Source organism: Hymenobacter sp. 5317J-9 (assembly GCF_022921075.1).
Classification (GTDB): domain Bacteria; phylum Bacteroidota; class Bacteroidia; order Cytophagales; family Hymenobacteraceae; genus Hymenobacter.
Window position 1 is genome coordinate 2,004,015 of the sequence record NZ_CP095050.1, and the last position, 228,870, is coordinate 2,232,884.

Consider the following 228,870-nt stretch of genomic DNA (forward strand, 5'->3'; position numbering starts at 1 on the left):
GCGTGAGGAGTGGCGGAGGTGCTAGTGCAGCGGCCGCTTCTTGATGATGCCGCCGTGCGCGTCGTCGATGCCGTACTGCACCACGAAGGCGTTCGGGTCGATGCGCTGGATTGCGGCGTGGAGCTGGGGCAGCTCGAGGCGGGTGACGACGGTGAACACGATGTCGCGCTGGCTCAGCTGCTCGCCGCGCTTGCCGAAGCCGGCCTTGCCCTGGTAGAGGGTCACGCCCCGGCCCAGGCCCTCGGTGATGGCCAGCCGGATGGCCTCGCTCTGCTCCGACACGATGGTGACGCCCGTGTACTGCTCGATGCCGTTGAGCACGAATTCCATCACCCGCGACGCCGCGAAGTAGGTGAGCATGGAGTACAGCGCCGGCTCGGTGCCGAGCACCCACACTGCCACGCCAAAGATGATGACGTTCAGAATCAGAATGATGTCGCTGACTTTTAGCAAGGTGAGGTGGCGGCTCACCAGCAGGGCGGCTATTTCGGTGCCGTCGAGCACGGCGCCGCCGCGCATGGCCAGCCCAATGCCCGCCCCAATGAACACGCCGCCGAACACGGCCGTGAGCAGGCGGTCGGACGTGATGTCGGGAAACGGGACGAAGGCCAGCACCAGGGCCAGCCCGCCGATGCCAATGGCGCTGCGCACGGCAAAGCGGCGGCCCATCTGCCGGTAGCCCAGCGCCACAAAGGGCAGGTTGATGACCAGAATAAGAGCCGCCAGCGGCAGGTGGAGCAACGCCGCCAGCAGCATCGAAACGCCCGTCACGCCACCGTCGATGAAGTGGCTGGACAGCAGGAAGGCCTTGAGGCCGAAGGCGGCGGCGACGACGCCTGCTACGATAAAAGCTGCGTTTTGAACCTCAGAAGCGGGGCGGTTAATGGTCTTGGCAGGGGTGTTGGCCATGCAGCAAAGGAAAGGCAAAATGGAAGAAACACGGCCCGAACCCGGCGTTCGGGCGGCGAAAGAGCTTGGGATTTTGGGTCGACAAAAGCAAAAATGCCGCGCCGGCGGTCGCGCTCAAGTAGCGTGACTGCCGGCGCGGCACGACGTTGAGAGTATTTCCCAAGCGCCCTAATCCTGCGACAGAATGAGCACGGCGTAGGGCGCCACGCCAATGCTGCCGTGCCAGGCGTAGCCGTCGTATTCGCCCTCCTCGGCATCGAGGCCAAAGCTGTCGAAGTCGCCAAACTCCCCGTCGTAGCCGCGCCAGTCGCTGTTGAAGCGCACCGTCCAGTGGCCGGGGCCGGGCAGGCCGATGGTGTAGGCCTCGTGGGCCTGGTGGGCGAAGTTGGCCAGCACCACGGTGGTGTCGCGGGGGCCGCCGTCGCCGTCGGCCCAGCGGGCGAAGGCCACCAGCTTCTCCTCGTCGTTGACGTGGAAGACGCGGGTGTGCTGCCCGCCCAGGCCGCGCGTGAGGCCGTGGAAGTTGCGGCGCAGCGCAATCAGGTCGCGGTAGAGGTGCACCAGGCCGGCGTTGGCTTCCACGTGCGCCCATTCCAGCGGCTCGGCGTCGTTGAACTCACCGGGCGCCAGAAACTCCTGCCCCTGAAACAGCATGGGAATGCCCGGCGCCGTGAGTACCAGCGCCGCGCCCAGCGTGGTGCGCTTCTTGGCAAAATAATGGTCGGCCGCGCCGGGCATGATTTCCTCGGCCACGCGGCTTTTGCCGTTGGCCACCTCGTCGTGGCTTTCGGTGTAGATGACGCGGCGGAAGGCGTCGCCGTTGTAGGTCACGGCCAACGCCTCGGCCACGGCCGGCATGTTGCGGTCAGCGTCGTGGGCGGCGGTGAGGGCTTGCACCACGGGGTACACAAACGAGGAATCCCACTGCGAATCAAAACCCTGGCCGCCCTTTTCCACGCTTTCGGTGATGCCGGCGTGGCCGCGCATGTCCTCGGCGATGGTAATTTTCCAGGGCATGGTCTGGTCGATTTCCTCGTTTATCCAGCGCATCAGGCTCCAGCCTTCGGGCAGGTCGTCGCCGGGGTTGTCTTCCCCTTTCACGTTGCGAATGAAGGCAATGGCGTCGGCCCGCAGGCCGTCGACGCGGTATTCCTGCAGCCACATCAGGGCGTTGTCGCGGATGTACTGGCGCACTTCGGGGCGGCCGTAGTCGGGGCGGTTGTGGCCCCAGGGCGTTTCGGCTTTCCAGTCGTTGTAGAAGTAGATGCCGCCGCCGTCGTTCTCGCTCCAGCCGTCGAACTGCCACAAATCCAGGTCGCCGGGGCCGAAGTGGTTGTACACCACGTCGAGCACCACGGCAATGCCGTGCTGGTGGGCCGCCTTCACCAGTTGCTTGAAGGCCACGGGCCCGCCGTAGTCGCTTTCGAGGGCAAACGGGTTGGAGGGGTTGTAGCCCCACGAACGGCTGCCCGGAAACTCGGTGGCCGGCAGCAGCTCAATGCAGTTGATGCCCAAATCGCGCAGGTAGGGCAGCTTTTCGGCCACGTCGGCAAAGGTGCCCACTTTGTCGGCATCGGGGGCGTTGAAGGTGCCCACGTGCAGCTCATAAATCACGAGCTCGTTCCAGGCCGGCATGTGAAACTCGTCGTCGGCCCAGTCGAAATTGGGGTCGTGAATGACTGAGGAACCGGCCGAGTTGGTGACCTGCCGGGCGTAGGGGTCGTTGCGGTCGAGCTGCTGCTTGCCGTTGGTGAGGTGGTATTTGTATTCGTCGCCGGGCTTGGCCCCGGGCACGTCGGTGGCCCAGTAGCCGTCGGCTTCGTGCTGCAGCGGGTGCTGCGCGGCGTTCCAGTCGTTGAACGTGCCGATGACCGCAACGGCCTCGGCGTGGGGCGCCCACACCCGAAAGGTGGTGCCGCCGGCGTGGGGCACGGCGCCCATGCCGGGCTGGGGGCTGGGCGTAGCGGGCTGGGGAGCAGGCGTGGGGGTAGCAGTTTTGGCGAACGCGTTGGCGCGGGGCGCCGGTTTGGAAGCGGAAACGGTTGACATTGAAAAAAACAAAAACCTTTGCCCGGGCAGCCAAAAATTCGGCCGGTGCCAGGCAAGAGGTAGCTGGACAATACGCAGTTGCCAAACTTTTGGCTGGCTTACGCACGGCCGGGGGGCATTTGCGCTGCTAGTCAGGCGCCTGGCGCAGGCCGCGGTTGCCGATTTGCTAAATTCTGCCGACCTTTTCCGCCATGAATACCGCTCCGCCTGCCGCCGAGGGCCGCACCACGCTTTACCACCGCCGCCACGCCAAGCAGCAGGTGGGCAAGTCGCTGGGGCACGTGGCGCCGGCGCTGGTGCTGTTTTTCGGGGTTATCCCCATTCTCACGGGCGCCGAGCATTTTACGGTGCTGGGCGGGCTGGAAATAGCCGTGGGGGCCGCCTATCTCATGCTGATGGTGCGCGAGCTACGGCACCTGCGTCATAACCCCTTTCACCGCGAGCGAGTGGCCTGGCTGGAGCTGGCCGCCGCCGGTATTCTGGCTCTGGAAAGCTACCACATCTGGCACCGCCACCACGAAGCCGAACTGGCCGGCGCCCCGCACCGCCTGCACGTGCTGCCCTGGCTATACGCTGCCGTGGCCCTGATGTACGTGGTACTGGCCTTCCGCCTCAACAAGCTGACCGACCGGCAGTTCCTGCATCTGCACGCCCACGGATTTGCCGTGCGCACCCAGCGCTTGGGCCCGGCGCACGAGTTCACTTGGGCCGATGTAGCCGCCGTGGAGGCCGATGGCCCGGCTGATGCGCTGGTGCACCAAACCGATGGCCAGAAGCACCGCATTTCGTTTGGCAACACCTACGACGGCGCCGCGCACCGCGACCGTCTGCTGGCGCACGCCGCCCCGCACCTGGCCGCCATGCCACAGGCGGACTAAAGCGCATCCGGCGGCAACTTCAATGGTCGGTTTGGGGTTTTGAGGGTAATCTTTGCCCTGCGTTTCCCCTACCCAATGCCCCGTCCCAAACCCGTTGTTTTTGGCCTCTACGGCTGGTCGCCCGACTACGGCTTCCGCTACATTCACCCCGCCAACCGCCGTTCCTTTGAGCTGCTGGAGCCCGTGGGCAAGCTTTTCGAGAAAATTGCCGAAGACGAAGAAGGCGAGTGGCTCACCATTCGCTACGACGAGCAGCAGTTCCTCGTGCGCCCCGAGCTGTTTAAGGAAATTTACCACAAGCCCAAGTTCAGCTTCGGCGATGCGGTGGAGGAGGTGACACCGCAGCCGGGCCAGTACCGCCACTTCGGCCACGTGTCCGACGTGTACTGGGACGAAACCAGCGACACGGCCACGTTTCAGATTGTGGAGCGCAAGCGCAAGCTCCCGCGCATTTTCCAGGCCAGCGAGCTGCGGGCCGATTAGGTCCGCTAAATCCCCACGGCGATGGCGGTGACGATGCTGATGACGCCGATAATGACCAGGCCGAGGTAGAGCGGCCAGGCAAACTTTAGCCACTGCTCGAAGCGCACGCCGGTGGCGGCCAGCATGGCCATGAGCGTGCCGTTGGTGGGCGTGATGAGCTCGCAGAGGCCGGCCCCGTACTGAAACGCCAGCACCATTACTTGCCGCGACAGGCCGATGAGGTCGGAGAGGGGCGTGAGCAGGGGCATGGTGAGCGTGGCCTGGCCGCTGCCGCTGGGCACGGGCACGTGCAGGGCGGTTTGCACCGCCATCATGCCCAGGGCCGCCACCGACACGGGCAAGTGGCCCAGCGGCGTGGCCAGGCCGTTCACGATGGTGTCGACGATGTTGCCCTGCTCCAGCACCACGAAAATGGTGCGGGCAAAGCCGATGAGCATGGCCGAAAAGGCCATGTCGCGGAAGCCCACCACGAAGCCCTCGGCCGTGCCGGTGGCACCCAGGCCACCCAGCAACCCCGCCGCCACGCCCAGCGCAAAAAACAGCGCGCCCATCTCCTCGAAGCCCCAGCCCTGCTGCACCACGCCGTAGGCAAAGTAGCTGAAGGCGGCCAGCAGCAGCAGCAGCACCAGGCCGTGGCGGCCGGCGCCGCGGGTGTCGGCAGCGGCTTCGGCTTCGGTTATTTCCACGGGCACGCGGTGGCGCTGGGCGTGCCGAATGGTGCCCCACAGCCACAAGGCCAATGCCGGCACCAGAAACGCCAGCCGGTAGGCCCCGCCCGAGAGCAGCGGCAGCTGCGCCAGCTTCTGGGCAATGCCCACCTGAAAGGGATTGATGGGGCTGAACGAGGCCCCCACAAACGCCGCCCCGGCGCTGGCCGCCACGGCCGTGAGGGCCGGAAAGCCCAGCCGCCGCATCAGCACCAGCAGCACCGGCACCAGGGCAATGATTTCCTCGCCCATGTTTTCGAGGGCGCCCATGGTGGCAAACAGCAGCCCCACCAGCGGAATGACGAGCACCTGCCGGCCCTGGGTTTTCAGCAGCAGCCAGTCGACGCCGTGGCGCAGGGCGCCGGTTTGGTCGACCACGGTGAAGGCGCCGCCGGCCAGGAAGATGAGAAAGACCACGCCCGCGGCATCGGCCAGGCCCTTGGGCAGGTCCACGAGCATGTCGAGCGGGCCCACGGGCGTGGCGGGCACGCGGTGGTACGACCCGGCCACCACCACTTCGCGCTGGGCAACGGGGTCTTGGCGGCGGTCGAAGCGGCCGGCGGGCAGCACGTAGCTAAGCACCGCGGCCAGCACGATGAAGCCCACCAGCAGCACCAGCGGGTGAGGAAAGCGAAAGGTGTTCATGGGAAAATGGACGGTGAATCGGGAACAAAAGAACGTCAGGCTAGCGTCACCAACCCGTCATGCTTCAGTTGGCGTCCGCCTGTCGAAGCATCTCGCGTGTACTGTCTGTCATCCTGAGCGCAGCGAAGGACCTTCTCACGGCTGAGCGTTAATTGGCTTCATTATGGGTGGACAGTTGAGAAAATGAACGTCATGCTGAGCGCAGTCGAAGCATCTCTACTGCAACACTAACTTTAATCGGTTGCGCGGTAGAGATGCTTCGACTGCGCTCAGCATGACGTTCTTTTGTACCCTCTGATGACCTTCGCCGAATTTAAAGCTCTGCACCAGCGCCGCCAGGCCGAGCACCTGGCCCGGCACGGCACGCGCCTGGCCGAGCGCCAGGAAGACAGCTTCGACCTGGTGCTGTATGCGGTAGAAGGTTTTTATGCCGAAACCTGGCGTAGTCGGGGCGAGGAGCACATCCTCTTCATCCACGTGTTCCAGAAGCCCACCGGGCTGGGCGACTACCTCAAGCTGGTGCGCCTGCCCGAAGCCCTGTGAGCCGGCTTGGCAGGCGGGAATTTCTTACGACATTCGCCGGGCCCGTTGCTACCAACGCGGCGTAGCAGCTTTTGTATGACCTGGCGAGGCGCCCTGGCGGGCCTGTTCTTCCTGGCGGGCACCGCGGCGCAAGCGCAGCAGGCCCCGGCCACCGATTCGATTACGCGGCAACTGAACCGGCGCCTGACCCAGGGCACCGTGCCGCCCATGGTGCGCGTGGTGCAGGTGCGCGAGCTGCTGCTGGCCGACCTGCGGCGCGACGAGGTGCGCCAGGTACCCCAGCTGCTGGCCTACGTGGCCCAAACGGTACCCGACTCCGTGACCGCCGTGCAGCCGCCCGAGGCCTGGGCCCTGCTGCTGGCGGCCGGGCAATTTGAGCAGCTGCTCAAGCGCGTGGCCGCCGACAATCCCTTCGACGCCCCGCGCCTGGCCCGGCCCCGACTGCAGCCGCCCCGCGATGGCTTGTTTGACCTGACCCAGGACTACCTCGTGCGCCACGAGGCCGACCTGCGCGCCCGCGCCCGGCAGGTGCGCGTGCCGGCCGAAGATTCCACGTTTCTGCAGTTGGCCCTCTCGCTGCTGACGCAGCGACGCTTTTCGCCGACTTCCCAGGGGCTAAATGCGGACCTGCAGCAGTTTCTGGACCGCTACCCGCGCTCCGAGTACGGGTACTTCGTGGCGCGTGCGGTGCGGCCCGAATACAAGCCCTCGCGGTTTAGCTACGGGCTCGATTTCCATTCCGGCACGGGCTTCTTCACGGGCGGGCTCAACGCCGATTTCCGGCCGGTGTTCAACTTCGGGCACGGGTTTGAGTTCGGCTGGGACCGGTACATGCTCTACCTGCGTAACTACATCGGCACGGCCGAAACCCGCCGCCCCTACACCGCCGACGGCCACACCTGGCCCGCCGGGCAGCGCCTCAACTACTACGTGCCCGAACTATCGGTGGGCTACCGGCTGCTCGAAGCCAAGCGCCTGCAGGTGACGCCCTTCGTGGGGGCTTCGTGGTGCAACTTCGCGCCCGCCAAGATGGAGGACCGCAAAAACCCGGACCTGGATTTCGACGTCACCTACGGGCACCCCCTCACCGCCGGCCTCGACCTGAACATACTGCTCTGGCGCACCGAAAGCGGCCCGGAAATTGGCTCCTGGCTGCTCAAAATCCGGAGCGGCGTGCGCGCCGCCCGCAGCCCGCAGGCGCCGGCCGCGAGCGGCACGCTCTTCTACCTCGACGTGGGCATCGGCGGGTTTGGCCGCCTGATGCGCGCCCAGCGGCCCGGCTAGGCCCGCTAACGGCGCCTACTCGTTTTCCAGCCGGTCCGCGTCGGTGAGCTGGGTTGCCGCTCGAACTACCCACTTGGGCAGCAACCCGTGGCCGTAGCCAGCGGGAGAGGAGGGCGGGGCGATACGTAAAAAACCGGTCAGAAGTGGTTTCGAACCACTTCTGACCGGTTTATAACCGCTTTGGAGTGGTTCCGAACCACCCGGGACCGGTTCCCAACCACTCACGACCGGTCCGGAACCACTTTGCAGTGGTTGGAAACCACTCAGTACCGGTTCTCAACCACCCGGGACCGGTTCCGCAGCACCCGGGAGGGGTCCGGAACCGGTCGGGGGCGGGGCTAGGCCGTGGCGGGGGCCGCTTTGGCGGCTTTGGCGGCGCTCAGGCGGTTGGCGCAGGTCTTCGTACACGTCGTCGGCGGTCACCATCACGTCGGCGCCGGCCAGGCGGTAGGTGTCGCTCACTTTTTGGGCCAGGGGCCCGAGCACGGCCTGGATGCCGCGCAGGCCGTCCATGAGGGCCACGTCTTTCTCGAACTCGGCCAGGTCGAAGGAGCGGCGGGTGAAGCCCGGGTCGGCGCGCACGGCGTCGAGGGCGGCCTGGGCAAAGGGCACGCCGTCGAAGCCGATGTTGCGCAGGCCGCGGCTTTCCTCGGGCTGCAGGGTGATGAGGAAGGGCATCAGGTCCTGGACCTGGCGCAGCAGGTCGACGATTTTCTTGGCGTCGGCGGTAGAGAGGGTTTCCGAGATGCGGTTGCCTTGCTTCATGGGAATGGGGTAAATGGGTAAAAGATGGAGGAAAAAATGCCGGGCTGGGGCTCCCGGCCCGGTGCGGGTGTAAGTAGCAGGATGTCCTATTTTTCGATGCGCAGCTGCTGGCGACTCAGCACCTCATTGCCGCGCAGGATGTGCACGAAGCCGGAAACACAAACTGCACGGTGCGGGTGGCCACCTTGCTGGCCAGGGGGCTCACCGTGACCAGCGTGCGCTGCTCGTAGGGCGAGGCGGGCCGGTTGGGGGCGTCGTAGAGCTGCTCGTTGCTGACCGTGACGAGGCCCGCCGTGCCGGCGTCGTCGCGAAACCGGTCGTAGCGGGCCAGAAACCCGCTCACCGGCTCGGCGCAGTAATTGACAGCGGTGCCGCCCCCACCGGAGGGCGGCAAGACAACCGACGTGGTAGGGGCAGCCGGCCGTTGGGCGTGGGCTTGGCGGGGCAGGGCAGCGGCCACGGCAAGCCCGAATAGTAGCCATTTTTTCATGGTACAGTTGGGAAAGGGTTGGGAAAAAGAAAAGATTTACTGCTTGCGGTCAAAGCGTCCGCTGGTAATGGTCACCGTTTTATTTGGGTTAGACTGATTGACAGCCGTGAACTCGAACGTGCCGGCCGAAATACCCTTTTGAACGTTGGCATATTCCAACACCACTTGGCCAATATGTTGGGCATCGGTTCCATATACTTCCACGGCATTATCCGAGTAGAGCACCGCGTGATTTAGCGCGTACAAGTCACTGGTTTGAGGATAATACCCCGTGTTTTTATTCAATAGATACGTCCCTACTTTTTGGGAACGGAAGAATAAGCTCACGGTAGTGTTTTTACCGTTCATCTGCCCATTTAAGTCGATTGTGTAAATGCTGTCAAAAGAAAATCCCCCTCTCAAGGCTGGAATAGGATTGCTCAGCAGGCTGCCCCCGTACTCAGCGGCCACGAACCGCTCGCCGTTGATGAGGCAGCCGCCGGTGTTCTTGCCTTCGTGCGTGGCCGGGGGCAGGCCGGCTTCGGGGTCGTCTTTCTTGCAGCCAGCGGCCAGCAAGGCGGCTAGCAGCAGAGCATAAAATAGATTGTTCATGATGGAAGGGGGTTGAAGGTGGAATGATACGCCCAACGTGCGTGATGCAATAGGCCCCGCCGGACAATGGCGAAGAAGTCCCGTGATGTAAAATGTCCCATGAGGCGCGACGGGATGCTCGCGAACGGCAACCGGCCAGCGGGTGCAGGGCAAGGGTTCCCGGTCGGGGCACGGCCGGCGAAGCCAGACCCGCTCATCGGGCCGCCATTGCTGCGAAAAGCAGGCGTTTGTTTCATGGCGAGGGATGGGTAGAGAGGGATGGGTAGAATCCGAAATGCCGCAGGGCCGGCCTGTAGGGCGCCAGCTTTTCTCAAACGTAACCGATTTGCCTGCGATACGCGAATAAATATATTTGCCAATCAGACTTTTATAGGGTGTTATCGAAGAAATAGCAGACGGGATTTTGCCCTTGCAAAGCACGTGCGGGCCATTGCATAAGGAAAAGGTTGGGACTTTAGAGCCGCCGGTTAAAAGCAATTTGGTAACATGGCTCGCCGGATGGGTGCCACCTCCCCAACAGCCGCGAAAAAGCTCCGCCACCATCGCAACCGGGGCTTCGGTATAGATGGAGCGGCGCAGGCCCCTGGTGCCTGACGGAGTAAGACGATTCGGCTGTAAAAAAGTCCGCCCCGGGCATCGCGCTTTTCTGCCGACCTTGCCGGGCATGAACCGCCTCCTGCCGCTCGCCTTCGCCCTGGCCAAGTTTGTGTCGGGCTACTTTCTCATCAGCCCGCAGTACGACCTGCAGCGCGACGAATACCTCTACCTCAACCAGGGCCGGCACCTGGCCTGGGGCTACCTGGAGGTGCCGCCGCTCATTGCCGCGCAGGGCTGGGCCACGCTGGCGCTGGGCGGGGGCGAGGGCTGGGTGCATTTCTGGCCCTTCCTGTGGGGCGCGGCCACCGTGTACCTGGTGGTGCGGCTGGCCGGGCGCCTGGGCGGCGGCTGGTTTGCGCAGGCGCTGGCGGGCACCTGCTACCTGGGGGCGGCGTATGCGCGGCTCAACCTGCTGTTTCAGCCCAATTCCTTCGAGGTCTTTGGGTTTGTGCTGGCGCTGTATGCGCTGGTGGGCTACCTGCAGCAGCAGCGCCCGCGCTACCTGTACCTGCTGGGGGCGGCGCTGGGCCTGGGCTTGCTGAACAAGTACACCACGCTGTTTTTCGTGGCTGCGCTGAGCGGTGCCCTGCTGCTCACGCCGGCCCGGCGCCTGCTGCTGAATCGGCATTTCTGGGGCGCGGCGGCGCTGGGGCTGCTGCTGTGGCTGCCCAACGTGGCTTGGCAGCTGCGCCACGGCGTGCCGTTTCTGCACCACATGGCCCTGCTCAAATCCAGCCAGCTGGTGCACGTCGAACCCGCCGATTTCTGGAAAGCCCAGCTGCTGATGAACCTGCCCGCCACCTGGGTGTGGGTGCCCGGCCTGCTGGCCCTGCTGCTGAGTTCGGCGTTTCGGCCCTACCGCGCGGTGGGCTGGGTGGCCGTGCTGGGCGTGGGCCTGCTGGCGGTCCTGCACGGCAAAGACTACTACGCCCTGGGCTACTACCCGGCACTGTTTGCCTTCGGGGCAGCGTGGTGGGAGGCGCAGCTGCGCCCGCTGCGATGGAAAGCAGCGGTGCAGCCCGTGCTGGTGCTGCTGCCGCTGGCATTTCTTGCCTTTTTTGCGCCGTTTCTGTACCCCGTACGCAGCCCCGCCGCCATGGCCGCGCTGCGCCCCACCTATGCCAAGCTGGGCCTCTACCGTTGGGAGGACGGCCAGGACCACGCCCTGCCCCAGGACTACGCCGACATGCGCGGCTGGCGCGAGCTGGCCGCCAAAACCTGGGCCGCCTACCAGTCCTTGCCCGCCGAGGCACGTGCCCACACCCTCATTCACTGCGCCAACTACGGCCAGGCCAGCGCCATCAACTACTTCAACCGCGGCAAGTCTTTGCCGCCGGCCCACAGCCTCAACGGCAGCTTCATCTACTGGTACCCCGCGCCAGCCCAGCTGGCCCAGTGCCAGGCCATCCTCATCGTCGACGACGAGCCCGACGACGACCTGGCCCCGCATTTTGCCAGTTACCGCCGCTTTGGCGCCGTGGCCGACTCCTTCGCCCGCGAGCGCGGCACCGCCATCACCGTCGGCCTGCAGCCCGATGCAGTCGTGCTGGCTCAGGTAGCCCGTGAGCACCGCACAGCGCTCAACGATTGGGAAGGACCGAAGTAGGGGCGGGGCTTGCCCCCGCCCGGGCGCTGAACTGCCGGCATTGCTATCGTTTACCGTCCGGGCGGGGGCAAGCCCCGCCCCTACATTTCAAACGGAAATTCAGCCAGGCTTTCCCAGGGTCCGTTGCGGTAGGCCCACAGGTGCAGCCCCGTACCCACGGCCGCAAACGGGGCAAAGGCCGGCTGCAAGCCGGCCAGCAGCTGGCGGGCGGCTTCCGGCGTTACCTTGTTTTGGATGGTGACGTGCGGCTGCAGCTTCTGCTGGTCCTGCGGCGTGAGGTGGGCGGCAAACAAGCTTTGCAGGCGGCGGTGCAGGGCGCGCAACTGCTCATTCTCAAGGGTGAAGGCCACGCCGCGGCCCAGTGAGCGCAGCCCCGTGACCTGCAGCGCGAGCGGGGCCTGGGTACGGCACAAGGCACTCAATTGCTGGCGAATGTTGGCCAAATCTGCTCCCGGCAGGTGGTGAAACAAGGTGAGATGCGCCGCCAGGTAGTTGATGTTGGGCGGGAAGTGCTGCCGGCGTAGGTCGTTGAAATACGTCTGAGATGCTTCGTCCAACATCAGCGTAAGAATGAGCGGGGCGGGGTTGTTAAAGTCGGGCATCGGGCAGCTGGGGAAGGGTCGGGGAGGAATACGCAACCACGTGGGCAACCGCCGCGGAAGGGCTGATTTTACCTGTTTTTGGGAGACGGGTTCGTGTGATAAATGGCGCTGGTGCGTGTTTTTAGGCCGTTTTTATGGACTTTATTCACGCTAAAAAGCGTTGCATAACTATCTGTCACCAACCTGATTTTATGCTCACTGCTGGCACGCTTGTTTCGTTTTCTGATACCCTGCTCACCGACGTTCCGGCGCCGGTTTTGGTGCCCCGCACGCACTCGGCCAAGCTGTGGCTGCCCCAGCGCGTGGTGTTCACGCCCGATGCGCTCGACGGGGAATTCGGCCAGCAGATTCTGGCCCGGGTCTCGGCCCAAAACCTGGAAGTGGAGCTGCTGAAAAGCAACCGCCTCACCGGCCTGCGCGACCCCGGCGGCGACGTGCGCGCCACCTACCGCACCGCCAAAAACACCCTGGCCATCGTGAAAGCCCCCGCCGGCGCCCTGCGCCTGCAGCCCACCCCGCCCTCGGCCGACTGGCAGCTCAACCTCGCCGAAGGCTGCCCCGCCCACTGCCAGTACTGCTACCTGGCCGGCTCGCTCAGCGGCCCGCCCGTGGTGAAGGCCTTCGCCAACCTGCCCCAGCTGCTGGCCAACACCGCCACCTACGAGCGCCCCGGCCGCATCACCAGCTTCGAGGCCAGCTGCTACACCGACGTGCTGGGCATCGAGCACCTCACCGGCAGCCTGGGCGCGGCCGTGCGCCATTTCAGCCAGCGCGAGGGCGCCCAGCTGCGTTTCGTGAGCAAGTACGACTACATCGATTCCCTGCTGGCCCTGCCTCACCACGGCCGCACGCGGGCCCGCTTCTCCCTCAACGCCGAGCCCGTGGCCCGGCGCCTCGAAGGCGGCACGGCCTCGGTGGAGGCGCGCATTCAGGCCATGCGCCGGCTGGCGCTGCCGGTGGCATTAGGCGGCGCTGGCTACCCGGTGGGCGTGGTGCTGGCGCCCATCATGCCCATTCCCGACTGGCAGCGGCACTACACCGAATTACTGAACCGCCTGCAACAAGCCTTTGACTTCGACTGCGACCTTACCGTGGAGTTCATCACCCACCGCTTCACGCCCGGCTCCAAAGACGTGTTGCTGCAGTGGTATCCCAACACCAGCCTCGACCTGGCCGAGGAAGGCCGCGCCGTGAAGCGCAACAAGTTCGGCGGCCTGAAATACGTGTACCAGCCCGAGCAGATGAAGGCCATGAAGGCGTGGTTCTACGCCGAGTGGCAACGCCGTTTCCCCCACGCGCCGGTGCAGTATTGGACGTAGGGCTTGGAGCAGAGGTCGAAACCGGCTGTCATCCTGAACGCAGCGAAAGACCTTCTCCCGACGCAACGTTAAGTATACAACCGTGAGCAGGTCCTTCGCTGCGCTCAGGCTGACAGCCGAAAATGACGTTGACTAGAAGACGTGGAAACGCATTCATTCGCAAAGCGAAGCGTTATTTGCCGCATGCTTCCCTACACCCTCGTCATTCAGCACGCGGCCCAGGTGCTGACCCTGGCCGGCGGCCCCACCGACCGCCCCCTGGCCGGGCCCGACCTGCACAACTGGACCGTTATTGAGCGCGGCTACGTGGCCTGCCGGGGCGATAAAATCGTGGCCGTGGGCCCGATGGACGAGCTCGACCTGGCCTACATCACGCCCGAAACCCGGCTGCTCGACGCCTCCGGCCGCGTGGTGATGCCGGGGCTGGTGGAGTGTCACACCCACCTCGTGTTCGGCGGCAACCGCGCCCACGAGTTCGAGCGCAAGCTGCGGGGCGAGTCTTATCTGGACATTCTGGCCAGCGGCGGGGGCATCCTGAGCACCGTGCGCGCCACCCGCGCCGCCACCGAAGCCGAGCTGCTGGAAAATGCCTTGCACCACCTCGACGGCTTCCGCCGCTACGGTGTCACCACCCTCGAAGCCAAAAGCGGCTACGGCCTCGACCGCGACACCGAACTGCGGCTGGTGCGGGTGGCCCGCGAGGCCGGCCGTCGGCAGCCCGTGCGGGTGGTGCCCACCTTCCTGGGCGCCCACGTGGTGCCGCCCGAGTTCAAGGAAGCGGGCCCGCGGGCCTACGTCGATTTCATACTGCGTGAAGTGTTGTCGGACCTGAAAGGGGAGGCGGCCTACGTCGACATTTTCTGCGAGCAGGGGGCTTTCCCGCTCGACGTGGCCCAGTATTTCCTTACCCAGGCCCACAAAATGGGCTTCGGGCTGAAGATTCACGCCGAGCAGTTGCACGACCTGGGCGGCTGCGAGATGGCCGCCGAGCTGGGCGCCACCAGCGTCGACCACTGCGACTACCTCACGCCCGCAGCCGCTGGCCGCATTGCCCGCAGCAGCCAGGGGCGCACCGTGGCGGTGCTGCTGCCGCTGGTGCCGCTGTTTTTGCGTCAGGAAAAGTTTGCGCCGGGACGTGCCTTCATCGACCAGGGCCTGCCCGTGGCCGTGAGCACCGATTTCAACCCCGGCTCCTGTCCCAGCAAAAGCCTCTGGCTGGCCATGTCCCTGGCCTGCCTCAAAATGGGTTTCACCCCCAAAGAAGCCGTAGCTGCCGCCACCCTCAACGCCGCCTGGGCCATCGGCCACGCCGCCGACTGCGGCAGCTTGGAGCCCGGCAAGCGCGCTGATATTCTGCTGCTTGAAGTGGGCAGCGTGGCCGAAATCCCATACTGGCTAGGCGAAAACCCGGTGCGCGAGGTAATTGTGGGCGGCGATTTGCAATAGAAGGCAATCAGGGGTAGAGACGCAATATGTTGCGTCTCGTCGTTGAACGACTGGGGCCGCGTGGTTTGGGGTGTCGTTCGACTATTCCTCAAGCGTCATCGTTCAACGAGAAGACGTAAAATATTGCGTCTCTACATCATTCAGCTAATTTCCTAGCGCCAGTCGTAGGACACGCCCAGCAGCACGCCCGCGCCCAGCAAGTGCCGGGGCGTGAGGCCCGAAACCGGCTTCGACAAGGAGTTGAGGAAATACGTGGCGCTGGGTTGGGCCAGCAGCTCCAGGCGCGACGCCACACGGTAGCGCAAGTCTACTCCGCCGCTGAGCGACAGGTTGAGCGCGCGGTTTGGTGAGTCGGCGCCCGGGCCCCAGGCGTGGCGGGCGGCGTCGGCGCCGGCGCTGTTGCCGCCCAGGTAAAAGGCCACGTCGGCCCCGCCGCTGAGGCCGTAGCTGAGTTTTTTGCCGATTCCCAGGGTGTAGCTCAGCCGCACCGGCACCGTGAGGAAACGGTAGGTGTCGCGGTAGCTGCGCTGGCTGAAAAGGTAGGTGGTGATGGGCGGCCGTGGGTTCGATACCACCACCGGCGGGATGGCGGAGGTGACGGCAGTCACGACATCGTATGTCCGTTGCAGGGCAAATTCCTGGTAGCCCAGGCCAGCGCTCAGGCTCCAGCGACCACTCAGCACCCGGCGCACCTGCAGCGCCAGCGCCAGGCCGGTGCCGGCTTGTTCCTGCTGCTCGCGCACGGTGCCCGTGGCGTCGAGAGTCCGGACCGTATTAATGGTTGATGGCGCGCTATTGAATGAAGTCGCCAGGCTGCTGGTCGAGGTTAGCTGCCGGTAGGTGTAAGCCGGCCCACCCACCGCCTGCACGGCCCAGCGGCGCACGCGCCCGACCGGAGGCCGGGGCAGTGTATCGGTGGGCAGGGCTAGGCGCAAGGCCGCCAATTCGGTGGGCGCAAGCGCCGCTTGCCGCCGTGCCTGCATCTCATAGGAGGCTCCGAGCGCCACCTCGCTGCCCGCTACGGCCGAAGCCGCCGGCACTTGGGCTACGCGGGTTTCGCCGGCTGCTCCAGCAGCTTTTTCGCCTGCCGCCTCCTGAACCTCACCCGAGCGGCCAGCCACCGAAGCTGCTACGGTGCCGTCCAGCGCTGCATCAGCTCCGGCCGGGGGCACGGTTTGGCTGGTGCGCGCGGCCGCTAGGGCCGGGCTTTCGTTTGCAGCGGTGCCTGTCGTTTTCATTGTCCGGGAGACCGCACGGCGCTTCCGGACTGAGCGGCTCAGGGCCACGGCTGCGCCTCCAGTTTCACGGCCACGCGCGGTAACGCGTGCCGCGACTATGGTGCCCTTCGCAACCACGCCGCTGGCGGAGGTAGTGCCGGCAGCTGGCTTTCCAGCCATGGTGCCGTTGGGGGAGGTCGCTGCAATACTGCTTACCGTAGCATCGGCCGCACTATTTGCACGTGCGACCTCAGTAGCCGTCCCGGGAGCCGTAGTTATTGCCACTTCTGCAGCGGTGGTCGCACCGGCTTCTTTCAGGCCCGCACCAGCAGTAGCTGCTGCGGGCCTGGTCGCGGGGGCAATGTTTTGGTCTTTGGCGGCGGCCAGCGTTTGCTGGTCGGCCCGGTGGGCGGCTTGCTGCGCCAGCTCACGGTGCTGGCCCACGCGCCACCACTGCCAGCCGGCCGTGCTCACCAGGGCCAGCAGCAGGAGCAGCAGCGCGGCCACGCTGCGGCGGCGGCGCTTGCGGAGTTGCGGGGCCGCCACCGGCGGCGGCAGCTGCGCCCGAATATTGGCCCACAGCGGCGCGGGCGGCTCCTGGCCGTAGTCGGCCAGGCGGCTGCGCAGGGCATCGTACAGGTCGTCGGGTTCGCGGTCGGTCATGGCAATTGGGGGTGATGGTGGGCCGCCAGGCGGGTTTCGAGCAGGCGGCGGGCCCGGGCCAGCTGCGATTTGCTGGTGCCTTCGGCAATGCCCAGCAGCTCGGCGATTTCCTGGTGCGAATAGCCCTCCACGGCGTAGAGGTTGAGCACCGTGCGGTAGCCGGGCGGCAGCGTGGCCAGCAGGGCCAGCAGGTCGTCGGCGGCCAGCTGCTCCACGGCCGAGGGCTCGGGCGCGGGCAAGTCGGCCGCCAGCTCGTCGAGGGCCTCGCCGCCGGGGCCGGGGTGGCGCAGGCGGTGCTGCTCCAGGGCGTGCAGCGAGGTGGTGACGGCAATGCGGCGGGCCCAGGCTTCGAAGGGGCCCTGGCCGCGGTATTGGTCGAGGCGAGTGAAAATTTTAACGAACGTGTTCTGCAGGGCGTCCTCCGCTTCGGCCCGGTTGGGGCAATAGCGAAGACACACGCCCATGAGGCCATAGGCGAGGCGCTGATAGAGCCGGTGCTGCGCGGCGGATTCGCCCCGCCGGCACGCCGCCAGCAAGGCCTCATCCACCGGGGCAAGGGGAGGCGGCATGCAGTGAAACAGTGAAGACGCCGGGCTGTACAGCCCCCGGCATTTGAACCCATGACCGGCGGCCGGCCGGTGCGGTTGCGTGGGGGCTAAGTTATTTTGAAAAATTCACGAGTCGGAACTCCGAGACCGCACCAGCCCGGCGTGCACGGCCGTATTCTTGCCGCATCAATTCTTCTCTCGTTCGCTTCGCCCACCTCGCCATGCGCTACTTCCACGTCGACGCTTTCGCCCAAGCTCCCTTCACCGGCAACCCCGCCGGCGTGTGCCCGCTCGATGCCTTCCCGCCGGCCGAACTCATGCAGCGCATCGCCGCCGAAAACAGCCTGGCCGAAACCGCCTTCATCGTGCCCCGCGCCGGCACCCCGGCCGAATACGACATCCGGTGGTTTACGCCGGCCGTGGAAATCGACTTGTGCGGCCACGCCACGCTGGCCTCGGCGCACGTGCTGTTCACGCACCTGGGCTTCTCCGAAGCGCGGGTCACCTTTCACAGCCAGAGCGGCCCCTTGCGGGTGGCCCGCGAAGCCGATGGCCGCCTCACCCTCGACTTCCCCTCGCGCCCGCCGCAGGAACTGACCAGCCACCCCACCGGCTTGGCCGACGGCCTGCGCGCCACGCCGCTGCACGTGCTGGCCGCCCGCGACCTGCTCGTCGTCTTCAACACCGAAGCCGAAGTGCTGGCCCTCCGCCCCGACTACGCCCGCATTGCCGCGCTGGAGTACGTGGGCGTCATTGCCACCGCGCCCGGCAGCAATGGCATCGATTTCGTGTCGCGCTTTTTCGCACCCCGCGTGGGCGTGCCCGAAGACCCCGTGACGGGTTCAGCGCACAGCACGCTCATTCCCTACTGGGCCCAGAAGCTGGGCAAAACTGAATTGCGCGCCCGCCAGATTTCGCCCCGCGGCGGTGACTTGTGGTGCCGCCTTCGCGGCGATAGAGTCGATATCAGCGGCTACGCGGTGACGTATGCGGCGGGGGAGCTGCTGGTAGAAAACCAGTAGAATTGGCCGTCGGTTGAAGTTTGGACCGTATGGACTTAAGTTATAACGTTTGTGAGGACGACCTGAGCAATGAAGCCAGTTTTACCCCTGATTTTGATAGCCAACAATGCTGTTATTTTGGTGACGGAAGTTGATAATTTACGCACCGCATCGGCTCGGGAATTGCTGAGGAAAGGCCCAATTAACGAGCGATTCTTCGACGCAAGCGGCAGACTGTGGGAGTCGGAAGTTCGTTCCGGTAGTTTCAAGCCTACGCTTTTAAATCGAATTCTGGCCCATACTTTCTACAACCCTACGCTGGAAGTAAGTCGGACTTGGAAACAAGCGGGGCCTTACGCGCTGGAAGAGTTGAAGGCGCTGATGCAGAACTGCATCGACAGAGACGATGACGTGCTAACGCAATGGGTTGACGCAACGTCGTTGAAAGCCAGATTAGAAAAATGCCGACAGTTTTCGGACATTGTTACCATGCTGTCGGCCTACGTATTTGAGCCGGACGAGGAAAAGATATGGCAGGAATTCCCGCTTGACGAATAGCCCATGAGCATGCTGGTAGACGTGAGAAAGTTCGGTCCTGAAACAATGCCGGAAGAGTTAGTCGAAGCTTCCAAAATCACCAAAAAATGGTTGAGGACGACTGACAATTTCGACCAGTATTTAAACGCCCGGACCCATCAACTTCCCAACGACCTGAACGCCACATTGCTGGCCGACTTTTTTGCATTCATTATAGATGAATTGAATTATCAGGAAATCCTCCACCAGTACTCGGCCAAGCTCTCGGAGAATCGAAAAAGCTTTGTGGTATTGCTGGTGGCAGCTGACCGGGATTGGTTGCTCCGGCAAGTGGCCCGACCCGATTTTCTTGCACGTTTCACTGCGTTTTTGGCGGACTTAAATGGGGAGTATTACGACTACCAAAGCGCTGAAATAGAAGAGGCAATTGCCGGCTTTGCGGCAATGCTTCGCCGCGTTGACGCACAGTCGGGGCTGGTGGTACGCATTGGCTAAGCCCTTAGATTACCAGAAGCTTGCAGCCGGCGTGCGCAAAGGAATCACCCCTTCGCCGGCGCCTTCTTCTTCGCCGCGCCCGTGCTCGCCCCCAGCCGCTCGGGGTTCTCGGCCAGGAACTTGCCCCAGCTTTTGCCGCCGCTCACGGTGGTGTTGTTGCCCTTCATGTAGTGGTGGCAGAGGGCCACAGCCAGGGCGTCGGTGGCGTCTAGGAATTTGCTGGCTTCGGCGATGGGCGGCAGCTTCAGGGTCTGGCGCAGCATGTGGGCCACCTGCTCCTTGGTGGCCGAGCCCGAGCCGGTGACGGACTGCTTCACCTTGGTGGGCGCGTACTCTACATAGGGAATCTGGCGGCTGAGGGCGGCGGCAATGGCCACGCCCTGGGCCCGGCCCAACTTCAACATGCTCTGCACGTTGACGCCGAAGAAGGGTGCCTCGATGGCCAGTTCGTCGGGCAGGTACTCGTCGATGAGCTCCAGCATGCGGTCGAAAATCCGCTTTAGCTTTACGGCGTGATTCGACCCCAAGGCCTTCATATTGATAACGTCGTAGCACAGCACGTCGACCCGCTGGCCGCGCACCTCAATCAGGGCGTAGCCCATAATCTGGGTGCCGGGGTCGACGCCCAGAATGATTTTGGGCAGCAAATCGGCGGCGGGAGCGGGGCGGGGACGGGTAGGAGCGGGCATCTCTCACAAAGTTACGCGCCAGGTCAGGCGGTTCCCGCCGGCGCGGCCAATTCGGATTTTTCCCGCCGCACCGCCACGCCCGGCCCGGCTGCGGAGCCCAACCCCAGCCAGCCCCGCAAGGCCCGCAGCTGGAGGCGCCTGGTGTTTTGGGGCAAAATCGGCATCACGCTGCTCACGCTGGGCTTGCTGTATAATTCCATCTTCGCGGCGCCCGACACGGCCGCGGCCTGGCGGCAGCTGCTGGCCACCACGCTCAGCGGGGCCGGGCGCGGCCCGGTGCTGCTGGCCCTGGCGCTGGTGCCCCTCAACTGGGGCCTGGAGGCCTGGAAATGGTACCGCCTGGCCCGGCACCTGGAGCCCGTCACGTTTGGGCGCAGCTTCCGGGCGGTGCTGGTGGGCCTCACGCTGGGCTTCGCCACCCCCAACCGGGTGGGCGACTACGCCGGCCGCATCATCGAGCTCAAAAGCCGCCGCGTGAGTGCGCTGGGGGCCGTTTTTCTGGGGCGCTATTGCCAGCTGGTGGCCACGGTGCTGGCGGGTGTGGCGGGCCTGCTCTACTTTTTGCTGACGTTTTACCTGCGCGGCTACCCGGCGGCGGGGCTGGGCGTGGTGGGGTCGGCGGTGCTGCTGTGCGGGCTGGTGCTGGTGCCGCTCTACCGTTCGCGGCTGCTGCTGGCGGCGCTGGGGCTGTGGCGGCCCTTGCGGCGGTTTCGGCCGGCGCTGGCCATCATGCCCACGTATCCGGCGCGGGCGCTGCACGCGGTGCTGGCCCTTTCGGGACTGCGCTACGGGGTGTTTTGTGCGCAGTTTCTGCTGCTGCTCAGTGCCTACGGGGTGAGCTCGCCGCTGGCGCCGGGGCTGGCAGCGGTGGCGGGTACGTTTTTGCTGAAGTCGCTGGTGCCTTCGCTCAATGCGCTGGCCGACGTGGGCGTGCGCGAGCTGTCGGCCACGCACCTGTTCGGGCTGCTGGGTCAGCCGGCGCTGCCGGTGCTATCGGCCAGCCTGAGCCTGTGGGTCATCAACATTGCCCTGCCCAGCGCGGCCGGCCTGCTGCTGGTGCCGGGCCTGCGAGTGCTGCGCGACAAGCGCGCCGGCCGATGATGGCGGTGGGAATTATGCTGTTGGCGCAGCCGCTGCTCTACGCTGGGCTGATGCTGTGGCTGCGCGGCGGCTGGGACGCGGCGCGTTCCGCTGCGCTTAATGAGGAATCAAAAAGGGAGAAAGAGCAATCGGGTGCGCTTGGTAATTCCTTGTTGAGTTTTTCCGTCATCATTGCCGCCCGCAACGAGGCCGACACGCTGCCCCAATTGTTGCAGGACCTGGCGGCCCAGACGTTGCCTGCTGCACAGTTTGAGGTGCTCATTGCCGACGACCACTCCACCGATGCCACGGCGGCGCTGGTTTCGGCCGCCGCATCAAAATCGAAGTTTCCGCTGCGGCTGATTGCGCTTCCCGCCGGCACAACCGGCAAGAAAGCCGCCCTGCAAGCCGCCCTGCAAGCCGCCCGCGCCCCCTGGCTGGTGTGCACCGACGCCGACTGCCGGCTCGGCCCCGGTTGGCTGGCTGCTTATGCTGCGCTTCTGCAGCGGCATCCGCAGGCCAACTTTGTCAGCGGCCCAGTGCTGCTCACGGGGCCGGACACGCTTTTCGCCCGGCTCATGGGTCTGGAATTTGCCGGGCTGGTGGGCGTGGGCGGTGCCTGCCTGGCCCGCCAGCAGCCCACCATGTGCAACGGCGCCAACCTGGCTTACCGCCGCACGGCCTTCGAGGCCGTGGGCGGTTTTGCCGACAACGCCCACCTGGCCAGCGGCGACGATGAGTTTCTGCTGCACAAAATCCACGTCGCTTTCCCCGACACCGCGCATTTCCTGGCCGATGCCGCGGCCGTGGTGCGCACCGCCGCGCCGCCCACGCTGCGGGCGTTGTTGCGGCAGCGGGTGCGTTGGGCCAGCAAGTGGCGGCACTACCAAAGCCCGGCCTCGCGCCGCCTGGCCGTGCTGGTGCTGGGCGCCAACGTAGCGCTTGCCGCCGGGGTGGGGGCGGGGCTGCGCTGGCCGGAGCTATGGCCGTGGGTGCTGACCGCCTGGGCCCTCAAGCTCGGGGCCGATGCGTGGTTTCTGGCGCCGGTGCTGCGGTTTCTGGGGCGGCACAAGTGGCTGGGGGGCCTACTGCCGCTGCAGCTGCTGTACGCGCCGTATGCGCTGGCTGTAGGCGCCGCCGGCTGGCGCGGCGGCTACCAGTGGAAGGGGCGGGCGGTGAAGTAGTTAGCGGGCGAAGAAATTCGCCCAAAAAAGGGCTTCGCAGGGCTTGGATGGTAAATTTGCCGCATATATATTCCATCTAACCCCCGGTACTCATGCGGTTCAATTCGGTTGGTTTCGCCCTTTCGGTGGGCATGGCGCTGATAGTCGTGCTGATTGGTTTTACGCTGTTGAGCGCGGCCGGGCTGGCCGGGTTTTCGGCGCAGGATGTTGTAGATGAGCGCACTAGCACGGAGATGTATCCAGACGGCGAAGGCCCAATAATGCCCACGCAGGTTGCGGACAAAGCCCCTGACCCGTCTTGGTCCAAAGAGCAAGCGACCAAAATTGCCGCGGGCGACGCCCTTTTCAAAAGCAATTGCGCGCAGTGCCACGCCGTGAACGAGCAGGTGGTTGGCCCGGCCCTGGCCGGCATCACCAAGCGCCGGCCCATTTCCTGGCTGATTCCGTGGGTGAAGAACTCCAGCAAAGTGGTGGCCAGCGGCGACGACTACGCGGTGGCCCTCTTCACCAAGTTCAACAAGCAGCAGATGCCATCCTTCGCGCTTTCCGACCAAGAGGTCAAATCCATCGTGGCATACATAACTTGGCAGCAGGGCGACCCTGTGGTGGCGTTGGCGCAATAAAACCCAGTGCCGCCCGCCCGGCTTACATTTGCCCAAACCTCCGCACGACCAATTCTTCCGTGACTGACCCCGAATTCGACCTGCTCGACGAACTGTACTTCGTCACCCCGTTCCGCACGCTGCTCCAGAAAACCGGCCTGCCGCCGCAGGAGCTCGAAAACCAGCTGCGCAGCCTGCTGGAGCAGGGCCTAGTGCGCAGCTACTGGCCCGACCCCGACACCGAGCTGGCCTACGAAACCACTTCGTTCGGCGCCATTGCCCGCGACGCCTCCTACCTGGCCTCGAAGGAAGGACTGCTGCAGCACAACACCCGCTAACCATGGCCAAAACGGCAGTTTCGCCTGCTCCGGCACCCAGCGCGGCCGCCGTGGCCCGGCCGCCGGGCTACTACGTGCGCCAGCGCCTGTGGCAAAACCGGCCCGCCGTGGCCGGGCTGGCCTTCATTGCGCTGTGCACGCTGGTGGCGCTACTGGGCTACTGGATATTGCCCGACAACTCCCCCAACGCCAGCCACGGCTTCGTGCAGATTCAGAAGGAGCGGCCGGGCCTGCGGGTGCAGCTGCTGCGCCAGCCCTTGCCCGACTCGGCCCGCAACAGCACGGGCGCCGACAACATCTTCGCCACCTGGCTGCACGGCCGCGAGCCCGACCAGCTGGAAACGCCCATTGGCGGCTACGAATTTTCCGGCGATTCCATCATCCTCAAGCCCTTGGGCCAGCATTCGGCCGAGGCCGGGCGCTGGCGCCGGCTGGCGTTGTCGGCCGTGACGGGCCACACCGGTCCCCGCGCCGCACTGCAGCAGGAAATCCGGGAGCAGCACGTCGTGACGCGCAGCTACGTGCTAGGCACCGACAAAGCCGGGCGCGACGAGCTGAGCCGGCTGCTGCTGGGCACGCGCATCTCGCTGGGCATCGGGCTGGTGGCGGTGCTCATTTCGCTGGCGCTGGGCATGGCGGTGGGGGCGGTGGCCGGCTATTTTGGGGGCTGGGTCGATTCGCTGTTGCTGGGGCTGATGACGGTGGTGTGGAGCATTCCGGGCATCATGCTGGTCATCGCCATTTCCCTGGCCCTCGACAGCAAAGGCGTGTGGGTCAGCTTCGTGGCCGTGGGCCTCACCATGTGGGTCGACGTGGCCCGCGTGGTGCGCGGCCAGATGTTGAGCCTGCGTTCGGCCACCTTCGTGGAGGCCGGCCGCGTGCTGGGGCTGCCCACGTGGCGGCTCATTGCCCAGCACCTGCTGCCCAACATGCGTGGGCCGCTCATCGTGTTGGCCACCAGCAACTTTGCGGCGGCTATTTTGCTCGAAGCCGGCCTGAGTTTCCTGGGCTTGGGCGTGCAGCCGCCGGCGCCCAGCTGGGGCCTCATGGTGAAGGAGGGCTACGACCTGCTGGGCACCGAAGCCGGCCTGTGGCTCACGCTGCTGCCGGGCACGGCCATTTCGCTGCTGGTGCTCAGCTTCAACCTGCTCGGCAACGGCCTGCGCGACGCCTACGACCCCAAAACGCCCGTGGCTGCTTAAGTTTGTAGCCCCGTTCGCTTTTCATGTGCGTTTCACACGGGGTGCTTACCTTGCTGTATGGCTTCCGCCCCTCTTTCTTCTGCTGAGCCCCTGGCCGATGCGTTGAGCACCCAGGTCGCCATGCGCGACGACCAAATCAAGCAGTTGCGCCGACAGCTGCTGCTCAAGCAGTTCGAGCTGGATACGGTGCTCGGCGTGGCCCACGACATGACCGCTCGCGACCACACCGTCGACGAGCTCTACCACATGCTGCGCCTCACCCTGCAGGGCCAGCGCAACGTGGTGCAGCTGCTGCTGTTTGCCCGCGAAGAGCACGGCTTCCAGGTGCGCGTGGCCCTGGGCTGCGACCTCGCCGACGCCGAAAAGCTGGCGATGACCCAGCACCTGATTGACGGCGGCGTGACCCAGCCCCAGGCCGTGGAAGACCTGCACCTCGGCGAAGCCTGGGACCGGTACGAGCTAGTGATTCCGGTGCTGCGCCAGAAACAGGTGGCGGCCTACGTGTTTGTGGGCGGCCTGCGCGACAACGAGGTGCGCCAGCAGCTCATTCCGTTCCTCGGCTCGCTGGCCAACACCCTGATTGGGGCCGTGGAAAACCGCCGCCTGCAGGCCCAGCGCGTGGCCGATGCCGCCGTGCGCAAAGAAATAGAAATTGCCCAGGAAGTGCAGGCCATGCTGTTTCCGCGCAGCCTGCCCAACGATGCGCACCTGGCCATAGAGCGCAGCTACGTGCCCCACACCGAAATCGGCGGCGACTACTACGACGTGGTCGAAATCGATGCCCACCGCCTGCTGCTGTGCGTGGCCGACGTGAGCGGCAAGGGCGTACCGGCGTCGCTGCTGATGTCGAACTTCCAGGCGGGGCTGCGCACGCTGCTGCGCCAGGGCGTGGAGCTGGCCACCATTGTGCCCGAGCTCAACCATTTGCTGTTCCGCAACTCCGGCGGCGAGAAGTTTATTACGGCCTTCCTGGGCATCTACGACCGCCGCACCCGCCGCCTGCAATACGTGAACGCCGGCCACAACGACCCGCTGCTGCTACTCGACAACGGCGCCGTGCAAACCCTCAAGCACGGCACGGTCATGCTCGGCATCATGGAAGAGCTGCCGCTGCTGCGCGTGGGCGAGGTCGAAATTCCGCCGCACTCGCTGCTGTTGCTCTATACCGACGGCCTCACCGAAGTGTTTGACGCGCACAGCAATGAGTTTGGCGAAGACGGCGTGCTGGACGTGCTGCAGCGCAACCGCTACCTGCCGCTGCCCAAGCTGCACCAGGAACTGCTGCGCAGCATCAACGCATTCAGCGCCCACGACGCGCAGTTTGCCGACGACGTGACCATTCTGAGCTGCCGGTTTAAGTAGCGCGCAATGCCGGGCGAAATACAAATACGTCTGTCATCCTGAGCGCAGCGAAGGACCTTCTCACGTCTGAACGACTTGTTCTGGCTTGAGAAGGTCCTTCGCTGCGCTCAGGATGACAGACGTCTTGTTTACTTACTCCTTATTCCTCATCCAGCATAGCGCCTCGTTCCAGCCAGCTTTCGCAGCGGATGAGCAGGGCCATGCAGATGAAAAACACCGGCCCAATCTTGTCGACCTCCACCAGCTCATTGAGCGTGAGGTGAAACACGATGACCACCAGCGACATGGCCGCTGCCAGCACCACGCGCCGCACCGCCGGCTGCTGCCCCGAGCGGTGATACAACCGCTCGGCTTTGAGCAGCGCCGTGGCAATGAAGATGACGAACAGCAGGAAGCCGGGAATGCCCTGCTCGGCCAGCTGCAGCAGGAAATAATTGTGGGTGGTTGATTTTTCGGGGTTGTCGCTCACGTAGGTGCGGAAGCTTTTCACCGTGTAGCGCTTGTATTCGGGGTAGAAGGTAGCGGCGCCGCTGCCCACCAGGGGCTTTTCGGCAATCATGCGGGCGGCGGCCACCCAGCGGTACACCCGCTCCATGCCCGACACGTCCTGCAGCTTGTAGGTGGCTTCGAGGTGCTTCTCGAAGTTCTTGCCGTTGAAGATGGTGCGCTCGTAGTTGGGCGCAAATTCCATGTAGTTGTCGCCGCTGGCAATGTGGGCCACGCTGATGGCCGTGGCCAACCCCACCAACACCAGCACCACCCGCGTGAGGCGCAGGCGCATCACCGCGAAATACAGCCCCGCAATGGGCAGCGACAGGATGGACGCCCGCGTGTAGGACGTGAGCAGGCCAAACAGCAGGATGCCCAGCGCCACGCGCCAGGTCAGGCGCGGGCCCGCCTTGGTGGCGGCGCGCTGCGCAAACCAGCAAAACGGAATCAGCAGCGCCAGCATGGTGGCGTAGATGACGTGGTTGCGGAAGAACGGGTGCAGCGCCCAGTTGATGTCGGCGAAGCTGAAGCCTTTGGTGGCGTGGCGGCTCACCACGTAGAGCACGCTCAGGCAGGCCCCGGCGGCATAAAAGCCGGCGAAGCGCCAGGCATCGGCCGGGCGGCGCACTATCAGCAGCGTGCCCAGCAGAAAGGGGGTGAGGTACCACACTTTGGCCAGCAGGTACTTAATAGATTTGACCGAGTCAACCGAGAAAAAGCTGTCGACCGCTGTCCACAGCAGCATCAGGGCCAAGATGACAACCAGCGCATTGAGCCACTCGTGGCGCGGAATCAGGCCGTTGCCGGCCCCCAGCAGCAGGCTCGCGCCTACGCAGCCCGTGAGGGCCAGCATCAGGGGCTCGGAAGGCACGTCCATGCTCAGCCCGCCAAACAGGCCGATTTCTTGAGAGAAGGGCAGCAGGAAAAACAGCAGGTAATAAATCCAGCGCCATTCCACCAGCGCCACCAGCAGGGCCACGGCCAGCACGGCTGGTAGCAGCAGTGCCGGCATGCTCAGCAGGGCCGCCCCGGCCCCGCCCAGCAGCAGCAGGCCGATAAAGGCCATGAAGAGCAGCTGCGGGCCGTCGTAGGACTGGCGCAGGCGGCTCAGCAGGTCGGGGAACGAGGGGGTCACGCCGGGCGGGCGGCGCTGGGCCGGTTGCGGCGGTAGAGCTCGAGCAGGGCAATGAACATCACCGACAGCACGAACGTGAGCACCACCGAGCCCACCACAATCAGCCAGCGCACGGGCTTGATTTTCTTGGTGGCCGGGTAGGCCTTCTGCACCACGTAGATGCTGGAAAGGTGGCCCCGCAAGCTCAGCTCGGCCGTTTCGTAGGCCGAGCGGGCGGCGATGAGGCGGGTTTGCAGGTCGGTTACGCGCGTCGTGAACATGCTCAGCGAGTCGGTGCCGCGCACGTAGCTTTCGAGGTTGATGAGGTTGCCGCCGTCGGCGCGGGTGAGGCCGCGCAGGGCGCGCCGCAGGCCGGCCACGTCGCCGCCGCCGCCCTCGGCCTTCCGCAGCGCCGACTCGGTTTCGATGAGCTGCTTGGCCAAGTAGCGGCCCTGCATTTCGAGGCCGAAGATGCCGTAGCGGTTGCGGGCACCCACCAACTCGCGGCGACTGCGCTCGAAGCTGGTGCTCAGGTAGTCGTAGCGCTGGCGGTAGAGGTCGACCACCTTGCGGCGATTTTCCAGCGTGAGCTGCTGGTTCACCGAGTCGATGGCCTCCACCAAGGCATTGGCGACTTGCGCGGCCAGCTTTTTGTCCTTGTCCATGAAGGTGAGCTCGATGGCGTCGCGCTCGTTGTGCACGATGGACAGGTTGTCGGAGAACTCCTTCAGTACGAAGTTGTCGGTCTTGTCGTCGCCGGGCGCGCCGGCCTCGTAGTGCCGGTAGAGGTCAAACTTCTTGATGATGAGCTCGGCCACCGGCTGCGACTCGCCGATGGTGATGACGCGGTCCAGGTCTTCGGCCCGGCCGCTGAGTTCCAGCTTGTTGCGCAGCTGGGCGTTTTCTTCCAGCAGGCGGTCGGGGTCGGCCGTCTGGGGGTTGGTGGGGATGAAAATGGCGGTGGAACGGTACACGTTGGGCAGCAGCAGCGCCACCACAATGCTCACGACGGCGGCCAGCGCCACGGCCCCGGCCACGAGGTATTTCCAGCGGTTGATAATGGGCCCGAGGCCCACCAGCGAGAAAGAAGGTGCAGACATACAGAAAAGAAGGGTGCCTACGTCCGTTCTTTAAAATGGGGTGGAAGAAGCGGGAGGGCGGCAGGCAAAGATAGCCGGAAAACGGCCCCGCCCGCCACGCCGTGCGGCCAGCCCGATGCGGTGCGTAGCTTTGCACACCCGGCCCCCGGCGTCGGCCATCCTTTCCTGTTCCTTAGCTACCTCGTCGGCATCAAACGGTTTTTTGGCAATATCAGCTTCGTCGTCCTGCTCAACCTGCTGGTGAAACCCGGCTGGGTGGTGGTCGAAAACCTGGTGCAGGACCGGCTCGGGCACGCCACGTTCGGGCTGGTCACGGCCCTCTCGGCCCTCACGCTGGTAGTGGCCGCCCTTTCCGACCTTGGCCTCACGCCCTACGCCGTGCAGCGCGTGGCCGCCGAGCCCCGCTTCATGGCCGAAACCTTTCCCACGCTGCTGCCCCTGCGCGGCGCCCTCAACTTTGTGGCACTGGCGGCCATGCTGGTGGTGGGGTGGGTGCTGGGCTACCGCGGCTACGAGCTGCTGCTGCTCGGCGCCGTGGGCGCGGCGCTGCTGCTGGCCCAGTACGGGCAGTTTTTGCGCGGCACGCTGCAGGCCCACCAGAAGTTCAACACCGACGCCGTGCTTTCGGTGCTGGAAAAGTTTGTGCTGCTGGGCGCCGTGCTGGTGCTGCTGCCCCTGGGCCTCACGCTGCCGCGCTACGTGGGCGCCCGGCTGGGCGCGGCCGCCTTCACGGTGGTGCTCACTTACGGGCTGATGACGCGCCTGTTTGGCCGCGTGAAGTACCGCTGGCAGGGGCCCGTGGCCCGCACGGCTTTGCGCGCCAGCCTGCCTTTCGCCCTCATGACGCTGCTGTACGGCGTGAACGAGCGCATCGACATGGTGATGCTCGAACGCCTGGCCTCGCCCACCGAGGCGGGCTACTACGCCGGCGCCTACCGCTGGGTCGACGCCGTGATGATGTACGCCTGGACGGTGCTGCCGCTGTTCTTTGCCAAGTTTGCCAGCGTGCCCAACGATGCCGGGGCCCAGCGCCAGCTGCTAATGTTCGGGCAGCGCATCGTGACCTTGCCTATGCTGTTCATTGTGGCTTTCATCCTGTTTCGGGGCGAGGTGGTGTTCTGGCAATTCACGCACAGCACCCCGGCCGAGGTGGCCCGCATGACCTTGTGCCTGAAAATCCTGTTTGTTAACGTGCTGGTGCACGCCTTCTTTGCCATCTACAGCACCCTGCTCACCAGCACCACCCACGAGCGGGCCGTGAGCTGGCTGGTGGCCCTGAGCATTTTCCTCAATATTGGCCTGAACCTGTTTTTGCTGCCCCACTACGGCGCCGTAGCCGCCTCGCTCGACACGCTGCTGTGCGCCGTGGCCGTGTCGGTGGGCTACCTGGTGCTGGTGGCACGGCGCACGGGCGTGGGCGTGCCGTTTCGGCTGCTGGCGCGGCTGCTGCTGGCCTTCGGGTTGCTGTGCGGGGCGTGGTACGGCCTGCAATACGGCTTGTACCTGCGCTGGTGGGTGGAGGCCGGCATCATGGCCGCGGTGTTTGGGCTCATTGTGCTAGGCACGGGCCTGGTGCAGCGCAAGGAGATTAGGGAGTTAATGCCGAAACGGTAGGAGGCCAGCGGAACAAACGGTTATGCAGAGCGCAGCGAAGCATCTCGCTTGGGTTAAGTAATTTGTTAAAGCACGCGAGATGCTTCGCTGCGCTCTGCAAGACGTTCAATCAAATGCCCACTTCGCCGCTTCACGTCGCCGTCAACACCCGTTTCCTGCTGCCGGGCGCCCACCTGGAAGGCATCGGGCGCTTCAGCTACGAGACGCTGAGCCGGCTGGTGGCGCAGCACCCGGAAGTCACGTTTCACTTCCTGTTCGACCGGGCGTTTGACCAGCGCTACCTGTTTGGGCCCAACGTGGTGCCGCACGTGCTGCGGCCGCCGGCCCGGCACCCGTTTCTCTTCGTGGCATGGTTCGAGGGCGCGGTGGCGCTGTGGCTGGCCCGGCACCGCCCGGCCGCGTTCCTGAGCCCGGACGGGTTCACCACGCTGGCTACCGGGGTGCCGCGCGTCACCGTAATGCACGACCTGGCCTTCGAGCACTTTCCGCTCGATGTGGGCCTGCTGCAGCGCAAGTACTACCACTTTTTCATGCCGCGCTTTGCCCGCGCCTCGCAGCAGCTGGTGGCCGTGTCGGAAGCCACCAAGGCCGACCTCGTGCAGACCTACAGCCTTCGGCCCGAGAAAATCAGCGTGGCCTACAACGCCCCGGCCGAGCTGTTCCGGCCCCAGCCGGAAGAGGCGCAGCGCGATATCCGGCGCCGGTTCAGCCACGGGCAGCCGTACTTTCTGTTTGTGGGCGCTCTGCAGCCGCGCAAGAACCTGGGCAACCTGCTGCGAGCCTTCGACCTGTTCAAAAGCCAGCCCGGCACCGAAGAGGCCCAGCTGCTCATTGTGGGGCGCAAGGCCTGGAAAGCCGGGCCCATCCTGGAAGCCTACCAGCAGATGCGGCACCAGGCGGCGGTGCACTTCACGGGCCGCGTGGCCGATGCCGAGCTGGCCGGCCTGTACGCAGCGGCGCGGGCCACGGTGTACGTGCCCTATTTCGAAGGCTTCGGCATCCCCATCGTGGAGGCGCAGGCCAGCGGCTGCCCGGTGCTCACCTCCAACCTCAGCTCGATGCCCGAAGTGGCCGGGCCGGGCGGCGCCGAACTCGTGGACCCGCACGCGCCGGAAAGCATTGCGGCCGGGCTGGCCCGCCTGTGGCACGACGCCGGCCTGCGCCAGCAGCTGGTGGCCCAAGGCCGGCAGAACCTGAGCCGTTTCTCGTGGAGCCGTAGCGCCACCGTGCTCTGGGATGCCACCTTGCGCGCCATCGGCGGGAAATAGTGAAGGATTGGTAATCAGAGCGGCCCGCGCTTAAAATTTCCTTGGCTTTCCGGCCGGTTGGTTGACAGGGGCGCGTCTCCGCGCGTTACTTTTGCAGTCCCTTATGGCGCGTCTGCATTCCTACAACTTCACCCACGTGCTGCTGCCGCAGCTGGCCTGGCGGCGCCCGGGCTCGGTGCGCTCGGAGCTAAGCGACCCGTTTTTGGCCCGCGAGCTGCTGCACTACGTGTGGGACAAAGCCGCCGAAAGCCTGCCCGCCGCCGACAAAGTGGCGCCCCGCGGCCTGCGCCTGAGCTGGCACGAGGTGGCCGGCCGCGCCACGGCCTTGTTTCACCTGCCGCCGCCCCAGGCCACCATGGAGGCCTACTACTCGGCGCTGGTGTACGAAGAAGACGAGCCCGCCGAATCGGAAGCCGACGAGCTGCGCCCCCGCTATTTTACCCTCGAAGCCACGCTGGGCCTGAGCGGCCCGGCCGGCGCGCCCACCGTGGTGAGCGAGTGGGCCGGCGAGGTGCACCGCCAGCTGGGGCGCGGCCCAGCCGCCGGGCAGCCCGGTACGGCCGAGGCTTTTCTGGCGGTGTTGGCGGCGGTGCTGGGGCCCTTGCCCGACACGGAGGTGCCCTTTATGCACATTGTGCGCTCCTGATGAAGGTGGGGTCCCGGCTCGAAGCGGCGCTGCTCACGCGGCCTCCCCAGCTGCTGCACGCCCTCTTTCCCGGCTGCGAGTGGACCGGCCCGCCCGCCACGCCCGCCGGCGCCCCGGCCCTCTACCTTACCTTCGACGACGGACCCATTCCCGAAGAAACGCCCTGGGTGCTGGAGCAGCTGGCTGAGTACCAGGCAAAGGCAGCGTTTTTCTGCGTGGGCGAAAACCTGGGCCGCTACCCCGACATTGCCCGCGCCGCCCTGGCCGCTGGCCACCGCCTCGGCAACCACACCCACCGGCACCGCAGCGCCTGGAGCCTGTCGCGGGCCAATTACCTGGGCGAAGTGGCCGAGTGCCAGGCCACCATTCAGGCGCTGACAGCTGAGCAGGGCGGAGCCGCCGAGAACGCACCCATGCCCTTGTTCCGGCCGCCCTATGGCCGGCTCACGCGGCCCTTGCTGCCGGTGCTGCAGCAAGAGTATCGGGTCATCATGTGGTCGGTGCTCACCCGTGACTACGACCCCGCCCTCAGCCCCGAAGACTGCCTGCGCTACACGCTGGCCGCCGTGCGGCCCGGCGATGTGCTGGTGTTTCACGACAGCCGCAAGGCCAGTGCGCGGCTGCGCTTTGTGCTACCGCGCGTGCTGGCGCACTTTGCCGAGCGGGGATATCAACTGCTGGCGCCGTGAGTGGCTGGCTGCTGGGTTTTCTGGGGCTGTGGCTGCTGGGGATGGGTTTCGCCGCCTGGCAGTTTGCCACCCGGCGCGGCGCGGCGCCGGCTGTACCGCTCCCCACGCCGCTGCCGCGCGTGAGCGTGCTCATAGCCGCGCGCGACGAGGAAGCGGCCCTGCCCCGCTGCCTGGCCAGCTTGCGCGCCCTCAGCTACCCGCCCGAGCTGCTGGAAGTGCTGGTGGGCGACGACGCCAGCACCGACCGCACCGCCGCCGTAGCCGAGGCAGCCATGTTGGGCTTCCGGGGCACGTTCCGCGTCATTCCGATTGCCGAAAACCTGGGCCAGGCGCGGGGCAAAGCCAACGTGCTGGCCCACCTGGCCCGGCACGCAACTACTGATTTTTTCTTCATCACCGACGCTGATATTCACCTGCCAACCAACTGGATTGAGGCGCTGCTGGGCCACGCGGCGCCGGGCGTGGGCACCGTCACGGGCATCACGGCGGTGCGGGGGCCGCGGCTGTTTCACCAGTTGCAAGGCATCGACTGGCTGCTGTCGCTGAGCCTGGTGCAGGTGGTGAGCGAGCAGGGCCGCCCCGTGACGGCCATGGGCAACAACATGCTCGTGACGCGCGCCGCTTACCAGGCCGTTGGCGGCTACCAGGCCCTGCCGTTTTCCGTGACGGAAGACTACGCTCTGTTTCGGGCGGTGGTGGCGCGGGGCTTTGGCTTCCGGCACGTATTTAGCGCCGCGGCGCGGGCCGATTCGCTGCCCATGCCGGACTGGGCGGGCTTGCTGCGGCAGCGCCGCCGCTGGCTGCGCGGCGTGGAGGCCCTGCCGCTGCGGCTGCGGCTGGAGCTGTTGTTTTTCAGCGGGTTTTGGCCGGCGCTGGCGGGGCTGGCGTGGGCGGCCGGGCCGGCGCCGGCGCTGGGGGTGTGGGGTGCAAAAATGCTGGTGCAGGGCGTGCTGGCCGCCGCGGCGCATCGCCGGGCGGGCTTGCGGCTGCGCTGGTGGCTGCTGCCGCTGTTTGAATTTTACACGCTGGCGCTCACGTTCAGTCTGGTTGGGTACCGGCTACTGGGCAGCGCCGTGGTCTGGAAGGGGCGGCGGTATACCTGAGCCGTCTGTCATCCTGAGCGCAGCGAAGGACCTTCTCACGATTGGATGGTTTCTATCGTGAGAAGGTCCTTCGCTGCGCTCAGGATGACAGACGTTGGCTAGCCCTTTCCACTCGTAACTCTTACATCATAACTCCAAAAGAATGCACCTCACCGATTCGCACGCTCACCTCTACTCCGAACAGTTCAAGCCCGACCGCCTCGACGCCCTGCGCCGGGCCCAGGACGCGGGCGTGCGCACCATCGTGATGCCCAACGTGGACCACAGCAGCATCGACGCCATGCTGGAGCTGGAGGCGCAGGCCCCCGAAACCTGCTTCGCCATGATGGGCCTGCACCCGTGCTCGGTGACGCGCGACTTTGAGCGCGACCTGTACGAGGTGGAAACCTGGCTCGGCCGCCGGCCCTTTGCCGCCGTAGGCGAGTGCGGCCTCGATTTGTATTGGGACAAAACCCTGCTGGCCGAGCAGCAGGCCGCGCTAAAAATTCAGCTGGAGCTGGCCAAGAAGCACCGCTTGCCCATCGTGCTGCACACCCGCGAGGCCTTCGCCGAAACCGCTGCACTGGTAGAAGCCGCCCAGGACGGCACCCTGCGCGGGGTGTTCCACTGCTTTTCGGGCACGGCGGCGGAGGCCGAGCAGGCCATCGGGCTGGGGTTCAAGCTGGGCATTGGCGGCGTGGCCACGTTCAAAAACGGCGGGGCCGACCAGTTTCTGCCGGGCATCGACCTGCAGCACCTGCTGCTTGAAACCGACTGCCCTTACCTGGCGCCCGTGCCGCACCGCGGCAAGCGCAACGAGCCCGCCTACCTGCCCCTGGTGCTGCGCCGCGTGGCCACCCTGCTGGGCCGCCCCGAAGCCGAAGTGGCCGAAGCCACCACCCGCAACGCGGCCGAGCTGTTCAATCTGTAAGAGCTGATTGACGTAACGGGTGGGAAGGCCGTCATGCTGAGCTTGTCGAAGCATCTCTACCGCGAGAGTAACTGATTTACTTGGGCGGTAGAGATGCTTCGACAAGCTCAGCATGACGGGCTGTGGCTTACTGAGGACTGAGGATTACGCCCGGGCCACGTCTTTTTCGAGGCGGTGGAGCAGGGTTTCGATGTGGTCGGCGTAGGTGTTGATTTGGTCGAGGCCGGCGCGCGACTCTTCAATCTGGCCGCGGCTGTAGCGGGCGGCCAGGTCCTGGCCGGTTTGCAGCATCTGCTGGAGCACGCGCTCGATTTCGCGCACGTCGGGGTTGGCCCCCACGGCGGGCTTCACGGTGGACTGGAGCCACTGGCCCAGGGGGTTGTCGCGCAGCGAAAACAGCTCGGGCTCGGCTTCGCGCACCCCGTAGAGCACCGAGCGCAGCCGCGACTTAAACAACACCTGCTTCACGCGGGCTTGCTGAAAGTCGAAAGAGGAGAGGGCCATGCGGGGGAGGGGTAAGCGAAAAAAGAAGAATGAACGGGGTGGGCGTAACCTGAAGTGGGGCACGCCCCGCGCGCTTAGTTGCCGGGGGCGTCGTTGAGGCGTTCCAACGCCTGGCGGGCCAGCACGAAATCGGTCACTTCAAAGGCAAAGACCATGATGCCGGCGGGCTGGTTGTTTTCGCGGAACTGCTGGTAGATGAAATTGAAGTAGGAGTCGCGCAGCTCCTTGCTGGCGTCGCGCTCCAGCTGCAGCTTCAGCTCGTTGCCGAAGTAAGTTTCGCCGGTGCGGTACACGTTGTCGAGCAGGTCGATGATGCCTTGCTCGCGCACCTCGGGCAGCACTTCTTCCACACTGTGGCCCACCAGCTCGCGGTGCGGAAACAACTCCTGATAGCGGGGATTCACGAACTCGTAGCGGTGTTCGGGCCCGCGCAGGATGCAAATCATGGCCGGCGCCTGCATGAACAGGTTGTGGTAGGTTTCGCGCTGGTTTTCGGCCTTGCGGTACAGCTCGTGGGCCTGCTCGGAAAGGAGGCCCTGCTGCTCGTTGGCCTGCAGCAGCTCCTGCACCATCTGGCGCTGCTCGTGGATGTCGGTGGCGCCGCCCACCCACATGCTGATGGTGCCGGCCGCGTCGCGGCGGGGCGTGGCGCGCACCAAAATCCAGCGGTACTGGCCGTCGTGGCGGCGCAGGCGGTATTCCACTTGGTAAAGCTCACCGCTCTCCACGGAGCGCTGCCAGGTGCTGAGCACGCGGCTGCGGTCGTCGGGGTGGATGCTGTCGACCCATTGCACGCCGATTTGCTTTTCCAGGGGGTGGCCCGTGAAGGCCAGCCAGCGCGAATTGAAGTAGTCGCGCTGCCCTTCGGCGGTGGCGGTCCAGATGAGCACGGGCAGGTTTTCGAGCACGAAGCGGGTGCGGTCCTGCTCCTCGGCCAGCGCGGCCTGGGCCTTGGCGGCTTCCTGCGCGGCGCGGAGCTGCTCGGTCACGTTCTGGGTGCGCTGCAGGATGTACTGCAGCCGGCCCTGCTCGTCGAGCAGGGGGTAGTGCGTGGCCTGCCAGTACATCTCCTCGAAGCCGCCGCCCTGCTCGGCCGGTTTGGCCAGGTCGTAGCGAATGACGGGCATGGCGTGGGGCTCCAGGTGCTGGCGCACGTGCTCGTGCGAGGCGGCGATGATGTCGCCCTGGTTCTGGTCGACGGAAGGGTAGGCGTCGAACAGGGTGCGCCCTACCGCTTCCTCCCGCGATTTCAGCGACGCGGCCACGTGGCTGTCGGTGTTGTCCAGAATGGTCGCGTCGGGCGCCATGAGCAGGAAGTTGTCCGGCAGGGAACGGAACAAGCGCTGATAATCAACGGGCGTATCGGAAGCAGTCATCGGAACGGATAGGAGCAGCCTTGGAGCAAAAGTGAGCCGGCAGAAATGTGTCTTACATGAACGGCCGCAAAACGTACGTAAAGCTACCGTCGCCGGGCTGAATGCGCGTAATACGGCCCCGGTTTTTTGCGCGCGCACGCGCCAGGCCCGGCGGCCGGCGTCAGGCGGCGCGGTGCTCCAGCACGTAGCCCACGCCGTTGAGCGTATGGATGAGCTTGGGCGAGAAGTGCTTGTCGATTTTGCTGCGCAGGTAGCTTACGTACACGTCCACCATGTTGGTGCCGGTGTCGAAGGCCAAGTCCCAGACTTTGCCCACGATTTCGGCCCGCGTGAGGGCGCGGCCCTGGTTGCTCATGAAGTATTCGAGCAGGGCCAGCTCGCGCACCGTGAGGTCGATGCGCTTTTCGCCGCGCTTCACCACTTTGCTGTGGCTGTGCAGCTCCAGGTCGGCCACTTTCAGCACCCGCTCGGCGGGCGTGGCGCCGAAGCGGCGGTGCAACGCCCGCAGGCGCGCCGCCAGCTCCCCCACTTCGACGGGCTGCACGAGGTAGTCGTCGGCGCCGGCCGCGAAGCCCCGCAGCTTGTGGTGGGTGGCGGCCATGGTGGTGAGCAGGAGCAGGGGCAGCTTTTCGTATTCGCGCCGGAGGAGGGCGCACAGCTCGAAGCCGGCCATCTCGGGCGGGCGCACGCCCAGAATGACGGCCCCGTAGCGGGCCGTGGCCAGCAGGTGCTGCGCGGCGGCGGCATCGGGGGCCACGGCGGCGTGCATGCCGTAGGCTTCGAGGCCGCTCCGCAGATGGGCAACCGCCTCGGGCTCTTCTTCTACAATCAATACTTTCATGCCGGGGGAAGCAAATGGCGTGGTTCTGAAAGGCCGCGGCCGCGGAAATGCCGGGCCGGCAGGGCAGGGGGAGCGGGCGCGCCGGCCCGGAAAGCGGCCCCGGGCACCCGCCGCGTCCGGCGGCCGCGCCCGACGGCCAGCTTGCTCGGGCAAAGGTAGAAGGGCGGTTTACGGCCGGGATTAAAGCCGAATTATAAGTTTATTATAAGCCCATTAAAGGGATGTTAAAGCTTTTTAAGGCGCGACCGGCCGCCACGCCCCCAACCCGCCGCCCCGACGGTTCGGCGCCCGTATTCGACGCTTCGGCAACAGGAACTTGAGCGGGGCGGGGCCATCCGGCACCTTTGGCCCAGTACTTACCCGCTGGCCCCATGAAACCTTCGCTACTCCCGCTGCTGCTGCTGCTGAGCGCCGCCGCCCACGCCCAAACCGCGCCCGCCCAGCATTCACCCAGCCACCCAGCCGCCCATTCACCCATCGAGAAGGGCACCCGCCTCCACGGCACCGTGCGCGACGCCGCCGGCCAGCCCCTGCCGGGCGTGAACGTGTTCGTGAAAACCACTTTCGACGGAGCCAGCACCGACTCGCTGGGCCGCTTCGACTTCCGCACCGACCGCGCCGCCGGGCCGGCCGTGCTCGTGGTGAGCTTCATCGGCTACGTGCCGCAGGAGCTGCTGGTGAGCCTTGGCGAAGGCCCCATCGCGCTGCCCAATATTAAAATGAAAGCCAACCCCGCCGCCCTCGGCGACGTGGTGGTGACGGCCGGCGCCTTCGAGGCCAGCGACACCAAGCGCGGCACCCTGCTCAAGCCCCTCGACATCGTGACCACGGCTGGCGCGCTCGGCGACGTGGCCGGTGCCCTCAACGCCTTGCCCGGCACCACGCGAGTGGGCGAGGACGGCAAGCTGTTCGTGCGCGGCGGGGCCGCATCGGAAACCAAGTACTACATCGACGGCCTGCCCGTGCAGACGCCCTACGGCGGCGCGGTGCCCAACGTGGCGGCGCGGGGCCGGTTTTCGCCCTTCTTGTTCAAAGGGCTGGTGTTCAGCACGGGCGGCTACTCGGCCGAATACGGGCAGGCCCTGAGCGCCGTGGTGGTGCAGAACTCGACCGATTTGGCCCCGGAAACGCAGAGCAGCGTGTCGCTGATGTCGGTGGGCGGCAGCCTGGGGCGCACCCGGCGCTGGGAGCGTACCTCCGTGGCCGTGAGCGCCGACTACACCAACCTCGCGCCCTACTACAACCTCGTGCCCCAGAACCTGGGCTGGGACCGCGCCCCGCTGGCCCTGGGCGGCTCCCTCAAAGTGGCCCACAAAGTAGGGGAGGCCGGCATGCTGAAGCTCTACAGCACCTACAGCCGCCAGCGCCTGGCCCTGCGCCAGCCCGACGCCAGCCCCGAATACGCCGCCGCCGGCCACCCCGTGGCCCTGGCCAACGACAACGCCTACCTCAACGCCACCTACCGTTCCCCGCTGCATCGCGGCTGGAGCCTGAACACCGGCCTGGCCCTGACCGTGGACGACAACCGCATCCGCCCCGACGTGCAGTCGGTGCGCGACCTCGACCAGTCGGCCGTGGCCCGGCTCGTGCTCACCAACGACTCGGCCAGCACCTGGTTCAACCTCAAGCTGGGCGTCGAAGGCTACGCCCAGCGCTACCGCCAGCAGTACCAGCCCACCGCCGAGGCCCCCACGCTGGCCCTGGCCGTGGATGAGCAGCGCGGCAGCGGCTTCGCCGAAAGCGAGATGGTGCTGAGCCACCGCCTGGCCGCCCGCGTGGGGGCCCGCGCCGAGTATTCGGCCCTGCTGCGCCAGTTCAACGCCGCGCCGCGCCTGGGGCTGGCCTACAAAACCGGCAAGCACAGCCAGCTCTCGGCCGCCTGGGGCACCTTCTACCAGACGCCCACCACCGACCTGCTGCGCGTGAGCCAGGCCCTGAACTTCGAGCGGGCCGAGCACTACAGCCTGCTCTACGAGCGCACCGTGCAGGACCGCACCCTGCGCGTGGAAGGATACCAGAAAAACTACCGCCAGCTCGTGACCTACGACCGCGCCAACGTCTTCAACCCCGCCGGCTACCAGAACGCCGGCAGCGGCTACGCCCGCGGCCTCGACCTGCTGTTCCGGGACCGCGGCACCTTCAAAATGGCCGATTACTGGGTGAGCTACGGCCTGCTCGACACCCGCCGCCAGTACCGGGCCGACCCGGTGGCCGCCATCCCCACCTTCGCCGCCCGGCACAACCTGAGCGTGGTGGGCAAGTACTACGTGGCCAAAATGCACACCCAGTTCGGCTTCACCTACAGCTACGGCAGCGGCCGCCGCTACTTCGACCCCAACCGCGCCGGCTACAACCAGGCCACCCTGCCCGCCTACCAGGACCTGAGCCTGAACGTGAGCTACCTCACCCACTGGTTCAAGCAGTTCACCATCGTCTACGTGTCGGCCAGCAACGTGCTGAACCGCCAGAACATCTACGGCTACACCTTCGCCGGCACGCCCGATGCCGGCGGCCAGTTCCGCAGCGCGGCCGTGCTGCCGCCCGCGCCGCGCATGCTGTTCGTGGGCGTGTTCATCTCCATCAATAAGACCAGTAAGGTGGACCTGAACGAGCGGCCGGATTGATGGCAACTGATGGCGTGGGCCTGCGGCCCGTGCCGGCTACGTAGCGGGCCTCCAGGCCCGCACCGTTGAACGATTCAAGCACAAATGGTACATGCGTCGCAGGCTTAGAAGCCTTCCAGATAGCGAATACAGGCCGCAGGCCCATACCATCTGAGAGCAAAGCGAAGGCATAGCTTACTTTCTAAAAATTCAAAAAATAAGCTGCGCCATCCAAAGTCCGCCTGTTCGGCACAAAGGGGTAGTGAAAGTAGGGGGCGGCCGTAAGGTTCGCCCCCTACTTTCGTTACTTTGTCATTACCACATCTACCCAATGTTTATGGCCAAGAAATACCAGGTTTTCATTAGCTCTACCTTCGACGACCTGAAAGAGCACCGCGACGCAGTGGTGAAGGCAGTGCTCCAACTCGGTCACTTGCCCGTGGGCATGGAAATGTTCAACGCCGGCGACCAAACGCAGTGGGAAACCATCAAAAGCTACATCGATAGCTCGGATTATTACCTGGTCGTGCTGGCCCACCGCTACGGCTCCATCGACCCCGGGAGTGGCCTCAGCTACACCGAGCAGGAATATGATTATGCCGGTGAGCAGGGCATTCCCCGCCTGGGCTTTGTCATTGATAAGGACGCGCCGTGGCCCGCCAACCACGTAGAAGCAAAAGCCAAAAAGAAGCTCGACGCTTTCAAAAGCAAGGTTGGCAAGGCCCGGGTTATCAAATTCTGGGATACGATTGATAAGCTGGCGTATCACATTTCACTTTCGCTCAGCAACGAAACTGCCATTAATCCGCGCACAGGCTGGGTGCGGGCAACTGAAGCGGCCAGTCCGCAGGTAGCGGAGGAATTGGCGCGGTTGAGTAGTAAAAACAGAGAATTAAATGCTCTATTAGAAGAAATCCAACAGACCAGTCAAGGCATTTCTCTGCAAGAAATATTGCGTAATACCATTTGGACATCCGAAAAGGACGAGTCCATGCGCTTTAGTTTGGAAAGATTATTCCTTGCAGTATGTCGTGCACAACCAAGTCCAACAACAGGAGATGTATCTGCCATATTAAATATTGAAAAGTACGAGCGTGAATTTTTTTATGAATTAGTCGATGACGGGCTAAAGGAATTACATCGTTTAGCACTGCTAAATAGAGTTGAAATAAAACCTAAAGAGGACGCAGGCATGGGAATTTCTTTTGCAAGAGCTTTTGCTAAGAAAGTGTGGAATTTGACGATTAAGGGTTCAGAGATTTATGCTATTATACAGTACGGCCCGTTATAATGATTGCTGACTATGTGATGGTTTTAAGTGCTGGCTGACAGCTTATATTATTTCCCCAGTTGAGCTTCTTAACCTGAATTCTGTCTCCTGTATAGTGGAATTAGCACTATTTCTTCATACCACCTTAAACGACAATAACCTGCTATATCTGCTCCCATGCACCAAAACAAGCGCATCCGCTACGAGCGCCACGACTACGAAATCTTCTGGACTACGCAGTACGCCCGGCACGTTTGCGCCAATTATCACGTCGACAGCCGCCACGACCTGCACCACGAAGACATTGCCCAATTGCTGGAACACTATGACGCCGTACACGACGAACAGCACGACCGGTACACCTTTCTGAACTGTACCAACCGGCGCGGCCGCGTGTACGAGATTCATGTATATTTGGAAAAGGGCGGCCGGAACCGTCCCGGGCGCTGTGTCGTTGTCACGGCGTACCGCTCCAACAAGCAGCAATACTTGGCTTTGGCCACTGCCGCCCAACGCGCCCGATGAAAAAGCCCGAAATTCCACCGATGCATCTTGTCTCGCCTGCTAAGGGCCAGCAGTTCGGCCACCCGGTCAAAGCGGTGGTGCAGCAGCCGGTTCCGGCTGGGGCAGTTAGTAGCGGCCCTGGTATTCCGTCGGTGCCACCGGCGGCGTTTGCCGGCGCGGCTGGACCTTACGTTGACCCCTACTTATTTGAAACCGGCTATTATGCCAGCCAGGCCGAATACAACGAGTTGCAGCGCACGGCTGCCTCACGTATCCGGCTGCGGGCTGATGCAGAAAATGCCCATCCCAAGCGCCGCCCCCGGTAGTTCAACTCAGCTGTGCTTATTGCCCCGGGTGCTTCGGCAACCAGGGCTTTTTTATGGTGTGAAAATAGACGTAGCTTATTTTTGAAATAACGAAAAATAAGCTACACTCGCTCATGCCCCGGAAATCTATTTCATCCAATACCCTAATGCAGGCTGTGCGCCGCTATTTCGGCTTGGAGCAGCAGGAATTGGCCACCTATCTCGGCGTGACGCGTGCCCATGTTGCACATGTAGAGGCCGGCCGTCGTACCCTGTCCAGCGCCCTGCTGCTGCGCCTTACTCCCTTGGCCCGGCACCTGCCAGCCGAATCCGAAAATGCGCCAGCCCTGACCGAAACCCTGCCGTCCTCCGCGCCAGCCCCAGACGCCCAAGAACTGGAGTGGCGGCAGCACCAGTGCCGGCACCGGGCGGGGCGCCTACGCCGCGAGTTGGTCGCCCTACACCAGCGGGCTATTCACGCCGAGCGCTGGGCCGCGGCCCATCCCGAAGGGCCCGCCCATGCCGCTACCCTCACTCCCGCCGACGTGGCCCGATACCACCTGCTGCGCCTGCAGGCCGAAGCCCTCGAAACCGAAGCCGCCGCGCTGGCCAGCCTGTTGGAACCCGCCCGCAACTCACAATTCAGTGCTGGCGCTGATGCGGGCACGTAAGCAGGCCGGTAGGTTTGGGGCTTTACATTTTCCACTTAACCCCTACCCGTTTTATGGCTTTTGACCTCAACCTGCTTACCACCAAAGCCGAGTGCGACACCGTGCTGGCCGACCTTGCCGCTGAGCTGGATACCTACCAGCACCGCGATTCTGCCCTGGATTATGCCGACCGGCAGGCTACCCGTACCAAGGACGACGTGACCGCCCGGCTGGCCGGCGTCGAGGCCGAAATTGCGGCCTACACCGCTATTCTGGCCACACCCAACCTTACGGCCACGTTGCGCACGCAGAACGAGAGCAAGCTGCGCCGCGCCAACGACCGCCGCGACAACCTGACCGAGCGGGGCCAGTCGCGCGCCGGAGCGGCCGCCTTCCTGGCCAGCATCGATGCCGACCAGATAGCCGCCCAGGTAGCGATACTCAGCGATGCCCAAGCCCAGGTGACCACCCGCAAAGCCGCCCTGCCCGCGTAATCGGCCCGGCCGCTAGCAAAACAAAAAAGGCCGCCCTTGCCGGGGCGGCCTTTTTTGGGTCTTAAGCACGGGCCGCCTAGCGCTGGCCGAAGCGGTAGCGCAGGCCCAGCGCGGCCGCGCCGGTGAGGCTGTTGAGCCCCCGGGAGGGGCGGCCGGTGAGCACCGAGTGGTTGAGGGTGTAGTCGAGGTTGAGGTCGAAGCGCGGGGTGAGGCGGTAGCGCACGCTGGCGCCCGCGCTCAACAGCAGCGTATTCTGCACGTAGCGCTGGTCGAAGTTGGTGACCTGGAGGTTATTGACGTAGCCCTGGGTTTCGGTGCCGCGGGCGTAGCCGTTGTAATGTTCTAGGGTGAGGCCGCCCAGCACGTCGAACTGCACGCGGTGGGCGAGCTTGCGGGTGAGGGTGTAGCGGGCCAGCGCCGACACCGACGTGTTGCGCCGGGTGCTAGTGCTGGTGTAGTGGTAGTAGGCTTCTGGGGCGGCCGGGTCGGCGGTGAAGTAATAGCCTTCCACGTCGTAGCGGCTGGTGAAGCCGCTGTAGGCCACGCCCAGCTGCACGGCCAACCGCGGGCGCAGCTGGTAGCCGGCCGTGAGCTGCAGCGGCACCGGAAAGCCCTTCTCGTTCGAGAACCGGCCACCGAGGGACTGGTAGAAGCTGCCGTAGGCGCCCAGGCCCACGTAGAATTTGGGGACGGGTGCGGGTTCGGTGGTTTGGGCGCGGCTGAGGCAGGGCAATGCCAGGAGCAGGGTGCCAAGGGCGAGACGGGGTGCGAGCATGAACGGAGGCAGTAAAGGAATGAGTGGCTGCCGGGAGGAGCCTGCGGGCCCGGTAACGGTTGCATCAACGCGCCGGAAAGGGTTTTGGTGTGGGGGCCGGCCGCCGGGTGCAGGGGGAGGAGCACCCACAAATCCGGCCGCTGCACCGTCGGCCCCGGGCGCCGTTTCGTCCGGCGCAATCGACGCTTCGGCAACGGAAAATTGGGGAGGAGCGGGGCGGCGGCCACTTTTGAATCATCAATCGCACAACGCTTCACCCCAACCCCCACGTCCCATGAAAACCGCCGTTCTGACCCTCGCCCTGGCCGCTGCTTCTTTTGCCGCCCTGGCCCAAACGCCGGCCGCCGCCGTGGCCGCCCCCGCCACCGCCGCGCCCGCCGCCGATGCCTACACCACCATGCTGGGCGCCACCATTGCCGAGCAAAACGCCATCACCCAGAAGGCCGACCTGCCCGCCAACATTGCCAAGCTGGAGCGCGCCGCCAGCGCCCGTCCCACCGACTGGCTGCCCCGCTACTACCAGGCCCGCGGCTACCTCAAAATGGGCTTTGCCGGCACCGACGGCGACGCCCAGGACAAGCTCTTCGACCAGGCCCAGGCCGCCCTCGACCAGGCCGCCAAGCTACCCGACGCCGAGCAGGCCGAAATCCTGGTGCTGCAGGCCTACATCTACCAGGGGCGCATCATGGTGAGCCCCATGACGCGCGGCATGGTGTACTCGGGGCGCGTGGGCGAGGCCCTGGCCCGCGCCCAGGCCCTGGCCCCCGCCAACCCCCGCGTGTACCTGCTGCTCGGCAACGACGCCTTCTACCGGCCCTCGATGTTCGGCGGCGGGGCCGATAAAGCCAAACCCTACTACGAAAAGGCCAAGGCCCTGTTTGCCACCTTCCGGCCCGCTACGGCCCTGAGCCCCACCTGGGGCGCGGCCATGGCCGACGCCATGCTGGCCAAAGCCAGTGCCGCCGTGGCCGCCAAGTAAACCACCCCGCCACCCCGCCGGCCGGAACGGGCCACCTTGCCCAAGGTGGCCGTTTCGGCCGGCTTTGCCGTTACTTTGATGCCTGTTTCCCTTCGCTTATCGTCTGTGCTGCCCGTGGCTTCGTCCGATTCTGCTGCTTCGTCTCTGGACGTGTTTCACCGGCCGGCCGGGTGGGCGGCCGTGCGCAAAGCCATGCGCGTCATCCTGCTCATGAGCGTGGTCATCAGCCTGCTGGTGAACCCGGGGGCGGTGCGCAGCTGGTCGGCCTTTGCCATCACCTACGCCTACACCGTGATGTACAGCACGGGGCTGTGGCTCACCAACGGCTACGTGGTCGACTGGCTGAACCGCCGCTACACCTGGACGGTGCAGCCCGGGCGTCGGCTGCTGCTCACGCTGGCCGTGTCGCTGGGCGGCTCGGTGCTGGTGATTGTGCTCATGAACGCCGTGCTGCTGCTGCTGCTTGGCAAGCCGCTGGGGCGGCTGCTGTCGAGCAGCATGTACTGGCAGATACTCATACCGGTGGCCATCACGGTCATTGTCTCGCTGTTCAACCACAGCCGCGCCTTCTTCCTGCAGTGGCGCGAGGCCGCCGTGCGGGCCGAGCGCCTCGAAAAGGAAACCGCCGTGGCCCGCCTCGACTCGCTGCGCCGGCAGGTCGACCCACACTTTTTGTTCAACTCCCTCAACGCCCTCACCAGCCTGGTGGAGGAAAACGACCCCGCCCGGGCCGTGCGCTTCATCCGCCAGCTGAGCCAGGTGTACCGCTACGTGCTCGACTCCGAAAGCCAGGAGCTGGTGCCGCTGGCCGACGAGCTGAAGTTTGCCGAGAGCTACCTCTACCTGCAGAAAACCCGCCTCGGCGAGGCGCTGACTGTGGAAATGAGCCTGCCGCCCGCCGCCCTGGCCGGTTTCTACGTGCCGCCCCTGGCCCTGCAGCTGCTGCTCGAAAACGTGCTCAAGCACAACGCCGCCTACCAGGCCGACCCGCTGCACCTGCGCGTGTCGCTCGATGCCCAGGCCCACACCCTGACCGTGCGCAACACCCGGCGCCCGCGCCGCCTGGCCCCGGGCGAGTCGTCGGGCCGGGGCCTGGCCAACCTGGCCGCCCGCTACGCCTTCCTGACCGACCAGCCCCTGGTGAGCGGCGAAGAGAACGGCGAGTTCGTGGTGACGCTGCCGCTGCTGGTGCTGTAGGAACTGAAACGAAAAGAACGTCATGCAGAGCGCAGCGAAGCATCTTTACTGCTCAAGCTAATCAAAACGATTGGTTTACTATTGCGGTAAAGATGCTTCGCTGCGCTCTGCATGACGTTCTTTTGTATCCAAACCACACCGTCCCAATGCTCCTCCGCGCCCTCATCGTCGAAGACGAACCCCTCGCCGCCCGCCGCCTGGCCGACCTGCTGGCCCGCCAGCCCGAGCCGCTCGAAATTCTCGGCACCGCCGAGTCGGTGGCTCAGGCGGTGGGGCTGCTGCAAGCCGGCCCCGCACCCGACGTGCTGTTTCTCGATATCAACCTGGCCGATGGCCTGAGCTTCGAGATTTTCGAGCAGGTGCCGGTGCGCTGCCCCGTCATCTTCACCACCGCCTACGACCAGTATGCGCTGCAAGCCTTCAAGGTGAACAGCGTGGATTACCTGCTCAAGCCCATTGACGAGGAAGAGCTGGCCGCCGCCCTGACCAAGCTGCGCGAGCGCCTGCCCGCCGCGCCCGCGCCGGCCGCCGCGCCGCCGGCGTTCGACCCCGCGCTGCTGGCCCAGCTCATGCAGCAGATGCAGCAAGCCACGCCGCCCGCCGCCAGCTACAAAACCCAGTTTGTGGTGCGCGTGGGCGAGCACCTGAAAGTGGTACCTGTGGAGCAGATTGCCTACTTCTTCAGCCTCGAAAAAGCCACCTTCCTGCAAACCACCGAAGGCCGCAAGTTCGTGGTGGACTACACCATGGACCAGCTCGAAGGGCTGCTCGACCCGCGCCGCTTTTTCCGCCTCAACCGCGCCTACCTGGCCCAGCAGGCCGCCATCCAGGACATCATTCACTACGCCAACTCCCGCCTCCAAACCGTGCTCAAGCCCACCGCCCCCGACGCCCAGGTGCTGGTGAGCCGCGAGAAGGTGAACGTCTTCAAAAGCTGGCTGGACAGGTAGGGGAGAAAGGAAGCGAGGGGGAGAGTAAGCAGGACGTGGCTACTCCATCCGCAGCCGCTTGAGTACTAAGCGGAAGCCGGGGAGCACCGGCCCGGCCACCAAATCCTGGTCGAAACCCACCACGGGGCGCACGGGCTGGCCGGGTTCGAAGATGTACACCGACTCGGTGGCGGGCGCGATGAGCCAACCCAGCCGGGCGCCGGCTTCAAGCCAGTGCTCCATTTTGCGCATGGTGTCGGTGAGGCGGTCGGTAGGCGAGAGCAGTTCCACCACAAAATCGGGGCAAATGCGAGCAAAGCCGCGCCGGTCTTCCGAACTAAGTGCATTCCAGTTGGCCCAGGCTATCCAGCTAGCATCGGGCGAGAGCATGGCTCCGGTATCGAGGGTGAAGCCAGCGGAGGAATCGAAGGTTTTACCAAGCCCACTCTCAACGTTCCAATTAGCCAGTTGGCGGTTCAGCTCACTGTTGTAAGCACCGGTTTCGGAGTTGGTAGGCGGCATGATGGTAATTTGGTGCTGGGCATCGCGCTCAATGCGTTGGTCGCGGTTGTCCATGCAGAACTGGTAAAATTCCTCGTCGGTGAGGCGTTCGAGCACGGGGCTTTTTAGCTTGATGGCGGTCATGGCAAAGCAAGTTGGAATACCAATATACGTCGGAACCTACCCTTCCAGCCAGGCTTTCAGGGCCGGGGCTTTCTCGCGGCTCACCAGCACTTCTTCGGCCGGGGCGGGGTGCAGCTCCACCAGCAGCTTGCCGCCAAAGTGCGGAAGCAGGCGGCGCACGGCCGGCAGGTGGGCAATGACCTGGCGGTTGAGGCGGAAGAACTGGGCGGGGTCGAGCAGGCCTTCGAGCTGCTCCAGGGTGTAGTCGAGCACGAAGCGGCGCCCGTCGGCGGCCACCAGCGTCACGGTCTCGTGGCGGCTGATAAACCAAGCTGCTTCGGCCACGGGCAGGGGCAGCAATTGCTCGCCCTGGCGCACCAAAAACCGCGTTTTGTAGGGCCGGCCGGGGCGGGGCAGGGCGTCTAGGAGGCGCTCCAGGTTGGAGGTGGCCGGCGGAAGGGCCGCGCTATCGGCGTTGCCTGGCTCGGCGGGCGGCGATGCGCCGGGCCACTGGCGCAGCTTGGCGAGGGCCGCCTGCAGCTCGGCCAGCTTCACCGGTTTCAGCAAATACGCCACGCTGTTGGCCTGAAACGCCCGAATGGCATACGCATCAAACGCCGTGGTGAAAATGACCGGGCTGGGCACCACGGCCTGCTCCCAGATTTCCAGGCTGAGGCCATCGGCCAGCTGAATGTCGCTGAGAATGAGGGTGGGAGCGGGGTGGGCGGCCAGCCAGGTCAGGGCGCTGCTCACGGTGTCGAGCACGGCCACCACCCGCGCTTCGGGCGCGGCCTGGGCCACGAGGCGCTGGAGGCGTTCGGCGGCCGGGTATTCGTCTTCGAGCAGCAGAATGGTCATGGCAGGCGGGGGGCCGGGGCGGGCAGCAGGGGCAAGTCTACCACAAATTTTCCGTCGGCGACGCGGGTTTCCACCGGCTGCGCGGCCCCGAGCAGGGCGTAGCGGCGGCGCACGTTGGCCAGGCCCGTGCCGGTGCCGGGGGCCAGGCCGGCGGGGCGGGGCCGCAGCGTGTTTTCGACGCGCAGCACGGCGGCGGTTTCATCGGCGCTCAGGCGCAGGTGCAGGGGGTGCTCGCGCGAGGCCACGTTGTGCTTCAGCGCGTTCTCCACCAGCAGCTGCACGCTGAGGGGCGCCACATGGCGGGCCAGCGCGGCGGGCGCCACCGTCATTTCCACCACCAGGTTATTGCGAAAGCGGGCCTTGTGCAGCCCCAGGTAGGTTTCCACAAATTCCAGCTCCTCGACCAGCGGCACTGTGGCGCGGCCTTGGGCCAGCAGCACGTAGCGGTACACGTCGGCCAGGTGCTCCACAAACTGCTGGGCGGGCTCGTTCTCGGGCTCGATGAGGGCGGAGAGCGTATTGAGGGTATTGAACAGAAAATGCGGGTCGAGCTGGCCCTGCAGGGCGTCGAGCTGGGCCTGGGTGGACGCCCGGGCCAGGTGGTCGGCGCGGTGCAGGTTGGCCTTCCACTGCTCGAAGAAATACATGGCTTCGTAGAGCGTGAGCACGCCCACGGTGGGCACCAGGCTGAAACGCGTGCCCTGCCACAGCGCGGCCGGCGTGAGCGGAAAGTAGTCGGGGCGCAGCCAGTGCAGGGGCAGCGTGAGCACGAGCGTGGCCGCCGCCGTCACCAGCAGGGCCAGGCCGGCCAGCACCCAGAGGCGGCGCGGGGTTTGCTCGGGGCCGGGAAAGCGCCCGAGCAGCCCCCGCCACAGCTGGAAGTTGCTCAGCCAGTAGCCCGTGGTGAAATACAGCGAAATCAGCCAGCTCACCAACACGTCGGGCCAGCTTTTGTCGGGTTGGCCCACCAGGCTGAAGGCCGTAATCAGCGCGCTCAGCAGCGGGATGCCTAGGAGCACAAAACGGCGGTCATGGCGGCGGAGCATGGCAACAAGCGTAAGGCCGGCAAGTGCGGCGCGGGTAAAAATAGCCGGTTTGCTAGTGCGCCGCCCACAGCGGCCGCCCGGCCAGGGCCAGCGCAAACAGGGCGGCCACGGCCCCGGCATACAGCGCGGTGCCCGTCCAGGTGAGCGGCGTGGCCCAGCGCGGCGCCCAGCTGCTCAGCAGCCAGCCCAGCAGGGGCAGCACCTGCAGGGCGTGCATGCCCAGAAAATGGGCAATGCGCAGGTCGCCGGCGCGGGTGCTCCAGCCCAGGCCGGGCAGGCCGGGGCCGCCGTCGGGCGCCCCCACGGTGTGCTGCTGGTTGTGAATCATCATGCCGCCCAGCACGCTGCCCACCAGAAACACCAGCAGCCCCAGCCGCACGCCCCACACGTAGCCGGCCGGCCCGTGCAGTGGGTGGCGCCACACCAGGTACAGGGCCCACACCGTCATCAGCGTATTCACCAGGATGAAAATGCCCATCAAGCTAAAGAGCGCGCCATTCAGCGCCGAGCCGGTGTTGTAGTGCGAGGTGGTGCCGCGGGCGGCCTGCACAAAAATCACGGCCTGCTCCACCACCATGCTCAGGGCCACGCCCCAGCTGATGAGCTGCACGGCCCGCTGCGCCGCCTGCGGCAAATCGGCCAGCAGCCAGGCCAGCGTCCAGACGAAGGCGGTGATGGACAGCGCAAACTTCAGGGGCTTCATCCAGGCCGGGGCGCCGGTTACCAGGCGGTGGTCGAGCAGCAGCCCGGCCACGGCCAGTGCGGCCAGGGCCACGTTCAGCCAGCCGGTCCAGGAGAGCACGGGGTTCACGCGGTGCAGCACCCGCAGCGCGGCGCCAACGGAACCAAACAAGGATTCCGCCGGCGCTTCCGGCGAGAGCAGGACGGTTTGCAGCAAGGCAGTTTTCATGATGCGCAGTGAAAAGTGGAAAGTGAATGGGAAACCAGGGCCGCCTCAGCCAACGGCCCGCAGCAGCGAGAAAGCACGTAGCGCCGCCAGCCAGGCCAGCAGGTTGAGGGCCAGGCGCAGGTAGTTCAGCCGCAGCCACCAGCCAATGAGCCGGCTGGGGCTCGCCCCGGGGGCGGCGCGTTGCAGGCGCAGGGCGGTGGGAATGAAAAAGGCAAAGGTGCCCAGGCGCTCCAGCAGCGTGAGCAGGGCCGCGGCCAGCCACCAGGGGCCCAGCGGGGGCGGCGCCTGCCAGCCGGCCACCAGGCTCGCCAGCGTGAGCAAAGTGAGCGGCAGCGTGGTGACCATGCCCCAGAACCGGCGGCCCGTGTCGAGGGCGCGCATGGCCTCGCCGTTCACTTCGTAGCCCGCGGCCGTGCGGCCGAACCATTGCGGCAGCACAATGCGCGTTTCGAACAGGCCGGCGCCGGTGGCAAGGCCCAGGTTCACCACGAACAGCCACAGCAGAATTTCAGAAACAAGACTCATGGCGCGCAATGCAGGGGGAAGACAGGCAGGCAGAAACGTTAGGCCGCGACTTCGGCGGTGGCGTAGAATTGCCGCAGGCCGAAGTACAGCAGCAGCCCCACCGGCCCGAACAGGAAGGTGAGCAGCAGGCAAGGAATCAGCAGCCCGTGGGGCACGCCGCGCCGCTGGGCGTCGCGCAGCTCCCAGGCCCCCGTCCACATATCAAAGCAGAGGTAGTGCACCCAGCCCGCCAGCAGCGCCCACGGGTCGCGAAACAGCGCCGCCACCTCGGCCAGCGAGCCAAAGCCGCCTTCGTGGCCGTGCGGGCCCAGGTAGTGCGCCGTGATGAGCGCGGCGTAGGCCAGGGCCAGCAGCAGGGGCAGGGCCCCGCTCAGCACCACGGCGCGGGTGCCGCGCCAGCGCGGGGCCAGCACCAGCAGCGCCCAGCCCAGCAAGGCCACGGGGTTGGCAACAGAAAACAGGAAGTCGGGCGTGGGCATAAGCGGCTGATGAGTTGCAATAGCTGGCTCAAACTTACGTTTTGGCCGCGCCGCCCACCCACGCAATCGGGGCGAAACGACGGATTTGACGGGTCAGGCAGCCATTGGGTAGGGGCGAAGCAACCCATTGCAAACCGGCCGAATCCTACTTTTCCAATCCTTTTTTCATTGTCACGCTGTTCGCATGCTCCTTTCTCTGCCCGCGCTGGCCATGGGCGCCGCGCTGCGCCTGCTCCCCGCGCCACCTGCCACGGCCACCTCGCCCACGCCCCGGCTGGCGATTCAATTCGGCTCGAATACCACCAGCACCTCTACCACCAGCGGGTGCGCACGGTGCTCAGCCCCGTCGGCGATTTCAAGGTCACGGTGCCGGATTTGAAAGGCATCACGGGCATTACGTTTTCCTATGCGGGCCAGCGCACCAGCCTCTACCTCGCGCCCGGCGATGATGTGCGCATGACGCTCGACTTCCCGAACTTCGACGAAAGCCTGAAGTACACCGGGCGCGGGGCCAATGCCAGCAACTACATGGCGCAGGCGCTGTGGAAATTTGAGTTTAGCCCGGCCCGTGCTCCGCGCCCGGCGTCCACGGCCCGGCCCACGCTGGCCCAGATGCGGCAGGAGGCCGACGACAACCGCCAAGCCCGGCGCAGCTTCCTGACCACGTTTGCCAAGGCCCACCCGCTGCCCGCCGATTTTGTGCGCGACCGCACCCTCGACATCGACCTGACCTGGGCCAACCGCCTGCTGCTGTATTCCGGGGGCTACCCCACCATACCGGCCATGTATTTCGACTTTCTGCAGCAGCTGCCCCTGAAAAAATTTGACCAGTACCTCGGCGACCGGGGCCTCAACGGCAACATGGCCGTAATGAACTTCCTGACCAACTACAATTACCGCCTCGCGCCTTCGGGCAAACTCAGCACCGACCCCGCCGAAGCCCGCCGCCACTACGCCCAGGCCCAGGCCGATTTCGGTCCCAGCACGGCCGCCCTCGACCGGGCCATGTATCAGTTCTACAGCTGGAAGCTCGATACCGACCTCGATGGCGTGCTAGCCGCCTATCCCACTTTCCGCACCCACAACCACGACTCCACCATGGCGCGCGACCTGCGCATCCTCATCGGCCGGCAGCTGGCGGTGAAGGTGGGCAACCCGGCCCCGAACTTCGCGCTGCTGAACCACGAGGGCAAAAAAGTGTCGCTGGCGGAGCTGCGCGGCAAGGTTATCTACCTCGATTTCTGGGGAACGTGGTGCGGCCCGTGCATGCAGGAGATGCCCGCCAGCAACGAGCTCAGGAAGAAGTTTGAGGGGCGCGACGTGGCCTTCGTCTACATCTCGGTGCGCGACAAAGAAGACAAGTGGCAGCAGGTGCTGGCCGCCGAGCACCTCACCGGCCCCAACAGCATTCACCTGCGCAGTCCCGAGGGCGACGACGTGGCCAACCGCTACCAGGTAACGGGCTACCCCACCTACTGGCTCATCGGGCGCGATGGCCGCATCATCACCCGCTCGGCCCCGCGCCCCAGCGAAGGCCAGAAAGCCGTGGCTGCCATCACCGCCGAGTTGGCCCGATAACCACCGGCCGCCAACACGGTTACTATCCGGCAGCGGCTGCCACCCGCTGGCCAGTTTTTACGTATTTGGCGCCTATGTCTTTGTTTTACTATTTGTTGGGTGGGCTGCTGCTGACTGCACCAGCGGCCTTGGCCCGCCCACCCGCTGCCGTGCCCCGCGACACCATCAAGGGCCGGCCGGCTGTTCCGCGCCTGCCGCGCAACCGGTTTGTGGCGCAGTACGATTCGCGCTACTCCATCGTCAACCACCACCTCACCACCATCAACGGCCTGAAGCTGGGCCTGGAATTCAAGAGCCGTTTCCGCACCGGGGCGGCCATTTATTTCCTGAGTACCGGAGTGCCCACCCGCCAGGCCAAGCCCGACAACGCCGCCGAAGACGCCGACGCCCAGCTCCGTTTTCGCTACCTGGCCGCCTACGCCGGCTACGTGCTGCTCGAAAAGCCCCGCTGGGAAATCAGCGCCAATATGCAGCTGGGCATGGGCTCGGTGTACGTGCTCTACGAGGCCAATGACGGCGACCTCGACAAAACCCCGCGCGACTTTCTGGGCGTGGTAGAGCCCGCCCTGGCGGCCCAATACCGCCTGCTGCATTGGGCCGGCTTCGGCACGGGGCTGGGGTGGCGGCAGCCAATGTTTGTGCCCCGCTCCGTGCAAAAGGAGCTCAACGGCCCGGTGTTCTACCTGCGCGCCAACGTGTTTTTGGGCGAGCTGGTGAAAGTGCTGAAGCAAAAGGACCCGCTTTTCTCGCAGGAAGGGCTGCGGCGCGAGTAAGTGCCAAAGCAGCGCTATTTGCCCGTGCTGTAGGCAAACCCGACCGACAGCGTGCCGTTGGCCGGGCTGCGGTTTTGCACCACCACGCTTTCGTAGGAGTAGGTATAGGCCAGGTTCAGGGCCAGGTGCTGATAGAGCTTGATGGCCAGCACCGTGGCGCTGTTCAGGCGGTAGTCGCCGCCGGGGTCGCGCAGGCTGGGCTGGTAAAACAGCAGCTCCGAAAAGCTGGCCACGCCCCGGTTCAGGCGCAGCTTGAGGCGCGTGGAGCTGCGCACCACGTGCCGGAGCAGCGCCGGCTCGGAGTTGTAGTCGGTGCGCTCATTCAGCAAAAAAGTGCTTACGGCCAGTTCGTTGTGCAGCGTGTCGGCGTAGAGCTGGTAGCCCGCGCCGCCGCCCGTCACCACGCGCTGCGCAATGGCGCGAAGGTTGCTGGTTTCAAACTCGCCCAGCGCGTAGAGCTTCCAGCGGCCCACGCGGTAGTCGGGCGTGGTCAGCAGCAGCAATTCCCGCTCGCGCAGGGCGCCGTCCTGTCGGCCGTAGCTATAGCTCAGCGCGGCCGGAAACTGCCAGTGCCCCACCACCAGCCCGCCCGTATGGCTGGTGCTGAAATACACCCGCTCCACCGTGCCGGTGGTGTAGAGGCCGGTGAGCGCGGCCGTGTAGCGCACGCCGGTGCCGTCCACGTTGTAGGTCTCAAACTCGGCCGAGGGCAGCCCGGCCGGCGGCGGGGCAAAGGTGCCGGCGCTCACGGCCGACGAATCGGCGGGGGCCGTGGCCGTCGAGTCGGTTTGGGCGCGCGCCGCCTGGCTGGCCAGCAGCAGCACGAGCAGCAGCAGCCCGGCGGCATGGCCGGTCAATTTCCTGAAAAAGGCGGGCCGCCTCATGCCTGCGGCAGGCTGGCCAGCGTGCCCATCCGGTCGAGCTTGCCCGTGGCCGTCATCTTGAATTCGGGCACGTAGCGCAGCTGCTTGGGCTGCTCGTAGCGGCCCAGGCGCTCGGCCAGCAGCGTTTGCAGCCGTTGTTCGGCCTCGGGCGCCAGGGCAGTGCCTTCGATGAAGGCCGTCACGGCCTGGCCGAGGCGCTCGTCGGGCTGCCCGGCCACAAAGCAGCGGCGCGACTCGCCAATTTCAGCCAAAGCCACGTCGAGTATCAGCTCTACCTTCTCGGCCGGCACTTTCACGCCGCCCGAGTTTATCACAAAATCGGCCCGGCCCAGCCACTCGAAGGTGTGGGCGTCGAGCAGGTTTACCCGGTCGTTGGTGATGATGAGATGGTCATCGGTCACGTCGCCGCGCAGGGTGAGGCAGCCGCGCTCGTCCTGCCCCGCCGCAATGCCCGTGAACACCCGGAACGTCGGCCCGGCCTCGGGGCCGCTGAGGCGGCGCAGGGCCACGTGCGAGCAGGTTTCGGTCATGCCATAGGTGAGGTACACCGGCACGCGCAGCGGCTGCACCTCGTGCTGCAGGGCGGCATCGGCGGGCGCGCCGCCTATCAGAATGGCCTTCATCTGGTTGAGGCGCGGGGCCAGGCCGGCGGCCAGCACGGCCTTCAGCTGCAGGGGCACAAAGGCGGCAAAGTCAAATTCCGCGTCGGCATCCACGTACTCAAACGGGTTGGCGTGCGGCTCCACAATGGTGAGGTGCATGTTGCGCTCCAGGCCGCGCACCAGCATCATCATGCCGCCAATGTATTCGCAGTTGAGGCACACCAGGGCGCGGTCGCCGGGGCCAAGGTCGAAGTAGTCGGCCGTGCGCTGGGCCGAGGCTTCGAGCTGCCGCCGCCGCAGCGTGATGGGCGTGGGCGCGCCCGTGCTGCCCGAGGTGGTGAGACCAAATTCCTGGGTGCCCGTCAGCCACTGCCGCACAAAGTCCAGCACCTTGGCCTCGTAGCCGTTCACGGGCGCGGCCAGCTGGGCGGGGTATTGTTGGATGGCCGCGTAAGTGTATTCGCGGCCGTTGAGCAGGAGGGACGTGGGCAGGGCGTTGGTCATGCCGCAAAGCTACTTGCGCGGCCCGATGCCCGGGCGCTAGCTCAGCAGCCAGCGCTGGTAGGTGGTGGCCGACGGTGCCAGCCGCCAGCTCAGGGCCAGCAGCATGGCCGCGCCGGCCACGAGGTCGAACCACGAATGCGTGAACGCAAAAGAGGCCAGCATGGGCAGGGCCACCAGGCTGGCCAAGCTGTTGCGCAGGAAGATGCGGCCCAGGTAAATGCGCAGGTTTTCTTCGGCCGGCCGGCGCAGGCTGGGGCGTAGGCGCCGGTACAGGGCCACCAGCACCACGGCCAGCACCGGCACCGCCGCCACCAAGCCCAGCAGCGCCGGCCACGTGGCCATTTGCGGCTCGGTGCTGCTGCCCGTGGCCGCGTGCGAGCCGGCTGCCAGCACCGCACCCGCCATCAGCAGGCCTTGCACCGGGTAGTGCAGCCAGTGCATCCGGCGAACGTAGCGAATGGCGCGGTGAAAGTCGGCGTCGGTCATGGCGGTAGAAAAGCGGCGGCGCCGGGCCGGCAGCTGCGTCCGCAGCCCCAAGCCCAGGCAAAACACTTGACTTTACGGCAAATAATGGCTAATATAGGTTCTCCATCAAGCCCTTCCGCCATGAACTCCCACCCGCAAAGCCCGCCCTCCGCCGTGCCGGTTTCCAACCCGCAGCCCCAGGCCCTCACACCGGAACAGCAGCAAGCCCGCGCCCAGGCCAAGGCCGAAAAGAAAGAGCGCAAGCACGAGCGCCTGCGGTTTTTCTTTGGCTGGTGCGAGGGCTGCCGGGCCTTTGGGGAGGCCTTTTAGAAGGGCGACGACGCGGGTTCACCATCCGCCGCGCGAAGTTTTTCCGCGCCCAGAATGGCGGCAACGCCCGCCGCATACGTGAGCAGGTCGAGCCATGAAAAGGCCGTGCCCAGCACCACCCGCGCCAGCGCCGAATGCTGGAGCCCCAACCACCGCAGCAGGTGAAAGTACTGGCCGGCCTCCACGGCGCAGGCCACCAGCAGGGCCAGGCCCGCCAGCGGCAGCACGCCCGCTTTCAGCACGCTGCGCAAAAAACAATACACCAGCACCACCGCCAGCATGTCGCCGAAATACGGCCGGATAAGCGCGTCGTGCACGTAGCGCGCAATGATGATTTCAACCAGCAGCACGCCCACGCCCGCCCAGAAATAGCCGCTGCGGAAGGTGAGCATAGGGTACAGGTAATTGGGAAGAGTAAGCGGCTGCATCGGCCGGGGCAAAACTAACCTGTCCACAAAAAAGGCCTGCACGTTGGTGCAGGCCTTTTTCATAAAGAGTCAACCGCCCGCGACTACGGGAATTTCGGGAATTTCGAGAAGTCGGGCTGGCGCTTTTCCATGTAGGCGTTGCGGCCTTCCTTGGCTTCGTCGCTCAGGTAGTAGAGCAGCGTGGCGTTGCCGGCCAGCTCCTGGATGCCGGCCTGCCCGTCGAGTTCGGCGTTGAACGACGACTTGAGCATGCGTAGCGCCAGCGGGCTTTTTTGCAAAATCTTGTGGCACCAGGCCACCGTGGTTTCCTCCAGTTGCTCCAGCGGCACCACTTTGTTTACCAAGCCCATGTCGAGGGCTTCCTGGGCGTTGTACTGGTCGCAGAGGAACCAGATTTCGCGGGCCTTTTTCTGGCCCACGATGCGCGCCAGGTAGGAGGCCCCAAAGCCGCCGTCGAACGAGCCCACGTTGGGGCCGGTCTGGCCGAAGCGGGCGTTGTCGGCCGCAATGGTCAGGTCGCACACCACGTGCAGCACGTGGCCGCCGCCAATGGCCCAGCCGGCCACCATGGCCACCACGGGCTTGGGAATGGAGCGAATCTGCTTCTGCAAATCGAGCACGTTGAGGCGGGGCACGGCGTCGTCGCCCACGTAGCCGCCGTGGCCGCGCACGCTCTGGTCGCCGCCCGAGCAGAAGGCCCGGCCGCCCTCGCCCGTGAAAATGATGACGCCGATGTCGGTGCGGTCGCGGCAGATGTTCATGGCCTCAATCATCTCCTGCACCGTGAGCGGCGTGAAGGCGTTGTGCACCTGCGGCCGGTTGATGCTGATTTTAGCAATGCCGCCGTGCTGCGTGAAGAGGATTTCTTTGAACTCCTTGATGGGCGTCCAGCTGATTTGTTCGGGCATAGGGGATGGAATGAATAAGAAAGAACGTCATGCAGAGCGCAGCGAAGCATCTTGCCCGCCACCAGTAATTAATCAGTTACTGCGGTAAAGATGCTTCGCTGCGCTCTGCATGACGTTCAATCAAAGGTTAAGAAAAGGCTTGTTTCACCGCCGCGCGGTATCGCTCAAAAAACGCCGCGTTGGTTTTAGAGTCGGTAAAGACCTCCAAAATTGCCGCGCCGGTTTCGGCTGCAAAGAAAACCGGCAGCGCGGCTTCAAGTTCAGCAAACGTCGAAACCGGGAAGTAGCGCAGGTTGAAATCGCGCGCCGTGTTCTCGGCCGTGAGCCCCTGGCGCGTCTCAAAAAACTCGTCCAGCTCCGGCTGCTGCCGCGGCCCGTCGATGATGCGGAAAATGCCCCCGCCGTGGTTGTTGAACAGCACCACGCGCAGGTTGGGCGTGGGGTAGTTGTGCCAGAAGGCGTTGCGGTCGTAGAAAAACGCCACGTCGCCAGTCAGCAGCACCACCGGGCGGCCGGGCTGGGCCAGCGCCGCGCCCACGGCCGTGGAAGTGCAGCCGTCGATGCCGCTGGTGCCGCGGTTGGCAAACACCTCGATGTGCCGGCCGTGCGGCAGCCCCAGAATGTTGGCATAGCGCACGGCCATGCTGTTGGCCAGGTGCAGCGCGGTATAAATAGGCAGCGCGTTTAGGGACAGTCGGAAGGCCGAAAACTCATTGAACTCCGGCATCGGCCGCGCAAAAAAGTCGCCCAGTAACTGGGTTGCGGCGGCATCGGCCTTGTGCCAGGCATCTCCCAGGCCGGCCGGCCACCCACCCCGCGGAACCGAGGACAACCAGTGCGTGGCACCGGTGGGCGTGCCCGATTCGGTGGAATTAGCCGAAATTTGAATAGCGTAACCGACCTGCTGCGGCACGTCGGCGGGCGGCAGCTCCGCCGTGGCCAGCGCCTGGAAGAACGTGGCTGGTTCCAAGCGAATGATTTCCGTGGTGCGCCGAAACGTGTCCGACGCCGGCCCGCTGGCTTGAACGTGCCAATGTTGCTGGGGGGCTGCATCGCGCAGAAATAGCTTAAGGGCTTTTGAAATCAACGACTGCCCAAATGTGATAAGCAAATCTGGCTGCAACGCGGCTTTTTCATCGGCCGACAAGCCCGCCAGAAACACATCATGCCGATGCAAAGCAAAATCGTAAGCGGGATTTTCGGCGGCCGAACCGTTCAGTATTTCATCATGCAAAAGGTCCTGTTCGCCGCTCACGTTGGCAATGACGTCGGCAATTACCGGGAAGCCATGCTCGGCGGAAAGCGTGCGCAGCGCAACTTCCAAGTCGGCATCGGCTCGGTGTTGGCCGGCCACAATCAGCACGCGGCCGGCGGCTTTGGCGTCCTGCAGTGCCCCTGGCAAGGGGATGCCCGCTGGAAAAGGGTAATCCGTGTCGCGGATGATTTTTACGTCCTGCTCGTAGCGCGCTTCCTCGCCGGCCTTCGGGTAAAAAGGCTCGCGCAGGGGCACGTTCACCTGCACCGGACCGGCAGGGTAGGCGCTGGCCAGGTTGATTGCTTCGTTCACAATGCGCTCGGCGTGCCATTTGGCATCGGCGTGCGTGGTGTCCACGGGGAAATCAAACGCGCCCTTGGCGTGGCGCCCGTACAGGTTTTGTTGCCGAATGGTCTGGCCGTCGAGCTGGTCTATCCACTCGGGCGGCCGGTCGGCGGTGAGCACCAGCAGCGGCACCTGCTGAAAAAACGCCTCGGCCACGGCCGGCGCATAGTTCAGCCCCGCCGAGCCCGAGGTGCACACCAGCACCACCGGCCGCCGGGTGGCCTGCGCAATGCCTAGCCCAATGAAAGCCGCCGCGCGCTCATCGGGCACCACCCGCAGTTTGCCCGCGAACGCCGGGTGCCGGGCAAAGGCCAGCGTGAGCGGCGCCGAGCGCGAGCCGGGCGAAAGCACCACGTCGGTAATGCCGTGGCGGGCGCAGATTTCGGCGATGTTGTAAACGGCCTGCATAGGGTCAGTTGTCAGTTAATAGTTAACAGTGAGCAGTGAATGATTAATAGTGGACAGCTCGCAGGAGCAAGCAGAACGGCATTGTCTACCGGCAACTGCTCACTGTTCACTGATAATTATTCACTGCTTACTGCAGCACTGCTGCTACGGTTTGCAGCTTCATTTCGGTTTCCTGCCACTCGCGCTCGGGGTCGGAATCGACGGTGAGGCCGGTGCCGGCGTAGAGAATGGCCTCGTCGGCGCGGAGCTGCAGGCAGCGTAGGTTTACGTAGAGGCGGGCCACGCCGGGCGCGCTCACGTTTACCGGCCCTAGAAAGCCGCTGTAGTAGGCGCGGTCGTAGCCCTCGTGTGCTTGAATGAATTCCATGGCCGCCTGCCGGGGCATGCCGCCCACGGCCGAGGTGGGGTGCAGCAGGCGCAGCATGTCGGTGCCAAGATTGGGGAAGGGTACCTGCCGCAGGTTCACTTCAAAGTCGGTGCGCAGGTGCAGCAGCTGGCCGGCCACCACGGTGCGCGGGCCGGTTTCGTGGTACTCGCGCAGCCGCAGCTGCTTGAAACAGCTCACAATGTAGCGGGCCACCAGCGCCTGCTCTTCAATTTCCTTCTGGCGCCAGATGGCCGTGCGCGGCGTCACCTCGGCCGTCACGGGCTGGGTGGCGGCCAGCGCCATGGTGTGGAAGGTGCCGTCGGCCGTCACCTCGGCCAGCACTTCGGGCGTGGCGCCCAGCCAAGTGCCCACGCCCGGCACGCTCACCAGCGACACAAACGCTCGTGGGTATTGCTCAGCCAACTCCTCAAACGCGGCAAAGGCATCGAAGCCGGCCGGCAGGGGCCGCCGCGCCGCGCGCGAAGTCACCACCTTCACCACTTCTTTGGCCTCGATGGCCGCTACACCCTTCTCCACCAGCTGCGTGTACTCGGTATGAGTGGCGGGGTGGGGGGCTGGCTGCGGGCCGCGGTGCCAGGCCAGCTGGTCCAGGGTGGGGGCCGCCAGCCACGCGGCCAGCCCGGGGATGATGTCGCTGGCCGCTGGCGCCACCGTCACGGTGTCGGGTTCGGCCGCGTCGTAGCGCACGTCGGCGGGTAGAAAAAGGGCCGGGTTGTGGTCGGAGTCTCTAAAAGGAAAAAAGGCGAAGCCGGCCGGCGCCTGGGCGTCCAGGGCCGGGGGCAGGCCGGTGAAGGAGGATTCGAGGCTGCGCGCCACCAGCAGGCGCGGGTGCTCGGCACCAGGCTCGCGCCACAGGGCGAGCGGGCGGCCGGTGCGCAGCGCGCCAGCCGCCAGGTGCCGCAGCCGGGCCCGCGCGTCGAGGCCAGCCGCCGCGGCGGGCCAGCGCAATTGCCGAAGTTCAGGGCCCTGCATCTACGCTCGCTTTTCGCCGCCGGGCAGGTCGATGACGGCCATTGTGATGCGGCTGATGCAGACCAGTGCCCCGGTTTCTTCGTGCGTAATGCGGATTTCCCACACCTGCGTGCTGCGGCCCACGTGCACTGGCGTGGCGCGGCCGCGCACCCAGCCGTCGCGCACGCCCTTCAGGTGGTTGGCGTTGATTTCGAGGCCCACGCAGGCCTGCTTGCTGCGGTCCACGCGCAAAGCGGCGGCAATGCTGCCCAGCGTTTCGGCCAGGGCCACCGAGGCGCCGCCGTGCAGCAGGCCCATGGGCTGGTGGGTGCGGCCGTCCACGGGCATGCGGCCTTCGAGGGCGTCTTCCGACACGGCCGTGATTTCGATGCCAAGGGCGTGGGCCAGGTTGGGCCGCGAATCCGTCCAGCGCTTCACTTCTTCCAGGGTCATGGGGGCAGGGGCAAAGCTGCTCAAAAACGCAAAACGGCCTTTGAACAGCGGGTTGAGGGGTAGGTGGTCCAACGGCCGGGGCTAAAACCCCGTACTTTGAACGATTGTTGACGGATTGTACCGCAAAACTACCACGCAACGTGAGGCCCCGGACCATCTTCCTGCTGCGCCACGGCCAGACCGATTTCAACGTGCGCGGCATTGTGCAGGGCAGCGGCGTCGATTCGAGCCTGAACGACACCGGCCGCCGCCAGGCCGCGCAGTTTTTCGCGGCCTACGGGCACGTGCCCTTCGATAAGGTATATACCTCGGCCCTGCGCCGCACCCACGAGTCGGTGCAGCAGTTCCTCGACCTCGGCCTGCCCCACGAAGCACATGCCGGCCTCAACGAGATAAGCTGGGGCGTGCGCGAGGGCACCCGCATCACGATGGAAGAAGACGCCGAGTACCGCCAAGTGCTGCACGACTGGGTGAGCGGCCGCACCGACGCCCGCCTGACCGGTGGCGAAAGCCCCGACGAAGTAGCCGCCCGCCAGCGCCCCTTCATCGAGCTGCTGAAATCCCGTGCCGACGAGCAAACCGTGCTGGTGTGCATGCACGGCCGCGCCATGCGGGTGATGCTTTGCCAGCTGCTCAACTACCCGCTCAGCGCCATGGAGGGCTTCGAGCACAGCAACTTATGCCTGTACAAGCTGGAGTACACGGGTACGGTGTTTACGGTGAAGAATTTTCTCGATGTGGCGCATTTGCAATAGCGCAAGGTTTCGCGAGGTGAAAAGAGGTTTCGCAATGGATGTGATGGCGGCTGGTTTTGCCCCGCGAAACCTCTTTTCACCTCGCGAAACCTTGCGCTGATTGTCTGGCCAACTTTTCGGGCTAATTTTGGCCTCCTCAATCCAAGCGCGACAAATCTGATGGCCGAAATCATAAAAATGCCCAAAATGAGCGACACGATGACCGAAGGGACCATCGCGGCCTGGCTCAAAAAGGTGGGTGATAAAGTTAAGTCCGGGGACATCCTGGCCGAAGTCGAGACCGACAAAGCCACCATGGAGCTGGAGAATTACGAAGACGGCACCCTGCTCTACATCGGCCCGAAAGAGAAAGAATCGGTGGCCGTCGATGGCATTCTGGCCATTGTAGGTAAGGAAGGCGAGGACTTTTCGGCCCTGCTGTCGGGCGCCCAGGGCGGCGCCGCGGCCCCGGCTCCGGCCGCTGCTCCTGCGCCCGAAGCTCCCAAGGCGGAAGCACCGGCGGCTCCTGCGCCGGCCCCGGCTCCGACCGCTCCGTCGCCGGCCGCTGCTCCCGCTGCCCCGGCCAATGGCAAAAAAGCCACCGTGGTGCGCATGCCCAAAATGAGCGACACGATGACCGAAGGCACCATTGCCGCGTGGTTGAAAAACGTGGGCGACAAAGTGAAATCGGGCGACGTGCTGGCCGAAGTCGAGACCGACAAAGCCACCATGGAGCTGGAAAACTACGAAGACGGCACCCTGCTCTACACCGGCCCTAAAGCCGGCGAAGCCGTGGCCGTCGACGGCATCCTGGCCATCATTGGCGAGGAAGGAGCCGACATTCAGGCCCTGCTGGGCGGCCAAAGCGGCGGTGCCGCTGCGGCACCCGCCCCGGCTGCTGCACCTGCAGAAGCTGCTGCTCCGGCCGCTGCGCCTGCTGCCCCGGCTCAGCCGGCTGCAGCTGCGCCGGCGGTTAATGGCGGCCGCATCCTGGCCTCGCCGCTGGCCAAGAGCATTGCCAAAGAAAAAGGCATCAACCTGGCCCAGGTGGTGGGCTCGGGCGACAACGGCCGCATTGTGCAGCGCGACGTGGAGAACTTCCAGCCCGGTGCTGCTCCGGCCGCTGCGCAGGCGGCGCCCGCTGCCGCTCCTACTTCGGCCCCGGCCCCGCAAGCAGCCGCCCCGGCCGCTGCCCCGGCTGCCAGCGCCCCGGCCTCGACCGATACGTACACCGACACGCCCGTGTCGCAGATGCGTAAGGTGATTGCCAAGCGCCTGTCCGAGAGCCTGTTCACGGCCCCGCATTTCTATCTCACGATGGAAATCAACATGGACAAGGCCATGGAAGCCCGCGTAAAGCTCAACGAGCTGTCGCCGGTGAAGCTGAGCTTCAACGACCTGGTGCTGAAATCAGCGGCCATTGCGCTGCGCTCGCACCCAGCCGTGAACTCCTCGTGGCTAGGCGACAAAATCCGCCAGAACAAGGTCATCAACATCGGCGTGGCCGTGGCCGTGGACGAAGGTCTGCTGGTACCCGTGATTCGCAACGCCGACCAAAAAGGCCTGGCCACCATCGCCAACGAGGTGAAAGAGCTGGCCGGCAAAGCCAAGAGCAAGAAGCTGCAGCCAGCCGAGTGGGAGGGCAGCACCTTCACCATCTCGAACCTGGGCATGTTTGGCATCGATGAGTTTACCGCCATCATCAACCCGCCCGATGCCTGCATCCTGGCCGTGGGCGGCATCAAGCAAACCGCCATTGTGAAAGACGGCCAGCTGGCCATCGGCAACATCATGAAGGTGACCTTGAGCTGCGACCACCGCGTGGTGGACGGCGCCACCGGTGCCGCCTTCCTGCAAACGCTGAAAAGCCTGCTGGAAGACCCCATGCGCTTGATGATTTGATAATCAGTGGACAGTTGACAGTGAGCAGTGAACAGTGGCCCCGGCTACATTCACTGCTCACTTTGCTTTTATGGCGCTCAACTGTTCACTGCTCACTGTTCACTGTTCACTGAAATGAAGATTCGCTCAACAACCGTCCTCGGCATCCGGCACAACGGCGAAATCGCCCTCGGCGCCGACGGGCAGGCCACCATGGACAAGCACGTGGCCAAGAACAACGTGCGCAAAGTCCGCAAGCTGCTCGATGGCAAAGTCGTAACCGGTTTTGCCGGCTCTACGGCCGATGCGTTCATGCTGCTCGACCGCTTCGAGGAGAAGCTGACCAGCTACGGCGGCAACCTCAAGCGCGCCGCCATTGAGCTGGCCAAGGACTGGCGCAAAGACCAGTACCTGCGCAAGCTCGAAGCCATGATGGTGGTAGCCGACAAGGACGAGCTGCTCATCCTCAGCGGCACCGGCGACGTATTGGAGCCGGACTCCGACGTGGCCGCCATCGGCTCGGGCGCGATGTATGCGCAGGCGGCGGCGTTGGCGCTTAAGAAGCACGCGCCGCACCTCACCGCCCGCCAGATGGTGGAAGAGGGCCTCAACATCGCGGCCGACATCTGCATCTACACCAATCATAATTTGATGATTGAGTCGCCGTCGTAGCGCTTGTCATCGTTTAAGAAGAACGTCATGCTTCGACTGCGCTCAGCATGACCGTTCGATACAACCCGGAAAACAACACAACTCCCCAACCCATGCACGTTTCCAACTTCATCCGCCACCACTTCCGCCACTTCAACGCTGCCGCCCTTGTGGACGCGGCCGATGGCTACAACAAGCACCTCGCCGATGGCGGCAAGATGATGATAACCCTGGCCGGCGCCATGAGCACCGCCGAAATGGGCATTCAGCTGGCCGAGCTGATTCGGCAGGACAAGGTGCAGATTATCAGCTGCACCGGCGCCAACCTGGAGGAGGATATCTTCAACCTGGTGGCCCACGACTTCTACGAGCGGGTGCCGCACTACCGCGACCTCACCGCCGCCGACGAGCAGGCCCTGCTGGCCCGCCACATGAACCGCGTGACCGATACCTGCATTCCCGAGGAAGAGGCCATGCGCCGCCTGGAGCACTCGGTGCTGAAGTTCTGGGAGAAGGCCGATAAGGCCGGCGAAAGCTATTTCCCCCACGAATTCTTCTACCAGATTCTGCTGAGCGGCGAGCTGGAGCAGTACTACCAGATTGACCCCAAAGACTCCTGGATGCTGGCCGCAGCCGAGAAAAACCTGCCCATCATCTGCCCCGGCTGGGAAGACTCCACGCTCGGCAACATCTACGCCGGCCACGTGATGACCGGCGACGTGAAGAACGTGCACACCATGCGCACGGGCATTCAGTACATGATGTACCTGGCCGACTGGTACACCCAGAACGCCACCGAAGAAAGCAAGGTGGGCTTCTTCCAGATTGGCGGCGGCATTGCCGGCGACTTCCCCATCTGCGTGGTGCCCATGCTGCACCAGGATTTGCAGCGCCACGAGGTGCCGCTGTGGGGCTATTTCTGCCAGATTTCGGACTCCACCACCAGCTACGGCAGCTACTCCGGCGCCGTGCCCAACGAGAAAATCACCTGGGGCAAGCTGGGCGAGAAAACCCCGAAGTACATCATCGAGTCGGACGCCACCATCGTGGCGCCGTTGGTGTTCGCCATCGTGCTGGGGCAGTAATTGCCGCTGTATCAACGAAAAAAAAGCCCGTCGCTGGTACAGCGGCGGGCTTTTTTATTTTTGGGGTGGGGGCGGTTAGCGCGTGGCCGCCGCCGTTGCCTTCTTGGGAACAGCTTTTGGCCGCAGGTCCGGCCGCTCGTTTAGCACTTGCACCGTGAGCACGATGATGCACACCATGGCCGCTAATAGCAGCACCACAATTTGCAGTAGCGAAATGCCCAGCGCCCGGCTGTAGCGCCGCACTGCGGTAAAGGTGGGAGCAGCCTGCAAGAGCTGCGCGTGTACCCAGAACGAATAAATCAGCGTTGGGATAAAGACCAGTTGCGAGGCCGACTTTAGGAAGGCGGGGTTGCCGGCCAGCAGTGCGGGAAGCATCACGGCCAGATTGATGACGGTGAGGGTGCCCCCGATGAAGCAGTTGGCCAGCAATATTTCGGCGTAGTTGTAACCCGCTCGTTTCAGCAGCCACCACGCTACTAAGGCGTTGAGCGGCATGAGCACCAACTGCATCAGGTAGGGGTGCTTCATGGTGGTGGACAGGTAACGCTCCATCACCACTGACATCAGCCCCATGGATGGCGAACCCGCGCTAGTGGGCTGCGACGACAGCATGGCCTGCTGCAGGTCGAACTGAAAAGCCGACATGACCAGCGCCGATAGGCCAACCAACAGCAGCAGGTAGCTCACCGGACGGAACTGCCGCGTGCGCTGCCCGGCCAGGTACCCCCGGATGGTAAGGCCCGGGCGCGTCAGCATTTGATAGAAAGTGTACACCAGCCCCTTGTCGACGTGCCAGACGGAGTGCGGCAGGTCGTGCAGCAGCAGGTGCTTCAGCGTGATGCGGTGCGTGTCGGCTGGCTGGCCGCAATGAGCGCAAAACTTGTCGGTCAGGGCCGCGCCGCAGTCGAGGCAGGCGTGGTGGGCCTGGGGGCCACCGCTGGGGGCCGATTCAAGGGCGTCGACGGCCACCAGTGCCGTCAGTTGCGTGGAGTAGTCAAGCAGCATAGGCGTTGAATAGCAGAAAATGAGGTGTTAAATAGCTAAATATAAAGGGTGCGCAGCGGAGGACAAGTTATTTTTTGGTGCAGAAAGTTGCTGCGCGGGTGGCCGCTATTGCCTTTCCGCCACGCCAATTACAGGGGGCGCACTACAAAAAAGAGCCGCCCGCTGAGGAAGCGGCCGGCTCTTTTAGCTTCCATAAGTACTGTTTCTAACGGGATGAGTGCGGGTTACTTGAATGTGAAAGAATGCCCCCAGCTTTGTTTGTTGTCCATTTGATTGGTAGTTAGAATATAAAGGCTGATTTTGCTCGGGTCATTATATCCTTTTGCCTTAAGCAAAGCAGAAACATCCGTTTCTAATTTCCCATTTTCTGAAAAATCGACGTGTATTTGCACTTTGCCTGTCGCGGATATCGTTAACGTGCTGCAATAAGCAGGTTTGTTGTTCGACTTATTTTTGAAAACAGGCACGATAGTTAAATTATTGATGTCGCTCATGCTGATACGGGCGTCTTTTTCAAGAATATTGCCGTTTAGAATAAAGTTGATTTTCCACGCTTCGTTGAGGGAGCGTTCGGGTACTTGTTTCAGGAAGGTGCCATCTTTCCAATATTCTTTGGTGATGACCTTGCCCGTTTCAGAATAGAAAACCCACTCGCCGGTTTTGGCCCAGCATAAGCCCCGGTCATAGACGTCGTCCCATTTGCCAGTGTCATTTTCCCGATGCTGTCCCGTTATTTTTAGTTTGCCGCTCGGGTAATATTCGTTATAAAAGCCAACGCCGCAATCGGTATATTGAACGGCTTTGGTGTATAAATGGCCGTCCTTATCGTATCGCGCCAAAATACATGGCGTGCATTTGCTAACGCTTTCGAAACCGCTTGGGCCATGGGAATACACCAGCGTTTTTAAGCCTGGGTATGCTGTCTTCAGATTCTCAGACTGTCCGTTACATAGGGTGGCTGTAGACAACAGAAAGAACAGCGCAACAGCTGAAACCAGTGGAGAAAAAGCGCGGGAATATGTCATTCTGAATGGACTGCATTCAACAACATTGGCAGGAAAGCAAATGCCTTGGTTGGGTTAGACAATATATCGTCAACCCAACCAAGGCATACTGTGTCAATAAACAAAAAACTACGCCATTTCCAGCGCCCGCTCCTTCACCACGCCCACGGCCGCAAATGCCTGTTCCAAATCCAGCATCAGGTCGCGCGGGTCTTCCACGCCGATGCTGAGGCGAATCATTTGGGCCGTGATGCCCATTTCGGCCTGCTCGGGCACCGAGATGTCGGAGTGCGTCATGGTGGCGGGGTGCTCGGCCAGGCTTTCGGTGCCGCCCAAGCTCACGGCCAGCTTGATGAGGCGCAGGGCGTTGAGGAAGCGGAAGGCTTCGGGCTCGCCGCCCTTAATATCAAAGGAAATCATGGAGCCGGGCGAGAGGCAGTGGCGGCGGTAGATATCCTGTTGGGCGGGGTTGTGCTCAAGGTGGGTGAGGTAGTAGGTGCGGGCCACCAGCGGGTGCTGGCGCAGCCAGTCGGCAATGGTCTGGGCCGATTGGGCGGCGCGCTCCATGCGCAGCTTCAGCGTTTCGAGCGAGCGCATGAGCATCCAGCCGGTGTTGGGGTCGCACATGGTGCCCATGAAGGTGCGCATGGCTTTGATTTCCTTCATCAGCGGCTTGCTGGCCAGGGCTGCGCCGGCAATGAGGTCGGAGTGGCCGCCCAGAAACTTGGTGGCCGAGTAGAGCACCACGTCGGCCCCGTGCTTGAGCGGATGCTGGAAAACTGGCCCGAGAAAAGTATTGTCCACCACCAGCCGAATGGGGTGCTCCGGGGTGCCGTGCTGGCGGGCCAGGGCGGCGCAGGCTTCCAGGTCGACGAGGTGGTTGGTGGGGTTGGCGGGGGTTTCGACGAAAATCATGGCCAGGCGGCCCTGCTCGATGCCGGCCACCTGGGCGGTGAGTTCCTCGGGGGTGGCGGTGGGGCGGAAGCCCACGGCGGTGATGCCGAACTTGGGCAGCACGTTTTTCAGGAAGAAGTCGGAGCCGCCGTACACCGGCTCGGAGTGCAGCACCACGTCGCCGGGCTTGAGCAGGGCCAGCAGCGTGGTGCTGATGGCGGCCATGCCGCTGGCGAAGCTGGCCGCTTCCTCGGCGCCGTCCCAGAGGGTGAGGCGGTGCTCCAGGATTTCCAGGCTGGGGTTGTTGAGGCGGGAGTAGATGAGGCCCATCTCCTCGTCGGGGTTGGCCTGGCGCAGGCCGTAGGCCAGCTCGAAGTAGGCCTTGCCCTGCTCGGCGCTATTGAAGACGAAGGTAGACGTCTGAAAAATAGGGGGTTTGATGGCGCCCTCGCTCCAGGCGGGGGTGTAGCCGTAGCTCATCATCAAACTTTCGGGGCGCAGGGGTTGGCCGCCGATGTGGGCATGGTCGTGAAGGGTGGGCATGAAATGATAATTGGGTGGGAAGAGAAGATTGGGAGCGTGAAGGTAGGATTTTGTTTTGGAGGAGAAACGCACAAAAGCCCCGCCGCGAGGGTGTGGCGGGGCTTTGGAGTTGAAAATGAGCCGGTTTATGGCGCTCCCGGCCGGGGGGCGCCCGCCTGGCCCACCGCAGTTTCACCTTCTCGTGCATGGCCGCCTCAACGCTGCCCCATTTCAGCACAAGCAGGATAAGTAGTGTCAACAGCGGCCAGAGCTTCGGGCTTAACAAGGAAGTTTATCGGCATCGAAAAGGGCGTGCCTTGGGATGAGCACCAATAAAAAAGCCTTCCCATGACAACACAGGAAGGCTTTTGACGTCTCAGGAAAAAAGAAATAAGCTACTGGCCACTGGCTTTGCGCAGCCGGTAAGAATCTACCTGCTGGCGCAGCACGGCCAGCAGACTGCCGTAGCGTTTCTGGGCTTCCTTTTTGTTTTCGAGCCGCTGCAAGCGCGCGTTTATCAAATCGGAAAAATCCTCTACGGTATAGGTGCGTTTTGGCGCGGTAGGCACGGGAAGTTGGTCAGTAGATTGCCGGGCAAAATAGCAGAAGGGCTGCGGAGCGTGCTCAGCCCTTCAAACTTAGCAGGTAAAACCTGAAAACCTAGAAACGGAACAGCGGGCGTGCCGGATTCCAGATGCCCCACGGAATCATGAGGAGCACCAGCAGCAGCGCCACGCCGAAGTACAGCAGGGCCTTGCGGTGCTTCTGGGTGCTGTCGGCGGTTTTCTTGACGGCGATGCGGCCCACCTGGGCCACAATGGCGGCCAGAATCATGACAACCACGTGCTCCATGCCGAAAAAGCGGGCGGTGGGGTCTTTCATGGCGCCGGCCTGCTTCATGGCGTTCAGGCCCCAGGGGCTCAGGCCGAAGTACAGGCCCAGGCCGATGAGCACCTGCAGCCACATAAAGCCTGAGAAGGCGGCGCTCATGCCGTTGTCGGCGCTCACAAACGGCCGGCGGCCGGAGTAGCCCACAAAGGCGCGGTACACGGCAATGAGGCCGAAAATTACCACGAGCCAGCGCGACCAGGAGTGCAGAATGAGAAGGGTTTGGTACATAAGAGAGGGAAGAGGGTAAACGAAACGGGCAACAGCGCCGCCGCGAAAGTAGCTTAGGCGACGGCCAGTTTCTTCTGGTCGCGGCGCACCACCGCCATAACCACAAACAGCGACACGTAGGGCAGCGCGCAGCCAATGCCAAACCAGCGCCAGAACGAGCGGCCGTGGTTGTAGGCCATAAACGCCGTCATCAATGGCATGAAAAATAGCGGCGTTAAAATAACAATAAGGGCTTCCAGCATCTCAATAATCAGAAAACAGCCGTCGCTTTGCAGCGTCCGCACCACGGCATTCAGACTGCCACAAAGGTAGGCCCTGGCCCCGGGCCGCCGCTGCCAATACCTACGTTGGGGCGCCTCAGGCCCTGGGGGGCTGCCGCTGCCGGGCTTCGGCTTGCTCCTCAGCGGCCCGCTCGCGCATGGCCACAAACAGCGCCACGAACACCGAGAAAAACGGCACCACCATGCCAAACGCAAACCATCGCCAGAACGAGCGGCCGTAGTTGTAGGCGATGTAGCCCGTGATGGGCGCAAAAACCAGCAGGGAAACGGCGAAAACGAGAACGAAGCGAAGGAACACAGCAGCGAAATAAAGACGGAGAGCAAGCCCGGAGCCGGCCCAAATGTTTAGCGCACTTTGCCGCGCTTCACCAGGTAAGCATACAGCACCTTCTCGAACGGCTCGCGCACATCCACGGGCACAAAGTCGATGCGCAGCTGCCCGCAGCGCTGGGCCAGTTCCTGCTCGTAGGCCGTCATGGCGGCGCGGTACTGCTCGCGTATCTGGGAGGGCTGCAGCTTGATTTCCTGACCGGTTTCCACGTCTTCGAAGATGTAGGGCCGCTCGGCAAAGTCGAAATCGGCTTCGGTGGCGCGGTCGAGCACGTGGAAAAGCAGCACTTCGTGGTGCTGATGCTTGAGGTGCTGCAGGGCGGCCAGGGCGGCCTCCTGCTCGGCCGCGCCGCGCCCCAGCATGTCGCTGAACAGGATGACCAGGGAGCGTTTCGGAATCTGCTGGGCAATGGCGTGCACGGTGCCGGCTACGTCGGTGCCACGCACGGTTTTGGGCGCCGGCGGGCGCTCCAGCAGTTGTTGCAGGGCCAGCAACAGGGTGTGGCGGTGCGTGCTGGTGGAGCGCACCGGCGTCTGCAGCTCCACGGTTTCGGCGAAGGTGACAAGGCCCACGGCGTCGCGCTGCCGGGTGAGCAGGGTAGTGAGGGCCGCCGCGGCCAGAATGCTGAATTTCAGCTTGTCGTGGCCCGGTGCGGGGTAATACATGCTGGGGCTCACGTCGAGCAGCAAGTGGGCGCGCAGGTTGGTTTCTTCCTCGTAGCGCTTCACGAAGAGCTTGTCGGTGCGGGCAAACACCTTCCAGTCGATGTGGCGCGTGCTTTCGCCGGGGTTGTAGAGGCGGTGCTCCGAAAATTCCACCGAAAACCCGTGGTAGGGCGACTGGTGCAGGCCGGTAATGAACCCATCGACCAGCTGGCGGGCCAGAAATTCGATGTTTTCGAAAGAGCGGATGGCGGCGAGGTCGATGGGCATGGGGTGGCAGGTGGGGAGGCGGTAGGGCAAATAAAAGCTTCTGTCATCCTGAGCGCAGCGAAGGACCTTATCGCCGTTGGGCACAACCGATGCAAACGTGAGAAGGTCCTTCGCTGCGCTCAGGATGACAGGCGGCTTGTATCACTAAGGTTCAAAGATACCCCAACACCCGGCCCGCCCCCGCCGTTTATCTTTACAGCACAATTCGTAAGTTGGCCGTCTCATTCAACCATCGACGCTATTTCCCACCCATACCCCCAACCCATCCCTGTGGACGACCGTCACGACCAGGAAGAAATTTATTCCCAACGCATTAAAGCCGGCAAGCGCACGTATTTCTTCGACGTGAAAGCCACCCGCGGCCAGGACTACTACCTGACCATCACCGAAAGCAAGCGCCGCCAGCACGGCGACGACTCGGTAAGCTACGAAAAGCACAAAATCTTCCTCTACAAGGAAGATTTCCTCAAGTTTGTGGACGCCCTGCAGGACGCGGTGGACTACGTGCGCGAAGAACTGCTGACCCCCGAAGAAGTGGCCGAACTCGACCGCCCGCGCGACTACGACGACCGGGACCAGCCCCGCCGCGATTTTGACCGCCCCGCCTTCGACCCCAACCGCAGCGACGACAGCTTCTAGAGCGTCCGTTTGGGCCAACAGCCTCGAAAAACGTCATGCTGAGCGAAGTCGAAGCATCTCTCCCGCGCAAGTAATTCATTTACTATGGCACGCGAGATGCTTCGACTTCGTTCAGCATGACGTTCTTTTTTACAACCGAACCCGATGCCCAGGCCGTACCTTTGCGGCCGAATTGCCTGCAATTCACTCATTCACTCAGTCACTCATTCACCCAAAATATGGGCCTCCGCTGCGGTATCGTCGGCTTGCCAAACGTCGGCAAATCGACTCTTTTCAACGCTCTTTCTAACGCCAAGGCCGAATCGGCCAACTACCCGTTCTGCACCATCGAGCCCAACGTGGGCGTGATTACCGTGCCGGATGAGCGCCTGCAAATCCTTGAAGCGCTGGTGAACCCCAAGCGCGTGCTGCCCACCATTATCGAGTTTGTCGACATCGCCGGCCTCGTGAAGGGCGCCAGCAAGGGCGAGGGCCTGGGCAATAAATTCCTGGCCAACATCCGCGAGGTCGACGCCATCATTCACGTGGTGCGCTGCTTCGACGACCCCAACATCGTGCACGTGGCCGGCGGCGTGGACCCCGTCTTCGACAAAGACGTTATCGACACCGAGCTGCAGCTCAAGGACCTGGAAAGCGTGGAGAAGAAGCTGCAGAAGTCGGAGCGCAGCGCCAAGGCCGGCGATGCCGTGGCCAAGAAGGAAGTGGTGTCGCTGCAGAAATTCAAAGCCGCTCTGGAAGCGGGCCAGAATGCCCGCGCCGTGGCCGCTTCCGAAGATGACCTGGCCGCCATTGCCGACCTGCAGCTGCTCACCGTCAAGCCCGTGATTTACGTGGCCAACGTGGACGAAGCCAGCATTGCCAGCAATGGCAACAAGCACGTGGAAGCCCTGCGCGAGCACGTGAAAGCCGAAGGCGCCCAGGTGGTGCTGGTGTCGGCCGCCATCGAAGCCCAGATTGCCGAGATGGAAGACCCCGAGGAAAAAGCCATGTTCCTGGGCGAATACGGTCTCACCGAATCGGGCCTGAACAAGCTCATCCGGGCCAGCTACGAGCTGCTGAACCTCATTACCTACTTCACCGCCGGCGTGCAGGAAGTGCGCGCCTGGACCATCCACCGCGGCGACAAAGCGCCCGCCGCGGCCGGCGTCATCCACTCCGATTTCGAGAAGGGCTTCATCCGCGCCGAAGTCATCAAGCTGCCGGATTATCAGGAGTACAAGACCGAGGTAAAAATCAAAGAAGCCGGCAAAATGGCCGTGGAAGGCAAAGACTACGTGGTGCAGGACGGCGACATCATGCACTTCCGGTTTAATGTGTAATTGCTTTCAAAAGAAAGTAAAAAGGCCTGACGTGTGAGCGTCAGGCCTTTTTTATTATGGGCTAGCAAGAGCAGACCCTGCTACTTCGCAATCTTAAACAACGTGCCTTTGGGAAGCTGCGTGCTGGTTTTCATGCCGTTGAGAATGGCCATTTCCTCGTAGCGCTTGCTGGGGATGCCGTTGGCGGCCAAGGCCGAGGCCAAGGTGGTGTTGCTGGCGGCCGATTTAATGCGGATATGCTCGGGCTGGCGGTTCAGCTTGCTGGCGTCGGTGAGGCGGGCGTAGCCCTGGGCGGCGCGCTGGAACTGGGGCGCGTAAGTACCGAAGTTGGAAGCCGCGGCTAGGCCCACGAAAGCGTACACGGTTTGGCCGTCCTGCAGCAGCTGGGCCAGCACGTGGGCGCCCTGCTGGCCGTCCTGTGCCGCCTGGTCGCCTTCAAACACGAGGGCCGGGAAGCCGTTAATGGTGGTTTTCTGGGCGCTGGCTCCCTGCACGCCAATGGCTTTGGCCAGGTCCTGCGCGGCGGCGTCGAGCGAGCCGTTGCCGGCGCCCAGGAACACCAGCAGCGCCTTGCCGTTGGGCTCGGCCATCTGGAACTTGTCGGGCGAGTTTTGCGACTTCCAGCCCGAGGGGATGGGGAAGCGGAACTTCAGGTCGGGGTGGTAGAACACGCCGCCTTCCACATAGCCCTGGCGCGGGTCTTCGCCGTAGGTGAGGCCCTCAATGGCTTTGAGGTACTGGTTGCGATTGATGGCCAGCGGGCGGTTGCCCACCGACTGCTTGGCTTGCGCGGCCAGGCTTTTCACGCGGGTGTAGCGGTCGGCCGAGTTGGGGTGGGTGCTCAGGAAGGTGGGGATGCTGCTGCCGCTTTGCTCCTCGGTACGTTGCAGTGTCTGGAAGAAGTCGGCCATGTGGCTGGCGTCGTAGCCGATTTTGGTCGAGTACTTCACGCCCAGGGCGTCGGATTCGTTCTCGTCGTCGCGGCCGTACTTGAGCATGCCCAGGCCCACCACCTGCTGGGCCACGCCGCCCACCGACTGCATCACGCGCGGCGCCAGCACCGAGCCCAGTATCATGCCGATGCCGGCAATGGTGCTGCGGGTTTGCTGCTTTTTGCCGTGCTGGGCGGTGATGTGGCCCAACTCGTGGCCGAGCACGCCGGCAAACTGGGCTTCATCATTGAAATACGCCATGATGCCGCGCGTGAAATACACGTGGCCGTCGGGCGTGGCAAAGGCATTGATAACCGGCGAGTCGACTACGGTGAAGCCGTAATCGCCGGGGCGGTCTGAAATGGCCGTCATCTGCTTGCCTTTGGCGTCGATGAGTTTCTGGAGCGAGGCGCTGTTGTAGAGGCCAAACTGGGCAATGACGGCCGGGTCGGGCTTGGCGCCCTGCAGGGGGCGGGCGGCGGGGGTGCGGGGAGCGGCCGGCGTGCGCGCGGCCCAGTCGGTGAGGCTCGAAGAGCTGGCCAGGGGCAGCAGCAAGGTCAGCAGCGCGCCAGTGCGCAGGCCGCGAAGAAGAGAGGTATTCATAGGAACAAATAAAGCGGCTTACGCCGGTGAAGGGCAACGAATGGGCTTGCAACGGAGCGGGCGGGGGCTAAGGTTGCGCTTACGCCCCGCGGCGTTTCTACTGCTGGCCTAGAAGCAGCATAGCTATTTCCCTGCCAGCTTGGGCAACGGCGCGTTTTTATTCATGGGAAGCACATGCACGCAATGAAAATATTGCGGCTCTTTCCTTTCGTGTTGGGCTATGAAACGTGGTATGTGTGTGTGGCGGGCGGCGGTAGTGCCGGCCGTGCTGCTTGCGGGAATAATGGGCTGCAGCCGGCACCCGGTGGCCAGCAATGCCGGCCGTTTCGCGGCCGTGCCGCCGGTCATCGACGGGTTGGCCACCGACTGGACCGACTCGCTCCGCTACGACCCCGGCAGCAAGCTGCAGTACCAGGTGCTAAACGACGGCCGCCACGTGTACCTGCGCCTCAAGGCCGCCGACCTGGCCACCCAGGCCCGAATACTGCGCCTGGGCCTCACGGTGTGGCTCGACACCACGGGCCGCAACCAGCATCAATTTGGGGTGCATTATCCGCTGGGCAACCAACCCGGCACCGGCGCCCCAACGCGTCCCGACGGCCCGGCGGCTGGCTCCGCTGCTGGCCCCAACGACCGGCGCGAGAGCATGGCCCAGGCCATCGGGCAGATGCGTGAAATGGAGTTGCTGCACTACAAAGGCAGCGCCGAGCCCACTCTGACCGATACCCAGTCGCAGCTGGGCGTGAAAGCCGCCATGAGCCTCGACGCGCAGGAAAGCCTGGTTTATGAGTTGGCCGTTCCCCTGCGCTTGCTTTACCGCACGCTGCGCACCCTCACCGGCCGCCCGGCCGTGGTGGGTTTCACCCTGGCCGGGGGCAAACTGGTAATGCCCGCACAAGGCGGCAGTATGCAGGGGCCGGGCATGCGCGGGGGAGGCATGGGAGGGATGCGCGGCGGCCACGGCGGCGGGGGAGGCATGCGGGGCGGCGGCATGCGGGGCGGCTATGGCGGCGGCCAGCAGGCCTCGGCCATTAGCCTGAAAACCAGTCTGCAGATAAGCAGCCGATAGGCGCCGCGTGGTTATTGTCGGCTGTTCATGTCCACGGTCTGGTAGCCGATGAGCAGGTCGGTGCGAGTGCCGGGCGGGCGGTAGTACACCAGCAGGTCGTACTGGTTTTCGGTTTGCTGGTGCGTGCCTTCGAAGTACACTTCGTCGGGCGCCGTGCCGCGGGCGCCGGCCACGGCAAAATCGTAGTTGTAATACCCCTGCTTGAGCAGGGCGTGGCCGGTGTACAGCTGCTTGGCTTCGTCGTAGGTCAGCCGGAATTCGTCCTTCAGCTGCCAGTCGGTCATGGCCCCGAAGGCGTATACCGGGCCGGGAGCGGGCTGGTCGGCCTTCAGCTGGAAGGTCACATCGAAATAGTCGGCGTTGGTGGCGCCGTTGCCGTACTCGCGGCTCTCGAACACGCGCTGGCCGTTGGCGTCCTGGTACTGGTTGTAGGCCAGCTTCTGGCGCGAGGTTTCGGGCTGCAGCTCCACAGCGGTGGGGTTGGCGCGCGGGTCGACGTGCAGCACGCCGATGCCCACGCTCTGGGCCGCGCGGGTGTCGAAGTAACGGTACTCGCTCAGGCCCGGAAACGCGTTTTCGAAGTTGAAATACTGGTATTCGAGCCGGCGCTCGGCGTCGCGCACGAAGGTGGGGCGCAGGTTGACCTTGGCGTTGTCCCAACGGAAGTTCTGGCGCAGTATCACCTTCACTTCGGCCGCGGGGTTCACCAGGTCCACCCCCGCGTAGCCAATGGCAAAATCGAGCTGCTGCAGGGTGTAGCGCTCCTGGCCGCCCACCACGAAGCCGGGCTTGAGGCCCACCTGCACCTGGTTTTCGTACACCAGCAGCCGGCGCGACACGACGGGCACCCCGCCGCTGCTCTGCACCACCAGCAGGTAATTGCCGCTGATTTTAACGCCCGGCGCCCGCAGGCGGTAGTGGAAATACGGCACCTTGGTGCCCGTGCCCACCCGGTAGTCGGTGATGAGAAACTCGTTTATCTCGTTCAGAAACTGCATGTCGGTCAGCACCGAGGGCTGCCAGTCCACGTCGCAGTGAATGAGCTTGGCCGTGTAGCGCTGGCTCTGGCTGCCCAGCACGTCAAACTCCAGCATAATGGCCTGGCTCTGGCCCAGCGGCACCACCGGCGGCTGAAACACCTCGTTGGGCTGGCCCGTGCCCACGTAGCACTGCACGCTGCGCACGTCGGGCGAGTAGGTGTAGTCCTGGTAGCGCAGGGTTTTGTCGGCGTAGTATTCGGGGGGCTTGGCGGTGCCCGCGCCCGCGCGGGCGGCGTTGGGGTCGGTGATGGGCGTGCCCAGCGGCACGCAGGCGGTGGCCAGCAGGAGGGAAGCGAGGGGAAGGAAGCGCATGGGGCGAAAGTACGCCTGCGGTGCTTTCTCCGTGCCCCCGGCGGGCCCGGCGCTCCTTACATTTGGGCGAAATCCTAAGCCCGTTCCGCCGTGAAGCCCTCCCGAACCCGAACCCTGCTCCTTGGGCTGACCGCGGGAGTACTTTATGCTTTTCTGGCTATGCTCATAGTCTCGGCCAATCGGAAAGGCGTTTCGTTGGCCTACATCTACGTGCTGCCGCTGGTGCTGGGCGCCATTCCCGTGTTGTTTTCCACCCGCGAACAGCTGCAGGCTTACAAGGATTATGTGCTGCTGCCTTGGGGCATCGTGATGACCTTCTTTTTTCTGTGTTTTATCAACGGGTTCGAGGGCATGATATGCCTGGTCATCATCGTGGGGCCTTTTGTGCTGTTGGCCAGCTTCGGGGCGTTTATCAGCCGGCTGGCCAAGCTACGCAACGAAGCCAACGGCACGAAGCTCTACGTGTCGCTGCTCCTGCTGCCCTTTTTCACGCTTTTGGTAGAAAGCTTCAGCAAGCCCACAGACCGGTTTTACACCGTCGCGACCTCAGTTCGCATCAAGGCCGGACGGGCGCAGGTGTGGCCCGCCATCAAAAACGTGCGCAACATCAACGCCAGCGAGATTGCGCCGCACTTCGTCCACCTCATCGGCGTGCCTAAGCCCCTCGACGGCCGGCTCGACCACGACGGCATCGGCGGTGTTCGGCGCATTACCTGGGAGAAAGGCATCCGGTTTCAGGAGCGCATCACGGCCTGGCACGACAGCACCGGCTTTGCCTACGACATCGACGTCGACCCGGCATCCATCACGCCCACCACGCTCGATGAGCACGTGATGATTGGCGGCGAATATTTCGACGTGGTGCGGGGCAGCTACCACATTGCGCCCGCCGGCCCCGGCCACTGCCTCGTCACCCTGAGCTGTACCTACCGCATCACCACCAACTTGCCCACCTACAGCCGGTGGTGGGCCGATTTCGTGCTTGACGATTTTAATGCAATGATATTGGAAGTCATCAAGCACCGCAGCGAGCAAACGGCCAACCTGTAGTTATTGGCCCCTGCATTCTCTCAATTTTCTCTACACTACTCACATGCTACAACTCGGACGCTGGATTGGCCAATACACCTTCAGTAATAAAGCTTACAACGAGATGCGTGGCTTCGAGCACACCACCTTCACCATTGATATTGACGACAGCAGCGGCAGCAGATTTACTGGTCGGGTACAGGACGATTTAACAACCGGCGGGACCGAAGGAATTGGCGAAATCAGTGGCAAAGTCAACGGTAGTGTCGTCGAGTTTGTGAAGCAAATGCCCGTTATGACGCTACTATTCAGCGACAGCGGGGAAAGCAGAACCTACAATAGAAAGCACAACAACATCTATTATTCGGGCAGGTTATCTGCAGATGGAAAATCAATTAGCGGAAGCTGGAAATTCAAATTTTCTATTATCTGGATTGGCTTCCTTCCCTATTTTTCAAAAGGAGTGGGCGGTACCTGGAATATGCAGTTGGTAGAAGAATAGATTGGCAGGTGAGCAGCAATGGTGAGCCGGGCTGCATAAATTTCACTGCGAAAGCCCATAAAAAAAGCCTCTTCCGAAGCAGTTGCTTCAGAAGAGGCTTTTGAATTTTGGAGCAAGTTGTAATTACACTTCCGCCAGCATTTCCCAACGGTCATTGAGTTGAGCCAGCTCCTTTTTTACCTGTTCAAATTTCATCGTTGCGTCTTTCAGCTGCGACGCATTCTCGTAGATTTTGGGGTCGGCAAGCTGCTTTTCGTAGCCAGCCAATTCCTTTTCCAATACGTCGATTTTAGCTTCGACTTCGGCCAGCTCTTTCAGGGCTTTTTTCTGGTCGGGCGAAGAGGTTTTGGCGGGCGTAGGGTCGGCTTTTTTCTCCTCCTTGGGCTGGGGTTTGTTGGCCGAAGGGCTGGGCAGGCCGGCTTTCTTGGCGGCCTTCTCGCGGTCTTCCTGCCACTGCTCGTACTCGACGTAGGTGCCGGGGTACTCTTTCAGCTGATAATCCTCGATAAACCAGATTTTGGTGGCCACGTTTTCCACGAAGTACCGGTCGTGGCTGATGACGATGAACGTGCCTTCGTACTGCTCCAGGGCCTGAATCAGGATGTTTACCGACACCATGTCCAGGTGGTTGGTCGGTTCGTCGAGCAGCAGGAAGTTGGCTTCCGAAATCAGGGTTTTGGCCAGGGCCACGCGGCTTTTCTCACCACCCGAGAGGACTTTGATTTTCTTGAAAACTTCCTCGCCAGTGAACAGGAAGGAGCCCAGCACCGAGCGCAATTCCATGTCGTTGCGCTTCGAGCCGGCCTCGCTCATCTCCTGCAGAATCTCGTTGTCGAGCGTGAGCGACTCCAGCTGGTGCTGGGCATAGAACGACATAATCACGTTGTGGCCCAGCTGGTGCTTGCCCGCGGTAGGCGCCTCGGTGCCGGCCACCAGGCGCATGAGCGTGGATTTGCCCTTGCCGTTGGCCCCGATGAGGGCAATTTTGTCGCCGCGCTCGATGTGCACGTTGGTGTCGCGGAAAATCAGTTTTTGGTCGTACTTCTTGGTCACGTGCTCCATGCGGAGGATGTGGCGGCCGGGCTCGACTTTGAAGGTGAACTTCATGTTGATTTTGGCGGCATCCTGGGCCACGTCCTCAATGCGCTCCAGCTTGTCCAGCGCCTTTACGCGGCTCTGGGCCTGCTTGGCCTTGCTGGCCTTGGCCTTGAAACGCTCGATGAAGCGCTCGGCCTGCCGAATCTGGGCCTGCTGGTTTTCAAAAGCTCCCTTCTGGATGAGGTTGCGCTCCTCTTTCTCTTCGAGGTAGTAGCTGTAGTTGCCGGCGTAGGGCACCAGCTTGCCGCCCAGCACCTCCACGGTGGTGTTGGTGGTGCGGTCGAGGAAGGCGCGGTCGTGGCTCACGATGATAACGGCGCCTTCGTAGTCAGCCAGGTAGTTCTCAATCCACTTAATGGAAGGCAAGTCCAGGTGGTTGGTCGGTTCGTCGAGGAGCAGGAGGGAAGGCTGCTGGAGCAGGATTTTGGCCAGCATCACGCGCATGCGCCAGCCACCCGAAAAGCTTTTCAGCGGCTTGGCCAGCTCTTCGGTGGTGAAGCCCAGGCCTTCGAGGATTTCCTCGGCGCGGGCCTGCATGGTGTAGCCGCCCAGGGCCTCAAATCGCTCCTGCATGGTGGCCAGCTTGTCCACCAAATCGTCGGAGTAGTCGGTTTCGAACTGCACCAGGATTTCGTCAATCTTCTTCTGCAAGTCCAGCGCTTCCTCAAACGCCTGCATGGCCACGTGCAGGATGCTCTCGTGCGTGTCGTAGCTCAGCAGGTCCTGGTTCAGGAAGCCCAGGCTCACGTCCTTGCTCATCGAAATCGAGCCTCCGTCGGCCTTGTACTCGCCCACCAACAGGCGCAACAAAGTCGATTTGCCGGTGCCATTGAGGCCAATGAGGCCGATTTTGTCCTTGGGCTTGATGTGCAGACTCGCGTTGTCGTAGAGCGTGCGGGAGCCAAAGTGGAAGTCGAGGTCGGAAATAGAAATCATGGGGTCGGGGGTATTCGGGGGCAAAGGTACGGAACCCCGGCCCGGCGTTTTTCGCTTCCGCCTGATTTCTGCCCGCCTGCCCCGGTCCGACGGCGCAGCCGTCTGACCGGTCGTCGTTGTTTATCGGCACGTTCTGATAACCTGACGGACCGGTCCGACGGCTAGGCCGTCGGACCGGAGCGCAGCCGGTGCTATTTCGGCAGCGGCGCCTCGTCTTTGCTTTCGCTCAGCTTCTGGGCCAGCTTCTGGGGCACGCCCACGTTGTCGAACAGGCCGCTCACCACGCTCTGCCGCCAGAGGGTGAACACCGAAAAGCGCGGCTCGCGCGTCGAAATCATCTTCCCGGTCACCAACTCGCCGCGCTTGCGCGGGTTCTGGTCGCGGATGACGATGACGTTGACCGCCTTTGAGATGACGCGCTTCAGCAGCGGCTTTTTAATTTCCTCGTCCTTATAGCCCAGCAGCTGCAGCTGCAGCCCGGTGTATTCGGCCCGCATGGTGCCGGTGGTGCCATGGCGGTCGGCCTTCATATCGAAGCGGATGCGCTGCACGTCGCCCTTCTTAAATTTCACCAGCCGCGTGGGCACGGTCATGGAATTCAGAATGCCGAACGGCGCCGGCCCAAACACGCCCCACACCCGGTGCTGCCCCCGCGGGTCGAGCGTATACATCGACACCTGCGCATCGAGGCGGCACTTATTCTGAAGGTAGGTGGTGGCCCGGCCCGTGAGTGGGGTGGCCGCGGTCTGGCGTTTGGGGTCGTTGCTGAGGTTGAAGAAGCTGCCCGTGAAGCGGTTGATGCTCATGGTGCCGGGCAGGGGCGTGAGGGGGCTGCGGTACCTGGTGGCAAGGGTGCCGCTCACGATGTCGAGCCGGCGCACGTCCACCGTCATGGGCAGGTTGCGCATTTCTTCGGGCGAAATCTTGGAGCGGTTGGGGTTGATGGGGCCGCGGCCGTCGGAGGCAATGCGCACCTGCGGGCGCAGCACCCGCACGCGGGCCACCCGCACGTCGGCGCGCCGCACCAGGCCCGGAAATTCTAATCCGCTGAACGTCAGAGACGGAATTTTGACGCGCACGGCGGGCACCTGGTAGCCCTTGTGCAGGTTCATGCCCACGGGCGAGTAGCGCGGCGTCAGGGCCAGTTGGTCGAAGCTGAATGTTTGGGCGTCGGTATCGAGGCGGGCGCGCTGGCTGGTGGCTCGGTAGTAGGGCGGGTCGAAAGGCGCCGAAATGAGGCCGGAGCTGGCTTTCCAAGCCCGGGCGTAGGCAATGCGCCGCGGCTCCAGCGCCGCCAGCGAGTCGATGCGGATGCCCCGGCCGGTGAGGTCGATGCCGTTGATTTCGGGCGAGTGGCGCAGGCCGCCAATCTGCAGGAAGCTGTGCCGAATGCGCAACTCGGCCAAATCGGTGCGCCGCACGGCTTTCGAGAGCAGCTTCCACACCGGTGGCGGCGCCTGCCTGGGCGGCGTAAAAGTGAGCCGGGCGCCCTCAATCAGCAGCGAGGAAGCCCGCAGCTGCCGCCGCTGCTGCACCTCGGCGGCATCGAAGCCGCGCAGCATCAGGCTGGGCAGGGTCAGGTCGACGCGTACCGCGCCGGGCTTGCCTTGGCCCGGTCCTGGCGGCCGCACGCGCACGGCGTTCAGGCCCAACGTGCCGGCCTCAGTTGAGAGCTTTAGCCCGCCCAGCTGCACAGCGTGGCCCGCTGCGGTAGCGTTGCTGCGGCCCAGCCCCAGCGTCCAGGCCTTGGCAAAAAAGAGTTTTTTGGCGTTCGGCGCTTGGCCGGAATCAAGGCGAATGGCGGTGCCAGCCAGCTCAATGCTGCGCATAACGGCGCGCAGGGCGTTGTCTTTCACCTGCAAAAAACCCTGGTGCACGGCCAGGTGCGCCAGGTCAATTTCACGGGCGTAGGTGCCGAGGCCCGCGCCGCCCGTGGCTTTTTGAGCCGCCGGCACCACGGTCAGCTGCGGGGCCTGCAGCAGTAGCGAATCGGCGCGGAAGGTGCGCTGGTGCAGCAGGCGGGCCGCCTTCAGCCCGGTGAGGCGCAGGCGGGGCAGCGCCAGGCTCACGCGCGGCAGGTTGCCCGGCACGGTGCTCCCCGGCTGCACCGCCACCGAATCAAGCTGGATTTCGCCGTCGGCGGTGGAAACCAGCAGGTGTTTGAACTGTAGGTGGTGGCCTTGCGCCCGGCCCTTCGCCTGCTGCAATAGTAGTCGCCAGTCGGTGGCGTAGGCCAGGCGCTGGGTATCGGCCGCCCCGGCGGGGCTGATGAGCAGGTCGTGTGCGCTCAGGTCGGCGCGGCGCAGTTGGGCGGCATCCGGCGTGCCGGGTAGGTATGCCACCTGGGTGTGCAGCAGGCCAAGGTAGCCGATGTCCAGCCCTTTCAGCTTGAGTGGCAGCTGCTCGTGCAGGGGTTTGCCGGCGTTGCGGGTGGGGCGCCGGGCCAGGGCCAGCACTTGAATAGTAGCCGAATCAAGCACGATACTGTCGACGGGCACCACGGCTTTGCGCAGCAGCGCCAGCAGGCCCACGCCCGTCACGTTGAGGCGAGCGGCATCGAGGCGCAGCCGCGGCAGGGTGTCGGCCACCTGGGCGGCGGGGCGCAGGCGCACGTTGCGCAGGCGCACGGCGCGCTGCCACAGGCTGGCTTCCAGCGCGCCGACGCGCAAGTGGTACTGGCCGTGGGTTTGGGTGCTCACCTGCTGTTCCAGCTTGCGGCGGAGCCAGGGGTCGAGGTAGTGCTGCACCAACAGCGCCGCGCCTAGCAGCAGGGCCACCACGCCCAGCAGCCACCACAGCCACGTTGGCACCCGCGAGGGTGCGGCCGGGGGCGCTGGGGACGAGGCGGAAGAGGGAGCGGTAACGACGGTTTCGGGCACGAGAGCAGGGCAAAGGATATCGTAACGCGAAAGGCTCCGGCGAGGATGGGCCGCGGCAGGGCTAAGTCGATATAAACCGGCATTTTGCCGACCGGCGCGCTCCGGAGAAGGCCGCAACGGCCCCAGTTGTTTTGCGCAATGCACTGCCGGCGTGAAGTATTTTTGGCGCCATGGCTACTTCACTTGCTCCCGACGCGTTGGGCCCGGCCGTATTGGCCACCGTGCGCCACGGCTATCAGTCCTCCAAAAGCCTGGCCGACCGGGCCTTGGCCCAAATTTCCGCCGCCGAATGGTTGCAGTGCCCCGCGCCCGGCTCCAACAGCGCCGCCGTCATTGTGCAACATATGGCCGGCAACCTGCGCTCACGCTTCACTGATTTCTTTACCTCCGACGGCGAAAAACCGAACCGCCGGCGCGACCAGGAGTTTGAAGAGCCCACCGCCGTGGCGGCCATTGCCCCGCTGCAAGGCGAGTGGGAAGCCGCTTGGCGCGTCCTCTTCGACCTTCTGGACCGCCTGCAGCCCGCCGACCTGCTGCGCACCGTCACCATTCGGGGCGAGGCGCACACGGTGCTGGCGGCCCTGCAGCGGCAACTCACCCACTACGCCTACCACACCGGCCAGCTGGTGCAACTGGCCAAGGGCCTGCGCGGCGAGGCGTTCAAGTCGCTGAGCATCCCGCGCGGGCAAAGCGAACAATTTAATCAGCAAATGACCCAACAGCATTGATGTCAGCCGGTTCTCAACTTTCTGCTGCAGCTTTCGGCGCGCCGCCCGTTTCCTCCGTACCCATTGCCATGCTTGCCATTACTTCCCTGCTCAGTCCGCCGCACGTATTGCGCATCAACGCCATCATCAAAAGCCTGGAAGAAAAGTTCGGCCTCGACGACGTGCAGGCCACCCTCGACCCGCACCTGACCTATCAGCTGGCCGGCGTCAAAAAGCTCAGCTCGCTGAAGAAAGTGCTGGCCGAAGTGGCCGCCACCACCGAGCCGTTTCCGGCCTTCACCACCGGCCTGGGCGTGTTTCCGGGCGAGCGGCCGGTCATCTACATCCCCGTGCTGCGCTCCGACGCCCTCAATGCGCTGCACCGCCGCATCCGCGAAGTCACCGCGCCGCTCTGCCTGCGCACCGATAAGTTCAGCGGGCCCGACTGCTGGCTGCCGCACATCTCGCTGGCCCTGCACGACACCACCGCCGACCTGCTGGGTCCCGTGCTGGCCTACCTCAACCAGGAAACCTACAACCTCAAAATCATCATCGACAACCTCGCCATCCTGCGGCAGGATGGCGAGCTGTTTGTGCGCGAGGAAGTATTTAAAATGGGGGCGAAGGTGCCGGCGTAGGGGCAGGTTTTCAGCAGAAATAAAAAAGTAAAAGGAACGTCATGCTGAGCCTGTCGAAGCATCTCTGCCGCAATAGTAATTAGTTATGTTGCGCGGTAGAGATGCTTCGGCTGCGCTCAGCATGACGTTCTTTTTTTCTCGTTACTCCACCGTGGGCGGAGTCTGCGTGCCGTTGTCGAGGCTTTGCCAGAGGTATTTGCAGGCCAGCGTGCGGTAGGGGCGCCAGGCTTCGGCAATGGCCAGCATGCGCTTTTGCAGGGCGCGGCCGGTTTCTTCCAGGCCGTAGAGCTTGCGCATGGCGTTCTGCACGCCGAGGTCGCCTTCGGAGAAAACGTCGGGCTGGTCGAGGGCAAACATTTGCAGCATCTGGGCCGTCCAGCGGCCCACGCCCCGAATGGCGGTGAGGTGCTGCGTGAAGGCTTCCTCCGATAGTCCGGTGAGGTGGTCGTAGTCGAGCAGGCCCCGCTCGTTGTACTCGGCAATGGCCTTGAGGTAGCCGGCTTTCTGGCGCGAGAGGCCCACGGCGCGCAGCTCGTCTTCAGATAGGGCCAGCACTTCGCGCGGCTCGGGGTAGCCCTCGGGCGGAAACAGGGATTGGAACCGCTTCCAGATGGCCGCCGCCGCCTTGGTCGAAATCTGCTGGCTCACGATGGCGCGCAGCAGGGCCAGGTACAGGTCTTCGTGGGGGCGCGGGTGAATTTCGCGGCCCCGGGCAATTAGCTGGCCCAGCAAGGGGTCGGCAGCGGTGAGGTATTCGATGGCGGCTTGGTTGAGCATCAAAACAGCGGAATGATGGAAGCGGAAGGCTACTCTAGTAAGTCTTCGATGTGAACAGGAATCAGAATGATGTCGAGCGGCCGGCCGGTAGGCGTGAGGCGCAGCCCCGTTAGGTTGCCGCCGAACACGGCGCCGGTGTCAATGTAGAGGCTGTTGGTGGCTTTGTCGAATTTCGGCTCGCCCTTGGTCATGGGGGTGTGGCCCACCACCTGCAGCTGCGGCAGGCGCCGGAGCGGCGTGCGGGTCCACAGCAGTCCGTCGGAGCTGTCGGGGTTGTAGGCCTGGTCGGAAGTGCTGATGCCGGCGTGGCTCACCAGCACGTGGTCGTTTTCCCAAAAAAGGGGGCGCTGTTCCAACCAGAGCAGGTGATGGGCCAGCAGGTCGGGGCGGGTACGGTATTGGTCGGTAGTGCTGTCGCCGCCCCAGTGCAGCCAGCCGGGGTAGGGGCCATCGGGGCCAAAATGGTGCAGCAGGGCATGCTCGTGGTTGCCCATGAGGAAGGTGGTCGAATCGGGGTACTGTTCGCTTAGTCGGCGGGCGGCCTCCACGGTTTCGGGTATGAAGGCGCCGCGGTCCACCAGGTCGCCCACCTGAATGAGGTGCTCGGTGGCCGGGTCCCAGCGCGTGAGCAGTTCCCGAAAGGTGTGGTAGCACCCGTGCACGTCGCCGATGATGAACAGATTCATAGAAAAAGTACGTCAGATGGCGGGTTTGGGTGCCGTCAGGCCGGGGCGTTTTTTAGTGTGACTTGACTGCGGGCTCCGAGCTGTTGGCCGGAGTGGGCTGCCCCACGCCCAGCCAGCGCACCAGCGGCCCAATGGTGAGCCCTTGGCCCACAATGGAAAAAACCACAATCACATACGTGACGCCCACTATCAACTCGCGCGGCATGGTGGGTGGCAAACTCAGCGCCAGCGCCACCGACAAGCCGCCCCGCAGCCCGCCCCAGGTGAGCACGGCCACGCCGTGGTCGGAAGGCTGGAACGTGGGCAGCAGCCGCAGAAACACCAGCGGTATCGACACGGCCACCCAGCGCGCCAGCAGCACCACCACAATGGCCGCCAGCCCCACCAGCACCGTGCGCCCCGGAATGTCGAGCACCAGCACTTCCAGCCCCATCAGCACAAACAGCAGCGCGTTCAGCACCTCGTCGACCAGCTCCCAGAACTTGTCCACGTAGTCCTGCGACTCGTTCGACATCACCCCGCGCTTGCGGCTGAAGTGGCCCACCAGCAGGCCGGCCATCACCATGGCCAGCGGCCCCGACGTGTGCAGGCGGGCGGCCAGCGCCGTGCCCCCGGCCACCACGGCCAGCGTCAGCAGCACTTCCACCTGGTAGTTGTCGATGGTGCGCAGCAGCCAGGCCGTGCCCAGTCCCAGCGCCGTGCCCAGGGCCAGCCCGCCGAGGGTTTCGCGGGCAAAAACGGCCAGCGCGTGGCCCACGGTGAAATCCTGCGTGCCCAACAGCGCCACTTCCAGCGTCACCACAAACAGCACTACGCCCACGCCGTCGTTGAACAGCGACTCACCCACAATCTTGGTTTCCAGCGACTTCGAAATGTTGGCCTTGGTCAGAATGCTGAGCACGGCAATGGGGTCGGTGGGCGAAATGAGCGCCCCGAACAGCAGGCAGTAGATAAACGGCGTGGGCAGGTCGAAGAGCGGCAGCAGAAAAAACATGGCCGTGGCCACCAGCACGGTGCTCACCGGCGTGCCCACCAGCGCCAGGGCGCCCACCGGCCAGCGCAGCTTGCCCAGCCGCCCGGCATCGACGTGAATGGCCCCCGCAAATAACAGAAAGCCCAGCATCACCTGCATCACGATGCGGCTAAAATCGAGCTTGCCCACCACGCCGGCCAGCTTCAGCACGGGCTGCACGTCAAACTTGGCCAGCAGTACCAACGTCAGCGACGCCGCCAGGCCCAGCACCATCAGCCCAATGGCCGGCGGCATGCGCAAAAAGCGGTGGTTGACGTAAGCAAAGCCGGCGGCGGTGACCAGCAGTAGCGCCAAAGCGTTGTATAAATCCATAGAAAAACGACTGAACAGAAAGTAGAGAGTAATGAACGAGAAGGTTGGGCTGCGCTTGAGCTTACGCAGTCACTCCGGCTTTCGCTCATTCGCCCAATGACGAAAGCGCCGTCTCCACGCGGGCCAGCATGGCATCGTTTACGTCCAGGTGCGTCACGAAGCGTATCCACTGCGGCCCAAAGCTGCTGGCCCGAATGCCCTGCCGCTCCAGCGCCGCCAGAAACCCGGCGGCCGGCTGGCGGTCGTGCAGCCGGAAGATGACGAGGTTGGTTTCGGGTGCCAGTACTTCGGCCACGTAGGGCTGGGCCTGCAGCACTGCGGCCAGCCGGGCCGCCCGGCGGTGGTCGTCGGCCAGGCGTGCCACGTTGTTTTCTAACGCGTAAATGCCCGCCGCGGCCAGGTAGCCGGCCTGCCGCCACCCGCCGCCCATCACCTTGCGGATGCGCTTGCACTTCTTGATAAAGGCAGCCGAGCCTAGCAGCACCGAGCCCACCGGCGTGCCCATGCCTTTGGAAAGGCACACCGAAATCGAGTCGAACAACTGCCCGTAGTCCTCACTGCGCTGCCCAGTAGCTACCAGCGCGTTGAAAATGCGGGCCCCGTCGAGGTGCCGGGCAATGCCGTGCCGCGTGGCCACCTCGCTGATGGCCCGCAGCTCGTCGAGCGCGTAGCAGGTACCGCCGCCGCGGTTGTGCGTGTTTTCGAGGGAAACCAGGCGGGTGGTGGGGTAATGCACGTTTTCGGGCCGGATGGCCGCTTCCACCTGCGCCGCCGTCAGGCGCCCGCGCTGCCCCGGCAGCAGTGCCACCGAGGCGCCCGAGTGAAACGCAATGCCGCCCACTTCCCACAAATAAATGTGCGACGTCTGCTCGCAAATCACCTCGCTCAGCGGCTCGGTGTGGGCTTTGATGGCAATCTGGTTGGTCATGGTGCCCGAGGGGCAAAACAAGCCGGCTTCGAGGCCGAAGCGGGCGGCGGCCATTTCCTCCAGGCGGCGCACGGTGGGGTCTTCGTCGTACACGTCGTCGCCCACCGGGGCGGCAAACATGGCTTCCAGCATGGCCGGCGTGGGCCGCGTCACGGTGTCGGAGCGCAGGTCAACAGTAGGAAGCGAAGCAGCAGTAGCAGTCATAGCAAAGGGTAAAACGAAAAAGCGGAATATGATAAAAAGGCGCTGTTTGGCGGGCCATGCAGGCCTTGGTGGCAAAAGTAGCCCCCAAACGGCCGGGCCGCTGCCGGGCCTCGAAAGCGCAGTAATCCAGCAAAATGCCTCATGGGCTTGCACTTTCAAAATGAAAGCCCTACTTTTGCCCTCCGTTTCGTAAGCTTAGACTTTAACCATCCCGGCACCATGTCCGTTACCCGCCTCAAGCGCAAGCACCGCAAGAACATTGCCCGCGCTAACAACAAACAGCACATCATCAAGGAATTGCTCCGCACGCCCGTTCTGAAAAACGTGGACATCGAGGAGCTGAAGTCGCGCTTTGCCACCACCGGTGGCGTGGCCGGTGCCGTGGCTGCCGTGAAGAAAACCGCCTCCGCTGCTGCCGACAAGGTGAAAGAAGTGGTGGCCGACGCCGTTGAAACCGTGAAAGAGGCTGTAACGCCCGCTACCGACGACACCGCCGCCAACGCCGAAGCTTTCGACGCCGCCGAAGCCGTAACCAAGCCCGTGAACGAAGACGGCCAGGAGGGCGAGCACCCCAAGCCCGAAATCGCGCTGTAATACCGCCGCCCTCGCCGAGTGAGCGGAGCCATCCGGCCCGCTTGCCGCGGCCAGTGCCTCATAATGTGAAAAGCCCCAGCTCTGCAAACGAGTCGGGGCTTTTTGGTTTGCGGGTGGCGCCGGGCTTGCGCTAGCCGGCCCGCTTGCCCAGCTCCACGGCCTGCAGCTCCACCACCCGGCCGGCCTCGATGCCGAAGCGCAGCAGCGTGCGCACCTGGTGGAAGCCGTGCCGCCCGGCCGCGCCCGGATTCAGGTGCAGCAGGCCCAGCTTTTTATCCGGCATCACGCGCAAAATGTGGGAGTGGCCGGTGATGAACAGGCCCGGCCGTGCCTCGGCCAGCAGGGGCCGGGCGGCGGGCGCGTAGTGCCCCGGGTAGCCGCCAATGTGCGTCATTAATACCCGAAGGCCTTCGACTTCAAACTGTTGCACCAGGGGTTGAGTGCGGCGCACGTCCGTGCCGTCGATATTGCCGTACACGCCCCGAAAGCGCGGCGCCAAGGCCTGCAGTTCGTCCACCACGCGGGCATCGCCAAAGTCTCCGGCGTGCCATATTTCGTCGCAGCCGCGCAGATGATGCGCAATTCGCTCGTCGAAGTAGCCGTGGGTGTCGGAAAGCAGGCCAATGCGTGTCATGCCGCAAAGATGCAGCGCTCCGGCAAATCGGCCGGGCCCCGTATCTTGCGCCCGCTGCCCAAAGCATCCCTCTCAATTTCTTTCTGATTTCGGCGGCCCCGTTGCCCGTTATCGTTTCCCCAAGCCGCTTTTCCCGATGAATATTTTCATCAACGACATCCCGCTGGTCATCAAAAAACTCAGCGAGAAAGTGTACAAGCACAAGTTCGACCTAGTGCTCAATCCCGACGATGACTTCACGTCGAAAGACTTGGTGGGCGACGTGCTGGTGAAAGACGCCGGCCCGCTGTTCATCGACCGCCTCCTGCGCCTGATGGAGGTGAAAAAGCTCAAAAAGCTGAAGTCGCTGACCATGCTGGTCAAAAAGAAAAAGCACGTCATCCTGCACCTCAAAGACCAGTTCAAAATTGCCAAAGCCGGCGGCGGATTGGTGGTGAAAGGCGACCAGGTGCTCATGATTTACCGCCTCGGCAAGTGGGACCTGCCCAAGGGCAAGCTCAAAAGCGACGAGGACACGGCCGCCGGCGCCCTGCGCGAGGTGGAAGAAGAAACGAACATCAAGCTCGAACTGGGCGAAAAGCTGCCCAGCACCTGGCACAGCTATGCCTACAAGGGCAACAAGATGCTGAAAAAGACCAATTGGTACCTCATGAAGTGTCTCGACGACAGCCTCATGAAGCCCCAAACCGAGGAGTACATCGAGGAAGTGCGCTGGATGTCGCCGCAGGAAGCCCTGGCCAAGCTTGAAGATTCCTACGCTTCCATTGCGCTGGTGGTGCGGTATTATCTCAGCCATATGACTGGGAAACAAGCCAAAGAGGCCTCCGCCACCGGAAAATAGCAGTATATTGCGGTCTATGCGACCGATTCTGGCAGGGCTATTGGCTACGATGATGGGAGTGGGTGCTTGTTCGGGCTCGCACGAGCCGGGGCACGCCACACTGTCGCGGGCTCCGGCGGCCCGGCCGGCCCAGCCGGGTGTCGACGTGCCCGCTCTGCTCAGCCTGAATATTGATGAGATGACCGCGCGGGTGGGGCCGCTGCTGCCCGTGCCAACCGGCTTTGTGGACCCCACCGTCACCTCCCAAAGCCAACGCAGCGGCCCCATCGACTCGATTGCCCTGTTCCGGAGCCGCGGGCTGGCCATGGTGGTGGCCTACGACAGCCGCTCGCGCGAGGTGAACGACCTGTTGCTGCTGGGCAGCAACGAAAGCGACCTCATGAACCGCGCCCGATTGCAGCTCGGGGCCGACCGCTACCTGGTGCTGCCGGTATTTCAGGAGCGGCGGCCCACCCAGCTGATGGGCCTGCGGGTGCTGCCCGTGGCCCTCAATCAGTAGGGCGCCGGCAGGAATTAGCTGCCGAGCGGTGGCATGGGGTAAGGCAGAAACGCATCCACATTGCCCCCGAAGCGGTGAATGTCGCGGATGATGGTGCTGCTCACCGCTCCCAGGGCGGGTGAGGTGAGCAAAAACACGGTTTCCAGGTCGGGATTGACGTGCTGATTGCCGTAGGCAATGGGCTTTTCGTATTCGAAATCGGGGCTGTTGCGCAGGCCGCGCAGCAGGTAGCGGGCACCCGTCTCGCGGGCAAATTCTGCGGTGAGACCCTTGAACGTGCGCACCGAGACGCGGGGCTCGTGCTCGAACACCCCCGCGATGAGGCCCACCATCTGCTCCACGGGCAGGTAGCGCTGCTTGCTGCTGTTGGTGCCAATGGCCACTATCACCTCGTCGAAAAGCTGTACGCCGCGCTGCACCACGTCGAGGTGCCCGTTGGTGAAGGGGTCGAAGGAGCCGGGGAAAATGGCGATGCGGGGCATGGGAATCAGGTAGGGTTCAGCAAAAATGCAGGCTGAACAGGTCGAAATACCGGTACTCGAACACATCGTTGAGGCGGTAGCTGTACTGCACGTTGCCGGGGCGCGGGCCGAAGCGTACGTTGCGCACATAGGTGCGCAGCAGACTGAAAATAGCCGAGTCGGGCATGAGCTCGCCCCACACGGTTACCTCGTCCTGGTCGGGGTCGAGGTGCAGCTCCTGCATCACGAGGATGGTGTAGTACACCACGTCCTCGGCCGTGGTGCAGGAAAACACATTGCAATATTCCAGGTGCTGGCCCAGCACCACCAGCGTCAGTTCCTGGGGGCCGGGGTTGAGGTAGAGGCGGCGCGGAGCCGCGGCCCCGCGCTGGTGCACCAGGCCGGCCAGCAGGGTGCTGGTGTGGTGCAGCAGGCGGCCGCTGGCGCCGTGCGTGGCCGCCAGCCAGTCGGCCTGGCGCGCGTCGGCCGCAAACACGTTCACCAGCTCCAGGCCCGGGTGGGTGGTGTGGCGCACGGTTTCGGCGGGGGAGGGGGCATGGTGCAGGCGCAGGGCCGCTTCTTCGTCGCCGGGCCGGAACAGGGGCGCGGGCAGCAGGGTGAAGCCGCGGCCCGTGACGGCGAGGCGCACGGCATTCCAGCCGCGCTGGCCCAGGCAGTCGTGCTGCACGGCCAGCGCCTCCAGCCCGCCGGCGGCCAGCGCATGCTCTTCCAGCAGCACAAACTTGTGCCGCTCCACGTCGACGGCGGCCAGCTGCAGGCGCGTGGGGCTGGCCATCGAGTAGAGGTTATAGGCCCCCAGGTTGGCGGGGTCGAAGGTTTCGTCGCGCAGGCGCAGCAGGGCGCCGGACGTGGCCGCCGAAGCGGAAGAAGCAGAAGAAACGGAGGCAGGCACGAATTCGAAGCGAAACAGGCCCAGTGGCCGGGGCTAAAGATAACGCTTCGGCTGCTGCCGAAGACAGAATGCGCGCAGAAGAATCCGGAAAGTAGCCGTCATCTGGCGCGCAGAACCTGGGCTCAGTCGTGTGCTCGGCAACTGTGCAAAGCAGGTGCTGCCGTCACGCGTGTAGGATAGCAGATGGCGTCGGTGCACCGGCTTAGCTCACACGAAGCGCACTTGCGGCACAAACACGTCGTCGGTGCTGAGAATGTGCTGCAGCACGGGGTGCACCTGGGCCGGGGGCAATTGCAGCAGCTGCCGCGGCGTGAGCCAGGCCAGGTCGACGAGCAATTGCTGGTCGGTGGCGTGCTCGGGGTCGTGGCCGAGCTGGGGCTGGGCCGCGCCGTCGGCCAGCACTTCAAAAAACAGCTCCAGCGCCTGCAGCTTGTCGGTGCTGAATTCGTGCAGGTGCAAAAACCGGCCTACCTGCACCGTAAGGCCGGTTTCTTCGTGAAACTCGCGGACGAGCGCCGCCTTCAGGCTTTCACCAAACTGCCAGCCACCGCCGGGCGGCGACCAGAAGGGGGCGCCGTGGGGCAGCAGGCCCCGGTGGCCCGCCAGCAGCAGGGCCCCGTCGCGGAGCAGCAGCCCACCTGCTCGCACCCGCACGCGGCCCGCATAGGCGGCCAGCAGGGCATCGGGGGAGGAGGGAGTAGAATCGAACATGGGTGTGGGGTGGTGCGGGGCGTGTTCGAGTGGCAGGAGCGCCTTCGTGTACGGCTAACGCCGGGCAAACGACATTGTTTTGAGCCCCACCCTAAAATAGTAGGCCCGACAGTGACGCGCTAGGTGGTGTGGCGGCGCTGACGCCAGCGCCGCAGCCGGCTCAGAATGACGCCGACGAGCACCACCACCAGCCCCGCGGCCAGCAGTGGCAGCAGCAGCGTAAGCACCACTCCACCCACGGCCACGGTGTTTTCCACGGTGGCCAGCACGGGATTGGCCAGGCCGCCCGTGGTGGCGGTGGAGGCGCCGCGCAGTAGGGCGGTGCCGGTTTGCACCAGGCCCGCCGTGCCGCCTCCCACCAGCACGCCCAGCGTCCAGCGCAGGGTGGGGTCGAGGTGGGGCAGGGCAGAAGTCATGAGGATGGTACCGGCCACGAACGACGCTGGGGTGGTGAGGGTGTCGAGCAAGTGGTCGACCACCGGAATGTAATAACCGGCTATTTCGGCTAGCGTGGCCACGGCCAGCGTGAGCAGGGCCGCCCAACTCCCCAACCACGCAAACCCCGCCGCAGGCGTGAGGTAGCCCGTGTGATACGCCAGGCTGGCCGCTAGCAGCGGCACAAATACCCGAAAGCCGCTACACGCCGCCAGGCCCACTCCCAGCGCCAGGGCCACCCCATACTGCATTGCCGAAACGTGTTCCATGAAGCAAATAGGTTAAATGCGAAATGCACCGGGCAAAGCGGGCAGGGCCACTAGCCAGTACCTTTGCCCGGTGCGGGCTTCCTGTGCCACCACAACACTCGCAAGGCGCTTTTGGAGTATTAAGAAGTTCTAGGGCTTATGCGAAAGTACAAGCCCGTACAAAACCGTGGCCGTCCATTTTTCTTCAAGCAAACATAACCGATTCCCGTGTCCCTCAATCCTTTCGAACCTACTACTGCCGCCCCCGACCTCGAAGCCCGCATCCGTCGCAAACTCACGCGCCAGCGCTTCATGCACCTCATCGGGGCCGACTTGACGGTGATAACCCCGGGCCGGGTAGAGGCCGAACTCATCTTGGGCGAGCAGCACCAGCAGCAGCGCGGCTTTGCCCACGGCGGCCTCATCGCCACCATGGCCGATTTGGTGGCCGGCTTTGCCGGCGTCACGCTCATTCCCGACGACCACAGCCTGGTGACTTCCGACCTGAAAATTTCTTACCTGCACCCCGGCGTGGGGCAGAAATTAAAAGCCATCGGTTGGGTGTTGAAAGCCGGGCGCCGCCTTCAGTTTTGCGAAGCAGAGGTGTGGTGCGACGACCTGCTCATTGCCAAAGCCAGCGGCACCATGGTGGTGATTGAACCACAGAGCTAGATGAAGCCATCATCTCGCATTCGCGGCTAGCATTTCATTTTTAGCAGCTACAAGCATCCATGCTCTCCCTCCGCACCCCCTCGGTCCGCGACTATTTCCCCTACGAACCCACCGAGGACCAGGCGCAGCTGTTCACGCAGCTCGACGCTTTTTTGAAAGACCAACTGCCGGGGCGCAAGATTTTTGTGTTGCGCGGCTACGCCGGCACCGGCAAAACCACCGTGGTAAGCGCCCTGGTGCAGTGGCTGCACAAGTTGCAGCGCAAGTACACGCTCATGGCACCCACCGGCCGCGCCGCCAAGGTGATGGCGGGCTACGCCGGCGTGCCGGCCAGCACCATTCACAAGAAAATCTACCGCCAAACGTCGGGCGCGCCTTCTGAGCGGCTCAACTTCCAGCGCCAGCCCAACCGGACGGAGCAAACGCTGTACATCGTGGACGAGGCCTCGATGATATCGGACGAGAAAGCGTTTGGCGAAAACGGTTTGCTCGATGATTTGATGGGCTTTGTGTTTGAGAAAACCAGCAACAAGCTGCTGCTCATCGGCGATACGGCGCAGCTGCCGCCCGTGGGCCAGCTCCTGAGCCCGGCCCTCGACCCCGATTTGCTGGCGCACCGCTTCCGGGCCACGGTGGGCAGCGTGGAGCTGCGCCAGGTGATGCGCCAGGCCCAGCAGTCGGGCATCTTGGTGAACGCCACGGAGCTGCGCGAGGAGCTGCGCGAGGAGGCCCCTAACATTCAGCTGCATACCAAGGGCTTTCGCGACATTTTTAAGATGGGCGGCGACAAGCTGGAGGACGGCCTGCGCTGGGCCTACCGCAACTTCGGGCACGAAAACACCACCATCATCTGCCGTTCCAACCGCAACGCCAACCAATATAACCAGCTCATTCGGCGGGCGTTGTTTGATGCGGAGGAGGAGATTGAGGGCGGCGACTACCTGATGGTGGTGCGCAACAACTACTTCTGGCTGCCCAAAGACTCCGAAATCGGCTTCCTGGCCAACGGCGACTTTCTGGAAATCCGCAAGGTCATCCGGCGGGAGGAGATGTACGGCTTCCACTTTGCGCAGGCCCACGTGCGCCTCGTGGACTATCCCGACGAGCCCGAAATCGAAGTTAAGCTGCTGCTCGACACCCTGCACACCGAAAGCCCGGCCCTGCCCTCCGACCGCAACAACGCCCTGTATATGGCCGTGAGCGAAGACTACGCCCACCTCAAAACCAAGGCCGAGCGCTACAAGGAAATGCGCAAAGACCCGTACCTGAACGCCTTGCAGGTGAAGTTTGCCTACGCCCTCACCTGCCACAAGGCGCAGGGCGGGCAGTGGCAGGCTGTGTTTGTCGACCACGGTTTTCTGAAACCCGACGAGCCGCTGGCGGGCGAGTTTGCGCGCTGGCTGTACACGGCCATCACGCGCGCCTCGGAGCGGCTTTTTTTGCTCAATTTCCAGCAAAAGCTCATCAGCGACCCCGTGGAGGAGGAATAGTGTCGGCGGTTTTTGTTCTGCTTTTCAGTGGTTTAGATGCTGGATGGAATGAAATGGCCCAGCGGCGGGTTCCTTTAACTTCATGGGTTCTTCAGAGGCGGCCTCTAGTTTGGTCGTAAATTTGTGAGTCCCTGCGAAACCGCTAAATTTGTTATAACCCAACCCTTCTCAACCAATCGTAAAAAGCCTCAACTCATGAAAAAAACCTTGCTCCTCGCCCTGAGCCTGACGGCTGCCGCCCTCTCGGCACAAGCCCAGGCGCCGGCCGCCAAAGCTGGCCAGACGGCCGGCCCCGCCATCACGTTCGAAGAGTCGAAATATGACTTCGGTTCTGTCGTGCAGGGCGGCACCGTGGACCACACCTTCAAGTTCAAGAACACCGGCACCGCGCCCCTCATCATCTCCAACATTGGCGTGAGCTGCGGCTGCACCACCCCGGAGTGGACCAAAGACCCCGTGGCTCCCGGCAAAACCGGCACCATCTCGGCCCACTTCAACTCGACCGGCAAAATGGGCATGCAGAACAAAGTGCTGACCATTGAGTCGAACGCCACCGCCGGTGCCGCCACCGTGTCGCTGGTAGGCGAAGTGAAAGACCCCACCGTGGCCTCGAACGCCGCTCCGGCCATGAAAGTAGAAGCCTCAGGCGGCGCCTCGGTGCGCCCCGAAGCCAAAAAAGTGAAAGAGAAAGCCGGCGACACCAAGGTGAAAGCCAAAGTGAAGTAATCTTCGCGCTGAATAATAAAAAGGGCGGCCCGCATCAGCAGGCCGCCCTTTTTTTGTGCGCTACGGTCGGGCCGGCGGCCTACAGCTCGCGCACGGCCAGCACCAAGCTCAGCCAGCCGGCCACAAACAGCAGCCCGCCGAGGGGGGCCACCGCGCCCAGCTTGGTGATGCCCGTGAAGCACAGCGTGTAGAGCGAGCCGCTGAACAGCACAATGCCGCCCAGCCACAGCCAGCCGGTGGTGCCCAGGCTGCGCAGCTCGGGGCGGGCGGCCCAGAGCACACCCACCGCCACCATGGCCAGCACGTGGTAGAACTGGTAGCGCACGGCGGTTTCGAAAGTGTCGAGGCGGCCGGCTTTGGCCAGCGTGTCGTGCAGGGCGTGGGCCCCGAAGGCGCCAATGGCCACGCCCAGGGCGCCAAACACGCCGGCGAGTTGCAACAGAAGTCGAGCAGTCATAACAGAGCAAAAAGGTAAGCAGAACGAGCCGCAAAGGTACACCGGGCCGCCGGCGCGAACTCAGATTTGCCGCTTCAGGCGCAGCGACACGGTGTGAAGGTCGCCGTTTTGCCGGCGCAGCACCATAAAAAGGGAGCGGCCATCTTCGGACCGCAGCATGCGGCTGAGCTGGGTGAGCGAAAAGGCCTCGACGGGCAGGAAATTGATGCTGAGCAGTTCCTCTGTGGGCTCGATGCCGGCCACGTAGGCCGGCGAGTCGGGCTCGACGCGCAGCACCACGAAGCGGTGGTAGTCGGGGCCGGTGGCCAGCAGGTCGAGGCCGCACATGTCGTGCTCGAAGGGCTCGTTCAGGCGCAGGTTGGGGCGCAGCAGCAGGCGCTGGTGCGGGTAGTCGATGACGAGGGAAAAGCGCTTGAGCAGCTCGTAGCCCACGTTGCCGTTGCGGGGCACGTCCACGCGGCGGTGCACGTCGGCCTCATCAGGGAACGAGGTAAGCACCGACCGGAGCTGGTGCCGGCCCAGCTGCAGGGACGGCACCCGGCCCAGGTAGCCGCGCACCACGCCGCCCAGGCCCTGGCCGAGCTCGGCAGGCAGGCGCCGGGCGGGGCCCCGCATGCGCGGGTCCGAGTCGGTTTCGAGCGACAGGGCGTGGCTGGCGCCGGTGTCGAGCACCAGCTTCAGGTCCATGGTCAGGGAGTCGCTGAGCTGCACGGGGGCCGTGAAATAGGCCTTGCCTTTCTCGAGCGACAGCGGCAGGCTTGACCAGCGCCGGCCCTTGGGGGCCTGGTAGGTGGCCGGGTCGCTCAGCATCATGTTCTGCTCTTCGGTGTGCAGTGCCACCACAAAGCTGCGAAACAGCTCGGAGCCCAGAATGCCGTGGATGGGCGTGCCCACGTAGCCCGAGAGGTTGAGCACGTCGCTTTCGAGCACCAGCGGGGCCAGGCAGGGGGCCTCCACGCCGCCGAGGGTCACGCGCACGTCGTTGGTCTGGTAGGCCATCAGGCCGATGTCGGAGCCGCCCGCGCCCACCACCCGGTACCGCTCGCCGTGCTTCAGGCCCAGCGAATCGGCCACGGTGGGCGACGTGATGATGGTGGTGGCCACGCCCGTGTCGAGCAGAAAGTTAAAAGGCCCCAACCCGTTGAGCTGGCAGCTCACCACCAGCAGGTTGCGCTGCACCTGGATGGGCACTTTGGCCTCTTGCCGCTTGGGGTTGCGAAACACAAACGGCGCGGCGGCCGGCTGCGCGTGCGCAAGCTGGCCCATTTCCCCGCCAAAGACGAGGAAAACCACCAACCAGATGATGCGCGCAACCAGCATGGCCAAACAAGTGCTACCGAGGCGGTAAAGTAAGCGCAAAGATGCGCCACCACCGCAAAGGCCGCCTTAGTCCGGCAGCTCCCAGGTGCCGGCCGGGTCGTAGCGCAGCGCGCCGCCGCCAATGTGCAGGGGCGCCGCCACGTTGTTGTGGTAGAGCTGGCCCGTGCCCAGGCCCTGCGCAAAGCCGCGCACGTCGTATTCGCCCGTGAGCTGGGCCACGGCGTTGAGGCCGACGTTGGACTCCAGCGCCGACGTAATCCACCAGCCGATGCCGCGCGCCTCGGCCAGCGCAATCCAGCGGCGGGTGGCCGCGTGCCCGCCCAGCAGCGTGGGCTTTAGGACCACGTAGGCCGGGCGCACCGCGTCGAGCAGCGCGGCCTGGCGGGCCGGGTCTTCCACGCCGATGAGCTCTTCGTCGAGGGCAATGGGCAGGGGCGAGGTGCGGCATAATTCAGCCAATGCGTCGGTTTGGCCGGCCGCGATGGGCTGCTCGATGGAGTGAATGCTGAAAGCGGCCATCTGCGCCAGCTTGTGCGGGGCGTCGGCCGGGGCAAAGGCGCCGTTGGCGTCCACGCGCAGCGTGAGGCGTTCGGGGCCGGCCGCGGCCCTGATTTCGGCCAGCAGGCTCAGCTCCGTCTCGAAATCCAGGCTGCCGATTTTGAGCTTCAGGCAGTCGTAGCCCGCCGCCAGCTTCTGCCCAATCTGCTCGCGCATGAAGGGGGCGTCGCCCATCCACACCAGCCCGTTGATGGGCAGCGCGGCCTCGCCGCGGCTGAAGGCGTTGTCGTAGAGCTGCCGTCGCCCGGCGCGGGCCAGGTCGAGCAGGGCCGTTTCGAGGGCAAACACCAGCGACGGCAGGCCCGGCCCCACGAAGGCCGGCGCATCGGCCACGTCGAAGGCCGCAAACCCGGCCGCGTTGAACCGCTCGCAGAGCCGGGCCACGGCGGCCGGGAAATCGGGGCCGTATTCCGGGCTGAGGCCGGCCAGGGGCGCGGCCTCGCCCAGCCCCGCGGCGTCGGGATGGGCGTCGTGGGTGAGGTGCAGGTACCAGGCCACGTGTTCGGCCAGGGCGCCGCGCGAGGTGCGGGCCGGAAAGTTGAAGCGCAGGGCGCGATGCAAAAAGCGGAGGCGAAGCATGCCGCAAAGATGCGCGACAAGCTTCGCCTCCGCTTGCGGAAGGCAGGGCCCGAAATTACTTGGTGCCCGAAGTATTGGTCTTGCCCCGACGGCTCACCAAGCCGCCCTTGCGGCCGGCGTCGCGGGCCTCTTCGGCCGAAAAGCGGTGGCCGCGGCCGCTGGCGTGCGAAGCCTTGCCGCCCTCGCTGGCGATGCGCCGCTGGGTTTCGGGGCTCATGGCGGCGAAACCGCGGCGGCTTTTGGTGCCCACGCGGTTAGCAGGGCGGGTGGCCGACTTGGCGGCGGCAGGGGCGGAAGTGGAAGCTGTTGCCATAGTGGTGGTGTGAGAAGGGATTGAGTGAAAACAATTAGCAACTGCAATGGTAGGAACCCATACGCCGTAATCCTACCCTTATGCATTGGTTTAGTTGTGATTCAGAGGCTAAAAACTCATAAATACCACTTAGTACTGAGGAGCTTCTACGTAGTAATTGGCGGGGCCTGCGTGTTTGTGTACGCGGATGCGGCCAGTCGGTGCGGGCACATTTCGTCGGGCGGGTGCAACCTCAACGGTGCTAAGCCGGTTAGTGAACCGGTGCCCTCCTGTGGGCCCACCGCATTATGCCCCAACTCGACGTTGCGCCGGTGGCCCCCGTGGCCGCCACTCCCTGGCTGGCTCGCTACCACGCCGTGCGCGCCCAAAGCACGGCCCTGTGCGCGCCCCTGCTGCCCGAAGACACGGTGGTGCAGCCCATGCTCGACGTGAGCCCGCCGAAGTGGCACCTGGCCCACACCACCTGGTTTTGGGAAACGTTTCTGCTAAAAGAGTACGCAGCCAGTTACCAGCTTTTTCACCCGGACTACGCTTTCCTGTTCAATTCCTACTATAACTCGCTGGGCTCGCGCGTGAACCGCGCCGACCGCGGCACGCTCTCGCGCCCGCCCCTGGCCGACGTGCTGGCCTACCGCGCCCACGTCGACGAGGCCCTGAGCGCCTTGCTGAACGAGCGCGCCGACGAGTTGCCCGCCGCGTTTTTTGAGCTGCTGGAACTGGGCCTGCAGCACGAGCAGCAGCACCAGGAGCTGCTGGCCACCGACATTAAATACATTCTGAGTACCAGCCCGCTGGCACCAGAGTATCTGCCCGCCACGGAGTTGCCGGCGCCGATTACGCACGCCGCGCCGGGGGCCTGGCTGCCGGTGCCCGGTGGCATCAACCGGATTGGCTTTCAGGAAGAGGAAGGGTTCTGTTTCGACAATGAGCTGGGCGTCCACGAGGTGCTCATTGCGCCTTTCGAGCTGCAAAACCGCTTAGTGACCAACGCCGAGTACATCGCCTTCATCGAGGCCGGCGGCTACCGCGACTTCCGCTACTGGATGGGGGAGGGCTGGGACCTGGCCCAGGCGCAGGGCTGGGAGGCGCCGCTGTACTGGGTGCAGAAAGATGGCCAGTGGCACCGCTTCACGCACCACGGCCTGCAGCCCGTGGATGGGGCCGCGCCCGTCACGCACGTCAGCTTCTACGAGGCCGACGCCTACGCCAACTGGGCCGGCGCCCGCCTGCCCACCGAGGCTGAGTGGGAAACCGCTGCCCGCCACTTTGGCGCCACGCCCGCGGAGGGCACCTGGCTCGAAAGCAGCCGCCTCGACCCCCAGCCCTTGCCCGCCGATGCCGACCCTACCCAGTGCCACCAGCTGCTGGGCGACTGCTGGGAGTGGACCTATTCGGCCTACCACGCTTACCCCGGCTACGCCCGCGCCGCCGGTGCCCTGGGCGAGTACAACGGCAAGTTCATGGTGAACCAGCTGGTGCTGCGCGGCGGCTCCTGCGCCACGCCCGAAAGCCACATTCGCGTGAGCTACCGCAACTTCTTTCACGCCGACAAACGCTGGCAGTTCACCGGCATCCGGTTGGCGCGCTAAGCTGATACCCGTTTTTTCGGGCCTTCCCCGGCGGGGGAAGGCCCTTTTGCCATCTTTGCCCGGCGTCGCCCGGGCGCTTTTGCAATCTATTCTGCTGCATGACGACTTCTTCCCTGTTGACCCCTTCCGTAGCCGAGCTGGCGCAGCACGTGGCCGAAGGCCTGCGCAAAACGCCCAAAACTCTGTCGTCGATGTATTTCTACGACGACGCGGGCAGCCGTCTGTTCCAGCAAATCATGGACTTGCCGGAGTACTACCCCACGCGGGCCGAGTTTGCCATTTTTCGGGAGCACGGTGCGGCGCTGGCGACGGCCCTGAGCCCGGGGGCAGGCCAGGCTTTTTCGCTGGTGGAGCTGGGGGCGGGCGACGGTGCCAAAACCAAGCTGCTGCTGCGCGAGCTGCTGAATGCCGGCACCGAGTTCACCTACGCGCCGGTCGACATTTCCTCGGGGGCCATGACGGGGCTGGTGGACACGCTGCGGCGCGAGCTGCCGGCCCTGCGCGTGGCGCCGGTGGTGGAGGATTACGCCACCGCCCTCACGCAGCTGCGCACCTGGCCCGGCAGCAAGGCCGTGCTGTTTCTGGGGTCCAACATCGGCAACTTCGGCCCCAACGAGCGACTGAATTTCCTGCGCCAGCTGGCCGCCCCCCTCGCGCCCGCCGACCGCCTGCTCATCGGTTTCGACCTGCAGAAGGACCCACGCCGCATCCGCGCCGCCTACGACGATGCCCAGGGCGTGACCGCCGCGTTCAACCTCAACCTGCTCACCCGCCTCAACCGCGAGCTGGGCGCCGATTTTGACCTCGCCCACTGGCAGCACTACACCGACTACAGCCCGCTCACCGGCGCGGTGCGCTCCTTCCTGGTGAGCACCCGCGCCCAGCAGGTGCGTTTCGCGGCGCTGGATGAAACCGTCGAGTTTGCGGCCTGGGAAGTCATTCACACCGAGAATTCCTACAAGTTCACGCCCGCCCAAATCGAGGCCCTGGCCGCCGAAGCGGGTCTGCGCGTGGTGCAAACCTTCACCGATGCCGCCGGCGATTTTGCCGATGTCGTCCTGGCCGCCCGTCCTGAATAAACCCGCTATGAGCACGCCCCCTGCAACGGTCAGCCTGGCCTCGGGCTATGGGAATTTTGCGGTGCCCGAAGTGGCCCTTCGCGCCGCCAATGCCGCCCTGGCCGCCGCTCACAGCCAGCACGCGCCGCTGGCCGTGGCACCGCCCGCCGGCCTGCCCGAACTGCGCGAAGCGCTGGCCCAACGCTACCGCCAGCGCGGCGCCCCCGCCGTGACGGCCGAGCAGGTGGTCGTAACCAGCGGTGCTAAAACCGCCCTTTTTGCGGTGCTAAGCGAAGTGCTGACGCCCGGCGACGACGTGCTGATGCCCACGCCCAACTGGTTTGGCTTTGTAGAGCTGGTGCACCGGGCCGGCGGCGCGCTGCGCACGCTGCCCCTGTCGGCCGCCCACCAGTACGCCCTCACGCCGGAGGCCCTGCGGGCCGCCCTCACGCCGGCCACCCGGCTGCTGCTGCTCAGCAACCCCAACAACCCCACCGGCCGCGTGTATTCGCGCGCCGAGTGGGCCGCGCTGCTGGCCGTGACTGCCGACTTTCCGAAGCTGTGGGTGCTCAGCGACGAGATTTACGAAGGCATCTGCTTCGGGGTCGAGCCGGTGCCCACGCTGCTGGCCTGGCCCGACCCGCACGGCCGGCACGTGGTGGTGAGCGGCTTCTCGAAGTCGCTGGCCCTGGCGGGCTGGGGCGTGGGCTGCGTGGTGGCGCCGGCTGCGCTGGCCCGCGCCGTCACGGCCCGGCTGTTTGCCACGGGCGTGGCCGTGCCGGTGCCCAGCCAGGCTGCCGCCCTGGCCGCCACCCGCCACGCCGACGAAATCAGCCCGGCGCTGTGCGCGCAGCTGCGGCCCAACCGCGAGCGGCTGTTGGCTGCGCTGGCCGCATTGCCGGGCGCCGCTGCTGTAGTGGCCCCGGAAGGTACGTACTACGTGTTTGCCGATTTTACCCGTTTTCTGGCGCCGGGCGTGCCGGCTGCCGAGGCTTCGGCGCAGCTGGTGCGCCAGCTGGCCGAAGCTGGCGTGGAAGTGGTGGACGGCGCCACCTGGGGCGCTGCGGGCTTCGTGCGCCTGTCCTATGCCGTGGCGCCCGAGGCCCTGGAGGAGGCGCTCCAGCGCATCGGCTCCGTGCTGGCGCCGGTGTCGCGCTAGCGCCTTACCGCAGGCTGCCAGCCCGGGGCTTGGCGGTGGTGCCCGTACCTTTGTCGGCCTGCTGAGGGCGAAGAATTATGTTGCAGAATATCCGGCCGCACCTGCGGCCTACCTTGCTTTTGGCCTACCCCGTGGTGCTTTCCCAGTTGGGGCACATCCTGGTGGGCTTTGTCGATTCGGTGCTGGTGGGGCGCACGGGCACGGTGCCGCTGGCCGCCGTGAGCCTGGGCGTGAGCAGCACCACGGTGCTCATGATACTGGGCATCGGCCTGAGCATGGGCAGCGTGCCGCTGGTGGCCTCGGCCCACGGCCGGCGCGACTTGCCCGACCTGGGCCGGCTGCTGGCCTCCTCGGTGTGGCTAAGCGCGCTGGCGGGCCTGCTGCTGGCCGGGGTGGGACAGGTGGTGCCCTACCTGCTGCACTACCTGGGCCAGTCGCCCGAGGTGGAGGCGCTGGCCGCGCCCTGGGTGCGGGTCATCAGCTGGTCGCTGCTGCCGCTGATGGTGTACCAGGGCTTTCGCGAGTTTGCCGAAGGCCTGGGGCTGACGCGGCAGGCCATGTGGCTCTCCGTGCTGGCCAACGTGGTGAATGCCCTGCTGTGCTACGCCCTGGTGTTTGGCCACTGGGGCGCGCCCCGCATGGGGCTGATGGGGTCGGCCTGGGCCACGCTCATTGCCCGCGTGCTGATGGCGGTGCTCATGGCGGCCTACGTGCTGCTGGCGCCGCGCCTGCACGAATACCGCGCCGCCGTGACGCGCTGGCTGCCCGACGCCGCCACCCTGCGCCGGCTCTTCGCCATCGGCGCCCCCATCGGCGTGCAGATGGCATTTGAGGTGGGGGCTTTTGCCGCTTCCGCCATCATGATAGGCTGGCTGGGCGCCACCACGCTGGCCGCGCATCAGGTGGCCATCAACCTGGCTTCTATCACCTACATGGCGGCCAGCGGCATTTCGGCGGCGGCCACCATCCGGGTGGGAAATCTGCTGGGCAGTGGGCGGCTGGCCGAAGCCCGGCAGGCCGGTTTTGCCGCCTACGTGCTGGGGTTTGCCTTTATGGGCACCATGGGGCTGCTGTTTGTGGTGGCGCGGCAGGCGGCGCCGCTCATGTACACCCACGACCCGGCCGTGGTGGCCCAGGCGGCTGCGCTGCTGCTTATCGCGGCGCTGTTTCAGGTATCGGATGGCTTGCAGGTGGTGGGGCTGGGTGCCCTGCGCGGGCTGGAGGACGTGAAAGTGCCCTCGGTGGTGGCGCTGCTGGCGTATTGGGCGGTGGCCTTGCCGCTGGGCTATTTCCTGGGCTTCCGGCTGCACCTGGGCGCGCCCGGCGTGTGGACGGGCCTGCTGGTGGGCCTCAGCATTGTGGCCGTGGTGCTGCTGCTGCGTTTCCGCCGCGAAACCGCGCCCGGTGCTCCGCTACCGGTGGCCGCACGGGCCGTTGCGCCATAGCTCGGGAGGGAAAGTCTGAAGGCGGGATAAATTCAGAAAATAGGCTAATTTTAGCGCGGTCATTGGTTTAAATACAATGGCGCTTAGCTTAATTAGTACTTATCCATTATTTCCTATGTTCTCTTTTCTAACTTCGTTCCTGGTTGTGGCCAGCTGGCTGCAAGCGCCCGCCGCCAAACCAACGCCCGCGGCCAAGCCCGCCGCCGCGCCCATCGAATGGTCGGCCGCGCGCCCGCTCACGGTGGCCGACTTTCTGGGCCGGCCCGGGCCTTCCGACCGGCTGGCCGCCCTCACCACTTCCGACCTGAAGGCCGATGCGGCCTGCCGCGACTTTGTGTTTTCGAGCACAGTGCACGCCACCTTCAACCCCAACACGTCCTGGATTCGCAACCCGGCCGCCATCACGCCCGCGCTGCTGCGCCACGAGCAGGTACACTTCGACATCACGGAGGTCTACGCCCGCATCATGCGCCAGAAGCTGCTCGTGTTTGCGGCCAAAGCCAATTGCGAAAAGCTCCAGCCGGGCTTCAACAACGTCACGAAGCTGGTGTACGACCAGTGGGACCGGGAGCAAAACCGCTACGACGCCGAAACCAACCACGGCCTCAATACCGCCAAGCAGGACTATTGGGAGAAGCAAACCCACATTAAGCTGGCGCAGCTCGAAACCTTTGCCTCAAAGTAGGGGCGTGATGCTATGGAGCGTCATGCTGAGCGCAGCCGAAGCATCTCGCGTGTTAGTAAACCGTTTCGATTGGATTACTACCCCACGCGAGATGCTTCGGCTGCGCTCAGCATGACGTGCATTTTACCCTTTTCTATGACTTATGTCTTTCCCTGACCTTACCTGGGCCGACTTTGCGCGCGTGGACCTGCGCGTGGGCACCATTCTCGAAGCCCGCCCTTTTCCGGAGGCGCGCCGGCCGGCCTATCAGCTGCTCATCGACTTCGGCCCCGAAATCGGCCTGAAAAAATCCAGCGCCCAAATCACGCACCACTACACGCCCGACACCCTGGTGGGCCGGCAGGTGCAAGCCGTGGTGAATTTTCCGCCCAAGCAGATTGGGAAATTTCGCTCCGAAGTGCTGGTGACGGGCTTTGCCGATGCCGACGGGCACATTGTGCTGGCCGCCGTGGCCGGCCCCGTGCCCAACGGCAGCCGCCTTATTTAGCCAGCGAGGCCGCGTTTTCGGGCAGGGCTTGGGTGGTGGGGGCCACGGGCCCCACTTTGGCGGGCTCCAGCTTTTCGGTGCGCTTGGTCAGCGTGTCGATGACGGCAGCGTAGATTTCGGACAGGTCCTTGCCGTGGATGCCGTAGTAGCGGTAGCTGCGCTGAAACGCGGAATCGCTCACTTCACGGGTCCAGAGCAGGGCTTTTTGCTGTTCCTGGTAGAGGGAGCGGGCCGAATCCTGCGGGAGGCGGCTGTTTTCGACGCGCGCTTCGAGCACGTGCAGGTCGGCCAGCAGGCGTATCATCTGGTCTTTGGGCAGCAGGTCGGCGGGCTTGGTCGGCTCCTCGGGGCGTTGGCAGGCGGGGCTGGCCAGCAGGAGCGGGGCCAGTAGCAGGCCCAGGCAGCGACGGCAGAAGGTTTTCACGGGAGCAAAGTTACGCCCGCGCCGTAGCTTCGCTTTCAATAGCTGTTAGCTATTAGCGGTTAGCTGTTAGCTCTTGGGCCCGCAGACTATCGGCAGGAAGCTAACAGCCAGCAGCTAATAGCTAACGGCTACACTCATGAACCCGTCCGTGCCTTCGGCCCTCACCGATTTGGTGCGCCGCCTGCGCCACCTCGAAATCCGCATCCGCAAGGCGGTGGAGGCTCAGCTGCAGGGCGATTTCCACTCCGTGTTCAAGGGCACGGGGCTGGAATTCGACGATGTGCGCCTGTACCAGTACGGCGACGAGGTGCGCGCCATCGACTGGGCCGTGAGCAGCAAGGGGCACGGCACCTTCGTCAAAACCTACAAGGAGGAAAAGGAGCAACAGGTGCTGGTGCTGCTCGACGTGAGCGCCTCCTTGGACGTGGGCGACGGCCAGCGCCGCAAGCTCGACGTGGCCCGCGACATTGCGGGGCTGCTGGCGTTGTCGGCGGCGCGGCAGGGCTCGGCCCTGGGTCTGTTTGCGTTTTCCGACCAGAAAGAGCTGTATTTACCGCCGGCCAAAGGCTCGCGGGCCGTGTATGCGCTCATCAACCGGCTGTTTTCGCTGGTGCCGGCCTCGCGGGGCACGGGCGTGGGCGCGGGCATCCGGCAAGCGCTGGGCCTGCTGAAACGCCGCAGCCTGGTGGTGTTGATTTCGGACTTCATCGACGGCAGCTACGAGCGTGAGCTCACCATGCTGGCTCAGCGCCACGACCTGATAGTGGTGCAGCTGCGCGCCCCGCGCGAGCGCCGCTTTCCGGCCCTGGGCATCATTCCGCTGCGCGACACCGAAACCGGGCAGGTGCGCTGGGTCAACACGTCGTCATCAGATTTCCGGGCCAGCATCGAGTCAACAGCCGACCGCCAGGAAGCCGAACTGGTGAACCTGTGCCGCCGCACCCGCACCGGTTTCCTGGCCCTGAGCACCGAAGGCGACTTTGTGCCGCAGCTCGTGAACTTGTTCCGTCACCGCCAACAGTCTGGTCGCCGTGGGTAAGGGAACAGGGTTTTTTCGTTTGGGAATGAAGGTCATGCCAAGCGCAGCGAAGCAACTTGCCTGCAACAGCAACTCAACCGGTAGAAAAGGGTTGCTTGCCCGGGCGAGATGCTTCGCTGTGCTCGGCATGACGGCGGGTTGGCTGTTGCCGCCGCCGCTTGCCGCCGCCCAAACTGCCCCGCTCGCCGCGCCGCAAGGCCGCTTCCTCAAAAGCACGGTGCTGGTGGGAGAGCCCCTCGACTACGAACTGCGCTACGAGCACGCGCCCGACCTGGAAGTGGTGTTTCCGGACTCGCTGGCCCGTTTTGCGCCGTTTGAGTACGTGGGCAAAACCTACTTCCCCACGCGCACCCGCCGCGGCCGCAGCCTCGACCGCACCGTGTACCACCTGCGCACTTTCCGCCTCGATTCGGTGCAAACCCTCGCCCTGCCCGTGGCCGTGCTGCAGGGGGCCGATACGCTGAGCGTACTGCCGGAGGCCAGCCGCGTGCGCCTGCGCCGCACCGCTCCGCCCGCCGTGGGCCAGCAGCTGCCCACCCTGCGCCAGAACCTGGCGCTGGTACCCGTCGAGCCCGTGTTTAACTACCCGTATTGGATTGCGGGGGCGCTGGCGGTGTTTCTCTTGCTGGCGGGCAGCGCAACGCTGTTTCGCAAGCCCCTCACGCGGCGCTACCAAGCCTACAAGCTGCGCAAAAACCACGGCTATTTCCTGGCGCAGTTTGCCCGGCACGTCGAGCGGTTCGACTTGTCGCGCTCGGCCACCAACGTGGAGCGCGCCGTGGTGCTTTGGAAAAACTACCTCGCCGGCCTCGAAAACAGCGGCCTGAATTCCTTCACCACCCGCGAAATCGTGGCCTATTTTGAAAACGACGCCGACGTGCGCAAAGCCCTCACCGCCACCGACAAGGTGATTTACGGCAACCTGCAGAGCGAAGACGCCAAGGAAGTAGACCGCGCTTTTCAGCGCCTGCGGGGCTTTGCCGAGCGGCGGTATGCGGCGGTGGTGGGGTAATGCTAAGGTAGGAGTTGAAAGTAAAAGGCACGTCATGCTGAGCGCAGTCGAAGCATCTCGTGTGTAGCACTAATCCAATCGTCAGGTTTAGCCATGCGGTAGAGATGCTTCGACTGCGCTCAGCATGACGTTCTTTTTAACTCTTAACTCAGGTTACCTTCGCTCCCGCTTGAACGACCTTTTCAATCTTCTGCGCTACGCCACGCTGGCCAGCTACCAGTGGCAGCAGCCGCGGTTGCTGCTGCTTATGCTGGCGGTGCCGCTGCTGTTTGGGCTGCGGCGGGTGCTGGCGCGGCGCCGGCCGCGGGTGGGGGTGGCGTTTGCGCCCGGCACGGGCCCGCGCAACTGGTCGTCGGCGCTACGCTTCGTGCCCGATGTGGTGCTGGGATTTGCGCTGGTGTTCGCCATTGTGGCGCTGGCCCGGCCCCAGCGCACCGATGAGCGCGTGGAGCAGTCCGGCCGCGGCATCGACCTGGTATTGGCGCTCGACGTGTCGGGCTCGATGGAAATCGAGGACCTGCGCCCCAACCGTCTCGAAGCCGCCAAGCGCATTGCCGCCGACTTCCTCAAAACCCGCGTGGGCGACCGTCTGGCGCTGGTGGCTTTCGCCGGCGATGCGTATTCGCTGGCCCCCCTCACCACCGACTACGACCTGCTGCGCGAAGACCTGGCCGGCCTGAAAGTGGGGATGATAGCCAACGACGGCACCGCCATCGGCACGGCGCTGGGCGTGGCCACCAACCGCCTGCGCGAGTCCACGGCGCGTTCGCGGGTGTGCATCCTGCTTTCCGACGGCGAAAACAACGCCGGCAGCCTCGACCCCCTGCTGGCCGCGCAGCTGGCGCACGCTTTCGGCATCCGCATCTACACCATTGGGCTGGGCAAAGACGGCTTCGTGCCCTACGGCAAGGGCCCCGACGGCCAGCCGCGCTACGTGCAAACCCGCCTCGACGAAACCACCATGCGCCAGTTGGCCGCCGCCGCCGAAGGCCGCTTCTTTCGGGCCACCGATACGGCCGGGCTGCGCGAGGTATTCAACCAAATCAACCGGCTCGAAAAGTCGGAAATCAAGCAGCTTCGCTTCCGCAATACCAAGGACTTTTACCGGCCATATCTGTGGATGAGCATTGCGCTGTGGCTGGCCTGGCTGGCCCTAAAAAGCACTTTCTTCAGCAACCCGCTGGAGGACTAAAAATTAGTGAGCAGTTAACATTTAACAGTGAGCAGTGTCGCCCCGTCTGCTGTTGAATTGTTAACTGCTCACTGTTAACTGAAAAATATGTCCATCGCCGAAAACATCCACCGCATTGAAAACGAACTGGCTGGCAGCACCGCCCGCCTTTGCGTCGTCACCAAAACGCATCCCGTTGAGAAGCTGCAGGAAGCCTACGAAGCCGGCGCCCGCTGCTTCGGCGAGAACCGGCCCCAGGAAATGGCCGCCAAGCAGCCCCAATTGCCTGCCGACGTGGAATGGCACCTCATCGGTCAGCTCCAAACCAACAAAGTGAAGCTATTGGCGCCTTTTGTGCATACCATTCAGAGCATCGACAGCCTCAAGCTGCTCAAGGAGATAGAGAAACACGCTGCTGCCAACAACCGCGTTATCAACGGCCTGCTGCAATTTCACATTGCTCAGGAAGAAACCAAGTCGGGCCTCTCGCTGGCCGAAGCCGAGGAAATCCTGACTTCTGACGACTTCAAGCAAATGCAGCATGTGCGCCTGACCGGCGTGATGGGCGTGGCCACGTTCACCTCCGATGAGGTCCGGCTGCGGCAGGAGTTTCGGGCGCTGCGCGGCCACTTCGAGCACCTAAAAGCCACGTATTTCGCCTCAGAGCCCGCATTTTGCGAAATCTCGATGGGCATGAGCGGCGACTACCGGCTGGCGGTGGAGGAGGGGAGTACGCTGGTGCGCGTGGGCAGCGCCATTTTTGGTAGTCGGGGTTAGGATGGCCTGGGCGCGGCTAGCCTCTGCGCCTGACGCTGGCCATCAAACCCGTGCACAGCGCAAGCGCGGCGGTAGAAATTCTCCTATCTTCCGTCCTCCGATTGCTGCCTCACTTCCCACCGATGTCCACTGCTACCTCGTCTTCGCTGCCCCCGCCGGCCATTGCGGCCAACCAGCACATCTACGACGACTACTTTGAAGAGGACTTCACCCGCACGGTGGACGACAACATCCTGCAGCTGCTCGACCGGGTGTGGTTTCGGTCGGAGCTGGTGGGGTTCGAGAACTTTCCGCAGCGCAACCGGCCCGACCGACCTCTGATTTTTGCCTCCAACCACTCGGGTATGGCCTTCCCCTGGGACGCCATGGTGGCGCTGTCGCACTTGTTTCGGCAGCTGCCCAAAACCAGCTCGCTCAGCGACTTGCCCCGTCCGCTTTCGGCCCCGCTGCTCTCGCAAACGGCCCTGATGAACCCTTATCTGGTAAAGGACTTCTGGAAAAAATGCGGCTGCGTGGACGCCACGACGCTGAATTTTGAAACCATGATGTATTACCAGGACCACAACCTGATGCTGTACCCCGAAGGGGTGCCGGGCATCGGCAAGGGGTTCAACCGCAAGTACCAGCTGCAGCGGCTGGCCACCAGCATGGTACGCCTGAGCCTGCAGCACGGCACCGACATCGTGCCCTTCTACACCATCAACGCCGAATATCTCAACCCCTACGCCTACAGCTGGGATTTTATCAACAATTTCACCAAGAAAATCGGCATCCCGTTTTTGCCGCTCACGCTGCTGCTGCTGCTGGTGCTGGTGCAGCCCTGGGCGTTTTACCTGGCTTTCCCCGCCAAGCTCATCTTCGTGATGGGCACCCGCATCCGGCCCTCCGACCTCACCTCCAAAACCACCGACGAGCTGACCCGCGAGGAGTACCTGGCCCTGAGCGAGCAAATTCGCCAACAGATGCAGGCCGAGATGGATGCCGCCGTGGTCGCCCACGGCCAGAAGCCCTACCGCTGGGGCGAGCTCTGGCAGCGCATCAAGGAAAACCGCCGGTTCTTCCCGTTTTTTCTGCCCTTTGCCTGGCCCGCCATGTTCACCGAGTTTGAGCGGCTGTACGTGAAGGAGGGCAAGCGCAATTTCCGGATGAAACTCGACCAGCCCGGCGCGTGGTTGCGTATGCTGTGGCGTAACCCTATTACCCTAGCCTATTTTATCCCCTTGCTTGGTTGGATTCCGCTGGCCATCAAGGGCTACCGTGGCAATAAGCTGGGGCAAAAGCAGCAGGCTTACCGTAGCCGGTAGGTTGGGCGTTACAGATAAAAAAGTCGTCATGCTGAGCGGAGTCGAAGCATCTCTACCGCGCAACTAACTCAATCAAGTGGATTTGCTGCGGTAGAGATGCTTCGACTGCACTCAGCATGACGGGCGGTACCCACGCGCATTGCCCAGCTCGCACCTCACTCCCTTCCTCAAAATCCCACCCCAATGCCTTCGTTCCAGCATTTGCTGCTCAAGCAGCTCCTCACCGCGGCAGCCGCACCGCTGGCCCGCCGCAAGCCCAGCGTGGGCGCCATGCGGCTGGCCATGGAAGCCGGTTCGCTCTTCCAGTTCATGCCCTGGCACGTACACTTGGAAAGTCTGAAGCTGGACAACCGCCTAGAGGCCGAGTGGCTACGCCCGCGCGGTGCGCACCCTACGCGCGTGCTGCTCTACCTGCACGGCGGCGGCTACGTGCTGGGCTCGCTCAATACGCACCGCAGCCTGGTGGGCAGCCTGGCGCAGCGCACGGGCCTCAACGTGCTCACCATCAACTACCGCAAGGCACCCGACCACCCGTTTCCGGCGGCGCTCGACGATGCCAAGCGCGCCTACCGCTGGCTGCTGCGCCACGGCCACCAAGCCCACGACATCATAGTAGCCGGCGACTCGGCCGGGGGCGGGCTGGCCCTGGCGCTGCTGCTGGCCCTGCGCAATGCCGGCGAGGCCCTGCCCGCGGCCGGCGTCGGCCTTTCGCCCTGGACCGACCTCAACCTGCCCATCACCGCCCTGCGGCGGGTGGCCCGCGAAGAGGGCCTCCTGCTCGAAGCCCTGCAGATGCGCACCTGGGGCCCGCTTTATGCCCGCAAAACGCCGCTCACACACCCGCTGCTTTCGCCGCTGCAAGCCGACTTGCACGGACTGCCGCCGCTGCTCATTCAAGTATCAACGGCCGAAGTGCTGTACGACGATGCCCTACGCTTTGCCGACAAAGCCCGCGCCGCGGGCGTGTCCGTGACGCTGCAACCCTTTGACGGGCTGGTGCATTGGTGGCATTTGTTCTGGCGCATTGTGCCCGAGGCCCGCCAGGCGCTCGACCAGGTGGCCGCTTTTCTGGAGAAAATGTGGGCCCAGCGGGCGGCCGACCAGCGAGAGCCGACGGCCGCCACCCGGCAGCTGCGGCCACAAGCCCGTCGGCGGTTGGCGGCATAGGCTGGCGGCCAGCCGCTTGGGCGCGGAAAGGGTGGTATTGAGAAGCCGAAGTTCCGAAGAAATAAAACCCTGCATTCTGATGATTTTGAGCACTTTTGAAGAAAAACGGCGTACAAGACTCAACTATATTGCAGAGTGTTCGTAGGTTTGCACCATAAATAGTCGGCTTGCATACTACTTGTGGCCGCCAACTCGTTTTCCCTCAGTTGCTTCGCGTTTAACCCTTTCACTTCAATCCCCTTCAAACCCATGGAAGATTTGTTTAAAAAGTTCGTCAATGCCGGCGTCGGTTACATTGCTCAGGGCAGCAAGACGTTGCAATCCACCATTGAGAAGCTGGTGAAGGACAACAAGATGACCCAGGAGGAAGGCAAGAAAATCATCGACGACCTGATGAAGAGCGGCGAAACCAAGCGCGCCGAACTCGAAAAGCAGTTTCAGGGCCTGGCCGACCGCGTGAAGAGCACCGTGGGCCTCGGCGATTCTAAGTCGAAAGCCAAACCGGCCGCCAAAAAGCCGGCTGCTAAATCGGCTTCGGCCGCCAAGCCGGCCAGCAGCGCCACCAGCAAGCAAAGCTCGGCGACGGCCAAAGCCGCTGGCGCCACCAAAAAGGCCGCCGACAAGGTGAGCGCCGCCGCTGGCTCGGCTCAGAAATCGGCCGCAGCCAAAGCCGGCGCTGCCGCCAAACCGGCCGCGAAGAAGCCCGCGGCTAAAAAGCCCGCCGCAGCCGCTTCAGGCACTAGCGAAGGCCAGGCGTAAGCGCGTCGCTTCCTGTCGTAAAAAGCCCCGTTTGCGTCTCGTGAACGGGGTTTTTCGTTGCTAGTCCGGCGTCCGATTACGCAGTGGCCGGCCCAAAGCGCTACATTCGCTTTCAATGTTCAAAAACACGATTTCTAACCTGTCCCGGATTCGGCAAGTGGCCGAAGTGCTGCTGCGCTACGGCTTCGAGGACGTGGTGACCACCACGCCCCTGCGCCGCCTCGTGAGCCAGGCCCGCCGCCTCAACTGGCAGCGCGCCGACCGGCAGGTGTTCGAAACCACGCGCTGGGAGCGGGTGCGCCTCATCATCGAAGAGCTGGGGCCCACGTTCATCAAGCTGGCCCAGGCCATGAGCAACCGCGCCGACCTGCTGCCCGAGGCGCTGATTGACGAGTTTGAGAAGCTACAAAGCAACGTGCCGCCTTTTGAAACGGCCGTGGCCCGCCAGATTATCGAGGAAGAGCTGGGCCGGCCCATCTCGGAGGTATTCAGCGAGTTCGACGACACCACCCTGGGCTCGGCCAGCATCGGGCAGGTGCACCGCGCGCGGCTGCTCACGGGCGAGGAAGTGGTGGTGAAAGTGCAACGGCCCGGCGTGCGCGACAAAGTGCGCTCCGACCTGGCCTTGCTGCACGAGCTGGTGCGCCTCACCAGCGGCTTCCTGCAAAAGCAAGGCCTGGCCAACCCGCAGGACATCGTGGACGCCTTCGAGCGCAGCATGAGCAAAGAGCTGGATTACACGGCCGAGGCCCGCTCGATGGAACAGTTTCGGAAGCTCTACGCCGATTACACCACGTTTTACATCCCGAAGCCGTTTCGGGAGCTGAGCACGGCCCGCATCCTGGTGATTGAGTTCGTGAGCGGCTGCAAAATCACCGACAAAGCGCAACTGCTGGAGTGGGGCCTGAGCCCGGAAACCGTGGCCGAAAACGGCATGGACATCTACCTGACGCAGATTTTTGAGTTTGGGGTGTTCCACGCCGACCCGCACCCCGGCAACGTGCTGGTGCGCCCCGATGGCACGGTGGTGCTCATCGACTTCGGCATGGTGGGCCGTCTCACCAAGCAGCAGAAGTACGCCTTCGCGGGCGTATTCATCGGCATGGCGCGGCAGGACGCGCGCAGCATGGCCCTCAACTTCCGCCGCCTCGCTCTTACGGCCGAGATACCGGACATGCGCGCGTTCGAGTCCGATTTGAGCCAGCTTATTGAGGATTTCGCCACGCTCGACGTGAAGGAAATGAGCATGAGCGACCTGGCCGATGCCCTGCAAACCGTCATCTACAACTACAAGCTGCAGGTGCCGGGCGCGGTGTTCCTCATCCTGCGGGCGCTGGTGATTCTGGAAGGCATCGGCAAGGTGTTGCACCCCAGCTTCAACACGTTCGAATTTGTGCGGCCCTACGGCGCCAAGATTATTCGGGAGCAATACTCGCGGGCCAACTTGCTCAGCGAAGCCGAATACACGGGCACGCAGCTGCTGGCCCTGCTCCAGACTTTGCCAGCCGACGTGCGCCAGATTGTGCGCAAAATCAGCAAGGGTGAACTGCGGCTGAAGTTCGAGCTGGTGGGCTACCAAACCCTGCTGCGCAAGGCCGACCAGCTCGTGAGCCGCACCATTCTGGCCCTGCTAAGCGTGGGCGGGCTGCTGTTTTCGGGCCTCTCGCTTATGGGCCGCTACTCCCCCGACATGCCATACCACCGCGGCGTGCCCGAAATAACCTGGTGGAGCCTGGGCGCCACGGGTTTCATGCTGCTGGTTTTGCTGCTGCTCGGTACCGGCCGGCGGGAGAAATAAGGCCGCAGGCAGCGATGACATCGAGGCAAAACTGCCATTAATCACGCCGCAGGCGGGCTCTTTGCTTCAACTGGCAAAGTCCTTTATTTTATCGGGTTTAATGTGATTAATTGCTGGTAATTAACGTATTAATACTGATGAAGCGGGATTTGCTAAAGTCCTGAAAAATGGAATTTAACGTTGCCTGCCGGTTTGTTGGACTTCTACCTTTCCGCTGTCTGTCGCTAATGACAGAAGTTAATCCCAGCGGAAAACCCCATGAATACCGTTACCCTCGGAGCAGTCCAGCGCTATTGCGTTACTCTCTTTGCTTGCGCCCTGCTTAGCCCCGGCTTGTCCAGCGCCCAAGGGCGCGGCAAAGCGCCCGAGCAACTCGCGGACGAGACCTATGACACCCAAAAACACCTGACCGTGGCCGTGACGAAGTTTGCCGAGGCGCGTACGGCGCTGGCGGGCTTCATTCGGCAGCGCGCGGTGCGGGTGCAGAAGCAAGAGGAAACCCCGGAGCAGCTCATTGCCGAGTTTGCCCTGCCCGCGCCGTACCTGCTGCCGCTCGATTCGCTGGCCGCGTCGCTGGGCTTTGTGGTTGAAAACAACGTGAATGCCCACGACCTCAGCGGCCGCACCGGCGAGCTGCGGGCCGAAGAAAAGCGCACCACCGACCAGATAGAGGGCATGCAGCAGCAATTGGCCAAAGGCACGGGCACCCCCGAAGAGCGCACCAGCCTGCGCCGCGACCTGGACCGCGCCACCGACCGCCTGCTGAGCGTGCGCGAGCAGCAGGCTTACATTGCCGGCCACGCCCGCCAGGCCTACGTCACGCTGCGCCTCTATGACGAAATCAGCTTCCCCACCGGCAACCGCCGCATCAGCTTCGTGAACATGCCGGGCGTGGAATACGCCTACCTGCACCTCGACAGCCCCAAAGCCGGGCTCACCGCCCCGGCGTATTCGGGCGTGGCCCTCAAGTACCTCGTCACGCGCGGCAAAAGCTATTTGAACGTGGGCATGTACCGCCCGGTGAGTGGCAACACCGGCGAAGAAGATTTCGTGAACGAACTGTTCGTCATCAACTTCGGACAGGATTTCTACCCGCGCAACTTTGGGCGCGGCCGCCGGCGCTATTTCAACCTCTACACCTGCTACCAGCTGGGCGGCTTCATCCTGAACCGCAACAACGACCGGGGCACCGAGTTCATCCCCAACCTGAACCTGGGCGTGGGCGTCGAGATTTTCAAGAGCAAGCACGTGCTGCTCGACACCAAAGCCAGCTACTTCGTGCCGCTGCACGACCGCAGCCGGGACCTGCGCGGCGTGCTGGGCCAGGCGGCGTTCAACTTCGTGTTTTGATAGGGGAGGGCGCGTCACTACACGTTTGGATTCCCGGCGTGCTTGGCCCGTTTTTGTACTCGCTTCTGCAATTATTTGGCCTTGAAGCATTGTGACCGCGCCGGACGGACCCGACCTTTGCGGCGTGGGCGCTATTGCTGCCCGCGCGCCTACATGCCTGCTTCGTTGTTCGTTCGCGTAATCCTGCTTGTTTTTGGTATTTTATTGGGACTGATGCCGCGCAATGCCGCGGCCCAGACAATCCCGACAGACCAATCGGTGTTACGCGAAGCCAGCCTGCGCGCCGACACCGCCACCTATTCGCTCAGCCGCAACACGGTGCTGGTGCAAGGCACGCCAACGCTCTACTTCTGGTTTCGGCGCGACGATGAGACGCTGGAGCTGCGCCTGTACCCGGCCAACACCTCCACTGCCAAGCCGTTGCGCCTGCGCCGCACGCTCGACTATCAGCAGCTCGATTCGCTGACGAAAGAAACTGACGGCAGCTTCCGCACCCGCCTCAAGTTTCAGAACCTGACCAGCAGCCAGTTTCTACGTCTGGTGGTGGAACAGGCAGCCGACTCGGCCGGGCGGGCGCCGCTGCGGCAGGTGGTGCCGCTGTTGCCGCTGGCGCGCACCTCGCTGGCCCTGCGCGTGACGGATAACGAGTTGTTTGTGGGGGAAGAGAAGGTGTTTGAGCTTACCAGCTCCAACCCGCGCAATGTGCATGTGACGGGCGAATGGGTGCGCGGCCCCGAGTTCGACTACCGCCTGTTGGCCGAAAGCAACGGCATGCTGCGCCTGCACGTGCTGCCCAACCAGCTCGGCCAGCGCACGCTGCAGCTCAGGCTGCAAACCGAGCGGCCCACGCTGCTGCCCGGCAACAAGCTCAGCTACCAGCTGCCGGTGCTGAAGCAGGAATTCAACGTGAAAGCCAGCCGCCTCCGCTTCCTCTCGCCCGACCAGCGCAGCGTGACCATGGACGACGTGAGCCGCCGGCGCGGCGTGGAGCTCATTCTCGACAACGGCCGCAGCTTCGAGCTGCACCGCACCTACCGCATTGAAGACCAGGAAGAACCCGGTGGGGAGCTCATCGCCGAAATCTATACGCGCCAGTACCTGAGCAACGACCGGGTGCTGTGCTACTTCCGGCCCTACAACACCCACCGCCAAACCGCCGGCTACCTCTACATCAAGGAAAACGACGCCCCGCGCTACCTCACCAACCTCGACATCACGCCCCAAACCGTGATTCGGAACGTGCAGGTGCTGCACCGCGGCGGCGAATGGACGCCCGGCCTGAGCGTGAGCCCCGGCGAAACCGTGGACGTGCGCCTCGAAGGCGAGGGCCTGCAAAAGGCGCGCGTGTCGTTCGAGGACCTCCCCGTTATTCCTTCCGATTCGTCGGTGCGGACCGATGCGCGGCTGGTATACCGGGTGCGCGTGCCGGTGAGCTACGACAAGCGCAAAAGCACGATTTACAACCTGGGCCAGCCCACGGGCTATGCCCTCAGCGTGCGCGAGTTTCAGCGGCCGCACCCCCTGGATTTTGTGTCGGTGACTTATGGCGACGCGGCCCGGCAAATCACCAAGCTCAACGGCCCGGTGCTGTACGACGGCACTATCCGCGACGTGGTTTTTCAGTTCAACCCGGCGGGTATCGACAAGGGCGAGCAGCTGTTTGGTAAGCAGTTTCTGAGCTTCGAAATCCGCACCGTGAATGCCAAAGGCGATTTGGTGGAGCTGCGCAACATCGACAACGTGGTGATTTGTCCCGGCGACAACTCACCCCGCGCCGCCTTCTACGCCGACAAGCAGTGTCGCACCGACCCGCTCAGCCTCAACTCCATACTGAGCCGCAAAACCTACGACCTCGACGAATGGAGCCGCATCCTCGTGACGGTGAAGCACCAGGCCAGCCAATACGGCGAACCCGGCTACACCCAAACCGTGGAGCTGGTGCTAAAGCGCCGCTACAAATTCGACATCGACGTGAGCTTCCCGGCCGGCCTGCTCACGCGCAAGCAGAAAGAAGATAAATTCGGTGACCTGGGCGGCATCTCGCTGGCCACGCTGGCCCAATTCAGCTTCTACAGCCCCAACAAAATCAACCGCTTGCGCCCCTACAAAATCGGCGCCGGCTTCGTGGCCCTCAACGCCTTCAACCTGGGCAGCAGCACCGCCAACCGCGACTTGGGCGTTGTCATCCTCGGCTCGGTGTACCCCACGCGGCGCGAGGCCAAATTCACGTTTCCGCTGTACTTGGGCGGCGGCTATTTGCTGGGCACCTCGCAGTGGTTTTTCATGCTGGGGCCGGGCATTGGGGTGCGGTTGTAGGGGTGAAATTAGTATATCAGCGGGAGCGGTAATTGATGCTACGGAAAACGATACTACTGCGGCTAGTTTTTTTAGGAAATAGTTGAACTAACAGTTAAAGGGTGTTAGGGAATTTAAAAAGCACGTCATGCTGAAGTAGTTTAGGCAAAATCCTAACACCCTCTTAGCGATATAATTTCTGTGCTCATCGCATTCGGGCCTTTTAGTAAAAAAATCTATAATGCGCTTGAGAAATCAAAAAATTTTGCCTAGAAATACGTCGGTCACGGCGGCAACTCAAGGTTGTGCGGAGTTTTTTTAATTTCGCTGTGCAGCCGCTCTTATAGCTTGCTCTAAGTTGTCTCCCTGTAACTCGTAAGGTGCTAACTGACCAATATTGTCTCTTCTGATATGTAGTTGTCCTTCATTGCCCTTATTCCCTCTGTGTTGTCCTTTTGAAAAAGATGGATTTGTTACCACATCTTTACTGCTCATGACCCAAAGTACAATTTGGTCTCTAAAAACGGCAACCCAAATAAATACATCACAACATTGTGGCTTTAACTGTTGAAAGTTCATTAAGAAATTTTTGTCGGAATGCCTGGAAAGGGCTTTCACGTACAGGGGAGCATCACTGTCACTATCAACAGCTCTTGAGGCTTTTACTTCAATTTTTATTCCATCCAACAACAAGTCGTAATCACCTGAATAATTTTGCTCAAGTTTTCTGCTAGGAATTTGTAGCTTGGAGCATTTTCCTTGAACATAGGTTTGGGCAAATCTCTCACCAAAACCTCTTGGCGCGGAAATCTCAAAAATCCAAAGGTTTGGATTCTCACTTATATATTCGCTTCTAATGTCAATGTATTGTTCATAGGTAAAGCCACCTTTTTTAATCAAGCCACAGATTAAATGTTCATATTCGTTAAACGGAAATATAGGTTGGTCATCTTCAGCTAACTTCAGTACCTCATCGAGGTCTGACTCTGAGCCGGTAAACGATTCAATTATTCTAAATTTTAATTCTGTAAGTTCCATCACTTGCTTTAGTTAATTGTAAATAGTTTAAGTAGTCGGTTTCCGAAAACTCAGAATGAGTTGAAAAGTAATCAAAATGGATTGGTAATAATTCTAAATCCCCTCTAAGTACTTTATGGGTTAAAAACAGTTTGTTAAAAAGCCAGTTGATTATATCACTGTTTAGTAGGTGCGTGAGTTGTTTTGCGGTTAAGTTCGGAATCTTAGGAATAAGCATGTTTGCACTATTAAGAATAAGCCTTTGTTGTGTGTCGTGATAGAAGCATAAATCAGATGAAATGAATTTATAAATGAGTTTTTCTGGAGCATTATACAGTTCTAGCGGGGCGACTTGTTGAAAGCCTACAAAATTATTCAAAATAAAAGTTCTTGGTTCTTTCAAACCGTTTTTGGTAATATCCGACCCTTTGTAAATCGGAACGTAGCCAGTTTTAGGCTCGCTGCTACAAAATTTATCATTATTGCCTGTTACAATTCCTAATGCCCAATTTGCTCCATGTTTAAGTGTAGTGTGTTTTATAGAGAAAATTTGATTGATAACCTGTGCTTGATTTTCATCAGCCCAAAAGTTGAATATATGCTTGGGGTTTTCTTTAAATGAATCTAGTTTTCTGTAAAACGAGTTAGTGCCGGCACAACACTTAACTACGTCATTAGGAGTAGCTGACTTTTTCTCAACAATGATGGCTTGTGCTTTTGTTAATAGTCCCTTAAAAGCTTTGCCATAATCAACAAAACGAGCTATTTTTTTTGAAATAAGCAATTTTCTTATATGCTCGAATGCTCCTATATTAAAAAAAGCTTCTTGTGTTAAGAAACCTATAATTCCGTTAGGTTTTAGAACGGATAAGCTTGCGCCGAAAAATAGGGATGTAGTATCTATGCTGTTGCCGCAGCCATATAGTGCTGAGAAGGTTTCTTTCTCTGACTTATCAATCTTTTTGCCCCAAGGTGGATTTGTGAAAATGAGGTCAAAGCAGGTGTCTACTCTGCTCATTTTGTGAGCTTCTTGTAAGAAGTCGCCAACTTTTATATTGACCGCAGCGAAGCCGAACTCATCTCTTATTCGTTGCTTAGTAATTGCAACTGCATTGCTATCTATATCGAAGCCATAAACATTTTCAGGAGCAACACCTTGCCTGATAGCTTCAATAAGAAAATTACCAGAACCACAGCAAGGGTCTAAGAACGTGAAGCTAGCCTTGATTTCAATATCGTTAAATAAATCCTTTACAATCCAAGACGGCGTGTAATAAATCCCTTCCTTATTTCTATAAGAATACGAGAGCGAATTTTCGTACTCAATGCCTATGCTCTCTCCCGTATAACTTTGAAATAGTGAATTTACCTTTTCTGAAACATCATTGTGGTCATGAGCATCCTTCATTAGTTTATTGGCTCTTGCAGTCAGCTTTTCTTTGCCTGCAACATCCGACATAAATGCTTTTAAGGAGTCTTGGGAAACCACCCCTTTACTCAAGGGAATTAGATATCCCGTTTTAATCCAGTTCCTGATTGTCGCAGATGAAACATTAGCTGTTTTTGCTGCTTGTTCAATTGTCAGCCCTAACTGCACTGCTTCACCAAATATGTTTGTCTGCATTGTTCAAAGGTAGTGAAATTATTGTTTAATCTTGCTTTACAGATTATAACAGTTGCTTCAGTATATATATGACAGGTAAAGAGGGTCGTTTCGGGAAGCACACCAAGTGTATTTCCCGAAACAATCCGACTTTGGTGACAGCGAAATTATCTGAACTACTGCAGCTTCATGTCCGCAATAATCGCCTGAATTTTCTCGTGCGCCAGCCGTTGCGCTAGGTCAAAATCGACGGCTGATTTCAGCGGCTGCTTCACGCTGAAATAGAACTTGATTTTGGGCTCGGTGCCGCTGGGGCGGGCCGAGATTTTGCTGCCGTCTTCGGTGAGGAACTGGAGCACGTTGGAGCTTTCCACGCCGGTGTCGGTGGCCAGGCCGGTGCGCAGGTCGTGGATGCGGCCGGTTTTGTAGTCGCGGATTTCCACCACTTTCAGGCCGGCGATGGTGGCGGGCGGGTTGGCGCGCAGGCTGGCCATCATCTCCTGGATTTCCTCGGCGCCGCGCTGGCCTTTTTTGGTGAGGGAAATCAGGTCTTCCACGTAGAGGCCGTACTGGGCGTACATCTCCACCATTTCCTGGTAGAGCGTGCGGCCCTTGTCTTTGGCCACGGCGGCCATTTCGGCCACCAGCGCGCAGGCCGAGATGGCGTCTTTGTCGCGCACAAAATCGCCGATGAGGAAGCCGTAGCTCTCCTCGCCGCCGCCGATGTAGGTTTCGCGCCCTTCGAGGTCGCGGATGAGGCCGGCGATGTACTTAAAGCCGGTGAGCGTACGGTAGCTCTTCACGTTGAAGGAGCGGGCAATGTCGCCGAGGATTTCGCTCGTCACGATGGTGTAGACGATGTAGTCTTTGGGCGTGCTCTGGCCGGCGCGGTGGCGGGCCGACAGCAGGTAGTGGGTGAGCACGGCGGCGGTCTGGTTGCCGTTGAGTAGCACCCACTCGCCCTTGTCGTTTTTCACGCCCACGCCCACGCGGTCGGCGTCGGGGTCGGTGGCCAGCACGATGTCGGCGTTGGTGGCCTTGGCCTGGTCGAGGGCCAGCTGCATGGCGCTTTTCTCCTCCGGGTTGGGCGACTGCACGGTGGGAAAGTTGCCGTCGGGCGTGGCCTGGGCTTCCAGCACGTTCACGTTGGTGAAGCCGAACTCGCGCAGCAGGCCGGGCACCAGCGTCACGCCCGAGCCATGAATTGGCGTGTACACGATGTTCAAATCGTGCTGCCGCTGAATGGCTGCGGGGTCGATGCTGAGCTGCTTGGCGGCGGCAAAATATTTCGCATCAATATCAGCCCCGATGCTGATGATTTTCGACGGGTCGCCTTCGAACTTCACCTCGCTGGGGCTGGTGATTTTGTTGACTTCGGCGATGATGTTCTGGTCGTGCGGCGCCACTACCTGCGAGCCGTCGTTCCAGTACACTTTGTAGCCGTTATATTCCTTGGGGTTGTGCGACGCCGTGATGACGCAGCCGCTCTGGCACTGCAGCTCCCGAATGGCAAACGACAGCTCCGGCGTGGGCCGCAGGGCTTCAAACAGGTAGACCACGATGCCATTGGCCGAGAAAATACCGGCGGCAATTTCAGCAAAGGCGCGGCTGTTGTTGCGGCTGTCGTGCGCAACGGCCACCTTGATTTGCTGACCGGGGAAACTCTGCAGCAAGTAGTTGCACAGGCCCTGCGTGGCCATGCCCAGGGTGTAGCGGTTCATGCGGTTCGAGCCCGGGCCCATGATGCCGCGCAGGCCGCCCGTACCAAACTCCAGGGTGCGGTAGAAGGCGTCGGTGAGCTGGTCGTCCTGCCCGCTGGCCTGCATCTGGCGGATGGCGGCCTGGGTGTCGGCGTCGTAGTCGGGCGTGAGCCAGGTATTGATGGTGTTCTGGACTTCGGGGGTGAGGGGCATGGGGCGAAAGAATAGGGTTCGGTTGGGCGGAAACGGCCGTAAAGGAAAGAAAGTTGGCGGGAAAAGGCCAGCTTGCGGACTTTGAGACCCTGCAAAATTGGCCAGGCCGTGCGGGTTGCGGCTATTGCAGCTCCACTTTCTGCGAAAACACGGCGCCGGTCGCCTCCATTTTCAGCACGTAGATGCCGGCGGCCAGCCCGGCTACCGGCAGTTCCTGCGTGGACTGGCCGGCGGCCAGCTGTCCGGTGGCCACGGTGCGGCCCTGCACATCCTGCAGCACCAGCCGCAGCGCGCCCGCCAGCTCAGTGCCCCGCGCTATGCGAATGGCCTGCCGTGCCGGATTGGGCGAAACCGAAACCCCAGCGCTGCCCGCTTGCCGGGCGGCGGTGGGCACGGCCTGCGCCAGCCAGGGCCGCGTGTTCAGCGCATACAACCGCGCCGGAACGTTAACAATACTGTTTATCTGCTCATTGGATAGGAAAACGCGGTACTGGTCCACAAACGTTAGCCCTTCGGCTTGCCCGATGAGTAGGGCGTTGGGCAGCTCAATCCGGCGCTTGTTGCCTTTCAGATACTGCCCGCCCCGAAAGTCCGACAGCAGCCACATAAAAGTGGCGCCGGTGCTGGCATTATATCCCAGCAGCGCCGCGCCAGTACCCGCGGGGTTGAGGTCGGCAGCCGTAATCAGCCCGTTCACGTTGAAGCTGCCTTTGAAATGCGCTACGTAGGTACCGGGCTGGGCCGGAATGGTGTAATACTTGGTGCGCAGGTCGGCCCAGTTCTTCGTGAACAGGTGCAGCGAATCGTTCGAGTAAAAGAAGGCTTCGCAGTCGAAATTGTGGTTGTTGGTGGCCGGGCTGAACGTGGTTTGGTCGGGGTAGCTGAAGTTGATGGCCTGCGCCGTCACGGACACGTTGGCGCCGGTGCCGATGTCGGCTTTGGGCACGCGCAGCACCCGCAAATCGCGCCGGTCGCCGTTGTTGTTGCCGAAGTCGCCGATGTAGAGATTCTGTGCGTCGGCGGCAATGTCTTCCCAATCAACATTGATGACGTTGGTGATAACTACCTGCTGCACTATCGCGCCCGAGGTCGAATCAATTTTGTAGAAGCTGGGTGTGTTGTTGCTGTCGTTGTGGGTCCACAGGTTGCGGTCGGTGTATATCAGCCCCGAGCTTTCGGGCACGGCACTGCCCAGCGGCGTTTTCGTCACCAGCGGAGCGCTGGTGGTAGCGTACTGGCACGAGCCGTCATTGACGGTGGCGGACGGGTTGTAGTTCGTGGCGCGCGGGTCGGTGCAGCCGCTCTGGGCCCGGGCCGGGAAGCAGGCCAGCAGCAGCAAAAAGGAAATAGCCGTTTTTACCATAGCACGGAGCAAAAAAGAACGTCATGCTGAGCGCAGCCGAAGCATCTCTACCGCAATAGTAATGAATTACTTGTGCAGTAGAGAAGCTTCGGCTTTGCTCAGCATGACGTTCTCACATCAGCCGAAACATGGCTTCCGATTCTACAGGTTGCCCCGCAGCGCCTGCTCGCGCTCGATGCTTTCAAACAGGGCTTTGAAGTTGCCTTTGCCGAAGCTCTTGGCGCCTTTGCGCTGGATGATTTCGTAGAATACCGTGGGGCGGTCCTCCACCGGCTTGGTGAAAATCTGGAGCAGGTAGCCTTCCTCGTCGCGGTCCACCAGCAGGTTCAGGGCTTTCAACGACTCCAGGTCTTCGTCGATGGCGCCGATGCGCTCCAGCAGGTCTTCGTAGTAGGCGCCGGGCACGCTCAGGAACTCCACGCCGCGGCGGCGCAGCTCGGTCACGGTGGCGCGGATGTCGTTGGTGGCGATGGCGATGTGCTGCACGCCGGGCGAGTGGTAGTAGTCGAGATACTCTTCAATCTGCGACTTTTTCTTGCCTTCGGCGGGCTCGTTGATGGGGAATTTCACGTAGCCGTTGCCGTTGGAAACGACCTTGCTCATCAGGGCCGAATACTCGGTCGAGATGTCTTCGTCGTCGAAGGTGAGCAGGAGTTTGAAACCCATCACGTCCTCGTAGAACTTCACCCACTGGTTCATTTCGCCCCAGCCCACGTTGCCCACGCAGTGGTCGACGTGCAGCAGGCCCACCGGCGCGCCCTGGGGCACGCCGCTGCTCTTGGCCACGAAGCCGGGCATGAACGGACCCGAGTAATTCGTGCGCTCCACGAAGGTGTGCACGCTCTCGCCGTAGGTATAGATGCCGGCCAGCGTCATGCTGCCATGCTCGTCCTCAATGGTGTAGGGCTCGAAGGCCGATTTGGCGCCGCGCTTGGTGGTTTCTTCCCACGACTGGCGGGCGTCGTCCACCCACAGGGCCATCACCTTCACGCCGTCGCCGTGCTGGGCCACGTGGCGGGTGATGTCAGAATCGGGCAGGAGAGAGGTGGTGAGCACCAGGCGGATTTTGCCCTGCTGGAGCACGTAGCTGGCACGGTCGCGCAGGCCGGTTTCGGGGCCGGCGTAGGCCACCAGCTCGAAGCCGAACGCGGCCTGGTAGTAGTAGGCCGACTGCTTGGCGTTGCCCACGTAGAATTCAACGAAGTCGGTGCCTTTGAGTGGGAGGAAGTCCTGGGCGGGCTGGGCCAGCACTTCGGGCGAGGTCATGGTTTGCATGGGTGGAGATACGGAAAAGGGTGGGGAATGAACGCGGTAAAAATACGGGTTTGATTAATTCCGAACGGCGTTGGGCTCGAAGTGGTGCCGGCGCGCGGGCGGCGCCGCGCAGGTTTGGCAATTCATTCCCATTTTTGTGCCCAATCATCTGCCTTAGCGCCACCCAATGAATACCGAAGAACTGAACCGCGCCCTCGTGGCCCTGATTGAGAAAAAGGCCGAGCTGCACACCCTCACCTACGACGACGCCCGCTACGACGACGTGGAAGAGGCCCTGCACGACCTCGAAGACGATTTCAACGACGAGTACGGCGACTTCCTCGAAACGGCGCTCGACAAGGTGCACACCGACCTGAAGTCGGACACCGACGTGCTGCTGCCCACCGCCTACCTGCCCAGCAACCCCAATTCGACGCCCTCGCCCAAAGAAGGCGTGTGGGTTGACTCGGAGAAATACCCCGGCAAAGAAGCCCGCATCACGCTGGTGCCCAACCCCGTGCGCATCATGCTCACGGTGGGCAAAACCGTGCAGCAGGAGCTGTGGAAGGCGTAAGCCTTCGCCTGGGCATCGAATAAAAAGAACGTCATGCTGAGCGCAGCCGAAGCATCTCGCGTGGGGAAGTAATTCAATCGTAAGATTTTACATCCACACGCGAGATGCTTCGACTGCGCTCAGCATGACGTTCTGCTTTACCACTTTTTATATAAACGCAATATGCTCTACCGCATCGCCGAGCCCGCCGATTGGCAACGTGCCCGGCAAACCGGCTTTTTCGCCAGCGCCGACCTGGCCGCCGAGGGTTTCATTCACTCCTCCGAACAGCACCAGATTTTGGAAACTGCGCGCCGCTACTACGCGGGCCGTACCGATTTGCTCTTGCTGGAATGGGACGAAGCAGCCCTAGACGCCGCCGGCGTGCGCGTAGAGCGCGAATGGGTCGAGAGCCGACAGCAGCATTTTGCGCACGTATTCGGCCCGGTGCCGCTGGGTGCCATTTGCCGCGTCTGGCCCCTTGAGGCCAATCAAGAGGGAGAATTTCGGTTGCCGTTGGAGTTGCATTCGGCGGGCGAATAAATTTTTAAAGGCCGGTGCAACCCCCGCGCGGTGCGGCGCATCTTCCGCCCAGAAGCAAACCTCTAAAACGTTCCGTTTTATGCTGTCTCTCCACTTGCGTCCGTTGCGCTGGCTGGCCCTGGTGGGGCTGGCCACGGCCTGCGCCCCCACTTATCAGCTGGGCTTGAAGCCCGTCAAATCGACCGGCCTGTTTGCCGAGGGCCGCGAGCAGGCCCAGGCCGTGGCCGATAGCGTGGAAGTGCGCCTGAGCTTTGTGTGCTACGAGGCCAACCGCGTGGTATTCGAGGCCGAGTACCGCAACCCAACCCGTCGTTCGTTGGTGGTCGACCCGGCCGCGTTTCAATACGAAGCCAACCGCCTGCCGGCCCCCGCGACCGAGCCCAAAACCAAGCGGCCAAAGCCCCTGCCCGGCGCCGAAGTGACCGCCGCCGTGGCCGCCGCCAGCATGGCGCTGCCCTTGCCGCCGCTGCCGCCCCAGGCCGTGGCCGCCTTCGACCCAGAGCCCGAAATCAGCGCGCTGAAGGCCAAAGCCGACAAAGAAGCCGAGAAGGCTGCCCGCTTCGACTGGCTGGGGCTGGGCCTGGCGGCGGCCAGCCTGGCTACCGACGTGGCCAGCATCGGCAAGCGCGAAACCCCGGCCCAATACCAAAGCCGCTTGTCCATTCACGATGCCGCCGTGGCTTACAACGTCATTTCCAGCGCCACTAAAATTGAGCACGCCGTGGCCGCCGAAGTGCTGCAGCAGCGCGCCGCCATGCTGCAGGACTACGCCCTGCGCAAGGTGACCCTGGAGCCCGGCCAGCAGGTGCGCGGCTACCTCTACTTCCCCCGCTACGACGCTGCCGACGGCTTCGTGCTGAAAGCCCCCGTGGGCAGCACCGTGGTGCCGCTGGAGTTTGCGCAGGTGCGCAAGCGGCAGTAAGCGTTAGGCCAGATTTGATGGAAAGCCCTTGCAGCGTTGCGAGGGCCTTTTTTTGATTGAGCTGAGCAAGCGGTAGGATTCCGTAGTCGCTGCGTGAAGGCTGAGTAGGGTAGGGGCGCATGTGGGAACGTTGCCGGCAACGTTCCCGCTACTATTTATTCCATTTTGCATTGTTTCTACAAGCGCGGCTTTCACCTTTAGTCGCTGGCTTACGCCGCCACGGGCGGGGTAGGCTACTGGTTTTTAACCCCACGCTGTGCCATATGAAACAACGCTTTACGCTTTTTGCCTTGTTGCTGACCGCGCTGCTCCTGCTGGCGCAAGGCGCCCAGGCCCAGGCCTTCGACCTGGTAGTGGCCAAAGACGGTTCGGGCGCTTACCGGACGGTGCAGGCCGCCATCAACGCGGCGCCCACGGGCCGCACGACGGTTTTCACCATTTTTATCAAAAACGGCAAGTACCGGGAGAAGCTCACGGTGCCCGCCAACAAACCGTTTTTGCAATTCGTCGGGGAGAGCGTGGCGGGCACCGTGCTGACCTGGAACGACGCCAACACGCCGTCGTTTCCGGGCAACTCGGCCAGCGTTATTATCAATGCTTCCGATATCAGCGCGCTGAATATCACCTTTGAAAACTCGTATGGCGACGCGCCGCAGGGCCTGGCCATGTACATCACCGGCGACCGGGTGGCGTTTAAAAACTGCCGTTTCCTGGGCGGGCAGGACACCATGCAGCTCAACTCGCAGGCCGGCAACCGCAGCTATTTCAAAGAATGCTACATCGATGGCGTGGTGGATTTCATCTTTGGCGCGGGCCGGGGGCTGTTCGAAAACTGCATCATTTACCCGCGCACCCGGCGCGACGGTGGCAGCGGCGGCTACATCACCGCCGCCAATACGCAGCCCGGCCAGGCTTATGGGTTTGTGTTTCGCAATTGTGTCATTCCCGAAAACCGGGGCACCACTACCTACACCCTGGGCCGGCCTTGGCAAAACGATTTGGGCTCGACGCCAACCGACCGCTCGGCCTCCCGCGTGGTGTGGCTGAACACCACCATGGGCAATTCCATTAAGCCCGCAGGTTGGCAGGTATGGGACGCGGGCACGGTGACCAGCGTCATTCAGTACGCCGAATACAAAAGCCGCGATTTCAGCGGCAATCTGGTGAATGTCAGCCAGCGCGTGCCGTGGTCTTTTCAGCTCGCCGACGCTGACACGGTGAACTACACCCGCGCCGCCGTGCTGGGCAACTGGGACCCCTGCACCGTACTGCCCAATTTCTGCGGGCACCAGGACCCGGCCATTGCGGTGTCGAATTTCTGGGCGGTGAAAGGCAGCGGTACGGCGCCCTCGGCCCTGACCTGGAACAGCAGCTGGCTCATTGCGGGCGTGCAGTACCAGCTGTTTCGCAGCACGGCGCGCCGCGGCACGTACACGCAGCTTTACAGTACCACCTCGGCGGTGGCCGCCAACATCAATTTCGGCACCACGGACCCCATTCCGGCGCCGGGCACCTCGTATTACTACTACCTGCGAGCCTCGAAAGCCGGGCTGGCCACGCACGTCACCGATACGCTGGAAATTTCGAGCACACCCACCGTTTTTACCTCGGGTACGCTGCAAGCCTTTTTGCAGGGCGGCGCTACGCCCTCGGCCATGCAAAACCTGCTGGTGAGCGCCGAAAACCTAACGGGCGCCGTCACAGTGACGCCGCCGGCCGGCTTTGAAGTCTCGACCAACGGTGGCTCGACCTGGTTTGGCAACGCCGCACCGCTGACTTTGCCCCAAAGCAGCGCCGGCGCCGTGGCCAGCACCACCCTCAGCGTGCGCCTCAATGCGGGGGCCGTGGGCACCTACGCCGGCAACCTGACGCTGGCCAGCGCCGGGGCCGTGACGGTAAATGTGCCGGTTTCGGGGCTGAAGCAGGCGGCAGCTTTGCCGCAGTCGGTGGTGCTGCAGTGGTGGCCCATGGCGCGTAGTAGCCAGGATAGCGCCGCCGTGCGCGTGGCCGCGCTGCAAGCCAGCACGCCCACGCTGCGCAAGCTGGTGGTGTCGAGCGGCTCGGCCGCGGCCACCATTCCACCGTATTCGCGCACCTACGGGCAGGCCTTTGCACCTGTGGCCGATGGCGCCTGGACCACCGCCCTGGGCGGCCCCGGCGGCAACCTGAACCGGACGTACTACGAGCAATTCACCGTGGGCCCGAGCGGCAGCGCGGCCGTGCGGCTCGATTCGTTGGTGTTCAACGCCTACGTCACCGGCTCGGTGAGCAATACCAAGCTGGCTGTGGTGTGGTCACGCAGCGGTTTCACCACCGACTCGGCCGATGTGAGCGGGGGCAAAGGGCCCGGCGGCCTTCTGCTCAGCTCGGCCAATGGCGGGTTTTCTACGCCTATTCTCACCACCAATGCCAGCAGCACCTACCGCTTGGCCTTTGCCGGAGCCACGGGCCTCACCCTGGCGGCCGGACAGCGCCTCACGTTCCGGGTGTATTTCAGCTGCGGCTCCACCACCGTCACCACTCGTTTCGCCACTCTGAAAAACGTGCAGGTGAAAGGCGAAGCCAATGTGGTTAGTGGCACGCGCTGGGCGGCTACGCATGTGCTGCAACTCTATCCTAACCCTGCCACATCTGAGTGCTTGGTGCGGCACCCGGCCGCTACCCGTGAGGCCCGTGTTGCGGTGTATTCGCTGCTCGGGCAGCAGGTGGCGCAGGTGACCTGCGGCGCGGGCACCCAACAAACGGCACTGAACCTCAACATTCTTGCGCCCGGCTACTACGTGGTGCGCTACTCCAGCGGGGCCGAGCAGTTTACGGTGCCGCTGCACAAGGAGTAGCCGATTGAACAGGCAAAAAAAGAGGCAAGGCCATGCGGCCTTGCCTCCTTTTTGAAAGGTAATTGGAATTGCCTGAACGGTGTAGAAACGCAATATTTTGCGTCTCGTCGTTGAAAGGTGACGCCTGCTTCGTGCGGACGGCACAGTTCTGGTCGTTCAACGACGAGACGCAAAATATTGCGTCTCTACCGCAGACGTTGCTTTAGGAGTCTACCCCAGCTCCGCCAGCTCCAACCAGCGCAGTTCCTTTTCCTCCAGCTCCGCATTCAGGGCCGATAGCCGCGCGCCCCAGGCCGCGAAATCCTGCGGGCTACCCGCGCCGCCGTTCAGCTTGGCGGTGATGTCTTGCTTCTCGGTTTCCAAAGTCGCCATGGCTTTTTCAAGCTGCTCGTACTCCTTTTTCTCGGCGAAGGTGGCGCGGCGCTTTTGGGGCGACGGGGCGACGGCCGTGCTCACGGCGGCGGGCGCGGCCAGCTTGGCGGCGGCGCGGGCGGCTTTGGCGGCCTTTTCTTCTTCAATTAAAGCAGCTTCGGCTTCGCGCTCTTCGAGGTACTCGCGGTAGTCGGTGTAGTTGCCGGGGAAGTTGAGGACGGCGCCGCCGGGCTCGAGCACGAAGAGGTGCTCGGCGAGGTGGTCGAGGAAGTACCGGTCGTGACTCACGATGAGCAGGCAGCCGGTGAAGTGCAGCAGGAAGTCTTCCAGGATGTTGAGCGTGGCCAGGTCCAGGTCGTTGGTCGGCTCGTCGAGAATGAGGAAGTTGGGGTTTTTGATGAGGACGCGCAGCAGTTGCAGGCGGCGCTTTTCGCCGCCGCTCAGCTTGCTCACCAGCGTGTACTGCTGGGCGGGCGGGAACAGGAACAGGTTGAGGAACTGGCTGGCGGTGAGCACGTCGCCGTTGGCGAGCTCCACCACTTCGGCCACTTCCTTCACGATGTCGATGACGCGCTGCGAGGGGTCGAATTCCAGCTCGGTCTGGGTGTAGTAGCCGAACACGGTGTTGGTGCCCACGTCGATGGTGCCGCTGTCGGGCTTGAGCTTGCCGGTGAGCATGTTGAGCAGCGTAGATTTGCCCGCGCCGTTGGGACCGACGAGGCCGATGCGGTCCTTCTTTTTGAAGACGTAGCTGAAATCATCCAACACCACGTTATCACCGAACGCCTTGTTCAGGTGGTCGGCTTCGATGATTTTGCCGCCCTGGCGGGTGGTTTTCACGCTCAACTCAATCTGCTGCTTGTTGAGGTTGGTGCTGGCCTTTTCCTTGGTGACGTAGAAGGCGTCGATGCGGGCTTTTTGCTTGGTGCCGCGGGCCTGGGGCATGCGGCGCATCCATTCCAGCTCCTTTTTGAAGAGCTGGCGGGCCTTCTCCACTTCCACGGTTTCGCGCATTTCGCGGTCGGCCTTTTTCTCCACGAAATAGGCGTAGTTGCCCTGGTAGCGGTACACCTGGCCCTTGTCGAGCTCCACGATTTCGTTGGCCACTTTGTCGAGGAAGTACCGGTCGTGGGTCACCATCAGCAGGGTGAGGCTGGGCGAGTTCAGGCGGTTTTCGAGCCACTCGATGGTGGCTAGGTCGAGGTGGTTGGTGGGCTCGTCGAGGAGCAGCACGTCGGGCTCTTCGATGAGGACGCGGGCCAGGGCCACGCGCTTGCGCTGCCCGCCCGAGAGCTGGCTCACGTTGCGGGTGAGCAGCTCGCCGAGGATGCCGAGCTTGCCCAGAATCTGCTGCACCTGGGCTTCGTAGTCCCAGGCGTTGAGGGCGTCCATGCGTTCGAGCACGCGCTGGAGGTCGTCGGGCTTGTGGTTGGGGTCGTTCACGACATGCTCGTACTCCTGGATGGCGCGGAGCGTGTCGTTCTGGCTGGCGAAGATGGTGGCCTCCACGCTCAGGCTTTCGTCGAACACGGGGTTCTGGCCCAGGTAGGTGACGCGGATGCCCTTGCGCACGCTCACCGAGCCGGTGTCGGGGGCTTCGAGGCCGGCCAGCACCTTCATGAGGGTGGTTTTGCCGGTGCCGTTGATGCCTACAAAGGCCACGCGCTGGCCTTGGTTGAGGCCGAAGTTGAGGTCTTTAAACAGCCAGCGGTCGGCGTAATTCTTCGAGATGTTCTCGGCGGATAACAGGTTCATAGGCCGCAAAGGTACGGCCGGGGCGGGCGGGGTGGGGAGGTTCAAGTAAGTGTCTTACTGGATTGCGTCTATCAAGCGCTATAAGTTTTCAATGTAGCTTGCTTTGCAGTTCTACCTTACCCTTTGCAAAACATGTCAACTAATAAAACACGATACCCAATCGCAATAAAATTACGATATAGCCTGATGCGCTTCAGCGTACTACTCCTTATTCTGTGGGGTTCACTACCAACCAGTACATGGGCACAAGACGCGCCATCCTATAACATGCGATTCGTAACAGCGAATGTCATTGATACAGTAGATGGCAAAGACGTTATTGTTTTCTTTCATGTGTCAGCGGCTAAAGCAAAGGATTTTCCGCCAGTCGTAAGCATGCGGGTAATGTATAGTGTTGATGGTAGTGAAGTCACGAAAGCAAGTATAGGTCGAACCGACAACGTATCTATAATTGCATTTGATAGAGGAATTGAAGGGAAGAGTAAACTCGGCTATAGCCTTGTAAAGGACAAGGTTGATTTGAATGATAAAGCGGATTTCATGCTGCTTGCAATCTTCTTCAAGGATTTAACAAGGAAGCCAATTTCTGACATGGCCATTACTTATGGCCTGTGGGAGAAAAGGAACACAGAAGTTCGTGTCGAGAAGGAATATAAATTCCATGTCGAAAACTACGTGCCGTAACTGAGGTGCCTTAAGCCCCTTCAGCGGCGGCCGACACGCCCCGTCGCGGCGGGGGGGGGGAGGTTTTAAACTGCAAAAGGCCCGTTTACCGGTTGGCAAACGGGCCTTTGCGTTGATTGTATCAGTAGGAGTAGAGACGCAATATTTTGCGTCTCGTCGTTGAACGGTAACGTTCGGACGAGACCCGAACAAAACCCTAACGGCGCGGCCGCCGAGACGCAAAATGTTGCGTCTCTACATCCCGGTGCCTTTCGCCGGTTCCAGGCCCCAATTCCTTCCCTTCTCCACGGCGGGCACGCCGCGCTCCAGCCACACGGGCGCGGGCGCGCCTTTCAGGTAGTGGTCGAAGAACTGCAGCTCGCGGATGGAAATGTCCTTGCGGTTTTCGCGCTTCACCAGGTTGTGGGCCTCGCCGTTGTATTGGAGCAGCCACACGGGCTTGCCCAGGCGGCGCAGGTCCGTAAACATCTCAATGCCCTGGTACCACGGCACGGCCCCGTCGGCGTCGTTGGCCATGATGACCACCGGCGTCTGCACCTTGGGCAGCGAGAACAGCGGCGAGTTGCGGATATAGGCGTCCGTCTTTTCCCAGAGCGTGCCGCCGATGCGGCTTTGGGTGCGCTCGTACTGGAACTGCCGGCTCACCCCCGATTCCCAGCGGATGCCACCGTAGGCCGAGGTCATGTTCACGACGGGCGCGCCGGCCCAGGCGGCGGCGTACAGGTTGGTTTGGGTGATGAGATAGGCCACCTGGTAGCCGCCCCAGCTCTGGCCCTGAATGCCGAGGTGGGCACCGTCGACCCACGGGTTTTTCTTCAGCGCTTCCACGCCCGAGTTCACGTACTCCACGGCCGAGGGGCCGGGCTCGCCCACGGTGTAGCTGATGTCGGGCGTGAAGACGAGGTAGCCGTTGCTGGCAAACATGGCAATGTCGAGGCGCGAGGGCGTGGGGGCCGGGGCCTGGTAGCGGTAGATGCCGTCGGAGAGCTTCTCGTAGAAGTACGAAATCAGGGGGTACTTCTTCGCGGGGTCGAAGTTTTCGGGCTTGTAGAGCACGCCGGTGGCCTTGTGGCCCTGGGGCGTGGTCCAGTGCACCAGCTCGGCCGTAAACCAGTTGTAGTCCTGTTGCTGGGCGTTGATGGCGCTCAGCTTGGTCTCTTTGCGCAGGTCGGTGCTCACGTACACGTCGGCCGGCTGGCTCACGCCCGACTTGGTGTAGAGCAGCGTGCCGGCGTTTTTGGCCTGCATCAGGGGCGAGTAGCTCACCGGTCCCATGGTTACAAACTGCGGCGCTTTGGTACTGGCAATCGCCTTGCGGTAGTAGCCCCACTGCTTGGTGTCATTGTTTTGAGCCAGCAGCAGCAGCTCGTCTTTGGGCTCGATGAACTTCTTTTTCTCCACCGGAATGCGGTAGCGGAACGTGAGCTTGCCGGCGCGGCCCATGCCGTTGGTGAAATTGACGGCGGCCCCGGTTTGGGGGGTGATTTTCCAGATGTCGTACCGGTCGTAAAGCAGCACGGCCTCGTCGTTTTTGGTCCAGGCGGCCACGCCGTAGGCTTCGGGGTCGGTGGGCGAGTCGTTTTCTTCGTCGGTGAAGGAAACGGGGAGCTTGCCGGTCAGATTAGTGGTTTTGCGGGTGGCCGCCGCAAAGGAAAACCACGCCTTGGCCGCGTCGTCGTACCACAGGGCGCACTCGCCGTTGGGCGAAAGCTGAAAGCGGCTTTTAATGGCCTGCGGGTTGATGGCAATGCGCTCGCCGGTTGTAGTAGACACCAGAAACGCCTGCCGGCGCGCGGCGCCTTCCCACTGGGCCGCAATGCGCTTGGCCGTATCGGTGAGGGCCAGCACGTACTCGGCGTTGTTGTTTTCGGCAAGGAAGGACTCGCGCAGGTACTCGTCTTCGAGCTGCAGGAACCGGTTGCCTTTTCGGGGGTAGATGACGGCCAGGTAGTTGCGCTGCAGCTCCTTTTTCAGGTTCTTGAGCTGCGTGGGCTGCAGGTAGTCGTCCTTGTAGTTCCAGATGTCGAGCTTGGCGGTTTCAAATTCCACGATGGTCGTATCCTGCGGAATAGGGTCGGGCGCGGTGCCAAAAAACAGCTTCTCCCCGTTGTCGCTGAACACGATTTTGCCAAAGCCGCTCGGCGACCAGCCCGGCTTCAGCACCTGGGCGCCCGGCGCCAGCAGCACCCGGGCACTGTCGGCGCCCAGGGGGGAATAGTACAGGCTGAACGGCTTCGACAGCGCTTTTTCCGGGTATTTCTCGGCCGTGAAGGCCAGTTGCTTGCCCGCGTCATCGAAAGCAATGTTCTTGTAAGTGCCCTTGCCGGAGGTGGCTTTTTTCAGGCGGCCCGCGGCCACGTCGTAGCGAAAGAGGCCCGATGCCACGGTCTTGCTGTTCTTGGGCGCCGCCACGGCAAACGCCACCTGGTTGCCCGGCTTGCTCACCTGGTAATCGGTGACGGACGCAAACTCCCGGATAGCCCCGCTGGGCAGGCTCACCACCGTGAGGGTAGCGCCCGCCTGCTTGGTTTCGAGCAGGTTATCGGTGATTTTCTTCAAGGTGTCGGCCGGGGCTTTCTTGCCGGCATCCTTCACCGACGCTTTGGTGGCCAGAAAGGCCAGCACCGACGCCTTCTCCGCCAGCTGGAAGCCCTTCACGTTGGCGTATTTGGTGAGCTTGCCGGTTTCTAGGGAGTAGATGCCCAGCGAGTCCTTGGGCATGTCCTCGGGCTTTTTCTTCTTGATTTTGGCCTGCCGCACGTCGGCATAGGGCGGCTTGATGGCAAACACCACAAACCGGGAATCGGCGCTGAACACGGCCGAGTCGCCGCGGGGTATCTGCTGCAGCAGGCGGTTGCCGGCCGTTTTGAGGTAGAGCGTGCCGTCGCCCTGCTGGGGCTTCACCTGGTACAGCACAAACTTGCCGTTGTTGCTGATTTTGGGGTTGACGACGCTTTCCCACCGGTCGTAAACGGTGTGGTCGAGCGGCTTTTTGGGGGCCTGCTGGGCCAGCGCGGGCAGCTGGCAAACCAGCGCGGCAGCTAATAGAATGGACTTGGGCATAAATGGAAAGGGATTATTCCCAAATATACTTCCGCCCCCAGCCTTGCTTAGCCCTCGGCCCGCAGCACTTCCAGCGGCGAGCGGCGCAGCACGTCGCGGGAGTTGAACAGGCCGATGGCGGCCGTGAGCACCGTCACCAGCGCGGCCAGGCCCAGCAGCGGCAGCAGCGCCGGCCCGAAGCTGGCACTGAACACCCACACGGCCAGCGCCCAGGCCGCCAGCAGCGCCAGCCCAATGCCCGCCAAGGCCGCCAGCAGCCCCAGCAGGGCGTACTCCACCAGCGTGATGCGCAGAATCTGCGCGCGGCTGGCGCCCAGCGTGCGCAGCAGCACGCTTTCGCGCACGCGCTGGTAGCGGCTGATGACCACCGAGCTACTGAGCACCAGCAGCCCGGTGAGGATGCTGAAGCCGGCCATGAAGCGGATGACGAAGGAAATTTTGCCGATGAGGTCGTCCAAGGTTTGCAGAATCAGGGCCAGGTCGATGGCCGACACGTTCGGAAATTCCTGCACCAGCCGCTGCTGCACGGCCGCCAGCGCCGCCGTGTTGGGCGTGCGCGTGAGCAGCACCGTGAACTGCGGCGCCTGCTCCAGCACGCCCGCCGGAAACACCACCAGAAAGCTGGGTTGCACCCGCGCCCGGTCAATCTCGCGCGTGCCGCCGATGACCACCCGCATGGGCGCGCCCTGCACGTTGAAGTCCAGCGTGTCGCCGAGCTTGAGCTTGGCTCGCTGCAGGTAGCCGGCTTCCACCGAAATGCGCGGGGTGCCGTCGGGGGCCAGGCCGGGCAGGGTGCCGTCCACCAGCTTTTCCGAAGAGTTGAGCGAGTCGCGGTACGTGACGCGGTACTCGCGGGTGAGGGCCCAGGGCGGAATGCCGGTGGTGGTGTCCTTTTTCAGTTCGGCCACCGTGCGGTCGTTGATGGCCTTCAGGCTCATGGTCACGATGGGCACGCGCTGCAGCACGGGCAGTTTCTGCGCCTTCAGCAAGTCCTCGACGCCGGCCCGCTGCTCGCGCTGGATGTCGAACAGCACCAGGTTGGGCTGCTGGCCCTGCCCGGCTATCTGCACGCGGCCCAGCAGCAGGGCTTGGGTTAGAAAAAGCGTGGCCAGCAGAAAAGTACCCAGGCCAATGGACGTGACCAGCGTGAGGGTTTGGTTTTGGGGCCGAAACAGGTTGGCCAGGCCCTGCCGCCACACGTAGCTCCAGCCGGTGGGGAAGAACTTGCGCACCAGCCCCATCAGCAGGCGGCCCAGGCCCCCCAAGGCCACCACCGCCACCAGCAGCCCCGCGCCGAAACCCAGCGCCGTCTTCCAGCTCTGGGTTTGCTGATAGGCGAAGGCCAGAATGAACAAGCCGATAACGGCGATAATGAGCCCCCGCAGTGGGTCCGGCTTTTCCGCTTCGTCTTCGAATGCCGTGCGCAGCACCCGCAGCGGCGACACTCGCCGCACACTCAACAGCGGCAGCAAGGCAAATAGCACGGCCATCAGCAAGCCTGTAGCCAGGCCCGTGAGGACGGCCGGCCACGAAACACTCACGGTGATGTCGACGGGCAAAAAGTCGCCCAGCACGCGCGGCAAGAGGCCCTGCACCGCTGCGCCCAGCAGCGAGCCCAGCACCGCGCCCACCAGCCCCAGCCCGGCCGTTTGGATTAAATATATCAGCAGGGCCTGCCGACCGCTGGCCCCCAGGCAGCGCAGCACGGCCACGGAGGCCAGCTTTTCGCGCACATACAGGTTTACGGCGCTGGCCACGCCCACGCAGCCCAGCAGCAGCGCCACAAACGCCACCAGGCTGAGGTAGCGGGTGAGGTCGGCGAAGGCGCGGCCGGTTTGCTCCTGGCGGGTGGCCACAGTGTCGGCGTCGATGTCGGCCTTGTCAAGGCGGGTTTGCAGGGTTTTCACCACGGCCGCCACGTCGGTGCCCGGCCCGAATTGGTAGTAGCGCCGGTATTGCAACCGGCTGCCCCGCTGGATGAGGCCCGTCTGGCGCACCAAATTCAGCGGAATGAATACTGTGGGCGCCACCGCTGTGCTGATGCCCGACTGTCCCGGCGTTTTCAGCACCCGCCCGATAATGGGCAGCCGCACCTTGCCCACCTGCACCGAGTCGCCCACCCGCGCCCCAAACTGGGCCAGCAGGGCATCGTCGACCAAGGCCCCGGGGGCGGTGCTGTCCTGCACAAAGCGCTGGGCGGCGTTGCGCGGCTCGGTTTGCCAGTCGCCGTAGAAAAAGCCGCCGTCGCGGGCGCGCACCTGCACCAGCCGCACGCCCCGGTTGGGCCGAAACTCAACCATGGAGGCAAAGGCCACCTCGCGGGTGCGAGCCGTGCCCAGTTGGTTGAGCGTGGGCCGCAGCTCTTTGGAAAACCCTTTGCTGCCGGTCAGCACCAGGTCGGCCCCCAGCAGCTCCCGCGCCTGCCCGCTGATGCTGCCGGCCAGGTTGTCACCAAAGGAATTGATGCCGACCAGGGCCGCAATGCCCAGCACGATGCTGGCCATAAACAGCAACAGCCGCGCCCGGCTGCGGCGGCTGTCGCGCCACGCCATGCGGAAAAGCCAGGAAAAAGCGGGGCGAGAAGTGGGAGGAGTGGGGGAAGGCGTCACGGGAAGGAATGTAAAATTGGGGGCGCGGCATGGCAGTCAGTGAAACTTGGGTTACTACTGCATCAGCGGAGGCATAGACGTAGAAAGCATGCCAGTCACTTTAAGCAGCTGTTCCGGCAACGGTAACGGCCTGCGCGAAGTTGGCCACTGAGGCTGTGCGTTATTTAGCGCCTAGTGAGTTGCTTAAGGCACAATGCCGTGAATAAATTCGGCCAGAAAATGAAATCAAGGGTACTGTTTTCGCAAATGATGGGTCGGATGGGGTGTTGGCTTGCACTGTTTGCCGGTTTCGTTGGGTGCCACTCGGCACGGGTGGTGCCGGCCAGTAGCAGCGGCCAGCCGTCTGCCGGGGTTCAACTGCCGGAGAAGCCACTGGTTCGCGTGCAAGGCCATTTTTATGGTCCCAAAGACTCCTTAACGGTGGTTCCAGGGGTGGCAGTGGACTTTAGTTGCTGCGGAACTGATGCGGCGGTGCAGCACTGGCGCGACACCACCAAGGCCGATGGGTCGTACCGCGTGGTCATGCCTGCGGGCCGTACTTATCTGGTAGCCCTAAGCAAGGATGGTAAAAACATCGAAACACAGGAGTTTCCCGTGCCGGAATCAGCTACTGATTCGGTCATTGTTAAGAATTTCTATCTGAATTATGATGGGCCCGAAAATCCCGAGCGTTGGTGGCCGAACATTTATTTCGCTATCCGGCGGTTTGACTTACAACCAACGAGCCTGACCACGATGGACAGCGTTATCCGGCGGTTGAATGCTACTCCCAATTCGGGTCTGCTGGTAGAAGGCCACGCCGAGCCTTTCGAGGTTCCTCGTGGCGAGCCCGACCCCGAACGGTATTTGCTGTGTCTCGGCTGGCGCCGGGCTGAGGCCGCCTATACCCATTTGCTGAGAAAAGGCATTTCGGAAAACCGGCTGGTCAGCTTTAGTTACGGTGCCAAGCGGCCCGCCGCACCCGACGACTCTCCTGAACATCGTCAACTCAACCGCCGGGTTGAATTCAAAACCGTAGGGCTTGAGTTCATCCCATCAAAGGAAGAGAAACTCAGGCTAAATGGCTTGTCAAAAACGCCCGCTCATTTAACAAAAACACCCGTCTCTAAGAACCTGAAGCAAGCGTCCGGCCGCCGCGCAGTTCCACCAAAGCCCGTTTCTTACCCAAGCAAGAGCCGCCGCTGAAAAGCGGCTTTAAGCATCAAAAGCTACTGGCGATGCTATTGACCTAGCCTTAGCCCAGCACTTCCTCCACCACCTTGCCGCCGCGCAGCCGCAGGGTCCGCTGCGTTTTGGCGGCTAGCTCCAGGTCGTGGGTCACCAGCACGAGGGTGGTGCCGGCCTCGCGGTTCAGCTCAAACAGGAGGTCAACCACTCGTTCGCTGGTGTCGGGGTCGAGGTTGCCGGTGGGCTCGTCGGCGAAGAGCAGGGCGGGGCGGTTGGCGAAGGCGCGGGCCAGGCTCACGCGCTGCTGCTCGCCGCCCGAAAGCTGGGCCGGGTAGTGGTGCGCGCGGGCGGCCAGCCCCACGCGGTCGAGCAGGGCCAGGGCCGTTTGGGAAGCGCCGCGCTGGCCGCGCAGCTCCAGCGGCACCAGCACGTTTTCGAGGGCCGTAAGGGTTGGGAGCAGCTGGAAATTCTGGAAAATGAAGCCCACGTGCTGGTTGCGCACGGCGGCCCGCTGGTCCTCACTCAGGTGGTCGAGCTGAATGCCGTTGAGCCACACGCTGCCCGCGGTGGCGCGGTCGAGGCCGGCGCAAAGGCCCAGCAGCGTGGTTTTGCCCGAGCCCGAGGGCCCCACGATGGCAAACGTGTCGCCGGCCTGCAGCTCGAAGCTGACGGCGTGCAGCACCGTGAGCTCGTGCCCGGCGCTGGGGTAGGTTTTGGTGAGGTTATCGACGCGAAGAATGCTCATGCAGGGAAAGTCTAGGCAATATTTTTTGGCGGCCGAACGTCGGCCGGAGGCGTTTCGCCGTTTGGTGGTCGGGGAGGGGCTGGGGCCCACACCCGTAACCGGGCCACTCGGTGTTCGTTACGGGTAGCGAAGACGCGTAGCCCTTCCCCATGTTTTGTAGTCCTTACGGCTTCCTGCCCAAAACGCTGTCCATGAATAGAGTTAGTTCCTTGTTTGCCGCCGCCTTTTTCGCCCTCGTGCTCGGGGCGTGCAATTCCAACCCGCCCGCCGAGCAAGCCACCGCCCCACGGACCGCCGCCCAACGCCCCGGCGCCGAAACCACCACGCCCACCGGCAAAAAGCGCCTGCTATTTTTCGGCAACAGCCTCACGGCCGGCTACGGCGTCGAGCCCGACCAGGCATTTGCGGGCCTGATTGGCCAGAAAATTGATTCGCTCAAGCTTGGCTACGAAGTCATTAACGCCGGACTGAGCGGCGAAACCACGGCCGGCGGCCTCAGCCGTGTGGGCTGGGTGCTGCGCCAGCCGGTCGACATCTTCGTGCTGGAGCTGGGCGGCAACGACGGCCTGCGCGGCCTGCCGCTCACGGCCACCCGGCGCAACCTGCAGAGCATCATCGACACGGTGCGGCGCCGCAGCCCCAATGCCCAAATTGTGCTGGCCGGCATGCAGATTCCGCCCAACCTGGGCGCGAGCTACGCCGCCGATTTCAAAGCCATTTACCAGGATTTAGCCACTCGAAACAAACTGGTGCTCATTCCCTTCCTGCTCCAAGGCGTGGGCGGCGACCGCAGCCTCAACCAGCCCGACGGCATTCATCCCACGCCCGCCGGGCACCGCATTGTGGCCCGCACCGTGTGGGCCGTGCTGCAGCCGCTGCTTCGATAGGGTAAGAGGGTATGGGGGTAGGAGGGTAGGAATTGAGGCACAACAGCTGCCATGCTTAGGATGACTCTTACCCTCACAACCTCATACCCTCTTACCCCACTTTTATATCACCCGCAGGCCGTCCACGTTCACTTCGTCGCGCAGTAGCTCAAGGTTGCGGTAGGCGAGGGGCCGGCCGGCGTCGGTGCTGAGGTCGGGGAGGGGGGCGCGGGCGGCGTCGAGGGTGAGCTGGGTGAGCTTGCGGGCGCCGAGGTATATGGCCACGGGGCGGCCCTGGCGGGCATCGTGCGCGGCCAGAGCGTGGTCGATTTCGGCCAAAATGGTGCTCATGGCAAAGAGGTGAGCTGAAAAGTAGGCGGAAATATACCGAGGTTTTCCAGAAACCAAAAAACCGGGCAGCCCGCCACAGCGCGCTGCCCCGGCCTACCTTTGCGTCATGACAACTGCTGCTTCTGCCTCGGCGCTGGCTGCCCGGCCCATTGGCATGTTCGACTCCGGCATTGGCGGCCTCACGGTGGCGCGGGCCGTGGCGCGGCGCCTGCCGCACGAGCGCATCGTGTACTTCGGCGACACGGCCCACCTGCCCTACGGCGACAAAAGCGCGGCCGCCATCCAGGCCTACTCGGTCAAAATTTGTGATTTGCTGCTGCGCCAGAATTGCAAGCTGATTGTGATTGCCTGCAACTCGGCCTCGGCCGCGGCCTACGAGCTGGTGCGCGAGTACGTGGGCAGCAAGGCCAAGGTGCTGAGCGTGATTGACCCCATTGTGGCGCACCTGGGCCGGGCCTACGCCGGCCGCCGCGTGGGCCTCATCGGCACCAAGCAAACGGTGAATTCCAACGTGTATAAAAAGAAGGTAGACGAGCTGGACGCTGGCGTCGAACTGCACTCGCTGGCCACGCCCTTGCTGGTGCCCATGATTGAGGAGGGCTTCTTCCGCAACTCCATCTCCGACGACATCATCGGGACGTATCTGAACAGTGCCACGCTGGCCGACATCGACGCGCTGGTGCTGGCCTGCACGCACTACCCGCTCATCAAGGAGCAGATTGCGCGCTACTACGCCGGCCGCGTGGACGTGCTGGACGCCTCCGACGTGGTGGCCGCCGACACCGAAGCCTACCTCGCCGCGCACGGCCTGCTGGCGCCGCCCGCCGCCGCGCCGCCCGCGCACCACTTCTACGTGTCGGATTTCACCCGCTCGTTTGAAGAAAGCACGCGCATCTTTTTCGAGCAGGAAGTGCATCTGGAGCATTACCCTTTGTGGGAGTAGGCGCGGGCAACCCTTTGCCCGGTCGCGGGGTCATTATTCCGTAACTTTCCAGTGGCCGCGCCGGCCTACCTTTGCGGCTTGTCAACGTATTTTTCATCACTTCTTCATTTTTCATATTTCCGTTCACTTTTACTCCTTCTGTATGAAGCAATTCTTCGCTGGCAGGCTGCTCAAATGCCTGATGTTTCTGGTGTGCATGTGGCCCTTTTTGGGTTCGGCAGCACCTTTCACGCCCGGTAACCTCGTGGTGATGCGGGTGGGCGATGGCTCGGCCTCGCTCTCGTCGGCCGCCACCGTGGCCTACCTGCAGGAATACACCCCGGCCGGGGTGCTCGTGCAAACCATTCCGCTGCCCACGGCCGTGGCCGGCAACAACCGCATCCTGACCGTGGCCGGTTCGTCGAGCACCGACGGCGGCCTGACCCGCTCGGCCAACGGCGCCTACCTGGTGGTGGGTGGCTACGACGCCGCCCCCGGCACTGCCGGCGTGGCCGCCCTCGACCCCTCCACCGGCGCCAACCGCATTGTGGGCCGCGTGGGCGCCGACGGCAACGTGGACACCAGCACGCGCATCACCGATGCCACTGGCAACCTGCGCTCGGCGGCCTCGGTCGACGGCACGAGCTTCTACACGTCCGGCTCGTCGGGCGGCGTGCGCTACGTGACGTTTGGCAACAACGGCCCCTCGGTGGTGGTGAGCGCTACCCCCAGCAACCTGCGCTACGTCAACACCTTCGCCGGCAACCTGTACATCAGCAGCGGCTCGTCGCCCTACATCGGCCTGAGCCAGGTGGGCACGGGCCTGCCTACCACCAGCGGCCAGACGGCCACGCTGCTGCCCGGCATGCAGGGCACTACGTCGACCACCGCCGGCATCAGCCCGCTGGCGTTCTACTTCGCCGACCTGAGCACCACGGTGCCGGGTGTGGACGTGGTGTACGTGGCCGATGACGGCGCCACCACCGCCGGCGGCGGCATCCAGAAGTGGAGCCTCGTGGCCGGCACCTGGACGCTGAACGGCACCATCACCAATTCTACCGCCATCCGCGGCCTCGACGGCCAGGTGACCGGCACCACGGTATCGCTGGTGGCGGCCGGCAACGGCGGCCTGTACGTGCTGAGCGACAACGCCGGCTACAACGCGGCCCCCAGCACCACGGCTGTGCCCGCGCCCATTGCCACCGCCGCCAGCCTCACGGCTTTCCGCGGCGCGGCTTTCGCGCCCGTGTCGGCCGTGGCCGCGCCCACCATCACCAGCTTCACGCCCACCGCGGGCGGCCCCGGCGCTACCGTGACCATCACCGGCACTAACCTGACCGGCGCCACGGCCGTGACCCTGAACGGCGTGGCCATCACGGGCTTCACCGTGGTGAATGCCACCACCATCACCTTCACTGTGCCCACCACGGCCACGTCCGGCACGATTGCCGTGACCACGCCCGGCGGCACCGTGACCAGCACCGGCACCTTCACGTTCAACGCCCCGGCCGCCGCGCCCACCATCACCAGCTTCACGCCCACCAGCGGCCCCGTGGGCACCACCGTCACCGTGACGGGCACCAACTTCACGGGCGCTACCGGCGCCACGCTCAACGGCACGGCCGTGACCAACTTCATGGTGATGAGCGCCACGTCGGTGATGTTTGACGTGCCCACGGGCGCTACCTCCGGCACCATTGCCGTGACCACGCCGGCCGGCACGGGCACCAGCACGGGCACTTTCACGGTGAGCGCGCCGGTGGTGACGCCGGTTATTTCGGCCCTCTCGCCCAACGCCCAGGTGGCCGGCGGCCCGGCCGTGACGCTCACGGTGACGGCCACGGGCATCACGCCCACCACCACCGTTAACTTCAACGGCGTTTCCTACACCCAGACCAGCAGCACGGCCACGACCGTGACCGTGACCATCCCGGCTTCGGTGCTGGCCACGGCCGGTAGCTTCCCCGTAACGCTGACCAACTCGGCCGGCACGTCGAACGCCTTCACCTTCGTGGTGAGCAACCCGAGCACGGCCGGTGCTTTCGAAACCTTCGAGGCCGGCACCAAGACCAGCTACACCGCCGGCACCGTGACGCTGACCAGCGGCGTGTGGAACTTCGCCAACGCCCTCATCGGCGATTCGTTTGCCGACAAGTTCAACGGCCTGAAGTCTGCTCGCATTCGCACGGCCGGCGCCATCTCGATGAACTTCGACAAGCCCAACGGCGCGGGCACCATCATCATCAACTCGGCGCTGTACGGCACCGACACCGGCGGCTCGTTCCTGCTGGAGATTTCGACCGACGGCGGCACCACCTACACCACCGTGCCCGGTGCTCCGGCCACGCTCACGGCCACGCTCACGCCCTACACCTTCACGGTGAACCAGGCCGGCAACGTGCGCCTGCGCATCAGCAACACCGTGACGACCACCACGTCCACGTCGCCCCGCGTCATCATCGACGACATCTCGATTTCGGATTTCGCAGCTCCCAACAACCCGGTGCCGGTTATCACCAGCATCACGCCGAACTCGGTGGTGGTTGGCAACGTCGGCAACGTGACCCTCGTGGGTACGGGCTTTACCAGCGCTTCGACGGTGGTGGTGAACGGGGCAACCATTCCGACCACGGTTATCCCGAGCACTTTTGTGTCGGCCACCCAAATCACGGCCGCGGTGCCCGCCGCTGCCCCGATTGGCACCTACACCGTGACGGTGGTGAACCCCACGCCCGGCGGTGGCACCTCCAACGGGGTGACGTTCACGATTGTGGCCCCCGTGCCCACCATCACCAGCTTCACGCCCACCTCGGGCGGCCCCGGCACCACGGTAACCGTGACAGGTACCAACCTGCTGGGCGCCACGGCGGTCCGCATCGGTTCGTTCAACGTGCCCAACTTCTCGGTAGTATCGGCCACGAGCATCACCTTCGTGGTGCCCAGCGGCACGGGCAGCGTGACGGGCGTCATCACGGTGGTGACTCCCGGCGGCACGGCCACCAGCACGGCTTCGTTCAACCTGATTTCGTCGGCGCTGGCCAGCCAGGCCCTGCCCGGCCTGCTGGTGTTCCCGAACCCCGCTTCGGACCGCGTGACGGTGAGCCTGCCCTCGGCGGGTGCTGCCACGGTGGCCCTGCGCGACCTGGCCGGCCGCCTGGTGCTGGCCCCGGTGGCCCTCGGTGCCGACAAGCAGGTGCTGCTGCCCGCCGGCCTCGCGGCTGGTGTGTACATGCTGGAAGTGCGTCAGGGCGAAGTGTTCGCCGTGCGTCGCATCCAGAAAAACTAAGTACTGCCAAATGCCCGGCCCGCATGGGCTGAGCTGAAAGACCCGAAAAGCCCCCGCATCCGCGGGGGCTTTTTTTGTGCGCCGTCGGGGCGGTTGCGGCATCGTTGTCGGGAACGATTGCGCAAGTAAAAGCCGCCCGGGCTTTGGCCAGGGCGGCAAATGGTCGGACTTTTAGTGACGCATTGCACCTGATAACCCGTAATTCCATGAACTCCGACTCCTCTTCCGAACCCGGCCAACCGTCCTTCGTGCCCGATGCTCAGGCGGCCTGGGAAACCACCGGCCCCGGCGTGCGCCGCAAAGTGCTGGCCCACGGCCCCGACCTGATGCTGACGCGCGTGGCTTTCGAAACCGGCGGCGTGGGCGCCCGCCACAACCACCCGCACGCCCAGTTGAGCTACGTGGAGAGCGGCGTGTTTGCCTACACCATTGCCGACGAGACGCAAACCCTGCACGCGGGCGACAGCTGCTACGTGCCGCCGCTGGCCTGGCACGGCGTGGAGTGCCTGGAGGCCGGCGTGCTGGTGGACGCCTTCACCCCGCGGCGCGACGACTTTCTGTAGCCAGTGGCTGCGCTGTTCCGCCAACCCCTGCCGCTCACTTTTCTACGACCCATGAAAACAACTGCCTTGCGCCTGCTGGGACTGGTGTTGCTCTTGCTGCTGAGCTTCTGGCTGCTGCCGGCCCGGGCCCAGACCGTGACCGTGGCCGCGGATGGCTCCGCGAATTTCCGGACCATTCAGGAGGCCATCAACAGCTTGCCGGCCACGGCTGCCCGGCCACGCACGGTGTACATCAAAAACGGCACCTACTGCGAAAAGGTGTACGTGGACGGCAAAGCTAACCTCGTGCTCAAGGGGCAAAGCGAAAGAGGCGTTGTCCTGACCTTTCCGCAGGCCCGCGACCTGTGGCTGTGCGGCCCCGATGCCAAGGCCGGCGACTGGGGCGTGGCCACCCTCAACCTGCGCAACAGTCCCGACATCACCCTCGAAAACCTGAGCGTGGTGAACAGCTACGGTTTCGAAGCCACCGGCGAAGTGACCATAGCCTGCCCCACGGCCCCCGGCGGCCAGAAAACGGTGAGCAAAACCGGCCACCAGATGGCCCTGCGCGCCCTGCCCGGCGCCACGCGCCTCATTGCGCGGCACTGCACCTTCCGGGCCCTGGGCGGCGACACCGTGAGCCCCTGGGACACCGAGGCCGGCGCGTATTATTTCAAGGACTGCACCATGGAGGGCGGGGTGGACTTTTATTGCCCGCGCGGCTGGGCCTACGCCGAAAACTGCCGCTTCATTTGCCACAGCCGGGAGGCCGCCATCTGGCACGACGGCTCGGGCAGCCGCGACTCGAAAACCGTGCTGCGCAACTGCACTTTCTCCGGCGACGACGGCTTCAAGCTGGGGCGCTTTCACCGCGAAGCGCAGTTTTACCTAGTCGACTGCACCTTTGCCCGGAACATGGCCGATGCCGACATCTACCACGCCGCTTCGGGACCCGGGCCCAAGCAGTGGGGCCGCCGCGTGTACTACGCCAACTGCCACCGCCAGGGCGGCGACTACGCCTGGCACCGCGACAACCTGGCCACCGCCGAGGGCGCGCCGAAGCCCAAAGACCTCACCGCTGCCTGGACCTTCGGCGGGCGCTGGAACCCGCTGACGGGCGCCGTAGCCGCAACGGCCTCCGCCGTGCCCGCCGCACAGCTCGACACCACGGCCGAAAAGATGCTGCTCTACCAGCGCGCCGTGGGCGGCTGGCCCAAGGCTTTAGGCGAAGTGAAAATCAACTACGCCGCCCGCCTGAGCAAGGGCGCCCGCGCGGGCTTGCTCGACAGCAAAAACCAGAACGATGCCACCATCGACAACGACGCCACCACCCGCGAAATCCACTACCTGCTCAAAGCCTTCCTGCAAACCCACAATCCGGCCTACCGCAAAGGGGCCGAAAACGGCATCCGCTACCTGCTGAAAATGCAGTACCCCAACGGCGGCTTTCCGCAGTTTTACCCGGACCTGAGCGGCTACCGGCGCGAAATCACCTTCAACGACGACGCTATGATTCGGGCCCTTACCCTGTTGCGCCGCGTGGCCCGCAAGGAGGAGCGCTACGCCCAAGTCGACCCCGAACTGGTGCCGCTGGCCCAGGCCGCCGTGGCCCGCGGGGTCGACTGCATTCTGAAAACGCAGATTATCCAGAACGGCCGCCCCACCGCCTGGTGCGCCCAATACGACGAAGTGAGCCTGCAGCCGGCCAAAGCCCGGGCCTTCGAGCTGGCGTCGCTGAGCGGCGCGGAGTCGGTGGGCATCGTGCGCTTTTTGATGGACGAACCCGCCACGCCCGCCGTGAAAGCCGCCATCGAGGGGGCCGTGGCCTGGTTTGAGCAGGTGAAGATGCCGGGCTACGCGCTCAAGGAAGTTGCCGCGCCGCAGGAAAAAAGCCACCGCGACCGGGTGATTGTGCCGCAGCCCGGCGCCACGCTCTGGGCGCGCTTCTATGAGCTGGGCACCAACCGGCCCATCTACGTGGGACGTGACAGCCAGGTGCACTACCAGCTCAGCGAGATTGAAAACGAGCGCCGGGCGGGCTACGTGTACGCCAGCACCTGGCCGGCCGAGCTGCTGCAGAAGGAATACCCCGCCTGGCAGAAACGAGTGGCTGCCAGGTAGGCATGGCTGTACTAGTAAGCGGTGTAGAGACGCAATATTTTGCGTCTCCTCGTTGAACGACTCACGTCTGAACGACAATGCTCTAACGATGCAGACGTGCGGTTTCGGCCGTTCAACGACGAGACGCAAAATATTGCGTCTCTACAGCTTTTCTTCCACCCATAAGTACCCAGCGGCCAGCAGAAACAGCCCGAAAAACCACCCCGCCGGCCATGGCTGAGCCACGGTTTCACTTGCCACGGCCGCGCCGGGCGCCGCCATGGCCTGCTGAGCTACTGCCAACTGGCGTTCCTCTCGTTCCGGCCCAGCCCAGGCCCCGGCTGGGTACACGTAGAACGAATGCGTGACGCGCCCCGGACCAGTGAGCTGGTGCCAGCCCGGCGCCTGCGGCCAGAACTGGGCCGTGCTCCATTCGGGCAGGCGGGTGTCCTGGCGCAGGGCCAGCCGGACCGCAGGCCCCGCAGCAAGCGCCCGGACGGTGGGTTGGGTTTCGGGAAAAGTAGCGGTGAGGTGCAGCAGCAGCGGTTGCTGCGGGCGCGGCCAACGCGTGCCTGCCTGCCAGGCGACTTCGGCCGGTGCGGGCGGCCGGGCGGCCGTCAGCAGGCGGTTCCAATAGGAACGGTAAAGGTCCAAACGCCCCTGGAGACCCCACGGAAAGGTTTCGGGCACCACTGACACTACTACAAACCCCAGCCCCGCCCGCCGACTGGCGGCGGCCACGGCCTGCCCCGGCCCGCTGACCAACGGCCGCAGCGCCGATGCCGGCCGCAGCTGAGCTGGCAGCGGCGCCCGGGCCCCGGCCGGCGCATCGGGCCAGGCAAGGGGTTGGGCCGCGGCCTGCGCTGCCGCCCGTGGCATCACCGCAAAATCAGCCCGGCCGGGTGCGCTGCGCGGGAGCGGCGCTGCTTCGGCCACCACCAGCAAGCCCAGGCGGCCTGCGGAGATGGCGCTTTGCAGCGCGCCGGTTTCGGTGGGGGCGAGGGCTGCCAAGGTAGCGGCATCGGCCACCACGATGGCGTAGCGGGCCAGCAGGGCAGGCGTGAGGCGTCCTAGGTCGGTAGCCGGCTGGTTCACGAAGTCGGTTTGCACCAGGCCGCGGCTCACGGTGGTGCGCAGGGCCACGGGGTAATGCGCTTCGGCCAGGTAATTTTTCAGGTACTTGAACTCAAATGACGGCGTAGCGGAGAGCAGCAGCACGGCGGGCACTTGCGGCGTGCTTACTTCCACGGGCACGGGCTCGGCAGCCAGCTTCCGGCCAGCCCGGCGCAATTGCAGCTCGTACAGGCTCAGTCCCGCTGTTTTGGGCTGGTAGCGCAGGCGGAACGGGCCCCCGCCCGCGGGTACCCGCACCGAGTCGCGCACGGCGCCGGCCGCCAGCAGGCAGGCCCAGGCCGGTGCTTCCGCCTTGGGCAGAAGGGCCGTGCCCTCCACCCGAAGCACGTCCCCCAACGCCAGCTTGCTTTCCCAAAACGCGGTGCTGAACCCAACGCCGGCCACTGCCGGATGCAGCGTAACAGGCAAATTTCCTAGTACCAGCAGCTCGGCTGGCGCCAGCCCCTGCCCGATGAGGTGCAGGCCCCGCAGTTTGGGCCGCTGCTCCGTTAAGGTAAGTAAGGAGCTGAGCGGCCGAATTTTGGCGGAGGCAGCAACGCCGCCGTAGTGCCACACCGACGTGCCGGCACCCAGTCGCCGAAGTAGCTGCCGCAGCGTATCGGGCGAATAGCCGGGCGTGAGCAGAATGGCCTGGCCGCGCGCCGCCGGTACCTGCCGCGTGGGCGGAAACGCCGTGAGCCACAGCGCCGCGGCTGCTACCAGCCCCGCCAGCGCCCGCACTATGCGCCGTCGCCCCCCGCGCCAGGCTTGCACCAGCAGCCCCAGGCCCAGCAGCACGCAAAACCCCAGCAGGACGTAATAGGCAGTAGGTTGGGTGGCAAGCATGCTAACGGCTGATTTCCTGGAAATAACGCCGGGCCAGCCGGTCGGGGGCAGTGGTGGGCGCCGGCACTGGGGCGGGCGCCGCCAGCAGGTCGGTGAGGGCATGCTCCACGGGCGAGCGGCAATCGGCGCAGGTGGGGCGGCCGGCGCGCACGTCGGCCACCAGCTGGCGCAACGCCTTCAGGGCCGGCAAATACACGCCCGGCCGCTCCAGGGCTGCCCCGGTCAGCACCGAGCCGGCCTGCTCCAGCACCGCCGCCTCGGCTGGCTTGGCGTTGGCGCCGGGCGCGTGGGTGCCCAGCCAGCGCAGGGCGGCCCGCACGGCCGGCTGGGGCGTTGCGGCAGCCAGCTGCTGCTGGCGGCGCGGGGCGGCCGCGCCTTTCAACTCGCCGGTGAGGCGCAGGGTGGCCTCGGGCATGGGCGGGGGCGTGAAACCCGCTTTCTTGACAAAGGCGCGGGTTTGCTGCTGCACCTGCTTGAGCAGGCGCAAGGCGCGGTATTCGTATGGGCGGGCCGCCGCCAGCTGGCCGGTGCGCAGGCGCAGCTCGGCCGCCCACATCTCGTCGAGCACGGCGCGCAGCTTGGCTTTCACGGCGGGCTCCAGGAAATCGGCGGTTTCGGCGTCGTCGTGCTTGTGCATGTAGGGGTCCATCAGCTCATCGGTTTCGGCCGTGGGGGACGCTTTCGCTGAAGACGAGGCCGGCGGGGCAGCGTGGTCGTGGTGGTCGTCGTGTTGTTCCTCGGGGGCTTCGGCAGTGGGCGGGCCAGCGGCATCCTCGTCTTCGGCAATGGGCGAGTGCGGTGCCGCCCCCATGGCCTGCTCCGATTCTTCGCCCATAAACTTGCCGTAGCGCAGGCGCAGCGTCTGCTGGTCGAACCCCAGGGCGTTGGCGCGGCTGGCCACGGTGGCCGGGTCCAGCTTCGGCTTTTCGGCAATGAGCTTTTCGGTGTCGATGATGATTTGGCGCTGGCTACGGAAGTAGGCGGGCGCCACCTTCACGCCCATGCCCACGTCGGCGGGGCTGTCGGCCACGGCCGTGTCCTGCCACTGCACCAGGTAGGCGTCGGTGCGCGAAGTGTGGCCGGCGTTGTCGCGCGCGGTGAGGTAGAAATACAGCTCGTCGCCGTAGGTGAGGCCCAGTTTGGGCAGGTTGAGCACATTGGTGAGGCTGGCTTGCGAGGCGCCACCCAGCGCGGCCGTCAGGTCGCGCCGCACCTCCCGGAACTTCACGGCCTCGCCCTGGCCCTGAGCCACGGTGATGACCAGTTCGGCGCGGCTCAGGCCGTAGTCGTCGCGCGCAGTGGCCCGCACTGCTACTTCGGGCCGTCGGCCGTAGGCCTCCACCAGCGTGTAGGGCTTGGGGGTTTGAATACGCAGCACCGGCGCCTGGTCGGTGCGCACGTCAATGGCATAGTCGTCTGATGCGCTGCTGCCCAGCCGCAGCCGGTAGAGCGTGGAAGCAGTAAGCTTCAGCTCTGCGTAATACCGTCCCGGCTGCTCCGCTACTGGCTGCAGTGGTCGCCGCATCCGGCCGATTTCCAGCACGGGCTCTTGCCGGCCGGCGCCGCGGCTAACCTGCACCTGCCAGCGCACCCGCGAACCTTCAGGGCATTGAAAAGACGCCTGCCCCGGCGCAAACGCCGGCTGGCGGGTGTAAGCCGGCGGCGTCACCAGCAGTTGCGTTTCGGTGATGCGGGCGGGCACCTGACCAGCCGTTGCAGTGGCAGCAGGGCTTGAAAACCGCACGGCCACGCTTGTTGGCGGTAGCTGCCTGGGCTGCTGCGGTGGCAGAAGGAAAAGGACAATACCCACCGTAAGAAGGCAACCACTTAAAATCAGTGGATTTCTGAATGGGAAAGGGAGTAGCCTCGGGCTGTGCGCGGTTAGCAGTTCCAGCTGCCGGGCCGTGCGTCGGAATTGCAATTGGCCGAGCAACGGCAACTCCATCGGGTTTTGCAACAGCAAGCCTGTACTGTCTTCCAACTCAGCATACTCACGGTCGAGCCGGCGGGCTGTTTCGGCGCTGTCGAAGGCACGCAAGGGCCATAGCCACCACGCCGCCGCCACCAGCAAGGCGATAACGGCCAGTCCCGCCCATAATGGCCCGACTTCAGGCCAGTAGTGCTGGCCCGCCACTACCACCGCGCTGGCGGCCAGCGGGGGCATAAGCCCGGCCAGGCCGTAGCGAATGGCATAGCGCTGTCGCACAGCCCGCAGCCGAGCGTGGGCCTGGCCTTGCACGGCCAACAGGCCCGTGTCTGATGCACTATCAATGACCTTGCTCATAGTGACGTAGGTAAGGCCCGCCTTTCCCGGCGAAAAGCCAGCAGGCGTTCGAGAGCAAACAAAAGCCCGGCCATGAGCACCAGCCAGGGGCGAAGTTCGGCCGTTTGGAAACCATCAGGAGTGGGGGCCGAGGCCTCCGTTGCCTCAAAAACCGGAACCGAAAGTTGTGCGGGGTCCAGGGCGCGTTGGTCGAGTACTGCCAGCGCCGTCGTCGTGGCCGGGGAAGCAATTGGTGGGTTCAGTAGCGTCAGGAGGCGGGCCGGTAGGGAAGGGTTGTCGGCTAAGCCGCTCCAGTTTGGGCTCAGGCGGGTGTGCAGCTGGTAGTAGGCACCCTGTCCCGACGACTTGTAGGACAGCACCGGGCGCCCCCGGCCATCCTGCCAGAGCGGCCGGCTGCCCGCAACGTCCTTCTCAGTGTCGCGCCGAAAAATGACGGCCGGTGATTCCGAAGCAAATTCCGGCACCAGCCGGGCCTCATCGGCAAAGCCCGGCCCGGCCGCCTCCTGCCACACCCGTGCTCCGTGGCCGACTGCCACGCGCCACGCTTCGGGCAGCGGCTCATCGGCCAGCCAAAACAGCCAATCGGCCCCCACGCGAGGCGGTGCTGAATTCAGCCGAATGACCGGCGCCACCGCGAAGCCTACCGCCGCCGCGCGCACCGCCGCTCTCAGGTACCGCGCCTCAGCCGCGTAAGCCGGCGTTGCATACATCTCAATCACCACGGGGACCGGCGCAACGGCCACGGCCGGCCCCGCAGGCGCGGCGCCAGTTACTGGGACCGGGACGAGGCTCTTCGCGTTGGCTGCGGTGCTCACGTAGCGCAGCGGCACCAGCCCCGGCACGCGGATTTGCTCACCTGCGCTCCGGGGTGCGGCCGCAGCTGCGCGCCGAAAAGTGGTTTGGGTTTCCGTGCTGTTGCCAATCACCAAGTGCAGGCTGTCACCTTTCAGCCCGGCTTCCTGTAGCCAGGCGGCCTCGCCCCGGCCCGGCACCGTCTGCCAGTTGATACCGGAGCGCAAAGCAGGATGAGGACCCTGGAAGCTGCGCAGGGTAGCCGGCGTAAGCACGAATAGCGGCTGGCCGGCGAAGGCATCGGCCGCCTGCTGCACCCGCGCCCAGGCAAAGCCGGTGGCCCGCGCACCGGCGCTTAACAGGCGGGCGCTGTCGCGCGGGCCGGCCGCATTGGCCCGCCACGCTGCCCCCGACATTTTCGGGAAGCCCGCCGTGAGCCAGCGCAGCCCGTAGCCCCGCTTCCGCAGCGAGTCGACGGTTGGCCGCAGGGCAGCCAGGGCGGGGTTGCCCAGCACCTCGGGGCTTAGCAGCACCTGGCCACGGCCGCGGGGAAGGATGCTTCGCCACACCGGGCCGGCCAGCGCCAGGGCCAGTACCGCCAGCAGTGACGCCCGCACCAGCAGCAGCCCAAGCTGCTCCAGCTTCAGGTTGCGCAGGCGGCGGTTGGCGCCCGCGGCCAGCCAGCGCAGGCTGCCCACCGGCACCTCGCGGGCCGGCCGGCGGTTCCACAGGTGGATGGCCAGCGGCACCAGCAAGCCCAGCAGAGCCAGCAACGCAGACGGGGTGAGTAGGGTGAGCAAAGGCGTGAATGAATGTTAAATGAGAGTAGGGGCGGGGGCCAGCCCCGCCCCTACGTCATTTGGCGGCGGCGCAGGAACTCGCGCATGGCGCCGTCCAAAGGTTGAGAAGTGTCGAGTAAATGGTAGTCGAAGCCCTGGAGGCGGGCGCTTTGGGCGGTTTCGCGTAGCCACTGCTGCAACTGCTGCAGGTAGGCCGGGCGCTGCTGGTCGGCGTCGAGTTGCAGGGTTTGATTAGTTTCTAAATCCCTGAAAGTAACCGGGCCTTTGTGGCTGAATTCAAGTTCATTATGAGCGGCCAAATGCAGCAGCAGTACGTCGCCGCTCACGGCCCGCAGGCGGGTGAGCAGGGCTTGGATTTCGCCGGTTTCCTCGTACAGGTCGCTCACGCATACCGTGAGGGCCCGCTGCCGCCGGGCCGTGAGCGGGGCCAGCGTGGCAGCCGCGGGGAAGGCGCCCGCGGCCGTGGCCGTTTCCAGGGCGTGGTAGAGGCGGGGGAGCTGGCGGGCATCGGCGCGGGGCGGCAGGTGCTGCAGGCCGGCGGGGCTCAGCACGGTCAGGCCCACGGCGTCGCCCTGCTGGGTGGCCAGGTAGGCCAGCGCGGCCAGCAGCAGCCGGGCGTAGTCGAGCTTGGTCAGGCCGTTGTCGTCGCGGTGGTTCATGCTGGCGCTGGCGTCGAGCAGCAGGTGCACTGTCAGGCTGGTGTCGACTTCTGCCTCGCGCAGGTAGTACCGGTCCGAGCGGGCAGCCAGGCGCCAGTCGAGGCGGCGCAGGTCGTCGCCGGGCTGGTAGGGGCGGTATTGGCTGAACTCCATGCCCGCGCCGTGGCGGCGGCTGGCGTGCGCGCCGTTCAGGAAGCCCTCGGCCGCTTGCCGGGCGGCCAGGGACAGGTTGCGCAAGCCGTGCAGGAGTTGGGGGGAAAGCATTTGTCAGTTAGCGAGAAGCAAAAAGGACCGTCATGCTGAGCGCAGTCGAAGCATCTCGCGTGTGGATGTAATCCAAACGTTAGGGTTTACTGCTGCACGCGAGATGCTTCGATTGCGCTCAGCATGACGGTCTGTATCAAACCTTCACCGCTTTCAGCAGCTCCGCCACGGCGTCGTCGGCGGTCAGGTTTTCGGCTTCGGCGTTGAAATTCAGCAGCACCCGGTGGCGCAGTACCGGCGGCGCCAACGTGCGGATATCCTCCAGCGTGGCGGCGAAGCGGCCGTGCAGCAGCGCCCGCGCTTTGGCGCAAAGAATGAGCGCCTGCCCGGCCCGCGGCCCCGCGCCCCAGCGGCCATACGTCTTGATGAACGCCACTTCCGACGTGGCCGGCCGCGTGGCCCGCACCAGCCGGTTCACGAAATCCATGAGCTCGGGGCTGAGGCTGACCTGGCGCACCAGCGCCTGCAGGCTCCGGATGTCGGGCCCGCCCAGCACCGGCGAAACCTGCTGCCCCGCCGCGCCCGTGGTGCCGCGCAGCACCGCCAGCTCCTCGTCGGCCGTGGGGTAGCCGATGCGCACGTACAGCAAAAAGCGGTCGAGCTGGGCCTCGGGCAGGGGGTAGGTGCCGCTTTGCTCGATGGGGTTTTGGGTGGCCAGCAGGAAGAAGGGCTTGGGCAGCGCGTGCTCGGTGCCGGCGTAGGTGACGTGGCCTTCCTGCATGGCTTCGAGCAGGGCCGCCTGCGTTTTGGGCGGCGTCCGGTTGATTTCATCGGCCAGCACCAGGCTGGCGAAAATGGGCCCCGGGTTGAACTTGAACGAGCGGTGGCCGGTGCCGTGGTCTTCCTCCAGCACCTCGGTGCCCAGGATGTCGGTCGGCATCAGGTCGGGCGTGAACTGGATGCGGCGGAAGGGCAAATCAGTGGCCGCGGCCAGCGTGCGCACCAGCAGCGTTTTGGCCAGGCCGGGCACGCCTTCGAGCAGCGCGTGGCCGCCGGCCAGCAGGGCTACCAGTACCTCGTCCAGCACCGTTTCCTGGCCCACTATCACCTTGGCAATCTCGGCTTTGAGCACGGGCAGCTTGGCCAGGAGGGCGTTTACTTCTTGTTCGGTCATTCGGGTGTCAGAAGGGAAAAAAGAACGTCATGCTGAGCGCAGTCGAAGCATCTCTACCGCATAACTAACTCATTCGATTGGATTACTATAGCCGTAGAGATGCTTCGACGGCGCTCAGCATGACCGGTTTTTGGCAAGTTCTAGGTCAAAGCATACAGCAAAATATTCACCCCAAACTTCGTGTTGTCTTCGGCCAGGAAGCGCTTGTTGCGAAAATCGTAGTCCCACTCGCAGCCGTAGTCTTTGTTGGAGTAGAGCACGCCGATGCGGCCTTTGATTTCAACGGCTTTGAGGTAGTCATGCACCAGGTCGTCGCCCCAGCCGTTGAGCTCGAAGCCGGTGTTGGGCGGGCCGTCCTTGAAGGTGAAAAACTGGGAGTAGATGGGGTGCGTTTTGGGGATTTTCTTCAGGGCGCCGGCGCCGAAACACTGGCGCATCTGCTCCTCGAAGGAACGCGCGAAAAGGCCGTCAATGTCGTGGTTACAATCGTCCACAAACACGAAGCCGCCGTTGCGCACGTATTGCGTAAAATTCTGTTTTTCAGCGCTGGAAAACTGCACCAGCCGGTGGCCGCTGAGGTAGCAGAAAGGGTAATTGAACAAATCCGGACTGTCCAGGGCCACCACTTTTTCTTTGGGGTCGACGGGCACGGTAGTATACTGCACCAACGAGTGCAACAGGTTGGCGGGCATCCGTTCGTCCACCGCGTCCCAGTCGCCGGAGTGGTATTTCAGGCGCACAAAAGTGAAAGGAGTAGCGGGCACGGAAAACGGTAGGTGAAAAGAAGATAAATAGCTGGTCCTGAGTCGGGAATCGGCTGGCAGGGCGCCAACAAGGAATAATCTGCTCTCGTAGTACGTTGAAAGCAATTGCCAGTGGGTACTGCCCTTGGTTATTTGCCCACGCACTACTTATACATTCGGCTATGAAAAAGCTTCTGGTTATTTGTTTGTTGACTCTGTTTTTCGCTCCCTTAGCCCACGCGCAGTTTGGCGTAAAAGGTGGCCTCAACGTGGCCGAGCTTACGGGCCGCGACGGCGAAGACGCCTCCTACAAAGCCTTCTACCACGTTGGCATCTTCTACCAGGCCCACTTGCTGGGCCCGCTGTCCATTCAGCCCGAAGTGCAGTACTCGCTGCAGGGCGGCAACCTGAAATCGGCTTTCACCAACTACGACAGCCAGCTGCACTACCTCACGGTGCCCATCCTGGCCAAACTCACCGTTGGGCCGGTGTTCATCGAGGGCGGCCCGCAATTTGGCGTGCTGCTGGGCGCCGACCAGTCGGGCAACATGCAGGTAGGCCTGGCGCCCGACGGCACGCCCGCCTACGGCAACGTGTCGCGCCCGGCCACGGGCAGCTTCAAGCGCGGCGATTTCAGCCTCGCCGGCGGCGCCGGGCTGAAACTGTCTGCCGGCTTTTCGCTCGGCGCCCGGCTGGTGGCCGGCCTCAACGATATTAATGACGTGCAAAACCTGTCCGGCATCAACGACCCACGCCTGCAGAACCGCGTGTACCAGGTGTATGCGGCCTTCCAGTTCGGCGGCGGGAAATAAGCAGCGTGGACTCGGTCGAGCCCACGCTACCGGCTATACCGCGTCGGAAAGGCTGGTGAAGGTGAAGTCCCGGATTTTGAGCGGCGGAATCAGGTTGCCGCCCAAGCGCACCGGTTTCCCAATGGCTTCCAGGTTGTTGAGCATGATGACCGGGCTTTCGTTGAAGCGGAAGTTTTTGATGGGGAACTTGATTTGACCATTCTCGATGTAGAACGTGCCGTCGCGGGTCAGGCCGGTGTACAGCAGCGTCTGCGGGTCGACGGGGCGGATGTACCACAGGCGCGTCACCAGGATGCCTTTGGCCGTGCCCTTGATGAGGTCGGCCGTGCTTTGGGTGCCGCCTTCCATTATCCAGCCGCCGGGAGGAGGCAAGTCCGGAATCCCGGCTTTCTGGGCCCAGTAGCGCGAGGAATAGAGGTTTTTCACCACGCCTTTCTCAATCCAGGTCACGCGCTTTTGCGGGCGGCCGTCGCCGGCAAAGGTGATGTCGGGGATTTCGGCGTTCATGGGGTCCGAATAAATCGTAACCCGCTCATCGAACAGCTTTTCGCCCTTCTTGTTGCCTCCGCCCTTCTTGCTCAGGAAGCTACGGCCCTCATCGGCCGAGCGGGCGTCGAGGCTGCCCATGAGCACGGCCATCAGCGAAGTGTCGACGTTGGAAAGCAGCGCGTTGGGCTCCAGAATGACGGTGTATTTGCCGGGCTCCAGCGCCTTGGCATTCACCGACGACGACGCTTTCTCGGCCGCGATGCGCGTGAGGCGGGCGGCGTCAAACTTGCTGGCATCGGTGTAGTCGGCGGCGGCGTAGCCCGAGCCTTTGCCATCGGGCGTGCGCACCGTCACGCTAAACTCTACGTTGGTGTACTGCTGGTAGGCTTCGAGGCCCTTGCTGTTGCGCTTGGCCACGAAGCCGGCCATGTCTTCCAGAAAACCGGCCGACGTCACCTTGCGCTGGTCGCAGAGCGCCGTGCTGGCGCCCACCTGCCGGGCCCGGTAGTCGGGGTCGATGGCGGCGGTGCTGGCCGCAAAGGCCAGCTTGCTTTCCGTGTATTGCTGGGGGCCGAGCAGGGGCATGTGCTCCGGGCTTTCGGGCGCGAGCTTGGCAATCTCCTCGGCCCGCTGCACGCAGCGGCGCAGGGTGGCGTCGTCGAACTCGTTGCAGGTGGCCACACCACTTTTTTTACCGAAGTAGCTGGTCACTGACAAGGAGACGTTGTCGACGGCCCCGGCCGTGCTGATGGTGTTGCGCGCCGAGCGTACGTTGCCGCCGGTGCGGCCGTTGAGGTTGGCCTCGCACTCGTCGGCCGTGCTGAAGCTCAGCACCTTCTTCAGAATGGTCTGAGCTTCGTCTTTAGAAAGAATGGGCATGAGATTATGTGTTGATGGGTTGATGTGCTAATGTGCTGGTTCGGTCATTCGCGAATGCTGCGCGTTTATAGGGCAGCGCATCAGCAAATCACCTCATCAGCACATCAATCAGCCCAGTTTGCGGGCGGTGTTGATGACGTTGACGCCGTTGAAGCGCGTGGTGGCCGAGCCGTGGCTCACGGCCGAGCTTTGCGAGGGCTGGCCCTTGCCGTCGTTGAAGGCGCCGAACAGGCGGTAGTCGGACTGGTCGCAGATGGCGGCGCAGGAGTTCCAGAACTCTTGGGTGTTGGCCTGGTAGGCCACGTCTTCGAGCATGCCCGTAATCTGGCCCTTTTCGATGGCGTAGAACACCTGCCCGCCGAACTGGAAGTTGTAGCGCTGCTGGTCGATGGAGAAAGAGCCGTTGCCGGCAATGTAGATGCCCTTGTCCACGTTCTTCACCAACTCGTCCACGCTGAGCTTGGCCTTGCCCGGCTGCAGGCTCACGTTGGGCATGCGCTGAAACTGCACGTCCTGCCACGACTGCGAGTAGCAGCAGCCATCCGACTCCTTCTGGCCCACCACGTGCGCTTGGTCGCGAATCTTTTCGTAGTCAACGAGCTTGCCTTCGCGGATGAGGTCCCATTGCTTGGTCTTGACGCCTTCGTCGTCGTAGCCCACCGCGCCCAGGGAGCCGGGCTGCAGCTTGTCGGCCACGATGTTGACCAGCGGCGAGCCGTAGGGCAGGCCCTTGGCCTTCCACTCGAGCGTGGCGAAGCTGGTGCCGGCGTAGTTGGCCTCGTAGCCCAGCACGCGGTCCAATTCCAGCGGGTGGCCCACCGATTCGTGGATGGTCAGGCCCAGGTGATGAGGGTCGAGCACGAGGTCATACTTGCCCGGTACCACCGACTTGGCGGTCAGCTTTTCCTTTACCTGCTTGGCGGCGGCGGCCACGTCTTCCAGCATGTCGTAGCTGTTTTTGTAGCCCACGATATTGGAGCCGGAAGGGCCCGCCACCTTGTCGGCAGCCTTGGGCGTGAGGTACTCGTAGCCCAGGCCCATGGGCGAGCTCAGCGCCTGCCGGGAGCGGAACTTGCCCGAAGCGCGGTCGATGGCCGTCACGCTAAATGTCGGATAAATCCGGTGAATGTCCTGGTCGATGTAGGAGCCGTCGGTGCTGGCGAAGTACTTCTGCTCGTTCACCTGGAATAGCGCCGAGTTGATAAAATTGACGCCAAGGTCGAGGGCTTTCGCATTGACGCCCAGCAATAAATCGACTTTGTCCTTAATCGGAACTTCAAACGCGTTTTGCTGGATGGGGGCTTTCCAGGCCACGTCGCCGTGGCCTTTTTCGGGGGCCAGCTGCACCTTCTCCTTTTGCACTTTTGAGTTGGCCTTGGCAATCTGCACGGCCAGCTGGGCAGCCTTGGCAATGCCGGGTTCGGTCACGGTGTTGGTGGCGGCAAAGCCCCAGGTGCCGTTGGCGATAACGCGCACGCCCACGCCGTAGCTCTCGGTGCTCGAGATGTTTTGCACCTGCTTCTCACGGGTGAAGATGCCCTGGTTGAGGTAGCGGCCAATGCGCACGTCGGCGTAAGTGGCCCCGGCGGCTTTGGCGGCGTTCAGCCCGGCGTCGGCCAGCTTCTTTTTGGCAGCGGCGTCGGCGCCCGGTTCCACCAGGCGGGCGGGGTCCACAAGGTCGCCGGCGAAACTCGGCAGGCTGGGGAGGAAGAGGGCCCCGGCCGCCAGGCCGGAAAGTCCCACAAAGTCGCGTCTTTTCATATGGTGAAGAAAATGTAGCGTGGACTGTGTGAGTCCGCGCCGGGGCGTGAAAGTCGAGGATTAGGTGCTAAGCATTGGTGACAGCCACCGCGCGGACTCGCAGAGTCCACGCTACCAGCTACACCGCGTCGGACAAGCTGGTAAAGGTGAAGTCGCGGATTTTGAGCGGCGGCACCAGGCTGCCGCTCAGGCGCACGGGCTTGCCGAGGGCCTCCACGTTGTTGAGCATGATGACCGGGCTTTCGTTGAAGCGAAAATTTTTCACCGGAAACTTAATCTGCCCGTTCTCAATGTAAAACGTGCCGTCGCGGGTCAGGCCGGTGTACAGCAGCGTCTGCGGGTCGACGGCCCGAATGTAGTAGAGGCGCGTCACGAGAATGCCCTTGGCCGTGCCCTTAATGAGGTCGGCCGTGCTTTGGGTGCCGCCTTCCATTATCCAGCCGCCGGGGGGCGGAATGTCGGGGATGCCCGCTTTCTGGGCCCAGTAGCGCGAGGAGTACAGGTTCTTCACCACGCCTTTCTCCACCCACGTCACCTTTTGCTGCGGGCGGCCGTCGCCGGCAAAGGTCAGGTCGGGCACGTCGGGGTGGGTGGGGTCGGAGTAGATGGTTACCCGCTCGTCGAACACCTTGTCGCCCTTCTTGTTGCCGCCGCCCTTCTTGCTCAGGAAGCTGCGTCCCTCGTCGGCGTTGCGGGCGTCCATGGCGCCCATCATGTTGTTGAGCAAGTCGATGGCCGCGGCCGGCTCCAAAATGACGGTGTACTTGCCCGGTTCCAGCGCCTTGGCGCCCACCGACGACGCCGCTTTGTCGGCCGCCACGCGGGTGAGGCGGGCGGCGTCGAACCGGGCCAGGTCGGAGTAGTTGGCAATGGCGTAGCCCGAGCCGGTGCCGTCGGGCGTGCGCACGGTGATGGAAAAGTCGACGCTGCTCACCTTTTGGTAGGCCTCCAGGCCCTTGCTGTTGCGCTTGGCCACGAAGCCCGACGAGTCGTTGAAAAACGCGGCCGACGACAGCTTACGCTGGTCGCACAGCGCCATGCTGGCCCCAATCTGCTGGGCCCGGTAGTCGGGGGTGATGTCGGCGGTGCGCTGTACGAAGGAGCCGGGCGAGGCCAAGTACTTCTGCGGCCCGAGCAGCGGCACATACTCCGGGCTTTCGGGCGCGAGCCGGGCAATTTCCTCGGCCCGCTGCACGCAGCGCTTCAGGCTGGCCTCGTCGAACTCGTTGCAGGTGGCCAGGCCGGTGCGCTTGCCGAAGCGCGACTGCACGGCCAGCGACACGTTGTCGGAAGCCCCCGCCGTGCTAATGGAGTTGCGCGCCGAGCGCACGTTGCCGCCGCTGCTGCCGTTGAGCGTTGCCTCGCACTCGTCGGCCGTGCTGAAGCTGAGTACTTTTTTCAGGATGTCCTGGGCCTCGGTTTGCGAGAGAAGGGCCATGTCGATATGTTGGTTTATTGATGTGTCAATGTGCTGATTTTTAATTTGCTGTGCGCCGCATGACTTCATATCAGCACATCAGCAAATCACCTCATCAGCACATCAATCAGCCCAGTTTGCGGGCGGTGTTGATGACGTTGACGCCGTTGAAGCGCGTGGTGGCCGAGCCGTGGCTCACGGCCGATACCTGCGACGGTTGGCCTTTGCCATCGAAGAAAGACCCGAACAGGCGGTAGTCGGACTGGTCGCAGATGGCGGCGCAGGAGTTCCAGAACTCTTGGGTGTTGGCCTGGTAGGCCACGTCTTCGAGCATGCCCGTAATCTGGCCCTTCTCGATGGCGTAGAACACCTGCCCGCCGAACTGGAAGTTGTAGCGCTGCTGGTCAATCGAATACGAGCCGCGCCCGGCAATGTAGATGCCTTTGTCGACGCCTTTAATAAGCTCGTCCACGCTGAGCTTGGCCTTGCCCGGCTGCAGGCTCACGTTGGGCATGCGCTGGAACTGCACCGAGTCCCAGGAATCGGCGTAGCAGCAGCCGTCGGACTCGGTTTGCCCCACGATGTGGGCCTGGTCGCGGATTTTCTCATAGTTCACCAGCTTGCCGTCCTTGATGAGGTCCCACTGCTTGGTTTTGACGCCCTCGTCGTCGTAGCCGACGGCGCCCAGGGAGCCGGGCTGCAGCTTGTCGGCCACGATGTTGACCAGCGGCGAGCCGTAGGGCAGGCCCTTGGCCTTCCACTCGAGCGTGGCGAAGCTGGTGCCGGCGTAGTTGGCCTCGTAGCCCAGCACGCGGTCGAGTTCCAGCGGGTGGCCCACCGATTCGTGAATGGTCAGGCCCAGATGATTCGGGTCCAGCACGAGGTCGTATTTGCCGGCCGTGACGGACTTCGCCGTAAGCTTCTCCTTCACCTGCTTGGCGGCCAGGGCGGCATCGGCCAGCATGTCGTAACTGTTGCGGTAGCCAATTAGGCCGGTGCCGGCGGGGCCCGCAATTTTGTCGGCCTCTTTGGGCGTGAGGTACTCGTAGCCCAGGCCCATGGGGGCGCTCAGCGCGTCGCGCGAGCGGAACTTGCCGCTGGCCCGGTCGATGCCCGTGACCGAAAACGTGGGCCAGATGCGGTGAATATCCTGGTCGATGTAGGAGCCGTCGGTGCTGGCGAAGTACTTCTGCTCATTGATTTGAAAGAGCGAGGAGTTCACGAAGCTGGCGCCGTTGTCGAGGGCTTTGGCGTTGGCGGCAAGCAGCAGCTCCACCTTTTGGGCCACCGGCACCTCAAAGGCGTTTTGCTGAATGGGCGTTTTCCAGCTCACCTCGCCGTAGCCTTTTTGCGGAGCCAGCTGCACTTTTTCCTTCTGCACCTTGGCGTTGGCTTTGGCAATGGCCACGGCCAGCTGGGCGGCTTTGGCCAGGCCGGCCTCGGTCACGGTGTTGGTGGCGGCAAAGCCCCAGGTGCCGTTGGCGATAACGCGCACGCCCACGCCGTAGCTCTCGGTGCTCGAGATGTTCTGCACCTGCTTTTCGCGGGTGAAAATGCTTTGGTTGAGGTAGCGGCCAATGCGCACGTCGGCGTAAGTGGCCCCGGCGACTTTGGCGGCGTTCAGCCCGGCGTCGGCGAGGCGGTTTTTCTGGGCGGGGTCGAGGCCGGGCTCCAGCAAGCGGGCGGGGTCGACGGGCGTAACGCCCCGGCTAGGGAAGGCGGGCAAAAACAGGGCGCCAGCCGCTAGGCCGGTCAGTCCCACAAAGTCGCGTCTTTTCAAAGGAGAGTAGGAATTCGGAAATAGCGAAAGCAGATTCGTAAAGATGGGTACAAATCTTAATGGAAAAGACAGCGGCGCGCCTGTTGCGTTGCGCAGTTGCTAAAAAAATATCATTTCTGTGGTGCTGCAACGCAAAGCACGACAGAAAAGCCCCCGTACCTCCCGGCAGCGCGGGGAGGTACGGGGGCTTCAGGATGCTGAAAACCAACTGGTGGCGTGCCGGGGCTACTTGGTGGGACGCCAGCTGATGGTCATGCCTGGCGTGCCATTGCCAAAGTAGGTGGGCGACAGTCCTACGTCGCGCCCGATGGACTTGCGGCCCCAGCGGTTGCGGTGGGAGAGGTAGGCTAAGTGAGCCGAAAGGATGCCGAAGCCCGCGCCAGCCACCACGTCGCTCTGCCAGTGCTTGTCGTTAATCATGCGCAGGGCGGCCACGCTCGTGGCAATGGTGTAAGCCCCCACGCCGTACCACTGGCTTTTGTCCCTGAACTCGGTGTGCACGATGCTGGCCGCCAGGAACGCCTGCGCCGTGTGCCCCGACGGAAACGACAGGTTATCGGACCCGTCCGGCCGGGTTTCTTTGGCCAGGTATTTCACGGCAAACGTGGAGGCCAGCATGATGGCCTCGCCCTTGGCAATGATGAGCAAGGTGTTAATGCGGTCGTTGCGCGATTCCACGCCGGCAATGGCCACGGCCGCCAGCTCGAAGTAGGGCGCAATAATCAGCGTGTTGTCGAACCCCGTGCTCACCGGCCGAAATTGCTTGCGCACAAACGTGCGGGCGTCGTGGTTGATGCCCGCGTCGCCCTGTGCCGTAATGGCCCCGTAGGTTATCATCACCGCCGGAATGGCCACGGCCTTCACCAGCTTGCTCTTGTACCAGGGTGCCTTTACGGGCGATGGCACGCCGCCGGGGTTGGCGTATTTCTTCGTGGTGTCGGTGGCCGCTGGCGGCGCGGTGGGCACTTGCGCGAAGGCTGGGCCGATGCTGGCCGTCAACAGGAAAAATGATGTGAGGAAGGAGAACAGTTGCGAGCGCATGAACAGGAGAGAGCGTAATGGAACGGAGAGTGATACGGGCTTCTACGGGGAACGCAACATTAACGTAACATTGCCGACGGCAAAAATGAGGTTTTTTATAAGTGGCCACTGAAATGCACAAAAAAATGCCCCTGCTTAATTAGCAGGGGCATTTATGATAGTTCTACTAACCCGGCGGCGCTATTCCCAGCCGCCGCCCAGGGCGCGCACCAGCGCCACGCTGGCACCCAATAAGTTGCTCTGCGCCTGGGTGAGTAAGGTGGCCGCGTCCAGGGTTTGGCGGTCGGCATCCACCACTTCAAAGTAGTTGGTGAGGCCGGCGCGGTAGCGCTCCTTGGTGAGGGCGCTGGCCAGGCGGGCCGCGCGCAGGGCCCGGCTGCGGGCGGCCACCTGGGCCTGGTACTGGCGCACATCGGCCTGGCTGGTTTCCACCTCCTGAAATGCGGACAGGGCCGCCTGTCGGTAGTCGGCCACCAGGGCGTCGGCTTCGGAGCGGGCCACTTGCTCGTTGGCGCGGTTGCGGCCGCCGTTGAAAACGGGAATGCTCACGGCGCCGCCCACGTAGTAGGTATAGCTGTCGGATATGCGGGCCAGGTCGCCTAGCTGCGCGCTTTGCGGGCCCAGGAAGCCATTCAGGCGCAGCGTGGGCAGGCGGGCGAGCTTGGCCACGTCGACGCGGGCGCTGGCGGCGGCCAGGCGGCGCTCGGCCTGCTGCAAATCGGGGCGGCGGGCCAGCAGCGTGGCGGGCAGCGAGGCCGGCACGGCCGGGGCCAACAGCGGCCCGCCTTGCGCGGGCAGGGCGAAGCTGCTGGCCGGCACGCCCAGCACCGTGGCCAGCGAAGCCTCTAGTCCGAGGCGCTGGCGGCGGGTTTCCACCACGCTGGCGTCGACGTTGGCCAGCTCAGTCTCGGCGCGGTGCACGGCAATCTCGTTGTCGACCCCGGCCTGAAAGCGAGCGCGGGTCAGCTCCAGGCTACGCTGGCGGTCGGTGCGGGCGGTGTCGAGCACCTGCAATTGCGCATCGAGCCCGCGAATGCCGAAGTAGTACGTGGCCGCGTCGGCCGTGAGCGACAGCAGCACCGTACGGCGGTTGGCTTCCTGCACCTGCGCATCGGCCTCGGCGGCCCGCACGCTGCTCCGGATGCGGCCCCATACGTCTACCTCATAGCTGGCGTTCACGGGGATGTAGTACTGCGTCTGCACCACGCCCAGGTTGGTGGTGCCCAGCGCAAACGGCAGCGGCCGCGTGGCCGACAGCCGCGTGCGGTACACCTGCGGGTCCACCGTCACCAGGGGTGAGCGGTAGGAATTGGCCACGCGCACGTTGGCGCGGGCGCTTTCCACGCGGGCCAGGGCGGCTTGCAGGCTAAAGTTCTGGGCGGTGGCCTGCTGCTCCAGCGCCGTCAGCCCGGCGTCGTTGAAGAGTGACCACCAGGGGCCCGGGTCCGGCACCTGGTTCACGGTGGGGGGCGTGCTGCTGGCCAAGGGCGCGGGCGGCGTGGCAGCCGTGAGGCTGTCGGCCGTGTTTTTCCAGGCCGCCGGCGTGGGCAAGCTGGGCGGCGCGTAGCTGGGCGGCCGCACGCATCCGGCCAGCAGCAGCAAGGTTAAAAAAGGGGAGAGGCGGAGGGTCATTGCGACGGGGCAAGGTCAAAGCTGGCGGTCATGCTGAGCGCAGTCGAAGCATCTCTACCGCAGAAGTAATTCAATCGAATAAGGAAATTGCGCGGGAGAGATGCTTCGACTGCGCTCAGCATGACATCCATTTTCGCAACTACCGCTGGCCCTACTTCACCGGCGACGACACCCGCGGGGCGTCCGGGTCGTTGGGGCGGGGCTTGGGTGGGGGCGGGCCGGCCGGCTTGGCGGGCGGGGTGAAGGCTTTGGTTTGCACGGCTTCGCCTTCGGTGAGGGTTTCGGCGGGATTGAGCACCAGCATTTCGCCGCCCTTGAGGCCCTGCAGCACTTCTACCTGGGAGCCAAAGTCGCGGCCGGTGCCAATGGACTGGTAGTGAATCTTACCATCCTGCACCGTGGCCACGCGGGCATCGGTGCCGCTGGGCACCAGCGCATTGGCCGGAATGATGACGCTGGGCGCCGTGCGCGGCAAGTGAAAGCGCACCTGCGCGTAGCTGCCCGGCCGTAGCTCGCCGCGGCCGTTGGGCACTTGTACTTCGGTGAGCAGGGTGCGGGTGCTGGCGTCGAGGGCTCCGGCATTGCGCACCACCTTGGCCTGAAAGCTCCGGCCCGGGAACTCCGGCACGAGGTAGTCGGCTTCGAGGCCGTTTTTGATGGCCGGCGCAAAGTTCTGCGGCACTTGCACGTAGGCGCGCAGCTTGTCGGTCTGTTCGAGTTTGTAGAGCTGCGAGCCGGGCGCGTTGCTGCTGCTCACCAGCGTGCCCACTTCCACGTTGCGCTGCGTCACGATGCCGCTAAACGGTGCCGTGATGCGCCGAAACGCCTGCTGCGCCAGCAGTTGCTGCACGGCCGCCTGCTGGGCTGCATACTGTGCCCGGGCCGCGTCGAGTTCCTGTTTGGAAATGGCGCCGGGCAGGGCCACGCCGGCCAGGCGGTTGTAGCTGGTGCGGGCCAGGCCCAGGTTGGCGCGGGCCTCGGCCACCTGTTGGTCGAGTTCGGGTGTGGTCACTTCGGCCAGCACCTGCCCGGCCTGCACGCGCTGGCCGATGTCGGCCGACCATGACTTTACGAAGCCATTGGCGCGGGCAAACACGTAGGTTTCACGGTTTGATTTGGTGTCGGCGGGCAGGGTAAGGGTGGTCGTGTCGGGGGCGGCCTTGGCCGGGGCCACGGTCACGGTGGGGGCAGCGTTGGCTACCTGGCTGGCCTCGGCATCGCGGGCTTTTTCCTGCTTGTGGCGCGGCATGTAGCCCAGTAGAAACAGCCCGCCGAAGACCGCCAGCACGATGAATATGAGCAGCCAGAACCGGCCGGAGCCGGAAGAGTTGGAATCAGACATTAGGAAGGGTCAAACAAAATTCTGGTCGTCATGCTGAGCGCAGTCGAAGCATCTCTACCGCGAGAGTAAACAAATCACTACTGCGGTAGAGATGCTTCGACTGCGCTCAGCATGACGTTCGTATTCAAGTTCTTGATAGCAAAATGTCAAGCCGCGGCATTCTGCACGGGCGCTGGCTTTTTGAGGTACGAAAACATAATCGGCACAAAAAACAGCGTGGTCACCGTGGCCAGCATTAGTCCGCCAATCACGGCGCGGCCCAGCGGGGCGTTTTGCTCGCCGCCCTCGCCCATGCCCAACGACATGGGCAGCAGGCCGATAATCATGGCCAGGGCCGTCATCAGCACGGGGCGCAGGCGGGTGAAACCGGCATCGAGAGCCGCGTCGCGGGGCGAGAGGTCGGGCTCTTCTTCGCGTCGCTCGTTGGCGAAGGTGACGAGCAGAATGGAGTTGGCCGTGGCCACGCCGATGCACATGATGGCGCCCATCAGGGCCGGCACGCTCAGGGTGGTTTGCGTCACAAACAACATCCACAAAATGCCCGCCAGCGCGCCCGGCAAGGCCGTGATGATGATGAGCGGGTCCATCCAGCTCTGGAAGTTCACCACCATCAGCAAATACACCAGCACGATGGCGCCGGCCAAGCCCAGGCCCAGCCCGGCAAACGACGTGCGCATGGAATCGGCCTGCCCGCGCAGGGCCAGCGTGGTGCCCTTGGGCAGGGTTTTCTCGGCCTCGGCCAGGATTTTGCGAATGTCCTTGCTCACGCCGCCCAGGTCGCGGCCGCTCACGCTGGCGTAGAGGTCCACGGTGCGCTGAATGTTGTAGTCCGACGCCACGGCCGTAGTTTGGCTGCGGCGAATGGTGGCAAAACTGTTCAGCAGCTGGGCCTCGTTCTGGGTGGCGCTGGTCACGCCTATGTTGCCGATTTCATCGAGCGAAGACAGCGCCCGCGGCGGGGTTTGCACGGCCACGGTGTAGCTCACGCCGGTGGTCGGGTTCAGCCACTGGTTGGGGTTGGTCTGGGTGCTCGAGGAGAGGTTCACCAGCACGTTGTTGGCAATGTCGCGCTGGGCCAGGCCGGCCTGTTGGGCCCGCACGCGGTCGATGTCGACGCGCAGCTGGGGCTGGTCGAAGGCTTGGTACACAAAGGCGTCGACCACGCCCGGCACTTTATTGATTTTGGCCCGCAGCTCGGCGGCAATGCGGCGGTTGGCCAGCTTGTCGCGGCCGGTCACCTGAATGTCGATGGGGGCGGGGAGGCCGAAGTTCAGCGTCTGGTTCACGATGTCGGCCGGCTGGAAGAAGATGGTCAAATCGGGCTGCTCCTTGCGCAGCCGCCGCCGGATTTCGTTGATGTAGTCGGCCGTGGGGCCGTGCTCCTCCTTCATGCTCACCAAAATTTCCCCGTCGCCGGCGCCAATGGTAGGGTTGTCGCTCAGCAGCAGGTTGATGGGAATCACGGGCAGGCCGATGTTGTCGAGCACCAGGTCCAGCTCTTCGGCCGGAATCACGCTGCGTATCACGCCTTCCACCTGCCGGAACCGCTCTTCTGTTTCCTCTACCCGCGTGCCGGTGGGCACCCGCACGTGCAGCCGCAGTTGTCCGGCGTCCACGGTCGGGAAGAAGTTCTGGCCAATCAGCGGAAACAAGCCCAGCGACCCGATAAACAGCACCGCAAACGCCACCACCACCTTGGGCCGGTTGCTCAGGGCCCAGTCCAGGGCCTTGCCGTAGCCGGCGCGGAATTTCTCAAACCGGTGCTCAAAGGCCACGTGCAGCTTCCACACCCAGGTTTGGGTGATGCCGTCGGCCGATTTGCGCTCCTCGTCGGTGATGGGGTCTTCGGCTTCTTCCTCGGGCGTGCCGCTGGGGTGGGCCTTCTCGTATTGCTCACGCCGGATGTGTTCCAAATCGCGCTCTACCTGGCTCACGGGCTGGCCGTTACGCATGTGCTGGCTGGGCAGGTCGGGTTCTTCCTGGGCATGGTAGATGGGCAATTCCTTGCGCAGCAGGTACATCACCAGCGTGGGCACCAGCGTCCGGCTCAGTATATAAGAGGCCAGCATGGCGAAAATCACGGCCGTGGCCAGTGGCGCGAAGATGGCCGAGGCCACCCCGCCTAGGAAAAACACCGGCACAAACACGATGCAGATGGCCAGCGTGGCCACCAGCGCGGGCGTGGCAATCTGCTGCGCCCCGTCCAGAATGCTGCGTTTCAGCAGCTTCTTCATGCCCATGTTGCGGTGGATGTTCTCGATTTCCACCGTGGCGTCGTCCACCAGAATGCCCACGGCCAAACTCAGCCCGCCCAGGGTCATGATGTTGAGCGTCTGGCCTAGGATATTCATCACGATGATGCTGACCAAGATGCTGAGCGGAATGCTCGTCGCAATAATCAGCGTAGACCGCCACGACCCCAGAAACAGCAGTATCATGAGCGCCGTGAGGGCCGCGGCAATGCAGGCCTCGATGATAACGCCCTTGATGCTGGCCCGCACGAAAAATGACTGGTCGAACAGCAGCTTGATGTTCAGGCCGGGGGGCGCGTTGGCCTGAATGGTGGGCAGCGCTTTTTTGATTTTTGAGATGATGTCGAGCGTGCTGGCCGCCCCGCTTTTCAGGATGGGGATGATGGCCGTGCGGCGCCCGTTTTGCCGCACGATGTTGGTTTGCACGGCCGCGCCCTCGTGCACAAAGGCCACGTCGCGGATGTACACCGGCGTGCCGTCGATGGTCTTCACCGGCAGGTCGTTGAGCGTGGCAATGGCCTCAGGGCTGGAGTTCAGCTTCACGTCGTATTCCCGGTCGCCAATCTTGGCCGAGCCCGCCGGAATGATGAGGTTCTGGGCCAGCAGGGCATTCACCACGTCGTTGCCGCTCAGGCTTTTGCCGGCCAGCTTATCGGGGTCGAGGTCCACCATTATTTGCTTGGGCTTGCCGCCATTGGGCAGCAGCACCGAAGCACCCTGCACCACCGCCAGCCCCGGCCGAATGAAAGCATTGGCCGCGTCGAACAAGTCCGACTCGCCCAGGGTCTCGGAGCTGAGCGACACCTGCGAAATGGGCACGTTCGAGGCCGAGTAGCGGATAATCAGCGGCGGCGTGATGCCCGGCGGCAAGGCCCGCAGCAGCGTCTGGCTGATGGCCGTGACCTGGGCCACGCCGGCGTCGGGGTTGGTGCCGGGCTGGAAAAACACCTTAATCAGGCCTACGCCCTTCAGGCTCTGACTTTCCTGGTGCTCCACGTTGTTGACGGTGGTGGTGATGGCGCGCTCCACCGGCACCACGATGCGCTGGTTCATTTCCTCGGGCGAGATGCCCGAGTAGCCCCACACCACGCCCACCACCGGAATCGGGATGTCAGGGAAAATGTCCACCGCCATGCGCTGGATGGTCAGCCCTCCGCCCACCAAAATCAGCAGCGCCATCACCACGAAGGTGTATGGGCGCGCCAGCGCCAGTCTAACTATCCACATACTGCTATTTCTGCTAATGCTTGCGCGTCGTCATGGCCGCAAGGGCATTCAACCGCTTTTCCGGTTCAATGGTTGGGTTTAAGAGTCGAAATTATCCCTTTAATGCACGTTTAACCGGTTTTCATCGACCAAGAGGGGGCATTCCATCGACTGAGGCGGCGCATTCCGAGATGGGTCGGCTCGATAAGGAAAGTCACTTTTTTAAGGGGTTTTTTGGAATCGTTTGTTGGCAGAAATCTGCCCAGAGCAGGAGCGCCGCACTAGCCCGGGTATATGCTGCAGCCGGCTTGTTTCGGCGCCAAGGTGCTACTAAAATGCCACCGGAAGCAGCCTGGCGCTGTATTTGACGTATACGCGCTACCGAACCGGCTCCATGGCACCGCCGCGGGGCTTTTCCAGTTAGCTTTTTTTATGTTGATGCGTACCCTTGGGCTTTGCGGGGCCCTGCTGCTGTCCGTTGCCGCGGCGGCGCAGCCGTCCGTGAACAACGACGGCTTCCAGCGCCGCAACGGGCAGATGGTGGTGGTCCGCAACGGGCAGGCCCGGCCCATGACGCGCGACGCCCACTTGCCCACCGGCGCCACCGTCACCAAAGACGGCTTCGTGGTGAGTGCCACCGGGCAGCGGGCCGAGCTGCGCGAAGGCCAGGGCTGTGACCTGCGCGGCCGGCCGGTGGCCGTGCGCCAAGCGCCCGGCGGCAGGCTGACGTTGGGCGCCCCCGCCGCCCCGGCCCCTGCCGGCCCCACTGGCAATGCCCCCCGCAGCGTGCTCGCTGAACTATTCGGCGAAGGCGACTTCCGCTATTTCAAGCACAAAAAGGCCAAGAAAAAACACGGCAAGGGCAAAGGCCACGGCCGTTGGAAAGGGGAAGACGACTAACCCGGTTTCGCGGCCCCTTTCCCTTTTTTGCCCCTCTTTGTTTCTGCATTTCATGGTTCACCATTTCCTGGCCAGCCCTTTCGCCGACGACGGCCGCGCCCCGCAGTTTGCGGCCGTGCTCGCCGCCCTGCAGGCCGACCCCACCGATTCGCTGCTGCTGGGCAATCTGGTGCTGGAAGACGACGCCGCCCCCATCGACGCCTTGGTGGTGCGGCCCCACAGCATCACGGTGCTGGTGCTGGTGCCCACCGGCGGCCGGCTCGGCATGCCGGCCCTGAGCTACGGGCACTGGCAGCTCGGCGGCGTCCCCCTGACTGGGGCCGTGGGGTTCGACAACCCGTTTGAGCAGTTCGTAGCCCAGAAAGCGGCCGTGGCCGCCTGGCTGGGCGCCCGGTTCGGCGCCGACCAGGTCAACCTGAATTTTATCAGCGGGGTGGTGCTGTTTGGTGGGCCGGTGGCGTATGCGCCCGACGTCGAGCCCGCCCTCAACGAGGCGCCGGCCTTGTTTCAGCTGCTGGGCGAGCCCGCCGACCTGCCGCGCCGCTTGCGCCAGCTGGCCACCCCCGAAATTGAGCTGAGCGCCGCCGACCTGGCCGAGTGGGCCGCCGAGTGGGCCAGATTTGCCGCCACGGCACCGGCGGGGCCGGAACAGGAGGCCACGCCGCATGGCCCGGCACCCGCCGCGTCCCGGCCCGGCGACGCCGTGCCCGCCGGCAATTTCCTGAGTCAGAAGGCGCGTTCCCTGTGGAACTGGCTGGGTGCAGCCGATGTGCCCGACGAGGACCCGGCCTACGGGGCCTACGATGCCGCCGCCGCCCGCCGCGAGGAAAAGCAGCGCCTCGAGGAGCTGCGCCGGCAAATGCAGGCCGACCTCAGCGGCCAGCTGCAAGCCCTGGAAGCCCGCGAGGCTGAGCGCGAACGCAGCATTGCCCAGCTCCGGGCCCAGCTGGCCCAGGCGCCCACCGTGGCCGCCGACGCCACGGCGCTGGTGTCGCGCCTCCACGCCGAAACCCGCGAAAAGGCGTCCCTCGAAGCTGCCATGCAAGCTTCCCGGGCTGAATCGGCTGCGCGCAACCGCGAGCTGGACGCCAAGATTCAGCAGCTGGGCCAGCTGCTGGAGCGGCTGAATACCCCAGTGGCTACTGCTACTGCGGCGCCCCAACCCGCAGGCGCCGCACCACCCGCGGCCCCGGCAACAGAGCCTTCGCAGCCAGCAAGGAAACAAACGGAAAGCCCTTCCTCTCACAAGTGGCAAAAGCTGGCCAAAGGCTACTGGCTGCATCTGTCGCGCGTAGTTCGCCAACGGCCCCGGGTCGCGGCGGTTGTCCTTTTATTATGCGGGGTAGTAGCTTGGACACTAGGCCACCTCGGCGGCTCATCACCCGTGCCCTTTCAGGAAAACGGACGGTGGGGATACGCCGATGCCCAAGGCAAGGCGGTTATTCCGGCCCGTTTCACCACGGCCAGTCCTTTTCAGGCGGGTCGGGCCGTGGTAGCTCGGGACGGGGCCTTTGGCTTTCTCGACGAAGACGGCAAGGAAGTGGTGCCGCTGGCTTACGATGCGCTGAACCCCTATGCCGGCCGCTACGCGCGCGCGCGGGTGGGCGATGCCTACACTTATATCGATGAGGCCGGCGAGGAGTTCGACCACTACTACTTCAACGGGCTGGACTTTGCCGAAGGGTATGCCGCCGTGCTTGACCACCGCGGCTGGTACTACATCACCGGTCCCAAGGCGCCCGAAAAGCCGGTGCTGTTTAAAGAGGCCTATTCATTCACCGACGGGCTGGCCCGCGTGAGACTAGCCGATGGCTACACCTTTATTACGCCCGACTACCTCGACGACCCGCAGGAAGGCACCGGGCCGTTCGGTCGCTACGAACTGGCTTCCGATTTTGCCGATGGGAAGGCCCAGGTCACCCAGCACGGCCGCCGCTTTCTGATTGATAAGCGTGGCGAAGAAATCAACGAATAAAATTATGGGGTGGCCCATTCCACTTGGGCGCGCGTGTTGGGGTGGGCCAGCCATTACCTGAACTTGCTGAAATCCAACAGCCGCGCCGCCCGCGCAGGCTTACTGAATACTCTATTGCCTTAGCGAGAAGCAGGCCCGACAACGGTTTTTAGTAGGGGAGCAACAAAAATATTTTTCCGGAAACGATTGTGTTGTTGCCCTATCTCCCGCAAAACCCTTAGCTTGCGCCCCGCTTAACAGTAAAGTAATATGGAAGTTCTGAATTTGAAGTATCCTGCCATACGCAATTTTGTGGCCGGCAAACCCCTCGAAAATGCCTCTACGTCTGCGATGGACGTATTTAGCCCCCTCACGGGCGAGTTGATTTCCACGGTGCCGCTGAGCGGGGCCGAGGCGCTGAACGCCGCCGTGCAAGCCGCCAAGGCCGCCTTCCCGTCGTGGTCGGCCACGCCGATTAAGGAGCGGGTGCAGATTTTCTACCGCTACAAAACCTTGTTGGAGCGCGACATGAAAGCCTTGGCCGACCTCGTCCGCGAGGAAAACGGCAAAACCTACGACGAGGCCCGTGCCGAAGTCGAAAAAGCCATCGAGCTAACCGAGTTTGCCTGCTCCATGCCGCAGCTTATCCAAGGCGAGTTTCTGGAAGTGAGCAAGGGCGTGGAAGCCCGCGCCGAGCGCAAGCCGCTGGGTGTGGTGGCCAGCATCGCCCCGTTCAACTTCCCCAACATGGTGCCGCACTGGACCATCCCGAACGCCATTGTGCTCGGCAACACCATGATTCTGAAGCCTTCGGAGCAAGTGCCGCTGAGCGCCGTAAAAATTGCCGAGCTGCTAAAAGAAGCCGGCCTGCCCGACGGCGTGCTGAACGTGGTGAACGGCGACAAGGAAATCGTAGAAGCCATCTGCGACCATCCCGACATTCAGGCCGTGAGCTTCGTCGGCTCCACTAAAATTGCCAAGGCCGTGTACATCCGCGCCACCAGCAACCTCAAGCGCTGCGTGGCCCTCGGCGGCGCCAAAAACCACCTGATGGTGCTGCCCGACGCCCACCCCGACATGACTGCCTCGAACGTGGCCGCCAGCATGTCGGGCTGCGCGGGCCAACGCTGCATGGCCGGCTCGACGATGGTGGGAGTGGGCCCGGTCGATGACATCGTGGCCAAAATTGTGGAAGAAGCCCGCAAGATTGTGGCCGGCCAGAACCTCGGCTCCGTCATCAGCAAGGAAGCCAAGGCGCGCATCGAACAGCACATCACCGAAGCCGAAGCGGCCGGCGCCAAAGTCCTGCTCGACGGCCGCAACGCCGTGGTGCCCGGCCACGAAGACGGTTATTACGTAGGCGCCACCGTCATCGATTACGTGACGCCTGATATGCGCATTGCCCAGGAGGAAGTGTTCGGCCCGGTGCTCGCCATCATGCGCACCAATACGCTGGACGAAGCCCTGGCCATCGAAAACGCCAACCCCTACGGCAACGCCGCCGCCGTGTTCACCAGCAGCGGCAGTAGCGCCCGCTACGTGATGGACCACGCCAACGCCGGCATGATTGGCGTGAACATCGGCGTGCCCGTGCCCCGCGAGCCCTTCTCCTTCGGCGGCTGGAACGAGTCGAAATTCGGCGCCTGCGACATCACGGGTAAGAGTTCGATTGAGTTCTGGACGCAGTTGAAAAAGACCACGACCAAGTGGAACCCCGAGTCGCGGGTGAACTGGATGTCGTAGGGCCGGAACTGTCATCCTGAGCGCAGCGAAGGACCTTAAGACAGCTGAACAGTTTAAAGTAAATAATTAAGCGGGCAAGCGACGCGGGCGTGAAAAGGTCCTTCGCTGCGCTCAGGATGACAGACGGATTCAACGTCACTCCCAACCCATGGAAACCACCTTCGCCACCGACAAAGACCAAATCCTGCACGACAACCTCGACCACACCCTCTTCTCGTGGTCGAAGCAAACGGGCCTGAACCCCATCAACGCCGAGCGCGCCGAAGGCGTGTACGTGTACGACCGGGATGGCAAGCGCTACATCGACTTCTCTGCCCAGCTCATGAACGTGAACATCGGCCACGGCGACCAACGCGTGACCGAAGCCGTGGCCGCCCAGATGCGTGAGCTCAGCTACGTGTACCCCGGCATGATTACCAAGGCCCGTGGCGACCTCGGCCGGCGCCTGGCCGAAATCACTGCGCCCAACCTCACCAAGGCGTTTTTCACGCTGGGCGGGGCCGAGGCCATCGAAAACGCCATCAAGCTGGCGCGGGTGTACACCGGCCGCCACAAGATTGTGTCGCTGTACCAGTCGTTTCACGGGGCCAGCTACGGCGCCATGAGCGTGGGCGGCGACCCCCGCAAATTCGCCGTCGATTCGCAGGCCATGCCCGGCACGGTACACGTCGAAAACCCCTACTTCTACCGCTGCCCCTGGCACTCCGAAACGCCCGAGCAGTGCGCCCAGCGCGCCGCCGATGCCATGGAGCGCATCATCGGCTACGAAAACCCCGGCAGCGTGGCCGCCATCATCATGGAGGGCGAGTCGGGCACCTCGGGCTGCATCAAGTACCCGCCCGGCTACTGGACGCGGGTGCGCGAAATCTGCGACAAGTACGGCATCCTGCTCATTGCTGATGAAGTGATGTCGGGTTTCGGCCGCACCGGCAAGTGGTTCGGCTCCGACCACCACAATGTCAAAATCGACATCATGTGCATGGCCAAGGGCATCACCGCCGGCTACCTGCCCCTGGGCGCGGTGATGGTAGACGAAGCCATTGCCAAATCGTTCGACGACAAGCCCCTGCCGCTCGGCCTCACGTACTCGGCCCACCCGGTTTCGTGCGCCGCCGCCGTGGCTGTGCTCGACATCTACGAGACTGACAACCTTCTCGAAAACACCGTGGAAATGGGCAAGTACATGGACGAGCAGGTGGCCCAGCTCATGCGCCACCACCCCAGCATCGGCGACTGGCGCAACACCGGCCTCTTCGGCTGCATCGAGCTGGTGAAGAACCGCGACACCAAGGAGCCCATGGCTCCCTGGAATGCCACGCCCGCCCAAATGGACATCATGAACCAGGTGGCCGCCAAAATCCGCGAGATGGGCATGTACACCTTCGTGCGCTGGAACTATATATTCATCTGTCCCCCACTGAGCATCAATAAGGAGGAAATTGACGAGGGCTTGGCCATCATTTCGGAAGCCATCAGCATTGCGGATAAGTACGTGTACTAACGGCAGTCGATTAGCTAATTATAGCTTTTCATCGGATACCAAGTGATGCGTGGATTATTATTAATTCTTTTGTTAGTGATAACAGCAGTTGATAATAAAGCAGCAGCGCAAATGGCTGAGGGCTGGACAGAAGCTAAGGCTGCCAGAGTAGCTAAAAAGCAGTTGGTTTACTTATGGATTGGCAATGGCTGCTCTGAAGATGCGGCTTCCAAATATGGTTTTAAGTTTCGAAACATCGGCTGTGTTGCGTTTCCAAAGCATATTTGGCATAATAGAGTCACGGTTCTAAGAATTAACCTAGTCTACGGTTGGCGGTGGTTCGAAAAGCACCGGCTTGAAATTGCTTACGGACCAGAATATAAAGGCATGGAATAACTGTTTTACAGTTCGCAATTCCCATTGACATTGAAAAACATGGTGATACTAAAAAACGGCCGCGTCGTCACCGCCGATTCGGACGCCGTCTGCGATATCCTGATTGAAGGCGAAACCATCGTGTCCATCGGCCGCAACTTGTCGACCGAGGGGGCGGAGGTGATTGACTGCACCGGCAAGCTGGTGATGCCTGGCGGCATCGACCCGCACGTGCACCTGGAAATGCCCTTCATGGGCACCTTCAGCTCCGATACCTACGAAACCGGCACCCGCGCCGCCCTACACGGCGGTACCACTACCGTCATCGACTTCATTCTGCAAAAGCAGGGCAATTCGTTGCGCGCCGCCTTTGAGGAGTGGAGCGGCCGGGCCAGCGGCAACGCCGTGGGCGACTACAGCTTCCACATGGCCGTGACGGATTTCAACCCTAGCACCAAGGAGGAAATCAAGGACATGGTGGCCGAGGGCATCACGTCTTTCAAAACATTCATGGCCTACAAGGGCGCGCTCATGATTGACGACGCGCAGATGGTGGGCCTGATGCAGGAAGTGAAAAAGCACGGTGGCCTTGTGACGGCCCACGCCACCAACGGCGACATGATTGACACGCTCATCGCCCAGCATCGGGCGCAGGGCAAGCTCACGCCGCTCTATCACTACCTCTCGCAGCCCGAAGTAACCGAGGCCGAAGCGTCAGGACGATTCGCCGACATCGCCAACTACACCGGCGTGAACGCCTACATCGTGCACCTCACCTGCGAGGGCGCCCTCAACCAAGTACGCCGCGCCACCGAGCGCAACCAGCGCGTGCTGGTCGAAACCTGCATTCAATACCTAGTGCTGGATGCCTCACTGTACGAAGACGAAGCCAATGGCGCGAAGTGGGTGATGTCGCCCCCATTGCGTGAGAAAAAGGACCAGGCTACGCTCTGGGCCGGTATCAACCAAGGCCTCGTGAACGTGGTGGGTACCGACCACTGCCCCTTCATGTGGGAGCAGAAGCTGATGGGCAAGGACGATTTCTCCAAGATTCCGAACGGTCACCCGGCCATCGAGCACCGCATGGAACTGCTGTTTTCGGAAGGGGTGAACACCGGCAAAATCACGCCGCAGAAATTTGTGGAAGTGACCTCGACCAACGCCGCCAAAATATTCGGCATGTTCCCACGCAAAGGCACCATCAGCATTGGCGCCGACGCAGATTTAGTTATTTTCGACCCAAAGAAAAAGCACACCATTTCGGCCAGCACTCACCATATGAACTGCGATTACTCGGCCTACGAAGGCTGGGATCTGACCGGCAAAATTGACACCGTGCTGTTGCGTGGAAAAGTAGCCGTCGACGCTGGTGAAACGAAGGTTTCAAAAGGTTACGGGCAGTTCATCAAGCGCAGCAAAACGAATATCTAGCACGAGTAAAACCGCACGTCATTCCGAGCGAAGCCGAAGAATCTCGCGTGTGGCAGTAATTCAATCGTCGCAACGTCAATGATTAGTGAAAGCACGCGAGATTCCTCGGCTTCGCTCGGAATGACGTTAAAAATCAATAGTCACAACTCACCCCACCAACCCTAAAATGCCCAGAATTATTAAATCCGGTCTCATCCAGATGAGCTTGCCGATGACCGAAGGCGAAGGCTCCATCGAGGAAATCAAGGAAGCCATGGTGCAAAAGCACATTCCGCTCATTGAAGAAGCCGGCCGCAAGGGCGTGCAGATTCTGTGTTTGCAGGAAATCTTCAATACCCCGTATTTCTGCCCCGGCCAGGACAAAGCCTGGTACGCCTCGGCCGAAGCCGTGCCCGGCCCCACCACCGAGCGCATGGCCGAATACGCCAAGAAATACAACATGGTGATGATTGTGCCCGTGTACGAGCGCGAGTCGGCCGGTTTCCTTTACAACACGGCCGCTGTGATTGACGCCGACGGCACCTACCTTGGCAAGTACCGCAAAAACCACATCCCGCACACCACCGGCTTCTGGGAGAAATTCTTCTTCAAGCCCGGCAACATGGGCTACCCCGTGTTCCAGACGAAGTATGCCAAAGTGGGCGTCTACATCTGCTACGACCGCCATTTTCCCGACGGCGCCCGCATCCTGGGCCTGAACGGCGCCGAAATCGTGTACAACCCCTCGGCCACCGTGGCCGGCCTCTCGCAGTACCTCTGGAAGCTGGAGCAGCCCGCGCACGCGGCCGCCAATGGCTATTTCATGGGCTGCATCAACCGCGTGGGCGAGGAGAAACCCTGGAACCTGGGCCGCTTCTACGGCACCAGCTACTTCGTGGACCCGCGCGGTCAAATCATCGCCGAAGCCGACGAGTACAAGGACGAGCTGCTCATCGCCGAATTCGACCTCGACATGATTGACGAGGTGCGCAACACCTGGCAGTTCTTCCGCGACCGTCGCCCGGAAACCTACGAGAAGCTGGTAGAACTGTAGGCGCTTGGCTGACATAAAAACGGTCATGCGAAGGATAGTCGGAGCATGACCGTTTTTTATTTCCTAATAATTTCGAATTAACCTGCCCCAATGGCTGAATTTTCTACACCCACCACCGAGCAGCAATTCGCGGAAAACTTCGCGCAATTGAAACCGGTGATGAACCGCACCGAGGCGCTCTACGAAAGCTCCCGCTGCCTGTTTTGCTTCGATGCGCCGTGTATAAAAGCGTGCCCGTCGGGGATTGATATTCCGCAGTTTATCCGGCAAATAAATTCGGGCAATGACACTGGCGCGGCGCGTACGATTTACGAGGCTAATTACTTCGGCAACGCCTGCGGCAAGGTGTGCCCTACCGAAGTGCTCTGCGAAGGCGCCTGCGTGTACAACTTGCAAGAGGTGAAGCCGATTGAAATCGGTCGCCTGCAGAGCTACGCGACTACGAAGGCCATCAAAAGTGGAAAAAAACTGTTTGGTCCCGGTGAGGATAATGGCAAGAAAGTAGCCGTTATTGGAGCTGGCCCGGCGGGTATATCCGCTGCCTGTGAGCTGCGGACGCTCGGCTACGAAGTCGATGTTTTTGAGGCTAAAGCCCAGCCATCGGGTCTGACGGTGTACGGGGTTGCCCCGTATAAAATCACCAACGAGGAAACCCTGGCCGAAATGGCGTATTTGCAGTCGCAATTTGGCTACAACGTGCATTTCAATTCTGCTATTTCGTCGCGCGATGAATTGGCCGGATTAGAAAATAAATACGACGCTATTTTCCTAGGTATCGGTTTGGGTAAAACCAACGAATTGGGATTGCCCGGCGAGGATAAAATAAACTGCACCGGCGCGGTGGAGTTTATTGCCGAATTGCGTCAGCACCATCACGAAGTGGCAGTGGGGCGCAAGGTAATTGTGCTCGGCGGTGGCAACACGGCCATGGATGCGGCTTCGGAATCGTCGCGCCTTGGGGCTGAGAACGTAATTCTGGCTTATCGCCGTGCCAAGGAAGAAATGGGCGCTTACGAATTCGAGTACGACCTGGCCAAAGGGGTAGGGGTGAAGGGCTTGTTCAACGTGGCGCCGGTGGAAATTACCGGCAATGGCTACGTGGCGGGCGTGAAATTTATTCGCACTGAAACCAAGGATGGCCGCGTGCAGGAAATTGCCGGCTCTGAATTTATCGAGCCGTGCGACATGGTGATTAAAGCCACGGGACAGGCTAAGCAAACGGAATTTTTGAATTTAATTCCGGGGTTGAAGCTGGATAACAAAGGCCGCATCATAGCCAACGCCCATACCGGGCAAACGTCGAACCCGAAATACTTCGCTTCCGGCGATGCCTGGAACGGCGGTGCCGAAGTGGTGAACGCGGCGGCCGAAGCCAAGCTCACGGCGCGCGGTATTCACGCCTATTTGAGCAAGTAATTCACGTTCGCAACCAAAAGGCACGTCATGCTGAGCGTAGTCGAAGCATCTCGCGTGTGGTAGTAAATAAATCGTTTAACGATGCGAGCGAGATGCTTCGGCTGCGCTCAGCATGACGTTCTGAGAAATAAAATCCCATGCCCGACCTCTCCATAAATTTCGCCGGCATTAAATCGCCGAACCCGTTCTGGCTGGCCTCGGCGCCGCCCACCAATTCCGGCTACCAGGTGATGAAAGCCTTCGATGCCGGCTGGGGCGGCGCGGTGTGGAAGACGCTGGGCGTGCCCGTCGTGAACGTGTCGAGCCGCTACGGTGGCGTCAACTACCGCGACAAGCGCCTCGTGGGCTTCAACAACATCGAGCTGATTTCGGACCGGCCGCTCTCGCACAACCTGCGCGAGATTGAGGAAGTGAAAAAGCGCTTCCCCAACCACGCTGTTATCGCCTCGCTCATGGTGCAGAGTCGGCAGGAGTGGCACGACATCGTGCGCGCCTCGCAGGACGCCGGCGCCGACGGCTTCGAGCTGAACTTTGGCTGTCCGCACGGCATGTGCGAGCGGGGCATGGGCTCGGCCGTGGGGCAGGAGCCCAAGGTGCTGCAAATGATAGTGGAATGGGTGATGGAAGTGGCCCAGAAGCCCGTCATCGTGAAGCTCACGCCCAACATCTCCGACATCACCGAGCCCGCCATGGCCGCCCGGCGCGGCGGCGCCGACGCCATCTCGCTCATCAACACGATTCAGAGCATCGTGGGGGTTGATTTGGATAAGTACGCGCCCTATCCGATTGTGGACGGCAAGGGCACCAACGGCGGCTACTGCGGCCCGGCCGTGAAGCCCATTGCCCTGAATATGGTGAAAAACTGCGCCCAGCACCCCGACGTGCGCCTGCCCATCTCGGGCATCGGCGGCATTGAGAACTGGCGCGACGCCGTGGAGCACATCCTGCTGGGTGCCAGCTCGGTGCAGGTGTGCACGGCGGCCATGCACTTCGGCTTTGGCATCATCCGGGAGATGACGGCCGGCCTGGAGCAGTACATGGTGGAGAAGGGCTTCAACACGATTTACGATTTCGTGGGCAAGGCCCTGCCCAACGTGCTGCACTGGGAAGACCTGAATATGAAGTACAAGGTGACGGCCAATATCAACGAGGACAAGTGCATTGGCTGCCAGCTGTGCTACACGGCCTGCGAAGACGGCGCCCACCAGGCCATCAAGCTAAACGCCGGCACCCGCGTGCCCGAAATCATCGAGGAAAACTGCGTGGGCTGCAACCTGTGCTCGCTGGTGTGCCCCGTGGAGCAGTGCATCACGATGGAGCAGACGGACTCCGGCACCGAGCACCTCACCTGGAAGGAACGCACCGAAGCCGGCACCGCACCCACCGAATTCGAGGACGAAAAGGCCGGTGGCCGGCACCATTGGGTGCCCGAGCCCAGTGCCGCGCTCGGTAAAGAGCGCCACAAAACCCTGCCCGGCAAAGCCCGCCTGTATTCGGGCGAAACCGAGGTGCCGGCGGGAGCATAAGTCTCTGGCGGTTGTGCGCCAAAAAATGCCATCAGCAGAAAAGCCCCTTGGTGCATCACCAAGGGGCTTTTGGCTTCGTGTGAGACAATGGGTTGCCGTGAGTGAGACAACCAGTTGGCCAACGGCAAAGGGGCATGGGCCTTTTATACAAACCACAACGGCAGGTCAGGCAGCGACGTATAAATAAAAGGCTTGAACGACAGGATGAACGCGCCGAAAAGTCAACTATTCCAACGCGCATTTTGTCTTATTAACAAGTTTGTATGTGTCATTCAATGTGCTTACGCACCTTCGCCATGAAAACGAAATCAGTGATTTTTGCCTTGGGCCTGTGCCTGCTCTTGTTGAGCGGCTGCGTGGCTTCGGTGGGCACTGGCTACGACTACGGGTACTACCCGCCGGCTCAGCCGTATTATCCTCGCCCATACTACGCCCGCCCTCATTACTACACGCCTCGCCCCGCGGTGGTGGTGCCGGTTCGGCCGTATTACCGGGGCAGCTACCATGGGGCATACCGCGGTGGCAATGGCTATCACGGCGGCTACGGCCGGCGCCGCTAAGCGCAGTTGCTAGCCGAAAAAGCTACAAGAGAGGCTGCACGCTGATGAGGCGGGCAGCCTCTTTTTTTGCGCCCATTTAGCCGATGCTCCGCGAAGTTGAGTCCGGTGTTCGTTCTTTGGCAAAACTTGGGGTTTTCCGGTATGAAATTATTTGCCCGGGTGCCGCTGCGCCTGCTTTTATTCGCACTTGCGCTGGGCCTGCTGCCTACCACTGCCCGCAGCCAGGGATATGCCGAGGGCGTGGGCCTGAATTACGAAGTACTGCCCCTGAAGCTTGGCGCCGCTGAAACGTCGTTTCGGGCCGATATATACCGGGCGAATGCCATAGTGCCCATTGCCCTGGCCGCCGATAGTAGCCGCGGGCTGCTGCTGGGGGCTAGCCTGGAGGCCCTGCGCTTTAGCGGGCCCCGGCCAGGTTTTGCCGTGGGAAATGTTTATGGTCTTTCGCCGGTGCTGGGCTATCGGCACCGCGTTTCGTCCAAATTAGAGCTCACTGCGCTGGTGCTGCCCGCACTGAACTCCGACCTGCGCGATGTGCGTGCAGGCGACCTCACGTGGGGCGGGGTGCTACGGGCCGGCTACCGCACCAGCCCGCGCCGGGCGTACCGGCTCACGGTGGGCTACCGCCAGCAGTTTTATGGCCCACAGTACGTGTTGCTGCTCGGCCTCGACTGGCGGCTGGGGCAGCGTTGGCGGCTGTTTGGCGACTTGCCCACCACGTTCAATGTCAGCTATGCGGTGACACCGCGCGTTAATGCGGGTTTCAACCTCAACGGCATCAACACCGCTTACCGGTTGCAGGAGCAGAATCGTTATTTTCAGTACTTACAGGGGCATTATGGGCTGTTTGCGGAAACCTACGTGAGTGCGCGCTGGGCCCTGCGCGCCACGGCGGCCTACGCCGTGACGCGGCGCCTGGAAGTGTACGCACAGGAAGACCAATGGCCGGCCACCCTCGATTACATTGGCCTGGGCCAGGCGCCAACGCCGCTCAGCCCGCGCGTCGAGAAAGGCTTGGCTTTTCGACTTGCGCTGAGCTACCGGGTGCCAACGCCGTAGCTGGAATTGTGGGATAACTCAGGCTGAAATGACGGCGTTCGCGGCGGCTTGGGCAGGAATGGACGGCGAGTCGGCGTGAATGGACGCGGTGGTGTCGCGCAAATGCCGGGGGGCGCGGCCGTTTTTTACCGCCTGCACTTCGGCCACAATGGCCAGGGCAATTTCTTCGGGGGTTTCGCCACCCAGGCTCAGCCCAATGGGGCTGTGCAGCCGGTGGCCGAGAACGTGGCTGCGCTCGGCTTCCGACAACTCCAGTTCTTCGAGGAGCCGGCCGGCTTTGGCCCGGGGGCCCAGCAGGCCGATGTAGGGCGCGGCCGTGGGCAGCAGCGTTTGCAGCGCGGCCAGGTCGTAGGCGTAGTTGTGGCTGAGCAGCACGTGGTAGGCGGCTGGGTCGGGCGATTGGGTTTCGAGCTCGCGCACGGGCACAATGCGCACCTCGGCAGCTTCGGGAAAGCGGGCGGGGGTGGCTAGGTTGGGCCGGCCATCTACCACGGCCACGTGCCAGCCCAGTGAGGCGGCGAGGCGCACCAGCGGCTGCGCATCGTTGCCGGCGCCGTACACGACCAAACGCAACGGGGGAGTGAGAATTTCCAGCAGCGCCCGCACGGGGCCGGCGTCGGTTTCGATGTTGAGCACCCGCGACTGGCCCTGCGCCAGGGTGTCCAGCGCCGCCTGCGCCAGGGGCGAGGCTAGCAGGGGAGTGCCCCGCACCGCGCCGGTGGCCGAGAGCAGCAGCCGTTGGCCCACGGCGGCCCGCAGCCCACTGGCGTCGGTTTCGAATACCGTGGCCAGCACGGCGGGCTCGGGATGCTGGGCAAAGCCGCGCAGCAACTCAATAGGATTGTCGGGCGCGTCAAATCGCAACGGCTCCAGCAGGATGCGAACCACGCCCTGGCAGCCGGGCCCCAAGCCGTGGCGCGGGTCGTCCTCGTCGCGGGTGTCGTAGGTCACCAGCGCCGGCTGGCCCCGGAAAATGGCCTGCCGGGCCCGCTGGCGGGCATCGCCTTCCAGGCAGCCACCGCTGATGGCGCCGGTCAGCTCCCCATCTTCCGTGACGAGCATGCGGGCGCCGGGGCGCCGGTAGGCCGAGCCCAGCACCTCGACCACCGTGGCCAGGGCGCAGGGCCGGGCGTCGGCGCGGTGACGGTCGTAGGCCAGCAGCAGGCGTTGGAGTTCGGTCATGGGGTGTGCGGGATTGACGCAATCAGTACGCCCCAGCGTGAGGCGGGGTTATGCAGAACCACCGGGCGGCGAATGCGGTTTTGGCTGCGTATGGCTGCATGGTTAACGCTCAGTCCTCGGGCAATTGGGTAGCTGGTTGCTGTTCAGCTGCTTGGTGGCGCAGGCAGTTGGAGGCATGTGCATGACATGAAGCGGTTTAATATTGTTGCTATGAGCGTCGCTATTCCCATCTACCCATTGAGCGCCCTCGCCGAAACCGAGGAAAAACCGGCGGCAGTGTTCTTGCTGGGACCCCATTCGGCGTCTGCCCAGCTGCCCATCAACCTGCCCTACCGCAGCAGCTACTACAAGGTTGGCCTGTGCCTGCGCGGGCAGGCTCGCCTAAATGTCAACCTGGAAACCTACGACGTCGGCCCCAATTCGCTGATGGTGTTATCGCCCTACGTCATCAAGCAGTGGCCATCCTTCAGCACTGATTTTGAAGGACTGAGCATCTTTTTTACCCAGGAATTCATTTCGGCCAACAGCAGCCTGCACCTCGATGCCTTTTCCTTTTTTGAGCGCGATGCCCGGCACGTGTTTACCCTGACGCCCGCGCAGGCCGATAGCATTGCGGCGCTGCTGCGCACCATTGAGCAGAAATACCACGAGCCGCACGCCTACCGCGACGAGATTCTGCGCAGCCTCATCCACATTCTGCTGCACGAAACCGCGCCCATCTACAGCCTGCAGCAGATTTCGGCAGCGGCCGTGCTGCCGCGCGGCCACCAGATTGCGGCTGCGTTTAAGAAGCTGGTGAATACGCATTACGCCGCCGAGCGCAGCCTGGCGTTCTATGCCGATAAGCTGTGCATCACCCCCAAGCACCTGGCCGAAACCGTGAAAGACGCCACCGGCAAGCGTGCGGCCGAGTGGCTGACCGAGGCCGTGTTGCTGGAAGCCAACGTGCTGCTGCAAAATCCGGCCCTGACCATCGCCCAGGTAGCTGATAATCTGAATTTCGCCGACCAGTCCACATTCGGCCGGTTTTACAGGAATAACACTGGGGTGTCGCCGGCGGCCCATCGGCAGCAGTTGTGAGCTGAGCCAATAGGCCGGGGCGCAGTAGGCGAATGGTTTGCCGCAGTTGGGCCCAGTTTTTCCGCCGTTTTGCTCTTCTGGGCTGCGGGTGGGCCACCCACCTTTGCTGCACACTTATAGCAACCAGAAGCACCATGAAAATAGTTGTAACGGGTTCCCTCGGGAACATCAGCAAACCACTGGCCACCGAGCTGGTGCAGCAGGGGCACGCTGTCACGGTCATCAGCAGCAAGCCGGAAAAGAAGCCCGAAATTGAGGTGTTGGGCGCTAACGCCGCCATCGGTTCCGTCGATGACGCGGCATTCCTCACCTCAACTCTAACCGGGGCCGACGCTGCCTATCTCATGATGCCGCCCAGCTTTGCCGAGCCCGACTCGCGGGCCTACCACCAACGCATCGGCCAGCGGTACGCAGAGGCCATTCAGCAGTCGGGCATTCAGCGGGTGGTGCAGCTGAGCAGCTGGGGCGCGCATCGCTCGGCAGGCACCGGCGGCATTCTGGGCACGCACGACGTGGAGGAAATTCTGGCCAAGCTGCCCGGCATCGCCCTCACGCACCTGCGCCCCACTTCTTTTTATTACAACATGTTCAGTTTCATCGGGATGATAAAGGCGCAGGGTGTTATTGGCGTCAACTACGACGGCAACACGCGGGTGGCCTTTGTGCACTCGTTGGATATTGCCAACGCCGCCGCGGCCGAGCTAACGGCCCCAACTGCCCTCGGCCGGCACGTGCGTTACGCAGCCAGCGACGAGCGCACCGCCAACGAAGTGGCGCAGGTGCTGGGCGCCGCCATTGGCCGGCCCGGGTTGCGCTGGGTGAGCCTCACCAACGAGCAAATACAGGAAAACCTGCTCCGGCATGGCCTGCCCGCCGCCCGCGCCTCTGAAATTGTGGACATCTACACCAGTATCGGCAACGGTACGCTGGGCGAAGACTACGAGCAGCACAAGCCCGGCCTGGGCCGGGTAAAGCTGGAAGATTTCGCGAGGGAGTTTGCGGCAGCCTATGCCGCGGCGGTTTAGCGAGCCGGCGAGATAAGCAAAAGCGCCCCGTAACCAATTGGTTGCGGGGCGCTTTTTATGTCACCTCAGCGGCAGTTGTCGTAGCAAAGGCTACAGCAGCTTGTCAATCGTCACGGGCAGGTCGCGCACGCGCTTGCCGGTGGCGTGGTAGATGGCGTTAGTGACGGCGGCGGCCACGCCCAGCAGGCCTACTTCGCCCAAGCCTTTGATGCCGAGCGGGTTCACCTTGTCGTCTTCTTCGTTCACAAAAACCACGTCAATGTCGTGGATGTCGGCGTTCACCGGTACGTGGTATTCGGCGTAGTTGTGGTTCATGTAGCGGCCGAAGCGGTGGTCCATCACCGATTCCTCCATCAGGGCCGAGCTGATGCCCCACACCACTGAGCCGAGCACCTGGCTGCGGGCCGTTTTGGGGTTCAGAATGCGGCCGGCGGCCACGGCGTTCACCACGCGGGTGACGTGCACGGTCATCAGCTCCGGGTCCACCTTCACTTCCACAAACACGGCGTTGTGGGCGTGCATGGAATATTTCGGGGGCTTCAGCATTTCCAGCTTGGCCAGCACGGTGGAGTTTTCGGCTTCGATTTTGGCCTCGCCGCTGGCTTGCACAATGTCGCGCAGCACCACGGCCTGGGTGTCGTCGGTGCGCAGGCGCAGCTGGCCGTTGGCAAACTGCACGTCCTCAATTTTGGCGTCCTTGAAGGCCGGGTGGTCCATTTTCTGGGCCTGTTTCAGCAGGGCTTCGCCGAGCTTGGTGCAGGCTTCCACCACCGAGTTGCCCACCGAAGCCGCCGTCCAGGAGCCGCCCTGTAGCGGCGACTGCGGCAGCGTGGTGTCGCCCAGCACGAACGTCACGGCTTCGAGGGGCAGGCCCATGCTTTCGGCCGCAATCTGCGTCATGATGGTGTAGGTGCCGGTGCCGATTTCGTTGGTGCCGCTGCTCACGGTGAGGTGGCCGTCGGCGTCGAGGCTGGCTTTCACGGTGGCCGGCATCTTGGAGGCATCCCAGATGCCGCCGCCCATGCCCCAGCCCACCAACAGGTTGCCGTCCTTCATCGAGCCGGGCGCGGCGGTGCGCTTTTCCCAGCCAAATTTGGCCGCGCCCTCGGCGTAGCATTTGCGCAGGGCCTTGCTGGAGTAGGGCAGGTTCTGGGCCTGGTCGAAATCGGAATAGTTGCGGATGCGGAATTCGAGCGGGTCGAGGCCGGCGGCGTAGGCCATTTCGTCCATCGCAATTTCCAGGGCGATGGAGCCCGAAGCCGCGCCCGGCGCACGCATGTCGAGCGGCGAATACACGTCGAGCTTGCTCAGGCGGTAGCCCAACTCCACGTTTTCGCAGTCGTAGAGCGTGCCGCTCCAGCCCACCACGTTTTCGGTGAAATCCTCGAACTGCGAGGTTTCGGCCACGGCCACGTGGTTGATGCCGGTGAGCGAGCCGTCGGCGGCAGTGGCCAGGGCCACGTGCTGCAAGGTCTCGGGCCGGTGGCCGAAACTGAACATCTGCTCGCGGGTGAGCGACACGCGCACCGAGCGCTCCAGCTGCAGCGAAGCCATGACGGCCAGAAACAGCTGGTACTGCGGCCGCAGCCCAGACCCGAAGCCGCCGCCGGTGTACTTCGAAATCACCCGGGCCTGCTCGGCGCTCAGCCCGAATACCTTCATCACGTACTGCTGGCTGTTGAAAGCGCCCTGCGTTTTGTCGTAGATGTTCAGGTTCTTATCGCCGAGCCACTCCACGGTGCTGGCAAACATCTCCATGGGGTTGTGGTGCTGGGCGTGGTGCGAATACTGCGCCTCCATGTGGGCCACGCCTTCTTTCCAGCCCTTGCCAAAGTTGCCGCGCGACTTCGGCGGCTTGTAGCCGGTTTTGCCCCGGCCGGGCTCGTAGGCTTCGTCGAGGTGCTTGGCCAGCTCGGTTTCGTGCGCCACTTCCTCGTACTCGATGTGCAGGATGGAGGCAGCGTAGCGGGCCAGCTCGAACGTATCGGCCACCACCAGCGCCACGGGCTGCAGGCTGAACTTGATTTCGGCGTCGTGCAGCGGCCGAAACGGCGAGCCGCCGGGGGCCACATCGTCCTTGTAGCTGCGGTCGAGAAAAGCGAAGCCGGGCACGTTTTCATGCGTGAAAACCTCCTGCACGCCGGGCAGCGCTCGCACCGCCGCACTATCGATTTTCGTGATTTTGCCCTTGGCAATCGGGCTGCTCACCACGTAGCCGTACAGCAGGTCGGGCACGTTAAATTCGGCGGCGTACTTGGCGGTGCCGGCCACTTTAGCCGGGCCATCGACGCGGTTGGTGGGTTTGCCGATGTAGTCGGTGGTGTGGCTCATGGGTTGGAGTTTTGGAAGGCGTTGGTGTCGAGCACCTGATTCATTTCGGTGGCTTGCTTGAGCGCCCGCACGATGGCGCGCCGGGCCAGCTCAATCTTGAAGGTGTTGGCGCCGTAGCCTTTGGCACCTTCCAGCACCTTGGCCGCCACGCGGCCGAAAGTGGCAGCGGTGGCCGGCTGGCCTACAAGCATTGCCTCGGCCTCCTTGTCGCGCCAGGGCTTGTGGGCCACGCCGCCCAGCGCCAGGCGGGCATCGGTAATGGTGTTGCCGTCCAACTCCATGGCCGCCGCCACGCTCACCAGCGCGAAGGCGTAGCTGGTGCGGTCGCGCAGCTTCAGGTAGCTAAAATTCTTCTCGAAGCCCTTGGCGGGCAGGTCGAGGCTGGTGATGAGCTCGCCGGGTTCCAGGGTGTTGTCGCGCTCGGGCTGGTCGCCGGGCAGGCGGTGGAAATCCTCGAACTGGATGGTGCGCTCGCCGTTGGGGCCGCTCACGCGCACCACGGTGTCGAGGGCGGCCAGGGCCACGCACATGTCGCTTGGGTGGGTGGCAATGCACGAGTCGCTGGTGCCCAGAATGCCGCACACGCGGTTGTAACCGCCAATGGCCGAGCAGCCGGAGCCGGGCTCGCGCTTGTTGCAGGGCGTGGCCAGGTCGTAGAAGTAGTAGCAGCGGGTGCGCTGCATGAGGTTGCCGCCGTCGGTGGCCATGTTGCGCAACTGCGGGCTGGCCCCGGCCAGAATGGCCTGGTTCAGCAGCGGGTAGCGGCTTTCTACTTCGGGGTGCCAAGCGGTGTCGGCGTTGGTGGCGAGGGCGCCGAGACGCAGGCCGCCGTCGGGCAGAGCTTCTATGGCGTCGAGGCCCAGCTTTTTGAGGCCAATGAGGTGCGTGGGCCGGGCCACGTTTTCCTTCATCAGGTCAATCAGGTTGGTGCCGCCGCCAATGTAGGCCGCGTCGGGGTGCGCGGCTTTGTCCTGCACGGCGCCCGCCACGGCCATGGCTTGGGTGAAAGTGAAACTGTTCATCTGAATTGAATGAGGAATGAAGGATATTTACTTCGGCGGCTCAACGGGCGCGACGTTCTGATTGGCCGCGCCGGCCGACCAAGCCTTGTCCTCCAGGATTAATCCTTCGTTGGTAAGCACTTCCATCACGGCGCTCAGGATGTTGCTGTAGGCGCCGCAGCGGCACACGTTGCCGCTCATCAGCTCGCGCACCTGGGCTTCGGTTTTGGCCTTGCCTTCGTTGAGGAGGCCCTGGGCCGAGCAAATCTGGCCCGGCGTGCAATAGCCGCACTGAAAAGCGTCGTGGTCGATAAACGCCTGCTGCAACGGGCTGAGCTTGTCCTCAGTGCCCAGGCCTTCGATGGTCTGGATGTGGGAGTCGTCGTGCATCACGGCCAGCGAGAGGCAGGAGTTCACACGCTTGCCGTCGACCAGCACCGTGCAGGCGCCGCACTGGCCGTGGTCGCAGCCTTTCTTGGTGCCCGTCAGGTCGAGGTATTCGCGCAGGGCGTCGAGCAGGGTCGTCCAAGGCGCTATTTCGAGGGTGTGGTCCTGCCCGTTGATATTGAGGCGAACGGGCTGGGTGGGGGCCAGGGCCACCGGCGGGCGGCCGAGCGGAGCTTGGGTAACTTGGCTCATAAAGGTGGGTGAAAGAAGGTGATAGCGTGGAAAAAACACTCGCAATCAGCGCATCTCTCCCCACAGCCGTGCTTAGCTATACGTCCCGACCGGGCCGGAATGTTGCCTTGTCTCGCCGTAATAAATGCAGTTGGAGAGAATGGCCGGGGCCTTTGGGGCTGGAAAGAAAGGCAGGGAGCTGTGGGCCAGGGCCACGCCCGCCCCACAGCCATTTTCCCTCGCCGAGAAGAAAGCTTCGTTTGTGGGGCCAAAAGGCAAGCTCGGCTAGCCGTAGCGGGGGCGCAGCAGCCGTAACGGTAATTTTGCGATAAATAATTGACCATTGCTTTGGCCATGGTGCTAATTTAACACCGCTTTGTTTTAGATGCTTGCCAATTTTCAGCACCATTTTCGGTTTTATTTGGCGTTAATTCTTTCCGCGCTGCTGGCAGTGGGCGTGCGGCTGCAGGCTGCGCCCCTCGGCACTTCTTCGCAGCCCGTTGAGCAGGGCCTGGCCCCGGCCGCGGCGACTGCGGCAGCAGGCCCCGGGGCCGCTCAATAAGCATCGGGCACCCCCGCTTATGGGAACCGGGCGGGCCGCTACCGCGCCCAAATTGCGGGCTAAGCCCTACCTTCCGGCCCCATGAAAATCCTTTTAGTTGAAGACGAGCCCTCCGTTGCGGCGTTTTTGCACCAGGGCCTCACCGAGCAGGAGTACACCGTCGACCTGGCTTCCGACGGCCTGCTGGGCCTGCGCCGGGCCCAGTCCACGCGCTACGACTGCCTGATTCTGGACCAGATGCTGCCCGGCCTGAGCGGGCTGGAAGTGTGCCGCCAGGTGCGCGCCCACGACCCCGGCGTGCCCATTCTCATGCTCACGGCCCTGGGCGAAACCGACGACAAAATCCGCGGCCTCGACGCCGGCGCCGACGACTACCTTGTCAAGCCCTTCGCGTTTGAGGAACTGCTGGCCCGGCTGCGGGCCCTGGTGCGCCGCCGCACCGAAGCCCCCGCCCCCAAAGCCGTGCTGCACCTCGCCGACCTCACCCTCGACCCCAGCGCCAAGCGCGTGGAGCGGGCCGGCCAGGCCATTCAGCTCACGGCCCGCGAGTTTTCACTGCTGGAGTACCTGCTGCGCAATCAGGGCCGGGTGGTGTCGCGCGCCGATTTGCTGGAACACGTCTGGGACATGAGCTTCGACACGGGCTCAAACGTCATCGATGTGTACATCAACTTCCTGCGCAAAAAAGTCGACAAAGGCTTCGAGCCCAAGCTCATTCACACGCTGGTGGGCATGGGCTACGTGATGAAAGTAGATTGATTTGCTGATGTGCTGATGTGCTGATGTGCTTTGTGGCCGGGCAAGGGGGGCGTAATCGGAGCATCGGTATCCGAATCAGCACATCAAAAAATCAGCACATCAGCACATCAGCACATCACAAAATCAACCCATCAATCCATGTCCATTCGCCTTCGTCTGGCGCTGCAGTTCGGGCTGATTCTGGCCGTGATACTGCTGCTGTTTGCGCTGAGTGTGTACTTCGCCACGCTGCAGTCGCGGCGCACGCTGTTCACCCAAAGCCTGTTTAAGCGCACGCTGGTGGTGGGGCACGCCTACGCCGAAGGCCAGCGCAACCAGCACGCCGGCAGTCCGCCCGCGCTCTACCGCCGCTACCTGCGCCAGCTCTACCGCACCCTGCCCGACGAGGAAGGCCGCGTGTACGACCAAGCCAACCGGCTGGTGTTTCGGGAAGGGCAGGGGGCGGCCAAGCCGGTGCCCATTGAGTGGCTGGCCGAGGTGCGCCGCAACGGCCGCGCCGTGCTGGAGCCCGAAAAAAACTACCACGAAACCGTGGGCTTGCTCTACCGCGACCCGCGCCTGGGCCCGCTGGTGGTGGTGGCTTCGTCGGTAGACGAAGACAGCCGGCAGCAGCTGGGTGAACTGCGGCGCCTGCTGGTGCTGGGCCTGCTGGCGGCCTTGGTGGTGATGGGCCTGGGGAGCTGGTTTTTTGCGGGCCGGGCCCTGCGGCCGCTCCGGCGCATGGTGCGCGAAGTCGACGGCATCACGGCCACAGACCTGAGCCAGCGCCTGAGCCAGGGCGCCGGCAGCACCGACGAAATAGGCCACCTTACCCAGCGCTTCAACCGCCTGCTCGACCGCCTGCAGGCGGCTTTTGCGGGGCAGCGCACCTTCGTGCGCGACGCCTCGCACGAGCTGCGCACGCCGCTCACGGCCCTCATCGGCGAGCTGGAAGTGGCGCTGCTGCAGGCCGAGCGGCCCCCGGCCGAGTACCGCCGCGTGCTGCAAAGCACCCTCGACTCGGCCCGGCAGCTCAACCAGCTCACCAACGGCCTGCTCTCCATTGCGCGGGCCTCCGACGACCCCTCGCAGGTGCCCATGGCCGAGGTGCGCCTCGACGAGCTGCTGCTGCAGGCCCACGAGCAGCTGCTGCGCCGCCATTCCACCTGCCGCGTCGACCTCAATTTTGGCGAGGGCGAGGACGCGAGTGCCTTTGTGGTGAATGGCAACGAAACATTGCTGCTCTCGGCCGTGCTGAACGTGCTAGACAACGCCTGCAAGTTTTCGGCCGGCACGGGGCGGCCCGTCACGGCCACGCTCACGCGCACGGCCAGCAGCCTGGCCCTGCTCGTGACGGACGAAGGCCCCGGCCTGCCGCCCGCCGACCTGCAGCAGGTGTTCGTGCCGTTCTTCCGGGCGGCTTCGGCCCGCGGGGTGCCGGGGCACGGCATCGGGCTGCCGCTGGCGGCCCGCATCATGGCGCTGCACGGCGGCACGGTGCGCCTCGAAAGCGAGCCCGGCCACGGCACCCACGTGTGGCTGGAATGGCCTCTGCAGCCCGCCAAATGAGGCTTTTAGGCTTTTAATTTCCTTTTAATTTACCTTTAATTTCGTCTTAATAGCGGGCCCTTAACCTTGCGATGGATTCCGGAAAACAGAACGCAGCCGGTGAGTTTGCACCACCGGCTTTTCGTTTTTCAGCCAGCTCTTTCGTTCAGGTCATTCGCTTATGTCACAGGTTGTTTCGTCGCCATCGCGCACGGGTTCCCCCATCGTTGCCCCGAGTCCGGTGGGCGCGCCTCTGCCTTCCAAGGGCCTTTTCGGCACAATAGGACAGGATGCACCGGCTGGCTTGGTGGTGTTTCTGGTGGCGTTGCCGCTGTGTCTGGGCATTTCGCTGGCCTCGGGTGCACCGCTGCTGGCGGGCGTGATTGCAGGCATTGTGGGCGGCGTGCTGGTGAGTTTGCTCAGCGGTTCGGCGGTGAGCGTGAGCGGGCCGGCGGCCGGCCTCACGGTGGTGGTGCTCTCGGCCATTGCCACGCTGGGCTCGTGGCCGGCGGTGCTGGCGGCTACGGCCGTGGCCGGCGTCATTCAGATTGGGTTGGGGCTGGCCCGGGCGGGCATCATCGCGCTCTACTTCCCGGCGGCCGTTATCCGCGGCATGCTGGCGGCCATTGGCATTATCCTCATTCTGAAGCAGCTGCCGCACTTCTTTGGCGCCGATGCCGACTATTTTGAGGACATGAATTTTCTGCAGTTCAACGGCCTGAACACCTTCTCGGCCATTGGCGCGGCCATGCGGGCGCTGAGCCCCGGCTCGGTGCTGGTGGGCGTGGTGTCGCTGCTGATTCTACTGCTCTGGAACACGGAGCCGGTGAAGCGGCAGCCTTGGTCGCGCCTGGTGCCGGGTGCCCTGATTGCGGTGCTGGCGTCGGTCGCCATCAACGGCCTGCTGAAAAAGTTTGCCCCCAATGTGCAGGTGCTGCCCGAGCACCTGGTGAAGCTGCCGGTGCTGTCGTCGCTGGGCCAGCTGGCCGGCGAAATGACTTTCCCGGATTTCAGCGCCCTGCGCAAGCCGGCCACCTACGGCGTGGCCTTCACCATTGCCGTGGTGGCCTCGCTCGAAACGCTGCTCAGCGTGGAGGCCGTCGACAACCTCGACCCCCAGAAACGCCACACCCCCACCAACCGCGAGCTGCTGGCGCAGGGCGCGGGCAACCTGGTGAGCGGCCTGCTGGGCGGCTTGCCGCTCACGGCGGTTATCGTGCGCTCGTCGGCCAACATTGCGGCCGGGGCCCAAACCAAGCTGTCGGCCTTTATCCATGGCCTGCTGCTGCTCACGAGCCTGCTGTTTCTGGGCGCCGTGCTGAATTTGATTCCGCTGTCGGCCCTGGCGGCGGTGCTGCTGCTGGTGGGCTACAAGCTGACGCCGCCGGCTCTCTACCGCAAGCAGTGGAAGCTGGGGCGTGAGCAGTTCGTTCCCTTCATCATCACCATCGTGGCGGTGCTGTTCACCGATTTGCTGAAGGGCGTGAGCATCGGGTTGGCGCTGGGCTTCTTCTTCATTCTGCGCGACAACGCCAAGGCCGGCTCCTACCTGCGTCGCGAGGAAGTGGACGCCGACGACGCCGAAACGCCCGAGGCCCTGCTTCACCTGCGCTTGCCCGAGCACGTGTCCTTCCTCAACAAAGCCAGCATTGTGACCACGCTGGAGCAACTGCCCACCAACAGCCGCGTCATCCTCGACGGCAGCCGTTCCGACGTCATCGACCACGACGTGCTCGAAGCCATTGAAGCCTTCCGCCAGGCCGCTCCCGCCCGTGGCATCGAGCTGGAGCTGCGCGGCATCCGGCAGGTGGCGCTGGGCACGCATTAGGCAGAACGACGTAGGGGCGGGGCTTGCCCCGCCCAATGCCAGGCGGTAATCGTTCAACGAAGGGCGGGGGCAAGCCCCGCCCCTACGTCGTTTTATCTGAACTCCAACGTAAGTGCCATCCTCAGATTCCTCAATCCCTGACCAACGGCCGGACTTGGCTGCGGCGCGTATAGCTTTGCCACCGCCTGGAGCAGATTGTCAACTTACCCTTTTTTTACGCTATGGCTGGAATCAGCAAAATTCTCGAAAACAACAAAAAATGGGTTTCGGACCGCAACGCGAAGGACCCCAACTTCTTTAAAAACCTGGCCAACGGGCAGGCGCCCAAGTACCTGTTTATCGGCTGCTCCGATTCGCGGGTGCCGGCGTCGGGCATCACGGGCACGGGCCCGGGCGAGATGTTTGTGCACCGCAACATTGCCAACCTGGTGGTGCACACCGACATGAACCTGCTAAGCGTGCTGCAATACGCCGTGGAAGTACTGGGCGTGCAGGACATTCTGGTGGTGGGCCACTACGGCTGCGGCGGCGTGGCGGCGGCGGCGGCCAACAAGCAGTATGGGCTGATTGACAACTGGTTGGTGAATATCCGTGACGTTATCCGCACGCACGAAGCCGAGTACTTGCGCATCAAGGATGACACCCAGCGGGCGCGCCGTCTGGTAGAGCTGAACGTGATTGAGCAGGTGCGCAACCTGGCCAAAACCAACATCATCCAGAACGCTATGCGCGGCGACAACCCGCCCCGCCTGCACGGCCTCGTGTACGACATCGCCGACGGCGTGCTGAAAGACCTGAACGTGGACGGCGATGACGTGATAAACGAGATGGAACACATCTACGCCACCGAAGCCCCACCCTCCGAAACCGCTCCGAAGGCCGACAACCAAGCCAACACCTACGACGGGCCCACCGAAAACCCGGCCGAAGAGGTGCCGGGCTTTAAGGCGGCTGCCAAAAAATAAATTTTCCCGGCCCACCCGCCACCCACAAAAAAGCCTGCCGCAACTTGCGGCAGGCTTTTTTGTACCCGTGAAGGCAGTAGCAAAGGCTACTTGGCGGCTTCGATTTCGGCAATTGCTTTGTCGACTTGCTCTTTGGCCAGGGCAGCGTTGGGGCCTTTGGCTTGTTTGTCGGCAATGGCTTTCAGTTGCTCGATGATGGGTTTGTCGGCCCCGTACATCTTGTACTTCACGCCCATGGTCTTGAGGCGGGCGATGCCTTCGGTAATAACGGTGGCATCGTTGATACGGCCAGCCATCGTGCCGATGGATTCCATCATGCCAAACTGACCATTGGGGCGGGCCGCGTCGAACTTGTCGCGGATGTAAGCCCACTCAGCCACCCCGCCGCCTTGGGCATAAGCCTGCATCACGGCCTGGGCAAGGGCGCCGTTGCTTTCTTTTTCCAGCATTTTGGCGCGCGCCAAAGCCTGGGCGGGCTGCACGGCGGCCAGCGACCGGAGCGCGGCCGACTGCACGGCATACGACTGGCTATTAAGCTGCTGGCTGAATAGCTTCTCGTCCTTCTTGTCTTTGAGCTGTGCCAGCGAGCTGAGCACCTGGGCCAGCACCACCGTGTTTTTCTCGGTGGCGGCCAGCTTGCGCAGGGCGGGAGCGGCGGCTTTAGCCACGGCTTTGTCGTCCATTTTCAGGGCTTGCGCGGCCGCGCCGCGAATGGCGTAGAACTTGTCGTTGAGGGCGGCCAGTAGCACGGCGCGCGAGGCGGCGTTGGTGGTTTGGTCCTTCGCGGCAGCGGCTACGGCCTCGCGGCGGTCCACATACAGGGGCGCGTGGCCGTACTGGTAGGCAAACTCAGCGGCCGACTTGTTGTCGGTTTTGTTCCAGAGCAGCTTCTTGCTGGCGTCCACGTTCACCAGGTCGGGCTTGGCCGACAGGGGCATGGTGAAGGTCTGAGTGGCTTCGGTCATCGTCACCGCCTGGTGCATGGCCTTGCCGCCCACGTAGTAATTGATGGTGAACGGCAGCTGGAAGGGCGTACCCGGCTGGGTTTGCTTCACGGTCACGGACTGCACTTTTTTGCCAGCGTCCCAGGCGTAGTCGATGGTCACGACGGGGTGGCCGGGCGAATAGTACCACTGGTTCCAGAACCAGTTCAAATCCTGGCCCGACACGGCCTCGAATGCCAGGCGCATCTGGTGCGCTTCGCCATTGCCGAAAGCATTATCCTTGAGGTATTTCTGCAGGCCGGCGAAAAACACGTCGTCGCCCAGGTAGGTGCGCAGCATGTCCATGATGGCGCCGCCCTTCTGGTAGCTCACCAGGTCGAACACCTCTTCCTGCTGGTCGTAGTGGAAGCGCACCAGCGTTTTGGCGGCGTCGCGCGGCGAGCTCAGGTAGCGGCGCAGGTAGGTGTAGTAGTGGGCGTCGGCGGCGTCGCGGCCGTACTTGTGCTCGGCGTAGAGGCCTTCCGAGAAGTCGGCCATCGTCTCGTTCACGGTGATGTTGCTCCAGCTTTCGGCCGTCACGTAATCGCCAAACCACTGGTGAAACAGCTCGTGCGCAATCACCGATTCGCTCGAGTACTGGCGGTCCAGCAGCTCGCGGTCGGTCATCTGCACCTGCTCGCCGTGCAGGGTGGCGGTGGTGTTTTCCATGGCGCCGCTCACGTAGTCGCGGGCCACAATCTGGCTGTATTTGTTCCACGGGTACTCCACGCCGAGGCGGTTGGAGTAGAACTCCAGCATGTCGGTGGTGTTGCCGAAAATCTGCTTGGCGAAGGGCGCGTACTTGGGCTCGAGGTAGTAGCTCACCTCCTTGCCGCGCCAGGTGTCGGTGGTTTTTTTGAAGTCGCCCACCGCCATCATGAACAGGTAGGGGGCATGCGGCAGGTCCATTTTCCAAGTGTCGGTGCGCAGGCCGGAGCCGGCGGGCGTGCTGCTCACCAGCTTGCCGTTGCTGAGCGTCACGTATTTGGCGGGCACTGTCATCGAGATTTCCTCGGTGGTTTTCTGGTTGGGCCGGTCGATGGTGGGGAACCAGGCAGAGGAGCCTTCGGTCTCGCCCTGCGTCCAGATTTGCACCGGCTTGCCGGCCGTGGCCGAGTCGGGGTTGATGAAATACAGGCCTTTGGCATCGGTGATGGCCGCGCTGCCCTGCACTTTTAGCTCGTCGGGCTTGGCGGTGTAGTCGAGGTAGATGGTGTACTCCTCGCCGGGCTTGAACATGCGCCCCAGGTTGATGCGCAGGTTCATGCCGTCGGCGTAGTTGTACTTCAGCGGCGTTTGCTGGCCGCCGGTCACCAGAGCCACGGCCTTGATGTCCATGCCTTTGGCATCGAGCCGCAGCGAGTCGGTGGGGTAGGCGTGTGGCTTGAGCGTGACCCACTCTTTGCCGTAGAGGTAGCGCTTGGCGTAGTCGAAGCGCACGTCGAGCTTGGTGTGTACCAGGTCGTTAATCTTGGTGGCCGAGGCGCGGTAGGGCGATTCCGGCTTGGCGCCGGGCGCCTGCGCGTGAGCGGCGCTGGTGGCTACGAGGCCGAGCAGGCCCAGCAGGGACAGATGTTTCATTCAGAAAAAGGGGTGAGTGAAAGTGGGAGTTCGCGCGAAGGACCAGGCCGCGGCGCGGCGGTTGCTTCGCGTAGCCACGAAAGTAGCGCGGACGCTGCGAGTCTGCGCCTCCGTGGTAAGAGCGAAGGCGCTTGCTACCGGGACGATGCGGGTTCGCAGCGGCATCGCTACAGTAAGTTTGTGGCCTCATCAACCTCCCGCTCAATGCGACTTATTCGCTACGCCACGCCACTTTTCTGCTCTTTTTTTGCCTTTAACTCCCTCGCCCAGACCGCTCCGGCCGACAGCGCCCGCAGCCTGCGTGAGGTGACGGTGTACGGCTCGCGCCTGAACCAGGTATCGGGCCAGACCGGCCGCTACGTGTCAGTAATTCCGGGCCGCACGCTGAGCCAGTACCCCGTGGCCTCGCTCGACGACCTGCTGCGACTGCTGCCGGCCCTGGAGGTGCAGAGTCGCGGCAACTTCGGCACCCAGGCCGACATCACCCTGCGCGGCTCCACCTTCAACCAGGTCCTGATTCTGCTGGACGGCATGCGACTCAACGACCCGCTCACCGGCCATTTTGCGGGCTACTTCCCCATCACGCCGGCCGAGATTGAGCAGATTGAAGTGGTGCGCGGCCCCGGTGCGGCGCTCTACGGCCCCGACGCCGTGGGCGGCTTCGTCAACATCGTGACCAAGACCTTCGCCGCCACCCACCGCCCCGATGCCATGGAGCTGGGCGGCACTTTCCTAGCCGGCGAGTACGATTTGAAAAGCACCAACGCCGGCTTCTACGGGCAGGAGAAAGGCCTGCGCCTGGCCGGTGGCATTCTCAACAACACGGCCAGCGGCCAGCAACTCAATCTGCCCGGCGGCGGCCGCAACGATTTTAGGCTCAATACCTACTCCCTGTCGGGGGCTTACCAGATTAGCGAAAAGCTGAGCGCCGCCGCCCGCGCCAGCTTCGACCGGCGCGACTACAACGCCCAGAACTTCTATACCACTGCGGCCGGCGACCGCGCCCGCGAAATCACTTCGCGCGATTGGTATCAGGGCCAATTGCGCTACGACTGGAACGCCCGCGCCCGCACCGAGCTGCAGCTGGTGAGCACCGCCAGCACCGATTACTACCAGTACACGCCCGTTTCGGTGGCCAGCAGCCACCTCATGCACTACCTCAACGTGCAGGGCCAGCACCAGCTCACGCTCTCAGATAAAGTGCGTCTGACGCTGGGCGGCCAGGCCGACCGCCGCGCCGTGCGCAGCAACGACCAGGGCCGCCACGCCGTGTGGCACCAAGGCGCATTCGCCGTGGCCGGCCTCACGCCCACCAATCGCCTGAGCCTCACGGCCGCCCTGCGCCTCGACCACGACCAGGCCTACGGCACCGAGGTGGTGCCCCAACTCACCGCCAGCCAGCAGGTGAGCGAGAAGCTGACGGTGCGCGGCGCCGTGGGCCGCGCCATTCGGGCGGCCAATTTTACGGAGCAGTATTACTCGTCCATTCGGCCCGGCACGGTGCCCAGCGGCTTCAATATCGGCAACCCCAACCTGAGCGCCGAGCGCACCTGGAGCTACGAGGGTGGCCTCGATTTCCAGCCCTTGTCGGCCCTGACGCTGCGCGCCACCTATTTCAACCGCTACGGCCGCAACCTGATTGACTACGTGGGCCAGTCGGGCAGCCAGGTAATTGAGACGACAGGCCTCACCAACCTGAACCCCGCCGCTACCTATCGGCTGGCCGAAAACCTGTTTGCCGTGACCACCCGGGGCCTGGAGCTGGAAGCCACCACCCGCGCCCAGCTCACGCCCCAGCTGCGCCTTGACGGCAGCCTGGGCTACACCTATACCCACCTCGACGTGGCCGGCGACGTGGTGTCGCAGTACCTCAGCAACGTGGCTAAACAGCTCATTACCGGCAACGTGAGCCTGACGCACCGGCGTTTTAGCGTGGGCGTGGGGGGAGTCTATAAGCAGCGCGCCGGCCAGCGCACCACCCCCAGCGCCACCGTCAACGACGCGGAGCTGACGCCCAGCTACGTGGTCGTCAACGGGCGCCTGGACGTGGCGCTGCTGCCCGACCGGGTGTGGGTGGTGGGACAGGCCCAGAACCTGTTCAACGCACAGTATTCAGACCTGCTGGGCGCCCAAATGCCCGGCCGCTGGCTGATGGCCGGCGTGCGGCTGGCCCTGCGCAAATAGCGCGCATCTGCCAGCTCAAAAAAAGCGAAAGCCCCCGATTTTGAACAAGTCGGGGGCTTTCGCTGTATCTTTGCCGTATCAATTCTTTCTCCCTGAAGGATTGTTTTTATACAGAGGCGCTGAGAGACAGGCTCTACGACGCGCCGGCAACCGCTTGCAACCGCAGGCAAGGTGCCAATTCCTGACCATATAAAAACAAGTTGCCGTGGAAGCCTCCAATAACCAACCCGCTTTTCTTGCTGCTTTTCGTGCCCGCGCCGCTGCCATGCGTTGCGCCGGCATGGCGTGTTGTTGCTGTTGTTGTCTGGCCTAACCCGCTCCATCTTTTTCATCGCGGGTAGCTAAGCCGAGTCCGGAGCAAGTTGGCTTCGCCGGGCCGCCGTGTGCGGCGTCGGCGGGCGTGTATTCATCGGTTTCCGGTCTTTTTCGGTCCTGGCACAGCACTAGGCGCTGTGTGGCCACTTTATCGTCTCATTTCGGGCTTTGCCAGTTCTCCACCTGCCTTGGGCAGCATGCTCGCTTGCCTACGCTTCAACTCATCTACGCTTCAACTCATTTATTTTCAGATATGTCTGCTGTTCAAAAGCCCATTGGTATCTACTTCGAACACCCCGAATGGTTCAAGCCGCTCTTTGCCGAGCTGGACCGCCGCGGGCTGCCCTACGAGAAAATTGACGCTGCCCACCACCTCTACGACCCCGCCGAAAAGGAAAGCCGCTACAGCCTGGTGGTCAACCGTATGAGCTCGTCGGCTTACCTGCGCGGGCACGGGCAGGGCATTTTTCATACAGCGGGCTACGCAACGCACCTGGAGCGTATTGGCACGCGCATCATCAACGGCTCGGCGGCCACGGCCATCGAGACGAACAAGGCCCGGCAATTGTCACTGTTTGAGTCGCTGGGGCTGAAGTACCCGAAGTCGTTTGTGATTAACCATGCTTCGCGGGCCATTGATGCGGCCAAGGAACTGCGTTTCCCCATCGTGGTGAAGGTGAACATCGGCGGCAGCGGCGCGGGCATCATCCGCTTCGATACGCCTGAAGGCCTGCAGGCCGCCGTCGACAACAACCAGATTGACCTCGGCATCGACCAGACCGCGCTGGTGCAGGAGTACGTGACGCCCCGCGGCGGCAACATCCACCGCGTCGAAACGCTGGACGGCAAGTTTCTCTACGCCATGAAGGTGTACACCACCGGCGAAAGCTTCAACCTGTGCCCGGCCGAAATCTGCCAGATTCCGGAAGAGCAGTCGGCCGAGTTCTGCTTGACCGAAGCGCCTAAGAAAGGCATTCAGGTGGAAGCCTTCACACCGCCGGCGGAGGTGATTGCGGCCGTGGAGCGCATCGTGGCCGCTGCCAAAATTGACGTGGGCGGCATCGAATACCTGATTGACGACCGCACCGGCGACGTGCTGTTCTACGACATCAACGCCCTGTCCAACTTCGTAGCCGACGCCGTGAACGTGGTGGGTTTCGACCCCTATGCCCGCTTCGTGGACTATCTGGAAGCGCAGTTGCCCGCAGCCGTGGCCACCACTGCACGGGCCGAGCTGGCCACCGCTTAAGCTGTTAATCAGAAACTCAAGAACGTCATGCTGAGCGCAGTCGAAGCATCTCTACCGCTTCGTTGCAGCGAAGTCGATACTCACCAGGTAGGGGTGTTTCGACTGCGTTCGACACGACAGTCCATTAACGTTTTATACAATGAAATTTGGATATTGGATGCCCGTTTTCGGGGGCTGGCTGCGCAACGTCGAAGACGAGCAGATGCCCACCGACTGGAGCTACGTGAAGCAGCTGGCGCAGCGAAGTGAAGCCTGGGGCTACGACCTGACGCTGATTGCCGAGTTGTACCTCAATGACATCAAGGGCACCGAAGCGCCGTCGCTGGAAGCGTGGAGCACAGCCTCGGCCCTGGCTGCCGTAACCGAGCAGCTGGAAATAATGGTGGCCGTGCGCCCCACCTTTCACAACCCCGCGCTGCTGGCCAAGCAGGCCGCCAACATCGACCTGATTGCGCCGGGCCGCCTGTCGCTCAATGTGGTGTCGAGTTGGTGGCGCGATGAGGCCACCAAGTACGGCCTGCACTTCGAGCAGCACGACGACCGGTACGCCCGCACCAAGGAGTGGCTCGACGTGGTGACCAACCTGTGGCAGCAGGACCATTTCAGCTACCAGGGCAAGTATTACCAGGTGGCCGACAACATCCTGCAACCCAAGCCCGCCAAAGCCCCGTTCCTGTACGCCGGCGGCGAGTCGGAAGCGGCTAAGGACCTCATTTCGAGCCAGTGCGACGGCTACGTGATGCACGGCGACTCGCCGGAGCAAATCGGGGCCCGCATTGCCGACATGCGCCGCCGCCGCGAACAGAAAGGCCTGCCGCCCATGAAATTCGGCGTGGCCGGCTACGCCATTGTGCGCGAAAACGAGCAGGACGTGAAGAAGGAGCTGGACCGCATTACCAACGTGCAGGCCTCGGCCTCGGGCTACGGCAATTACCAGCAGTGGCTGGCCGGCACGCAGCTGGAGCAGCAGGTGTCGCTGCACGACTACTCGGTATCGAACCGCGGCCTGCGCACCGGCCTCACCGGCACGTCTGCTCAGCTGCAGGACCGCATTGGTGCCTTCGAGCAGGTGGGAGTCGATTTCTTCCTGTTACAGGCCAGCCCGCAGCTGGAGGAGATGGAGCGGTTTTCAGAGTCGGTTATTCAAGTATTGGCGTAGCACTGGCTATTGACCGCAATGCATTTCAACAGGCCGTCATGCTGAGCGAAGTCGAAGCATCTCGCGTGCAGAAGTAATTCAATTGATTGGTTTACTGCCACACATGAGATGCTTCGACTTCGCTCAGCACGTTCTTTTTTCTATGCGCCCTTACCAGCGCATTTCAACAACTACATGTTAAAAAAATCACTCGAGCTGCTGCGGGCTGAAGCGGCCGAAACGGGAGCTAACACTCTTAAACGCAGCCTCAACGGCATCAGCCTCATTGCCATCGGCATCGGCGTAATTATCGGAGCCGGTCTGTTTTCGCTCACGGGCATTGCCGCGGCCAACAACGCCGGGCCAGCCGTGACGCTCTCCTTCGTGGTGGCCGCCGTGGGCTGCGCCTTCTCGGCGCTGTGCTATGCCGAATTTGCGGCGCTGGTGCCCGTTTCGGGCAGCGCCTACACGTATTCGTACGCTACCATGGGCGAGCTGTTTGCCTGGATTATTGGCTGGGATTTGGTGCTCGAATACTCGGTGGGGGCGGCCACGGTGGCCATCAGCTGGTCGCAGTACCTCATCAAGTTTCTGGGAAAGTACGGGCTGCATATTCCGGCCCGGCTGGTGATGTCGCCCTTTGAAAGCGCCAAGCTGGCCGATGGCTCCACCGTGAGCGGCTACGTGAACGTGCCGGCCATGCTCATTGTGCTGGCCATCACGGCCATCGTCACGCGCGGCACCAAAGGCTCGGCCTGGTTCAACGCCCTGGTGGTGGCCCTGAAGGTGGCCGTGGTGCTGGTGTTCATTGCGCTAGGCTGGCAATACATCGACCCGGCCAATTACCAACCCTACATTCCCGCCAATACCGGCACGTTTGGCGAGTTCGGCCTGAGCGGCATTCTGCGCGGGGCGGGCGTCATCTTCTTCGTGTTCATCGGGTTCGACATTGTGGCCACCATGGCCCAGGAAACCAAGAACCCGCAGCGCAACATGCCCATCGGCATCCTCGGCTCGCTGGCGGTGTGCACGGTGCTGTTCGTGCTGTTCGGCCACGTACTCACGGGCCTGGCCAACTACACCGAGTTCAAAAACAGCGCTGCGCCCGTGGCCATTGCCATCGAAAAAACGCCGTACGCCTGGCTGTCGTCGGCTGTGATTCTGGCCATTCTGGTGGGCTACACCTCCGTGATTCTGGTCGATTTGCTGGGGCAGTCGCGGGTGTTCTTCTCGATGTCGAAGGACGGGCTGCTGCCGCCGGTGTTCTCGCGCCTGCACCCCACGTTCAACACGCCTGCGCAGTCAACGCTGCTGCTGGGCACCTTCATCGCGCTGTTTGCGGGCTTCGTGCCCATCTCGGTGGTGGGCGAGATGACGAGCATCGGCACGCTGCTGGCCTTCGTGATGGTTTGCCTCGGGGTAATGATTATGCGCCGCACCAACCCCGACGCGCCGCGCTCCTTCCGCACGCCATGGGTGCCGCTGGTGCCCATTCTGGGCATTGTGGTGTGTCTCGTGATGATGGCCTCGCTGCCCTGGGAAACGTGGCTGCGCCTCATTGTGTGGCTGGCGCTGGGCATGCTCATCTACTTCGGCTACGGCAAGAAGCACAGCAAGCTTCGCCTGGCACAGGGCGACGCGCCAATGCCGGCTAGTGCGTCGTCAGGCCGTTAGCATCCAGTTCGGCATCGTCGCGCACGCGGCTGAGGCTGCCTTCTAGGTCCACTATATCGTCGGCGTCGCCCGCTGGCGCGGCCACCGCTTGCTTGTACACATCAACGGCGCCGTGCGCGTCTAAGACGTGGCGGGCGCGGTTTGCCTCCTCTTCGGTGGCGGCGCTCACGGTCACCACGGCGCTGTCGGCGCGGGCGGCGCTGATGTGGGCCTGGGCATCGGCGTTTTCGTTGCCGGCAAACAGGTCGGTAAAGAAGCGGATAAAACCCGTGCCCAGGGGTTCGGTGGGCGGGTCGGCTTCGGGCGTCAGGTGCGCGGCCCGCAGCGTGTCCTGCGTGGCCAGGTCCAGAGCAGCGCGCTGAAAACCAGCTGTCAGTAATTGTTCGACGGCGTGCTGCGCTTCGGTAGCGGAGCGGAATAAGCCTACAACGGTTCGGGCCATGGGCGGAGGAGTGGGAAAGGAAGCTGCGGGGGCACGCCGAAGGGGCGGGCAGCGCCCGAAATTACGGAGCCTGGGCCGGTGGGTTGCCAGCGGCCCGTTTGGGCCGCTGGCCGCCAAGCGCCGCCGTTAGCGGGGCCATTCACCTGCGCGCCGTGCCTGTTGACCGGTCTGGGATGAGCCATTGAGCCAGCAAAAGGTGCCATTGGCATAAACTACCCGTAGATGAAGACCACGCCTCAACGGTTCGGAATTATTTTTGCCGTCCCGCCTCGGTTTTGCGATGTCGTGGGCCTTTCCGACGGCATTTCACCCTAATTTGAAATAGATGGAAAGCTCCATTTTTCCTGGCCTGATTCCTTCTTACGAGCACCAGCGGCTGGCCGCTCTGCAGCCCTACCACGTGCTGGGAACGCCGGGGCAGGCGCTGTTCAACGATTTTGTGGGCGTCGTGGCCAAGCTTTTCGACATGCCCATTGCGTTGGTGAGCCTCGTGCGCGCCGCCGACGTGGTTTTTATCGGCAACGCGGGCCTGCCCGAAGCGCTGGTGGTGGACCGCGAGGACAGCATGTGCTCCGTGGCCATTCTCAACGACGACATCACCGAATTTCGCGACATCGCCGCCGAGCCCTGCAACTTGGTCAACCCTTACGTGGTGCAGCAGCTGCAGCTGGGCTTCTACGCCGGGCAGGCGTTGCGCGCGCCCGACGGCCTGGCCGTGGGTACTCTATGCGTCATCGACCGGCGGCCCCGTGAGCTTTCCGCGGTGGAGCAGGAACTACTCAAAGAACTCTCGCTGGTGGCCCAGGAGCTGCTGAGTCTGCAAGCCGCGCAGGCCGCCGACCCCGCGCTGGTGCCGGCGCTGCGCGCCCGCATCGACGGGCCGCTGCAGGAGTCGCTCACCCGCCTCAACACCCTGGCCGAGCTGCGCCAGTGGGAAGCGTCGGCCGACACCGAGGAAGCCCGTCGCTACAACGACTCGCGCCTAGAAGAAGCCCGCTACCTGGCCCGGACCTTGTTCCGCGAGCTGCAGGCCGTGCCAAGGCAGTAGGGGCGGCGCCCGGGCCCGGCCGACCACCGACGCCACCGCGGTGGCAAAACGACCTTTTTGCGGTGTATTTTTGTTGATTCCGGACGCCGTCAACCCTTCGGCGCAGCCCTCCAATCAACCCGAATTCCGTGATAGTTTGCATTGCCGAAAAGCCCAGCGTCGCCCGTGAGATTGCCAACGTGCTGGGCGCCACCCGCCGCATGGACGGCTACCTGGAAGGCAACGGCTACCAGGTGACGTGGACCTTCGGCCACTTCTGCCAGCTGAAAGAGCCCGACGACTACCAGCCCGAGTGGAAGCGTTGGAGCCTGCACAACCTGCCCATGATTCCGGACCAGTTCGGCATCAAGCTCATGCGGCGCGACGCGGGCGTGGTCAGCCAGTTCAATACCATCAAGAAGCTGGTGGACGGGGCCACCGAAGTCATTAACTGCGGCGACGCCGGGCAGGAAGGGGAGGTGATTCAGCGCTGGGTGCTGATGGAGGCCAAGTGCCGCAAGCCCGTGAAGCGCCTCTGGATTTCGTCACTGACCGAGGAGGCCATCCGGCAGGGCTTTGCGAACCTGCGCGAGGCTAAGGAGTTCGACAGCCTCTACCAGGCCGGCAAGAGCCGCGCCGTGGGCGACTGGCTGCTGGGCCTGAACGCCACGCGCCTCTTTACCCTCAAATACACCACCTACCAGGACAAGCAGCTGCTGAGCATCGGGCGCGTGCAAACGCCCACGTTGGCCCTGCTGGTGGAGCGCTGGCACGAAATCCAGAACTTCAAGCCGGAGCCGTATTGGGTGCTGAAGACCGAATACCGAGGCACCCTCTTCAGCCACATGGCCGCGCCCGACAAAGCCAAGGACGCCGACGCCGCGCCCGATACCAAGAGCCGCCTGCGCGCCCTGGGTTACTTCGTGACCGAAGAAGAAGCCCGCGAAGCCCTCGAAGCCGTGCGCCCCGCCCCGCTGCGCGTGACCGATGTGGAGATTAAGAAAGGCCGCGAATCCCCGCCGCGCCTCTTCGACCTGACCTCGCTGCAGGTGCAGTGCAACAACCAGCTGGGCCTTTCGGCCGAGGACACGCTGAAAATTGTGCAGGCCCTGTACGAGAAGAAGGCTGTGAGCTACCCGCGCGTCGATACCACCTTCCTGCCCGACGACCAGTACCCGAAAATTCCCGGCATCCTGCGCGGCATTTCGGGCTACGAGGCGCTGACGGCCCCGCTGCTGGCCGCCAAGATTCCGAAAACGCCCAAAGTCTTCAACAACAACAAGGTGACGGACCACCACGCCATCATTCCGACGGGCGCGGCCGGCCCCGGCGGCGGCATGGAAACCAGCGTCTACGACATCATCACGCGCCGCTTTATTGCCGCCTTTTACCCCGACTGCGAGGTGAGCAACACCACCGTGCTGGCCGAAGCCGCTGAGCGCCCCTTCCGCGTGCGCGGTCGCCAGATTCTGAACCCCGGCTGGCGCGTGGTGTACGGCGACCCAACCCAACAGGCCGCTCCTAAACCGGCCCCCGCGCCTGGGGCCGCCGGCGCGGCTGCCGAAGCCGACGATGACGCCGTCTCCACGGTGTTGCCCAACTTCGTGAAGGGCGAAAGCGGCCCGCACGAGCCGCGCCTCGACAGCAAAATGACCCAGCCGCCCAAAGACTACACCGAGGCCACGCTGCTGCGCGGCATGGAAACGGCGGGCCGCAACATCGACGACGAGGAGCTGCGCCAGGCCATGAAGGAAAACGGCATCGGCCGCCCCAGCACCCGCGCTGCCATCATCGAAACGCTGTTCAAGCGCAACTACATCCGGCGCGAAAAGAAGCGCATCGTACCCACGCCCACCGGGGTGGAGCTCATCGGCCTCATCCGCAACCCGACCCTAAAATCGGCGGAGCTCACGGGCCAGTGGGAGCACAAGCTGCGCCAGATTGAGCGCGGTGAGCTGTCGTCGGAAGGCTTTTTGGGCGAATTGTCGGGGCTGGTGAAGGAGATGGTGGCCGAAGTGAAAAACGACGGCCGCGGCCGCATGGTGACCTCGGGCAGCGCCGAGCTGGCGGTGCAGGCCGCCCAGAACGGCGGCGCGGCTGCCAGCAGCAAAGTGCCCGCCGGCATGACCGGCAGCCGCCCCACCAAGGCCGGCGGCCCGGCCACGCTGCCCGGCGCCAACGGCCTGGGCTACTGCCCGGCCTGCAAAACCGGCCACGTGGTGCGCGGCAAAACGGCTTTCGGCTGCGTGCGCTTCCGCGAAGGCTGCACCTTCCGGCTGCCCACCGAAGTGCACGGCAAAAAGCTCAGCGACCCGCAGGTGAAAGCCCTGCTGGCCAAAGGCCGCACGCCGGTGATGAAAGGCTTTGTGGGGGCCGAGGGCCAGAAGTTCGATGCTGCTATCGGGCTCGATACCAGCTTCCAGCCCATGCTGCTGCAAGTGGCCGAAGCCAAGCCCGGCGCCGCGCCCGATTCAGGTCTGATTCCGTGCCCGGTGTGCAAGCTCGGCACCATGCTCAAGGGCAAGGCGGCCTACGGCTGCTCGCGATTCCGCGAAGACTGTCAGTTCCGGGTGGCCTTCGAGTGGGGCGGCAAGCAGCTCACCGAAACCCAGCTCAAGCAGCTGCTGCGCAAGGGCGAAACCAGCGTCATCAAAGGTTTTATTTCCAGCAAAACCGGCAAGAAATACGACGCCGCGCTGAAAGTGGAAGACGGGCGCGTGGTGCCGGTGTTTGGGTAGTCCTCGATGCGAGAACCCGGTCTGCTATATTGGTCTGGTGGCGGCCCTTGAATGGAGCCCATTTGCCTGATGACATCTTCAGATTTCGTTTTTCGCTGGTACCGCGCTGCCGATGAGGCTGCCGTGATGGCGCTATTCCGCAGCAACATTGCTCCGTATTTTCTCGACTCGGAAGCCTCTGACCTTTGCAACTTCTTGCGGCAAGAGCCAGGGGCGTATTTCGTGGCCGAGTGGCGGGCAGGAACTGCGCTGGCAGGCCAGCTGGCAGCGGCCGGCGGCTACGCCCTGAATAATCCCCACGCCGTGCTTACCTGGGGTATGGTAGACCGAAGCCTGCACGGGCAGGGGGTGGGCCGCGCATTCACGCAGTTTCGCATTGCTGCCTGCCGGCAAGCATTTCCGGGCCGGGCCATTGAAATCAATACCTCGCAGCACACAGCGGAATTCTATGAAAAGTTGGGCTTCCGCACCTTAGCTGTAGAGGTCGGCGGTTGGGGACCTGGCCTCGACAATGTGCATATGCTGCTCCCGGCCTGATTCCCGTAGAGTTGTCGAAGGCGCTTACCTCAAGTGGCTAGCTCGGTGCGTAGCGCAGCCTGCACGCGTTGTGCCTGTTGCACGTGCCGCTGCTGATGAACTACCACAAACTCCAAGGCTTCGCCCAAACGCAGCTTCAACAGCCGAAAAAACTCAACGGGCACCACCCGTCGGTTAAGGTCGGCTTTGGCGGCTTGGCCTAGCAGGGCCAGGAGGCGAGCCTGGTGTTGGTCGAATTCGGTGAGTACTTCGTTGCCCAACTGGCTCCCCAACGGGTTCAGGCGCGTAAGGGTGCTGCTTTTTTTGCCGTTGGTGGGCCGCATCATTTCCACCGATTTGCGACCCAGCCACGAGTATCTCACTTCGGTAGTTGACGCGGCACCGGGCTGGGCCAAGGCCTTCGCAAAAGCGGCATTGTAGTAGCGGCTGTACCGGTTCAGGTGCTCCACGCATTCGAGCATGCTCCAACTGGAAGGAGCTACCCGCTGGTTGAGCAGCACGGCATCGAGCGGGGCGAATTCGGTCTGGACCGTATTGCGCATTTCGGTCACAGCGGCTTCGAGAGCAGCGAGGAAAGGGGCAGGTTTCATCAGGGGTGGAGTGCAGAAAAAGGTGATTGAGTGGTGCAAAGTTCTGCCCATCAATCACTGCCAAACCTTGATTGCCGTCAAGATTTACCGCAGCCGGCTCAGGGTCTCGGGCGTCATGCGCAGATAGGAAGCGAGGTATTTGCGCGGGACGAGTTGAAAAATATGGGGGCTCCGCCGTCGCAGGCGGGCCAGCCGTTGCGCCGGCTCGGGCAGCAGCAGGTCAATTTCGTGCTCCATGCGGCCAACCAGTGCCTTTTCAAGCTCCAACCGCCAGAACCGGGCTAGGGCAGGGCTTTGTTCCAGGAAGTCCATAAAGTCTGTTCGCCCAATGGCAAGCAGTTCGCTTTGCCGCAGTGCCTGTATAGCGTATTCGGATGCGGCTCCGGTGGCAAACGATGGAAATGAGCACAGCAGTGAGTTGGCGTGGCCAAATCCCACGCAGGTTTCCTCGCCGGGCGCGGTGGGGAAGTAAATGCGCAGCAGTCCGTGCCGCACAAAGCACAGCCGCTGCTCTGTTTGGCCGGGCTGCACCAAAAAATCACCACGCCGCAATAAAATTGGCTGGTCCCAGCGCCTGGCGAAATTGGCCACTTCTTCAGTGGTTAAACTAGGAATCTGGCTCAGCAGAGCCGTAAGCAGGGAATGAGCAGTAGGAACAGGCATACGACGCAAAGTTCTAATGCGCTGTGACATAATAATGCCGGCGCCCATCCTCGCCCCGGCTGTGCTACCGTAGCCTGCGGCTGCCTTGTGCGGTAAGCGCCCTGCTATTTGGTGCTCATTGGGGCGTTTGCCCTGTACCGCACAATATTCTTCACCATGCCTTTGAAAATGATGCCGTGGAAAGGCAGCACCGAATACCAGTACAGGCGCCCGGCCAGGCCGCGCGGCCGGTAGGCGGCCAGCTGCTCCAGGGCGTTAGTGCCGTCTTCTTGGTCCACGATGCGGAACTGCAGCCAGGCCTCGCCGGGCAGCTTCATCTCGGCGTAGAGCAACAGGCGGCGGCCGGCCTTGTCGGCCACCAGCACGCGCCAGAAGTCGAGCGGGTCGCCGGCCCGCAGGCGCGAGGGCGAGCGGCGGCCGCGGCGCAGGCCCGGGCCACCCACGGCCTTGTCCATCAGCCCCCGAATCTGCCAGAGCCAGTCGGTTTTGTACCAGCCCCGGTCGCCGCCAATGCGCCAGATGTTGTCGAGCACCTCCGCCACCGGCCGGGTGAAAGGCATAAACTGGCGGTCGAAAAACATGCCGTTCTTGGGGATTTGAATGGCGTCCATGTAGTTCTGGCGCATGGTGCCTGAGCTGATGGCGTCGCTCCAGGAGCTCACCACTTCGTTCTGCTCGATGCGCTGAAACGCCAGGGCCAGGGCGGCCCGGTAGCTCATGCACTCGTGCGGAATCACGGCCGCAATGCTCCAGGTGAGGTCGCACACGGTGTCGTTTTTGAGGCTTTCGACTAGGCTTTGGGCCAATGAAAACGTGGTGCTCGTGACCAGGTACAGCCACCACGAGGAAAGCCGCGGCGTGAGCACGGGCACGGTCACTATCCAGCGCCGGTAGCCGCGCTCAGCGGCCAGGCCCAGCAGCATCTCGCGGTACGTCAGCACGTCGGGCCCGCCAATGTCGAAGGCTTGGCCCAAGCAGGCCGGGTTGTCGAGCACGGCCGTGAGGTAAAACATGACGTCGCGAATGCCGATGGGCTGGCAGCGCGAGTTCAGCCAGCGCGGCGTCACCATCACGGGCAGCTTTTCCACCAAGTCCCGAATGATTTCGAACGACGCCGAGCCCGAGCCGATGATGATGCTGGCGCGCAGCACGGTGAGTTGGGCTTTCTCGGCCTTGGCCAGCACCTTCTCCACCGCAAAGCGCGAGCGCAAGTGTACGCTCAGGCCGTGGTCGTTGGTAATGCCCGAAAGGTAAATGACCTGCCGGGCGGCGGTGGTATTGAGGTACTGCGTGAAATGGTGGGCCGACTGCTGCTCCAGTTGAAAGAAGTTCTCGCTGCCGCCGCTCATGGAGTGCACCAGGTAGTAAGCGGCGTCGATGTCGGTGGGCACGTCGGCCAGGGTGTCGGGTTTCAGCAGGTCGCCCTGGGCCACGCTCACGCGGGCCTGCAGGGCCTCGGGCATATTTTCGGGCAGCGAAAAGCGCCGGGCGTCGCGCACCAGGCATACCACGTCGTGGCCCGCGGTGGCCAGCAGCGGCAGCAGGCGCTGGCCAATGTAGCCGGTGGCGCCGGTGAGCAGGATTTTCATAAGGCGAAGGGCAAGCGGAGTGAGATGCAGCAAGCGGGGGCGTCGGCCCAACCAACCGTTCTTTTAGCTGAACGGCAGAAAGGCCAGCTTGTTCGGCCCCCCGGCGGCAACAGGAGCAACCCCTGCATCCTCAGCACTTAATCGGCATCTTTGCGCGCATGAAACACTTCGCCTCATTCCTTGCCACGGCTTTGCTGCTGGCCACGGCCGCCCAGGCCCAGACCAAGCTCACGGCGCCGCCCCTGAGCCCCACCACGCGCATTCACCAAAACTTTTCTACTTCCTACATCGACCTCACGTACTCGCGGCCGTCGCTGCGGGGGCGCACGGCCTTTGGCAGCCTCGTGCCCTTCGGCACGGTGTGGCGCACGGGGGCCAACACCATCACCAAATTGCGCTTTGGCGAGGAAGTGAAAATCAACGGGCAAGCGGTGCCCGCCGGCGCCTACGCCCTGCTCACCATCCCCGACGCCAAGGAATGGACCTTCATCCTGAACCGCGACACGGCCCAGTGGGGCAGCTATGAGTACAAGCCGGCCCTCGACGTGCTGCGCGTGAAAGCCAAGCCCACCAAGCTAGCCGCGCCCGTCGAAACCATGTCATTATCGGTTGAAAACCTTCGCCCCAACGCCGCCGACCTCGTGGTGAGCTGGGACCGCACCCAAGTGGCCTTGCCCCTCACCGCCGACCCCGACCGCATGGTGATGGCCCAGATTGAGCAGGCCATGAAGGGTGAAAAGAAGCCCTACATCACCGCCGCCCAGTATTACTACAACACCGGCAAAGACCTCACGCCCGCCATCGGCTGGGTCGATGAGGCCATCAAGGCCAGCCCCAGCTACTACGGCTACTACTGGAAAGCCAAACTGCTGCAGAAGCAGGGCAAAAGCAAAGAAGCCATCGAAGCCGCCAATAAGTCGTTGGAGCTGGTCAAATCCGACAAAAACGAAGTCTCTAAAGCCGAATACACGCGCCTGAACCAAGAGGTGCTAGCCGCCGCGGGAGCGAAGAAATAGCTTATGCCAACCGCAAAAAGCCCCGTCAATCTTTTGGCGGGGCTTTTTTGTGCGTTTCCCGGCCGGGCGTCAGGGTTTCACCCAGCGGCCTCGCCAGGGCTGGCCCGCCACGGTGGTTTCAACGAGGTAGACTCCAGCCGCCAGCTGCGGGGCTTCCAGGGACAGCGTTGCCTCGCCGGCGGGCGCGTTCGTGGTCAGTTCCAGCACCAAGCGGCCGGTCAGGTCGCGCACCTGCACGGTCAAGAGCTGTGCCTTACTCAGCGGGAGGTGCAGCACGGGCGCTTCGGCCGGGTTGGGGCTGAGAGCCAGCGGCCGGGCGGCCGGCTGGCTGGCGCGGGTGCCCAGCACGCCCAGCGTGCCGTTGTCGCTAATGGTTTGGGCATAAATACCGTCGTCGGTGCGCTGGTCGGCCCACACGTTCACCAGCTGGCCGTTGGCGAAGGGCAGGGTCGAGTAATTCAGCTTGGGGCTGGCCACGCTGCTGAGCGCAACGTTGCCGCTGCCCGTGGGAAAAGCCGATTGCCCCAAGTAATTCACCTTGGTGGCCCACAGAGCGCGGGTGGTGGCGCTGGTGTTTTCGGAGTAGGTGATGATGAGGCCGGTGCCGGTGTCGCGCAGGCTTTGGGCCGAGTAGTAGCTGGCGCTCACGCTCAGTACGGGCACGCCGTTAGGCCCCAGCTGGGCGGCGCCCGTGGCCGGGTTGAGGCGCTGCACCGTGAAGCCGGAGTTGCTTTGCGTCGTATTGAGCTCGTTCACCACGGCCCATACCTCGTTGCGGGCCGCCACGTATTGCAGCGAGCCGCCGATGCGGGCCGTGGCCGTGCCCGTCAGTAGTTCGGTGCCGGTGGGGCCCCAAGGCTGGCTGCCGTCGGCCAGGATGCGCTGGGCGTACATGTCGCCCAGCGTGGCGCTGGCCGGGTTGCCCGAGCCCAGCAGCACGTAGAAGCCGCCGCTGCCGTCGGGCACCAGCTCAGGGAAGGCCGCGAAGCCGATGGTTTTGTCGCTCACGCGTACCGGCGCGGCCCACACCGGCGCGCCCGTGGTACTAAACCGCTGGGCGAAGACCGTGGACACGCCCAGCCCACTGCCGGTTTCTTCCACGTACTGCATCACCACGTCGTCGGCCCCGAAGGCGTTGGTGGTCATGGCCACGAAGCCGGGGCGGCTGTAGCGCTTCACGGGGTCTTGCACGCGCTGCACGCCGCCCAGGGCCGTGCCCGTGGGCGAAAGCTTCTGAAACGACACCCATTTGCTGGCGTGCGCCGCATTGGCTGTGCCGCTGGAATTCCACCCAATAACCACGTTGTTGCCGAACGTGACCCCGATGCTGGGCGACAACCCGGAGGTGGCGTCGGCATCAAGCAGCGCAATGCCGTTGGCGCCCCAGAGCTGCTGCCCGGTGGGCGAAATCTTGTAGGCCACGCACTGGTTGGCGCCCGTGCGCGTGTCCTGAAACGCCAGGATGGCGTTGCCCGCGTTATCGGTTTTGAGGTCGTAGCGGTAAAGGGCGGTGCCCTGGGGCTGGTTGCTCACCAGCAGGCCGGCCGTGCCCAGCTGGGGCCGCCCGTTCACGTCGAGCAGCTGCAGGCGCATCTGGTAGTTGGTGGTGGCCACGGTCTCGAACCACGACACCCAGGTGCCGCCGTTCGGGGCCGGCGAGATGCGGGGAGTGACCTCGCCAGTGCCCGCTACGTCGCGCACGGCCAGGTTTTGCGCGGGGTTGGGGTTCCATTGCGCCCGCGCCGGCAGGGCACCGAGCGCAAGAACCAGATACGGGAGTACAAGTCGTTTCATAGAAAAGAGGGTTGGATAGAGTCAAAATAAAACTTGAATAGGTCAATATTGCTGAAAATAACGGCTTTGCCAATACGGGTGTCCCGAACCTGAAACGCGGCTTTTCTGAGACCCACAAAAAAGCCGCGCCGCAACTGAATGCGGCGCGGCTTCCGGCTGATGACAACGACGTTTACGGCTTCTCCTGCGTCACCATTTGGGTGAAGCTTTTGGCGGCGTTCGTGAACTCGGAAGGGATGAGCACCACCGTCGTGGTGTTGTTGTCGATGCCGATTTCGGAGAGCATCTGCATGCGGCGCAGCTCCAGGGCAATGGGGCTTTCCTCCATTTGCTTGGCGCCCTGCGTGAGCTTGATGCTCGCTTCCAGCTCGGCCTCGGCCTTGATGATGCGGGCGCGCTTCTCGCGAATGGCCTCGGCCTCGCGCGCCATGGCCCGCTGCATGGACTCCGGAATTTCCACGTCTTTTATTTCGACCATTTCCACGCTCACGCCCCAGTTTTCGGTGGCGGCGTCCACAATCTGCAGCAGCGCGGAGTTGATTTGCTGGCGCTCGCGCAGCACCTCGTCCAGCTGGTGCTGGCCGATGATGTTGCGCAGCGCCGTGACCGACAATTGGTAAACCGCCTGGTTGAAGTTGGCCACTTTAATGATGGCATCGGCCGGGTTCACCACCCGAAACCACAGCACGGCGTTCACCTTGATGGTCACGCTGTCCTTGGTGATGGTTTCCTGCTGCTCCAAATCCACCGTTTTGGTGCGGATATCAATGGTTTGCTGGCGTTCCAGAATCGGAATTATCCAGTACAGCCCCGGGCCGCGCGTGCCCACAAACCGGCCCAGCCGAAACACAATGGCCCGCTCGTATTCCTGCGCAATGCGCAGGCCGGAGAGGAGAACGGCGACAACGATGAGAACGATGATGAGCGGAGACATGATGATGTAAGGTTAGTGCCATGCATCTATCGCAAAACGTTATTAGGAATTACAAGTTTATCCTGTCATCATCAGGGTTGAAGTCGGCCCGTCCGTTCATCTTGCCTCTTTAAAACTTATTGAAAATTGATAACTGTCGTATCGTTGTAAAGCACAGTCCGATACATATCGTGCCAGGTTTCATCACGGAATTCCACGTTGCCTGAATTTAGCCGCACGCGGTTAGCCGTTAGTTTGACGAAACGGTAATACCGGTTTGGCAACAACTTAACGGTTCTGGTAAATGCAACCTGCTGCCGTGTTTTGACAGAGTCGCTAAAAAAAGAACCCCTGAAATCATTGCCTTTTTGGTCCCAGACAATGAAGAAAAATTCAATATCGGTTTTGCCGTCTTTCCTTGAATTGGCGTTTATTGTAACCGTTTTGTAAGGCGTAACCTCGAAATTCAGCTGATTAACGACGCCCCGACGGGCTTCTAGGCCATCGGACCCTGGAGGAGTGTTCAGGCAATACAGGTTCTCAGTGCTTTTTACTAATGCTAAATATTCTCCTTTATCGGAGGGTTCAAACGTGAGTCTATAGTGGCCCGCCGCATCGGTAAGTACCGATGTCACCGAATCGGAGCGGGTGGCGCCAAATGCCCCGTACAGGTAGCGGCGCACGGAAACGCGAACCATTCCCATTGCTTGGCCGGTGTATCTGTTTTTTACCGTTCCCTCGACTATGGTAAAAATTGGGCCATTATCGAAGTTGCAGGCCGAAACCGATAAGAGAATGGCTAAGCGGCAGAGGTAAGAACGAGTTTTATTCATAGCCAAGCTTTGTTGAAACGTGCGTTGTTGTGTTACAACATCGTTGAAAAAGTAGTGCCTTCGCTAACAAGAGTCGGTCTTACCGCCCCACCACCGGCAGCACGGCCACGCTCTCGTGCCCGGCGGCATCAACCGAGGCCACGCCGAAAATGAAATTGTCCTTGCTGATGGGCAAGTCGGCCGTGGTGTCGCTCACCGGGAAGCGCTGCTGCCACTGCGGAGCGCTGGTTTCGCGCACCAGCACCACGTAGCCGCTGGGCTTGGGGCCGGCCGCCGGCGCCTGCCAGCGCAGCTCGGTGCGGTTGGTGAGGTTGGCGGTGAGTACTTCGACCTTGGCCGGGGCGGCGGGGGCCAGCGCCAGCGCCGCCATGGTGGCGAGGTTGATGCTGGCGTTGCGGCGCAGGTAGGCGTAGTCCACGCCCTCGGGGGTGTCGCCGTAGGCGCGGCCCTTTTCGGTGCGCAGGTCCTGGTGCTGGTGGGTGAAGTCCTCGTTCATCTCGGTGAAGCGGACGGCGGCAAAGCCCTGCTGGTTGAAGGGCGTGTGGTCGCCGCCGCGCAGGAAACGGTCGGGGCGGTACTCCAGGGCCACTTTGTGGCCGCGGCCGTAGAGCTGGGCCGTGCGCTGAATGTAGCGGGCCAGCTGGCGGCTGGGCGCGTCGTTTTCGGAGCTGAGCTGGCGGCGGATGCGGGCCTGCTCGGGCGTTTCGTTGGCCGGCACACCTTCGCTGAACACCCGCACCTGCGTGGCGTCGCTGATTTCGGGGTCGAAGCCGTGCGAGTTGCCCACGATGTCGTTGTTGAGCATGGCAATCAGGTTCCAGCCTTCCTTTTTGGCGCGCTCGGCCAGGTGGCCGGAGCCGTAGAGGCCCTGCTCTTCGCCCTGCACGGCCACGAATTTGAGGGTGCAGGGGAATTTCTGGCCGGCCAGCACGCGGGCCAGCTCCATCACCAGCACGGTGCCCGAGCCGTCGTCGTTGGCGCCGGGCGCGTCGGCGGTGGCGTTCATCACGTCACTCACGCGCGAGTCGATGTGGCCGCTCACCAGAATCACGCGGGTGTCGGCGGGGTCGGTGCCGGGCAGGGTGGCCAGCACGTTGGCCATCAGCACGGGTTTGTTGATGCGGCGGCCGTCGGGCTTCACCGTGAAAGTGTCCATCTCCACGGTCATGCGACCGCCACCGGCTTTGCTGTATTTCAGGAACTCGTCGCGCACCCAGTTGCGGGCCGCGCCAATGCCACGCGTGGGGCTTTGCGTGTCGCTCAGCGTGTGCCGCGTGCCGAACGAAACCAGCTTGCGAATGTCGGCCTCCAGGTTCTTGGCCGAGATTTCATCCACCAGCTTTTGGATTTTGGGGTCGGCCGGGGGCAGGAGCGAAGCGGGCTTGGTTTGGGCCAGGGCCGCGAAGGGCGCGAGCAGGAGGAGCGAGGCGAGTTTCATGCGGGGAAGGTAGGGTGGGACATAGGAAGAAAAACAAAAAAGAACGTCATGCTGAGCGAAGTCGAAGCATCTCGCGTGCCGCAGTAATCAAGTTACTTGCGCGGTAGAGATGCTTCGACTTCGCTCAGCATGACGTTCTTCATCACCTGAGCTGAGGCTTACGCCTTCTGATAGAACGGCTCTATCGTGCGGAAATACGGGTTCACGCCTTCCTCGGAATTTGGGTCCAGCAGCATCAGGTCCACAAACTGGTAGGCATTGGTCTGGCCTTGCAGCACGGGGCCCAGGTTCTGCATGAAGCTCGGGTCGGAGTTGTTGCTGATGAAGGCCAGCAGCAGGCGCGGCACGTCGGGGTTGTCGGCGAGCTGCATCTGAGCCAGGTAGGCACTCTCGATGTGCGACTCGGTAGCGGCCCAGGCGGCAATGGCGTCGGCCACGGCCTGCGGGTACTCGGCGGGCTGGCTGAGCAGCACCTGCGCGTCGCCGCCGGCCGGCGAGAGCGGGCCGGTGAGCTGGCCCGAGAGCAGGGCGGCCAACTCGTCTTTAGGCAGCAGCTTGCCGGCGGGCGAGAAGGGATTCAGCACGCAGTCCTGGCCCTGCACCATCTGGAAAAAGGCGTGGCCGGGCAGGCGCACGTAGCTCATGGGCGGGTGCTCCATATCGCCGTCGGTGAGGCGCGGCACGGAGGAGAAGATGGGCAGCTTGCCGTCGTTGAGCACCTGCAGCTGGATTTCCTGGCCTTCGTTGAGCACCACTTCGCCGGGCTCCATACCGTCGGTTGGGGCCAGAATCATCAGGATTTCTTCCTGCAGCAGGGCTTGGTAGAAGGCGGGGCGGGCGTTTTCGTCGGTAGCAGCCAGCAGCAGGAGCTGCTCGAGCACGTTCTCGGGCTCGAAGGGCAGCGGCATCGGCTCCGGAATTTGATACACGGGGGCGGGGGCCACGGGCTCTACGGGGGCCACGAACTTGGAGCCCTGGTAGCGCGGCCCGGAGGCGGATTTGTCGGCGGGTGCGCCGGCCGGGGAGCCGGTGGAAGCGGGAGTGGCCGGGGTGTCGGCGGGTTTATTTTTCAGGAAGTCAAACAGGCCCATATCGGATAAGAATGCAAGTGAATTGGGGTGCAATCTACGGCGAAAAACGGGTTTGGCAGGGGCGAAATGCGGGCAGAAATGGATTTGCTTCCACAAAAAAGTGCGTCATGCTGAGCAGAGTCGAAGCATCTCTACCGCGTCACCTGTCATCCTGAGCGCAGCGAAGGACCTTCTCACGATAGAAACCATCCAATCGTGAGAAGGTCCTTCGCTGCGCTCAGGATGACAGGCGTTTTGATTACTGCCCCGCGGGAGATGCTTCGGCTGCGCGCAGCATGACCGTCCTGCGTTTTTGCATTTCCCGCTACTGCGCCCGGCAGGCCTCCAATTGCTGCTCCACTTCCCGGATGGTGCGGGGCGAAGCGCTGTTGCCCCAGTGCGTCTCGATGAAATTCAGCAGGTTGGTGAGCTGGGCGGGGCTCAGGGCTTTGTTGCCGGGCATCACGTTGTGGTAGCCCACGCCGTTGACGACGATGACCTCGTTCTGGCCCTGGCGCAGCAGGCAAGGCAGCTCGGCGCGGTGGTCCACTAGGTAGTCGGCCCCGGCCAGGGGCGGAATCAGACGGCCCAGACCCTGGCCCTGCTCGCCGTGGCAGCCCGCGCAGTGCTGGGCATACAGCTTCTCGCCCTGGTGGCGGTTGTTGCTAAAGCAGCTTTGTTGGAGCAGCGCCGCCAGCAGGGCCAGCGCCGCGCCCAGCGCGCTGGCCGGCCGGGCAAGGGCCGGCCTCATTTCCGGGCCACGCCGGGCTGGCGGCTGTCGATTTCGGCCAGCAACACGGGCAGCTCCACCAGCAGGCGGTCCACTTCTTTGGGATTGAGGCTGTCGTAGAGGCCGCGCACGTGGCCCTGGTCATCCACGAGGGCGAAGGTGCCGTTGTGGGCGAAACCGCCCGGGGCCTGCTTGTCGGGCAGCGCGGCCGTGAAGTAGGCCTGGGCCAGCTGGAACACGGTGTCGCGGGCGGTGGGCTCGCCGTGGGCGCCGGTGGTGGCAAAGTGCCAGTTGCGGGCCGTGCCCACGCCCAGGCGCTCGGCGTAGTCGCGCAGCACCGGAATGGAGTCGTGGGCCGGGTCGATGGTGTGCGAGAGGAACGCCAGCCGCTTATCCTGGCCAAATTTCTTGTACACTTTCAGCATCTCGGCCTGCATTTTGGGGCAGATGCCGGGACAAGTGGCGAAGAAGAAATCGGCCACGTAGGCCCGGCCGGCGAAGCTTTGGTTGGTGAGCACCTGGCCGAACTGGTCGGTGAGGCGGAAGGCGGGCACGGTGGCAAACACGGTGTCGGCCGGGCCGCCGTCGGCGCGGGGGCGCACGTCGCGCTCGCCCATGATGGGCAGCTTAGCAGCTTCTTTGGGCGCCTCGGTGCAGGCGGTGAGGAGGGCAGCCGCCAGGGCAGGCAGCAACAGCAGGCGTTTCAACATGCGGAGGGTTAGTTAGAAGCGGGGGCCACGTCGCCGGCGGCGGGGTGCTCGGTGGTGAAGCGCCGGGCCGAGTCGAGCGTGGCGCGGTATTGCCGGCTCACGCCCGCCAATATTTCTTGCTGCTGGCGGAAGTAGGTCACGCGGGCGGCCGGGGCGGCCGTGGTGTCGGGGGCTTTGTAGTTGTGCATCCAGTCCATCATGGCCGCATCGGCGGCCAGCAGGCCGTGGATGTAGGGCGCGGCGGCTTCGGTGTGGTAGCCCGAGAGCTTGGCCTTGTACTCGTACAGCTTGCTGGTTTCGGCCATCAGCGAGTCGTGGCGGTTCATGAGGGCCATTTCGGCGGCCGAGGCGTCGGAGGGGGCGCCGTTTTCGCCAATGGGGCGGTTGGGCGAGGAGCAGGCCGCAGCCAGGGCCACCAGCGCCAGCGGGAGGACGTTTTTCAAGGAAATATTCACGGGGCAAAGGTACGGCCGGCGGGCGTGTCGGCAGGATGAAGCCTGACTGCTACCAGGCGGCAGCGGAAAGAAGATGAACGTGGCAGTTGAGCGAAAAGTGAACGGAAAGAACGAAGTGACAAAAATCAAACCCACGGCCTGACCGGTTTACCAAGTCATTGCGTAGAGCCAGCAGGCACTGCCTGCTATCAACCAACTACGCTCCGTTTCGCTTTATGAAAACTCGCCAACTGGGCCGCTCCGGCCTCACTGTTTCGGCCCTCGGCTTGGGCTGCATGGGCATGTCCGACTTCTACGCCGGCCAGGACGATGCCGAAAGCATCCGCACCCTGCACCGCGCCCGCGACCTGGGCGTCACCTTCTTCGACACGGCCGACATGTACGGCCCTTTCAAAAACGAAGAGCTGCTGGGCCAGGCCTTCAAGGGTCAGCGCGGCGGCATCGTGCTGGCTACCAAGTTCGGCATTCAGCGCGACCCCAACGACCCCACCAAGCGCGGCATCAACGGCCGGCCCGAGTACGTGAAAGCCGCCTGCGAAGCCAGCCTCAAGCGCCTCGGTACCGACTACATCGACCTTTATTACCAGCACCGCGTCGACCCGAACACGCCCATTGAAGAAACCGTGGGTGCCATGAGCCGGCTGGTGGAAGAAGGCAAGGTGCGCTACCTGGGCCTGAGCGAGGCTGCCCCGGCCACGGTGCGCCGGGCCGTGGCCATTCACCCCATTGCCGCCTTGCAAACGGAATATTCGCTGTGGAGCCGCGAGCCGGAAGACGAGATTCTGCCCGCCATGCGCGAGCTGGGCGTGGGCTTCGTGCCGTACTCGCCGCTGGGCCGCGGTTTCCTCACCGGCCAAATCAAAAAGTTTGAAGACCTGGCCGAAGACGACTACCGCCGCCACACGCCCCGCTTCCAGGGCGAAAACTTTCAGAAAAACCTTGACCTGGTGGCTCGCATCAACGAGCTGGCCCGCCAGAAGCGCTGCTCAGCTGGCCAGCTGGCCCTGGCCTGGGTGCTGGCGCAGGGCGACGACGTGGTGCCCATTCCCGGTACCAAGCGCGTGAAATACCTGGAAGAAAACCTGGGCGCGCTGGAAGTGCAGCTGACCAAAGACGAGCTGGCCCAACTCGACGAGATTGCGCCCCAGGGCAAAGCCGCCGGCCTGCGCTACCCGGCCGCCATGATGGGCTCGGTGAACGGGTAGGGCAGGAGCCACGCAGCGGAAGGAGGGGCGGCCGTAACTTTACGGAGCCCCAACTTTCGCTGCGCATATGGTCGTTTCTACCCCACGATGGTTCTCTGATTTTGCTGCATTCTGGCGCACTGTGCTATTGTGTGCGGCAGTACTGCTGGCGGTAGCCGCCCGGGTGGCCGCCCAGACGCCCGCCAAGCTGTGGGACAAAACCTACGGCGGCAACGGCTCGGAAGGGCCGGGCCGGATGTACCCCACCGCCGACGGCGGCTACGTGGTGGCCGGCTCGTCGACCTCGGGCATTTCGGGCGACAAAAGCCAAGCCTCGCGCGGAGGCTCCGACTATTGGGTGATAAAGATTGACGCCCAAGGCACCAAGCAATGGGACCGCACCTTCGGCGGCAACCGGGACGACATCTTGCGCAGCCTGCAACAAACGGCCGATGGCGGCTACTCGGACTCGGGCGTGTCCGGCGACCGCACCGTGCCCAGCCAGCCGGGCCTGGGCGGTTTGTTTGCCACCGATTACTGGGTGGTAAAACTCGATGCGCAAGGCAACAAGCAATGGGACCGCGCCTACGGCGGCGATGACGCCGACCTCTTCGAGGTGTTGCTCCAGACTGCCGACGGCGGCTATTTGTTCGGGGGCAAATCTTACTCGGGGGTGTCAGGAGTGAAAAGTGAAGCCAACCTTGGGGTGGGCGACTATTGGGTGGTGAAAACCGATGCCCAGGGCAACAAGCAGTGGGACCGCACCTTTGGCGGCAATTCCGATGATGCCCTCACCTGCCTGCACCAGAACCCCGACGGTACGTACCTGCTGGGCGGCTACTCATTCTCGCCAGCGTCGGGCAACCGCACCCAGCCCAGCCGGGGCAGCAACGACTACTGGCTGATAAAGCTCGACGCCCAGGGCAACCGCCTGTGGGAGCGCGCCATCGGCGGCAACAACAGCGACTTGCTCCAAAGCCTCTACCAAACCCAGGACGGTGGCTACATTCT

203 protein-coding genes and 1 riboswitch (1 of these 204 cut by a window edge) are annotated in these 228,870 nt (G+C 63.4%); of the genes, 106 read left to right on the plus strand and 97 right to left on the minus strand.

The features are described from left to right. Positions 1-21: 21 nt before the first annotated feature. Both MUN81_RS08265 and MUN81_RS08270 read right to left on the minus strand, forming a co-directional pair. Positions 22-909: a YitT family protein gene (locus MUN81_RS08265; protein ID WP_245116734.1), complete on the minus strand. Its 888-nt coding sequence runs from the start codon at positions 907-909 to the stop codon at positions 22-24. Between the two features lie 168 nt (positions 910-1,077). Next, positions 1,078-2,958, minus strand: a complete 1,881-nt coding sequence (locus MUN81_RS08270) for an alpha-amylase family glycosyl hydrolase (RefSeq protein WP_245116736.1) — start codon at positions 2,956-2,958, stop codon at positions 1,078-1,080. A gap of 191 nt (positions 2,959-3,149) precedes the next feature. Between MUN81_RS08270 and MUN81_RS08275 the strand changes: the two genes are divergently transcribed. After that, the gene (locus MUN81_RS08275) at positions 3,150-3,836 is read left to right on the plus strand and encodes a hypothetical protein (RefSeq protein WP_245116738.1); all 687 of its coding nucleotides are present in this window, start codon (positions 3,150-3,152) and stop codon (positions 3,834-3,836) included. 75 nt (positions 3,837-3,911) lie between these two features. Next, positions 3,912-4,319, plus strand: coding sequence for a hypothetical protein (locus tag MUN81_RS08280; RefSeq protein WP_245116740.1), 408 nt, complete (start codon positions 3,912-3,914; stop codon positions 4,317-4,319). Positions 4,320-4,324: 5 nt separating this feature from the next. Here MUN81_RS08280 and MUN81_RS08285 read toward each other — a convergent pair whose 3' ends face one another. Next, positions 4,325-5,671, minus strand: coding sequence for a YfcC family protein (locus tag MUN81_RS08285; protein WP_245116742.1), 1,347 nt, complete (start codon positions 5,669-5,671; stop codon positions 4,325-4,327). A 297-nt stretch (positions 5,672-5,968) separates the two neighbouring features. On the opposite strand from MUN81_RS08285, the gene MUN81_RS08290 reads away from it, so the two are divergent. Further along, positions 5,969-6,214 carry a hypothetical protein gene (locus MUN81_RS08290; protein ID WP_245116744.1) on the plus strand — a complete coding sequence of 82 codons (246 nt, stop codon included), beginning with the start codon at positions 5,969-5,971 and terminating at the stop codon, positions 6,212-6,214. Positions 6,215-6,289: 75 nt separating this feature from the next. Next, complete coding sequence (locus MUN81_RS08295; protein ID WP_245116746.1) at positions 6,290-7,498, plus strand: hypothetical protein; 1,209 nt, start codon at positions 6,290-6,292, stop codon at positions 7,496-7,498. Positions 7,499-7,774: 276 nt separating this feature from the next. Here the strand turns inward: MUN81_RS08295 and MUN81_RS08300 are convergent, their stop codons facing one another. The 3 genes from MUN81_RS08300 to MUN81_RS08310 form a co-directional block, all read right to left on the minus strand. Next, positions 7,775-8,263 (minus strand): hypothetical protein, encoded by a 489-nt coding sequence (locus MUN81_RS08300; protein ID WP_245116748.1) that lies wholly within the window; start codon positions 8,261-8,263, stop codon positions 7,775-7,777. Positions 8,264-8,378: 115 nt separating this feature from the next. Continuing rightward, entirely contained in the window at positions 8,379-8,753 is a 375-nt protein-coding gene (locus MUN81_RS08305; protein WP_245114665.1) for a hypothetical protein, read from the minus strand. 36 nt (positions 8,754-8,789) lie between these two features. Beyond that, positions 8,790-9,344: a DUF6252 family protein gene (locus MUN81_RS08310; RefSeq protein ID WP_245116750.1), complete on the minus strand. Its 555-nt coding sequence runs from the start codon at positions 9,342-9,344 to the stop codon at positions 8,790-8,792. A gap of 664 nt (positions 9,345-10,008) precedes the next feature. Here MUN81_RS08310 and MUN81_RS08315 point away from each other — a divergent pair. Continuing rightward, complete coding sequence (locus tag MUN81_RS08315; protein ID WP_245116752.1) at positions 10,009-11,547, plus strand: glycosyltransferase family 39 protein; 1,539 nt, start codon at positions 10,009-10,011, stop codon at positions 11,545-11,547. 80 nt (positions 11,548-11,627) lie between these two features. Here the strand turns inward: MUN81_RS08315 and MUN81_RS08320 are convergent, their stop codons facing one another. Continuing rightward, on the minus strand, positions 11,628-12,149 hold the full coding sequence (locus tag MUN81_RS08320; RefSeq protein ID WP_245116754.1) for a 2'-5' RNA ligase family protein: 522 nt from the start codon (positions 12,147-12,149) through the stop codon (positions 11,628-11,630). 191 nt (positions 12,150-12,340) lie between these two features. Between MUN81_RS08320 and MUN81_RS08325 the strand changes: the two genes are divergently transcribed. Further along, entirely contained in the window at positions 12,341-13,468 is a 1,128-nt protein-coding gene (locus MUN81_RS08325) for a spore photoproduct lyase family protein (RefSeq protein WP_245116756.1), read from the plus strand. Positions 13,469-13,651: 183 nt separating this feature from the next. Continuing rightward, positions 13,652-14,914, plus strand: a complete 1,263-nt coding sequence (hutI, locus tag MUN81_RS08330) for an imidazolonepropionase (protein WP_245116758.1) — start codon at positions 13,652-13,654, stop codon at positions 14,912-14,914. Between the two features lie 152 nt (positions 14,915-15,066). Here hutI and MUN81_RS08335 read toward each other — a convergent pair whose 3' ends face one another. Next, positions 15,067-16,794 carry a hypothetical protein gene (locus MUN81_RS08335; protein ID WP_245116760.1) on the minus strand — a complete coding sequence of 576 codons (1,728 nt, stop codon included), beginning with the start codon at positions 16,792-16,794 and terminating at the stop codon, positions 15,067-15,069. After that, positions 16,791-17,363 carry a sigma-70 family RNA polymerase sigma factor gene (locus MUN81_RS08340; protein ID WP_245116762.1) on the minus strand — a complete coding sequence of 191 codons (573 nt, stop codon included), beginning with the start codon at positions 17,361-17,363 and terminating at the stop codon, positions 16,791-16,793. Before MUN81_RS08340 ends, MUN81_RS08335 begins: the two co-directional genes overlap by 4 nt. A 200-nt stretch (positions 17,364-17,563) precedes the next feature. On the opposite strand from MUN81_RS08340, the gene MUN81_RS08345 reads away from it, so the two are divergent. The 3 genes from MUN81_RS08345 (at position 17,564) to MUN81_RS08355 (ending at position 19,375) form a co-directional block, all read left to right on the plus strand. Then, positions 17,564-18,364, plus strand: a complete 801-nt coding sequence (locus tag MUN81_RS08345) for a PhzF family phenazine biosynthesis protein (protein ID WP_245116764.1) — start codon at positions 17,564-17,566, stop codon at positions 18,362-18,364. Between the two features lie 93 nt (positions 18,365-18,457). Next, positions 18,458-18,901, plus strand: a complete 444-nt coding sequence (locus MUN81_RS08350) for a hypothetical protein (RefSeq protein WP_245116766.1) — start codon at positions 18,458-18,460, stop codon at positions 18,899-18,901. Between the two features lie 3 nt (positions 18,902-18,904). Beyond that, on the plus strand, positions 18,905-19,375 hold the full coding sequence (locus MUN81_RS08355; RefSeq protein ID WP_245116768.1) for a hypothetical protein: 471 nt from the start codon (positions 18,905-18,907) through the stop codon (positions 19,373-19,375). A gap of 44 nt (positions 19,376-19,419) precedes the next feature. Here the strand turns inward: MUN81_RS08355 and ruvC are convergent, their stop codons facing one another. Next, complete coding sequence (gene ruvC, locus MUN81_RS08360; RefSeq protein ID WP_280638271.1) at positions 19,420-20,064, minus strand: crossover junction endodeoxyribonuclease RuvC; 645 nt, start codon at positions 20,062-20,064, stop codon at positions 19,420-19,422. A 141-nt stretch (positions 20,065-20,205) separates the two neighbouring features. On the opposite strand from ruvC, the gene MUN81_RS08365 reads away from it, so the two are divergent. The 6 genes from MUN81_RS08365 to MUN81_RS08390 all read left to right on the plus strand — a co-directional run bounded on the left by MUN81_RS08365 (position 20,206) and on the right by MUN81_RS08390 (position 25,832). After that, complete coding sequence (locus MUN81_RS08365; protein WP_245116770.1) at positions 20,206-21,165, plus strand: lysylphosphatidylglycerol synthase domain-containing protein; 960 nt, start codon at positions 20,206-20,208, stop codon at positions 21,163-21,165. Positions 21,166-21,314: 149 nt separating this feature from the next. Next, positions 21,315-22,328 carry a glycosyltransferase gene (locus MUN81_RS08370; RefSeq protein WP_245116772.1) on the plus strand — a complete coding sequence of 338 codons (1,014 nt, stop codon included), beginning with the start codon at positions 21,315-21,317 and terminating at the stop codon, positions 22,326-22,328. Positions 22,329-22,420: 92 nt separating this feature from the next. Then, positions 22,421-22,951, plus strand: a complete 531-nt coding sequence (locus tag MUN81_RS08375; RefSeq protein ID WP_245116774.1) for a cytochrome c — start codon at positions 22,421-22,423, stop codon at positions 22,949-22,951. Positions 22,952-23,010: 59 nt separating this feature from the next. Further along, positions 23,011-23,268 carry a hypothetical protein gene (locus MUN81_RS08380; protein WP_245116776.1) on the plus strand — a complete coding sequence of 86 codons (258 nt, stop codon included), beginning with the start codon at positions 23,011-23,013 and terminating at the stop codon, positions 23,266-23,268. A 2-nt stretch (positions 23,269-23,270) separates the two neighbouring features. Beyond that, positions 23,271-24,470, plus strand: a complete 1,200-nt coding sequence (locus MUN81_RS08385; RefSeq protein WP_245116778.1) for an ABC transporter permease — start codon at positions 23,271-23,273, stop codon at positions 24,468-24,470. Positions 24,471-24,527: 57 nt separating this feature from the next. After that, entirely contained in the window at positions 24,528-25,832 is a 1,305-nt protein-coding gene (locus tag MUN81_RS08390) for a PP2C family protein-serine/threonine phosphatase (protein ID WP_245116780.1), read from the plus strand. A 139-nt stretch (positions 25,833-25,971) separates the two neighbouring features. Here the strand turns inward: MUN81_RS08390 and MUN81_RS08395 are convergent, their stop codons facing one another. Continuing rightward, on the minus strand, positions 25,972-27,456 hold the full coding sequence (locus tag MUN81_RS08395) for an O-antigen ligase family protein (protein WP_245116782.1): 1,485 nt from the start codon (positions 27,454-27,456) through the stop codon (positions 25,972-25,974). After that, a complete protein-coding gene (locus tag MUN81_RS08400) occupies positions 27,453-28,535 on the minus strand; it encodes a hypothetical protein (protein ID WP_245116784.1) in 1,083 nt (360 codons plus the stop codon). Before MUN81_RS08400 ends, MUN81_RS08395 begins: the two co-directional genes overlap by 4 nt. 120 nt (positions 28,536-28,655) lie before the next feature. Here MUN81_RS08400 and MUN81_RS08405 point away from each other — a divergent pair, with 120 nt between their 5' ends. The 6 genes from MUN81_RS08405 to MUN81_RS08430 all read left to right on the plus strand — a co-directional run bounded on the left by MUN81_RS08405 (position 28,656) and on the right by MUN81_RS08430 (position 34,765). After that, complete coding sequence (locus MUN81_RS08405) at positions 28,656-30,149, plus strand: oligosaccharide flippase family protein (protein WP_245116786.1); 1,494 nt, start codon at positions 28,656-28,658, stop codon at positions 30,147-30,149. 113 nt (positions 30,150-30,262) lie between these two features. Continuing rightward, the gene (locus MUN81_RS08410; protein WP_245116788.1) at positions 30,263-31,417 is read left to right on the plus strand and encodes a glycosyltransferase family 1 protein; all 1,155 of its coding nucleotides are present in this window, start codon (positions 30,263-30,265) and stop codon (positions 31,415-31,417) included. A gap of 103 nt (positions 31,418-31,520) precedes the next feature. Then, on the plus strand, positions 31,521-32,063 hold the full coding sequence (locus tag MUN81_RS08415; protein ID WP_245116790.1) for a hypothetical protein: 543 nt from the start codon (positions 31,521-31,523) through the stop codon (positions 32,061-32,063). Next, entirely contained in the window at positions 32,063-32,752 is a 690-nt protein-coding gene (locus tag MUN81_RS08420; protein ID WP_245116792.1) for a polysaccharide deacetylase family protein, read from the plus strand. The genes MUN81_RS08415 and MUN81_RS08420 overlap by 1 nt, the downstream gene beginning before the upstream one ends. Then, the gene (locus MUN81_RS08425) at positions 32,749-33,855 is read left to right on the plus strand and encodes a glycosyltransferase (RefSeq protein WP_245116794.1); all 1,107 of its coding nucleotides are present in this window, start codon (positions 32,749-32,751) and stop codon (positions 33,853-33,855) included. Before MUN81_RS08420 ends, MUN81_RS08425 begins: the two co-directional genes overlap by 4 nt. Positions 33,856-33,997: 142 nt before the next feature. Continuing rightward, positions 33,998-34,765, plus strand: a complete 768-nt coding sequence (locus MUN81_RS08430) for a TatD family hydrolase (protein WP_245116796.1) — start codon at positions 33,998-34,000, stop codon at positions 34,763-34,765. A gap of 144 nt (positions 34,766-34,909) precedes the next feature. Here MUN81_RS08430 and MUN81_RS08435 read toward each other — a convergent pair whose 3' ends face one another. From MUN81_RS08435 to MUN81_RS08445, 3 genes are all read right to left on the minus strand, one after another. Next, a complete protein-coding gene (locus MUN81_RS08435) occupies positions 34,910-35,269 on the minus strand; it encodes a hypothetical protein (protein ID WP_245116798.1) in 360 nt (119 codons plus the stop codon). A gap of 74 nt (positions 35,270-35,343) precedes the next feature. Beyond that, complete coding sequence (locus MUN81_RS08440; protein ID WP_245116800.1) at positions 35,344-36,645, minus strand: PAS domain-containing protein; 1,302 nt, start codon at positions 36,643-36,645, stop codon at positions 35,344-35,346. 160 nt (positions 36,646-36,805) lie between these two features. After that, positions 36,806-37,486: a winged helix-turn-helix domain-containing protein gene (locus MUN81_RS08445; protein ID WP_245116802.1), complete on the minus strand. Its 681-nt coding sequence runs from the start codon at positions 37,484-37,486 to the stop codon at positions 36,806-36,808. A 371-nt stretch (positions 37,487-37,857) separates the two neighbouring features. On the opposite strand from MUN81_RS08445, the gene MUN81_RS08450 reads away from it, so the two are divergent. The 6 genes from MUN81_RS08450 to MUN81_RS08475 all read left to right on the plus strand — a co-directional run bounded on the left by MUN81_RS08450 (position 37,858) and on the right by MUN81_RS08475 (position 43,312). Continuing rightward, entirely contained in the window at positions 37,858-40,110 is a 2,253-nt protein-coding gene (locus tag MUN81_RS08450) for a TonB-dependent receptor (RefSeq protein ID WP_245116804.1), read from the plus strand. A gap of 316 nt (positions 40,111-40,426) precedes the next feature. Continuing rightward, complete coding sequence (locus MUN81_RS08455) at positions 40,427-41,380, plus strand: DUF4062 domain-containing protein (RefSeq protein ID WP_245116806.1); 954 nt, start codon at positions 40,427-40,429, stop codon at positions 41,378-41,380. 156 nt (positions 41,381-41,536) lie between these two features. Then, positions 41,537-41,884: a hypothetical protein gene (locus MUN81_RS08460; protein WP_245116808.1), complete on the plus strand. Its 348-nt coding sequence runs from the start codon at positions 41,537-41,539 to the stop codon at positions 41,882-41,884. Continuing rightward, positions 41,881-42,189 carry a hypothetical protein gene (locus MUN81_RS08465; RefSeq protein WP_245116810.1) on the plus strand — a complete coding sequence of 103 codons (309 nt, stop codon included), beginning with the start codon at positions 41,881-41,883 and terminating at the stop codon, positions 42,187-42,189. The genes MUN81_RS08460 and MUN81_RS08465 overlap by 4 nt, the downstream gene beginning before the upstream one ends. A 113-nt stretch (positions 42,190-42,302) precedes the next feature. Continuing rightward, the gene (locus tag MUN81_RS08470) at positions 42,303-42,839 is read left to right on the plus strand and encodes a helix-turn-helix transcriptional regulator (protein WP_245116812.1); all 537 of its coding nucleotides are present in this window, start codon (positions 42,303-42,305) and stop codon (positions 42,837-42,839) included. A 53-nt stretch (positions 42,840-42,892) separates the two neighbouring features. Beyond that, on the plus strand, positions 42,893-43,312 hold the full coding sequence (locus tag MUN81_RS08475) for a hypothetical protein (RefSeq protein WP_245116823.1): 420 nt from the start codon (positions 42,893-42,895) through the stop codon (positions 43,310-43,312). 76 nt (positions 43,313-43,388) lie between these two features. On the opposite strand, the gene MUN81_RS08480 is transcribed toward MUN81_RS08475, so the two are convergent. Then, positions 43,389-44,087: an outer membrane beta-barrel protein gene (locus MUN81_RS08480; protein ID WP_245116825.1), complete on the minus strand. Its 699-nt coding sequence runs from the start codon at positions 44,085-44,087 to the stop codon at positions 43,389-43,391. A gap of 274 nt (positions 44,088-44,361) precedes the next feature. Here MUN81_RS08480 and MUN81_RS08485 point away from each other — a divergent pair, with 274 nt between their 5' ends. The 3 genes from MUN81_RS08485 (at position 44,362) to MUN81_RS08495 (ending at position 47,213) form a co-directional block, all read left to right on the plus strand. Then, on the plus strand, positions 44,362-45,066 hold the full coding sequence (locus MUN81_RS08485) for a hypothetical protein (RefSeq protein ID WP_245116827.1): 705 nt from the start codon (positions 44,362-44,364) through the stop codon (positions 45,064-45,066). A 78-nt stretch (positions 45,067-45,144) separates the two neighbouring features. Further along, positions 45,145-46,263, plus strand: a complete 1,119-nt coding sequence (locus MUN81_RS08490) for a histidine kinase (RefSeq protein WP_245116829.1) — start codon at positions 45,145-45,147, stop codon at positions 46,261-46,263. Between the two features lie 146 nt (positions 46,264-46,409). Then, complete coding sequence (locus MUN81_RS08495) at positions 46,410-47,213, plus strand: LytTR family DNA-binding domain-containing protein (RefSeq protein ID WP_245116831.1); 804 nt, start codon at positions 46,410-46,412, stop codon at positions 47,211-47,213. A 39-nt stretch (positions 47,214-47,252) separates the two neighbouring features. Here MUN81_RS08495 and MUN81_RS08500 read toward each other — a convergent pair whose 3' ends face one another. Genes MUN81_RS08500 through MUN81_RS08525 form a run of 6 tightly spaced genes read right to left on the minus strand, consistent with a single transcriptional unit; the run spans position 47,253 to position 51,634 of the window. Continuing rightward, positions 47,253-47,837, minus strand: a complete 585-nt coding sequence (locus MUN81_RS08500) for a Uma2 family endonuclease (RefSeq protein WP_245116833.1) — start codon at positions 47,835-47,837, stop codon at positions 47,253-47,255. 36 nt (positions 47,838-47,873) lie between these two features. Then, positions 47,874-48,674 carry a LytTR family DNA-binding domain-containing protein gene (locus MUN81_RS08505; protein ID WP_245116835.1) on the minus strand — a complete coding sequence of 267 codons (801 nt, stop codon included), beginning with the start codon at positions 48,672-48,674 and terminating at the stop codon, positions 47,874-47,876. Next, positions 48,671-49,720 carry a histidine kinase gene (locus tag MUN81_RS08510; RefSeq protein WP_245116837.1) on the minus strand — a complete coding sequence of 350 codons (1,050 nt, stop codon included), beginning with the start codon at positions 49,718-49,720 and terminating at the stop codon, positions 48,671-48,673. Before MUN81_RS08510 ends, MUN81_RS08505 begins: the two co-directional genes overlap by 4 nt. 52 nt (positions 49,721-49,772) lie before the next feature. Next, positions 49,773-50,630 carry a hypothetical protein gene (locus MUN81_RS08515; protein ID WP_245116839.1) on the minus strand — a complete coding sequence of 286 codons (858 nt, stop codon included), beginning with the start codon at positions 50,628-50,630 and terminating at the stop codon, positions 49,773-49,775. Between the two features lie 45 nt (positions 50,631-50,675). Continuing rightward, entirely contained in the window at positions 50,676-51,155 is a 480-nt protein-coding gene (locus MUN81_RS08520) for a DUF1772 domain-containing protein (RefSeq protein WP_245116841.1), read from the minus strand. 38 nt (positions 51,156-51,193) lie between these two features. Then, the gene (locus MUN81_RS08525) at positions 51,194-51,634 is read right to left on the minus strand and encodes an ABA4-like family protein (protein WP_245116843.1); all 441 of its coding nucleotides are present in this window, start codon (positions 51,632-51,634) and stop codon (positions 51,194-51,196) included. Positions 51,635-51,802: 168 nt separating this feature from the next. On the opposite strand from MUN81_RS08525, the gene MUN81_RS08530 reads away from it, so the two are divergent. After that, positions 51,803-53,212 carry a TlpA disulfide reductase family protein gene (locus MUN81_RS08530; RefSeq protein WP_245116846.1) on the plus strand — a complete coding sequence of 470 codons (1,410 nt, stop codon included), beginning with the start codon at positions 51,803-51,805 and terminating at the stop codon, positions 53,210-53,212. 74 nt (positions 53,213-53,286) lie between these two features. Next, complete coding sequence (locus MUN81_RS08535; protein WP_245116848.1) at positions 53,287-53,985, plus strand: hypothetical protein; 699 nt, start codon at positions 53,287-53,289, stop codon at positions 53,983-53,985. Positions 53,986-53,999: 14 nt separating this feature from the next. On the opposite strand, the gene MUN81_RS08540 is transcribed toward MUN81_RS08535, so the two are convergent. Genes MUN81_RS08540 through MUN81_RS08550 form a run of 3 tightly spaced genes read right to left on the minus strand, consistent with a single transcriptional unit; the run spans position 54,000 to position 56,461 of the window. Next, on the minus strand, positions 54,000-54,842 hold the full coding sequence (locus MUN81_RS08540; RefSeq protein ID WP_245116850.1) for a DUF481 domain-containing protein: 843 nt from the start codon (positions 54,840-54,842) through the stop codon (positions 54,000-54,002). A 23-nt stretch (positions 54,843-54,865) separates the two neighbouring features. Beyond that, entirely contained in the window at positions 54,866-55,975 is a 1,110-nt protein-coding gene (locus MUN81_RS08545; RefSeq protein ID WP_245116852.1) for an AMP-binding protein, read from the minus strand. A 36-nt stretch (positions 55,976-56,011) separates the two neighbouring features. Beyond that, entirely contained in the window at positions 56,012-56,461 is a 450-nt protein-coding gene (locus tag MUN81_RS08550; protein ID WP_245116854.1) for a hypothetical protein, read from the minus strand. A gap of 120 nt (positions 56,462-56,581) precedes the next feature. Here MUN81_RS08550 and MUN81_RS08555 point away from each other — a divergent pair, with 120 nt between their 5' ends. Further along, entirely contained in the window at positions 56,582-56,770 is a 189-nt protein-coding gene (locus tag MUN81_RS08555; protein WP_245116856.1) for a hypothetical protein, read from the plus strand. On the opposite strand, the gene MUN81_RS08560 is transcribed toward MUN81_RS08555, so the two are convergent. From MUN81_RS08560 to MUN81_RS08580, 5 genes are all read right to left on the minus strand, one after another. Next, positions 56,767-57,162 (minus strand): DUF2809 domain-containing protein, encoded by a 396-nt coding sequence (locus MUN81_RS08560; RefSeq protein ID WP_245116858.1) that lies wholly within the window; start codon positions 57,160-57,162, stop codon positions 56,767-56,769. The genes MUN81_RS08555 and MUN81_RS08560 overlap by 4 nt on opposite strands. Positions 57,163-57,281: 119 nt before the next feature. Then, positions 57,282-58,106, minus strand: coding sequence for a 1,4-dihydroxy-2-naphthoyl-CoA synthase (gene menB / locus MUN81_RS08565; RefSeq protein ID WP_245116860.1), 825 nt, complete (start codon positions 58,104-58,106; stop codon positions 57,282-57,284). Between the two features lie 127 nt (positions 58,107-58,233). Continuing rightward, the gene (menD, locus tag MUN81_RS08570; protein WP_245116862.1) at positions 58,234-60,114 is read right to left on the minus strand and encodes a 2-succinyl-5-enolpyruvyl-6-hydroxy-3-cyclohexene-1-carboxylic-acid synthase; all 1,881 of its coding nucleotides are present in this window, start codon (positions 60,112-60,114) and stop codon (positions 58,234-58,236) included. A gap of 127 nt (positions 60,115-60,241) precedes the next feature. Beyond that, positions 60,242-61,450, minus strand: a complete 1,209-nt coding sequence (locus MUN81_RS08575; RefSeq protein WP_245116872.1) for a chorismate-binding protein — start codon at positions 61,448-61,450, stop codon at positions 60,242-60,244. Positions 61,451-61,474: 24 nt separating this feature from the next. Further along, positions 61,475-61,906: a hotdog fold thioesterase gene (locus MUN81_RS08580; protein ID WP_245117376.1), complete on the minus strand. Its 432-nt coding sequence runs from the start codon at positions 61,904-61,906 to the stop codon at positions 61,475-61,477. A 140-nt stretch (positions 61,907-62,046) separates the two neighbouring features. Between MUN81_RS08580 and MUN81_RS08585 the strand changes: the two genes are divergently transcribed. The 4 genes from MUN81_RS08585 to MUN81_RS08600 all read left to right on the plus strand — a co-directional run bounded on the left by MUN81_RS08585 (position 62,047) and on the right by MUN81_RS08600 (position 66,257). Further along, on the plus strand, positions 62,047-62,661 hold the full coding sequence (locus tag MUN81_RS08585; RefSeq protein WP_245116874.1) for a histidine phosphatase family protein: 615 nt from the start codon (positions 62,047-62,049) through the stop codon (positions 62,659-62,661). Between the two features lie 159 nt (positions 62,662-62,820). Further along, on the plus strand, positions 62,821-64,542 hold the full coding sequence (locus MUN81_RS08590) for a pyruvate dehydrogenase complex dihydrolipoamide acetyltransferase (RefSeq protein WP_245116876.1): 1,722 nt from the start codon (positions 62,821-62,823) through the stop codon (positions 64,540-64,542). Positions 64,543-64,656: 114 nt separating this feature from the next. Beyond that, on the plus strand, positions 64,657-65,193 hold the full coding sequence (gene hslV, locus MUN81_RS08595; RefSeq protein ID WP_245116878.1) for an ATP-dependent protease subunit HslV: 537 nt from the start codon (positions 64,657-64,659) through the stop codon (positions 65,191-65,193). A gap of 92 nt (positions 65,194-65,285) precedes the next feature. Further along, positions 65,286-66,257 (plus strand): deoxyhypusine synthase family protein, encoded by a 972-nt coding sequence (locus MUN81_RS08600; protein ID WP_245116880.1) that lies wholly within the window; start codon positions 65,286-65,288, stop codon positions 66,255-66,257. 75 nt (positions 66,258-66,332) lie between these two features. Here MUN81_RS08600 and MUN81_RS08605 read toward each other — a convergent pair whose 3' ends face one another. From MUN81_RS08605 to MUN81_RS08640, 8 genes are all read right to left on the minus strand, one after another. Continuing rightward, positions 66,333-67,262, minus strand: coding sequence for a DUF3667 domain-containing protein (locus tag MUN81_RS08605; RefSeq protein ID WP_245116882.1), 930 nt, complete (start codon positions 67,260-67,262; stop codon positions 66,333-66,335). 224 nt (positions 67,263-67,486) lie between these two features. Beyond that, the gene (locus MUN81_RS08610; protein ID WP_245116884.1) at positions 67,487-68,287 is read right to left on the minus strand and encodes a hypothetical protein; all 801 of its coding nucleotides are present in this window, start codon (positions 68,285-68,287) and stop codon (positions 67,487-67,489) included. A gap of 108 nt (positions 68,288-68,395) precedes the next feature. Further along, entirely contained in the window at positions 68,396-69,703 is a 1,308-nt protein-coding gene (locus MUN81_RS08615) for a cystathionine gamma-synthase family protein (RefSeq protein WP_245116886.1), read from the minus strand. Between the two features lie 374 nt (positions 69,704-70,077). Then, positions 70,078-70,251: a hypothetical protein gene (locus tag MUN81_RS08620; protein ID WP_245116888.1), complete on the minus strand. Its 174-nt coding sequence runs from the start codon at positions 70,249-70,251 to the stop codon at positions 70,078-70,080. 91 nt (positions 70,252-70,342) lie between these two features. Beyond that, a complete protein-coding gene (locus MUN81_RS08625) occupies positions 70,343-70,801 on the minus strand; it encodes a hypothetical protein (RefSeq protein ID WP_245116890.1) in 459 nt (152 codons plus the stop codon). Positions 70,802-70,854: 53 nt separating this feature from the next. After that, positions 70,855-70,992 carry a hypothetical protein gene (locus tag MUN81_RS08630; RefSeq protein WP_245116892.1) on the minus strand — a complete coding sequence of 46 codons (138 nt, stop codon included), beginning with the start codon at positions 70,990-70,992 and terminating at the stop codon, positions 70,855-70,857. A gap of 166 nt (positions 70,993-71,158) precedes the next feature. After that, a complete protein-coding gene (locus MUN81_RS08635; RefSeq protein ID WP_245116894.1) occupies positions 71,159-71,380 on the minus strand; it encodes a hypothetical protein in 222 nt (73 codons plus the stop codon). 47 nt (positions 71,381-71,427) lie between these two features. Further along, the gene (locus MUN81_RS08640) at positions 71,428-72,345 is read right to left on the minus strand and encodes a DUF58 domain-containing protein (protein ID WP_245116896.1); all 918 of its coding nucleotides are present in this window, start codon (positions 72,343-72,345) and stop codon (positions 71,428-71,430) included. Positions 72,346-72,615: 270 nt separating this feature from the next. On the opposite strand from MUN81_RS08640, the gene MUN81_RS08645 reads away from it, so the two are divergent. Together MUN81_RS08645 and ychF are read left to right on the plus strand one after the other, a co-directional pair. After that, positions 72,616-72,984: a DUF3276 family protein gene (locus MUN81_RS08645; protein WP_190921887.1), complete on the plus strand. Its 369-nt coding sequence runs from the start codon at positions 72,616-72,618 to the stop codon at positions 72,982-72,984. 218 nt (positions 72,985-73,202) lie between these two features. Then, positions 73,203-74,303, plus strand: a complete 1,101-nt coding sequence (ychF, locus tag MUN81_RS08650) for a redox-regulated ATPase YchF (RefSeq protein WP_245116898.1) — start codon at positions 73,203-73,205, stop codon at positions 74,301-74,303. Between the two features lie 80 nt (positions 74,304-74,383). Here ychF and MUN81_RS08655 read toward each other — a convergent pair whose 3' ends face one another. Continuing rightward, positions 74,384-75,838 (minus strand): M48 family metalloprotease, encoded by a 1,455-nt coding sequence (locus MUN81_RS08655; protein ID WP_245116899.1) that lies wholly within the window; start codon positions 75,836-75,838, stop codon positions 74,384-74,386. Between the two features lie 220 nt (positions 75,839-76,058). Here MUN81_RS08655 and MUN81_RS08660 point away from each other — a divergent pair, with 220 nt between their 5' ends. Beyond that, entirely contained in the window at positions 76,059-76,907 is an 849-nt protein-coding gene (locus tag MUN81_RS08660) for a hypothetical protein (protein ID WP_245116900.1), read from the plus strand. Between the two features lie 11 nt (positions 76,908-76,918). On the opposite strand, the gene MUN81_RS08665 is transcribed toward MUN81_RS08660, so the two are convergent. Next, entirely contained in the window at positions 76,919-78,259 is a 1,341-nt protein-coding gene (locus MUN81_RS08665) for a DUF5103 domain-containing protein (protein WP_245116901.1), read from the minus strand. Between the two features lie 159 nt (positions 78,260-78,418). On the opposite strand from MUN81_RS08665, the gene MUN81_RS08670 reads away from it, so the two are divergent. Both MUN81_RS08670 and MUN81_RS08675 read left to right on the plus strand, forming a co-directional pair. Continuing rightward, positions 78,419-79,309: a hypothetical protein gene (locus tag MUN81_RS08670; protein WP_245116902.1), complete on the plus strand. Its 891-nt coding sequence runs from the start codon at positions 78,419-78,421 to the stop codon at positions 79,307-79,309. Positions 79,310-79,352: 43 nt separating this feature from the next. Beyond that, complete coding sequence (locus MUN81_RS08675; protein ID WP_245116903.1) at positions 79,353-79,790, plus strand: hypothetical protein; 438 nt, start codon at positions 79,353-79,355, stop codon at positions 79,788-79,790. 123 nt (positions 79,791-79,913) lie between these two features. Here the strand turns inward: MUN81_RS08675 and abc-f are convergent, their stop codons facing one another. Together abc-f and MUN81_RS08685 are read right to left on the minus strand one after the other, a co-directional pair. After that, a complete protein-coding gene (gene abc-f / locus MUN81_RS08680; protein WP_245116904.1) occupies positions 79,914-81,824 on the minus strand; it encodes a ribosomal protection-like ABC-F family protein in 1,911 nt (636 codons plus the stop codon). A gap of 191 nt (positions 81,825-82,015) precedes the next feature. Further along, complete coding sequence (locus MUN81_RS08685) at positions 82,016-84,703, minus strand: hypothetical protein (RefSeq protein ID WP_245116905.1); 2,688 nt, start codon at positions 84,701-84,703, stop codon at positions 82,016-82,018. Positions 84,704-84,873: 170 nt separating this feature from the next. Here MUN81_RS08685 and MUN81_RS08690 point away from each other — a divergent pair, with 170 nt between their 5' ends. Both MUN81_RS08690 and MUN81_RS08695 read left to right on the plus strand, forming a co-directional pair. Continuing rightward, complete coding sequence (locus MUN81_RS08690; RefSeq protein WP_245116906.1) at positions 84,874-85,431, plus strand: DUF1572 family protein; 558 nt, start codon at positions 84,874-84,876, stop codon at positions 85,429-85,431. Positions 85,432-85,499: 68 nt separating this feature from the next. Then, positions 85,500-86,048: a 2'-5' RNA ligase family protein gene (locus tag MUN81_RS08695; RefSeq protein WP_245116907.1), complete on the plus strand. Its 549-nt coding sequence runs from the start codon at positions 85,500-85,502 to the stop codon at positions 86,046-86,048. 141 nt (positions 86,049-86,189) lie between these two features. Here MUN81_RS08695 and MUN81_RS08700 read toward each other — a convergent pair whose 3' ends face one another. From MUN81_RS08700 to MUN81_RS08715, 4 genes are all read right to left on the minus strand, one after another. Next, on the minus strand, positions 86,190-86,825 hold the full coding sequence (locus tag MUN81_RS08700; protein WP_245116908.1) for a DNA-3-methyladenine glycosylase 2 family protein: 636 nt from the start codon (positions 86,823-86,825) through the stop codon (positions 86,190-86,192). Between the two features lie 29 nt (positions 86,826-86,854). After that, complete coding sequence (locus tag MUN81_RS08705; protein WP_245116909.1) at positions 86,855-87,511, minus strand: metallophosphoesterase; 657 nt, start codon at positions 87,509-87,511, stop codon at positions 86,855-86,857. Between the two features lie 52 nt (positions 87,512-87,563). Further along, positions 87,564-88,856 carry a sodium:proton antiporter gene (locus MUN81_RS08710; protein WP_245116910.1) on the minus strand — a complete coding sequence of 431 codons (1,293 nt, stop codon included), beginning with the start codon at positions 88,854-88,856 and terminating at the stop codon, positions 87,564-87,566. Between the two features lie 85 nt (positions 88,857-88,941). Continuing rightward, a complete protein-coding gene (locus tag MUN81_RS08715; RefSeq protein WP_245116911.1) occupies positions 88,942-89,988 on the minus strand; it encodes a GntG family PLP-dependent aldolase in 1,047 nt (348 codons plus the stop codon). A gap of 219 nt (positions 89,989-90,207) precedes the next feature. Between MUN81_RS08715 and MUN81_RS08720 the strand changes: the two genes are divergently transcribed. Beyond that, complete coding sequence (locus MUN81_RS08720; protein ID WP_245117453.1) at positions 90,208-90,582, plus strand: hypothetical protein; 375 nt, start codon at positions 90,208-90,210, stop codon at positions 90,580-90,582. 130 nt (positions 90,583-90,712) lie between these two features. Here MUN81_RS08720 and MUN81_RS08725 read toward each other — a convergent pair whose 3' ends face one another. After that, complete coding sequence (locus tag MUN81_RS08725) at positions 90,713-91,216, minus strand: metallophosphoesterase family protein (protein ID WP_245116912.1); 504 nt, start codon at positions 91,214-91,216, stop codon at positions 90,713-90,715. Between the two features lie 136 nt (positions 91,217-91,352). Here MUN81_RS08725 and MUN81_RS08730 point away from each other — a divergent pair, with 136 nt between their 5' ends. Next, entirely contained in the window at positions 91,353-92,057 is a 705-nt protein-coding gene (locus MUN81_RS08730; RefSeq protein ID WP_190921903.1) for an NUDIX domain-containing protein, read from the plus strand. Positions 92,058-92,073: 16 nt separating this feature from the next. After that, the gene (locus tag MUN81_RS08735) at positions 92,074-92,556 is read left to right on the plus strand and encodes a hypothetical protein (protein ID WP_245116913.1); all 483 of its coding nucleotides are present in this window, start codon (positions 92,074-92,076) and stop codon (positions 92,554-92,556) included. A gap of 14 nt (positions 92,557-92,570) precedes the next feature. Here the strand turns inward: MUN81_RS08735 and coaD are convergent, their stop codons facing one another. The 4 genes from coaD to MUN81_RS08755 all read right to left on the minus strand — a co-directional run bounded on the left by coaD (position 92,571) and on the right by MUN81_RS08755 (position 95,345). After that, the gene (coaD, locus tag MUN81_RS08740; protein ID WP_245116914.1) at positions 92,571-93,038 is read right to left on the minus strand and encodes a pantetheine-phosphate adenylyltransferase; all 468 of its coding nucleotides are present in this window, start codon (positions 93,036-93,038) and stop codon (positions 92,571-92,573) included. Positions 93,039-93,054: 16 nt separating this feature from the next. Further along, entirely contained in the window at positions 93,055-93,930 is an 876-nt protein-coding gene (locus MUN81_RS08745; protein WP_245116915.1) for a DUF3822 family protein, read from the minus strand. Positions 93,931-94,137: 207 nt separating this feature from the next. After that, positions 94,138-94,641 (minus strand): NUDIX hydrolase, encoded by a 504-nt coding sequence (locus MUN81_RS08750; RefSeq protein WP_245116916.1) that lies wholly within the window; start codon positions 94,639-94,641, stop codon positions 94,138-94,140. A gap of 119 nt (positions 94,642-94,760) precedes the next feature. Continuing rightward, complete coding sequence (locus MUN81_RS08755; RefSeq protein WP_245116917.1) at positions 94,761-95,345, minus strand: DUF4126 domain-containing protein; 585 nt, start codon at positions 95,343-95,345, stop codon at positions 94,761-94,763. Positions 95,346-95,552: 207 nt separating this feature from the next. On the opposite strand from MUN81_RS08755, the gene MUN81_RS08760 reads away from it, so the two are divergent. The 3 genes from MUN81_RS08760 to MUN81_RS08770 all read left to right on the plus strand — a co-directional run bounded on the left by MUN81_RS08760 (position 95,553) and on the right by MUN81_RS08770 (position 98,212). Further along, positions 95,553-95,996, plus strand: coding sequence for a PaaI family thioesterase (locus MUN81_RS08760; protein WP_245116918.1), 444 nt, complete (start codon positions 95,553-95,555; stop codon positions 95,994-95,996). A gap of 59 nt (positions 95,997-96,055) precedes the next feature. Next, positions 96,056-97,486, plus strand: a complete 1,431-nt coding sequence (locus MUN81_RS08765; RefSeq protein WP_245116919.1) for an AAA family ATPase — start codon at positions 96,056-96,058, stop codon at positions 97,484-97,486. Positions 97,487-97,681: 195 nt separating this feature from the next. Beyond that, positions 97,682-98,212, plus strand: a complete 531-nt coding sequence (locus MUN81_RS08770) for a DUF1573 domain-containing protein (protein ID WP_245116920.1) — start codon at positions 97,682-97,684, stop codon at positions 98,210-98,212. A gap of 79 nt (positions 98,213-98,291) precedes the next feature. Here the strand turns inward: MUN81_RS08770 and MUN81_RS08775 are convergent, their stop codons facing one another. The 4 genes from MUN81_RS08775 to MUN81_RS08790 form a co-directional block, all read right to left on the minus strand. Further along, positions 98,292-98,669 carry a DUF423 domain-containing protein gene (locus tag MUN81_RS08775; protein ID WP_245116921.1) on the minus strand — a complete coding sequence of 126 codons (378 nt, stop codon included), beginning with the start codon at positions 98,667-98,669 and terminating at the stop codon, positions 98,292-98,294. Positions 98,670-98,729: 60 nt separating this feature from the next. Beyond that, positions 98,730-99,989: an aspartyl protease family protein gene (locus tag MUN81_RS08780; RefSeq protein ID WP_245116922.1), complete on the minus strand. Its 1,260-nt coding sequence runs from the start codon at positions 99,987-99,989 to the stop codon at positions 98,730-98,732. Positions 99,990-100,055: 66 nt separating this feature from the next. After that, complete coding sequence (locus MUN81_RS08785) at positions 100,056-101,126, minus strand: o-succinylbenzoate synthase (protein ID WP_245116923.1); 1,071 nt, start codon at positions 101,124-101,126, stop codon at positions 100,056-100,058. 55 nt (positions 101,127-101,181) lie between these two features. After that, on the minus strand, positions 101,182-101,439 hold the full coding sequence (locus MUN81_RS08790; protein WP_245116924.1) for a KGG domain-containing protein: 258 nt from the start codon (positions 101,437-101,439) through the stop codon (positions 101,182-101,184). A gap of 287 nt (positions 101,440-101,726) precedes the next feature. Here MUN81_RS08790 and egtB point away from each other — a divergent pair, with 287 nt between their 5' ends. The 6 genes from egtB (at position 101,727) to MUN81_RS08820 (ending at position 107,862) form a co-directional block, all read left to right on the plus strand. Next, entirely contained in the window at positions 101,727-103,028 is a 1,302-nt protein-coding gene (gene egtB / locus MUN81_RS08795) for an ergothioneine biosynthesis protein EgtB (RefSeq protein ID WP_245116925.1), read from the plus strand. Positions 103,029-103,126: 98 nt separating this feature from the next. Further along, positions 103,127-104,107, plus strand: a complete 981-nt coding sequence (egtD, locus tag MUN81_RS08800) for an L-histidine N(alpha)-methyltransferase (protein ID WP_245116926.1) — start codon at positions 103,127-103,129, stop codon at positions 104,105-104,107. 7 nt (positions 104,108-104,114) lie between these two features. Then, on the plus strand, positions 104,115-105,245 hold the full coding sequence (locus MUN81_RS08805; protein WP_245116927.1) for a pyridoxal phosphate-dependent aminotransferase: 1,131 nt from the start codon (positions 104,115-104,117) through the stop codon (positions 105,243-105,245). Between the two features lie 77 nt (positions 105,246-105,322). After that, positions 105,323-106,690: an MATE family efflux transporter gene (locus MUN81_RS08810; protein WP_245116928.1), complete on the plus strand. Its 1,368-nt coding sequence runs from the start codon at positions 105,323-105,325 to the stop codon at positions 106,688-106,690. 115 nt (positions 106,691-106,805) lie between these two features. Next, positions 106,806-107,375 (plus strand): DUF922 domain-containing protein, encoded by a 570-nt coding sequence (locus MUN81_RS08815; protein WP_245116929.1) that lies wholly within the window; start codon positions 106,806-106,808, stop codon positions 107,373-107,375. Positions 107,376-107,517: 142 nt separating this feature from the next. After that, complete coding sequence (locus MUN81_RS08820; RefSeq protein WP_245116930.1) at positions 107,518-107,862, plus strand: tRNA-binding protein; 345 nt, start codon at positions 107,518-107,520, stop codon at positions 107,860-107,862. Here the strand turns inward: MUN81_RS08820 and MUN81_RS08825 are convergent. Beyond that, positions 107,855-108,286 (minus strand): DUF4296 domain-containing protein, encoded by a 432-nt coding sequence (locus MUN81_RS08825; RefSeq protein WP_245116931.1) that lies wholly within the window; start codon positions 108,284-108,286, stop codon positions 107,855-107,857. The genes MUN81_RS08820 and MUN81_RS08825 overlap by 8 nt on opposite strands. Positions 108,287-108,422: 136 nt before the next feature. Between MUN81_RS08825 and MUN81_RS08830 the strand changes: the two genes are divergently transcribed. The 10 genes from MUN81_RS08830 (at position 108,423) to MUN81_RS08875 (ending at position 120,979) form a co-directional block, all read left to right on the plus strand. Next, positions 108,423-109,325 carry a DUF58 domain-containing protein gene (locus MUN81_RS08830; RefSeq protein ID WP_245116932.1) on the plus strand — a complete coding sequence of 301 codons (903 nt, stop codon included), beginning with the start codon at positions 108,423-108,425 and terminating at the stop codon, positions 109,323-109,325. 127 nt (positions 109,326-109,452) lie between these two features. Further along, positions 109,453-110,337: a hypothetical protein gene (locus tag MUN81_RS08835; protein WP_245116933.1), complete on the plus strand. Its 885-nt coding sequence runs from the start codon at positions 109,453-109,455 to the stop codon at positions 110,335-110,337. A 169-nt stretch (positions 110,338-110,506) separates the two neighbouring features. After that, positions 110,507-111,529 carry a VWA domain-containing protein gene (locus MUN81_RS08840; protein ID WP_245116934.1) on the plus strand — a complete coding sequence of 341 codons (1,023 nt, stop codon included), beginning with the start codon at positions 110,507-110,509 and terminating at the stop codon, positions 111,527-111,529. 87 nt (positions 111,530-111,616) lie between these two features. Next, the gene (locus tag MUN81_RS08845) at positions 111,617-112,285 is read left to right on the plus strand and encodes a YggS family pyridoxal phosphate-dependent enzyme (protein WP_245116935.1); all 669 of its coding nucleotides are present in this window, start codon (positions 111,617-111,619) and stop codon (positions 112,283-112,285) included. A gap of 122 nt (positions 112,286-112,407) precedes the next feature. Continuing rightward, positions 112,408-113,589, plus strand: a complete 1,182-nt coding sequence (locus tag MUN81_RS08850; protein ID WP_245116936.1) for a hypothetical protein — start codon at positions 112,408-112,410, stop codon at positions 113,587-113,589. 183 nt (positions 113,590-113,772) lie between these two features. Continuing rightward, entirely contained in the window at positions 113,773-114,756 is a 984-nt protein-coding gene (locus tag MUN81_RS08855) for an alpha/beta hydrolase (RefSeq protein WP_245116937.1), read from the plus strand. 249 nt (positions 114,757-115,005) lie between these two features. Then, complete coding sequence (locus MUN81_RS08860; protein WP_245116938.1) at positions 115,006-115,515, plus strand: hypothetical protein; 510 nt, start codon at positions 115,006-115,008, stop codon at positions 115,513-115,515. Positions 115,516-115,630: 115 nt separating this feature from the next. Continuing rightward, positions 115,631-117,313 carry an AarF/ABC1/UbiB kinase family protein gene (locus MUN81_RS08865; protein ID WP_245116939.1) on the plus strand — a complete coding sequence of 561 codons (1,683 nt, stop codon included), beginning with the start codon at positions 115,631-115,633 and terminating at the stop codon, positions 117,311-117,313. 333 nt (positions 117,314-117,646) lie between these two features. Next, on the plus strand, positions 117,647-118,663 hold the full coding sequence (locus MUN81_RS08870) for a hypothetical protein (RefSeq protein WP_245116940.1): 1,017 nt from the start codon (positions 117,647-117,649) through the stop codon (positions 118,661-118,663). Between the two features lie 213 nt (positions 118,664-118,876). Further along, positions 118,877-120,979, plus strand: coding sequence for a hypothetical protein (locus MUN81_RS08875; RefSeq protein ID WP_245116941.1), 2,103 nt, complete (start codon positions 118,877-118,879; stop codon positions 120,977-120,979). Positions 120,980-121,276: 297 nt separating this feature from the next. Here MUN81_RS08875 and MUN81_RS08880 read toward each other — a convergent pair whose 3' ends face one another. From MUN81_RS08880 to hppD, 5 genes are all read right to left on the minus strand, one after another. Continuing rightward, on the minus strand, positions 121,277-121,996 hold the full coding sequence (locus tag MUN81_RS08880) for a hypothetical protein (protein WP_245116942.1): 720 nt from the start codon (positions 121,994-121,996) through the stop codon (positions 121,277-121,279). After that, a complete protein-coding gene (locus MUN81_RS08885) occupies positions 121,971-123,599 on the minus strand; it encodes a TaqI-like C-terminal specificity domain-containing protein (RefSeq protein WP_245116943.1) in 1,629 nt (542 codons plus the stop codon). The genes MUN81_RS08880 and MUN81_RS08885 overlap by 26 nt, the downstream gene beginning before the upstream one ends. A 155-nt stretch (positions 123,600-123,754) precedes the next feature. Continuing rightward, positions 123,755-125,491, minus strand: a complete 1,737-nt coding sequence (locus tag MUN81_RS08890; protein WP_245116944.1) for a phospho-sugar mutase — start codon at positions 125,489-125,491, stop codon at positions 123,755-123,757. Between the two features lie 121 nt (positions 125,492-125,612). Further along, positions 125,613-126,854, minus strand: coding sequence for a T9SS type A sorting domain-containing protein (locus MUN81_RS08895; RefSeq protein ID WP_245116945.1), 1,242 nt, complete (start codon positions 126,852-126,854; stop codon positions 125,613-125,615). Between the two features lie 141 nt (positions 126,855-126,995). Beyond that, on the minus strand, positions 126,996-128,129 hold the full coding sequence (gene hppD / locus MUN81_RS08900; RefSeq protein ID WP_245116946.1) for a 4-hydroxyphenylpyruvate dioxygenase: 1,134 nt from the start codon (positions 128,127-128,129) through the stop codon (positions 126,996-126,998). Between the two features lie 166 nt (positions 128,130-128,295). Between hppD and MUN81_RS08905 the strand changes: the two genes are divergently transcribed. The 4 genes from MUN81_RS08905 to MUN81_RS08920 all read left to right on the plus strand — a co-directional run bounded on the left by MUN81_RS08905 (position 128,296) and on the right by MUN81_RS08920 (position 132,963). Continuing rightward, entirely contained in the window at positions 128,296-128,682 is a 387-nt protein-coding gene (locus tag MUN81_RS08905) for a hypothetical protein (protein WP_245116947.1), read from the plus strand. A gap of 162 nt (positions 128,683-128,844) precedes the next feature. After that, positions 128,845-129,204: a DUF952 domain-containing protein gene (locus MUN81_RS08910; protein ID WP_245116948.1), complete on the plus strand. Its 360-nt coding sequence runs from the start codon at positions 128,845-128,847 to the stop codon at positions 129,202-129,204. Positions 129,205-129,283: 79 nt separating this feature from the next. Continuing rightward, the gene (locus MUN81_RS08915) at positions 129,284-130,126 is read left to right on the plus strand and encodes a hypothetical protein (protein ID WP_245116949.1); all 843 of its coding nucleotides are present in this window, start codon (positions 129,284-129,286) and stop codon (positions 130,124-130,126) included. A gap of 263 nt (positions 130,127-130,389) precedes the next feature. Then, on the plus strand, positions 130,390-132,963 hold the full coding sequence (locus MUN81_RS08920) for a pectinesterase family protein (protein WP_245116950.1): 2,574 nt from the start codon (positions 130,390-130,392) through the stop codon (positions 132,961-132,963). Between the two features lie 210 nt (positions 132,964-133,173). On the opposite strand, the gene MUN81_RS08925 is transcribed toward MUN81_RS08920, so the two are convergent. After that, positions 133,174-135,090 (minus strand): ABC-F family ATP-binding cassette domain-containing protein, encoded by a 1,917-nt coding sequence (locus tag MUN81_RS08925; protein WP_245116951.1) that lies wholly within the window; start codon positions 135,088-135,090, stop codon positions 133,174-133,176. Between the two features lie 132 nt (positions 135,091-135,222). On the opposite strand from MUN81_RS08925, the gene MUN81_RS08930 reads away from it, so the two are divergent. After that, positions 135,223-135,774 carry a hypothetical protein gene (locus MUN81_RS08930; protein ID WP_245116952.1) on the plus strand — a complete coding sequence of 184 codons (552 nt, stop codon included), beginning with the start codon at positions 135,223-135,225 and terminating at the stop codon, positions 135,772-135,774. A gap of 234 nt (positions 135,775-136,008) precedes the next feature. Here the strand turns inward: MUN81_RS08930 and MUN81_RS08935 are convergent, their stop codons facing one another. Together MUN81_RS08935 and MUN81_RS08940 are read right to left on the minus strand one after the other, a co-directional pair. After that, the gene (locus tag MUN81_RS08935) at positions 136,009-138,837 is read right to left on the minus strand and encodes a prolyl oligopeptidase family serine peptidase (protein WP_245116953.1); all 2,829 of its coding nucleotides are present in this window, start codon (positions 138,835-138,837) and stop codon (positions 136,009-136,011) included. 47 nt (positions 138,838-138,884) lie between these two features. Then, entirely contained in the window at positions 138,885-141,389 is a 2,505-nt protein-coding gene (locus MUN81_RS08940) for an FtsX-like permease family protein (protein ID WP_245117377.1), read from the minus strand. A 255-nt stretch (positions 141,390-141,644) separates the two neighbouring features. Here MUN81_RS08940 and MUN81_RS08945 point away from each other — a divergent pair, with 255 nt between their 5' ends. After that, entirely contained in the window at positions 141,645-142,631 is a 987-nt protein-coding gene (locus MUN81_RS08945) for an OmpA family protein (RefSeq protein ID WP_245116954.1), read from the plus strand. A 49-nt stretch (positions 142,632-142,680) separates the two neighbouring features. Here the strand turns inward: MUN81_RS08945 and MUN81_RS08950 are convergent, their stop codons facing one another. After that, entirely contained in the window at positions 142,681-143,358 is a 678-nt protein-coding gene (locus MUN81_RS08950) for an ABC transporter ATP-binding protein (RefSeq protein ID WP_245116955.1), read from the minus strand. 149 nt (positions 143,359-143,507) lie between these two features. On the opposite strand from MUN81_RS08950, the gene MUN81_RS08955 reads away from it, so the two are divergent. Next, positions 143,508-144,245, plus strand: coding sequence for an arylesterase (locus MUN81_RS08955; protein WP_245116956.1), 738 nt, complete (start codon positions 143,508-143,510; stop codon positions 144,243-144,245). A gap of 102 nt (positions 144,246-144,347) precedes the next feature. Here the strand turns inward: MUN81_RS08955 and MUN81_RS08960 are convergent, their stop codons facing one another. After that, the gene (locus MUN81_RS08960; RefSeq protein ID WP_245116957.1) at positions 144,348-144,575 is read right to left on the minus strand and encodes a hypothetical protein; all 228 of its coding nucleotides are present in this window, start codon (positions 144,573-144,575) and stop codon (positions 144,348-144,350) included. A gap of 106 nt (positions 144,576-144,681) precedes the next feature. On the opposite strand from MUN81_RS08960, the gene murI reads away from it, so the two are divergent. The 4 genes from murI (at position 144,682) to pelA (ending at position 151,446) form a co-directional block, all read left to right on the plus strand. After that, the gene (gene murI, locus MUN81_RS08965) at positions 144,682-145,518 is read left to right on the plus strand and encodes a glutamate racemase (protein WP_245116958.1); all 837 of its coding nucleotides are present in this window, start codon (positions 144,682-144,684) and stop codon (positions 145,516-145,518) included. Between the two features lie 142 nt (positions 145,519-145,660). Further along, the gene (locus tag MUN81_RS08970) at positions 145,661-148,783 is read left to right on the plus strand and encodes an IPT/TIG domain-containing protein (protein WP_245116959.1); all 3,123 of its coding nucleotides are present in this window, start codon (positions 145,661-145,663) and stop codon (positions 148,781-148,783) included. A 206-nt stretch (positions 148,784-148,989) separates the two neighbouring features. Further along, positions 148,990-149,346 (plus strand): cupin domain-containing protein, encoded by a 357-nt coding sequence (locus tag MUN81_RS08975; protein ID WP_245116960.1) that lies wholly within the window; start codon positions 148,990-148,992, stop codon positions 149,344-149,346. A gap of 51 nt (positions 149,347-149,397) precedes the next feature. Further along, positions 149,398-151,446, plus strand: coding sequence for a pectate lyase (gene pelA, locus MUN81_RS08980; RefSeq protein ID WP_245116961.1), 2,049 nt, complete (start codon positions 149,398-149,400; stop codon positions 151,444-151,446). Positions 151,447-151,587: 141 nt separating this feature from the next. On the opposite strand, the gene MUN81_RS08985 is transcribed toward pelA, so the two are convergent. The 6 genes from MUN81_RS08985 to MUN81_RS09010 all read right to left on the minus strand — a co-directional run bounded on the left by MUN81_RS08985 (position 151,588) and on the right by MUN81_RS09010 (position 160,061). Further along, complete coding sequence (locus tag MUN81_RS08985) at positions 151,588-153,384, minus strand: hypothetical protein (RefSeq protein ID WP_245116962.1); 1,797 nt, start codon at positions 153,382-153,384, stop codon at positions 151,588-151,590. 1 nt (position 153,385) lies between these two features. After that, the gene (locus tag MUN81_RS08990) at positions 153,386-155,128 is read right to left on the minus strand and encodes a DUF4175 domain-containing protein (RefSeq protein WP_245116963.1); all 1,743 of its coding nucleotides are present in this window, start codon (positions 155,126-155,128) and stop codon (positions 153,386-153,388) included. Between the two features lie 536 nt (positions 155,129-155,664). Further along, positions 155,665-157,260: a BatA domain-containing protein gene (locus tag MUN81_RS08995; protein WP_245116964.1), complete on the minus strand. Its 1,596-nt coding sequence runs from the start codon at positions 157,258-157,260 to the stop codon at positions 155,665-155,667. A 50-nt stretch (positions 157,261-157,310) separates the two neighbouring features. Beyond that, the gene (locus tag MUN81_RS09000; protein ID WP_245116965.1) at positions 157,311-158,183 is read right to left on the minus strand and encodes a DUF58 domain-containing protein; all 873 of its coding nucleotides are present in this window, start codon (positions 158,181-158,183) and stop codon (positions 157,311-157,313) included. 136 nt (positions 158,184-158,319) lie between these two features. Then, positions 158,320-159,297, minus strand: coding sequence for a MoxR family ATPase (locus MUN81_RS09005; RefSeq protein WP_245116966.1), 978 nt, complete (start codon positions 159,295-159,297; stop codon positions 158,320-158,322). Between the two features lie 140 nt (positions 159,298-159,437). Next, entirely contained in the window at positions 159,438-160,061 is a 624-nt protein-coding gene (locus tag MUN81_RS09010; RefSeq protein ID WP_245116967.1) for a DUF4159 domain-containing protein, read from the minus strand. A gap of 161 nt (positions 160,062-160,222) precedes the next feature. Here MUN81_RS09010 and MUN81_RS09015 point away from each other — a divergent pair, with 161 nt between their 5' ends. Then, entirely contained in the window at positions 160,223-160,852 is a 630-nt protein-coding gene (locus MUN81_RS09015; RefSeq protein WP_245116968.1) for a porin family protein, read from the plus strand. A gap of 33 nt (positions 160,853-160,885) precedes the next feature. Here the strand turns inward: MUN81_RS09015 and MUN81_RS09020 are convergent, their stop codons facing one another. From MUN81_RS09020 to MUN81_RS09055, 8 genes are all read right to left on the minus strand, one after another. After that, positions 160,886-162,220 (minus strand): TldD/PmbA family protein, encoded by a 1,335-nt coding sequence (locus MUN81_RS09020; protein WP_245116969.1) that lies wholly within the window; start codon positions 162,218-162,220, stop codon positions 160,886-160,888. A gap of 108 nt (positions 162,221-162,328) precedes the next feature. After that, positions 162,329-163,981 (minus strand): TldD/PmbA family protein, encoded by a 1,653-nt coding sequence (locus MUN81_RS09025; RefSeq protein WP_245116970.1) that lies wholly within the window; start codon positions 163,979-163,981, stop codon positions 162,329-162,331. Positions 163,982-164,099: 118 nt separating this feature from the next. Continuing rightward, positions 164,100-165,419 (minus strand): TldD/PmbA family protein, encoded by a 1,320-nt coding sequence (locus MUN81_RS09030; RefSeq protein ID WP_245116971.1) that lies wholly within the window; start codon positions 165,417-165,419, stop codon positions 164,100-164,102. 106 nt (positions 165,420-165,525) lie between these two features. Next, complete coding sequence (locus tag MUN81_RS09035; protein ID WP_245116972.1) at positions 165,526-167,178, minus strand: TldD/PmbA family protein; 1,653 nt, start codon at positions 167,176-167,178, stop codon at positions 165,526-165,528. Between the two features lie 225 nt (positions 167,179-167,403). Then, positions 167,404-168,219 carry a phosphatase PAP2 family protein gene (locus MUN81_RS09040; RefSeq protein ID WP_245116973.1) on the minus strand — a complete coding sequence of 272 codons (816 nt, stop codon included), beginning with the start codon at positions 168,217-168,219 and terminating at the stop codon, positions 167,404-167,406. A gap of 180 nt (positions 168,220-168,399) precedes the next feature. Beyond that, complete coding sequence (locus MUN81_RS09045; protein ID WP_245116974.1) at positions 168,400-169,851, minus strand: efflux transporter outer membrane subunit; 1,452 nt, start codon at positions 169,849-169,851, stop codon at positions 168,400-168,402. Between the two features lie 151 nt (positions 169,852-170,002). Continuing rightward, complete coding sequence (locus MUN81_RS09050; RefSeq protein ID WP_245116975.1) at positions 170,003-171,193, minus strand: efflux RND transporter periplasmic adaptor subunit; 1,191 nt, start codon at positions 171,191-171,193, stop codon at positions 170,003-170,005. Between the two features lie 146 nt (positions 171,194-171,339). Then, entirely contained in the window at positions 171,340-174,672 is a 3,333-nt protein-coding gene (locus MUN81_RS09055) for an efflux RND transporter permease subunit (RefSeq protein ID WP_245116976.1), read from the minus strand. Positions 174,673-175,089: 417 nt separating this feature from the next. On the opposite strand from MUN81_RS09055, the gene MUN81_RS09060 reads away from it, so the two are divergent. From MUN81_RS09060 to MUN81_RS09110, 11 genes are all read left to right on the plus strand, one after another. Further along, positions 175,090-175,551 carry a DUF6799 domain-containing protein gene (locus MUN81_RS09060; RefSeq protein WP_245116977.1) on the plus strand — a complete coding sequence of 154 codons (462 nt, stop codon included), beginning with the start codon at positions 175,090-175,092 and terminating at the stop codon, positions 175,549-175,551. Positions 175,552-175,603: 52 nt separating this feature from the next. After that, positions 175,604-177,526, plus strand: a complete 1,923-nt coding sequence (locus MUN81_RS09065; RefSeq protein ID WP_245116978.1) for a WG repeat-containing protein — start codon at positions 175,604-175,606, stop codon at positions 177,524-177,526. Between the two features lie 291 nt (positions 177,527-177,817). Continuing rightward, entirely contained in the window at positions 177,818-179,248 is a 1,431-nt protein-coding gene (locus MUN81_RS09070; RefSeq protein WP_245116979.1) for a CoA-acylating methylmalonate-semialdehyde dehydrogenase, read from the plus strand. 148 nt (positions 179,249-179,396) lie between these two features. Next, positions 179,397-180,749, plus strand: a complete 1,353-nt coding sequence (locus tag MUN81_RS09075) for an aminotransferase class III-fold pyridoxal phosphate-dependent enzyme (protein WP_245116980.1) — start codon at positions 179,397-179,399, stop codon at positions 180,747-180,749. Between the two features lie 45 nt (positions 180,750-180,794). Then, on the plus strand, positions 180,795-181,124 hold the full coding sequence (locus tag MUN81_RS09080; protein WP_245116981.1) for a hypothetical protein: 330 nt from the start codon (positions 180,795-180,797) through the stop codon (positions 181,122-181,124). A gap of 39 nt (positions 181,125-181,163) precedes the next feature. Further along, complete coding sequence (gene hydA / locus MUN81_RS09085; RefSeq protein ID WP_245116982.1) at positions 181,164-182,534, plus strand: dihydropyrimidinase; 1,371 nt, start codon at positions 181,164-181,166, stop codon at positions 182,532-182,534. 166 nt (positions 182,535-182,700) lie between these two features. Next, complete coding sequence (locus MUN81_RS09090) at positions 182,701-183,567, plus strand: nitrilase-related carbon-nitrogen hydrolase (RefSeq protein ID WP_245116983.1); 867 nt, start codon at positions 182,701-182,703, stop codon at positions 183,565-183,567. Between the two features lie 90 nt (positions 183,568-183,657). Next, entirely contained in the window at positions 183,658-184,983 is a 1,326-nt protein-coding gene (locus tag MUN81_RS09095) for an FAD-dependent oxidoreductase (protein WP_245116984.1), read from the plus strand. Positions 184,984-185,120: 137 nt separating this feature from the next. Further along, a complete protein-coding gene (gene preA / locus MUN81_RS09100; RefSeq protein WP_245116985.1) occupies positions 185,121-186,509 on the plus strand; it encodes an NAD-dependent dihydropyrimidine dehydrogenase subunit PreA in 1,389 nt (462 codons plus the stop codon). Between the two features lie 296 nt (positions 186,510-186,805). Continuing rightward, positions 186,806-187,069: a hypothetical protein gene (locus MUN81_RS09105; RefSeq protein ID WP_245116986.1), complete on the plus strand. Its 264-nt coding sequence runs from the start codon at positions 186,806-186,808 to the stop codon at positions 187,067-187,069. 141 nt (positions 187,070-187,210) lie between these two features. After that, on the plus strand, positions 187,211-188,128 hold the full coding sequence (locus MUN81_RS09110; protein ID WP_245116987.1) for a DUF6268 family outer membrane beta-barrel protein: 918 nt from the start codon (positions 187,211-187,213) through the stop codon (positions 188,126-188,128). An 18-nt stretch (positions 188,129-188,146) separates the two neighbouring features. On the opposite strand, the gene MUN81_RS09115 is transcribed toward MUN81_RS09110, so the two are convergent. After that, entirely contained in the window at positions 188,147-189,310 is a 1,164-nt protein-coding gene (locus MUN81_RS09115; protein ID WP_245116988.1) for an XdhC/CoxI family protein, read from the minus strand. Between the two features lie 210 nt (positions 189,311-189,520). Between MUN81_RS09115 and MUN81_RS09120 the strand changes: the two genes are divergently transcribed. After that, the gene (locus MUN81_RS09120; protein ID WP_245116989.1) at positions 189,521-190,390 is read left to right on the plus strand and encodes a helix-turn-helix domain-containing protein; all 870 of its coding nucleotides are present in this window, start codon (positions 189,521-189,523) and stop codon (positions 190,388-190,390) included. Positions 190,391-190,524: 134 nt separating this feature from the next. Further along, a complete protein-coding gene (locus MUN81_RS09125; protein WP_245116990.1) occupies positions 190,525-191,415 on the plus strand; it encodes an NmrA family NAD(P)-binding protein in 891 nt (296 codons plus the stop codon). 90 nt (positions 191,416-191,505) lie between these two features. Here MUN81_RS09125 and MUN81_RS09130 read toward each other — a convergent pair whose 3' ends face one another. Genes MUN81_RS09130 through MUN81_RS09140 form a run of 3 tightly spaced genes read right to left on the minus strand, consistent with a single transcriptional unit; the run spans position 191,506 to position 195,386 of the window. After that, complete coding sequence (locus MUN81_RS09130) at positions 191,506-193,746, minus strand: xanthine dehydrogenase family protein molybdopterin-binding subunit (protein ID WP_245116991.1); 2,241 nt, start codon at positions 193,744-193,746, stop codon at positions 191,506-191,508. Beyond that, complete coding sequence (locus MUN81_RS09135) at positions 193,743-194,768, minus strand: xanthine dehydrogenase family protein subunit M (RefSeq protein WP_245116992.1); 1,026 nt, start codon at positions 194,766-194,768, stop codon at positions 193,743-193,745. Before MUN81_RS09135 ends, MUN81_RS09130 begins: the two co-directional genes overlap by 4 nt. Positions 194,769-194,795: 27 nt before the next feature. Then, on the minus strand, positions 194,796-195,386 hold the full coding sequence (locus tag MUN81_RS09140) for a 2Fe-2S iron-sulfur cluster-binding protein (RefSeq protein ID WP_245116993.1): 591 nt from the start codon (positions 195,384-195,386) through the stop codon (positions 194,796-194,798). A 622-nt stretch (positions 195,387-196,008) separates the two neighbouring features. On the opposite strand from MUN81_RS09140, the gene MUN81_RS09145 reads away from it, so the two are divergent. The 4 genes from MUN81_RS09145 (at position 196,009) to MUN81_RS09160 (ending at position 201,006) form a co-directional block, all read left to right on the plus strand. Further along, positions 196,009-196,686 carry a response regulator transcription factor gene (locus tag MUN81_RS09145; RefSeq protein ID WP_245116994.1) on the plus strand — a complete coding sequence of 226 codons (678 nt, stop codon included), beginning with the start codon at positions 196,009-196,011 and terminating at the stop codon, positions 196,684-196,686. A 138-nt stretch (positions 196,687-196,824) separates the two neighbouring features. Further along, entirely contained in the window at positions 196,825-198,234 is a 1,410-nt protein-coding gene (locus MUN81_RS09150) for a HAMP domain-containing sensor histidine kinase (protein ID WP_245116995.1), read from the plus strand. A gap of 160 nt (positions 198,235-198,394) precedes the next feature. Continuing rightward, positions 198,395-200,041, plus strand: coding sequence for a SulP family inorganic anion transporter (locus tag MUN81_RS09155; protein WP_245116996.1), 1,647 nt, complete (start codon positions 198,395-198,397; stop codon positions 200,039-200,041). Between the two features lie 221 nt (positions 200,042-200,262). Then, complete coding sequence (locus MUN81_RS09160) at positions 200,263-201,006, plus strand: carbonic anhydrase (RefSeq protein WP_245116997.1); 744 nt, start codon at positions 200,263-200,265, stop codon at positions 201,004-201,006. Between the two features lie 86 nt (positions 201,007-201,092). Here MUN81_RS09160 and MUN81_RS09165 read toward each other — a convergent pair whose 3' ends face one another. Further along, positions 201,093-203,570 (minus strand): M1 family aminopeptidase, encoded by a 2,478-nt coding sequence (locus MUN81_RS09165; protein WP_245116998.1) that lies wholly within the window; start codon positions 203,568-203,570, stop codon positions 201,093-201,095. Positions 203,571-203,774: 204 nt separating this feature from the next. Here MUN81_RS09165 and MUN81_RS09170 point away from each other — a divergent pair, with 204 nt between their 5' ends. From MUN81_RS09170 to MUN81_RS09185, 4 genes are all read left to right on the plus strand, one after another. Next, entirely contained in the window at positions 203,775-205,754 is a 1,980-nt protein-coding gene (locus MUN81_RS09170) for a TonB-dependent receptor (protein WP_245116999.1), read from the plus strand. 103 nt (positions 205,755-205,857) lie between these two features. Further along, positions 205,858-205,950, plus strand: a riboswitch (SAM riboswitch). 372 nt (positions 205,951-206,322) lie between these two features. Next, positions 206,323-207,318 (plus strand): hypothetical protein, encoded by a 996-nt coding sequence (locus MUN81_RS09175; RefSeq protein WP_245117000.1) that lies wholly within the window; start codon positions 206,323-206,325, stop codon positions 207,316-207,318. A gap of 139 nt (positions 207,319-207,457) precedes the next feature. Next, positions 207,458-208,477 carry an LLM class flavin-dependent oxidoreductase gene (locus tag MUN81_RS09180; protein ID WP_245117001.1) on the plus strand — a complete coding sequence of 340 codons (1,020 nt, stop codon included), beginning with the start codon at positions 207,458-207,460 and terminating at the stop codon, positions 208,475-208,477. Positions 208,478-208,651: 174 nt separating this feature from the next. Continuing rightward, positions 208,652-210,130: an amino acid permease gene (locus MUN81_RS09185; protein ID WP_245117002.1), complete on the plus strand. Its 1,479-nt coding sequence runs from the start codon at positions 208,652-208,654 to the stop codon at positions 210,128-210,130. Here the strand turns inward: MUN81_RS09185 and MUN81_RS09190 are convergent. Then, positions 210,108-210,572 carry a hypothetical protein gene (locus MUN81_RS09190; protein ID WP_245117003.1) on the minus strand — a complete coding sequence of 155 codons (465 nt, stop codon included), beginning with the start codon at positions 210,570-210,572 and terminating at the stop codon, positions 210,108-210,110. The genes MUN81_RS09185 and MUN81_RS09190 overlap by 23 nt on opposite strands. Positions 210,573-210,897: 325 nt before the next feature. Between MUN81_RS09190 and MUN81_RS09195 the strand changes: the two genes are divergently transcribed. The 3 genes from MUN81_RS09195 (at position 210,898) to MUN81_RS09205 (ending at position 214,874) form a co-directional block, all read left to right on the plus strand. After that, positions 210,898-211,620: a GAF domain-containing protein gene (locus MUN81_RS09195; RefSeq protein ID WP_245117004.1), complete on the plus strand. Its 723-nt coding sequence runs from the start codon at positions 210,898-210,900 to the stop codon at positions 211,618-211,620. Positions 211,621-211,748: 128 nt separating this feature from the next. Further along, positions 211,749-214,337 (plus strand): type IA DNA topoisomerase, encoded by a 2,589-nt coding sequence (locus MUN81_RS09200; RefSeq protein ID WP_245117005.1) that lies wholly within the window; start codon positions 211,749-211,751, stop codon positions 214,335-214,337. A 69-nt stretch (positions 214,338-214,406) separates the two neighbouring features. Continuing rightward, complete coding sequence (locus MUN81_RS09205; RefSeq protein WP_245117006.1) at positions 214,407-214,874, plus strand: GNAT family N-acetyltransferase; 468 nt, start codon at positions 214,407-214,409, stop codon at positions 214,872-214,874. A gap of 29 nt (positions 214,875-214,903) precedes the next feature. Here the strand turns inward: MUN81_RS09205 and MUN81_RS09210 are convergent, their stop codons facing one another. The 3 genes from MUN81_RS09210 to MUN81_RS09220 form a co-directional block, all read right to left on the minus strand. Further along, positions 214,904-215,464, minus strand: a complete 561-nt coding sequence (locus MUN81_RS09210; RefSeq protein WP_245117007.1) for a DinB family protein — start codon at positions 215,462-215,464, stop codon at positions 214,904-214,906. A gap of 84 nt (positions 215,465-215,548) precedes the next feature. Further along, positions 215,549-216,127, minus strand: coding sequence for a Crp/Fnr family transcriptional regulator (locus tag MUN81_RS09215; protein WP_245117008.1), 579 nt, complete (start codon positions 216,125-216,127; stop codon positions 215,549-215,551). A gap of 104 nt (positions 216,128-216,231) precedes the next feature. Next, the gene (locus MUN81_RS09220; protein WP_245117009.1) at positions 216,232-217,716 is read right to left on the minus strand and encodes an SDR family oxidoreductase; all 1,485 of its coding nucleotides are present in this window, start codon (positions 217,714-217,716) and stop codon (positions 216,232-216,234) included. Positions 217,717-217,874: 158 nt separating this feature from the next. Here MUN81_RS09220 and MUN81_RS09225 point away from each other — a divergent pair, with 158 nt between their 5' ends. Next, positions 217,875-218,732 (plus strand): DUF2911 domain-containing protein, encoded by an 858-nt coding sequence (locus MUN81_RS09225; protein WP_245117010.1) that lies wholly within the window; start codon positions 217,875-217,877, stop codon positions 218,730-218,732. A gap of 69 nt (positions 218,733-218,801) precedes the next feature. Here MUN81_RS09225 and MUN81_RS09230 read toward each other — a convergent pair whose 3' ends face one another. The 8 genes from MUN81_RS09230 to MUN81_RS09265 form a co-directional block, all read right to left on the minus strand. Beyond that, on the minus strand, positions 218,802-220,526 hold the full coding sequence (locus MUN81_RS09230) for a T9SS type A sorting domain-containing protein (RefSeq protein WP_245117011.1): 1,725 nt from the start codon (positions 220,524-220,526) through the stop codon (positions 218,802-218,804). Positions 220,527-220,698: 172 nt separating this feature from the next. Next, positions 220,699-221,460 (minus strand): slipin family protein, encoded by a 762-nt coding sequence (locus MUN81_RS09235; protein WP_245117012.1) that lies wholly within the window; start codon positions 221,458-221,460, stop codon positions 220,699-220,701. Between the two features lie 116 nt (positions 221,461-221,576). Then, the gene (locus tag MUN81_RS09240) at positions 221,577-222,272 is read right to left on the minus strand and encodes a hypothetical protein (RefSeq protein ID WP_245117013.1); all 696 of its coding nucleotides are present in this window, start codon (positions 222,270-222,272) and stop codon (positions 221,577-221,579) included. A 79-nt stretch (positions 222,273-222,351) separates the two neighbouring features. Further along, complete coding sequence (locus tag MUN81_RS09245; RefSeq protein WP_245117014.1) at positions 222,352-223,710, minus strand: M20/M25/M40 family metallo-hydrolase; 1,359 nt, start codon at positions 223,708-223,710, stop codon at positions 222,352-222,354. Between the two features lie 158 nt (positions 223,711-223,868). Further along, positions 223,869-224,801, minus strand: a complete 933-nt coding sequence (locus MUN81_RS09250) for an enhanced serine sensitivity protein SseB C-terminal domain-containing protein (RefSeq protein WP_245117015.1) — start codon at positions 224,799-224,801, stop codon at positions 223,869-223,871. A 304-nt stretch (positions 224,802-225,105) separates the two neighbouring features. Beyond that, positions 225,106-225,531, minus strand: coding sequence for a cytochrome c (locus MUN81_RS09255; RefSeq protein ID WP_245117016.1), 426 nt, complete (start codon positions 225,529-225,531; stop codon positions 225,106-225,108). After that, a complete protein-coding gene (locus MUN81_RS09260; protein WP_245117017.1) occupies positions 225,528-226,220 on the minus strand; it encodes an SCO family protein in 693 nt (230 codons plus the stop codon). Before MUN81_RS09260 ends, MUN81_RS09255 begins: the two co-directional genes overlap by 4 nt. 8 nt (positions 226,221-226,228) lie before the next feature. Beyond that, the gene (locus tag MUN81_RS09265; protein ID WP_245117018.1) at positions 226,229-226,675 is read right to left on the minus strand and encodes a hypothetical protein; all 447 of its coding nucleotides are present in this window, start codon (positions 226,673-226,675) and stop codon (positions 226,229-226,231) included. A 215-nt stretch (positions 226,676-226,890) separates the two neighbouring features. On the opposite strand from MUN81_RS09265, the gene MUN81_RS09270 reads away from it, so the two are divergent. Beyond that, a complete protein-coding gene (locus MUN81_RS09270) occupies positions 226,891-227,880 on the plus strand; it encodes an aldo/keto reductase (protein ID WP_245117019.1) in 990 nt (329 codons plus the stop codon). A gap of 67 nt (positions 227,881-227,947) precedes the next feature. Next, positions 227,948-228,870, plus strand: partial view of a gliding motility-associated C-terminal domain-containing protein gene (locus MUN81_RS09275; protein WP_245117020.1) — the start only. 1,180 nt of this gene lie beyond the right edge of the window; 923 of the gene's 2,103 nt are visible here — the first part of the coding sequence; the start codon lies at positions 227,948-227,950; its stop codon lies beyond the right edge, outside the window.

Coding starts and splice junctions, on each gene's coding strand:
- MUN81_RS08420 (WP_245116792.1), top strand. CDS start 32,063: ATGAAGGTGGGGTCCCGGCTCGAAGCGGCGCTGCTCACGCGGCCTCCC.
- MUN81_RS08300 (WP_245116748.1), bottom strand. CDS start 8,263: ATGAAGCAAGGCAACCGCATCTCGGAAACCCTCTCTACCGCCGACGCC.
- MUN81_RS09115 (WP_245116988.1), bottom strand. CDS start 189,310: ATGACCGAACTCCAACGCCTGCTGCTGGCCTACGACCGTCACCGCGCC.
- hutI (WP_245116758.1), top strand. CDS start 13,652: ATGCTTCCCTACACCCTCGTCATTCAGCACGCGGCCCAGGTGCTGACC.
- MUN81_RS08470 (WP_245116812.1), top strand. CDS start 42,303: ATGCCCCGGAAATCTATTTCATCCAATACCCTAATGCAGGCTGTGCGC.
- MUN81_RS08850 (WP_245116936.1), top strand. CDS start 112,408: ATGTCCACTGCTACCTCGTCTTCGCTGCCCCCGCCGGCCATTGCGGCC.
- MUN81_RS08970 (WP_245116959.1), top strand. CDS start 145,661: ATGAAGCAATTCTTCGCTGGCAGGCTGCTCAAATGCCTGATGTTTCTG.
- MUN81_RS08510 (WP_245116837.1), bottom strand. CDS start 49,720: ATGCTCCGCCGCCATGACCGCCGTTTTGTGCTCCTAGGCATCCCGCTG.
- MUN81_RS08715 (WP_245116911.1), bottom strand. CDS start 89,988: ATGACTGCTACTGCTGCTTCGCTTCCTACTGTTGACCTGCGCTCCGAC.
- MUN81_RS08910 (WP_245116948.1), top strand. CDS start 128,845: ATGCTCTACCGCATCGCCGAGCCCGCCGATTGGCAACGTGCCCGGCAA.
- MUN81_RS08955 (WP_245116956.1), top strand. CDS start 143,508: ATGTTTTGTAGTCCTTACGGCTTCCTGCCCAAAACGCTGTCCATGAAT.
- MUN81_RS08505 (WP_245116835.1), bottom strand. CDS start 48,674: ATGACCATTCTGCTGCTCGAAGACGAATACCCGGCCGCCGAACGCCTC.
- coaD (WP_245116914.1), bottom strand. CDS start 93,038: ATGCCCCGCATCGCCATTTTCCCCGGCTCCTTCGACCCCTTCACCAAC.
- MUN81_RS08765 (WP_245116919.1), top strand. CDS start 96,056: ATGCTCTCCCTCCGCACCCCCTCGGTCCGCGACTATTTCCCCTACGAA.
- MUN81_RS09250 (WP_245117015.1), bottom strand. CDS start 224,801: ATGGGCCTGTTTGACTTCCTGAAAAATAAACCCGCCGACACCCCGGCC.
- MUN81_RS09170 (WP_245116999.1), top strand. CDS start 203,775: ATGCGACTTATTCGCTACGCCACGCCACTTTTCTGCTCTTTTTTTGCC.
- MUN81_RS09045 (WP_245116974.1), bottom strand. CDS start 169,851: ATGACCCTCCGCCTCTCCCCTTTTTTAACCTTGCTGCTGCTGGCCGGA.
- MUN81_RS08670 (WP_245116902.1), top strand. CDS start 78,419: ATGCTCATAGTCTCGGCCAATCGGAAAGGCGTTTCGTTGGCCTACATC.
- MUN81_RS08750 (WP_245116916.1), bottom strand. CDS start 94,641: ATGTTCGATTCTACTCCCTCCTCCCCCGATGCCCTGCTGGCCGCCTAT.
- MUN81_RS08560 (WP_245116858.1), bottom strand. CDS start 57,162: ATGCTCACCTTCCGCAGCGGCTATTTCTGGGCGGGCGTGGGCGTGCTG.
- MUN81_RS08430 (WP_245116796.1), top strand. CDS start 33,998: ATGCACCTCACCGATTCGCACGCTCACCTCTACTCCGAACAGTTCAAG.
- menD (WP_245116862.1), bottom strand. CDS start 60,114: ATGCAGGCCGTTTACAACATCGCCGAAATCTGCGCCCGCCACGGCATT.
- MUN81_RS08985 (WP_245116962.1), bottom strand. CDS start 153,384: ATGCTTGCCACCCAACCTACTGCCTATTACGTCCTGCTGGGGTTTTGC.
- MUN81_RS08520 (WP_245116841.1), bottom strand. CDS start 51,155: ATGAGTCTTGTTTCTGAAATTCTGCTGTGGCTGTTCGTGGTGAACCTG.
- MUN81_RS08815 (WP_245116929.1), top strand. CDS start 106,806: ATGTTCTCTTTTCTAACTTCGTTCCTGGTTGTGGCCAGCTGGCTGCAA.
- MUN81_RS08720 (WP_245117453.1), top strand. CDS start 90,208: ATGTCCGTTACCCGCCTCAAGCGCAAGCACCGCAAGAACATTGCCCGC.
- MUN81_RS09125 (WP_245116990.1), top strand. CDS start 190,525: ATGAAAATAGTTGTAACGGGTTCCCTCGGGAACATCAGCAAACCACTG.
- egtB (WP_245116925.1), top strand. CDS start 101,727: ATGCCCCAACTCGACGTTGCGCCGGTGGCCCCCGTGGCCGCCACTCCC.
- MUN81_RS09065 (WP_245116978.1), top strand. CDS start 175,604: ATGGTTCACCATTTCCTGGCCAGCCCTTTCGCCGACGACGGCCGCGCC.
- MUN81_RS08390 (WP_245116780.1), top strand. CDS start 24,528: ATGGCTTCCGCCCCTCTTTCTTCTGCTGAGCCCCTGGCCGATGCGTTG.
- MUN81_RS08665 (WP_245116901.1), bottom strand. CDS start 78,259: ATGCGCTTCCTTCCCCTCGCTTCCCTCCTGCTGGCCACCGCCTGCGTG.
- MUN81_RS08415 (WP_245116790.1), top strand. CDS start 31,521: ATGGCGCGTCTGCATTCCTACAACTTCACCCACGTGCTGCTGCCGCAG.
- MUN81_RS08315 (WP_245116752.1), top strand. CDS start 10,009: ATGAACCGCCTCCTGCCGCTCGCCTTCGCCCTGGCCAAGTTTGTGTCG.
- MUN81_RS08710 (WP_245116910.1), bottom strand. CDS start 88,856: ATGGATTTATACAACGCTTTGGCGCTACTGCTGGTCACCGCCGCCGGC.
- MUN81_RS09225 (WP_245117010.1), top strand. CDS start 217,875: ATGAAACACTTCGCCTCATTCCTTGCCACGGCTTTGCTGCTGGCCACG.
- MUN81_RS08655 (WP_245116899.1), bottom strand. CDS start 75,838: ATGAATACCTCTCTTCTTCGCGGCCTGCGCACTGGCGCGCTGCTGACC.
- MUN81_RS08545 (WP_245116852.1), bottom strand. CDS start 55,975: ATGACCAACGCCCTGCCCACGTCCCTCCTGCTCAACGGCCGCGAATAC.
- MUN81_RS08610 (WP_245116884.1), bottom strand. CDS start 68,287: ATGACATATTCCCGCGCTTTTTCTCCACTGGTTTCAGCTGTTGCGCTG.
- MUN81_RS08860 (WP_245116938.1), top strand. CDS start 115,006: ATGGAAGATTTGTTTAAAAAGTTCGTCAATGCCGGCGTCGGTTACATT.
- MUN81_RS08500 (WP_245116833.1), bottom strand. CDS start 47,837: ATGACCGCCATCAAGCTAAAAAGCCCCGTGCTCGAACGCCTCACCGAC.
- MUN81_RS09270 (WP_245117019.1), top strand. CDS start 226,891: ATGAAAACTCGCCAACTGGGCCGCTCCGGCCTCACTGTTTCGGCCCTC.
- MUN81_RS09015 (WP_245116968.1), top strand. CDS start 160,223: ATGAAAAAGCTTCTGGTTATTTGTTTGTTGACTCTGTTTTTCGCTCCC.
- MUN81_RS09145 (WP_245116994.1), top strand. CDS start 196,009: ATGAAAATCCTTTTAGTTGAAGACGAGCCCTCCGTTGCGGCGTTTTTG.
- MUN81_RS09095 (WP_245116984.1), top strand. CDS start 183,658: ATGGCTGAATTTTCTACACCCACCACCGAGCAGCAATTCGCGGAAAAC.
- MUN81_RS08375 (WP_245116774.1), top strand. CDS start 22,421: ATGCGGTTCAATTCGGTTGGTTTCGCCCTTTCGGTGGGCATGGCGCTG.
- MUN81_RS09230 (WP_245117011.1), bottom strand. CDS start 220,526: ATGAAACGACTTGTACTCCCGTATCTGGTTCTTGCGCTCGGTGCCCTG.
- MUN81_RS09135 (WP_245116992.1), bottom strand. CDS start 194,768: ATGAACAGTTTCACTTTCACCCAAGCCATGGCCGTGGCGGGCGCCGTG.
- MUN81_RS08830 (WP_245116932.1), top strand. CDS start 108,423: ATGAACCCGTCCGTGCCTTCGGCCCTCACCGATTTGGTGCGCCGCCTG.
- MUN81_RS08885 (WP_245116943.1), bottom strand. CDS start 123,599: ATGCAGACAAACATATTTGGTGAAGCAGTGCAGTTAGGGCTGACAATT.
- MUN81_RS08755 (WP_245116917.1), bottom strand. CDS start 95,345: ATGGAACACGTTTCGGCAATGCAGTATGGGGTGGCCCTGGCGCTGGGA.
- MUN81_RS09155 (WP_245116996.1), top strand. CDS start 198,395: ATGTCACAGGTTGTTTCGTCGCCATCGCGCACGGGTTCCCCCATCGTT.
- MUN81_RS08615 (WP_245116886.1), bottom strand. CDS start 69,703: ATGCCCACCCTTCACGACCATGCCCACATCGGCGGCCAACCCCTGCGC.
- MUN81_RS08700 (WP_245116908.1), bottom strand. CDS start 86,825: ATGCTCAACCAAGCCGCCATCGAATACCTCACCGCTGCCGACCCCTTG.
- MUN81_RS08435 (WP_245116798.1), bottom strand. CDS start 35,269: ATGGCCCTCTCCTCTTTCGACTTTCAGCAAGCCCGCGTGAAGCAGGTG.
- MUN81_RS08695 (WP_245116907.1), top strand. CDS start 85,500: ATGCTTGCCATTACTTCCCTGCTCAGTCCGCCGCACGTATTGCGCATC.
- MUN81_RS08915 (WP_245116949.1), top strand. CDS start 129,284: ATGCTGTCTCTCCACTTGCGTCCGTTGCGCTGGCTGGCCCTGGTGGGG.
- MUN81_RS08675 (WP_245116903.1), top strand. CDS start 79,353: ATGCTACAACTCGGACGCTGGATTGGCCAATACACCTTCAGTAATAAA.
- MUN81_RS08460 (WP_245116808.1), top strand. CDS start 41,537: ATGCACCAAAACAAGCGCATCCGCTACGAGCGCCACGACTACGAAATC.
- MUN81_RS08305 (WP_245114665.1), bottom strand. CDS start 8,753: ATGAAAAAATGGCTACTATTCGGGCTTGCCGTGGCCGCTGCCCTGCCC.
- MUN81_RS08820 (WP_245116930.1), top strand. CDS start 107,518: ATGTCTTTCCCTGACCTTACCTGGGCCGACTTTGCGCGCGTGGACCTG.
- MUN81_RS08475 (WP_245116823.1), top strand. CDS start 42,893: ATGGCTTTTGACCTCAACCTGCTTACCACCAAAGCCGAGTGCGACACC.
- MUN81_RS08525 (WP_245116843.1), bottom strand. CDS start 51,634: ATGCCCACGCCCGACTTCCTGTTTTCTGTTGCCAACCCCGTGGCCTTG.
- MUN81_RS08895 (WP_245116945.1), bottom strand. CDS start 126,854: ATGGTAAAAACGGCTATTTCCTTTTTGCTGCTGCTGGCCTGCTTCCCG.
- MUN81_RS08705 (WP_245116909.1), bottom strand. CDS start 87,511: ATGAATCTGTTCATCATCGGCGACGTGCACGGGTGCTACCACACCTTT.
- MUN81_RS08580 (WP_245117376.1), bottom strand. CDS start 61,906: ATGACCCTGGAAGAAGTGAAGCGCTGGACGGATTCGCGGCCCAACCTG.
- MUN81_RS08340 (WP_245116762.1), bottom strand. CDS start 17,363: ATGCCGCCTCCCCTTGCCCCGGTGGATGAGGCCTTGCTGGCGGCGTGC.
- MUN81_RS08385 (WP_245116778.1), top strand. CDS start 23,271: ATGGCCAAAACGGCAGTTTCGCCTGCTCCGGCACCCAGCGCGGCCGCC.
- MUN81_RS08660 (WP_245116900.1), top strand. CDS start 76,059: ATGAAACGTGGTATGTGTGTGTGGCGGGCGGCGGTAGTGCCGGCCGTG.
- menB (WP_245116860.1), bottom strand. CDS start 58,106: ATGCCCGAACAAATCAGCTGGACGCCCATCAAGGAGTTCAAAGAAATC.
- MUN81_RS08690 (WP_245116906.1), top strand. CDS start 84,874: ATGGCTACTTCACTTGCTCCCGACGCGTTGGGCCCGGCCGTATTGGCC.
- MUN81_RS08335 (WP_245116760.1), bottom strand. CDS start 16,794: ATGACCGACCGCGAACCCGACGACCTGTACGATGCCCTGCGCAGCCGC.
- MUN81_RS09060 (WP_245116977.1), top strand. CDS start 175,090: ATGCGTACCCTTGGGCTTTGCGGGGCCCTGCTGCTGTCCGTTGCCGCG.
- MUN81_RS08310 (WP_245116750.1), bottom strand. CDS start 9,344: ATGAACAATCTATTTTATGCTCTGCTGCTAGCCGCCTTGCTGGCCGCT.
- MUN81_RS09210 (WP_245117007.1), bottom strand. CDS start 215,464: ATGAAACCTGCCCCTTTCCTCGCTGCTCTCGAAGCCGCTGTGACCGAA.
- MUN81_RS09215 (WP_245117008.1), bottom strand. CDS start 216,127: ATGCCTGTTCCTACTGCTCATTCCCTGCTTACGGCTCTGCTGAGCCAG.
- MUN81_RS08930 (WP_245116952.1), top strand. CDS start 135,223: ATGTCAACTAATAAAACACGATACCCAATCGCAATAAAATTACGATAT.
- abc-f (WP_245116904.1), bottom strand. CDS start 81,824: ATGATTTCTATTTCCGACCTCGACTTCCACTTTGGCTCCCGCACGCTC.
- MUN81_RS09220 (WP_245117009.1), bottom strand. CDS start 217,716: ATGAAAATCCTGCTCACCGGCGCCACCGGCTACATTGGCCAGCGCCTG.
- MUN81_RS08290 (WP_245116744.1), top strand. CDS start 5,969: ATGACCTTCGCCGAATTTAAAGCTCTGCACCAGCGCCGCCAGGCCGAG.
- MUN81_RS09195 (WP_245117004.1), top strand. CDS start 210,898: ATGGAAAGCTCCATTTTTCCTGGCCTGATTCCTTCTTACGAGCACCAG.
- MUN81_RS09005 (WP_245116966.1), bottom strand. CDS start 159,297: ATGACCGAACAAGAAGTAAACGCCCTCCTGGCCAAGCTGCCCGTGCTC.
- ychF (WP_245116898.1), top strand. CDS start 73,203: ATGGGCCTCCGCTGCGGTATCGTCGGCTTGCCAAACGTCGGCAAATCG.
- MUN81_RS09105 (WP_245116986.1), top strand. CDS start 186,806: ATGAAAACGAAATCAGTGATTTTTGCCTTGGGCCTGTGCCTGCTCTTG.
- MUN81_RS09030 (WP_245116971.1), bottom strand. CDS start 165,419: ATGGCCCTTCTCTCGCAAACCGAGGCCCAGGACATCCTGAAAAAAGTA.
- MUN81_RS08270 (WP_245116736.1), bottom strand. CDS start 2,958: ATGTCAACCGTTTCCGCTTCCAAACCGGCGCCCCGCGCCAACGCGTTC.
- MUN81_RS08400 (WP_245116784.1), bottom strand. CDS start 28,535: ATGTCTGCACCTTCTTTCTCGCTGGTGGGCCTCGGGCCCATTATCAAC.
- MUN81_RS08865 (WP_245116939.1), top strand. CDS start 115,631: ATGTTCAAAAACACGATTTCTAACCTGTCCCGGATTCGGCAAGTGGCC.
- MUN81_RS08600 (WP_245116880.1), top strand. CDS start 65,286: ATGCACGTTTCCAACTTCATCCGCCACCACTTCCGCCACTTCAACGCT.
- MUN81_RS09180 (WP_245117001.1), top strand. CDS start 207,458: ATGAAATTTGGATATTGGATGCCCGTTTTCGGGGGCTGGCTGCGCAAC.
- MUN81_RS08785 (WP_245116923.1), bottom strand. CDS start 101,126: ATGCTTCGCCTCCGCTTTTTGCATCGCGCCCTGCGCTTCAACTTTCCG.
- MUN81_RS09160 (WP_245116997.1), top strand. CDS start 200,263: ATGGCTGGAATCAGCAAAATTCTCGAAAACAACAAAAAATGGGTTTCG.
- MUN81_RS08515 (WP_245116839.1), bottom strand. CDS start 50,630: ATGAAAACTGCCTTGCTGCAAACCGTCCTGCTCTCGCCGGAAGCGCCG.
- MUN81_RS08445 (WP_245116802.1), bottom strand. CDS start 37,486: ATGAAAGTATTGATTGTAGAAGAAGAGCCCGAGGCGGTTGCCCATCTG.
- MUN81_RS08285 (WP_245116742.1), bottom strand. CDS start 5,671: ATGAACACCTTTCGCTTTCCTCACCCGCTGGTGCTGCTGGTGGGCTTC.
- MUN81_RS08810 (WP_245116928.1), top strand. CDS start 105,323: ATGTTGCAGAATATCCGGCCGCACCTGCGGCCTACCTTGCTTTTGGCC.
- MUN81_RS09120 (WP_245116989.1), top strand. CDS start 189,521: ATGAGCGTCGCTATTCCCATCTACCCATTGAGCGCCCTCGCCGAAACC.
- MUN81_RS08935 (WP_245116953.1), bottom strand. CDS start 138,837: ATGCCCAAGTCCATTCTATTAGCTGCCGCGCTGGTTTGCCAGCTGCCC.
- MUN81_RS08590 (WP_245116876.1), top strand. CDS start 62,821: ATGGCCGAAATCATAAAAATGCCCAAAATGAGCGACACGATGACCGAA.
- MUN81_RS09140 (WP_245116993.1), bottom strand. CDS start 195,386: ATGAGCCAAGTTACCCAAGCTCCGCTCGGCCGCCCGCCGGTGGCCCTG.
- MUN81_RS08480 (WP_245116825.1), bottom strand. CDS start 44,087: ATGCTCGCACCCCGTCTCGCCCTTGGCACCCTGCTCCTGGCATTGCCC.
- MUN81_RS08780 (WP_245116922.1), bottom strand. CDS start 99,989: ATGCTGGTTGCGCGCATCATCTGGTTGGTGGTTTTCCTCGTCTTTGGC.
- MUN81_RS09260 (WP_245117017.1), bottom strand. CDS start 226,220: ATGTTGAAACGCCTGCTGTTGCTGCCTGCCCTGGCGGCTGCCCTCCTC.
- MUN81_RS08410 (WP_245116788.1), top strand. CDS start 30,263: ATGCCCACTTCGCCGCTTCACGTCGCCGTCAACACCCGTTTCCTGCTG.
- MUN81_RS08455 (WP_245116806.1), top strand. CDS start 40,427: ATGGCCAAGAAATACCAGGTTTTCATTAGCTCTACCTTCGACGACCTG.
- MUN81_RS09150 (WP_245116995.1), top strand. CDS start 196,825: ATGTCCATTCGCCTTCGTCTGGCGCTGCAGTTCGGGCTGATTCTGGCC.
- MUN81_RS09190 (WP_245117003.1), bottom strand. CDS start 210,572: ATGGCCCGAACCGTTGTAGGCTTATTCCGCTCCGCTACCGAAGCGCAG.
- MUN81_RS08735 (WP_245116913.1), top strand. CDS start 92,074: ATGCGACCGATTCTGGCAGGGCTATTGGCTACGATGATGGGAGTGGGT.
- MUN81_RS08485 (WP_245116827.1), top strand. CDS start 44,362: ATGAAAACCGCCGTTCTGACCCTCGCCCTGGCCGCTGCTTCTTTTGCC.
- MUN81_RS08295 (WP_245116746.1), top strand. CDS start 6,290: ATGACCTGGCGAGGCGCCCTGGCGGGCCTGTTCTTCCTGGCGGGCACC.
- MUN81_RS08770 (WP_245116920.1), top strand. CDS start 97,682: ATGAAAAAAACCTTGCTCCTCGCCCTGAGCCTGACGGCTGCCGCCCTC.
- MUN81_RS08855 (WP_245116937.1), top strand. CDS start 113,773: ATGCCTTCGTTCCAGCATTTGCTGCTCAAGCAGCTCCTCACCGCGGCA.
- MUN81_RS08875 (WP_245116941.1), top strand. CDS start 118,877: ATGCCGCGCAATGCCGCGGCCCAGACAATCCCGACAGACCAATCGGTG.
- MUN81_RS09020 (WP_245116969.1), bottom strand. CDS start 162,220: ATGCCCATTCTTTCTAAAGACGAAGCTCAGACCATTCTGAAGAAGGTG.
- MUN81_RS08905 (WP_245116947.1), top strand. CDS start 128,296: ATGAATACCGAAGAACTGAACCGCGCCCTCGTGGCCCTGATTGAGAAA.
- hydA (WP_245116982.1), top strand. CDS start 181,164: ATGGTGATACTAAAAAACGGCCGCGTCGTCACCGCCGATTCGGACGCC.
- MUN81_RS08345 (WP_245116764.1), top strand. CDS start 17,564: ATGCGCTACTTCCACGTCGACGCTTTCGCCCAAGCTCCCTTCACCGGC.
- MUN81_RS08625 (WP_245116890.1), bottom strand. CDS start 70,801: ATGTACCAAACCCTTCTCATTCTGCACTCCTGGTCGCGCTGGCTCGTG.
- MUN81_RS09025 (WP_245116970.1), bottom strand. CDS start 163,981: ATGAAAAGACGCGACTTTGTGGGACTTTCCGGCCTGGCGGCCGGGGCC.
- MUN81_RS08730 (WP_190921903.1), top strand. CDS start 91,353: ATGAATATTTTCATCAACGACATCCCGCTGGTCATCAAAAAACTCAGC.
- MUN81_RS08775 (WP_245116921.1), bottom strand. CDS start 98,669: ATGACTGCTCGACTTCTGTTGCAACTCGCCGGCGTGTTTGGCGCCCTG.
- MUN81_RS08555 (WP_245116856.1), top strand. CDS start 56,582: ATGAACTCCCACCCGCAAAGCCCGCCCTCCGCCGTGCCGGTTTCCAAC.
- MUN81_RS08265 (WP_245116734.1), bottom strand. CDS start 909: ATGGCCAACACCCCTGCCAAGACCATTAACCGCCCCGCTTCTGAGGTT.
- MUN81_RS08280 (WP_245116740.1), top strand. CDS start 3,912: ATGCCCCGTCCCAAACCCGTTGTTTTTGGCCTCTACGGCTGGTCGCCC.
- MUN81_RS08550 (WP_245116854.1), bottom strand. CDS start 56,461: ATGACCGACGCCGACTTTCACCGCGCCATTCGCTACGTTCGCCGGATG.
- MUN81_RS08925 (WP_245116951.1), bottom strand. CDS start 135,090: ATGAACCTGTTATCCGCCGAGAACATCTCGAAGAATTACGCCGACCGC.
- MUN81_RS08920 (WP_245116950.1), top strand. CDS start 130,390: ATGAAACAACGCTTTACGCTTTTTGCCTTGTTGCTGACCGCGCTGCTC.
- pelA (WP_245116961.1), top strand. CDS start 149,398: ATGAAAACAACTGCCTTGCGCCTGCTGGGACTGGTGTTGCTCTTGCTG.
- MUN81_RS09240 (WP_245117013.1), bottom strand. CDS start 222,272: ATGAATAAAACTCGTTCTTACCTCTGCCGCTTAGCCATTCTCTTATCG.
- MUN81_RS08630 (WP_245116892.1), bottom strand. CDS start 70,992: ATGACGGCGTTTATGGCCTACAACCACGGCCGCTCGTTCTGGCGCTGG.
- MUN81_RS08805 (WP_245116927.1), top strand. CDS start 104,115: ATGAGCACGCCCCCTGCAACGGTCAGCCTGGCCTCGGGCTATGGGAAT.
- MUN81_RS08605 (WP_245116882.1), bottom strand. CDS start 67,262: ATGCTGCTTGACTACTCCACGCAACTGACGGCACTGGTGGCCGTCGAC.
- murI (WP_245116958.1), top strand. CDS start 144,682: ATGACAACTGCTGCTTCTGCCTCGGCGCTGGCTGCCCGGCCCATTGGC.
- MUN81_RS08960 (WP_245116957.1), bottom strand. CDS start 144,575: ATGAGCACCATTTTGGCCGAAATCGACCACGCTCTGGCCGCGCACGAT.
- MUN81_RS08880 (WP_245116942.1), bottom strand. CDS start 121,996: ATGGAACTTACAGAATTAAAATTTAGAATAATTGAATCGTTTACCGGC.
- MUN81_RS08440 (WP_245116800.1), bottom strand. CDS start 36,645: ATGACTGCTTCCGATACGCCCGTTGATTATCAGCGCTTGTTCCGTTCC.
- MUN81_RS09175 (WP_245117000.1), top strand. CDS start 206,323: ATGTCTGCTGTTCAAAAGCCCATTGGTATCTACTTCGAACACCCCGAA.
- MUN81_RS08950 (WP_245116955.1), bottom strand. CDS start 143,358: ATGAGCATTCTTCGCGTCGATAACCTCACCAAAACCTACCCCAGCGCC.
- MUN81_RS08355 (WP_245116768.1), top strand. CDS start 18,905: ATGAGCATGCTGGTAGACGTGAGAAAGTTCGGTCCTGAAACAATGCCG.
- MUN81_RS08790 (WP_245116924.1), bottom strand. CDS start 101,439: ATGGCAACAGCTTCCACTTCCGCCCCTGCCGCCGCCAAGTCGGCCACC.
- MUN81_RS08490 (WP_245116829.1), top strand. CDS start 45,145: ATGCCTGTTTCCCTTCGCTTATCGTCTGTGCTGCCCGTGGCTTCGTCC.
- MUN81_RS09050 (WP_245116975.1), bottom strand. CDS start 171,193: ATGTCTGATTCCAACTCTTCCGGCTCCGGCCGGTTCTGGCTGCTCATA.
- MUN81_RS08835 (WP_245116933.1), top strand. CDS start 109,453: ATGACGGCGGGTTGGCTGTTGCCGCCGCCGCTTGCCGCCGCCCAAACT.
- MUN81_RS09205 (WP_245117006.1), top strand. CDS start 214,407: ATGACATCTTCAGATTTCGTTTTTCGCTGGTACCGCGCTGCCGATGAG.
- MUN81_RS09165 (WP_245116998.1), bottom strand. CDS start 203,570: ATGAAACATCTGTCCCTGCTGGGCCTGCTCGGCCTCGTAGCCACCAGC.
- MUN81_RS09055 (WP_245116976.1), bottom strand. CDS start 174,672: ATGTGGATAGTTAGACTGGCGCTGGCGCGCCCATACACCTTCGTGGTG.
- MUN81_RS08320 (WP_245116754.1), bottom strand. CDS start 12,149: ATGCCCGACTTTAACAACCCCGCCCCGCTCATTCTTACGCTGATGTTG.
- MUN81_RS09000 (WP_245116965.1), bottom strand. CDS start 158,183: ATGCTTTCCCCCCAACTCCTGCACGGCTTGCGCAACCTGTCCCTGGCC.
- hslV (WP_245116878.1), top strand. CDS start 64,657: ATGAAGATTCGCTCAACAACCGTCCTCGGCATCCGGCACAACGGCGAA.
- MUN81_RS09090 (WP_245116983.1), top strand. CDS start 182,701: ATGCCCAGAATTATTAAATCCGGTCTCATCCAGATGAGCTTGCCGATG.
- MUN81_RS08940 (WP_245117377.1), bottom strand. CDS start 141,389: ATGGCGTGGCGCGACAGCCGCCGCAGCCGGGCGCGGCTGTTGCTGTTT.
- MUN81_RS09110 (WP_245116987.1), top strand. CDS start 187,211: ATGAAATTATTTGCCCGGGTGCCGCTGCGCCTGCTTTTATTCGCACTT.
- MUN81_RS09235 (WP_245117012.1), bottom strand. CDS start 221,460: ATGTCTCCGCTCATCATCGTTCTCATCGTTGTCGCCGTTCTCCTCTCC.
- MUN81_RS08975 (WP_245116960.1), top strand. CDS start 148,990: ATGAACTCCGACTCCTCTTCCGAACCCGGCCAACCGTCCTTCGTGCCC.
- MUN81_RS09245 (WP_245117014.1), bottom strand. CDS start 223,710: ATGAAACTCGCCTCGCTCCTCCTGCTCGCGCCCTTCGCGGCCCTGGCC.
- MUN81_RS09075 (WP_245116980.1), top strand. CDS start 179,397: ATGGAAACCACCTTCGCCACCGACAAAGACCAAATCCTGCACGACAAC.
- MUN81_RS09080 (WP_245116981.1), top strand. CDS start 180,795: ATGCGTGGATTATTATTAATTCTTTTGTTAGTGATAACAGCAGTTGAT.
- MUN81_RS09130 (WP_245116991.1), bottom strand. CDS start 193,746: ATGAGCCACACCACCGACTACATCGGCAAACCCACCAACCGCGTCGAT.
- ruvC (WP_280638271.1), bottom strand. CDS start 20,064: ATGCCCGCTCCTACCCGTCCCCGCCCCGCTCCCGCCGCCGATTTGCTG.
- MUN81_RS08450 (WP_245116804.1), top strand. CDS start 37,858: ATGAAACCTTCGCTACTCCCGCTGCTGCTGCTGCTGAGCGCCGCCGCC.
- hppD (WP_245116946.1), bottom strand. CDS start 128,129: ATGCAAACCATGACCTCGCCCGAAGTGCTGGCCCAGCCCGCCCAGGAC.
- MUN81_RS08845 (WP_245116935.1), top strand. CDS start 111,617: ATGTCCATCGCCGAAAACATCCACCGCATTGAAAACGAACTGGCTGGC.
- MUN81_RS08890 (WP_245116944.1), bottom strand. CDS start 125,491: ATGCCCCTCACCCCCGAAGTCCAGAACACCATCAATACCTGGCTCACG.
- MUN81_RS08640 (WP_245116896.1), bottom strand. CDS start 72,345: ATGCCCATCGACCTCGCCGCCATCCGCTCTTTCGAAAACATCGAATTT.
- MUN81_RS08725 (WP_245116912.1), bottom strand. CDS start 91,216: ATGACACGCATTGGCCTGCTTTCCGACACCCACGGCTACTTCGACGAG.
- MUN81_RS09040 (WP_245116973.1), bottom strand. CDS start 168,219: ATGCGCTCGCAACTGTTCTCCTTCCTCACATCATTTTTCCTGTTGACG.
- egtD (WP_245116926.1), top strand. CDS start 103,127: ATGACGACTTCTTCCCTGTTGACCCCTTCCGTAGCCGAGCTGGCGCAG.
- MUN81_RS08275 (WP_245116738.1), top strand. CDS start 3,150: ATGAATACCGCTCCGCCTGCCGCCGAGGGCCGCACCACGCTTTACCAC.
- preA (WP_245116985.1), top strand. CDS start 185,121: ATGCCCGACCTCTCCATAAATTTCGCCGGCATTAAATCGCCGAACCCG.
- MUN81_RS08325 (WP_245116756.1), top strand. CDS start 12,341: ATGCTCACTGCTGGCACGCTTGTTTCGTTTTCTGATACCCTGCTCACC.
- MUN81_RS08495 (WP_245116831.1), top strand. CDS start 46,410: ATGCTCCTCCGCGCCCTCATCGTCGAAGACGAACCCCTCGCCGCCCGC.
- MUN81_RS09255 (WP_245117016.1), bottom strand. CDS start 225,531: ATGAGGCCGGCCCTTGCCCGGCCGGCCAGCGCGCTGGGCGCGGCGCTG.
- MUN81_RS08535 (WP_245116848.1), top strand. CDS start 53,287: ATGTCTTTGTTTTACTATTTGTTGGGTGGGCTGCTGCTGACTGCACCA.
- MUN81_RS09185 (WP_245117002.1), top strand. CDS start 208,652: ATGTTAAAAAAATCACTCGAGCTGCTGCGGGCTGAAGCGGCCGAAACG.
- MUN81_RS08465 (WP_245116810.1), top strand. CDS start 41,881: ATGAAAAAGCCCGAAATTCCACCGATGCATCTTGTCTCGCCTGCTAAG.